Here is a 230,686-nt window from a genome sequence, read left to right on the forward strand (position 1 = left end):
TGAAAGTTCCCAGGTGGACGAGTTTGGAGAGACGCACACAACCAAGGACGCCTACTGGGAATGTGATTTCCACCAGTTTAGGGAAAAAGCTGAGAACATAAGCCGGGAAATAGTTGAAGTAAATCCGGAACACTATCTGGAATACGTTCCAGATCAGCCGCAAAGCCTGGAAGAGCAGGTAAAAAGCCAAGCGGAAACAATCCAGATGCTGACAGAATGCCTGCTGGAAATGTCAGAGGCGGTCTATGTGTAACTTATTAACCAATCTCATGATTATGATAACAGGAAAGGACGGTAAAGAAATGATGGCAATGTTATGGGCACAGCAGATCATGCTGGGAAAGAAAACTTATGAGCAGGTTCCGCGTCTGCTGAAAGAAAAAGTAAAAGAGATTCTGGCGGACTCTGGCATGGAAGAATTGATTGAGGAATGATGACCAAGCTGAGGATCATATCCAGGCTCTGGTCTCACATCACAGACCTGAGACTCCTTGTCAGGGGCCAGGGAAATAAAACTCTATCTCAGATCGAGGAGGAGTTAGACCTGACGGAATACTACTGCAGGCCATATGCCGATGCAGATGACGTGGATAAACATAACGAGATCGGGGCAGGACCGGAGACGGTCTTATTTTATAATAAAAATCAATAAGGAGATATGCAAATGGAAACAATCATTTCAGCCGGCATCTCTGCAGGCGTTACTCTAATTGTCTGCCTGATAAGTAACAGGAGCCAGCAGGAAAAAACGCGGGCATTGATGGAATATAAGCTTGAAGAGCTTACAAAAAAGGTAGAGAAGCATAACTCAGTCGTGGAAAGGACCTACATCCTAGAGGAAAAGATGAAGGTTGCCAACCACAGGATTGAAGATTTGGAAAAAGAGAAATAAAGAATTTTTAGTGTCATGCAGGTATATAGATGCATATAAAAAATGAGAGAACTTTGTTGTACGATAGGAGGTACTAATTATGGATTTAAGCTTTTTAACAAACTATATCAACCCGGTGATCTTGGGAATCTGCCTTCTGGTGGGGTATGTGATTAAGACAGCAATACCGGCAATCAAGAACAGGTACATACCACTTGCAGCCCTGGCAATGGGAACTATAATTGCGGTACTCATCAATATGGGGAGCGGTATTAATGCAGAGGTAATCCTGGGCGGAATGATATCCGGCCTGGCCAGTACAGGGTTGTATGAGATGCTGCGGAACCTGATAAATAAAGATGGTAAAAAAGGGACAGAGGGCGAGTAAAATCGCTCTCTTTTTGTGCCGGCGCAAATTGCCGGGGGAAGGAGTAATCTATGAGAATCAATGTACATGCAGGACATAACTTCAAGGTTCCGGGAGCGTCCGGTATATTTTCCGAAACATCAGAGGACCGAAAGGTGAAAGACCTGGTGATCCGTAAACTGCAGGCGGCTGGCCATACGGTCTATGACTGTACGGATGAAAGCTCCGGAACTGTGAACGGCAATCTTGCCGCGATCGTGGCGAACTGTAATGCGCATGCTGTGGATCTGGATGTGTCCATCCATTTCAATTGCTACAATGGACAAGCGCATGGAACGGAGGTATTTATCTATAACTGGGGATCTGCCGCCGAATCCTATGCCCAGAGGATCGCAGACCGGATCGGGGAACTGGGATACACAAAAAGGGGAGGAGGAGTAAAAACAAATCCCAGTCTTTATGTGCTGCGGCATACGGCCAGCCCAGCGCTCCTGGTGGAATGCTGCTTTTGCGACAGCGCAGAAGATGCCGGAAAATATACTGCGGAAAAGATGGCAAATGCCATTGTAGCCGGTATTACAGGCAGTGCAATGTCCGGGAATACTCCATCTGGTAATACCAAAAACTGGCTGTCCAGGGGCGATATAGGGACAGAGGTAACAGCATGGCAGAAAACTTTGAACACATTCGGCAGCGGTGTAAATGTTGATGGAGATTTCGGCCCGGACACAGAGACACAGACTATCAGGGTACAGCGCTTGGTCGGAGCAAACCCAGACGGGTGTGTGGGAGAAAAAACAAAATCCGCAGTATCCGCATATCTTAAAAAGAACAACTGGATCCAGGTAAGGGATGGTCGCTGGTGGTACCGCCATGCAGACGGCGGATATACCCGGAATGACTGGGAGAAGATCGGGGGCGTGTGGTTCTTCTTCGACGGTTCTGGCTGGATGATGACAGGCTGGATCGAATGGAAGAATAACTGGTATTATCTGAAAGCCAATGGAGCGATGACAGCGGATGAGCTGGTAAGGACAGGCGGCAATGTCTACTACGTGGACAAGTCTGGTAAGATGTGCTATACTGATAAAACAGGAGCACTACTGTAACTATCAACGCACAGAGTGCCACTGTAAAACGCTGTAAGGCTCCGGGTCTCCCGCCGGGGCCTTTTTAGTGGCCATAAATAAAGAGACTATACATAAAGTATAGCCTCTCAGACAAAGAAGGAAATGGTGGAAGTATTACCAGTTTTTTCAATAATAACGCTTGGAAGCTCTGATGTCAAGTACAAAACGGCCGACACCATTATAATGCCAGCCATTCCGCGACTAAGAAACATATTGATACTATTGGTTGCAAATAAATGATACAACATAATGGGGATTAGTGCAATAGATAATCGTGGGCAGTTTTCGACATTAATCCTCTTTTAGTAGCCCACGTTCGCGAGCTTCTTTTACTATACGCTCAAATATTTCATCTGTAGGCTCAAATTTGCCCAGATCCGGTTCATTGTCCGTTTCTTTTGCATTTCCTGCAGCCTCATCCCTGACACGCTGGCATATCCATTCAAGAAATCCTGGGTCCTGTTCAAATTCTGGGTTAGCCTCAAAATCTGGGTCATATGCTTTCTTTCTGTTTGACATTTTCATCACCTCCGAATTAAGTTTAATATCGGAGGTGATAATAATGCTACTGGTAAATAATGGGAGTTATGCGGAGGCGTGCTGCCTGTACCGGTATCCCTTGGGGCGTTCCTCTGGATAAGTCCGATAATACAGGTATAAAGCATATTGCACAGATACGTTCCCGTGTGCTGGCAGATTTGGGTTCCGGTCCAATGCCGCCCTATATAATAGGTAGGCATCGTGATTCTCAAAAATAATATTCTCTTTCATTCATGCAACCTTCTTTCAAAAAAAACAGAACATTTGTTTGTTATATACTTAATTATACGAACGTATATTCTGTTTGTCAACTGTATAAAATCACCATTGACAGATATCGCAAAATACTATAAAATACCTAATGTATCAATTTCGTATCACGAGATTCTTGCAAACCCAGCATTTATGCGGTTCCGTGGCAGTTAGGTAACATGACTTTTAATCAAGTTGTCCGGGGTTCGAATCCCCGATGCTTCACTGTGAGACAGTTCAAATTCAGATATTCTGTATTTGAGCTGTTTTTTATTGTACAAAAAAAAGTTCGGATGGAAAACGCGCTGAGCGCAGAATATATTTTTACACAGAAAATAAGAAGCCATAACCTTGAGGGGGGATAGATTATGGCCTCTTATTTTCATGTCTACTTTTATAAAAATATAAAAAGAAGGAGAGCCGGTATAAGGGAATACCGGCATATGAAAAAGAAAAAGATTTTGAAAAAAGTCTTATTGGCTTTGTTCAAATACTAATATACATTGTAAATGTGATGATTCTGTGATGAAATAGTAAAAGAAATGTGAAAAAGTTTTTTATTTTTTCTTCATATATGGATAGAAATCAGTTGGCAGGATACGAAGTATATAGTGTAACGGCCGTTAGTAAAAAGAGAATCGGGTGAAAGCTTATGAAAATAAATGAAGATAATTTTGTAGAGCAGTTAAAGTTCCGGAACGAGAAAGCTCTAGAATATGTAATTGACAATTATGGACGTATTGTAAAATCTATTGTAAAGAAGCACTTGTTTTCATTGCAGGATTATCAGGAGGAATGTATCAATGATGTGTTTTTGGCTGTGTGGGAGAATATAGAGTCCTACAGGCCCATGAGAAGCAGTTTTGTGAACTGGATCGCAGGTATCGCCAGGTATAAAGCGATTGACTACAAGCGGAAGTATCTGAAAAGGATACAGACAGAAAATCTGGAGGATGTGACTGCCGGAGAGGAGGACAGGGAGCAGATGAAGATGATCGAGGAAGAGCTGTCTGAGGAGATGGAAGAGATGCTCAGCTGTCTGAGTCCTGAGGACCGAGAGTTGTTTATGAAGCTCTATGTGGAGGAAATGGAACCGGAGGAGGTCAGCCGGCAGACGGGCATGAAGAAAGATGTGATATATAACAGAGTTTCCAGGGGAAGACGGAAAATCAGGAAACTGTTTTCCACTCAGAAAGGAGAGAAAAGTTATGAGCAGTAATATATATGAATTGTTAAATGACGTTAAGACAGATATGGGGAATTACAAAATAAAAGAAACTAATGATATGGAAAACAAGCGCTGGAAAAAAGCTGCTGCAAAAAATATTATGGGTACAGGGAAAAAGAAAAAAAGGTGGAAACCAATTGCTGCAGTCTGCGCAGCCGCAGTGGTCCTGGCAGTGGGAGTGGGAAGTGCTCCGCTGCATTATGTTGTCCAGGCAGCAGTAAAATCTATTTCTTATGACATTGCATCTATTCTTGGAATTAAAAAGAATTTGGAACCATATAAGACGGTAGTTGGAAAGTCAGTAACCGCGAACGGAATAACAGTGACGCTCAATGAGGTCATTCTAAATGAGGATGAGATTGTAGTATCCAGCACCAGAGAATATGATGAAAAGATTACGGATGAGAACAAATCGATCATAGGAGTCCATGTATATATCAATGGAAAGTCTGTCTCTGATGGCGCCTCCGGCGGAGAAAAGCAGGAAGGAGACAGAACAATTGTATCTATTTCTGAGTGTGACATCAGCAAGGATGTGGATTTATCTCAGACACTTGATTTTGAGATACAGTTTGTAGATTATGATAATATGGGCAAAACATGGGATTTTGAATTTTCATCTTCCGGTGAGGAGCTTGCCCAGAGTACAAATACAGTGGAGCTTGACGAAACATTTACACTGGAGGATGGAACAGAAGTATATCTGAATAAAATGACAGATAATGCTCTTGGGCAGAAAATCTATTTCTCAACATCCACAGGAGAATGTGACTATGATCTTGTTCTGAAAGGGTTTGACGACTGTGGAAACGCTGTGGAATTTACACTTTCCAGATGGAGTGACGGCGTAGGAAGACTAAATATTTCTACGATTCAAAATGGAAATCTAAGCGATGAGGCCGCAGAACTTTATCTGACACCATATGCGGTCAAATTCCCGGAGCAGAGCGGAAGGCTCAGTAATGATTTTAAACAGGCAGGGGAAGAGTTTACCATACACTTCAGATAATTACTTTCCGAACATGACAGAGGGACAGGCGCATAGGCCTGTCCCTTTTCGTTATCTGTCAGCTTTATACGGCGGGTCAGCGGGATAACCGCTTCCGGCCTTCTGCATTCCGCGCTGAATGGCATCTCTGGAGTTTTTCCAGTCCGCATCCTTGTTGCGGTAGTCAAACTTGTCACAGAACCATTCAAGATCATCTGTGACCCTCTGCATGTTGTCAGTCATGAGGGGGAAGAGAATTTCATAAAAGGAAGCCTTCTCTTTATCAGAGAGAAGGGACTCTGCAGTTTCCACAAGGTCACCGAAATGGGAGAGGCAGAAACCTTTGCTGTTTTTGAACAAATCTGTGAATTCAGGATTTTTCCTGTACAATTCAAAGAAGGTGTCAAGATAGCGGACATATGTATTTTGATAGTAGTCACAGATATAGCAGCTTTGATTCTGTTCCTTTACCCAGGTTCCGATATTTGTCTTGGGATTGTCTGCATCCAGTTTTGCCTTTTTAAAATGTCCCAGCATGGATGCTTTTCCTGGAGAAAACATTTTGATCTGCTGTTTTAACTCCTCATTTTTTTTCTTAAAGTGTGTGGTGAGGATCAGTCCGCAGCCGAGGCGGTTTCCGTAATCAAACATTTTTTTATAGTGTTCATGGCAGAATCCAAGTTTATCTGTCTCCGCCCGCACATCGTCTTCCATATAGGAGGCGCCGGAGCCAAGGACAAAATCCATGGCGTGCTGTTCCAGATTCTTTTCAATAAAACAAAAGGGGCATTCATCGTCAGCGCGGAATGCGTCCATCAGCGGTATGGTATATATTTTTTCCTTCATTTTTTGTTCCCCCGGTTTTCTGATTTTATATAAGAGTAACATAAAAAAAATCAGAAAGAAAGAGTGCAAAATGGTTTTCTATGCGATACAATGGTAATGTTGTGATCAGTAATGAAGCATACCATGATGTAATGTTGATTTATAAAGGATTTATATGTGGATATCTGAATAGATTGTGGATAACATGTATGGAAAATGATTTTTCTGTTGAAAACATGTGTCGTTGTATTTGCAGGAGGTTGCAGGTTTTTTCATTGTCTGTTAGTATAGAGTTTAAAGTCTGAAATTGGGGGATTTAAAAGAAAAATGAAAAGAAATGTGGATTTGCTGGAGGGACCTATCGCAGGTTCCCTGGCAAAATTAGCGTTCCCTATTATGGGAACATCATTAATACAGATGGCGTACAATCTGGTCGATATGATCTGGATCGGACGCGTCAGCAGTAACGCGGTAGCAGCCGTTGGGGCAGCCGGTATGTATATGTGGCTGGCAAACGGTATCACAACCATACCGAGAATGGGCGGACAGGTCACTGTGGGGCAGTCCCTTGGGGCTATGGACAAGGAGGCTGCCATCGACTATGCCAGAGGTTCTATTCGCATGGGAATGCTTCTGGGGATTTTGTATGGGATCATCAGTGTGCTGTTTTCAGGACCGCTGATCGGTTTTTTTAAGCTGAACAGCCCGGATGTTATACATGACGCCAAAATGTATCTTGTGATCACCTGCGGAGCAATCGTGTTTTCATTCCTGAATCAGGTTTTTACAGGTATTTTGGCTGCTATGGGCAATACCATGGCTACTTTCAGGGCCACCACCATTGGTCTGGTCATAAATATTGTAATGGACCCTGTTTTGATCTTTGGAATTGGTCCTCTTCCCAAAATGGAGGTGACAGGTGCGGCGCTTGCCACTGTATTGGCACAGATCATTGTGTTTATCCTGTATCTTGCAACGGTCTGGAATGAGCCGGTGATCTTCCGGCACATTCGTTTGACACAGAAGGCGGAAAAGCAGCATGTGCGTGAGATTGTGAGAATTGGATTTCCCTCTGCCATACAGGATGCGTTGTTTTCCGGAATTTCCATGGTGATAGCCCGTCTGATCGCGGGATGGGGGGATGCGGCTGTGGCGGTGCAGAAGGTCGGAAGCCAGATCGAATCTATTTCATGGATGGCTGCAGGCGGATTTTCAACAGCTGTAAATGCGTTTGTGGCCCAGAACTATGGGGCGGGGAAAAAAGAGAGGATTAAGAAGGGATATAAGACAGCTATGGGGATCATGGCTTTGTGGGGAGTATTTACCAGCTTTATACTCATCGCTTTCCCGGAATTTTTCTTCCGTATTTTTATTACAGAGAAGGATGTCCTTCCGATGGGAGTTGACTATCTGAGAATCATAGGTATTTCGGAATTTTTCATGTGTATGGAGATCACCACAGCCGGGGCATTTCAGGGATTTGGAAAGACTGTGCCGCCGTCTGTCACAGGGATTCTTTTCAACACACTCAGGATACCGGTCGCTATGCTGCTTTCGGCCACGGCTCTTGGGCTGAATGGTGTGTGGTGGACTCTGAGTCTCTCCTGTGTGCTGAAAGGCCTGGTCCTTCCCGCATGGTTCCTCATCGTGTTTGTAAAGTATTATAAGAGCGGAAAGGATAAGTTCTGAAAAGGGAGGTAATATATGGACAGACAGTCTTTGATGATGGTGATTATTGCCTGTATTGTGATACTGACAGGCATCTTTATGGCAGTAAAAGGAAAGCCTTCTATGGTGAGAGAACGGTTCTCAAGCGGCGTGTCGCCTGAAAATGAGAGAAAGTTCATGGTGACCATCGGAGGCGGTGTGAGTATCATAGGACTTGACATGCTGGCATTGGGAATCTGCGCATGGAAATATCCTATGAAACAGGCACAGATACTGATCGTTCTGGCTGTTGGTATTATTTTATTCCTGGCAGTTGTTCTGTACGGACAGAAGCATTACCGGAAATGATGGATAACAGCAGTTGCTCAGCCGGGGCGTGTTTGTACCCCCCAACACTCTAAAGTTTCTGTTGGCTGACGGGAAGAATCGTGGTAAAATGAACCACATATAAAGGTTATGGATTTTTGGTAACAGTTCAGATACCTGGACTGTTACTATATTTTATGAAAAGGGGAAAGAACAATGGATAAAGAATTTCGTATTGAAACCAAATGTGTGCAGTCCGGATGGAAACCGAAAAAGGGTGAGCCGAGAATCCTGCCGATTTATCAGAGTACAACATTTAAATATGACACGACTGAGGAGATGGGACGTCTCTTTGATCTGAAGGACAATGGCTATTTCTATACAAGATGCCAGAATCCCACCAATGATCTGGTAGCAGCTAAGATTGCTGACTTGGAAGGCGGTGTGGCAGGTGTGCTTACCTCATCAGGGCAGGCAGCTACATTTTATGCTGTATTTAATATCTGCGAGGCAGGGGACCATGTAATCTGTGCGTCTGCTATCTATGGCGGCACATTGAATCTGCTGGGCGTGACTGCTAAGAAGATGGGAATTGAATGTACTTTTGTGGATGCAGATGCCTCTGAAGAAGAGCTGGAAAAAGCGTTTAAACCCAACACCAAGGCTGTATTTGCTGAGACGATTGCCAATCCGGCTCTTGTTGTGCTGGATATTGAGAAATTTGCCGGTCTGGCACATGCCCATGGAGTACCGCTGATTGTAGACAATACATTTGCAACACCGGTAAACTGCCGTCCTTTTGAGTGGGGCGCTGATATTGTGACGCATTCCACAACAAAATACATGGACGGACATGCAATGCAGGTAGGCGGAGCCATTGTGGACAGCGGTAATTTCGACTGGGATGCATATGGTGATAAATTCCACGGACTGACAAGACCGGATGAATCTTATCACGGGGTTGTATATACAAAGCAGTTTGGAAAAGCGGCGTATATTATGAAGATCAATGCACAGCTTATGCGCGATCTGGGAGCCATCCCATCACCTACAAACTGTTTTATGCTGAATGCCAGCCTGGAATCCCTGGCGCTGCGCGTGGAGCGTCACTGCTATAATGCCCAGAAGGTAGCGGAATTTTTAAATGAGCATCCTTTGGTGGGGCATGTAAATTATGCCGGACTTCCGGGAGACAAATACTATGAGCTGGCTAAAAAATATATGCCGAAGGGCACCTGCGGTGTTATCTCCTTTGAATTAAAAGACGGAAGGGAAGCAGCAGTCAAATTCATGGACAGCCTGAAGCTGGCAGCTATTGTGACACATGTGGCAGATGCAAGAACAAGTGTGCTGCATCCTGCAAGTCATACGCACAGACAGTTAAATGATGAGCAGCTTGTGGCAGCAGGTGTTTCTCCGGGAATGATCCGCCTGTCTGTGGGCATTGAAAATGTGGATGATATTATCGAAGACCTGGCACAGGCTCTGGAAGCCAGCACAAAGTAAAAGAGATGAAATCTTATCAGATTACGGAATGGTGCCATGAGAGCTTTAAAATGCAGGCAGTAACCGGCGGTAACTATATTGATGCCACCATGGGAAATGGAAATGACACACTTTTTCTGTGCAGGATGGCAGGTAAGACCGGACATGTGACAGCCTTTGATATCCAGCAGCAGGCCCTGGAAGCCACTGAAAAGCTGCTGGAGGAAAACGGTGTCAGAGAGCGGGCGAGTCTGATTCTGGACAGCCACACCAATATGGGGCTTTATCAGCAGAAGGAAACCGTTGACGGTATTTTCTTTAATTTCGGATATCTGCCGGGCGGTGACCATATGCTTGCCACACAGCCGGAAAACAGTCTGAGGGCCATTTTAAGCGGTCTGGAGCTGCTGAAAAAAGGTGGTGTCATGAGTCTGTGTATCTACAGCGGAGGTGATACCGGTTTTGAGGAGAGGGATAAGATTCTGGATATGCTGAAACGTTTGGACAGCAGGAAATATGTTGTCATTTTGAGCACATACTATAACAGGGAAAATAATCCTCCGATTCCTGTGCTGATCATAAAAAAATAGAGTATCAGGCAATGAGGCATGGGACGAGATTGCCGATTCATATAATAAAAGAAAGAAATCAGCCGGGTTTTGTATGAAAGCAGGAAAAGGTCCGGGGATTTCCGGAATTATCATGTTGTTTTTACTGCCGTATCTTTTGACAGTGATCATATGCGGGAGAAAAGCATGCCCTGTATCCAGGGAATCCGATATGGAAGATTATATTCCGGCTGTGACTGCATCCCAGATATCCTGGGATGCGCCCCGCGAAGCCATAAAGGCCCAGACAGTCATTGCCAGGAATAATCTCTATCTGGAGTGGAAAAAGGGAACGGCAGCCGGTACGATTCAAAATGCGTCCCAGGCACTCAAAAGGAGAAAAATGGATGATTTGTTCCTGGAGCAGTTCCAGAAGTTCCAGGACGCAGCAGCAGATACCAGAGATCAGGTGCTTATGAAGGATGGGGATGTGGTGGAACTTCCCTATCATGAGCTGAGCCAGGGGAAGACCAGAGATGCCTCAGAGGTTCTCGGGGAAGCCTACTCCTATGCGCCTTCTGTGGATACTTCAGAAGATATCAACAGTTCTACCTACATACAGGGATGCTATTTTTCCCTGGAGGATCTAAAGAAGCAGATACAGAAGACATATCCGGGATTTTCCATTGAAAATATAGGAGAGATCGAGATAAAAAATGCAGACAGCGCAGGATATGTACTGGAAATCAATGTGGGAAACCAGGAATTCCAGGGGGAGAAGCTAAAAGAGATCCTGAACCTTCCATCCTCCTGTTTTACGGTTCAGACACTGGAGAACGAGGTGCGTTTTCTCTGTAAGGGGATTGGACACGGAGTGGGTCTGAGCCAGTATACAGCCCGGAAGATGGCAGGAAAGAAGAAAAAATATGAAGAAATCCTGAATTATTTTTTCCCTGAATTAAAATTAAAAGAGATAGGGAATTGAAGAGAAGCCGCGTGGAATTTTAAAATTATGTATAAGTTCACATATTCTGGCAATCCTATAGATGAAAACAAAAGGGGCGGATGCTCCACTATAGGTTGAGGTGAAGAATATGAGTAAAAGAAACAAAATCCGCGTGGCTCTCAGCAGTTTTTTAGTGCTGGCCATAGTAGTAACATGTGCGGCTGTATATCAGTCCGGGAGTAAGAGCACACCGAATGAAAAGGAACTTGTCAAGAATGAGGAGAATCCTTCTGACGAGGCAATGACAACAGAGGAGAAACCTGAGGAGGAATCCCAGGATGCCAACACCACTCAGGTTGAGGGTACCAGAGAAGTGCCGGAAGAGGCAGATACACAGGCAGAAGCAGTGCAGGAGCCTGCAGAAGAGCAGAATGAATCCGCAGACGCTTCCGCAGCAGAGAATACGCAGCCGGAAGCTGATACGCAGGATGCATCTGCAGAGGTGGACAACCAGGCAGCAGCAATGGCTCCGGATGTGAACTTTACAGAGAGCTCTCTTATGGAGTGGCCGGTAAGCGGACAGGTAGTCATTGACTATGATATGGAACACACTGTTTATTTCCCCACTCTGAACGAATATAAATACAGCCCTGCAATCGCAATCTCCTCAGAGGTCGATACACCGGTTGCATCCGTTGCGAACGGACAGGTAGTCTCTGTTGAGGAGAGCGTTGAGACAGGAACAACCGTAACGGTTGACCTGGGCAATGGATACCAGGCAGTTTACGGCCAGTTAAAAGATGTAGCTTTCCAGCCGGAGCAGTATGTAGAGGCCGGAGCAACACTTGGCTATGTCAATGAGCCTACAAAATATTATACAAAAGAGGGTGCGAACCTTTATTTTGAACTGAAGAAAGACGGAAGCCCGCTGGATCCTATCCAGTACCTGCCGTAAAAAGTAAAAACCATTTCAAAGCAGATTATCTGTTTTGAAATGGTTTTTTTTGGTTCCGGGTTTTTTGAAGAGAGATTGCGCTGTGAGGAGAAAAATTGGTATGCGGATTGAAAAATATTTCATTTACATAGAAATAAAAATAAAAAAAGGCATATGGTAATGCTTTGTGAAACCTCAAAAATGATATATTTTAAAGTAAGAGAAGAGAATTTGTATACAATGTAAATTTTTTATCAGTTTGTTTGAATTTTTAGTGAATTTTTATTTTGCTGTTGACATTGGAAAAGAATGGTGGGAAAATACAAAGTATAAGGAAATTTATGCTTTTTTGCAGCAGGAATAAGACGGAATGGAAGGAGTTCTATGCATTTAAAAAGATTGAGCAGAGTCGTGGCAGTGACAGTGGTGCTGACAATGGTAACACCATCCGCTGTTTTGGCCAGCGATATGACAAAGGTTGGAACGAATACAATTGAAACGCCTGAGGATGTGGATTCTGCAAGTATAAAAGATCAGGAAAAAACTGAAAAACCGAAAGATCCGGCGAATCCCGAGAACCCAGACAATCCAGATCCGAATGATCCTGAGAACCCAGAGAACCCGGATAATCCGGACAATCCGGACAATCCAGACCCAGAAAACCCGGATACCCCGGACAATCCCGATCCAGAAAACCCGGATACCCCGGACAATCCAGACCCAGAAAACCCGGATACCCCGGACAATCCCGATCCAGAAAACCCGGATACCCCGGACAATCCCGATCCAGAAAACCCGGATACTCCGGACAAACCGGACCCAGACAAACCGGATACCCCGGACAATCCGGACCCGGATACCCCGGATATCCCGGACGATCCCAATACCCCGGATACTCCTGTTACCCCGGATACCCCGACGGAGCCTGAGCAGCCGCCAGCAGAAGCACCGGTGGAGCCTGAGGCACCTGCAGAAGAACCGGCACAGGATGCGGAGGCAAGCGATAATCTAATAGACAGCCAGCAGAATTTTGTTATGCCGGACATCAAGGAGAATTTCCGTTTCCGTACAATCCGAAAAGTTTATGCATTTGCTCTGGAGAATCTGAATGTCTATGAGGAGAAATCCGAACAGGCAAGAGTGATCGGAACACTGGATAAAGATGGTGTCTGCTACCTTCTCAGCAATGATGGATTAAAACTCCATCTTGGAAGTGAAGAGGAAGAGCAGAATATTGACACAGACGATGGAACATGGGTATACATAGAATCAGGAACAGTCAGAGGTTTTGTGCTGAAATCAAAGCTTTTAACAGGTGAGGAAGCACAGAATATAGCAGATGCAAAAGCAAAAGAAAAGCAGGAAGCTGAAGAGAAGAATAAGACAGCTGAGAAAAAGGTAACTGTTGAAGAATTTAAAGTAGCAAAAGAATTAATTTCGCCGCTGGAAAATAAAGCATTTCTTTATACAAAGACAACTGTCAGGACAACAGTTGTTTCAAAAGATTATGCAGTATGCAAATCTTTACTTGGAACCATTCATGAATCACAGAACGATAAGAGCCGCGTCATCGGCAACCTGAATCTGGATAATATATGTTACATTCTTGCCGACAAAGACAAGGATTGGGTATATGTAGAGTCCGGAGATGTAAGAGGATTTATCAAGAAAACTTCTCTTTATCTTGACGAAGAGGCGAACAAATTTATAGAAGAGCACGGGGAAGAGAATCTGGAGACAGCTTCAGAGCTGGTAAAACCGGAAGAAAACAGTGCATGCTACTACACGATCACGTCTACAAAGGGCGGAGTTCCCGGTGGTGCACTGAGACAGTCTATTCTGGAATTCGCATCCCAGTTCGTAGGCAATCCTTATGTGTGGGGCGGTACCAGCCTCACAGACGGTGCGGACTGCTCCGGTTTTGTTCAGAGTATTTACGCGCAGTATGGTTATGACCTTCCGAGAGTTGCGGAGGACCAGGCTTATTACGGTACACAGATACCGGTTGACGAAGCACAGCCCGGCGATTTGATCTTCTATTCCAACGGAAGCGAGATTTACCATGTAGTTATGTATGCAGGTGACGGAATGACTGTGGAAGCAGCCAACAGCCGTGTGGGAATCATAGTAGGTAATGTAAATACTGCGAATGCAGTTTGGGCAACCAGAGTTCTGGATGATACATACGGATTCTACGGAAGCGATATTGATGAGATCAATGCAACTTCAGACCAGTACGGTGAATGCCTGGGTACCTATAAGATTACACATTACTGCGGCGGTGCATGCTGTAATGATCAGTGGGCAGGCGTCACATCCACAGGGGCACCTCTCGTGGAGGGTGATACCATAGCAGTTGACCCGACAATTATTCCTTACGGAACAAGAGTTATTATTAACGGACATATATTTACCGCATCTGACTGCGGCGGTGCGATTAAAGGAAATCATATTGATGTCTTTGTCAATGACCATAATCGCGGAAATAACCTTGGTGTGTATTTCACTAATGTATATCTTTTGAAATAACAGCATATCAGAGATTCTTTTGTCACTGTTCACACAGTGAACAGTAACATTCTTTTTACAGGGACTGCCGGTTTGGCAGTCCCTGTATTCACATTTACGAGGCTTTAGAGTATAATAAACTATGCGGAAAAGAAAATCCGCAGCCGATTATATTTCTACAGGGTTAATAAAAGAACAGTGTATCACTGTTCCTCTGCGGAATTATCCGAATTTCCGCAAATGGGAAAAATACTTTTTTTCATCGGCAGCTTTGAAATAGAGGTGCCGTATTTGCCATTGGCAGGTGCGGTGCCATTACATAGAAGGCAGGTCAGGAAATTATCATGAATTATACTTACATCCTGAAATGCGGCGACGGCACTCTGTACACCGGGTGGACCAATGACCTGGAGAGACGTATCAAATGCCACAACGCCGGAAAAGGGGCAAAATACACAAAGTCCAGACTTCCCGTTGAGCTGGCCTACTACGAGTCATTTGTGACGAAGGAGGAGGCCATGCGCAGAGAGTGGGAGATAAAACGGCTTTCGAGGAAGGACAAGCTCAAATTATTGGGATAGATAATAATAAACAGATACCAGGAGGATCGGGGATGGAAGAAAAACAGGACATTGTATATGTCAGAGGGGCAGTTATCTTTAATCAGATGGTAGGAGTTCTGGAGGTGGCAGGAGGTTTTGCCGGGGGATTTGTCTTTGGTGCAACTGCACTGTACAGTACCGGGGACGGACAGACGGAGCTGGATATTGTTATAATACTGTATATATTGGCTGCAATAGCAGCAGCAGCGTTTATAAACGGCATTCTGCGCTTTAAGCTGATCCATGAACTGAGGGAGTATATCCCTATTCTCTCCTCTGATCCGGAGGGTTCAGTAAAGAACCTGTCTTTCAGAACAGGAGTACCTGCGCCTGCGGTTGCGAAAAGATTGAGAAAGATGCTGAGAAAAGGCTACATAAAGGGCGCTTACTATGATGCCTCCTCCGGGAAATTTATTTTCCAGAACCGGAAGAACGTATACGGACAGGATATGAGCAGTATGGGAAATACTTCCATGATCACTGTGGAGTGCAGGAACTGCGGGGCTTTGAATAGAGTGAACAGGGGAAGTGTGAAAAAGTGTGATTTCTGCGGGGAAAAGGTGCAGGGATGACAAAAGAAGGAAGGCAGCGGAGAACCGCTGCCTTCTGTGCGTTTATTTTATAATTCCTGGTACGGAATCCGTATCCTGACGCAGGTCCTGATCCCATATTCGCTTGTAACACTAAGTCCATAGGACTCGCCATAATACATTTTAATACGCTGATGTACATTTTTCATGCCAAGGCCGCCATTCTTTCTTGTATCCTCAGGAGAGATAAAATCGAGGTCCAGGTTCTCGAGAGATAATTTTGAGAATCCTATACCGTTATCTATAATATCTATTATGACATCCTCCTGTTCACGGATGCCTTTTATTATGATCTTCCCATCTCCGGCCTTTTGTTCCAGACCATGGACAATAGAATTCTCTATGAGGGGCTGTATAAGAAGCTTTGGGATTTTTGCATGGTACAGGTCTGGGGGAATATCGATCCGGACATCAAGCTTGTCATTGTATCTGAATTTTTGTATGGTTAGATAGCAGTGGATATTCTCAAGCTCTTTTTCTATTGTGATAAATTCAGGACCGCTTATGTTACTTCTCATAAAATCACCCAGTGCTTTCACCATAATGACAATCTCTTTGTTGTCATTCATATAGGCAATCCATTTTATGGATTCCAGAGTGTTATAGATAAAATGCGGATTGATCTGCATCCGGAGGGAATTCAATTCTGTTTTCTGCAGCAGGAGCTGCTGTTGGTTGGTTGTTTGTATCAAATTCCGGACTTCTTTTACCATATCAATGAAATAATCATACAGAACCCCAATATCGTTTTGATAATAAGCGGGTTTGGATACATTAAAGTCACCCTTACCGACAGATTTCATCATCTGGCAGAGTTTGTCCAGAGGTAAAAATAATTGTCTGGTTATGGCAATGGAGATAAAGATTGCAACTATGATCATGGCAAGGGCTATTATGATAACACATCCCCTAAGCCATATGATCTCTTTTTCATAGGAAATATTGGGGATTGTGCTTACAAGTCTCCATTCTGAGCCGGGGATGATACAGGAGGTGAGCCATTCCTGGGAGTCATCTAATTTTTTGCTTACGGTAGCTTCGGTGAGCAGATGAAAAGAGGGATACATCTTACCTCTTTCTCCGGGCTGATTGCTGGACAGAATGGTGCCTTTGCCATCCACGATACAGAGGCTGCCGTCTTTAAAATATTCTTTTTGTTCCAGAATATCAGTCAAAAGTTTATCATCAAAGCGGACGAGGAAATAACCGATGATTTTCTGTACACCCAAATCATTGATCGTACGGCCGGCTATTATTGTGGGAGTATCTTCTTTATCCAGGGTTATCCAGCAGAGACTTCCCTGCTGGCTATAGAGTGTATCAAGAATGGGGGAGGCAGATGTAAATTCCGGATAAGGCTGGGATATCCAGGCGGATTGTCCGCTGCTTGTCATAATAGTCATTTCCTTTAGGGATTCATTGGCTACCGTCATATTGATCAGCTCTTTTTCCAGGATTTTCTTTTCGTATAAAAAACTGTCACCCCTGGCATGGTTCATTTTATTTATCTGGGACTGTACCGTCTCATTATAACAGATATAGGTTGTCAGGCTGTCTACTTCTTTTAACTTTGTATGTATGTTGGTACTGATTTCATTTAAAATATCAATGCAGTATTTGGAATTTTTTTTACTGATGATCTGTTCGGAAAGGGTATAACTGATTCCGGTTATGGCAAGCGTGGAAACCGTGATCAGCAGGATCAGCAGGGCTGCGACCAGATGCTGTACAGAGATTCGATAGATGCTGTCCCGGAATGATTTCAAACGTTTTGATATTTTACACTTCATAGGTATCTCCATCTAATTCCTGTTTAATCTGCAGGTTTTTTCTTCACTGTTTTCCTATATTCTCTTGGCGTCATTTTATAACGGTTTTTAAATACCTGCCCAAAGTATCTGAAATCACGGAACCCTGTCTGACAGGACACTTCACTGATAGACAAGTCCATATCACATAAAAGAGTACAGGCTTTTTCCAGACGGATATTTGTTAAGATCTGGCTGAAGGGAAGGCCGTACTCCTTTTTTAATATACGTGCCAGATAGTCAGCATTTACATGGATTTCCAGTGCAGCTTTTGTTATATTGATATCTTCTGCGTAGTGTGTCTCTATAAAGGATAAACAGTCTTTTACAATATGGTGGTATGCTGTATCTGATGTGCCGTTCAGGTCATCAATACAGTGGGTGAGTATCTTCAGTGTCCCGCTAATGAGAGCGGACAGGGAACCGGCCTGATTAATGGATAAAAGCTGTTCTGCTGTCAGACCTGAAAATGCTTCATTTTTCTTTTGGGCAACTAAGCTGGAAGCGAGAAGACAGAGGTCGATCATAGTAAGACGGATTCTGGCAGCAGTGTTCCATGTAGCTTTATAGAAGTCTGACAGTTCGTCCAGGGATTCCTGTATAAGGGTGTAATTACGCTGTTCCAGCTGGGATAGGATTTTATGACAGATATTTTCACTGCTTTCCTGATTTAATATGCCGCAGACAGAGTTATAAGAGATAAATTCTGTCTCAGAATGCGAAAAGAATAAATCAGCGGATTCTGTGGCAGTCCTGTAGATATCTGTTAAATCCTGAAAGGATGACGCCGTTTTACCCATACCAATATAAATAGTACAGCCGTATTCCTGTAAAAGCTTTTCCTGCAGGGAACGAAGCCAGGATGCAGCATGTTCTTCTGCAGCGGCTTCGGGCTCACTGCTTTTTATTAAGATAATGATTTTATTATTTGCAGGATAAAAATAAACAAAAGAAAAACAGGAGTTATCCTGATTCTTAAAAAACAATTCAATTTTCCCGGCATCGGTGGAATTATATACTCCCTGAGCAGCCAGATATATACCATTGTTGAAAAATCCGGAAGATTTCAGTATCTGGAGTTCACTGCCGGTGATATTTTGATTTGTATAGATATGCAGAAGGGTATTCTGAAGTGTCTGTTTTTGAATTTCAGAAATAGTATCTGCATTGATTTGTTTATACTGATTTTCTTCCTCAATTTTTTGAGCCAGTCTGCCTATTATCTCCAGGACCTCATCAGGGTCACAGGGTTTTAAAATATAATCATAGACATGAAGAGATATGGCTTCCTTTGCGTAGTTAAAATTATTATGACCGGTTAAAAGTACGCTCTGGATTGAGGGGTCTAACAGATTGGCAGCACGGATCAATTCAAGTCCGTTGATATCCGGCATCTGTATGTCGGTAAAAAGTATCTGTACCTTTTTTTCTTTTATAAATTCTAATGCTTCCATACCGCTGGAGGCTGTACCAATCAGACAGACACCTGCTTTTTCCCACGGGATGAAGGAAAGACCTCTTCTCATTAATAATTCATCATCTACAATAAGCATATTTATCATGTGTTCACCTCTGCATTAAAGCGTAAAGTCTGGAAGATAATTACAAATCCAATGTATGTCTATTATATGATTAAAAATGACAAAAAACAACACCTGAAATAGTAAAAAAGCATAAAATAAACCGGTAAATAAAGGTAATTATAATATAAATGTAAGTAAAACTATGAGGTGGATAAAATTATAATGTCAAAATATACAGAAATACAAACATTTTGCTTCGAAATATGAATAGAAAGAACAATGCCTGTTTTATATAATATATTTAACAAATGGTACCAATGTTAAGAAAAAGATTTGGAGGAGAAGATTATGAAGAAAAAGGTGTTTACCATACTGATGTCTGCGGTTTTGGCATTTTCTTTGGGGGCATGCGGATCAGATGATCAAAAAGGTGAAGAGGGAAACGAAAAAACGGAAGCAAAGGAATCAAAGGAATCTGAAAGCAAACCGGTGGAGCTCAGTATCATGGCATGGGATGGGGGAACCGGTGAAGCAACAGAAGTTGTGCTCCATGATATCATTGATGATTTCAATAAGGAGCATGAAGGTAAGATCAAAGTTGTACCGGAATATTTGCCCAGTGAGCAGACAAAGACAAAGCTTCCGACTTTGATGGCTGCCAATAATGCACCTGATCTGTTCATGTCATGGTCAGCCGGCTATCTTGAACCGTATGTAAAGGCAGGAAAAGTATATTCACTCCAGGAGGCACTTGACAGCGACCCGGAATGGAAGAACCAGTTTCTGGAGAGTGTAATGGAACATGTCACATATGATGGGGAAATATATGCCATCCCAACAGTATTGTCCACACAGGTGGCTTACTATAACAAGGAAATCTACGATAAGTTTAATCTGCCCATTCCTAAGACGCATGAGGAATTTATAGAAGGGCTGAAGACGATACGTGATTCAGGTGAAGATATTATACCAATGGCTTTTGGGAACAGCACAGCCTGGCCTTCCGCGTCACACAGTGAGATATTGGCAAACAGAATAGGCGGTAATGAGCCTTTTGATAAGGTTCTGGACGGCAGCGGTAAATGGACAGACGAATCTTTTGTAAAGGCAGCATCCCTATTACAGGAAATGGCCGACGAAAAGCTGGTTCCGGATGGATATGCGGGTATGACCCCTGAGGAAGCAGTGGAGCAGTTTAAATCAGGTAAGGCAGCTTCTTTTATCTGGTCCAGTTATTGTATCAGTAATTTTGAGGCGGATGATTCTGCAGTAAAGGACAAGGTCGTACTTGCAAAATGTCCTACAGTGGAAGGCGGAAAAGGAGATGAAAATAACTGGCTTGGACAGGCTGACAGGTGCCTGGTTGTAAGTGAGCGCTGTGAGAATAAGGATGCGGCAGTTGAATTCATCAAATTTTATACACAGACAAAATATATGCAGAAGATGGCAGACGCAGGTACTCTTACAACCATCAATGCAGAGAAGCTGGATTTGAGCAACGTGGGCCCGATTGCCTCACAGATTATGAAACTGCACTCTGATATGACGGGATTGTTTGTATTCTATGATGTGGCACTTGGTTCCGTAGTGGGTAATGAATACAACAACACAGTACAGGGAATTATGGCTGGTAATGATCCACAGGAAGCGTTTGAGAATTTCCAGCAGTTCTTTGACGAGAATTATGAGAAATAAAATCTGTGCAGGAGGCTGTCATGTCAAAGCGGCAGGGCAGCCTCTTAGATAAAAAGGAGGGGGATTGATGGAAAAACTCAGAAAAAATAAAGGGACAATATGCCTCTTCATACTGCCGGCTCTGTTCTGCTACCTTATGATCGCAACATTTCCCCTGCTATGTTCAGCAGTTCTCAGTTTTGCGGACTGGGATGTGGCAGGCTTAAACGGCTTTATAGGATTTAAAAACTATATACAGCTTTTTACAACAGATAAAATATTCCAGGACGCAGTCATACATACATTGACAGCTACGGTATTGTGTCTGCTGATACAGGTTCCCTGTTCGATCTTACTGGCGTATCTGCTTACAAAGATCAGAAGAGGGAGGAACTTTTTTAAAGTGGCTTTTTTTGTTCCGAATATGATCTCTACAGCGGCAATCGGCATTCTGTGGATTTTTATACTGCATCCTGAGTTCGGTCTTATCAATTCTATTCTCAGATTTGTGGGGCTGGATTCTTTTACACACGTCTGGCTGGGAGAGTCGGGAACAGCACTGGTATGCGTCATCATTGCTGCCAGCTGGCAGTATATTGGTTATCATATGATCATTTATCTCTGCGCCATGCAGAATATTTCTTCCTCTGTGCTGGAGTCAGCAGAAATTGACGGGGCTACATCCTGGCAGGCATTCTGTAAAATTACATTTCCATTAATCGTACCTATACTTAAAATTGATACGGTTCTGGTAGCTACAGGGTCTCTTAGAATATTCGATATTGTTTTTGTCATGACCGGAGGGGGACCAAATCATGCTTCAGAGGTTATCGCATCTCATATGTATACAAGATCCTTTAAGGGGATGCAGTTCGGATATGGAAGTGCGATGTCAGTAGTTCTGATGATAATGTGTGTGCTGGTAACCGTAATACTGAATGGAGTGTTTAAGCGTTCAGAGGAAAATATAGAATAGAGTTGGAGAGAGGGTGAACGTATGAGAAAGGTGTCAAATGTTTTTAAATATGTGGTTCTGACAGGAGTTACCCTTATTTTTATATTTCCGCTGATTTGGGTGTTCTATAATTCATTCAAGACAAACAGTGAGCTGTTTGAGAATCCCTGGGCACTGCCGGGCAGTATTAATTTTGAAAATTATATATATGCATGGAAACAGGCGAATATCGGACAGTATTTTATGAATTCTATTATTGTATGCGTGTCAGCTCTTTTTCTATGCCTGCTGCTGAGTACAACAGCGGCATTTGCGCTTACCAGGCTGAAATGGAAATTGTCCAATACTGCCATGATGGTCTTTTTAGTTGGGATGATGATACCGATACATTCTACTTTGATTCCGCTTTTTTTAATGTTTTCAAAGGCGGGTATCATTAATTCACATTTGTCTTTGATCATTCCTTATACAACAAGCGGAATGCCCATAGCAATTTTTATCATGACTGGATTTTTAAAGAGCTTTCCAACGGAGATAGAAGAATCCGCAATCATAGACGGGGCGAGCATGAGAACCTTATTTCTGCGCATAACGATTCCCATAGCAAAGCCGTCCATCGCTACGGTTGCTATTTATACATTTGTTTCCATGTGGAATGAACTGAATTATGCCCTGGTATTCCTCAATGACCAGAGTAAAATGACACTTCCGATTGGACTGAATTCATTTAAGGGACAGTATTCCACAAATTATGTTGCCATGTTTGCGGCTGTGGCAATCACAGTTTTGCCGAGTATCATAATATTTTCTATTTTTAATAAGCAGGTGATAGAAGGAATGACTTCAGGAGCCGTGAAGGGATGAAAAGGAGGGAGAAAATGAATCCTTTATTTAATATGGATCTGCCTGTAGAAGAGCGGGCAGCAGAGACGATTAAGCAGATGACCCTGGAAGAGAAGGTTTCACAGCTTGTATATAAAAGCGCAGCTATTGAGCGTCTGGGTATTCCGGCGTATCATTGGTGGAATGAATGTCTGCATGGTGTGGCCCGGTGCGGCACTGCAACGGTGTTTCCTCAGGCCATTGGATTGGCGGCAATGTTTGATGCAGAGTTCCTGAAGAGGGTGGCAGAAGCGATTTCAGACGAGATAAGAGGAAAATATAACGCATATCAGAGTATTGGGGATAATTCTATTTACAAAGGCATCACGGAATATGCTCCTAATATTAATATTTTCAGGGACCCAAGGTGGGGAAGAGGACAGGAGACATACGGGGAAGATCCATTCCTTACGGCTGAACTTGGAATCGCATTTATACGGGGAATACAGGGAGAGGATGAAAAGTACCGCAAGGCGGATGCAAATGTAAAACATTATGTTGTGCACAGCGGGCCGGATGAACTGAGACATGAAATAGATGTAAAAATAGATGTAAAAATAGATGAGAAGCAGTTCAGGGAAACATATCTGTATGCATTTGCAAGATGTATCAGAGAGGCAGATGTGGCATGTGTGATGGGCGCATATAACAGGGTAAACGGGGCACCATGCTCAGGCAGTACATATCTGCTGAAGGATATATTGAGGGATGAGCTGGGATTTAAGGGATATGTAGTGTCAGACAGTTTTGCTATTGATGATTTTCATCTGCACCATAAGATAACTGCAACACCGGTTGAATCGGCTGCTATGGCATTTAATCATGGGTGTGACCAAAACGGAGGAACTACCTTTTTATTTTTGACAGAAGCTGTTGATCAGGGGCTTGTAAAAGAGGAAGATATTGACATATCTGTTCAGCGGCTGTTGGAGGAGAGAATCCGTCTGGGAATGTTCGATTCTGCAGAGGCTGTTCCTTTTAATAAAATCAGTGATGACGTAGTGGACTGTGCAGAGTTTCGGAGGCTTGCCAAAGAGGCAGCGGAAAAATCTGCGGTTCTTCTAAAAAACAAAGAAAAGATACTTCCGTTGGAAAATAAATATAAAACAATTGCAGTCATTGGACCGAATGCTGATTCCAGAGATGTGTTATTGGGAAACTATTCAGGTACACCATCTAAGTATACAACATTGTTAAGAGGAATGCAGGAGGAGGCTGAAAAACGCGGGGTTGATATTATTTATGCCGAGGGATGTGATCTTTACAAAAAAGAGTACAGGACTCTGTGTGAGACGGATTTGATTCCGGAAGCGGTGCTTGCGGCAAGAAGAAGTGATATTTCGGTGCTTTGTCTTGGGCTGTCTCCTGTACTGGAAGGAGAAGAGGGGGAGGAAGGTGCTGTCCAGTGTGACAGGGAGCATCTTGGACTTCCGGGCAGACAGGCTGAATTAGTCAGGGCTGTTGCAGGGGAGGGAAAACCTGTGATTCTTGTTCTGTGCAATGGAAGTCCGCTCAGTATACCAAAAGAGGAGACATTGGCAGATGCTGTGCTGGAAGTATGGTATCCCGGTGAGGAGGGCGGAAGCGCTGTTGCGGATATTTTGTTCGGAAATTATAATCCGTCGGGCCGCCTGCCGGTAACCGTAGTAAAAAGTGCAGAGGATCTGCCGCCTTTTGAAAGTTATGACATGAAGGGCCGTACATACAGATTTTCGGAAAAGGAACCTATGTATCCATTTGGATATGGACTGAGTTACACAGAATTTTCATATAGACCGGTTGATATTCCGCAAAAGATTTCTGTGGGTCAGGATATTTATTTTGAAACAGTTGTCAAAAACACAGGTATGCGTTCCGGTGAAACTGTGGTGCAGGTCTATATACATGATGAAGAGGCAAGTGTGGAAGTACCGAAGCGGCAGTTAGTATTCTTTAAAAGAGTTATGCTGGAAAGCGGCGAGGAAAAGAGTGTTCCGATCTGCATCAGGGCCAGAGATCTGGCAGTCATACGGAAAAATGGAACGTGTGTGCTGGAGCCAGGGGTATTTGATGTTTATATTGGAGGAAGTCAGCCGGATGAGGTCAGCAGAAGACTTACAGATGACAATATATGGGAAGGCAAGGTTGAGATGACCGGGCAGGAAACGGAAATACCTTATTAAAAAAATATTGCATTCAGAGGGAGGTTTGTAAGGTGTATTTGGACGAAATATTCGGATTAAAGGGAAAAGTAGCTGTTGTGACAGGCGGAAGCCGGGGAATTGGCCAGGTTGTGGCAGAAGGGCTGGCCAGAGCAGGAGCAGAGGTCGTCATATTATCCAGAAGTCAGGCGGACGAGACGCTTCAGAAGATTTCTGACGCAGGAGGCTGCGGGTATTTTATCAAAACAGATGTCACTGTGGAGGAAAGTGTAAAGCAGGCATTTCAGGTGATTATGGAGCGGTCCGGTTCCGTAGATATCGTTTTCAATAATGCCGGGGTCTGTCTGCACAAAGATACCCTGGAGGCAACTGTAGAAGAATTCAGACAGGTTGTGGATGTAAATCTCACAGGGGAATATATTGTTGCAAGGGCAGCAGGAAAAATCATGATAGAAAATGACATACACGGCAGCATTATAAATATGGCTTCTATGTCAGGCAGTATCGTGAATATCCCTCAGTGGCAGTGTTCCTATAATGCATCCAAGGCAGCGGTGATCCATATGACCCGTTCCCTGGCGGTGGAGTGGGCAGACCATCATATAAGGGTCAACAGCCTGAGTCCCGGTTATATAGCAACCCCCATGTCGGTTGACACGCCAAAAGAACTAAAGGATGCCTGGATGCCTCTGATTCCCATGCACAGAATGGGAAAACCTGAAGAGCTTGTCCCGGCTGTCTTATACCTGGCCGGTAATGCTTCCGGTTATACATCCGGCAGTGATGTGGTTGTGGATGGTGCATATACGTGTGTATAAATATATAGAAGCTAATAAAAAACTCCCGGTAAGCAGATTTTGCTTTTCGGGAGTTTTCTATGAAATCTTTTCGTAACTGTTCAGTCAGGTCTGCACATTTAATTCAACCGACTGAATCTTTATATCTGTTTTTATAATACTTTCTTCAAGTTGTAGTCATCATCCACCAGCAGAATATCCGCCTCTTTTCCGGGCGTAAGGGAACCAACCCTGTCATATACCCCAATGCTCTTAGCCGGGTTTCTTGTGGCAGCGAAGATGGCGTCTGCCTCGGGAATGCCGAATTCCATGGCAATCTTCATGCAGTCGAACAGGTTGGTGGCGGAGCCTGCAATGGTTCCGTTGGCCAGTGTTGCTTTCCTGTTGTTCATGGTGACTTCCTGTCCGCCAAGTTCGTATGTGCCGTTATCCATACCGGTTGCCATCATGGAATCACTGATAAGAATAACTCTTTCGCTGCCAAACATGCGGAAAGTATTTCTCACAACACTCGGATGGATATGAATACCATCGCAGATCAGCTCTACCATGCAGTTCTCAGCGTCTGCGGCAGCTCCTACAACACCCGGGTCGCGGTGGGCGAAGGGCGGCATGGCGTTGAACAGATGTGTTACGTGGTTCGCGCCTTTTTTCATTGCAGCCAGTGCGGTATCATAGCCGGCCATGGTGTGGCCGATGGATATTTTAACTTCATCTTTCAGTTCTTCTATAAATTCATCGGCGCCTTCCATATTCGGTGCAAGTGTCACAAGTTTTATGAGACGGCCGCTTTTTTCGTTGCATTCACGGAAAAATCCGATATCGGGTTTGCGGATATGCCGTTCCACATGTGCTCCTTTTTTATCCGGGTCAATGAACGGTCCCTCCATGTTGATTCCCACGATCCTTGCCTGATCCTTGTCATCTCCGGCTTTTACAGCGGTAGCGAAGATATCCAGGAGCTGCTCCTTGGGCAGTGTCATGGAGGTGGGGCAGTAGGAAGTCACACCGTGGGATCTCTCATAGCGCAGGATCGTTTTAAGTCCCTCCACGTCCGCATCTGAGAAATCGTGTCCGAATGCTCCGTGGCTGTGAACATCTACAGCGCCGGGAAGCACTTTCATGCCCTGGGCGTCAATCTCTGCAGTATCTGTCACTTCTTCTATAGAAGAGACGATTTTTCCGTTCTCTACATACAGATCTTTTTTTTCAAAGGTACCGTTTTCCTGAAATACGAATCCATTTTTAATAATCATCTGGTTTCACTCCTTTTCTGTTTTTACTCTATCACATGATACCTTCCCTGTCCTTGTATTTTTTTGCATTTCTTTGGGAAAATATGTGATGTTAGCCAATTTCCATGCTTCTATTATAATTCCCATTACAAGTTAATTCAATGTATGGAGGCTAAACTGAAAGAACTTTCATAAAACGTCAATATCAATAAAAATTGAGGGTTTTATACCGCTGAAATTTGTGCAAGTTGATATTTGATATGAAAGGTTTTTCTGAATCGTAAAAAATATTGAAAAAAATTTCATAAATGCTATACTGAAATCAAAGCGAAGGCAGCAATTCAGAAGCCGAGATGCGGAAAGGAGAGAGTTATGAATCAGCGTTTAGAGAAGCTTAAGGGACATTTGATCGTATCCTGCCAGGCACTCCCTCATGAACCCCTGCATTCTTCTTTTATCATGGGAAGAATGGCCAGAGCAGCAAAAGAAGGCGGGGCCATGGGAATTCGTGCAAACACAAAGGAGGATATAGCAGAAATCCAGAAGAATGTGGATCTTCCTGTTATCGGAATCGTGAAACGGGACTATGATGACAGCAAAGTTTATATCACACCTACCATGAAGGAAGTTGATGAATTGATGGAGGTAAAGCCGGAGATCATTGCCATTGACGCCACAAAAGATCTGAGGCCGGGAAATGTTACTTTGGATGAATTTTATGCGGAGATCAGAAAGAAGTATCCTGAGCAGCTTCTGATGGCAGACTGCTCCACCGTGGAGGAAGCGCTTCACGCAGACGAGCTTGGATTTGACTTCATTGGTACGACACTGGTTGGCTACACAGAGCACAGCAAAGGTGACCGGATAGAGGAGAATGATTTTGAGATCATCCGCACAATTTTGAGCAAAGTAAAACATCATGTGATCGCAGAAGGCAACATCAACACACCGGAAAAGGCAAAACGTGTGATTGAACTGGGATGTTACAGCGTGGTAGTAGGTTCTATCATTACACGTCCCCAACTGATCACAAAATCCTTTACAGATGTGATGGCAACCCTGGAAAAGTAAATTTAAGAGGAAGATGAAAGGAGTCACAGCAATGAGTAAATTAGATAAGTACAGAGGAATTATCCCGGCATTTTATGCATGTTATGATGAGGAAGGCAATGTGAGCGGAGAGCGTGTACAGGCCCTCACACAGCATTTTATTGACAAAGGCGTAAAGGGTGTCTATGTCAACGGTTCTTCAGGAGAGTGTATCTACCAGAGCGTTGAGGAGAGAAAGCTTATCATTGAAAACGTAATGGCAGTTGCAAAGGGAAAACTGACAGTTATCAACCATGTGGCATGTAATAACACAAAGGACAGTGTGGAGCTTGCAAAACACTCAGAGAGTGTTGGCGTAGATGCAATCGCGTCCATTCCTCCTATCTACTTCCGTCTGCCGGAATACTCCATTGCAGCTTACTGGAATGCAATCAGTGAAGCGGCACCAAACACAGATTTTGTTATCTACAATATTCCGCAGCTTGCAGGTACAGCTCTGACTATGAGCCTGTTTGCTGAGATGATGAAGAACCCGAGAGTTATTGCTGTAAAGAACTCTTCCATGCCTACACAGGATATCCAGATGTTCAAATCAGCAGGTCTGGCTGCAAAAGATGACTTCGTTGTATTCAACGGTCCGGATGAGCAGTTCGTAGCAGGACGTGCGATCGGCGCTGACGGCGGTATCGGCGGAACCTATGGTGTTATGCCGGAGCTGTTCCTGAAACTGAATGACCTGGTAGAAGCAGGAGAAAAGAAGAAAGCCTGCGAATTACAGTATGCCATCAATGAGATCATCTACAAAATGTGCTCAAGCCGTGCAAATATGTATGCGGTAGCAAAAGAAATCCTGCGCACAAACGACAACGTGAATATCGGTGGTGTCCGTGAGCCGCTGGAAAACCTTCAGGAAGCAGACAAAGCGATCGCGCATGAGGCTGCTGAGATGGTAAAAGCTGCGAAGGAAAGATACCTGGCATAACTATACGATATTAAAGGGAAAAGTAGAAATACAGAACGAAGAGATTAGAGGGAGGTAACAGATGCAAGGTTTTACTTATATTGATTTGGCTATTTTGATCGTTTACCTGGCAGCCGTTTTATTTGCCGGTCTTCATTTTGCTAAAAAGGAAATGAAGGGAAAAGAATACTTTAAGAGTGACGGAACTGTACCGTGGTGGGTTACATCCGTATCTATTTTCGCAACACTGCTGAGTCCTATTTCATTCCTGTCACTGGCAGGCAACTCATATGCGGGAACATGGATCATGTGGTTTGCACAGTTAGGTATGCTGCTGGCAATTCCGCTTACGATCAAATTTTTCCTGCCTATTTACAGCAAGCTGGATATTGATACGGCTTATCATTATCTGGAGCTGCGCTTTAACAGCAAAGGGCTGCGTGTCCTGGGCGCGGTCATGTTCATCATTTATCAGGTTGGCCGTATGTCCATCATCATGTATCTGCCATGTATGGTATTATCCAGCCTCATGGGAATCAACGTAAATATCCTGATCATCATCATGGGTATCATAGCAATTATTTACTCCTACACAGGCGGTCTGAAATCCGTACTCTGGACAGACTTTATCCAGGGGTCCGTACTTCTGGTTGGTGTAACCTTTGGTTTGATCTTCCTGATCGCCCATCTGGACGGCGGTATCGGAGCTATCTTCCATGAAATGTCAGCAGGACATAAGTTCCTGGCAGTTGACCAGCCGATCTTCAATGCAAACATTTTAAAAGACAGTGTGTTCCTGATGATCGTAGGTGCCGGATTCAATACCATGGGCTCCTATGTATCCAGCCAGGATATTGTACAGCGTTTTACAACAACTACAGATACAAAGAAACTGAACAAGATGATGCTGACAAACGGTGGTCTGTCTATCTTCATTGCAACTGTATTCTACCTGATCGGTACCGGTTTATATGTATTCTATCAGGTACAGGGCAACCAGCTTCCTCCGGCAGCACAGCAGGACCAGATCTTCGCATCCTGGATCGCATTTGAGCTTCCTGTTGGTATTACCGGTCTGCTTCTGGCAGCTATCTATGCAGCAGCGCAGTCCACATTGTCCACCGGACTGAACTCCGTGGCATCAAGCTGGACTCTGGATATCCAGGCACGTCTCTCCAAAAAAGAGCTGAGCTTTGAGAAACAGACCAAGATCGGACAGTATGTATCCCTTCTGGTAGGTATTTTCTCTATCGTAGTTGCCATGGTTCTGGCTAACGGCGGTGTAAAATCCGCTTACGAATGGTTTAACGGATTCATGGGTCTGGTACTTGGTATCCTGATCGGTACATTCATTCTGGGCGCATTTACAAAAGTTGCAAATACAACCGGTGCAGTGTGCGCATTTATCGCTGCATCCGCAGTTATGGTTGGTATTAAATATGTGATTCCGGTAGTAGCTCCTGAAGTAACAATTTCTATCTGGTCCTACTCCATTATCTCTATCGTAGTATCCCTGGTTGTGGGTCTGCCGGCAAGTATTATTTCCAGAAAGGTAAAAGGAGATACTTCCGTACCTGCACAGTATACGACGATTTACAAAAACTGATCGTAACGTTTGTTCTGCGGTAACGATTCAGCGGGGTTTCATATTTACTCCGCTGAACAGTTACATTCTGCGGTGATCATAAGGAGGCAGTAATATGGTATTTGGTAATATCAGGGATTTAAAGGATTATTCCTGGCTGGAAGAGGAAGTGCTGAAATGCTTCAAATATGCGCAGGAGCATGACCTGATGGCATATGAGAAGGGCAGCCACGAAATTGACGGGGATGATTTGTTTGTGAATATTGTGGAGTATGAGACAACAACGCCCCAAAATCGTTTCTGGGAGGCGCACAGACAGTATCTGGATCTGCATTTTATGCTGAGGGGTCCGGAACAGATCGATGTAAATTTTATTGACAATATGGAGCAGAAAGAATTTGTGGAGAAAGATGATTTTCTTCCGCTGGAAGGTGAACCGAACAGCCATGTGGTCCTGACAGAAGGTGATTTTCTTCTCTGCTATCCGAAAGATGCTCACAGGACAGCAGTTGCCGTTGACGGTCCGGTTGTCATTAAGAAAGCTATATTTAAGATAAAAATCAAATAATCCATGATTCTTTAAAGACTGTGGGGCAGAACTCATGGTACAATATAGGGAACTGTAAAGGCCGCGGGTATGTGACATTACAGTTCCCTTTTGTCACGTTTTTGTGCCGCAGGGAATGCGGCTGAGAGAATAATGATAAGGAGCATGCATATGAAGCAATATATTTGTATAGATATTGGCGGTACTTCTATAAAGTATGGTATAATACAGGAAGATGCGGCATTTCTTGTGACTGGCGAGATGCCGACAGAGGCTATGCAGTATGGCGGACCGGGAATTATGAAAAAGGCAGTGAAGATTATTGAAGATTATCTGGTGGATTACAGTCCTGCAGGAATCTGTATCTCCACAGCCGGCATGGTGGACTGCGAAGAGGGCAGAATTACACATTCCGCCCCGCTGATTCCGGAATATACGGGAACAGAGATCAAAAAGACACTGGAAGAAAAGTTCCATCTCCCCTGTGAAGTGGAAAATGATGTGAACTGCGCCGGGCTTGCGGAAAATTTTGCAGGCGCTTCCAGGGGCAGTAAGATCAGCCTGTGCCTTACCATCGGAACAGGGATCGGCGGTGCGATTGTGATGGATGACCAGGTATTCCACGGATTTTCCGGCAGCGGATGTGAGATTGGATATATGCACCTTCCCGGAGGTGAGTTCCAGGATATGGGCGCAAGCAGCATCCTGGTGAAAAAGACGGCGGAATACAAGAATCTGAACCCTGACAGCATTGACGGCAGGTATGTGTTTGAACATGCGAAACAGGGGGATGCAGACTGTATCCGTGCCATTGATGAGATGGTGGATGTACTGGGGATGGGTATTGCAAATATCTGTTATGTTATCAACCCTGAGGTTGTGGTTCTGGGTGGTGGAATCATGGCCCAGAAGGAATATCTGTATGACAGGATAAGAAACAGCCTGGATAAGTATTTGATACCGTCAGTGGCGTCTCATACCAGACTGGCATTTGCGGAAAATAAAAATCAGGCCGGAATGCTCGGGGCATTTTATCATTTCCGCGGAAGACATTCTTAGACAGGTCAGCCTGCCGCATGGACAGATAGAATGGAGGTGCTCGTATGGAGCAGTATGAAAAAAACATCATTCCTCATATAGAATCAATTTATAACAGCTTTACACCTCTGGAGAAGACAATCGCTGATTTTTTTATCAACAACACAGAGAAGATAGATCTGTCATCCAAGAGTGTATCAAGCCGTCTGTACGTGTCGGAGGCGTCCCTGTCCCGGTTTGCAAAGAAATGTGGCTATAAAGGATATCGGGAATTTTTGTTCTGTTATGAACAGGGGACTGTGCGGAATTATCCCGTGAGTAATGACCAGACAAAAATGGTACTGAACACTTACCAGGAGCTTTTGAACAAGAGCTATTCCCTGGTAAATGAAGAACAGATGAAGCGTATTGTCAATGTATTATCCGAAAAGAAACGGGTATATGTATATGGTAAGGGAAGTTCCGGTCTGGTGGGAACGGAAATGAAAATACGTTTTATGCGTATCGGTGTCAATGTGGAGGCAGTGACGGATACACATATCATGAAGATCAACTCCGTACTGCTGGATGAGGAATGCGCGGTCATTGGAATCAGCGTCAGCGGCAGAACAGAAGAGGTAATGACCTCTCTGAAGGCAGCTAAAGAAAGAGGCGCGACCACGATTCTCATGACGTCAAGGAAAGATAAGACGTTTTTGGGTTACTGCGATGAGATTCTGCTGTTTGCCGTGAAGGAGAACCTGGAAAAAGGAAAGGCCATTTCCCCACAGTTTCCCATTTTGGTTATGGTGGATATACTGTTCTCACATATACTGGAGTCTGATAAGTTCAGGAGGGAAGCGATACATGAGTATACGCTGAATGCGTTGGATGCCAGATGATGGGATAGGCGAATGGTTAATTCGGTAGTGTTTAACAAAATCTTTTTGGTATTGAATGAGAGAATTTGGTAATGATGCTGATGCAAAGTGTTTTATTGCAAATAGTATTGACATTTCTTAAAAAATAGAATATGATTGAGATGAATAAAATATGTAGTCCAAGAAATGCACAAAAGAACCCCCACGGAGTGTCGGTCCGTAGGGGTTCGCTTTGGTTAGCTGTCTTTTTTATTTCGGTCTAACTATTTAGTCCATCCATGCACCTCCTTCCTGCTGGAAAGGGTCGACAGCATATTCATTATAGGACATATAATAGGCAATATCAGCATAAAAAGTACACAAAAATAATATTCAGAAGTATTCTACAAAAACCGGCTTTTATTACAGCCGGAATTTTTATAAATTTATTCTTGACAAAAATAGTTAAGTATTGTATAGTTATATCAGTAACAATTATTGTTATTGAAAGGAGGGTGCGATGGCAACATTGAAGTACAGCCGTCAGCGGGAATCCATCCGTGAGTTCGTGATGAACAGCAGGGAGCATCCTACGGCCGATACTGTATATGCAGGGATCAAAGCCGAGTTTCCGAATATCAGTCTCGGAACGGTATACCGAAATCTGTCTCTGTTGGTTGACCTGGGTGAGATCGCCAAGATCACAACAGGGGACGGACCGGACAGATTCGACTGTAATACAAAACCTCATAGTCATTTTATATGCACCCAGTGTCACAACATCACAGACATAGAGGCAAGCGAATTTGACTGTATGAAGGAAAAAGTGGCCGAGAGTTTTGACGGAAAAATAACAGGTCATATGACTACTTTTTACGGAATTTGTAAAGAATGTCTGGAAGCAAAAAAAATTAAAAAAACTAGTTGACAAAAATTGTCAAGTATGTTACATTAAAACAGTAATCATTACTGTTATCAAAAAGAGAAACCATTAAATAACAAAATATTATAATCAAAAAGGAGAATGAGTATTATGAAAAAATTTGTATGTAGTGTATGTGGATATGTTTATGAAGGCGATGCAGCTCCGGAAAAATGTCCGGTATGTGGCGTAGGTGCTGATAAATTTACAGAGCAGGCAGGCGAGATGAGCTGGGCAGCAGAGCACGTTGTAGGTGTAGCTCAGGGTGTAAGCGAAGACATCATTGCTGATTTAAGAGCTAACTTTGAAGGCGAGTGCTCAGAGGTTGGTATGTACCTGGCTATGGCAAGAGTTGCTCACAGAGAAGGATATCCGGAAATCGGTTTATACTGGGAAAAAGCTGCTTACGAAGAAGCAGAGCATGCTGCTAAATTCGCAGAGTTATTAGGTGAAGTTGTAACAGACAGCACAAAGAAAAACCTGGAAATGCGTGTTGCTGCAGAGAATGGTGCAACAGCAGGTAAGTTTGACCTGGCAAAACGTGCGAAAGCTGCTAACCTGGATGCTATCCATGATACAGTACATGAGATGGCCAGAGACGAAGCTCGTCACGGAAAAGCATTTGAAGGTCTGTTAAAGAGATACTTCGGTTAATTCAAATATTATTTTGCAGAGCCGGCAGACGTCCGGTTCTGCAAAAAAGATAAACAGTCGCTTGTTTGCAGAATTTTATGGAGGGTTTTAATATGTCAAAGTACGCAGGAACAAAAACAGAGAAAAACTTATGGGACGCATTTGCCGGTGAATCACAGGCAAGAAATAAATATACATATTACGCATCTGCAGCAAAAAAAGCCGGTTATGAGCAGTTAGCTGCTTTATATCTGGAGACAGCAGACCAGGAAAAAGAACACGCAAAGATGTGGTTCAAAGAGATTCATGGTATCCATGATATTGCCCAGAACCTGGAAGATGCAGCAGCAGGTGAAAACTTTGAATGGACAGATATGTATGCACGTATGGCTCAGGAAGCCAGAGAAGAAGGATTTGAAGATCTGGCAGAGAAATTTGAGGGCGTTGCAAAAGTGGAAGCTGCGCACGAGAGACGTTACAAAAAACTTCTTGAAAGCTATAAGGCAGACAAGACATTCAAGGGAGATGCTCCTTTAGGATGGAAGTGCAGAAACTGCGGTTACGTACATGAAGCAGAGGAGGCTCCGGAAATCTGTCCGGTATGCGCTCATCCTAAGGCATACTTTGAAAGAAAAGTTGAAAATTATTAATCCTCACTTAATGAATTCATATTGCTATAGCGGGAGGCCTGTATGGGCCTCTTGTTTTTTGTATGAAGAAATATTACTCTTTATTGTTATTGGAAGCCCTCTGGTGTAAGATGGAGATATAACATTCTGCTTTGCTGTACAAAGCAGACCGAGTAAAAGGAGAAGGAATTATGAAGCATTATCCACATTTATTCAGCCCCGTGAAAATAGGGCCGCTGACATTAAAAAACAGAATATGTGTATCTCCGATGACGATCACAGGCAGAGGAGAGGAAAAGGGGTATTTTGCACAGGACAACATTGATTTTTATACCACACTGGCAAGAGGCGGTGCGGCTCTCCTTACCATTGGGGAGACAGGGGTTCATTCGCGTACGGATGCATGTCATCCGCGAATGGCTCATCTGGATGACCCCGGCCTGCTTCCGTCCCTGACAAGGCTGGTTGACAGTGTGCATCAGTATGACACCTTTGTATCCATAGAGCTTGTACATTCCGGAAGAAGAGCACATCCGGCCTATCTGCCTGAAAACGGGGAAGTATGGGGGCCTTCACCCTCTGTCAACCATTATGGCGCAGAGGTAAAAGAGATGACAGAGGATATGATGAATGAAATTGCGGACGCCTACGCAGAGGCAGCTTTCATGGCAAAATTCGCAGGTGTTGATATGGTAATGGTACACGGGGGACACGGCTGGCTCCTTGACCAATTCCTTTCTCCGCTTAATAATAAGAGGACAGACAAATACGGCGGAAGCCTGGAAAACCGTGCCCGTTTTCCCATTATGGTTCTGGACAGGGTGAGGGAGCGGTGCGGAAGGAATTTTCCGATAGAATACCGTATTTCTGGTTCAGAGCTGATTGAAGGGGGACTGGAAGAGGAGGAAATGGCTGTCTTTGCCCATATGATCGAGGATAAGGTGGATTCCTTCCATGTATCAGTGGGAAGCTTTCATGATCCCGCTACTATGGTACGCATGTTCCCCGGCCCGTTTTTCCCAAATGGTGTGAATATACCGTATGCGGCAGCTATAAAAAAAGCAGTCAGTGTTCCGGTCACCGGTATTGGCGGATTGTCAGATCCTGAGTATATGGAAAAACTGCTGGAGGAGGGACAGGTGGATATGGTTGCCATGGGACGCCAGATGATAGCAGATCCATTCCTTCCTAAAAAGGCAATGAAGGGGAAAAGCTGTGAAATAGCCCATTGTATCCGCTGTATGCGCTGCAACAGCGGGGCACTTATACCTTATGTACCCTATCCGAATGGAGTGGTCTACTGTTCTGTAAATCCTGTCATGGGAAGGCTTCGTGAGATTGCCAGGGAAAATTCTTTCGAAAATGAAAAGAAAAAAATATTAATAGCAGGCGGGGGACCGGCAGGAATGCAGGCGGCACTTGGCGGACTGGAAAGGGGCCACAGTGTTGTCTTATGTGAGTCCAGTGATTCCCTTGGGAAGACCCTCAGCTATTCCGAACATATTGAATTCAAGCATGATATCCGCATGTTCAGGGATTCCCTTATCAGCCGCGTACAGAACAGTCAGGCTGAGATCCGTATGAACACGGCAGTGACACCTGAACTTATCCGGGAGTTGGAGCCTGACCTGGTTATAAGTGCTGTGGGCGGTGAACCATTCATTCCGCCGATCGAGGGTATTGATCATGGAAATGTTATATTTGCCGCATCCATGCATAAGCTGGGAGCTGTTCCGGGAAATAATACGGTTATTATCGGCGGGGGACTTATGGGATGTGAGGAGGCTATCGCCCTTGCGCAGGATGGAAAGAATGTGACTATTGTGGAGATGACGGATGTTATCGCAGGGGAAGCTGATGGCGGGCTGAAACAGATGATTGATGAAAAGATAGCACTTTACAGGATACCTGTCCTGACGGGACACTCCTGTGTGAGGATCACAGACGAAGGGGCAGCAGTAAAAAATAAAGACGGGGAGGAAACCATGCTCAAAGCAGATACTGTCCTCATTGCAGCAGGTGTGCGTCCAAAGGATATGGAGACAAACAGGCTGCGGGAAACCTGCTATGACCTGGGAATAGAGTTTATAGCAGTGGGAGACTGCAGAAAGACAGGAAGGATTCGGGAGGCTACATCCAGCGGTTATTTTGCAGGAAGAAACGCATAGAGAGAAAAATTCATATCAGTAATGCATGTGAAAGGAGCAGAATATTATGTCTATGGATAAACTGCGCACATACTATTTTGGGCTGTATGGGGAGAACGGGATCACCCAGTTTTTCTTTGACCAGCTCATGGAAATTATGGAGAAGGCCAGGGCAGGCAGAAGCACTGCGCTGAAAAAGCAGGATAAAAAGGGGAATGACTGGTATCTTTCAGAGAAAATGGTGGGAATGATGCTGTATCTGGACAAGTTCTCAGACAATCTGTCCAGCTTTGAAAAGAGGATCGATTATCTGGCAGACCTGGGTGTGACTTATGTGCATTTTATGCCGCTCCTGCAGTCCAGAGAGGGCCAGAATGACGGTGGATACGCAGTGTCCGATTATCTGAACGTGGATAAGAAATTCGGCACCACAGAGCAGTTTGAACACGTGGTTGACAGACTGAAGAAAAAGGGAATCCGCACCTGTATTGATTTTGTGCTGAACCACACGGCTAAGGAACATGAGTGGGCCTTGAAATCCAGGAAGAACGAGCCGGGATACGAAGATATGTATTATATGTTCGACAATTACGGCATTCCTTCCGAGTATGAGAAGACATTGACGGAAATCTTCCCTTCCGTTGCACCTAAGAATTTTACCTACTACGAGGATATCGGAAAGTTTGTCATGACACGTTTCTATGAATTCCAGTGGGATCTGAACTATAAGAACCCCAACGTGTTCAACCGTATCGCTGAGGTGCTTTTGACACTTGCCAACAAAGGGATTGACATTTTCAGGCTGGATGCCATCCCTTATATGTGGAAGGAGCTGGGAACCTCATCCATGAACCTGCCCCAGGTGCACACGCTTCTGAAAATGTATGAGATGATCATAGAGGAGGTATGCCCTTCTGTTGTCTTTTTGGGGGAAGCTATCGTAGAGCCTCATGAGATTGTAAAATACTTCGGCACACCTGAGGAGAAGGAATGCCATATCATGTACAATGCGTCTCTTATGGTGCTTCTGTGGAACTCGCTTGCAACCAGGGATGTGCGGCTGATGCAGCGTTCCATGTCTATTGATTACGGTACGCCAAAGGATGGGGTGTGGATCAATTATGCAAGATGCCATGATGACATCGGATGGGGATTTGAGAAGGATATCATCAGGGATCTGGGGATGGACCCCGAGGCTCATAAGCAGTTTATCATTCAATTCATGGAAGGAAAATTCCCCGGCAGCTTTGCAAAGGGGGAGCTCTATGAGTTCAATCCTGAGACGCTGGACGCGAGAAACAGCGGCACAATGGCATCCCTGTGCGGTCTTGAGGAGGCTATTTTGAAGAAAGACCGCTATAAGCTGGAGCTGGCGGTCAAGAGGATCCTGCTTTTAAACAGTGTGATCATTTCTTATACCGGAATCCCTCTTCTGTACAGCGGTGATGAGATCGGAACCCTGAACTGGTGGGATTACAAGAAGGATGAGACCATTGCCCATGATTCCCGCTGGCTGCACCGGGCACCCATGGACTGGGAGAAAGCAGGGAACAGACATGATATGGGCACTGTGGAGGGAATCCTTTTCAGCAGTATCAGGGAAATGATCCGGGTGCGGAAGGAAAATCCCATATTCGCCTCCAATATATCTTCCATTCCCATTGATACAGGGAATAAAGCAGTGTTTGCGTTCCACAGGGAGGATAAAATGCTGGTCCTTGCCAATTTCAGCGAGGAGAGACAGGTGGTAAACTGCAATGCTGTAAATTGGTTCGGGCTTCCCTGGGAACTGCACGATCTGATTCAGGGAAAAACAGTCCCTCTGTGGGATAATATTGTACTTGGGCCGTATGAATATTTATGGCTTGCATAAATTCAGTGCTGGAGTCCGGTTTTATACCGGGCTCCTTTTGTACTTTTAGAAAAAATTTATAAAAAAGGGTTGCAATATGCGTAGATGAGTAGTAGTATAATAAATATCAAAACGTAGTAATTAAAACTACATATAACATTTAAGAATACCAAATGCAGGTGAAGTACATACTATATGTATAATTAAAGTGAGGAGTGATGTTATGAAACTGAAGATCAAAGAACCGGGCAGCGCAATTACACATTTTATCGGATGGCTGATGGCAGTGCTGGCAGCGGCTCCGCTGCTGATCAGGTCAGCCAGGGAACCGGACAGCATCCATATAATCGCAATGAGTGTTTTTATGCTGAGCATGATCCTGTTATATGCGGCGAGTACTATTTACCACACCGTTGATTCCACGGAAAAGGTAAACCGGCGTCTGCGCAAGATGGATCACATGATGATTTTTATTCTCATAGCAGGAAGTTATACGCCGATCTGTCTGATCGTGCTTCACGGCAGGACGGGGACGATCCTTTGTACAGCAGTGTGGCTGGTAGCGATTGTGGGAATTCTGATCAAAGCCTGCTGGATCACCTGTCCCAAGTGGTTTTCTTCTGTTATCTATATTGCAATGGGCTGGCTCTGTGTGTTCGCCTTTGTACCCATTGTCCGGGCGCTGTCACCGGCGGGTTTCGGATGGCTTCTGGCAGGCGGCATTATATATACAGTGGGAGGTATCATTTATGCGCTGAAGCTTCCGATCTTCAATGCAAACCATAAGAATTTCGGTTCCCACGAGATATTTCATCTGTTTGTTATGGGCGGAAGTTTATGTCACTTTATTGTCATGTATTTCTTTGTTCTTCCCATGTCGGTATAAAAAAACAGGGTGTGTGAAATTTCGGATTTCATACACCCTGTTTTTTTATTCCCTGCCGCAGCAGTATTTTATAAGGATTTCCTGCAGTTTTTTCACATCTACAGGTTTTGAGAGATGGTCATTCATACCGCAGGAAAGTGCCCGTTCCATGTCCTCCCGGAATGCGTTCGCTGTGATGGCGATAATGGGAACTGAGGCGGCATCTTCCCTGGGAAGGCTCCGGATGGCTTTTGTGGCCTCATACCCGTCCATTTTGGGCATCTGGATATCCATGAGAATGGCATCAAAGGTACCTGACGGGGAGGAGGAGAACATATCCACTGCCTCGGCACCGTCACGGGCAGGGCTGGATTCTATCCCCATGATCTCAAGGAACTGTTCCGTAATTTCCAGATTCAGTTCATTGTCCTCTGTGACAAGGACACGTTTTCCCTGCAGAAGAGCAGCTGAATCTTTGGGCTCCTCTTGACTTTCTGATTCGGCAGAAGATTCCTCCTTTATATCAGGCTCCTCAGGGAAGGGAAGAATGATGCGGAAAACAGAACCTTTCCCCTTTTGACTGTCTACATCTATGGTTCCGTGCATTAAATCTACCAGACCTTTGATCACGGACAGGCCAAGACCCGTTCCGCTTATCTGCATTTTGTCCGCCTCCACTGAGCGGGAGAAGGGCTGGAACATGGTTTTCATGAATTCCTTGGTCATACCAATGCCGTTATCCCTGCATTCAAACAGGTAGAGAATCTCACCTTTTCCATTGGGGGCCTTTTCTTCTGCAGTGAGGGTGATCCGGCCGCCTTCAGGTGTAAATTTAATGGCATTTACGATCACATTGGATAATATCTGTTTCAGCTTGACGCAGTCGCCGATAAGTGTTCTGTCCGGGATAGAGGCTCCGTTAATGTCCATACGGATATTTCTGGATTCTGCCTGTATGCTGAGCATGGCATGCAGTTCTTCCAAAATGGTGGACATATGGAAGCTTTCCGGGGAAAGTGTCTCTCTGCCGCTTTCTATCCGTGACATGTCAAGAACGGAGTTGATCAGGGAAAGAAGCTGGCTGCAGGATATTCTGGCTTTTTCCAGGTATTCTTTATTCTTTTGTGCAGATTCCTCGTTCTGCATCAGGGTGAGCATTCCTGATATGCCGTTTAAGGGTGTACGCATCTCATGTGATACATTTGACAGAAATCTGGTCTTAGCCTCAGTCGCAACATTGGCGCGTTCCAGGGCACGGCTGAGCTCCTTCTCACTGCGTTCTCTTTCAGCCAGTGTCTCCTGCATGCTTTTCTGCCGTACGCGGGATATTAAAACAACCGCGATACAGGACAGGATAAATACGATCACAGCCAGAAGGGCTGCAGATATGGAGATCACATGCTTTTTAAAGAAAGCGGTTAAGGTGACAGACGCATTTGTCTGTTCTGTGATCATGCGCTGGTAAACCGTATCATCAATTTCCGAAGCATTCATATTCAGCACTGCTTTTTCCAGTATGGTGAGCAGGTTTGTATCAGCGGATGCCGGGGCGGCCAGAGTCATGGTGGTGAGTTTCAGGTCAGTGGGGGTTATGGAGAGGTTCGGGTAGCTGCTCTCCATAAGAAGATACTGGGCAGCAAAATTATCCAGTATGGTTTCAGTGGCACGTCCTTCTGACACATACTCCAGACATTCTACGGCGCTGCTGCAGTACAATACCTTTTCATAATCATCCAGCAGGGCATCCATTTCAGGAAGATTCTGTTCATACTGGGGAAGGACAAGTACAGGCTTGTTGGAAGATGGATTGGCAGTGACACGCATCTGTTCCGGTGTATTATAGGGAAAGAGCTGCAGTTCACTGTAGGTGTCTTCACTGCCGGGATGGGTGATCATAAGGGGAAGAAAATCTGCCTTTTTTTCTTTTACCATTTCAATGGCCTGATCCAGGGTGTCCGTAACGATATAATTGACGGAAATGCCGATCTCACTGCAGAAATATTGGGCAATATCAGCGTCCAGACAGCTATAGTTCCCATTGACACCCAGCTTGTCTGAGGCCCCGTATGATGTTTTCGGAAGAACAGCCGTCAGGGTTCCCTTTTCTCTCAGATATGTCTTCTCTTCAGCGGTAAAGGCATTTGCCAGGCTGTCATTGCCTTTCATATATTTGTTTTCCAGTTGGTCCATATAGTCCTGGGACATGGCATGCATGGTGTACAGGGCAGCATTGAGCTCACGCAGTATTTCCGGTTTGTCCTTGGATACGACCGTGTAATAGGGAGAGTCGGCAAAACGTGTGACAATCCGCATATCCGATCCACGGGCTGCACTGCCGATCAGGATCATATCCGTCTCTCCGTTTTTCAGGGCGTTAAAGTAATCGAGGTGGGATTCATATACCTTTATATCCAGATGAATCTGATTGCTGTCGCAGAAGTCCTCCAGAACCTTTTCTTTACCGTTTTTTTCCTGTGTACTGCTGATCGCCACGGTTTTATTGTCAAGGGAGGTCAAATCCCCTGAGGTAATGTCTATATTGTCATTCTGTACCACCAGACAGGTGTAGTCAAAGCCGCTGGATAATGAGGGGTAATCCGCGTACTCATCCATACCCTCTGAATATCCGGTAGAACCCATAATATCAATATCCCCGTTAAGAAAACTGTCGAACAGCGTTTCCATATCATCCACTACATATTGGATGTCCCATCCGGCGCATTTTCCCAGATTTTCAAAATATTCGTACATCATGCCGCCAAGACTTCCGTCTTCATTGACAACATAGAGACGATTGTCTGCCAGATTGGGAAAGGCTACCGTGACTTTTCGCGGTTCTCTGGCATAAACGGGTACGGATATGGATAAAAGCATGATAATGCTCAGCATCAAGGCAAAAAGTCTTTTCATCGTATGCCTCCCATTTTATTTTTTGGTGAGATATATAATTATAAGTATAGAGGATATAAGGGAAAAAATCAATTTTTATAATGCTTTGGAAGAATGTTTTCAATGAAAAGGGAACGAATAGACAGACCGGTGATAAATAGATGTGTAATGTTTATGGAAATTGTATATTTCGAGAAAAGTATTTGGTTATTATGCTAAAATAAAAATAAGGTTATTATGTAATTTAATGGTGTTGCATAAAACCATTGAAAATAAAAAAAGTTGTTGCTAGAATGATGACAAGAAAAGAACAGAGATAAAGCTTACAGAGAAAGGAAGAACAGAATGAATAAATGGGTTTACCAGATTGAGGACATAGGGCTTGACAATGAGCAGTGTCTTTTAAATGAGACGGTCTTTCACAATGCCAACGGCTATATTGGGGTCCGCTCTGACTTTGAGGAGGGATATGCTCAGGGGTATGATACGATCCGGGGGTCTTATATCAACGGATTCTATGATATTGCCAAAATGTCTCAGGCCGAAAAGCTCTGCGGACTGGCTGAGGAAAAGCAGACAATGCTGAATGTGGCAGATACCCAGACTATCTTTCTGAAGATTGAGGGGGAGACCTTTTGTATGTTTGAGGGGACTGTGGAAAAAAGCAGCAGAAGCCTGGATATGCAGAATGGATTCACGCAGAGACAGGTAGTGTGGCGCTCTCCGGGGGGGCACAGAGTGGAGATCACCATCAGGAGAATGACATCCTTTCTGCTTCTTCCGCTTTTCACCATATCCTATGAGGTAAAGGCATTGAATTTCAGCGGGACACTGGAATTTATTTCTGTACATAACGGGGATGTGAAGAATTACTGTAACCCCAATGATCCGAGGGTTGCCGGTGAAAGCTTTCAGCATCTGCGCCCGGTCAGTGCAGAGGTGAAGGACGGGGTGTCTTATCTTGTCACAGAGACTGTTACTTCCGGGCTTACCGTGTGTACGGCGGTAAAGGATGTACTTTCATGCGGAATCGGTGCAGTCTGCCGGGAGAATTCCGTGCAGGAAGGACACTCTGTCACCAGAAAAATGGAAACAGATATCAGGGAGGGTGAGACAGTCCGGCTGGTGAAATATACAGTGTTTACGGATTCCCTCAGATACAAAGACTGCAGGAAGGAAGCGGAAAATGCCATGAACAGGGCGCTGTCTGTCAGCCTTGAAAAATGGTACAGGCAGCAGAGAGAATACCTGGATGAGTTCTGGGCACAGTCAGCGCTGGATATAGAGGGGGACGATGACCTGGCGGTTGCTGTCAGATATAACCTCTATCAGCTTCTCCAGTCAGCGGGCAGGGACGAGCACAGTAATATAGCCGCAAAGGGACTTTCCGGTGAGGGCTATGAGGGGCATTATTTCTGGGATACAGAAATGTATATGCAGCCATTTTTTACCCTGACAAATCCCCGGATATCCGCCAGCCTGATCGCGTACAGGTACAGTATCCTGGATGCAGCCAGGGAAAATGCCCGAATCATGGGGCACAGAAAAGGAGCTCTCTATCCGTGGAGAACAATCTCCGGTTCTGAGTGCTCCGGATTTTTCCCGGCAGGTTCTGCGCAGTATCATATTAACGGGGATATTGCCTATGCGGTGGTGGCTTATTATCTGGCCACCGGGGATTTGGACCTGATGGCGGAAAAGGGCGCTGAGATTATTTTTGAGACGGCAAGGCTGTGGATGGATGCGGGGAATTTCCACAGGGGAAAATTCCACATCAATGATGTGACAGGTCCGGATGAATACACGTGTCTGGTAAATAACAATTACTACACCAATGCAGGCGCCCAGTATAATCTTCATTGGGCCGTGCGTTTTTATGAACTGCTGGGGGAGGCCGGAAAGCTTGCTCCGGTGGCTGAAAAAATAGGGTTAAAGCCTGAGGAAATCCGGGAGTTTAAGAAAGCGGAGGAACAGATGTATCTGCCGTATGACGAAGAGACAGGCATCAATCCCCAGGATGACTCTTTCCTTCAAAAAGAGGTGTGGGATATCAAGGGTACACCTGCGGACAAGTTCCCTCTGCTTCTGCATTATCACCCGCTCTGCCTGTACCGTTATCAGGTATGTAAACAGGCAGATACCGTGCTGGCGCATTTTATCTATGAGGATGCGCAGGACCTGGAGACCATCAGAAAATCCTTTGCGTACTATGAGAATGTGACGACCCATGACTCTTCCCTCTCCACATGTATTTTCAGTATTGTGGCATCCAGGCTGGGACTGAAGGATAAGGCCTATGACTATTTCGGTGACAGCGCGAAGCTGGATCTGTTCAACCTGCACCACAACACAAAGGACGGTATCCATACAGCAAATATGGGTGGAAATTATATGGCTGTGGTGTACGGATTCGGCGGCCTTCGGCTGAAAGAGACAGGCATCTGCTTTGCGCCGGTACTTCCTGACAAATGGGAATCTTATACCTTTAAGATCAGCTACAGAGGCAGTCATATCCAGGTCTGCGTGGGCAGGGATAAGTCTGTATTTACGCTGGAAAAGGGAGAACCCAGGGAGATAACCGTATTCGGTACAAAGTACCTTCTGAAAGATACTATTGAGATTGAGAGATAAGGAGAGAGACCATGAAATACAAGGGAATTATTTTTGACCTGGACGGTGTGATCTGCCACACAGACAAATACCATTACCAGGCATGGAAGAAGCTGGCGGATAAGCTGGGAATCTATTTTGATGAGGAGATCAACAACAGACTTAGGGGTGTGAGCCGGATGGAGAGCTTTGAGATCATTCTGGAAAAATACGATGGTGAGATGACAGAGGAGGAGAAAGTCCGCTATGCCTCAGAAAAAAATGACCTGTACCGTGAACTTCTGAAAAATATGACAACTGCTGACCTGGACCCGCAGGTGAAGGAAACACTGGATGCGCTGAGAAGCAGGGGGCTTCTTTTGGCAATCGGTTCATCCAGCAGGAATGCGGGATTTATCCTGGAACGTCTGGGACTTTCCGGATATTTTGATGCGGTTTCCGACGGCAACAATATTTCCCGCTCCAAACCGGACCCGGAGGTGTTCCTGAAAGCAGCGGAGTATCTGAACCTGCAGCCTCAGGACTGTCTTGTGGTGGAGGATGCGGAATCAGGACTGGAAGCGGCGTTTGGAGGACACATGGACTGTGCAGCCATCGGTGACGCGGTCAAATGCGGAAGGGCGACGTATAATCTGAACACATTCTCCGATTTACTGGAAGCTGCTTCGTGACATTATGCAAAAAGAATGATAGAATAATGGTAATCATTCATGCACGGTCAGCCCGGCAAACGCGCAGGCCGGAATGAACAGTTACAAAAAGCGGACATACAGGAGGATTACACATATGTCATTGGAACAGCAGATGAAAAGCGGTCTTTTATACCGGGAATACGGGCACAAGGATGAAAAAGATATTGCCTATGAGAAGGTGATCGAGAGGCAGAGAAAACACGGCAAAGAGCTGACATTTGCCTACAATCAGACAAATCCGTCTGACTACGGACGGAAACGGGAGCTTTTGCAGCAGATACTTGGTTCTATGGGGGATGAGGTGTGGATTGAGTCACCAGTGAATTTTTCCTATGGCTGCAACACCCACGTAGGCAATTATTTTTATGCCAATTACGGACTCGTGGTTGTGGATGATGTGGATGTTTTTATCGGGGATTATGTTATGTGCGGACCGAATGTATCCATCTGTGTGACCGGACATCCGGTTTACGGGGAATACAGAAGGGACGGTACCCAGTTCTCTCTTCCTGTGCATATCGGAAATGACGTGTGGATTGGGGCAAATGTGGTTATTATGCCGGGTGTTACGATCGGCAATAACGTGGTTATCGGCGCTGGCAGCGTGGTCACCAAGGATATCCCGGACAATGTGGTTGCCTTCGGAACACCATGCCGCGTTGCAAGGCAGATCACAGATGAGGATAAGGAATATTTCCGCAAAGGCGTACCTGTAAACAAAGACTGGAGAGAATAGTCTGACAGGAGGGTATATGTTTCATAAAAAGAAGCAGGAAGATGAATTTGAGATGGTGAATCTCAGAACAGTCTATGGTGTGTATGAGAGAGAAGCGCTGACCGGACTGCTGGATGAAAACAACATTCCTTATATAGCGCAGGGAAACAGCATAGGCGGATATCTCACTATTGTTGCCGGCACTTCAGGTACTTTTGGGACAGATATCCTGGTTGGAAAAAACGTCTATGAGAAGGCAAAAGAACTGATGGATTCCATCAATTGGGATGCATTGGACAATGAAACGGAGATTCCGGAGGAAGAATGGAATACCGGAGAGCCGCCGGAAGATTAAAAAAAACAGGACCGTCCGCAGCAGTTTCAGGGCTGATGCGGACGGTCTTTTATTGATTATTTGAACATTTCTTTGCTTACTTTTTCAATTGCTTCACTGGCTGTCTCATAAACACCCGGGAAGGTACTGATTCCAAGACCTTGGGTAATACACGGAATGTAATATTTTGTTCCGTATTCTTCACATGCGCGGCGGACTTCTTTTTCCACCAGCTCAGGTGTCCAGTCAGGACGGTCTACGGACGCACTGTCAATGCCGCCCATGAAGGTAATCTTCTCGCCGTATTTTGCGATCAGGTCAGCGATATTGTTGGAGGTCATACATCCCTGCCAGATATCAATTCCCATCTCGATCATAAACGGAACCAAAGTTGCTGCGTAGGAATCCGCATGGTGGATCACAACTTCTACACCGTGGTCTCTGTAATAGCCGTAAATCTTCTTATAGGACGGAAGGAAGAATTCTTCAAACATATCCGGGGAGATGAAGGTGGAAGTCTGGCTTCCCCAGTCATCATGGTGGAAGATGGCATCCGGTTTGATATATTTGCAGATTTTCTCAGCGTACTGCAATTCCCATTCGGTGAGATACTCGATCAGTTCATGTGTGCATTCAGGCTCCTCATAGAAGTTGATCAGCGCGTTCTGGATTTCCTGCAGATGATGGCACTGTTCAAAAAGTCCCGGAGCGATAAACTGTGTAACAAAATATTCATTGCGGTCTACTTTTTCCGCTTCAGCGATGAATGGCTCCCACTCAGCATCGGAATAATCCAGACGCGGTGCTTTTACATAATCTCTCCAGTGTGTAATATCTTTGCAGACAATATGTTCTTCGTCGTGAATCGGGAATCCGCCGGGAGTTCCTTCCGGCCATACCATAGTAACACCCCATGCGTTTTTAATAGGCGGCTTGCCGTATTCCGGGTTTGGACTTGCAGCGGTATAAGGATTGCCGAAAATCATTCCCAGTGCCTCGTACTGGTTTACATAACGGTCCGGATGACCGCCTCGGATCGTTTCTAATAAATTCTGTCTTCTGGTTAACATAAAGTGAATACCTCCTTTTCTAAAACCCCAACGATGTGTCATGGAAAGGCCTGTCCCCCATGACTGATACAAAATCGTAACTGTTCAGCAGGTCTGCACATTTCCTGTGCTGACATGGAACAACTGCACTAAATTTATAATAACAGAATTGTCAGGTCTGGTAAATACGATGAAATAATTGACTTTTCTGTATGAATACACTACACTTTGTAGGAGGGAGGTGATTTTAAATGAAATTGACTTTTTATCAAATTTATTATCATCTGAAAAAAAGGTACGACGCCAGGCGGATTTCCTGCAACCCCTGTAAAATAAAGGTGGAGAGGCCTGTCTACTACAGGGATGGACAGGACTGCAGAGGACATATGGTGCTGATCTTCAATGAGGAACTTATGAAAATAGGCCTGGATTCCTCCTTATGGAAGGACTGTATTTTTATCTGCTTTGGGGAAGTGGATGATATATTTTGTCGGATTGATACAGACCTGCTTGTTCTGGATGAAAGGATACCCAGGGAGCAGGTGCTCAATGACCTTCAGGAGATATTCCAATACTTTGAGGAGATGGAGTATTCCGTGACGGAAGTGTTTATGGAGAATCAGGATTTCGGGGAATTGATGGAGTGCTTCGGGAGAATTTTTGAGACGCCTCTTGCGCTGATGGATGCCAGCTTTTCCTATGTGGCTTTGGCTGACAGGGAGGGGAGGTTTGCTAATGGATTTATGAATGAGAGCAGCACTCTTCCCATGCAGATGGTGAGCCAGCTTATATCAGATCCCGCCTATCAGCGGAGCATGACACTTGCGGGAGTGTATACTTATACGCTGGAGCAGGTGACATTTCTGTGCAGGAATCTGTTCTTTGAGGGGAAATTTATCGGCAAGCTGATGGCGGTATCCTGCACATCACCTCTGAATAATGAGTATCACAAGGATCTGCTTCTCATGGCAGCCGGATATGTGGAGCGGATGTATGAGCGTTTCGGGGCCTTTCATATGGCTGACCGCTCCCTTGACAGCCTGCATGAACTTCTGAGGCTTACATTAAAGGGGAGCTCCGTGCCGGGGGAGAGGCTGCGGAGTGCACTGGGGAATCTATCCTGGTCTGAGGAAGATGCCTACTATCTGATCCAGATGCGCCCAAGCTACAGATATGACAAATCCCTGTATGACAAATACCTGTGCCCGCAGATGGAGCAGCAGTGGAAAGATACCTGCTGCGTGGCTCATAATGACAGCCTCATGGTACTTTTGAACGGCAGCAGGCTTCATATGACGGACTTTCAGCCCGAGCTGGCTTATTTTCTCAGGGAAAATCTCCTGGCAGCAGGGATCAGCAGAAAATTCAGGGGATTTGACGGGATACAGAATGCGTTTAAGCAGACGGATATTGCCCTGGAGCTGGGCATGAGAAAGGATGCCACCCCCTGGTATTTCAGGTTTGACGACTATGCCCTTGACTATATCCTGATTCACGGGAGAGGGGTGTTTGAGCCGGAACAGATATGCGCGCCGGGGATTCTGAAGCTGATAGAACACGATGAGAAGATGCATACAGAGTATTACAAGACATTATACTGTTACCTGCAGTGCAGGTATAACGCGGCAGTGACAGCCAAAAAGCTGTTTATCCACAGGAGTACTTTTCTGAACCGGCTGGAGAGGATAGGTGAACTGATACAGACAGATCTGGAGGATTTCCGCTCCAGGCTGTACCTCTCTGTCTCCTTTTATATACTGGAGGAGGGAAAACAGTAGCTCAGTTTTTCTCCTCCTCCTGCTCCAGAAGACGGAAAGATAAGTTCAGGTAAAAAATCTCTTCCGGGTCATCCAGTCCGGAGTCCAGAATGTTCTTGATCTTGTCCAGGCGGTACAGGAAGGTACTGCGGTGGATAAAGAGCAGGGATGCTGCCTGTGTGGCATTCAGATTCTCTTCCAGGTAGGTCCTCAGTGTGAGCATATACTCCGTGTTCTGTTCCCGGTCCATCCTCTGCAGGTCCAGAAGCTTCTCATGGCAGAGCATATAGCCGGGAAGCCTTCGGGTGGACTGTTCCAGTATGTAGGTCAGAGCCACGTTGTTGAAGTGATGGATCCACAGATAAGGCTTTTTCCTGCTTCCCACATCCAGAGCTGTGCTGGCCTGGATATACTGGCGCCTCAGGTTCATGTGGCCCTTCATGGGACGGCTGTATCCGGCTTTCAGGAAACTGTCCCTGATAAAATAGGTGAGTTTGCCCGCCACTGTGTCCGCGTCCATCTCCAGACGGCTCAGATTAAAATAGGCCACGATCTCCTCTTTGAAGAGAAAACTGCAGGAATAGGGAAACTGCTTGTCCAGATAATTACAGATAGCTCTTGTGGTGATCTTTTTCTGATCCAGGTAAGTGATCTGGAAAATAAGGCACAGATAGTCGTGCTGTGTGCTCCAACCAAGGGCAGACAGACGCTGGCTGATGTCCAGATAGTCTGCAGTGCGGTCGGACAGCACAGTGATAAGGATCTTGTGCAGAGCGTCCGACTGGCGTGAAGCGGGAGCCTGTTCATGGTAGAGCAGATATTCCACATAGCCTGCCAGATGCGAGAGAAGGTATCCGTTTCCTTTGTCCAGGGGATGTTCGTATTCGATGAGGACAAGGCGGTGTGTGGTGTGCCCGTCCTGTTTTACGTTCATATTCAGGGTGTTCAGTCCTGTGATGTATCCCGGGTAGAATACAGGGTCAGCGGCCTCCTGCATTTTTGTATAAGCCTCATCCTGAGCCAGGGCGTTGACGTACTCAATGTTGAGTCCGTCCTCTGAGTACATATGGTATTTCTCCGGAATGTGTTCTGTACCTGCACTTGCCACGGGTGCAAAATCCAGGCCGATGACAGACAGGGGATTATGGAAAATTTCCAGGGATACGCTTAAGAGATCCCGGATGCTGCCGTTGCTCAGCAGGATCGTGCTCAGATGTTCATCCCAACTGTCGTATGTGTCATAGAGGTCCTGTATGAAATTAAAGATACGGCTCAGGGAATAACTTGCATCGAGAACAAGATATGGGTGCGGAGGCGGTGAAAAGGTCTCATCCAGGTTTCCCGATATGATCAGAAAGACCGGTCCCGTGAGCTGGGAAGAAAGGGACTCCGTGTCCCCGGTTCTCACAAGGCAGATATGCCCGGTGGAGAAACCGGAACCATCCTCAAATAAAAATGGACGCAGAAAACTCTCAGTTGTCTCCAGGTTACCCTGTGAGACAACATGAAATTCTTTATTAATCATTTCAGATAAAAGCACTGCTGATAACTTCAAAATGATCCCCCGTTTATATGATAAATGTCTTGGCTTTTTCCGCGGCATCCACTGCTGTTTCCGTGTAGGCATCTGCGCCGATGGTGTCCGCAAATTCCTGTGTGACGGCACCTCCGCCCACCATGATCTTCAATCGGTGTTCCTTGTCATGTCGGCGCAGGGATTTGACTACCTGCTGCATTTCCGGTATGGAAGTGGTGAGCAGGGAGGAGATGCATACAATGGAAACCTCCGGATTATCGCGGACTGCCTTCAGAAATTGTTTCTCCGGAATGTCGACACCCAGGTCAATGACCTTGAACCCGGCACTGCGGAACATGATCGCAACAAGGTTTTTTCCTACATCGTGCAGGTCACCCTCAACGGTGCCCAGGATAACGGTGCCTATACTCCGTTCTTCCATGATTCCGTATTTTTCTTCCAGAATGTCGAACCCCTTTCTTACACTGCGGGCAGCAGCCAGTATTTTGGGGATATCGGCATCATTTTGTTTATAATATTCCCCCACGGTCTTCATGGCAGGCACCATGGCCTGCTCAACGATGACGGAAGGATTTATATGTTCCTCCAAAGCTTTGAACACAAGAAACTGGGCATCACGAGGATGCCCGTTTTCAATTGCCTGACGAAGTTCTTCTAAAGTAGTCATGATGTCCTCCTGTTCCAATGAAAGAAAAGGTGTAACGGATCGGAATGCGGAACCGTTACGAAATAGTCTTTATTCCAGCAGATAACAACTGGTATAGGCAATGGTGCAGGGACCATAATAATAAGTCATATCGTTGGCTTTGCAGATTTGGGTGACCAGCATGCCATAGGCTTCCATGGAAGAAAATGCTTTCTTGGGAAAGCGGCACGGCTCGTCAGGATAGGTACAGGTCTCACATTTGGTACAGCAGCCGGCGCCGATAGCCAGCATATCGGGATATGTTTCGCGGAGCAGTTTTTCCATGGCGTAGAAGTTCTGTTTATGCAGGGCCTCTGTCTCCATCATGGTTTCCCCGTCCATGGAATCTTCCAGTTCTCCCACGGTCTGTACCAGGATGCCGGCCTGATACTGGTTGATCTTGGCACGGCAGTCCTCCAGAGTTCCGCATCCGGGAGGGCAGCTCCAGCGCTTGCCGTACATGCCGCAGGTGTTGGCTTCGCACATCTGGCGGACCTCGGGAAGCAGTTCAATGGTGCTGCATTTTAATGGTGCGATATGGGAGAAGCCGGTATCCAGTCCCAGCTTCTCCAGTTCTTCATAGTTGATCACGTAAAAGCCCCCAATCATTTTTCAAATCATTTCATTCTCTATTGTTCCGGAAATTCCAGTTCATCCACAAAGCAGTCCTGGAATTCCGGAGAAGCGGCCAGCTCCACAAAAGATATCTCCTTTGCCAGGATATCCGAGTAGAACAGCTCTTCCCTGTTGATGAGTGCGATTTTAGAACCTTCTCCGGCGGCATTTCCCACAGGTACGATCCTGTCTTTCAAAGATATGGGAATCAGACCGATGTCACAGGCGCTCTCAGGATTCATATAGTTGCCGAAAGCCCCCGCAATATATACGTGTGCGATCTGGTCTACGGTTATGCCAAGCTCTTTCTGCAGAAGCTGGATGCCGGCGGCAATGGCAGCTTTGGCAAGCTGTACCTCCCGCACATCCTTCTGGCTTAAGTAAACAGCGCTGCCGTTTCCGCTCTCGTCTGCCGGAACCAGCGTAAAGGAGGCTGTGCCGTCCTCGGACAAAAGTTTACCGGACTCGTCAATGATACCTGCTTTTCTCAGGCAGGCGATCAGGTCAATAAGGCCGGAACCGCAGATCCCGATGGCTTTCTCTCCGCCTACGGTGGTGTAGCTCCATTTTCCGTCGCTGTATTCCACATGGTCTACAGCACCGGATGCGCCCCTCATGCCGCATTCGATCTTGGCTCCCTCAAAAGCGGGGCCGGCGGCTGTGGAGCAGGCTGCCAGGCGTTCTTTACTGCCCAGCACCATCTCTCCGTTGGTTCCGATGTCGATCATCAGAGAGATTTCATCCTGCTGGTCCGGTCGGATGCAGAGCAGGCATCCCATGGTATCAGCGCCTACAAAGCCTGCCACATCGGGCAGCAGGATAAGCTGGCCTTTGGGGTGGATATGCAGGTCAAAGTCTGAAGCTTTCAAAAAGAGAAGCTGGCTGATGGCCGGATTATAGGGGGCGTGCACAAGCGCTCCCGGGGATATACCCAGAAACAGATGATGCATGCAGGTGTTGCCCACAATACAGGTCTGGTAAATACGATCTGTGCTGATCCCTGACTTCTCTGCCAGTATGTCCAGAATAGACTGGACTGTCTGGCGGATGCAGGAGCTCAGATTCTCCGTTCCGTTCTCAAGTGCGTAGTTGGCACGCATGATGACATCAGCCCCGTACTGGGCCTGGGGATTCATGCTGCTCTCAACGGCCAGAACCCTGCCTGTGCGTGCATCCATCAGATACCCTACTACCGTAGTGGTTCCGATGTCGAATGCGGCCAGATATCCCTTGATGGGATCTTTCTGCAGATCCAGAAGGGTATCCCCGGATACTGCCGCATACCAGGTATCCGTCTCTTTGAGCATTTCATACAGGCCGGAAGCCGTTTGAAGATCCGGTCTGAGATGTTCCATGCTCTCCCCGAAGGATTCCTCCAGCGCCAGTTTCAGGCGGTCCCAGTCAGACAGATTATCCCCTGGTTTTATCTTGCGGATATGTATTCTGCCGAACCGGAGCAGAGGATGGAGCGGTACCGGGCGGGAGAAGCCTTCTGCCAGTATAGCATGTTCCTTTTCTCTCACAAGGGTGTCAACTGTCATATCCCCTGTGATCTTAGTCTGACAGGCTTTCAGAACGCCGGTCACGGGACCTTTTGTCACGTGTACCATGCATTTTCCGCAGGTGCCCTGCCCGCCGCAGGGAGCATCCGGGTCAAGGCCTGCCTGACGCTGCGCCTGCAGCAGGGTAGTGCCTTCTTCTGCCTGAATACTTTTGCCTTCACGGATAAAAGTTACTTCATGTGTTTTCAATTTTCATTCCCCCAATTTTGCTATAGAGTAAGTATAACAGAAAAGACCGCGGCAGTAAACTGCCGCGGTTAAGTTATGAGAGATTTTATATGAAATTTATTAGGAATTTATCAGGATTCTTTTACTAAATGCAGGTTCCAGCTCTGATATTCCGTTTCGGGTACCGGCATGGGGAGTCCTGCCTCCATAAGGGCAGCTCCCAAATAGGTCTTGTCACCCATGCGGTACATGGCATTCGGGTCCAGTCCGCGCAGTCGGATGCAGGTAAAGAGGTTGTTTGCAGTGAGTTTTGTGGAGACAATGCCCAGCAGTGCCTCACTCTTATCCTCCGCGGCAAATTCCCATACCGTATATTCTTCATTTTCATAAGGACTTGCCAGACGGTAATAGGTGCCGTCCTGGATAAGGGAATAATATTTCTTAAATGTCTCGATCTGTGTCCTGACTTCCGCCTTTTCCTCCTCCGTCAGTTTTGCAGGGTCCAGTTCGTAACCAAAGGTGCCGGCCATAGCGACTGTTGCTCTTGTACTCAGGGAAGCAGCCCTGCCTGTCTGGTGGTTAGGGGAGGCTGAGACATGGGCGCCCATGGTGCTGACAGGATAGCAGAAGGAGGTGCCGTACTGTATCTTCAGCCTTTCGATGGAGTCGGTGTCATCGCTGGTCCAGATCTGCGGGGTGTAGTATAACATGCCTGCGTCAAATCTTCCGCCGCCGCCGCTGCATCCCTCAATGAGCATGCCGGGGTAGCGTTTGTTTAGGTTCTCCAGAAACTCGTAAAGCCCAAGAATGTATTTGTGTGCTGTCTCGCCCTGGCGGTCTGCGGGGAGGGCGATGGTGAAAATATCCCCGATACTGCGGTTAAAATCCCATTTCAGGTATTCCACCTGCGCATTGTCCAATACATTACACATCATGTTGTAGATGTGGTCGCGTACTTCTTTGCGGGAAAAATCAAGGACAAGCTGGTAACGGCTTCTCACAGGTGATTTCTCGGGAACCTTGAATGCCCAGTCGGGATGTGCCCGGTATAAGTCGCTGTCCTCAGAGATGCATTCCGGCTCAAACCATATGCCGAATTTGAGGCCAAGGGCATGAATGCGGGCGGAGAGGTCCTTTAAGGTGCATCCCAGTTTCTTTTCATTTACGATCCAGTCACCCAGACCGGAATTGTCACTTTCACGTTTTCCGAACCATCCGTCATCCATGACAAACAGTTCTACTCCCATATCTTTTCCCTGCTCTGCCATTTCCACCAGCTTGTCTCCGGTGAAATCAAAGTAGGTGCCCTCCCAGTTGTTGATGAGAACAGGACGGCGGGCCTTCTTATACTCACCTCTGCAGAGGTTATTGCGGATCGCGCGGTGGAAGCGGTGGCTGACGGCTTCCAATCCCTCTGCGCTGTAGACCATTGCTGCCTCCGGCGCATGGAATGCTTCTCCGGAATCCAGTTTATAGCAGAAATTATCCGGGTGGATACCCATGAGGAAGCGGGTCTGTCCACTCTGGTCCTTCTCTGCCTCAGCCAGAAAATCACCGCTGTAGAGGAAGGAAAAACCGTAACATTCCCCCCTGGTCTCTGTAGTGCCCTGTGCGGCAAGCATCACAAATGGATTGTAGTGATGGCTGGAGGAGCCTCTGGTGCTTCCCACAGACTGTATGCCGTGATGGACCTGTGTGCGGGAGAGCAGGCGCTCCATGGCGTGACGTCCGTAGAAGCTGATAAAATCAAAGTCTCCGAACTGGAAATCCGTACAGGTGCTCATGATACGCTCCAGATAAATGGGGGATTCCCCTTTATTTTCCACAGTCACGCTTCTGGTGATAATGTCCTTTTCCTCCAGGACACCGTAATAGAGATGTACATATACGTTCTGTGTGCTGTCCTTCAGCGTGATGACTAGGGTGTCAGCAGTGTCTTCCTTAAGCGCGTAGAAAGCAGGAAGGCCGGGAAGGGAATATTTTCCCTCCAGGATCTGAGCGGATTCATAGCGGAATTCACAGGAGGAAGCACCAGATGCATAGCGTATCCGCACAGCGCTCTCCCTGTAGTCCCCGTTGCCGTATGTGGGGAATTCCTGGGGAAGAGTGTCAAGAGAATAGGCGCGGTTGTCGCCTGCTATATAGGGATTGCCGGAAAATCCCCGGTCTCTTCCCACGTTCAGGTATGAGTAGTCAAATATCGGTGTCCTTTTTCCGAACCATGTATGTACCAGAAATCCCAGATCGTCCACCTTCATCTGGTACATGCTGTTATTGGTAAGCAGGGTAAATAGTTTCCCGGTAGTATCTTTTTTGATAGCCATTCGTTGTTCTCCTCCAAAAGATAAAATAGACATAATAATTCATCTGTTTTCATTATAGTGGACCGGAGGGGACACGTAAATATGTCATTGTGACAATAATATAGCAAAAAGACAGGTAACTGCACAGGCATGTCTCAAGTCGGTGCGTACGGCTTTGTTTCTGCCCTCATAAAGCTGAAACATGGGGAGGTATGCAGTTCCTCGGGTTTAAAGCCATTTTCCAGCAGTACGGCGAAAGTGGTTTCATATTCCTTTTTCATAAAAGAACTGATCGTTTCAGAACATTTATCCATATCATTTTCCCTTAAAGCGTAAAGAAAGTTCTCTGTAAAAGCTCTTATAGCGGAATCGAAATCAGGCATTCTTTTCCTGAATTTTTTTAAGGGATATCCCCAGAGATTCAGACTGTACAGCTTTCCGTATATTTCACGGATGCCCTGCAAAGGACTGTGTTCGGCTGTAAAAGTAAAGATACTCTGGGATGAAAGTATATAAAGTCCGGTACTGAGAGAATCCTCCAGCATGTCTGTCAGCTCGTCCTTTTCTTTTCCGGAAAGTGACTCCAGGGTAATGTGTATCACTTCTCTGCAGGACTCAGCAAGCAGTTCAAATGACTGGATAAAATAAGCTATATTCTGCCGGATCACAGGATGTGTCAGATCAATATCTTCTTCATCGCCGCAGTCACACATAAACAGTATGCGGATACCTTTTCCGTTGATAGACTGCGTAAATCCAAGCTGGTTCAGCAGGTGGACAGTACGGCGCATGGTGCTCACAGAGACATTGTATTTTTCTGCCATTTTTTCATAGGGAGGCAGAAAATCCATGCTGCGGTACCCGCCCTGACAGACGTCGTGCATAACCCGGCCTGCCAGGCGGCAGCAAATCTGGGGCCGGTCTCTGTAAATATTCCAGGTAAAACCTTTTCCGGAGTCCTGTGCAGCGGGGGGGATGCGTTTTTGAATGTAGTTCAGGATCTTTTCAGAGACATCTCTTTGAAATGCATGATGTGCCTGATAAATCAGATCTCTGTTTCCTGACTTTCCGCAGGCGATCAGATTCTGCAGACGTTTCCGTCCCTCCTCTCCGTCATACAGTGTATGCCCTTCGTACTGCATGGGAAAAGGCAGGCCGAAGAACAAAGCAGCTTCCCAGAAAAGATTCAGGGCCAGCGGATTCTGCGTTTTTTGCAGGATATAGCTGTAGAAGCGTATTTGATCTTCCGGGTTAGGCTGACCGGACAGCCACTCCAGATACTCGAACCCGCTGTCATCCATGAGACGGAATCCCTTCACCAGCATAGGCATAATGATCAGTGCGGATGACTGGTTAAGGTCTGAAAATGTGCTTCGCCGCTCCTGGAAAAAGCGGACAGCATATGTCTTCATCTCCAGGCCGCTCTGCTGAAATATGACTTTTGCGCACCGCCCATGGCTTCTGGATATATATCCCTCATCCTGAAGCCGCTTATATGCCGATTTTATGGTGAGGGAAGAGACACTGAACTCACTGCAGAGTGTATCGATCGTGGGCAGACTGTCCCCGTATTTATAATATTGGAAATGAAAACGTACAACAAAATATTCATAAATCAGATTAGCAAACCCCTGATTGTTCTGCATTCCGCTCACCTTCTTTCTTTTTTATTTTAACATTTAGGGTGCAATAGTACCAGATGATATTGCAGATTTTTAAGAAGCAGACTATAATAAAAATAGAATGACTTGAACAAGGAAGAGAGAATAAGAGGTTCTGCGCGGTATATCAACAAAGCATTTCAAAGGGGAGCAGGAATGAAATTGGATGAAACGAAAAGGGTGAAGGGAATGCGGGCCAGGTTTCTGCTGGTTGTTTTTTGTATGGTCTTTGTATTGCTGATCGCGGTCCTGGACAGGGCTGAAATTCCGCCGGAACCGCAGTGCAGTTCGATAGAGATAGAAAAGGGCTGGATTTACAGGGATACAGAGGGGAACTGCAGGAAAATAACCGTGTTGAACGGAAAACTGAACACACCGGCAGGAGAGACTATACGGCTGGAAAATAAACTTCCGCAGACGGTTCACAGCGGCATGTTTTTATGCTTCAGAAGTTCACAGCAGTCGGTGCGGGTGTTAGTTGATGAAAAACAGATTTATGAGTATGATACGTCGGATTTGCGGCTTTTCAGCCGGGCAACTCCCAGTGCATGGAACTTTGTACCCATATCACAGGAGTCAGCGGGGAAAACGGTGGCGATAGAAACAGTCTCCCCTTATAAACAGAGCTCGGGACAGTTGAACCGTGTTTTTTTCGGACCGTATTCCGAAGTGGAATTGTATATAATAAATTCGCAGCTCCCGCAGTTTATTATCAGTCTGTTTATTATGATCATGGCAGTGTTTTTTTTCTTCCTTTCCTTATGGCTGAAGAAAACAAAAGATATCGGCAATATCCTGGACAGTCTGTGTCTGTTTATTCTGCTGGTGGGCATTTGGGTATTTTCTGAATCCAAGATGCCGCCGGTGTTTTCAGGGCTTAGTATGATGGAACCGTCTATAACTTTTTTTGTACTGTTTTTAATGCCTATGCCATATGCGGATTATATGAGCTGTCGACTGCATCCGCGCCATCAAAAGGCCCTATCCCTGTTGTTTTATGCTGCTTTTACAAATACGGTGGTCTGTACACTGATTCAGATATGCGGGGCAGCCGACATGATAGAACTTTTGCCGGCAGCGCACGTGATGCTGATCTTGACTGCGGGGTATACTCTTACGGCGCTGGTTTATGACAGATACACTGCGGGCGGGAACGGGGATATATTAGAATTCACGGGTCTGATGATCCTGTTTCTCTGTGGAGTTGTGGAGCTTGGTTTCTTTTACAGGAATGATCTTGAGGATACAGGTACCCTGGTCCCCCTCGGTATTCTCGTATATCTTATTCTGATCAGCGGCAGCGCGGTCAGAAACCTGCTGCGCCGGACTGCCAGGACGGAAGAATTAAGCAGAGAATTACAGGACAGCCGTGTAAAGCTCATGGTCGGTCAGATTCAGCCGCATTTTATATACAATACTCTGGGTGCTATTCAGGCTTATATTATGAAATCGCCGAATACGGCCTATAAAATGGTGCAGGATTTCAGCGATTACCTGCGGGCAAATATACAGTCAATTACCAGAACTGACCCGATTTTGTTTTCTGAAGAGCTTAAGCATATCAGAGCCTACACGGATATAGAACTGGTACGGTTCCGGAACAGGATCCAGGTGGTCTATGAGATAGGGCCAAAGGACTTTCTGATACTTCCTCTCACTGTGCAGCCGCTTGTGGAGAATGCTATCAAACATGGTCTCTGTAAACAGCCGGAAGGAGGTATCTTATGGATACGTACATTGGAGGAAGAGAAGAATTATCTGGTCATAGTGGAAGACAACGGAATAGGGTTTGATGTGTCCGAAATCATGGGAGAAAAGGATAATTTCGGGCTCATGAATATACAAAAGCGTTTAAAATCCCAGATGGGAGCAGAGGTTAAGATTGAGAGTGCACCTGGTAAAGGGACCAGAGTCACGGTGACGATTCCACGGGATTTTTTAGGGGGGGGGGTATATTTATAAAAACAATACTTGTAGATGATGAATTATGGGCTATGGATAAGTTTGAGATAGAAGCAGCGGCAATACCGGATATTGAGATTGTGGGAAAGTTCGACCGGTCCGATGAGGCGCTTCGATTCGCAGAGAAAAACCGTGTGGATTTTGCTTTGCTGGATGTGGAGATGCCGGGAATGAACGGGCTGGAGCTTGGCAGGGCCCTGAAGGAACTCTATCCGGATATTGTGATCATATTTGTGTCAGGATATGACCAGTATGTAGTGGAGGCCCTGCATGACGGGGCGGACTATTATCTCACCAAACCGTATACCAGCCAGCAAGTGTCAGATACTTTGATACGGGCAAAACTATTATCGAAGCGTCAGGAAAAACCTGTGTTTATCCGCACCTTTGGAACTTTCGAGGTATTTGTGGATGGAAAAGTGGTTATATTTCCGGGTCCTAAGGTAAAGGAGATATTCGCGCTGCTGGTCGATAAGAATGGGGGAGGCCTGACTTCCGAGGAGGCATTTGCCTGCATTTGGGAGGGGAAAGAATATACAGATACGAATCTGAGTCTGTATCGGAGTGCAGTACGGCGTCTGGCTGACTTTCTGGATTCCATAGGACTCAGCGGACTGCTCATAACAGAAAAAAATGTGAGGTGGCTCAATACAGAATTATATGACAGCGATTACAACCGTTTTCTCGCCGGGGATGTCAGGGCTATTAACGAATTTCAGGGTGAGTACATGACGGATTACAGTTGGGGTGAATCTACTCTGGGCAGACTGTGCCGGATGAAGGATGAAAAATAGAATATAAAACGGATAAAAATTGGCTTATTGTGTTTCAATTACACGATGATTACACGGCGCTTGATATATACTGTAATAACAGTATCATGACGTATATAGCAAACCAGGTGAAAGCCGGGGGCGCAAAGCTATAGGGGCTAAGCCGCTGCGGTATGCCAGCCAGTTGCCGTTTGAGACAGAGACCGGATGGTAACAGGTTATGTTATGAATCCGGTCTCTTTTTTGGATTGGAAATACAATGCTCTCAGGATATGGCGCGGTATATGAAGAGCTGACGTGTATTTTTGATGAGGGAGAACCAAACTGGTTACAGGGAAGGGAGGAAGGACAGATTGCAGGAACAGTTGTGGATGGATTTGGCAAACGGAAATCAAATTAACAGGCATCAGGTATATGACAGCCTGCCTGCCCGGATGCGCATGTACAGTGAACGTGTTGCGTATTATGTTCAGATTTTATACCACAGTGCCCTTGATATGGGTATTTACGAAAATGATGCAAAACTGAGCCGTGAGCGACAGCCTTACGTATGGGAAAGTGTTAAGCTGTTCGATATCGGCTATGCGGCAGTTCCGGATTTTCTGAAGCAGAAGCCCTCCCTGACTGCGGAAGAACACAGGATCATGGAACGGCATACAACGGACGGCTTTGCCATCGTGTTAGGGAATCCTGTGGAAGAAGAATTCTTTTCCCTGTCTGAAGAGGAAAAGCTGATCATCAGTATGGGAATGGATGCAGCCATCGGACATCATGAGAGATGGGACGGGAGAGGATATCCTAACCATGAGAGGGGAAGCGCGGCACCGATTTTAGGCAGGATGTGCGCAATCTGTAATGCTTATGATAAGCAGACCAGTACCCGCCTGTATCCGGAGGGGATGCCCCATGAATTTGCCTGTTGTGAAATCGTCCGCGAATCCGGATTTGCATATGATCCGGAGCTGGTCAGGGCATTCATAGAGGCTATGCCGTTGTTTAAAAAGGCCCTGTGCCGAAGCAGGGGACACGAATTGGGAGGTGAAAGCTGATGGAAGAAAAGAAGGATAAAAAAGGCCGGATCCTCGCAGCCATCAATATTATATTGTGTATCATCCTGATTCCGGTCATCTTAATGAATGTGACCGTTATAATCAGTTCGTATATTCATCCGGATGAGATACCGGGGATTTTCGGTATCAAGCCGGTGGCAGTGCTGTCCGGTTCCATGGAGGATACCTTCATGACAGGGGAGCTTATTTTCGTAGAGAAGACGGATACCTCACTCCTGAAAGAAGGGGATGTGATCTGTTATCTTATGGAAGGGCAGGCAGTGACCCATCGTATTGTTAGCATAGAGCAGGATGAGGAAGGTGAAGATTTTTACATAACCAGAGGCGATGCAAACAATACAGAGGACAGGGAAACGGTGAGGCCGGAACAGGTACAGGGAATCTGGAACGGCGTGCATCTGGCCGGTATGGGGAATTTTGTTATATTTCTTTCCAGCACCACAGGGATGATCGTTTTCATTATCTGCCCGATTCTGCTGCTGATCGCCTGGGATGTAATACGGCGCTGGCAGATGGATAAAAAGGAAAGGTCAAGGGCAGACGAACTGGAGGCAGAGCTGAAGGCTCTCAAAGCAGCTCAGAGTGAACGAGAAAAAGCAGAGTTAGAGCAGTAGATTTGTTTTTATTCAGTTGGCTGCATTTGCTGTGCGGGCACAGAGCACTGTAAATGTTCCATATAAATCCGCCGGGGCCACCCGGTAAAACGCTGCGGGCATTTGGGGAAGCGCGACCCGCAGAAATCAAATGGCGTGCTTCCCGGACGCAATAAATTAAAAAGGAGGTTATCCCATGAAAAGAAGAAGAACAACCCGCCTGGGCGTTGTGGCCCTGGCACTTACCCTGATTACGATGACTATGACGGGAGGGACATTGGCGAAGTATACAGCAGAGGTAACGGGTGATACAACGGCAACGGTAGCGAAGTTTGCTTTTGACTTGAACGGAGCGTCGGAACAAACAGAGAAAAAAACGATAAATTTATCTAGTATGTTTTCAAATACTTATAACGATGAGATGGTTAAGGCAGCAGAAGGGAAGAAGGTTGTAGCTCCTGGAACTAGCGGAAAAGTAAAAATAACATTGGATAATAAAGGTGAGGTTAAAATTGCGCCAGCATTTAATATTAGTGAAACTAATGCTCAAAATATTCCATTGCAGTATGCGATTACCGAGACAGAAGCAGTTCCTGTTAGTGATGATGAATGGAAGAAATCCGAGAACTTAATAACTACAACAGATCCAGTTATCGTTGGAAGTAGTAAAATATTCTATCTGCACTGGAGATGGAATCCAAAGAGTGTAGATACGGCAGATACCACTTTGGGTATTAAAACTTCATTAGATACAGTTAAGATAGAGATAAGCTGTACGGTTTCTCAGGTCATCCCTGAATCTCAGCCAACCCCCGGAAGCTGATATATTTTCCCACGCCCCTGTGCCGGGCGTGTACCACCAAAGGGCTTTCAGCCCTTTGCAAAGCGTATTCAAAGCTCATGAACCGCTTTGCAAAAGGCTGAAACTTAGTTTATTGCAAAGGAGATACATAAAGATGGAACAACAGAACCATAATCAATTGCCTCCCTTGCAAAAAGGGACCAATAAGAAGCAGCATCTTATGACACTGCTGCTGGTTTTTCTGCTTCTGCTGGCGCTGTTCTCTTCGGTCCTGGTTGGTTTTCTGATTGGCCGGAATACGGATCCTTACAGAGGACAGATCATTGATACCATTTTCATAGGACCGGACCGGAACAGGACCGTGCACGTGTCCGGGCAGGTGGTGTATTCAGATGGTACACCCTACGCAGACGGGACCGTGGAACTGCGCAGTGAACCAATCATCACCACAACAGATTATAAGGGACGATTTTTTTATGAATCGGCGCCTTCGGGAGCACATACTCTGTCTGTCTTGGATGAGGATGGGAAAGCAATTGCAAAATGTGAATTTACTATCAGCAGGAGCCTTGAAAATCAGGCTGTAAATATCAAAAAGCAGGCGGATGGTCAGTATGCAGTGGAATTGTCAGTCGATGTACGTTTTATTGAACTGGCAGTGGAACTGGATAAGGACAGTGGGTCTCTGAAACTGATTCCGGAGAAAACAGCGGTACTGGAAGATGACGGTACTTTAACGACAGGAGAAAAAAAGTTGAATGTAAAGGACGGCCCGGTGGTACTGCCGTCAGGAACGGTAATTCTTTCCGATATGACAGTAGTTGTACCGGAAAATTTGATCCTTCCGGATAACAGCGTTACACAGATACCAAACGAAGGATACGTCAGTGACAGCCGGGAAAAGGTAAGTGCAGAAGGAGAAGTGATTCTCCCGGATGGTACGGTGATCAATCCGGATGGAATTAAGAAACCGGACGGCAGCATTGTAAAGCCGGAAGAAGCTTACCAGGTTAAGACAGAAGAAAAGAAAAGCGGAACAGACATAAACGAAACACCGAAACCATCTGAAAATCCGTCCGAAACACCGGAACAGCAGGAGACACCGGGAGACGGACAGGAGGATACAGCAGATTCCGGGCCGACAGGTAATACGCCCGGAAATTCGGGAAGCACAGATACGAACAACGGATCCGGATCCTCCGATACTCCGTCACAAAACCCGGGCGGAGAAAATACAGATACACCATCCAATAAACCGCAGCCGGAGGACAGCGGCGGGCTGCGTGCAGAGGGACAGAATGCAGCAGGGTGGATGAGTTGGGAAAGTCAAAGCAGCATTGATCTTTTCTACGACCGTACCGGCGGTTCAGAAGAAAAAATTCAGCCGGGTTCCAAAGGATACTATCTCTTCCGTCTCAGCAACACCCGCCTGAAGGATTTGCGGCTGACAATCAGCCTCACAGAGGGCAGTGTCCACATTCCTCTGAAATTTACACTGACCCCTCTGGATAAAAAGAATCGCAAGCTGACAGACAGGAGTGTAAAAGGTACTGTCGTCAACGGAGCGCTGATACTGGAAGGCACGGTTACAGCAGGGTCAGAAACAACCTATCAGCTTGACTGGGAATGGCCGTTTGACGGTAATGATGAAATGGATACCGCAGCAGGCAGGGACGGCGGCAAATATATTTTGAATATTCAGATTCTTGCAGAAGAAAGCGTGTGATATGAGTAAGATTCTTGGCAGATTGTTCCGCATAATTTTGACAGGAGTATTGTTCCTGTTCCTGCTGCTTATTGCTGCCGAAATGATATCTCATTATATATGGAAACAGTCTCCGGCGGATATATTTGGTTTTTCACCGGTCATTGTATTATCCGGCAGCATGGAGCCGACTTTTTCAGCAGGTGACTTGCTGATCATACAGCAGCAGGAAAGTTATCGTGAAAGAGAGATTGTAACATATGAAGACGGCGGTGTACTCACAACCCACAGGATAGTGGGGCGGCAGTCAGAAGGCTTTATTACCCAGGGAGACAACAACAATATTCCGGACAGCCAGGCTGTTTCACCAGGACAGATTAAGGGGGCCCTTGTCCTGGTGATTCCGCAGGCAGGAACCTTTATCCTGTTCCTGCAGACGCCCAGGGGCATTTTGCTGCTGACAGTTTTCTGTATACTGGCCCTGTTTCTGCCTGATATATTGAAATACCTGATTTCTCACGGAAAGGGGGATGCTGATTGAAGAAACAACTGACAATAGGACGGATTGTCTCTTATCTTTTTTGCCTGTCTTTGGTATGTATGGTTGTGTTCGGTGTATCGTATGCCAGATATACAACTTCTGTGAGCGGAAATGCTTCTGCATGGACGGCGGCAGTGGCGATGGATGGAAAAATCACTACTACGCAGGTAGATGTCAGCGGAATGCAGCCGGGAGATAAAAAGGAAATTTCTTTTCAAGTCATCAATTTTTCCAACGATAAGGTAAGTGAAGTGGCACAGAATTATGCGATAACGGTAAAAACGGCGGGGAATCTGCCGTTTACATTTACATTAGAGCCCGTCTCCCCGGGGACAGCGGATATAAACAGTAAAGCAGGATGGGCAGGTGATATGAAGGAAACGGGTGATGTGTGGAAAACAGAGATATCCGGTTTCCTGCCTGCCGCGGAACAAACTACCCACTCCTATAAACTTTATATTGAATGGCCAACGAAAGCCAATGAGCCAAAATATGCAGATGAAATTGATGTGGTTACTCTTATAATACATGCGGAGCAGGCAATGCCAACCGCATCCTGACCGGAAAAGGTGGTGATATGGAATGAAAGGTTATTGGTCACGTCAAGGAAAAATAAACAGAAAGCAAAAGGGTCTGCTGCTTATTGCCTTTGTTTTGACAGCGGCTGCTCTTATCACCGGACTTACAGTGGCAAAATATGTTCATCAATGGGAAAGCGACCCCGCTCTGGCCAGTACAAAAGAGTTCTATTTCACCAGCGATTTGCTTAAAGAACCAGAAGAAAAAGCTTCATATGAACTGTATAGCTGGGGTGATGGAATAAAAATCAAGCTGCAGAATTTTGAGGATCAAAAACGGTTCTCTGAAATTGATATTGCTTTTAAAATTACCAGCAATGATCTTAATGGAAGTGCTAATGGAAATATAGAAATAGAAAAAAATACAGATAATACAGGGAAGATTACCGGAAGTGCTGCTAATGCACAAACTATCATAGTTAAGCCGGATGGAGGGGCCAAAAGTGTAACGGTCACAGCAGAGTCCACGTCCCCGTATAAAAAAACACTGACGGCCAGCTTTACGCTGAAAGATACAACCGAACCCCGGTTTCAGGTTATAGATTCTGCGGGAAAAGCTGCTGCAGAAATGATTATTAAAGGCAGCAGTACAACGCAGACATTTACATTGAGTTGGAACAGTGCGCAGATGGCACCGGACAGAACAAATCCCCTTTTGACATTTGATAAAAATTCCGAGTCAGGAGGTGGGACGACAAGTTCGGCAACAATTACGATTCCTGCCAGCGGAAGCTGCAGTATTTTATTATTTAAGAAAGAACCTGTTGCTGATTATAGTGTGAAGGAACAGGACATAGTGAATAACCGGATATCTTTGGAGATTTTCGAATAGGAAGGAGCAAATCATATGAACAGAAATTTAAATAAGATCAGGACAGTGACAAAAAAGTTATTTTGTGCCCTTCTGACAGTATGTCTTCTTCTTTCCTCTATAAATGTCAATGAAATTCAAACATTTGCAGCAGAACCGGAAAACATCGATGAACCTATCGTAAGCGGAGATGAAACCATACAGGAGGAAGCTCCAGCAGAATTAGAGTCAGAAGGAGAAAATGGTGACAGCACTGTATCACCTGCAGATACCCCGCAGAGTAATGAAAACGATGGATCGATGCTGCCGGAGACATCCGGTTCAGGCAGTGAAACTATATCGGGCAGCCCGGAAGACAGCGAAGAAGCAGCACCACCGGCATCGGAACCTCAGGATAACAGCCAGGATGCATTAAAAAATGATTCGGAAGACGGGGAGATATCTGTACTCGCGGCTCCGGAAAACCAGATGGATAGTGAAAGCCTGGCGGCGAAGATAGGAAATGTCTCCCTTGTGAATGAAGGAGAAGAAGCAGTTGCTGATCAATGGATGTTTGATGAAAGTCGAACGTTGGAGATATCCGCAGATTTTACCGGCGTTACCGGCGATAGAATTCTGAAGATTGAATTGCCGGTGGGAATGGTTTTTAATACGGGAGGCTATCCTACAAAGGAAACAGATCCTGGTCAAATTGAATTAAGTGAATATCAACCGTGTGATATGCCATATGGATATAATAAAGTTCCTCAAACAGGAACAGGTGGAACATTGACATATACAATTAAGTCTACTGTAAACACGGTAAACCTTAAAATCCTGATTTCATATGACGAACAGCTTTGGAATAAAGAGGCTGGAGGCTATGTTACCGGAGCAAAGAATGAAGATGGATATGCAGTACCTGTTAAAGTGACAAGGCAGGTTGGCGAAGAAACGGCAGTTAAAGTGCTGTCCGAAGTGAAAGCATATAAAGGAGATGACGCGAAGCATACATATAGTGCGACTTACAATGAAAATCCTAGTCTGACGAGTAAAAAACCTCTTAACAAATCGGTTTTGGTCGGGCTGTATTACATATATAATGGCCGCGGTGGTGCTGATATTAACAGTACACCTGCAAAGTATTGGAAGAAGGTAATATTAACGCAGGAGGCACCTTATAAATTAGGTGAAGAAAAGGAGAAAATATATGCAGAATATGCTGATGGTCTTTTAATCTCTTCACCGAAAGGAGGTGCCGTATCATATGACGAAAATACACATAAAACTACAATAACGTGGAAAAATGTTATGTGTAGTTATAGTGAGCCCACAATAAATGGATGCTATAAATTCTCTTCAGAAAAGTTCAATGCAGGGGATGTGATTTATTATCCTCATCCTGAAGTTATAGCACAGGGGTTATATGGAGAGGAAAGAGCACTTTATAATGCAGATAAGTATTCAACTTTTACCATTGGAAAGGGAGAAGAAATATCAATTAAACAGAATACTTCCGCAAAAAAATTTCCGAGAGCGGCACACAAGGAGGTTAGCTATCAAACTGCCGATTTCTTACTGTCGAATACAGGAAGTGAAGATTCTGCTGAAAAAAAGTTTACCTATACTTTTACAGGGGATAAAGGTGTGGGAGTATCTTCCATGCGCCTTATCATGCCCAAAAAAGAGGACTGTATTTTAGAAAATAACTTGGTGAAAGTGTCATATACGGTAATGAATGAAAGGGGGGAGAATATTTCCGCAGAGACATATAGTAGCGTGCAATATGTGGAACCGTCTCTCAGTGAAAATTCAGGAAAAACTGTCATTGTCTGTCGGGATGAAGAGATGGTCAAAAATAATTACTATTTCAGGGAAGTCACGTATAATGTAAAAATACTGCGGGCGGGTACTGATTATTTTACGCCTTCTTCTCCATTAACGAGTGGTGGTAATATTTACTGTAAATTAACCGGTGATAATGTGAATTTAAGTAATGACGAAGTATGTCTGACGGCCGAGCTTAAAGTTGAATCAGCAAAAAATGAAGATATGACAAAAGATGCCTATCAGAAAATAGAAATTAAGGCATCCGATGCAGAACAAACCACCACGATAGGACTAACTAATAAGCCATTATCAGGTAAAGAGACAACAATCGCAGCAGGCGGCACATTATCTTTAGAAGCAACCTTGTCTGTGAGCGACTATCCTTATCATGAGACTTCTTATATAGAAAAGCCTGTATTTTATTTTCGGCTTCCTAAGGATCTCTCGCTGGTAGAGGGTTCCTTGAAAATAAAACAGGGAACTGGTCAGCTAAATGCACAGCCGATTAGACAGACACCAATTGAGGAAGTGGATACGAATGGTAATAAAACCGGATATAGTATTATTCCCATAACATTTACAGAGATTGTGCCAATTGGGTATTACAGCGAAGCGTTAACTATGATAGGGGAAGAGTTGACGCTGTCTTACACGCTGCAGGCTTCAAAAGACACTAACAATATAAGTGCGTATAATTTGCGGGATATTGTGTGTGTTGGAGTCCAAGATATAGAAGTAAGTAATGTGAACAGTGGGTGGAATCCCTACAATTCGGATTATCAAATAAAGGATGGGTTAAATAAAGGAAAGAATGGATATTGTGCAACTTATAAAAAAGATTTCCCGACTGTATTTACCGTTCAGGCAGCAGCACCTATGGTTGAATTTTCTGCTGAAGTGAAAGATCACAGTGCTTCTGATACAGATTATGGAGAAGAAATGACATTCCTTGGAAACGAGGGTGTCTTTGATTACCGTATTACCTTCAGCAATCCGTACGGAGGAACTGTAGACGGAAGTAAATTTTATTATTTGATCCAGTTACCTAAAAAGGGTGAAAAACTTTCACCGCATCTGACAAGTAATAGTGCACAACCTGATTTTAACTTCTCATTGAACGGTCCTATGAAACTAAAAAGTGAGTTTTCTGATTTGTATGAAGTTAGATATAGTTATGATGTTCCCGGTGACGGTGCGGCAGAAGATTTTTATAACAATGGTAAGGCGGACTATTCTAATGCAGGCGGTTATTCCACTTATTATACGGAGGAGGAAATAACCAGTCGGAAGAATGGTTGGAGTGAAATCCGCAGTATAAAACTGATCGTAAAAGAAAATGAGAGCCAGCGGGTGATTCCCGATAGTGAAAAGTGTACAATTACTCTGGAGAATGTAACGTGGAATGTACAAGGTGCTTCGGAGAATACGACATTTAATTGGTCAGCCTGCGGATTGCAGAGATATGACAAAGGAGAACAGGCTTCAGAAGGACATACGCCCACGAACCCAGTTACCTTTCATATTCATCCCTATACAATTGAGTCAAGTGCTACTCTTACTGCTGTGAAAGAGGGGAACAATCTTAAGGGAACCACCAAGACCGTGGATATAACCATTCCTGCTTATAAAGAATCAAAAAATTTAAAAATTAAATCTGTAAGTTTGAGTGAGGATACGTTTAATTTAGTGACTTCCGACGCTATTAACAATAACAAGGGTAATAGCGGGGGGGATACAGAACTTTGGGGAGATAAAAACTTTGCATTGACAGCCAAACTGAATGGAGGCAGCGGAGTCGATATAGTAAAAAAAGAGCAGCCGATAGAAATTGGTTCAAGCACAGCAGGTAAAATATCGTCCCTCACATTAACATTAGGTCACACCGATATAATGTCCACGAATTCGAATGTAGGAACAGTTACGGTTGTTATCGGAGATGATAATGTAATAATTACAGAAGCAATCACGATACGAACCATTGGAACAGAAATGAATACAGACGATATAACGGGTACTATACAGCAGGGGAAAAAGTTTATTAATATAACGGATGATAATTCTAATATAGCCATTACATCAGATAGTTCAGTGAGTGTTCAGTTCAATGTTAAGAATTATCTGCATACCAGTTATGATCCCCCTTATATTAAGGGTGATTTTAAAAAAGGGACTTCATTAATTTTAACGGATAATACAAACAGCAGGGAGCCGAACTATTATTTCTATAAATGTGAGAGTGGAAAAGATGATATAGGGTTATCGGAATTTACCAGTATGGGTGATGAAAATGTTAAGCTTGACTATAAAGAGATACCTGTAGATGCAGTGCTAAATTTTGTTGTGGATTATGCACAGATGGAACAGGAGATAAACGTGTCAACTTCACAGAATTTAAGTCTGGTTTTCCCCCAAAAAAGTGGCGAAGCGACAGAGAAACGAAAAGTAACTAAGACGTGGAGTCTTACACCAAAGCGGGAATTTACGATAAACGGCGTGAAGCAGGATCTTTCTATGCAAAGTATAGGAAGTGTCACCTTTTCCGGTAACGTCGCCAGTCAGATACTTTCAGGTAATGATACTTACCACGCTTCCGATTATATTACCTTATCCATTGCTTTATATGATGAGAATGGCACGGCAACGGTTAACTTTCCGGCAGGCGCATCTGTTACAGCCAATAATACTACTACCGGTACAGCGGAGAATAAAGGCCTTCTCTCGTTGGGGCGGGTCAATGCAGGTAATACGCCATTTTCCATAATCCTCAAAACCACAGACTGGGGGCTGGATCCGGGGAACTATATGATGAAACTGGAATTATACTGCTCCAGAGCGGAAGGATATATCTCCTCTGTCTCGTCCACGCCGGAAGCAGAAACGACCGTAATGCTGACGATAACTGAGAACCCTTCCTATGGATTAAAAGTAAAATTGGCAGAGGGCAGCAGCAGGTTAATAAATCCCGGAGACAGTGTAAAATTCCAATTGGATTGTAAAACAGGGGAAGGTGCTGTGTTCAGTGCTGGCCTGTATAAGAAGGAAAACGGAAATTATAACAATACTGCCATGTTTACATGGCAGGAGAGTGACTTTAAAAAGAATACAGAAGGCAGCGAATATGAAGCAACCCTTACAATCCCTGACACTGTAAAAAAGGGCACGACTTACCGCATCATATTCCGGATGCAGAACGGTGACACAGTAACCGAGGTTCCATACAACATTATGATAAAGGAATGAAAGAAAGCCGCCAAAATAAACAGAAAAAGGAACCGGACACCAGTTGAAGCAACTGATGCCCGGTTCCTTTCTTTATAGGGTATGCATGACAGATATGGATTTAAGCTAATTTCATTATGATGCCAGCTCTTTTGCTTTCTGAGCTGCGGATGCAGCGTCAGCTGTGTAAGCATCAGCACCGATTTCATCAGCGAATTCCTGTGTAATAGGAGCGCCGCCAACCATAACTTTGATATTGCCGCGGAAATCCTGAGCATTTAAAGCTTCAACAGTAGCTTTTAATGCCGGCATAGTTGTGGTCAGAAGAGCAGAACATCCAACAATCTTAACGTCCGGGTTAGCTTTGACAGTTTCAATGAATTTCTCTGTCGGTACATCAACGCCTAAGTCGATAACTTCAAATCCGGCACTCTCGATCATCATGGCAACAAGGTTTTTACCGATATCATGAAGGTCACCAGCAACAGTTCCGATAACCATCTTGCCGCATACGCCAGCGCTTCCGCTTGCCAGATGTGGTTTCAGAACCTCAACACCTTTTTTCATTGCACGTGCTGCAACTAACATTTCAGGAACGAAAATCTCGTTGTTTTTGAAACGCTCGCCTACAACGCCCATTGCGTCGATCATTGCGTTTAATACGTCTACAGCCTGGCATCCGTCATCCAGTGCTTCCTGAACTAATCCACCAACCAGTTTTGCTTTTCCAGCAGCAACAGCATCTGCAACAGCCTGAATCTTACTCATAATAAATTCCTCCCATTTCTTAAAAAATATATTTTATAGTTTTTTATTTCCCTTTTCAGTAATTCCATTCCTCAACACGAACACCATAAATGTTAATTCTTCGGAGCAGGTCCGATCAGTCCTTCACGGTAAGCACCGATGTATTCCATACAGAAATCATCTTCGCCCATAAGTGCCTCTGTAGCATATACAAGACCCAGCATATCTCGGTTCGTGGGGTCCATGATGGCACTGTCAAGTCCTGCGTTCATAGCCAGGATCATAAAGCCGTAGTTGATCAGCTTACGAACCGGCAGATTGAAGGATATGTTGCTGATAGCAGCAGTAATATGAATCGTCGGGTACTGTTTACGAACAGTTTCGATTACCTCGATGTTCATGGCAATACCGTCCTCGGAAGTACACAGCATCTCTACCAGCGGGTCAATGTGAAGACGGTTTGGATTGATGTTGTATTCTTTTGCCTTTGCCATAATATTGTCAAATACACGGAGACGGTCAGCTGCGGATTTGGGGATTCCTGTATCGTCACTTAAAAGTGCAATGACTTCCCAGTCTTTGTTCTCTTCCATTGCCATGATCGGGAAGATGGTGTCAATCTTGTCGCCCTCTCCTGATACGGAGTTGAAGATACCCGGTCTCTTACAGAACTTATAAGCTTCTTTTAAAACTGCGGTACTGGGACTGTCCACGGAAATCGGAAGATCTGTAACTTCCTGGATGCAATCGATCATCCATTTTAAAGTTTCAACTTCAATCTCTTCCGGAACGGAAGCACAGCAGTCTATGTAGGTGGCATTGGCAGCGGCCTGCTTTCTGGCACGGTCTTTGATGAATTCCGCATCCCTCTCAGCGATGGCTTTTGCAACTGCCGGTATGGAACCGTTGATTTTTTCCCCAATGATTATCATTTTTGCAAAACCTCCTGTACAAATTTATAACTCTATTGTACCAAAATGCGCAGAAAGTACAAGCCGCAAAAAGGGGGGATTTTTCAAAGGTTTTCCTACAAAGTGTAGGAAGAGAGAAAACCCATAAAAATGCGGTAAAACAGGAAAATACCTGAATCTACCGCATTCAAAATGGTTAAAAAATTGTCAATCCGGCGGAAGGACACTTTTCCGCACTACCAGCTCCACGGGAAGGTGGATTGCCTTCTCCGCCACCTTCTCTCCGGAAAGCAGCCGGAACAAGAGCTCTGAGGCCAGTTCTCCCTTTCTGGCAATGTCCTGATGCATGGTGGTCAGCTTGGGAATACAGAACTCCGCGTAAGGATTGTCATCGAATCCGCACACAGAGATATCCCGGGGAACATGGCAGCCGTGTTCGTTCAGATAGCCAATCACCTCAAAGGCAAGCTGGTCTGCCGTACAGAACAGTACATATTTTTTTCCTGCCAGCGCCAGGAGGGAATTGTACTGGCTGTCTCTGCGTCTCTTCTGCGTGTCAAGTACCATGTGCCATTGTTTTTCAGTGCTTATGCCGTGTTCTTTCAGAGCGGCTTTGGCGCCTGCGGCTCTCAGAGCAGAGGAGCCTATCTTGGCATCTGAGATTACGATTATATTGGAAAAACCTGTGTTGATGAGGTAGTTTGCCATCTGCTTCCCCGCGCCGATGTCATCCAGGGTGACATGATACCCTTGGTCGGGCAGTGAGGCGGTATCTTCCATAAAAGTGTCGATTCCCACCACCGGGCAGTCCACCAGGGAACACAGCTTGTCATAGTTGGTCTTGGACAGTGTCACAGCAATGATTCCCGCCACGTTCCAGGAAAGTGCTGTCTTGAAAATATTGTCAAGGTTCCGGTCTATATACAGCATCATATAGTAGCCGGCCCTTCGTATCTCTTCCTCCAGCACACCGATGGTCTGGCTGTAGAACGGATCGCCGACGGTGGTCTGGGTGTAGCGTTTTGTGGTATGGATCACCACAATGATCAGCCTGGTCTTGCCTTTTGTCAGAGCTTCCAGCCCCATCTTGGGCACGTAATTGTGCTCCTTCAGAGCCTGCTGGATACGTTCCACGTTCTCTTTTGACACCTTGCTGGTGCGGCCGTGGATCACGTTGGCAACCGTGGTTGGGCTGACATTCATTATATTTGCTATTTCTTTTATCGTTATCATACGGTTACCCCCAAATTCTGACAGCCTGCGCTGTCTGTTACAGGAAAGTTTTTGTCTGAATGTGACATAAGTAAAGTATCGTTTTTTACTTCTATTATAGGATAGCAGAAATTATCAGAATTGCAAGAGGTTGTCAGAAAGTTCATCTATTTGTCAGATAAAAAGAAAATGGGAATGTGTAATTTGATGGCTGTACAAAGATTGGTTATGTGCAAAATGTATAAATGAACAATGTTTAAATTATATATTATGATGGTTTTATATAAAACCTATTTACAGATAATGGGCATTGTGCTAATGTTTATTATATCAATAGAGGTGTTGCACAACACTAACAGCCAGGATGCGACATTTTATGTAAGTATCGTAAAACACCAACAAAAGGAGGAAAAAAGAATGAAAAGAAAAATTGTAGCAGTAATGCTGAGTACAGCCATGGTATTTGGTCTGGCAGCGTGCGGTGGCGGAAATGATAAGGAAGCCACCACAGACGCAGGCAGTGAGGACAAGCAGGAAGCCGCAGACAAAACAGATGATGCGGACAAAGCTGATGACGCGGGCAGTGACGCCGAGAACGAGACAAAGGAATCAACAGCAGAAGGTGACCGTGAAGAGATTACCCTGTTCCGTTCTGATGATGGCAACGGCGCTGTGGAAGCGGTGATCGAGGGTTTTGAGAAATCCCAGAACAAATATAAAGTGAAATGGGTGACCGCCTCCAACGACACAGACCAGACAAGAAGCCAGCTGAACACAGCGTTCTCAGCGGGAAGTTCTGAATATGATCTGGTTTCCATTGATACGGTCTGGGCTGGTGATATGGCTGCAGCAGGTTATATCGAAGCTCTGGACAGCTACATGATGAAGGCAAAGAGAAGTCCGGCGAATTACAACAAAGGTTCTATTCAGGCAGGTACATACAATGCAAAGACTTATGCGCTGCCATTGTACCCTGACTTTGGCGTTATCTATTTCAGAAGTGATATTGTATCCGAGGAGGATGCAGCCAAATTGAGAAGCGGAGATTTCACATGGGATGACCTTCTTGCTATGGCAGAGACATACAAAGGCCAGGGCGGAACCAAGACAGGATTTACTTTCCAGGCGAATCAGTATGAAGGACTTGTCTGCAACGCAAACGAGTATACTGCTAACTTTACAGATGTAAAAGGCGGACTGGAATCCATGAAAAAGATTGTTGATTCCGATGCAACTCCGGATGATATTTTGGTATATCAGGAATCAGAAGCTGCTAACAGCTATGTAAACGGTGATACGGTATTTTCACGTAACTGGCCTTATGTATGGGGCCTGCTTGGGGCAGAAGGCGCTGCAGTGACACAGGACCAGACAGATATCGCACCAATTCCGGGCGGTTCCTGTATCGGCGGATGGCTGCTGGCTATGAATGCAAAGAGTGAACATAAAGACGGTGCGTGGGAATTCCTGGATTACTTTACATCCCTGGAAGGACAGAGGATCTTCTGCAGCAAGGGTGGATATGTGCCCGGATTTAACGATGCATTGGAAGATGCAGACGTAAAGGCAGCGAATCAGCTTCTCGGTAAAGAAGGCTTCATGAAAGCCCTGGAAAATACAATTGCAAGACCGTCCTCAGACAAATATGAGGAACTATCTGATGCACTGCAGATTTCCATCCACAAATTCTTATCAGGAGAATCAGATTTGGACGGAACCACCACAGAAGTGGAAGGTTTGTTGAAACAGTAACCGTGATCAGGCACCCGCATGGGTGCAGGGGGATTCATTGAGTAAATGGGTGTCGTATATATCTGTAGTTTAATACGGCACCCTTGTTTTGTTCGCAGCAATCAAAAGGGGTCTTGCAACCGCTTTTATTGTCGGGAAAGAGGGAAGATTATGATTAAAAGAATGACGTTTAAACAGTTCCTGTTCATTCTTCCGCTGTTGATTTTTATTGGCATATTTTCCATATATCCTATTGTTACATCTCTGGTGTATACACTGTTTGATTACCGTACCAATGATCAGCAGTACAATAGCTTTTATATGTCTGAGCAGCTGAATGAGGAATTGTTTGCACAGGACCTTGGTTATGTGAGCTGGTTTATAGAGACGGATATGGCTACAGAAGGACTCAGCAGCGAGGATGTAGCCGAGTTTGAGGAAATAAAGGCAGAGGTAGATGAACTGCTGACAACGTATGAGGGATCTAAGGGCGTAAAGAAGGTTTCATCTGATACGATCAAAGAAATACAGGCATTCAATAAAGATATCAGGGAAAGACTCACCAATATCTACGACAGGAATGCGGATCTGGAGATGTATAACAGAGAGGGTATGCCGAAGATTTTGGATGACATGGATAACTGTGTGGTGGCATCTAACTTTATCGGTTTAAAGGGATTTGCTAAGTTATTTACAGATACAAGATTTTATAAGGCACTGCTTCATACACTGTTGTTTACGGTTATATCTGTGGCGATTGAGCTGGTGATAGGCATGATACTGGCATTGATTATGGATAAAGCAATCAAGGGTATCGGCGCTGTTCGAACGATCGCATTGATTCCTTGGGCGATTCCTACGGCAGTATCTGCAATGATCTGGAGTTATATGTATGACGGCAGCTACGGTATTATATCAAAGATATTTTCCGTTATCGGGCTGATACCAAAGCAGTCAGCCATGCTTCTGACGGCAAACGGAGCCATGACATCTGTTGTAATATCCGATGTATGGAAAACGGCGCCGTATATGGCACTGCTTCTTCTGGCCGGCCTGCAGATCATTGACAGAGGTTTGTATGAGAGCGCATCTATAGATGGTGCAGGACCTTTCAAAACATTTTTCAGTATTACTCTTCCGCTCATTAAGCCAAGTCTTTTGGTAGCACTTTTGTTCCGTACTATGGATGCGTTCCGTGTATATGACTTAATTGCAATTTTAACAGGAGGCGGTCCCGGAAACGGTACAGAATCCCTTTCCGTGTACTCGTATAAGCTGATGTTCAGCCAGAGTAATTACGGATATGGTTCTGTGGTGGTTATGGGAATGGCAGTCTGTGTTGCCGTTATAGCTGTGATTTACGTGAAGGTTTTGGGCGCGGAAGTCATCAATAATGATTAGAGGGGAGGAAGGAAAATGAGTAAAAATAAAACATTTAATATTGTCTGCTGGATTTTCGTGGTAATTTTTCTGATGATCACAATATTTCCTTTCTTCTGGATCTTGATCAGTTCTTTTAAACCGGAATCGGAAATTTTCGGAGCAAATGCTTACCGTATTATAGCAGAAAATCCCACACTGGAAAATTACAGGACGGTTATTGTAGAAAAAGGAATGCTCCGTGCTATTGGCAACAGCTTTGTTATGTCGGCAGCTACTACGTTTTATGTTGTAATTGTGGCATCTATGTCAGCTTACATTATCTCCAGATTTAAGTTCAAGGGAAAGGCTCTGCTTATGGGACTGATACTGGCAGTGGCCATGTTCCCGCAGATGATCGTTGTAGGGCCTATTTTTAATATGTTCTATAAACTGAAGATTTTGAATACATACTGGGTCTGCCTGGCATATTCCACAATCACACTGCCGAGTGCTGTGTGGATCATGGTCGCACACTTTAACCAGGTACCGCTGGCGCTTGAAGAGGCGGCAAAAATTGACGGCTGCTCCACATGGGGAATGCTCTGGAGAATCATCTTCCCTATTGCTGCGCCGGGCGTATTTACCACGGCAATTATGAGTTTTATTTCTGCATGGAATGAGTATCTGCTGTCCTGTACATTGAATATCAATGAGAATATACAGACAGTGCCGGTACGTCTGAGTTATCTGAAGGACCAGTTTACGGTGTTCTGGAGCCAGATCGCGGCGGCCACGGTTGTGGTAGTCATACCGACACTTCTGATTGTTCTTCTGTTCCAGAAGCAGATCGTTGCCGGCATCTCAAATGGAGCGGTAAAAGAATAACAGAATTTTGAGAGGAGAACAGCATGAATAAAGCATGGTGGAAAGAGGCGGTTGTTTACCAGATATATCCCAGAAGTTTTATGGATTCCAACGGAGACGGAATCGGGGACCTGCAGGGCGTGATCAGCAGGCTGGATTATCTGAAAGACCTGGGGATTGACGTTATCTGGATGTCTCCATGTTACAAATCGCCCAATGATGACAATGGATATGATATCTCTGATTACAGGGATATTATGGATGAGTTCGGAACCATGGATGATTTTAAGGAAATGCTTGCAGGCATCCATGAGAGGGGCATGAAGCTGGTGATGGATCTTGTTGTGAACCATTCTTCGGATGAACATCAGTGGTTTGCGGAATCCAGGAAATCCAGGGATAACCCGTACAGGGATTATTATATCTGGAGAGACGGCAGGGATGGGAGAGAGCCCAACAACTGGACCTCCTATTTCTACGGTCCCGCATGGGAGTATGATGAGGCCACAGACCAGTATTATCTGCACCTGTTTTCAAAGAAGCAGCCGGATCTGAACTGGGAGAATCCGAAACTGCGCGGTGAGATTTATGATATGATGAAATTCTGGCTGGATATGGGATGTGATGGCTTCCGTATGGATGTTGTGAGTCTGTTTTCAAAGACACCGGGGCTGCCGGATGGAAAACCGGCGGAGATCACCGGAACAGAGCATTTTCAGGACGGGCCCAGAATTCATGAATTTCTGCAGGAGATGAACCGGGAGGTTTTATCAAAATATGATATTATGACAGTGGGTGAGACACCGGATGTTCCCCTGGAACATGCCCTGCGCTATGCCAATAATGAGGGGACAGAGCTCAATATGGTTTTCCAGTTTGAACAGAACGCGCTGGACTGCGGACCTGAGCGTTACAGTTATCGGAAAGTGCCGCTGCCGGAATTAAAGGCATGCTTCAGCAAATGGCAGACGGTTCTCCAGGATAAGGCATGGAACAGTTTGTACTGGACCAACCATGACCAGCCAAGAACCGTGTCCCGCAGGGGAAATGACGGGCAGTACCGCAAAGAGAGCCAAAAAATGCTGTACACTATGCTTCTGACCATGCAGGGAACCCCGTATATTTATCAGGGCGAGGAAATCGGAATGACAAATGTGCATTTTGATTCCATTGAGGATTACAATGACATAGAGGTAAAAAATCTCTGGAAAGAGCGTGTCATTAACGGCAGCGCGGACCCGGAGGTTCTGCTGGATGCCATCAGGTTCCGTTCCCGCGATAATGCAAGGACTCCCATGCAGTGGGATGACAGCGAGAATGCCGGATTTACCACGGGAACACCGTGGCTGAAGGTGAATCCCAATTACAAGGATATTAATGTGAAGGAAGCGCTGGAAGACCGGGATTCTATTTTCTATTATATGAAGAGGCTGATTCAGATGCGGAAGGCAAATGAGGTTGCTGTGTACGGAGATTTCAGGGAATATGAGCCTGAGAATGAGAGTCTTTATATATATGAAAGAAATTATGAAGGCAAAAAGATGTTTGTGGTGCTGAATTTCACGGAAAATGAAGTTCCTTTCCATATGCCTGAGGGGCTGGATGCAGGTAAGGCTGTGCTTGTGATTGATAATTATAAGGGAGAGGAAGCGCTGGAGGAGCGGATGATGCGGCCATATGAGGCGGCTGTATATGTTATGTAAACTTCTTGCGTATTGAGAGAGAAAAGGAAGGCGGTGCGGCGCAGGGCTGTACTGCCTTTTTCTCATGATTTGAATTTCGTCGTATTGTCTAATTGTTATTTGGGGTGGGTTGTGATACACTTCTGATTAAAGATATCAATGAGCGTTCGCTCTTTAATTTCTAATCGGCATTTCGCCGTGAAACTCCATTGTTTAAAAGTATATAGCCGACAGAGCAGATATGGCTGATTTTGTCCAGGAAAAGAGAATCTTTGGAAAAAGCAGAGAGGAGTTTGAGCGCGTGGCAAAAGCAAACGAATATCTCAATGAAGCATATAATACACTGAAGACTATGAGTGCGGATGAAAAGAAGAGGCTGGAGTATGAGGCCAGGGATAAGGCTTTGAGGGATTATAACTCGCAGATAAGCAGTGCGGAAAGAAGAGGGGAGGAAAGGACCCGTCAGGTGTTTAAGCTGTATATGCAGGGGGAGACCCCGGAGGCGATTGCAAAAATCTGCGGAATACCGGTGGAAAAAGTCAGGGAAATTATACAGTAAAACTACCGGGGATGTAAAAATCCCCGGTAATTGAGTCCGGCCTGCCGGATTGTAATTATTTTGGTGTATTCAAATCTTTATAACACACATCTTCAAACGGAAGATAGATCCGTTTCCGTTCCAGGGAGGACAGATAGATTCCCTTTACCATTTCCAGCGTTTTCCTTCCCTCCATGGCGTCTATGGTAACCGGACGGTCATAGAGTATGGAATCATAAAAATCCCTGAGCTGCAGGTGGTGGCTGCTGCCCCAGTAATCCGGTCCCACATTGGTTGTCTCATAGGTGTTCCGAATCTCTGTGTAGCATCCGTCAGCCTCATAGAAGCCCATATCCTGAATCAGCCCGCAGCGTCCCTTTTCTCCCTGAAATTCAATGGTGATGGGGGCGTCTGAGGCGTAGGAATTGCAGGCATAGAGGTTGTAGATGCAGCCGTTTTTAAACTGTATGGCAGCTTCCGCGGCATCCTCCACACGCACGGTATCGTGGCAGTGGTTATGTACGCTGCCTTCAATCCATTCAATGTCACTTCCCAGCATATAGCGCACCCGGTCCATACTGTGTATGGCCTGGTCTATGAGTACGCCGCCGCCTTCTCTGTCCCAGGTGCCTTTCCAGTCACTTCCTTCATAATAAGTGTGCGGGCGGTTCCAGGTGAGATAGGAGCGGGCAGAGAGGATGCGTCCGAAATATCCGGCGTCCATGAGTGCTTTCAGCTTTTCCACACTTTTTGTATACCGGGTCTGGAATATAACGCCGAGCTTTTTGCCGGTACGCTGCTGTGCCTCCATCATCCTGTCTGCGTCCTGCAGGGAGACAGCCACCGGCTTTTCTGTCAGCACATGAAGTCCGGCCTCCATGGCCTTTACTGCCATGACCGGGTGCAGATAATGGGGAAGGCACAGGTGGATGACATCAATATCATACTGGAGGGCAGTCTCCAGGTCAGTACAGTAATGGCAGTTAAATTTCTCTGCAAAAGCCTTTGCTTTTTCCTCGTCAACATCTATGGCGCATACAAGCTCCACTTGATCAGAGAGACGGTTAAAGGCGTCCTCGTAGCAGACGGAAATTCTGCCGCAGCCCATAATTGCAGCTCTGAGTTTTTTCATTTCATACCTCCGTTTTATATGAGGAGACAGCGGATTTTTATCCGATGAAGAAGCATCCGTCCATCTCCTGCGTAAAATTATAGTGAATATCAAAAAAATACTTCATAGCACCGTTGTACAGGGCGCTGGAATCCAGAAGGCTGTAGCGGACGCTGACGGAATCTACCATGCGGCGGAATCCTGTGGTGCGCAGACATTCCTGGATCTCCTGTAAAAATACGGGGCCAAGGTCCTTTCCTTTTCCTCCGATGATGATTAGCTTTGGGTGCACCATGCAGATCAGATTGCACAGTGCCAGGGAAAATTCATCTGCGATATCCCGTATTACCTTGCGGGAGACCACATCCCCATATACACTGGCCTGGCCCAGGTCAGCGTATGTGACAGCAGTTGATTTTTTAAAGGCCGGGCTGCTTCCGGTCTGGGCGATCCTGTCCTTTAAGGAACCCTCCCCGATCATCAGTTCCAGACATCCCCTGTTTCCGCAGGAACACAATTTTCCTTTGGGGTTAATGGAGTAGTGTCCGAACTGGGTGTAAGATGCGCAGGCGTGTCCCAGCATTTCGTTTCGGATAAAGAGTGTGGCACCGATTCCTTTGCCGAAATTGATAAAAGCAAAATCCTTTTCCGAAATCTGTGTGTAGACTTTTTCCGCGTAAGCAAAGCAGGCTGTATCATTCAGGATGTTGACGGAAAAATCAGAGAAATTCCGCTGTATTTCGCCTACAAAATCTTTTTCGGGAAGATTCAGGGTAGTGGCGAAGATCTCGCGTTTGTCCGGGTCTATCATGGCGGGAACAACGATGCAGATTCCAAGGAGCTGTTCCTTCCGAATCCGAGTGAGCACAGTCTGTTCTATGTAATCCCGGCACAGGGGAATGTAGGTTTCCGGTGAGGAGGCTTCCATCTGCATGGGCAGGGAAGAGACCCCTGTAATATCCACCAGGGCTGCATTCAGCCTGTCCTCCTCCAGACAGAGGACTGCCACATAGTATTGCTCTGCGCGGAGAAGTAGGCTGTTGGGCTTCCGCCCCACAGTCGTGCTTCCGCCTGTTCCGGAATCATATACAAACTTCCGGGCAATTAATTCATCCACCAGAGAGGAGACAGCAGTTTTGCTCAGATGAGAGTCTTTGGAAAGCTGCGCTCTTGAAGTGCCCGGATTCTGGTAAATGGAATTGTACAACTGTTTTAAATTGGTATTTTTGATTAATTGTTGATTGACCAGTTTCATAATATCCTGCTTTTCCTTTGCTTTGTTATGATATCGCAGTAACGATTCGTTACCCTTTTGGTTACGTGCATTGCCGCGGTCTGCAGAGATGTCCAATGCAGTACTGCGGACCTTAAAATTTCGTTACTTTAAACATATCACAAAAAGGCATAAGGCACAAATAAATTCATTTTTCCGGGGCGTGCAAACCTGCCCAAATAGGCTGCAGGCGTATTTCAGCCGATATAAAAAGCACGCGGCCTGGGTTCCAGGAAGGAATAATAAGTGTCAAAAAAGTATTTCATGGCACCATTTAAGTAGGCGTCGCTCTGAAGCTGGGAATATCTCACCCCTGAGAAATCCACCATTCTTCGGAATCCCACATCTCTCAGTGAATGTTGCACCTCCTCCAAAAATAATGTGCCCAGGTGCTGCCCTTTTCCTCCCAGAATGATCAGCTCGGGGTTCACGATGCAGATCAGGTTGCTGAGCGCGAGCGCCAGGTCCCGGGACATTTTCTGCAGAGTGTGGATGGCAGCAGGGTCTTTGTAGAGTGCTGCCTTTCCTAAATCTTCAAATGTGATGGCAGAACGCCCAAGAAGACAGCTTGTCTTCCCTGACTCCTCCAGACGGGCTTTTATCTGTGATTCGGAGAACATGGCCTCCAGACAGCCATGGTTGCCGCATATACATAAAGGCCCCCTGGGATTGACGGAATAATGGCCGAACTGGGTGACAGAACCGCTGGCCTTGCCCAGCATGTTTCCTTCTATAAATATAGTGGCACCGATGCCTCTTCCGAAATTGATAAAAGCAAAGTTCTTTTCCCGAACCTGTGTATATATTTTTTCGGCGTAGGCATAGCAGGCGGTGTCCTCCAGAAGAGCTACCGGATATTCAGGGAAAGCAAAGCTCAGATCATGGATCAGATTGCCGCTCCCTCCGGGTCCGAGACTCAGGGTAGTGGAGTATATTTCATTGCGCACTGCATCTATCATGGCAGATACCACCACACAAATGCCCAGAATCCGCTGGGGATCGTATTTGGACAAAATGTCCTTATAGACGCAGGTCTGGGATAAGGAGATATAAGACTCCCCTTTTTTCAGTGTAAGCCTGGTACTGTACACGGATGTGCCTGCCACGTCCACCACATGTGCTTCGGCAATGTTGTCTACCCAGCTTATGACAATGACGAAATGCTGGTTGGTCCGGGCTTTCAGGCAGTTGGGTTTTCTGCCCACACAGTCAGAGTGGGAGGCACCTTCGTCGGCAATGAAGTCCCTCTCGATCAGCTCGTCAACCAGTGTGGACACAGTGGTCTTGCTTAGATGAGTCCGCCTGGCAAGCTCTGTACGTGAGATGCCGTTCTCAATGTATATGGAGGAGTACAGATGCTTCATGTTGGTGTTTTTGATTACCTGTTGTGTCAGAAGTTTCGTATGCTCACCTCCTTTGGGGGTTAATTGTAAAGTGGTATTATTAATTGCATGCTACCATAAAACGCGGAGATATGCAATATTATTTGTGAAAAGTTACACAAAAAGGGACTGAGATAGATAAAATTGTATAAAATGGTGAATAAAAGAGGAGGTTGGGGATGGCAAGGAGGATACTTTGCTTGGAAATAGTGGAAATAAATTGTAATGTCGCAGGAATAAATGAATATAAGGTAAAAAGTGCACAAAAAAGATTGATATAAAATGTTAAATGTGTCTTAAATTACATTGCGAAGCAATAAAAATTCAAAAACATATTGACATATACAACATCAAATGCTATTGTATAGCTATCAAATAAATAAATTTTACATTCGTAAAAAGCCAAAAACAGCTGAAAAGCAACAAGGCTTTTAATTTTAAAATTTATTAGTAAGGTCACTGGACAAACAAAAAGAAAAGAGGATGATGAGATGAAAGTGGGATTAATAGGATGCGGAGGAATGGGAACTACCCACAACCTGTCGCTGAAAGCACTGTCATCCAAGATGGATGTTGAGGTAACAGCTCTGGCGGACTGCAGACCTGAATTTCTGGAAAAGGCAGCAGAGCAATGGCCGGATGCCAGGCTGTACAAGACAGGTATGGAACTTCTGGAAGCAGAGACATTGGACAGCGTGCATATCTGCCTTCCCAGTTATCTCCACACAGAACATGCGGTGGCAGCCATGGACAGAGGGATCAATGTGTTCGTGGAGAAGCCGGTATGTCTGACGGAGGAGGAGGCCCAGAAGCTTCTGGATGCCAAGGAGAGGAACCACGTACAGGTTATGGTTGGTCAGGTGGTCCGTTCCTTTGATGAATACCGGTATTTGAAAGACTGTTATGAAACCGGCAGATATGGAGAACTGAAATCCATTACCATGCAGAGAGTGAGCGGTGACGCCGCATGGGGATTTGAAGACTGGTTCCACAAAGAGGACAGAAGCGGTTCTGTTGTACTGGATCTGCATGTGCATGATCTTGATTTTCTCAGATATATGCTGGGAGAACCGGATTCCTTTGATGTGAGGGCAACGGCATTCTCCAGCGGAATGATCAATCAGATCTTTACTACATATGAATTCGGAAAAGTATTTGCAGTGACAGAGGGAATCTGGGATATCAGTTCAGCGCTTCCTTTTGAAGCAAGTTTCCATGCGTGTTTCGAGGATGCCAGCATAGTATTTCGAGGACGCGATGAGAAACCTCTGGCAGTTTATAAAAATGACGGCACGGTGGAGTATCCCGAGCTTGAGCGGGAATACGATGTGAAGGATGATTCTGCGGGGATCAACGTATCCAATCTGGGGCCGTACTACACAGAGATCAAATATTTCATTGAGTGTCTCCAAAGCGGCAGAGAAGTGGAAGTTGCGCCTTTGGAAGAAGGCATCAAATCGGTTCGTCAGGGAATTGAAGAGTGGAGACGGGCAAAGGAATATGTGAATAGGAAATAAAAACAAATATATATTTCAAGGAGGAAAAAATTATGATGAAGAAAACACTGGCGGTTCTGATGACAGCGGCATTGGCAGCATCCTGCCTGACAGCCTGCGGTGGCGGCGGAAGCACAGAGGAGTCCAAGGGCGATTCCGGCAAGGACAGTGCAGGCAGCGGGGAAGAGATTACTCTGAAAGTATTCGATGCTCATGCTTACGGCCTGGATGAGTATGCGGAAATGGCGAAAAAGTTTGAAGAATCACATCCCGGAGTTAAGATTGAGGTACAGCATGCTGCCAATGACAGCAATACACTGCTGCAGTCTCGTGTCAACTCAGGGGATATTCCGGATGTGTTTGACGTGGAGTCCGGAACTTCCGCACAGAAATACTATGAATATGCTTACGACTGGACAGATGAGAAAGACGTCCTGGATAAATTTAATGAGGCGGCTCTTGACACAGGAAAAGACGCTGACGGAAAGATTATGTCCCTGCCCTGGACATATGAGAACATGGGCCTGATCTACAACAAAGATCTGTTTGAAAAGGCCGGCATCACAGAGCTTCCCAAGACTATGGATGAACTGGAAGCGGCCTGTGAAAAGCTGGACGCAGCAGGTATCACAGCATTTGCTCTCGCTGCAAAAGAGACCTGGGTACTGCAGCAGCTTTCCACACATTTCATGATGGACAAATCCCTGGATGCCAAGGGTGTTGTGGAGAAACTGAACAGCGGAGATCTGAAATTCAAAGATATGAAGAATTTCCAGAACATATTCCGTCTTCTGGATCTGGCTGTAAAATACGGACCGGACAAACCGCTTGAGGTTGACTGGGAGACATGTGAAAACATGCTTGCAAACGGCGAGGCAGCTATCATTCATATGGGTGACTGGTGCCAGTCCACACTGGATTCCTTCAACCCGGATGCGAACCTGGCATTCCTTCCCTGCCCGGTAAGCGACAATGCAGACGATGTAACACTGCTGTCCTCCTGTAACTGGACATACATTGTAAACAAAGATTCCAAAAACCTTGACCTGGCAAAAGAATATCTGGAATATATCCTGACATCTGAAGATGGACAGAAATGGATGTGTGACGGTGTAGGCGCTGTACCGGGTGCAAAGACAGATATGGATGTAAAAGGTGCTCTTGCTAATGATGCGTCCACATACGTGGAAGAAGGCAAGACAAACGGTTGGATACACACAATTGAGCCGAATGGATATGCTGACATTGTAGGACCGGCACTGCAGGCTTATATGACAGGCGACATGACTGCAGAACAGGTAACGGAAGAGTTCCAGAACGGCTGGGTTGTACAGTAAAGTTGGAAACTGCGGCGGGGTAACGATAACCGGACGGGGCTGTTGCGGCTGCAACGGCCCCGTTTTTTAAAACAGGCGGACGGCATGGACTGCCGCTTTAGAAGGGGAAATTCGGAGGAATGAAAGTGAAAGGCAAAGGAAAAACAAAAGATTTATTGATTTTTGCATTGTTTGTATTTCCGGCAGTGGCATTTGTTCTTTTTTCCACAGATGTGCCGTTTCTGATGAATCTGTACTATTCTGTGTTTGACTGGAATGGAATCAGTAAGGATATGGAGTTTGTGGGACTTCAGAACTTTGTAAATATATTTACCAATGATGCACTGTTTTGGAAGAGTACTGCATTTACACTAAAATTTTCAGTGTTCTATGTTGTGATCGTAAACGTGCTCTCTCTTACGGTAGCACTGGTTATGGCGAAAGAGAAGAAGAGTTCAAGTGTGGGACGTGCGTTTTATTATATCCCGTACATAATCAGTTTGACTGCCATCAGTTTGATCTGGAAATTTATCCTGGGTCCGGGATTTGAAGCGCTGTATCAGGTGACCGGATGGGAGATGTTCAACTGGAGCTGGCTTGGAACAGCAAAACTGGCGTTCTTTGTCGTGGTAATCATGACAGTGTGGCAGAATCTGGGATTTTATATGGTGAACTATATTGCGGGTATCATAGCTGTGCCGAAAGAGCTGATTGAGGCTGCCAAGATAGACGGGGCCAATAAGTTCCAGGTACTCAGAAAAGTGACAGTGCCCCTGATCATGCCGGCGGTATCGATCTGTATGCTTACATCCCTGACCTTTGCGTTCAAGTTATTTGACGTGATCATGGTATTTACAAAGGGCGGCCCGGCAAACTCCACGATTTCTGTGGCGTACAACATTTACAAAGAGGCGTTTGTCAATAATCGGTACGGAATGGCTACCGCAAAATCCCTTGTATTTGTGGTATTTGTACTGATCGTAACAGTGATCCAGCTTAAAGTGACCAAGAGTAAGGAGGTAGAGGCATAATGAAAAAAGCGAGTAAAATCAGCGTTCTTTCCATTATTGTGTTCATTTGTTCCATATTCTGGCTGATGCCCCTGCTTCTGATTTTTATCAACTCATTTAAACCATATAATGATATGCTGCAGGAATTTCTGGCCCTTCCAAAGAGCTGGAGCCTGAATATGTATATAGAGACATGGACAAAGTTTGATTTCCCGTTATTGATCGGCAACACCCTTCTGTATACCATCTGTACAGTGCTGATCATCGCGCTCCTTGCGCCTATGGCGGCTTACAAACTGGCAAGAACAAAAGGAAAACTGTCAGGTGTCTGCTTTGTCCTGATTATTATCCCGATGATGGTGCCCTTCCAGTCCTACATGATCACCCTGACAAGACTGGTGGCGAACATGGGAATGACAGGAAGTAAGATAGGCTATATACTGGTAAGTACAGGACTCTGTATGCCGCTGGCTGTTTATATGATCCATGGATTTGTAAAAAATGTACCAATCGAGCTGGAGGAGTGTGCCTGCATCGACGGAGCCAGCAAGGTGAGAACATACTTTAACATCGTGCTTCCGCTGCTGAAACCTATCCTGACGACCGTTGTGGTTCTGGATACTCTGGCAACCTGGAATGATATCATCACCAACCAGTTGATCGTAGGCGGAAATGCTAAGGCAATGAACATTCAGAATGCGCTTTACATGCAGTTCTCCGCGCAGACAGCGGACTGGGAACACGCTCTTCCGGGTATCGTAATGTCCATGATCCCCAGTTTGATCTTCTTCGTGATCATGCAGAAACACATTGTGGGGGGAATTACGGCAGGAGCTGTGAAGGGTTAAGGAAAAGAAAGAGAGGTATTTTTTATGAGAGTAGGAGTTTTGATAGAGATTTTCCGGGATACGGATGTGGATGCCAAATTCGCGGAGCTGCGTTCCATGGGGATGGAGAGCTGCCAGCTTGTGTGCTGGGATAAGGGAATTATGAATCAGGAGACTGCAGATAAGGTAAATGCAGCTGCTGAGCATCACAAAGTAGATATCACGGCATTCTGGTGCGGCTGGGAAGGTCCGAGAGTATGGGATTTCTATGACGGTCAGCTTACCCTGGGTCTGGTTCCTGAGGCATTTCGTTTCGAGAGGGTGAAAATGCTGCAGAAGGGCATTACATTTGCCTCCATGATCCATGTAAAGGATGTGGCTACACATGTGGGATATATGCCTGAAAATCCTTATGACCCCAATTATGCAGGCGTTCTTGCATGCCTGAAGGAACTGGTGAAACAGTGTAAGGAAAACGGACAGAATTTCCTCTTTGAGACAGGACAGGAGACACCGGTTACGCTGAAAAGAGCTATCCAGGATATTGAGAAAGAACTGGGCAAAGGCAATGTGGGCATTAACCTGGACCCTGCAAACCTGGTAATGTACGGTAAAGCCAACCCTGTAGATGCTCTGGAGGTGTTCGGCGAGTATGTCATGGGTATTCATGGCAAGGATGGAAAATATCCTACAGACGGTCATATGCTGGGAGAAGAAGTGCCGCTGGGACAGGGTAAGGTAAACTACCCCGCGTTTGTGGCTAAACTGAAAGAGATCGGATATGCCGGAGATATCACCATTGAGCGTGAGATATCCGGTGAGGAACAGAAAAAAGATATTGTTATGGCAAAAGCGGTTCTGGATGAACTGCTGAAATAAAAAAGAAAAGACACCGCCTGCACGGCTGCATGATTTCCGCAAGATACGGAACTGCGCTGCTGCAAAAAGGCGGTGTCTTTTTGTTTCGATTCATTTCTGCGGCGTCCCTTTTGCCGGGGGCGTCTCTTCTTTTTCCAGATAAGGCCGGAAGATACGGTACAGCAGGAAAGAGTCAATGTAGGCTGTGAGCGCAAAGCCGAAGAAGAACCAGCAGCACGCGTAAAGCGGCATCAGCTCAAGGTCCTGATAGGTCATGTACATAGGCAGAATCGTAATGACGGCAATGGCCAGCGTAGACGGAAAATGCATGAAGGCGAAGAGGAACGCGTTTTTCAGCAGTTTCCCGGCTGTGTTGGTAAAAGCGGCAATCACGGGAAAGATATAGAGCGCCACAATGACCAAAAGGCCCATAAGTGCCTCTGACATGTAGAGAAGAATTTTGCCGTAGGAGGATGCCCCCTGTGTCTGTATAAGAAAGCGAAGGTTCAGGATCAATATGACGCCTGCCAGCAGAATGCCAAGCCAGATTACCAGAGACTGGAGGAAATTTTGTTTAAACGCACGGAAAAATGTTTTGGATGTGCTGCTGTCATTTCCTTTGACCATACGAAGCGTGCAGTGATATAGCGCTGTTATGGCCGGCCCTATGGTGACAATGGGGATGCAGCAGACAATGAAAAGGAGATTGGCCACCACCAGGTCCCCGATCCTGCTGAGAAAAATGTGAACAACATTGTCTTCGTTTAAAAGATTCATAATTCCCGCCCTTTCTGATATGAACAATTTCGATGTGATTCTAAGGGCTATTCTAGCATTAAATGGTGAAGAATGCAATTGCGGTATGTAATTTTGAGTGAAATAATAGAAAAAACAGGAAAAATGTAAAAAATATGGAATAATGTTATATGTTTTAGACTTAATGTATTCTTGATATGTGAGAATAGACCCGTCATTGTGACGAAAACCACCAAAAGTATATGGAAAACAAAGCATATATAATAATTAAACTGCAAGGAAAAGCCGATGAAATCAACGAAAAATATAAAAATAGCACAAACATATAACATTATGACATATTATAAAAACATATAACCATTTAACATTATTCCATGTGCAACTATAATAAGGCTATCACTCAGATATACAGCAAAAACTGTTATTCTGACGAAAACTTTAATGCAAAAGGAGGAGCAAGTATGAAATTCAGAAAGGTAGCAGCATTATCACTGGCAAGCGTAATGGCACTTTCACTGGCAGCATGTGGAGGAAACAGCGGCGGAGACAGCAAAGGTACAGATGACACCGAAACAAAAACAGAAGGTGAGAAAACTGACGGCGAAAAGACAGAAAGCAGCAGCTCCAGCGGCGCAGAACTTTCCGTATCCATCTGGGATACCAACCAGGAACCGGGTATCAAAGAGATTCTGGCAGATTTCACAGAGCAGACAGGAATCAAGACAAAACTCTCCGTTGTAAAATGGGACGAGTATTGGACCATGTTAGAGGCAGGCGCACAGGGAGGTTCTCTTCCGGATGTATTCTGGATGCACTCAAATGAGAGCCAGAGATATATGTCCAATGACATGCTTCTTGATCTGACCGACAAGATCAAAGACAGTGATAAGATCGACCCGGAAAACTACCCGTCCGATATCTGGGGCCTGTATACATACGAAGACAAATATTATGCAGTTCCTAAGGACGTAGATACAATTGCTCTCTGGTATAACAAAGCAATGTTCGACGAAGCAGGCCTTGAATATCCTACTTCAGAGTGGACATGGGATGACGTGACAGAAGCAGCTAAAAAGCTGACAAAAGAGGACGGCAGCCAGTATGGTATGGCATTGAGAAACGATAACAACCAGGCTGGTTACTATAACATGATCTATGATAACGGCGGAACGGTTATCAGCGATGACAAGAAAACATCAGGATGGGATGATCCGAAGACCATCGAAGCTATGCAGCAGCTGGAAGAGTGGATCAAAGCAGGCGTTATGCCTTCTATCGAGACCATGTCTGAGAACGGCGAAGATGTTCTGTTCCAGTCAGGCAAAGTTGCTATGGTATTCCAGGGTTCCTGGATGCTGGCAGCATACCGTGACAATGAGTACACAGCAGCAAACTGTGATGTTGTAGAACTTCCGAAGAATGCTAAAACAGGCAGAAGATCTTCTATCTATAACGGCCTCGGATGGGCAGCATCAGCAAACGGCGAGCACACAGACGAAGCTTGGCAGCTCATCGAATACCTGGGATCCAAAGAAGCTCAGGAAAAACAGGCTGAACTTGGCGTTACAATGTCCGCATACACAGGTACTTCTGATGCATGGGCAAAATCCGCTGACTTTAATTTACAGGCATACCTGAACATGATGGATGACATGGTTATCAGACCATACTCCAAAACAACAGTTACCTGGGAAAATGAAGACAACGAGATCTTAAAGAGCGTATACACCGGTGAAAAGAGCATGGAAGATGCCTGCAAGGAAATGGCAGAGCAGATGAATGAGAAATTAGCCGAGGAGTAATCAAAGAGAAGCTGAATTGACCGAGGATTAAACTGCAGGCAGGTTCGTAAGAATCTGCCTGTATTTGGAAAAGGAGTGAGTGGCGTGGCTAGTAATGGGAATGCAAAGAAGCAAATGAAAACCAGCAGGGAACGCAGCGAGTTTTTGTGGGGCTGGCTGTTTATCCTTCCAACTGTGATTGGACTGGTTGTTTTAAATATAATCCCGATTTTCCAGACTTTATACCAGAGTTTCTTTAAAACAGGAGACTTCGGAAAAGGAAATATTTTTGTTGGACTTGATAATTATGCAAAGGTTTTCGGAGACCATGAGGTGTGGCAGTCTCTGATCAACACATTTAAATATGCAATTGTAGAGGTTCCTTTCTCTATCATAATAGCCCTGGTTCTGGCAGTTCTACTGAACAGAAAAATGAAGGGACGCGGTATATACCGTACTATCATCTTCCTCCCAATGGTTGCAGCTCCTGCAGCGGTTGCCATGGTTTGGAGATGGCTGTTCAACTCAGATTTCGGTCTGCTCAACAACGTGTTCCACACAAATGTAAAATGGGTGTCTGATCCCAAGATCGCAGTATTCTCCATTGCTGTCATCGGTATATGGTCTATCATTGGTTACAACATGGTACTGTTTATATCCGGTCTGCAGGAGATTCCCCATGACTATTATGAGGCGGCAGAAATCGACGGAGCAACAGGCATCAAGAGCTTTTTCCATATTACAGTACCCCTGTTATCCCCGACAATCTTCTTTGTTCTTGTAACACGTGTCATCGGTTCCCTTCAGGTATTCGATTTAATGTACATGGTAATGGATAAATCCAACCCGGCTCTGGAAAAGACCCAGTCCCTGGTATACCTGTTCTACAAATACGCGTTCATCAACAAGAACATGGGCTATGGCGCAACTATCGTTATCCTGCTTCTGATCATCACCATGATCATCACGGTGTTCCAGATGATAGGGCAGAAAAAATGGGTGTTCTACAACTAGAAAGGGGGATGCAGTATGGATAGTATGGAAAGAAAAAGCAAAATGATAAACATCCTCATTCATATAATCTTGATCCTGGTATCAATAACGATGCTGATACCGTTTGTATGGATGATTCTCACAGCGTTTAAATCAGTGACAGAGGCAACATCCGTTAACCCCTTTGTCATCTTCCCGAAGGTATGGAGAACAGATGCATTTACCTCCGTTATGGAGAACATGAACTTCCTGATCCTGTATAAGAATACACTGCTTCTGATCCTGTTCCGTGTTATCTGCGCGGTACTGACAGCTACTTTGGCAGGTTATGCTTTCGGACGTCTGCATTTTAGAGGAAGAGACTTCTGTTTCTCCCTGGTACTTCTGCAGATGATGGTTCCGGTTCAGATCTTCATCATTCCCCAGTACCTGATGGTAAGTAAAATGGGAATGCTGAATACTATTTTCGCACTGGTATTCCCCGGTATGGTTACCGCATTCGGTACCTTCCTGCTCCGCCAGGGCTATATGGGACTTCCTAACGACCTGGAAGAAGCGGCAAGGCTGGATGGATGTAATATCGGACAGACATTTCTCTATATCATGGCACCGCTTACCCGGTCCAGCATGGTTGCCCTGGGAATCTTTACGGCAGTGTTCGCGTTCAAAGACCTGATGTGGCCGATGATCGTCAACACAGACAAGGATATGCTGGTTCTGTCTTCCGCACTTGCAAAAATGCAGGGACAGTATACTTCAAAATTCCCGGAACTGATGGCAGCTTCCCTGATTGCCTGTATTCCGATGATCGTCCTCTATATGATCTTCCAGAAACAGTTCATCGAAGGTATTGCAACCAGCGGTGGTAAACTTTAAGAAAATCAAGGCCGGCGTAATAAGGTGTTATTGCGCCGGCCTGTTTTTAAAATCCGGCCGCACTCAATGAAATAACTAAGCGCGGATCGAAATAAAAGGAGAAGAATATGGCGATTAGATTTCATGAAAAGACAAAAGAATTTCATATTTTTAATGGAGAAGTAAGTTATCTCATGAGGATCATGGAAAATGGACAGTTGGAGAATCTGTATTACGGAAAGGCTGTCCGTGATAAGGAGGACTTCAGCTATCTTCACGAGGAAGCCATGCGCTCCCAGATGTCCGTTTGCATTCCGGAGCCGGGTATTTTATCCATGCAGTATACAAGGCAGGAATATCCGGTGTATGGAACCGGCGACTACAGAAGCCCTGCTCTCACGATTCTGCAGGAAAACGGCAGCAGAATCGTGGACTTTTCCTATGTATCTCATGAGATTTACAGAGGAAAGAAAGCGATTACGCCTCTTCCGGCTACCTATACGGAGTCTGAGGATGAGGCAGAGACGCTGGAAGTCACACTTCACGATGATGTGACAGATACAGATATGGTGCTTTCCTATACAATCTATGAGGACTATCCGGTGATCACCCGAAATGTCCGTTTTGAGCAGAAAGGTGCACAGAAGATTGTCCTGGAGCGGGCCATGAGTGCCAGTGTGGAATTTTTGGATATGGATTATGAGTTGGTGCAGTTATCCGGCGCATGGTCCAGAGAGCGGTATGTGAAAAACAGAAGGCTGGATATGGGTATTCAGTCTGTGCATGGGTCAAACGGCACATGCAGCGGCGCGGAACACAACCCGTTCATCGCACTGAAACGCCCCCACACCACAGAGAACCAGGGTGAGGTCTACGGATTCAGCCTGGTGTACAGCGGAAACTTCCTGGCACAGGCAGAAGTCTCCACGTTTGATATGACAAGGGTTATGCTGGGTATCAATCCGGAGGATTTTGCGTGGGAGCTTGGTCAGGGTGAGAGCTTCCAGACACCTGAGGTGGTTATGGTATACAGCGACCAGGGCCTGAATAAGATGAGCCAGGCATACCACAGACTGTACAGGAAACGTCTCATGAGGGGTACCTGGAGAGACAAGGCGCGCCCAATCCTGCTCAACAACTGGGAAGCCACATATTTTGATTTTAATGAGGAAAAAATATTAACCATAGCAAAGAAAGCAAAAGAGGCCGGTGTGGAGCTGTTCGTCCTTGACGATGGATGGTTCGGGGCCAGGAATGATGACTACAGAGGTCTTGGCGACTGGTACGTCAACCTTGAAAAGCTGCCGGACGGCATCTCCGGTCTTTCACGTAAGGTGGAGGAGCTGGGGCTGAAGTTTGGTCTCTGGGTGGAACTGGAGATGGTGAACAAGGACAGTGACCTGTACCGGGCACATCCGGACTGGCTGATCGGTGTGCCGGGCCGCTTTGAGTCACACGCAAGGCATCAGCATGTACTTGACTTCTCCAGAAAAGAAGTGGTAGATTATATCTACGAAATGATCTCTAAGATACTGCGGGAATCCTCCATTTCCTACATCAAGTGGGATATGAACCGTTATATGACAGAGCCTTTCAGCAGAGGGGCAGACGCCTCCCAGCAGGGTAAGGTGATGCATAAATACATTTTGGGCGTGTATGACCTGTATACCCGCCTGACCACAGAGTTCCCTGACATCCTGTTTGAATCCTGTGCCAGCGGCGGAGCCAGGTTTGATCCGGGCATGCTGTATTTTGCGCCGCAGACCTGGACCAGTGATGATACGGATGCCAGTGAGAGGACCAAGATCCAGTACGGTACTTCTTATGTATATCCTGTTGTCAGCATGGGCTCCCACGTGTCAGCAGTGCCGAACCATCAGATGCACCGTATGACGCCCATCGAGACAAGGGCGAATGTGGCGTACTTCGGAACATTCGGCTATGAACTGGATCTGAACCTGCTGTCAGAGGCAGAACTGGAGAGCGTGAAAAAGCAGGTTGCGTTCATGAAGGAATACAGGGAGCTGATTCAGGTGGACGGCGATTTCTACCGTCTGCTGAGTCCTTTTGAGGGAAATGACACGGCATGGATGGTAGTGGCCCGGGATAAATCCCAGGCAGTTGCCGCGTTCTACCAGAGAATGAACAAGGTAAATGCATCCTGGCTCAGGCTGAAGCTCCAGGGACTGGATGCGGATACACTGTATGAGGTGAGCTGTGATCTGGCTCCTTCCGCATCTTATGATGACAATATAGCGAAAATATATGGATTACGAACAGATGAAGATATGGTGAAAACCTACTGCGCATACGGCGATGAGCTGATGCAGGTGGGTATACCGATTGACAGGGAAGATTTGAACAAAAAGGGCGGAGATTTTGCATCCCTGCTCTATACCCTGAAAAAGGTAACTGACTAGAATGATGCGGCGGGAATGTTCAGGGTAGTGTTCCCGGACATTTCCGCCGTTTTTTAACTGCGGCAATGGTGTTTGTCCATTGTCATCTATGCATGCAGAAGGAGGGATTGCGTTGAAACACACAACCGGATTTACGAGTTCGGCCAGATACAGATGCCTGGAAGATTTGCAGAGGGAAGCTGTGGAGCTATGTCTTATTTACTGCGGCTGGGAATACTGCGACCCGGGGCACCGTTTCGGGCCGAATAAGAGGACTTCTTATGTATTGCATATTGTGAGGGAAGGTAAGGGAACTCTGGAGATATATAAAAAGAAATATAACCTGAGCGCAGGGGACGCGTTCCTGATTCCGCCCAGCACGGAGGCATGGTATGAGGCTGACCAGGATGACCCGTGGTCTTATATGTGGGTGGGCTTTACCGGGTTTAAGGCTGAGGAATGTGCCAATGGTGCGGGATTTTCAGTGAAGACGCCTGTGCATAAGGTTGAGTGCATGGGGGTGCTGAATGAATATATTGATGCAATGCTGGAGGCGCACCAGCTCTCCTACACGGACGAGCTGAGGAGAAACGGGCTTCTGATGCTGTTTTTTTCCGCGCTGATTGACGAGCACAGGAAGAATATTCCGGGTTCGGGCAGTCCGCATCCATATCCCGGTTCTGTGTATGTGAAACATGCAATGGAATATATTTCCTTTAATTATAACCAGAAGATCAAGATCAATGAGCTTGCGGATTACATTGGTGTGAACCGAAGTTATCTGACAAGCAGTTTCAAGAAAGCCATAGGATGTTCACCCCAGGAATATCTGGTGAACCTGCGTATGGAAAAAGCAAGGTCCCTGCTGAAGAACACAGATATGCAGATCAATGCCATTGCCAATTCCGTGGGCTATGTGGATCAGCTGGCTTTTTCCAAAATATTCAAACAGCATTATGGAATGAGCCCGAGAGCTTACAGAGAGGAAGAAGAAGAACTGGTGATCAAAAATAAAAAAGGTGATTATGAGGGGGCGCCCTTGTAAGGGAAAAAGATATCCGCCGGCAGAGATGCCGGCGGGTATCTTTTTCTCTATTATCCCTCTTTTCGATAGGCGGCAGGTGAGAGGCCGAAGTATTTCTTGAACATGGCGGAGAACTGAAAGGGGCTGGAAAAGCCCACTGACGCGGCAATGGTCGACACGGGCTGTTCTGTTCTGAGAAGCAGGGTGGAGGCACGTTCCATTCTCAGCGCTTTTAAATATTCCCTGGGAGTCTGCCCATAGGCTGTCTTGAAAACAGAACACAGGTAATTGGGATGAATATGGAGTACATCCGCTACATCCTGTATTTTGATGGGCTCGCTGTAGCAGGAGTCAATAAAGGCCCTGGCATCCTGCGCATAATCTTTTTCCCGGATAGAGGAGGGACAATAGCAGGCCTGTGTTTCAATCAGGCGTGCGAACAGGTGGAGCATACGGCTGTTCACTTCCAGACATTTCTCCGGCTGGGAGACAGGGAAAAACTGTTCGCCGGGATACTCATTTCTGCTGTAGGACCTGACATTCTGCAGCCGGGGATCTGTGACAGTGAGTATAGATAATATCAGGCGCTCCAGTTCATCCGGAGGCAGGCAGATATCCGTAACCCTGTCTTTGCCGAACAGCATTTCCACAAAGGGGCTGCGGGAATCGCAGAAAAAACCGATCCAGGTGTATTTCCATGGGTCTGTGCGGGAGGCCTGATAGTGCCCGGAAGTGCCGGAGGGGATATAGAAAGCCTGTCCGGCGCGGACGTTGTAGGTTCTTCCCTCAGTCTCCAGAGTGCCGCTGCCTTTCAGGACAAAATGGATGAGGTGGTAGGGTTTCATATAAAATCCATACTGATAGCCGGGACTGCACTCCTGGATGCCGCAGTGTTTGAACTGCAGGGACAGGAGACTGACGGCAGTCCGGTGGATCAAAAGGTCCCTGTTTCCGAGCATAACAGCACTTCCTTTCTCTTGTATTGTGGATGATAGTCTGCTCCGGCTTTCGTGCTGGGTTTCGCAGGACTTTGAATAGTGATATTTTATCACGGGAGGCAGTAAAATTCGAGGGGATGTGGCGAAGATGTTGGATTTTGACAGGTATTTCTTAGAAAACCATATGTCCATTTTGCGGAGGGTCTGTTATCCTTCAAACAGGTAATAAACTGGGGAAAGGAAGTGCTCAAATTGGAAGTGATGGAAGTCAGAGATTTGAAAAAGGAGTATAGGACTGTCAAAAGGGAGGAGGGAATCCGGGGGAGTATCCGCCATCTTATCAAACCCAGGTATGGGAAAAAGGAGGCTGTGAAGGGGGTGTCTTTTTCCATTGCGCAGGGGGAGAGTGTGGCGTTTTTGGGCGCAAACGGGGCCGGGAAATCCACCACGATCAAGATGCTCACAGGGATTCTGAAGCCCAGCGGGGGTGAGGTGTCCATTATGGGAAAGAACCCGTTTTGTGACAGGATGGAGAACGCGAAGAAGATCGGTGTGGTATTTGGACAGAAGACACAGCTTTGGTGGGATATTCCGGTGATCGAGACTTTTCGGCTGCTGAAAAATATCTATGAGATACCGGATGACAGGTACGAAAAAAATATGCGGGAATTCCGGGAGATTCTGGATTTGGACGCATTTCTGGGGCAGCCGGCCAGGAAGCTCTCGCTGGGGCAGCGGGTGCGGGCAGATATGGCGGCGGCACTTCTGCATGAGCCGCCAATCCTCTTTCTGGATGAGCCTACCATTGGACTTGATGTGGCGGTGAAGCAGAAGATTTATGCGTTTCTGCGAAGAATCAATGAGGAGAAGAATACGACGATTCTGCTGACCAGCCATGACCTGAATGACCTGGAATCCCTGTGCGGGCGTTTGATCATTCTGGAGCAGGGGGAGATTTTATTTGATGACAGGATGGATAAGATTTTTGAACAGTATCCTGAAGGGACCACGCTGGAGCAGATCGTGATCGGGCTTTTTAACAGGAGGAGCTGCGGATGAAGAAGTACATGGCTTATATGCGGTGCGGGTTTTTGGAGGGATGTGCGTACCGGAGCAATTTTATTACGGGGATGCTGGCTAATTTTATCCAGGCTGCAGTGCTCTATTATGTATGGAGGAGTATTTTCAGGTATCAGGGGGTGGTAAATGGGTATACCTGGGAAATTATGAGAAAGTATGTGTTTGTAGCCTTTTTGTGTAACTGTTCCTTTTCTTTTGGATTTGAGATGAATACGGCGAAGAGGATCATAAAGGGGGATATCATTCTTGATCTGCTCAAGCCGGTGCCTTACAAGGGAATGCTTTTTTTCAGGATGCTGGGGACAGCCGGGATGGAATTCGGGGTGACGCTGATACTTGTCGGGTGTCTGTATCTGTCGGTGAACGGTGCGGCGGGAATCCGTTTGGAGAGGGTACTGCTGTTTTTGGTGTCCCTGTTTTTGGGAATGGGGATAAAGTTTGGGATACAGTATTTGTTTTCCCTGCTGTGTTTTTATACGGATAATTCTTATGGGGTGACTAAGGCCAGGGAGGTGCTGACCAACTTTTTTTCCGGGGCGATCCTGCCGCTTGTGATGTTTCCCGGGGGGCTTAGAAGGGTTGTGGAGGTGCTGCCTTTTCAGGGAATCGTATTTACGCCATGCAGCATTTTTATAGGGACTTTTTCCATGGAGGAGAGTCTTCGGGGGATTGCGGTGCAGGCTGTTTGGATTGGGATTTTGTGGGTGTGCGGGGCACTTTTTTGGAAGAAAGCATCAGGGGTCATTTCCCTGTATGGAGGGTGAGAGATGAGGAGATGGAGGCATTATCTGAGGATGTATGGGCAGATTCAGATGCAGAATATGAAGTCCCTGGCTGAGTACAGGACGGATTTCCTGATGATGGTATTTTTTACCGGGTTTTCTCAGGTTTGTAATCTGGGGGTGCTTGGGATCATTTACAGTAATATCCCTGAGGTGGGGGGCTGGAAGCTGTGGGAGATACTGCTTTTGTACAGTTTTCTGTTGTTCTCGGAGGGGTGTATTAACTTCTTTTTTCAGGGAACCTGGAAGATTGCGGAGATGATCAATATGGCGGATCTGGACCGGTTTCTGGTGCGGCCGCTTCCCGTGGGGCTGCAGCTTCTCACGGCCAGGATTGATTTTGACGGGCTGAATAAGATGGGGATTGCGGCGGCTGTGTTTGCTCTGGGGGCAAGTCACTGTAATATCAGGTGGAGTTTGTGGAAAATTGTCTGTCTGGCGGTGTTTCTTGTGGAATGTTGTGTGATTCGTGTGTGTATGATCTGGATTGCAAGCTGTGCCTCATTTTGGATGGAGGGAGGGAAGAACAGTTTGAATTTCTTTGCTATTTCCATTGGGGAGATGGCGAAATATCCGCTGATCATTTATCCGCCTGTACTGCAGGGGATATTTGCGTATTTGATTCCGTATGCGTTTGTCAGTTACTATCCGGTGGGGTATCTGCTGGGAAAGAGCGGGATGCGTGCCGGGGTGATGGTTATGCCGGCAGTGTGTGCGGTGATGGCGGGGGTGGCTGTGATTGTGCTTAAGAGGGGGCTTGGGAGGTATGAGAGTAGTGGGAATTGAGATGGGACAGGATTGTTTCGGGGAATGCGGATGAATTTAAAAATATTAAAATAATGCAGGGTATAACATTGCGAATATATTGTGAAGAAATATTTTTGTCATACTGGATGTGCAAAGTCATATTTGCACATTCTTGGCATAAATAGTATAATTTTGGTACTCTGTAAATACATGTTGACATTTAACACGAAATGGAGTATGGTGAGTTTAAGATAAATATTCGATAATAGTAAAGCTGTCGAAAGGCAGTGACACAAAGCTAAAGGGTCTAAGGTCTAACAAGCATGACTATGACAGCCAGTTGCCGTATTATTTTTTGTAAGGTGATTTTTATACCTTGCTTTATTTTGATACGCTTCTGCCTGCAAATTGCTGCAGGCAGTTTTTATTTCGGGGAAAAGTGTATCCCGAGGTAAAAAGCCGGTAGATACTTGTCACAGGATAAGTATGTTCTTTTTGTACAAAAAATGAAAGAACGCCCCTGCCGGAGGCAGCAGAATCCTTTAGGTTTGTGCAAAGTTCAGGCATAGCGCCGGAGTTTGCCGCACAAACATCCGAAACTGAAAAAAATCAGGAACCGCGCGAGAGTATGCCTAGGCATACTCTCTTTGTTATTATACCTATAATAACAAAAACATCCTGAAGACATAAAATATAATTCCGTGCGGCCAAAAATTTCAGAGGTGAGAGAATTGAGTGAAGAAGAGAAGAAAACAAAGAGCACCGGTGAGATGGTCACTGATAATGCCCTGAAACTTCAGAATGCGGTACTGAGACAGAAAATCATGATCGGAGCCCTTGTAGGTGTTATAGCAGTGGGCGGTGCCGGTGCAGCGGGGTATAAGCTCGGATGGTTTGGCGGAGACAATGACAAGGCACAGGAGGAGCAGGTATCAGCGGATATTGATCCAAATGCAGGGGACTGGGACGGAACTATCCCGGAGGCCCCGAAAGGCGATCCCAATGCGGAGAATATAGAATTACCGGGATATCCTAAGATATATATTCCTGCAGGACAGACAGATGTGGATGTGGCATTTTCCAACCCGGAAGGGAACCCCTGTTATTTTACATTCCAGCTTGTGCTCAAGGACAGCGGGGAAGTGCTTTATGAATCAAAACAGGTGCCTCCCGGGGAGGCGATTACAACAGCTACATTGAGCAAGGCTTTGGATGCAGGGGAATATGCGGCTGAACTGAGAATCACAACGGCAAGTATTGTGGACTTATCCCCCATGAACGGAGCAAATATGGAGACCGTGCTCGATGTGAGATAAGGGTGGTGTTTCATGGACAGCAGGAATTGGAGAGGGATTGTAATTTCTGTTATCACGTCAGCGGTACTTGTAGTTGGAAATACAGGGATGGCCTTTGCTGACGCGGAGCAATTTAATGAAGACGGGGAAGCAGATCCTGCAGTATCACAGGAGCTTGTCCGGGATGTGGACGGAAATTGGATTTCAGCAGATATAGAAGAACCTCAGGATTTTGACGAAGAAGAGGAAACAGAAGATAGTCTTCAGGAAGAAAATGAGGAAGAAAAGGATGAAGTCAACAGAGTGCATCATCACGATGAATTCTGTGGCTATAGAGAGGCAGTGCCGGAAATACCATGCGACCATGAGTGTGTGGATACGGATGGGGACGGCATTACAAATCATTGTCCGGAATGTGCGTACCGGCCTGCAGTTGAAGCGGTTCCCTGCAAGTATGAGCTGGAAAAGCTGAAAGCAGAAGAAGAGCTGAAAAAGCAGCAGGAGCTGGAGGAACAGCAGGAAAGTAAGGATTTGGAGGAGGAAGACCAGGATTCAGAGCAGCAGGGGGAAGATGACCCCGAAAGTGAAAATCCTGAACAGAAGGATTCCAAACCGGAAGAATCCGGGGAGACAGACGGACAAAATAATAAGAAAGAAGATGAGAACGGAGGAGAAGAAAGCGGTGACAGTCAGAAAGATACACCGTCCGGAATAACAAATCAGGGCCAGAAGGATAATATTTCCCATATGGATGAACAGGCCCATGAGGTGACCTCACCTCAAACGGAAGGACAGGAGGATATTTCTGAGGAAACAGACGCAGAAGATGAAGAGACAGCGGATACCGGTGGAAAGGATGAAGGGGAAGCCATAGATGGAATAGAAGATATGGATAATAACCCGGAAGAACTGGATGCTGAAAAAGAGCCGCTGCCGTCAAATGAACCTGTATATGAAGTCGAAATTCCTTCACAGGTAAAACTGACAGATGACACGGACAGCTTTACGATTCAGACTAAGAAATTGATACCGGAAGAGGATGGAGAGCTTGTAGTCACAGTGGAAGGAACTGAGAGCAGAGACAGGAGGAACTTCGCATTGTACTGCGGAGAAAACAGTTGGGAATACCGGCTGGAGATAGCCGGAAACTTGATTACACCGGAAGAGAATCACGCGATTCTGGATGGATGGAGTGAGGCACAGGATGTGAATATTCTGCCGGAAAATAATATTGATTTGTGTGCGGGGGAATATTCGGGAGTGCTGGTGTTCCATGTGGTGTATGAGAGCAGAGTCGAGAATTTTGAAATGGAAATTAATTAAAATTATAATTTAGGAGGATTTGGTTATGAAGAAAAAAGGGTTAGTAGCTATGGGGTTGGCAGGGGTTATGACGATTGGGATGTGTGTGCCGGTGTTGGCAGCGGATAATACAATTTATACACCAACAGATAAAACTAATGGGACACCAAAAACTGAAAGTACCCCGGGTGGTAGTGCTAGTATTTCGATTACTGAACCAATAGATTATACAGTGACAATTCCGGCGGCGTTTACTGTGGATGAAAATTTAAATGCGACTATTGTTTTAAAGGCTGAAAATGTTAATCTTGAGCCGAAGTATAGTGTCGTTATAAAAGCAGATAGTAATGAAGTAGAACTGGAAAATGACAAGGATAGTACGGTTAAATGGAAAATGGTATTAAAAGATGGAGAAGATGAATTTCAATCAGTAAGTTTTAGCAATGACACTGTGAGTAATGCATTGGAAAAGTCACTCAATTTAAAAGATGGTACAAATACTGCTTTAAAAAGACCGGCGGGAACTTACACTGGAACAATGAATTTTACAGTAAGTTATGAAGCTCCAGTAACACCGTAATGAGTTAATGTACTATTATAGAATATAGAGGTATTTCATAATAATCTATTTATAACTATTTAAGATTATTTAATGTATACGGATAGATTATATTTTTAAATAGTTAAAAGTATATATGGAAGTTTAAAAATAAATTAGAGATTTGCAGGCATATATGTTTTCCTGAAAAGCAGAAAATGAAAAAAATAGGTAATGCATATTGGTTGATATTTACTAGAAAATAACTCGAAGCTGTAGTAGGGAAGATACTACAGAATTATTGGAAGTGTCAAAAAGAATTCATAAGGTGGCATAAATTAATTTACTTATTTGGAAAAAATGTCTCCTTTTTGATAAGAATCGAGAAATGAAAATTCTTACCAAAAAGGAGTATTTTTATGTCAGTTGTAAAGGATTGTAAGCGTCTAATAGTTTCAGGATGAGTCCGGGGAAGAGGAGAGCTATTACAATAGAGGGATATAAATGCTCTTTGGGCCATTGTACTGTATTTTACAAAGAACTCAGAACATTTGACATGAGATAGCTGTCTTTCCGGAATTTCCGCGGCGAAACCCCGGTACATTTCCGAAACACCCGGGAATAATACCCCGCGTCCGTAAACCCGGCACTAAACGCCGCATCCGTGATACTATACTCCTCATCCCGCAGATAAGGAATGCTTTGTTCCACCCGATAGCGCAGCAGATAATCAAACAAAGACTCATTCATATGTTTCTTAAAAAAACGACAGCACTCACTCTTACAGATATGCACGGAATCTGCAATATCTGTAAGGGTGATTTTCTTATCATAATTCTCATGAATAAACCCCAATATAGTCTTAAGCCTTGCCAGCTCCTTAGGATTCAGCGATTCCGCCTCCTGATTAAAAGCCCCCTGATGGCGCAGCAAAACCAGCCAGATCTCCGACAACAGCATCTGCACCTCCATCTCATAAAAATCCGGCCTCTCCAAATCCAGCTCTATGACCTTCTTCATTTTCTCCCTGATATCCCCATGCCACTCCTCACTCCCGTCAAACCAAAGCGCCGAGAACTCATGTCCATTTACCACCAGGTCCACGTATTTTGTCTGTATCAGACTCTTCTCGAACCCATACACAATCTTGGGGTCAAAGGTAATACTCCAGTAATGGCAGTCCTTCCCCTCAACCATATGCCCGCTGTGCAGTGTATTGGCATTGCCGAACATCACGTCCCCCTCCTGCAGATGAAAATCCGCTCCGTTCACCTGGTAGATCATCTCCCCGTCCTCCACCAGTGTCATCTCAATCTCCGAATGCCAATGCCAGGAAAATGTTCCGAATTCATAGTCCGTAATACACTCTTTACTCACCAGTACAGGAAATGTAAAGTCCCCATGCGCCTTAATTTCCCTCTGATTCCTGTTTGTCTGTATCTGCATCCTTTTTCCTCCCCGGTAAAACGCCAAAATCTCAATATCATCCATATATTCTTCAAGATATTCCTAGAAATTCACCCAATATCTACATTATAATACAAGTAAAGTATGAGTCAAGAAAAACGGGAGGTATTTTACAATGTTTGAAAATGAAAAAGCAGTTGCAACTCTGAAAACAGTTTACGGTGAAGAGAAATTGCAGATGGAGCAGGAGCGCTACAATCATCTGTACCGGGAATTTGTGAAAGCATTTGGCGAAGGTGAAGCTGACTTCTTCACATCACCGGGAAGAACAGAGATCCTGGGCAACCATACGGACCACAACCATGGTAAGGTGCTGACCGGAAGTATTGCTATGGATACGATCGCTGCCGCAAGGAAGAACGGCACCTCACTGGTTCACGTGATCAGCGAGAATTATAACCAGAGCATTACCGTTGATTTAGACAATATGGACACAACCTGCAAATGCCAGGGAACACTTTCCCTGCTAATCGGTATGTTTGAGGGATTTGTGAAAAAGGGATATAAAGTGGAAGGCTTTGACGCATATGTGTCCACAGATGTTATCGGCGCAGCAGGGGTAAGCTCCTCCGCATCATTTGAAATGCTTATCTGTGCTATCGTTGATTATTTCAGCAATGACGGAAAAATAGATTATGTTGAATACGCTAAGATCGGCCAGTACGCAGAGCATGAATATTGGGAAAAACAGTCCGGTCTGCTGGATCAGATGGCGTGTGCAGTGGGCGGTGTGATCACCATTGATTTCAAGGAGGAAATGCCGAAAGTAGAGAAGCTGGATTTCGGATATGACCAGCTTGGATATGACCTGATCATTGTAAATACAGGAAAAGGCCATGCGGATTTAAGTGCAGAATATTCCTCTGTCCCCATTGAAATGAAAAAAGCAGCACAGGTTATGGGCAAAGAAGTGCTCGCCGATGTGGATGAAAAAGAGTTTATGCAGAATCTGAACAAAGTCAGAAAAGAGGCCGGAGACAGAGCTGTTATGCGCGCACTGCATTTCTTTGCGGAGCAGAATCGTGTGGATGCTGCAGTGAAAGCAATCAAAGAAAAGGATTACGATACCTTTTTACAGTGTATCACCAAATCCGGTAATAGTTCCTGGAAATGGCTGCAGAACTGTTTTGCAACTAAGGATGAGACAGAACAGGCGGTTCCGGTAGCCCTGGCTCTGACAGAAATGTTCATCGAAGAGGCCGGAAGAGGTTACTGCAGAGTACATGGCGGTGGATTTGCCGGTGTGATCGCAGCAGTGCTTCCAAAAGATATGACAGCAGATTATGTAGAATACATGACACCATACATGGGTAAAGAAAATATTTATGTAATGCAGATTCGCCAGACAGGCGCAGTACATATGGATTTCTAAAATTTCTGAAGGCATAATCATAAATAAGCCAGGGGAGTGAAGATAACGTAACAGCTCAGCAAAATTCAGACAGCTGAGCTGTTGCCGGATAACCATAACGGTTACTTCACTCTCCTGTTTTTTTATTCCAGCGGTTCCGTATCCCAGGTCCCATCCTCCCGAATCGTATACTGTCCATGTCCGGTAGAAGTATCTATTTTCTTTTCATGAAGCTGACGGTAAGCCCTGGGGCTGGTCCCATAATATTTTTCAAAAGTGCTGCCAAAATGCTGGCGGCTGTTGTATCCTGCATGGAACGCAATATCTGTCACGGACAGAGAACTGTTTGTCAGCAGAAAAGCAGCCTGTTCCAATCTTTTTCGGTTGACATAATCTGTAATCGTGCAGTGCATATGTCTGGAAAACAGGGATTGGAGATAAGATTTGTTAATTCCGGCGTAAGCAGCCAGTTCCGGAATCCGTATATCTTCTGTCAGATGCGCAGAGATATACAGTAAGGCTTTTTTCAGGTATACGGCACCTGTTGCCTTGTTATTTTCCAGAAGACACTGAGACAGCTCCAGCATGGTGCGGAAAAACAGCAGCCGGATAAGGTAATCCGTGTCCGGGGCAGTGAATTTGCGGGACATATGTACATCTTTGGAATACGGAATCTTCTGCTCTAACTGAGAGATCAGGTCTTTCAGGGAATACCCCAGATTTCCTGTGTCATTGGAAATCCAGATAGCCTTTTTGGAACGGCAGAAACGGTCAAAAGACGCGCTTTCCCTCCTTGGTTCTAAGAGATCCAGTGTAGTCTTCTCCTCCTGGCAGCGAAACTCCAGATTCAGCAGGGAGCAGGGAGAGCCTTTGGGAATCCATAAACGGTGTGGCACTTCAGCATCCAGAAATATAAACTGTCTTTCTTCCAGGCAGTGGGCTTCATGGTTTACATAAATGTGACAATTTCCTTTTGTGACATACATGATCTCACAACTGGCATGGGCATGAGCGTGCATATCATATTCTGTCAGGGAAAGGGCGTAAAAAGCAGTTATGGAAATGAAATGATGTGTGGGATCAAAAATGCTCATGGCAGTTCTCCTTTCAGCGATCGCGCGGTCATCGGTATTCAGAATATCTATGAGGATGATAAGGTGACATGGATCCCGGCGCTTATGCATTTTGGGTAGGATCATTTCGGTTACTTTTATTGTGAGAGCTGGCCCGTCGGTTGTCAAGAAAAATATATACGGCAATATCTTGCATTTTCAAATTTGCACAACAATACTTTCCACATCAATAAAAACCACCGTTTATAATAAACATCATAAAAATCAAAAGAAAAACGGGAGGTTATGTTATGAGTTTTAAAATAGCATTTATCGGAGCGGGAAGCCTTGTATTTGCAAGGACATTATTCACAGATATCATGTCAGTGCCGGAGCTTCGCGATGTGGAGATCGCATTTACAGATATCAATGGGGAGAATCTGGAGAGAACAAGGGCATTATGCCAGAGAGACCTGGATGCCAATGGAATCCCTGTGAAGATTCAGGCAACCACAGACAGAAGAGAGGCATTCAGAAATGCCCGCTACATCATTAACTGTGTACGTGTCGGCGGTCTGGAGGGCTTTGAGACAGATATTGAGATTCCGCTGAAATACGGTGTTGACCAGTGTGTAGGTGATACACTCTGCACAGGCGGGATCATGTACGGACAGAGGGTGATCGCTGCCATGCTGGATTTCTGTAAGGATATCCGTGAGGTGGCTGAGGAGGGAGCAATCATGCTCAACTACTCAAACCCCAATGCAATGGCTACCTGGGCCTGCAATAAATACGGCGGCGTGAAGACCATCGGCCTTTGCCACGGTGAGATACACGGCGAACTGCAGATTGCGGAAGTTCTTGGAATCCCCAGAGAAGAGCTGGATATTATCTGTGCAGGTATCAACCACCAGACATGGTATATTTCCGTGAAACATCACGGAGAAGATATGCTGCCGAAAATCCTGCCGGGATTTGAAGCGCATGAAAAATTCAGTGAAGAAGAAAAAGTGCGTATTGATATGCTGAAACGTTTTGGCTATTATTCCACAGAATCCAACGGACACCTTTCCGAGTACGTTTCCTGGTACCGCAAACGCCCGGATGAGATCAAAGACTGGATCAATCTGGACAACTGGATCAACGGAGAGACAGGCGGATATCTGCGCGTGACCAGAGAGGAGAGAAACTGGTTTGATACCGATTATCCGAAGATCCTGGCTGAGGAGCCGAAGAAACTGGACGGTTCCGAGAGAGGAAAAGAGCACTGTTCTTACATCATTGAATCACTTGAAACGGGTAAAAAATACAGAGGACATTTCAATATGATGAATGAGGGCTGCATCACCAACCTTCCTTATGAAAGCGTAGTGGAAGTTCCCTGTTATGTAGATGGAAACGGCATCAGTGTTCCTAAGGTGGGAGACCTTCCTCTGGGATGTGCTGCAGTGTGTTCACAGTCCATCTGGGTTCAGAAATTGGCAGTAGAGGCAGCCGTGCATGGAGATGCAAAACTGCTGAAACAGGCTGCATTAATGGATCCGCTCACAGGTGCAGTCTGCAACCCGCCGGAAGTATGGCAGATGATCGACGAAATGCTGGTTGCGCAGGAACAATGGCTGCCGCAGTATAAAGAAGCCATTGCACAGGCAAAAGAGAACCTGGCAAAGGGCGATTTGATTCCTACGAAAGAGGGATATAAAGGAGCAGTGAGACTTCAGGAGAAATCTGTTGAGGAAGTTGCTGCGGAGCATGAAAAGAGGAAAATTACGGTATAAATATTGCCTCCATAATGCTATATTATAGTTAGAAAAGGAACAGCCGCACATAAAGCGGCTGACCTTAAGTAAGCAATAAGCCTGCCTGACGGTTAAGTACAGGGCAGGCTTATTGACGTTTGTCTGCTATTCTTATTTCATACGTTTATCCTGACCGGAGATGTCAGATAATCTGTATTAGACAATATTAGATGTCTTCTTTACCGTCCCGCTCTTTTCCACTAACTGATCCAATGACTGGAAAGTATACCCCATCTCTTCCCATTTGCTCAGCAGTTCATCGAGAATCTGGGCATTTGTGCTGGAGGTGCTGTGCAGGAGTACGACGGCGCCGGGGTGGATCCTTCCGATAAGTTTACTGAAGGCCTCCTCTTTTGAAGGCTGCTTATCCTGATACCAGTCTACATAGGCAAGACTCCAGAAGAAAGTCTTATAGCCCAGTTCCTGTGCCATTTTCAGGTTGCTTTCACTGTATTTGCCCTGGGGCGGGCGATAGAACTTGGTCATGGGCTTACCGGTAGTCTCTGTGTAGAGGTCTTCCAACTCCTGAAGTTCCTTGGAGAAGGAATCTATGGTGGATATTTTGGACATATCCGGGTGATGGAAGGAATGATTGCCCACGGTGTGGCCTTCCTTGACCATTCGTTTTACCAGATCAGGGCTGGTAGAGATGAAATTTCCAACCACAAAGAAGGTGGCAGGGGCATTGTGTTTTTTCAGTGCGTCCAGGATGGTGGCTGTATTTCCGTTTTCATAGCCGCAGTCAAAGGTGAGGTAAATGACTTTCTCTTCTGTATTTTCGGCATAATAGGCATCGTACTGTTTCAATTCATCGAAGGTGGCATTTGCCACAGGCGGTTTGCCCTCCTCCTGGAAACTAAGGCCCCAGTTGCCGTCAGCGGAGGTGGAGACGGATTCTGCCTGCCTGCCGTTTACCGCCTCAGCGATAAAACAGCCGGCAAAGTAGGCTGCGGCAAAGAGAAGAGCGATTGCCAGAAATTTTTTAATTGGAATGTTATGTAGCATAATAAGTCCTGGAAGGGTTGTTTATTCTATCATATTTCCTTTGCAGAGGTTTTATGACAGGACTTAAAGTTTGCGGATGCGGAGCATGCTTCCGGTTAGCCGTTATTGAATTTTTTGCTCAAATTCCTGAATTGTCTCGGCCCAGGCCGCGTATCTGAGCCACTGGTTTAGAACTTCAGTGTCACTCTGTTCCATAATCTTTCTTTGCAGCTCTTCAGATACTTCGCCCAAATCCTTCAGCAGATCCAGAATAACCAAAGCCCTTCCCAAGGCCCGTCCCTCTGCAAATCCTTCCGCCCACTTGGCGTCCAGTTCATCCTTCATCAATTCTTTCAATGCCTCACACATAGTCTTCGCCTCCCTTAAATTTATTTTTGTGTTTTCAGTTTTCTTTGGCTATGGTCAGGGTTTATTGGATTTTTTGTTCAAATTCCCGGATTGTCTCGGCCCTGGCCGCGTATATGAGCCACCGGTTCAGAATTTCAGTGTCATTTTGTTCCATAATATTTCGCTGCAGTTTTTCAGATACATCACCCAGATCCTTCAGCAGAGTCACAATACTCTTTGCCTTTCCCAAAGCCTCTCCCAAAGCCAATCCTTCTGCCAGTCCCTGAGTCCTCTTAGCTTCCAGTTCATCCTCCATTAATTCTTCTAATGCTTCACACATAATCTTTGCCTCCTTGAATTTATCTTTGTTTGCACGGACAATAAGATCCATAACGGATTTATACAGGTTATTACCTTTATGCTTTCCATACTGCTCAATCAAGTGTTTTGCCGTCTCTGTTTCTTCCAGTTCATTTGTCAGGCTTTTCAGCCATAGATTCTGTTCCTCAGACAGTTCCTTGGTCAGGATCAGCTGAATTGGGATATTATCTCCGGTGATATAATAAATGCCATCCTCTTCTCTGTGGATTTCATAGCCCCGTTCCTCTGTCAAGTGCCGCATGAGACTGCGCGGATACCGGTGGCATACAAAGGTTATGGTAATATCATGGATGGCGATGCTGTCAGCCTGCGCGGTATCTGCCTTATAAAAACAAGTATAACCATAAACCTTATAAAAATCATCCACACTCAGATAATCTTTAGGACTTTTATATTCCACAATATTGTGCGTCCTGAAAATCCTTCCGATATTTTTCCGGATAGAAACATCTCTTTCTTTTTTTACGATCAGCACATCGATTTCCTTTGGTTTTGTACCCAATTGATGTTCGTTTTCAAAGAGCAGCAGATCTACCTCTGCTTCCAGTTCAATTTGAATTCCGGCGTAAAAAGCAGGATGCCACTGCAGGGCATGCGGCTGCTGTTTCCGTTCTTCCATATAAAACCTCCTTTTTTAGTTATAGACGCAGGAGGTTTCTAACCTTTCCGAAAACTCCTGCAAAAAATGTGGTGAAAAGCACGAATTTTCCGAAAGGACAGGCCGGACATACGTCGACCCGTTATTATGAAATGATATAAGATATTATGAATCCCAAGACTGATTCAAAAATAGAAAGATGATCCAGAAAATATGCTTTTTTTAATTTTAGCACAGGCCTTTTCTGCCGGCAACAGGTATTTCCGGTTTACATGTAAAACTTAGTGTAGTTTAGCAGGAGAATGGATTGGTAACTGCCGGGCGCGACGCAGTCAGTAACCACTTGCCGGCGCAGCAATGTTACTGTTTACTGTGTGCCCGGCAACACGCTTCGCGATGCACAGATATGGAGCAGAATGCTCCATATCGCGCTGGCCGCCTCGGGATTTTCGTGCCCTCGGCCTGAAAATACCTTGCGGGACAGTGGCGTGTGGACAGCAACACAGCAATAACAGCGTCAATAACGACCGGCAATAATCGCTTGAATTCTTAACAGAAATATGATAAATTGAAGACGGAAAAGAACACAACAGCCAAGCGCGGCTGACCTCTGAAAGTAAAGGATACCACCCTGACATGCAAAGGTTTAAGGGTGGTTTTTATATGCAGTAAGACACCTAAAAAAAGCGGACTTTAACATTAAGGAGAGATTATGGACAGTAAACTAATATTTTTTGACATAGACGGCACACTTGCAATGGAGCCCTCCGGGATCATACCCGACAGTACCAGGGCTGCGATTGCCGGGGCAAAGAGAAACGGGCACCAGGTGTTTGTCAATACCGGAAGGACGTATTACAGTATCAGTGAGGAAATCCGTTCCATGGATTTTGACGGATATGTCTGTGGCTGCGGCACCCACATTTATTACAGAGGCAAAAAGCTGCTGGAATCTGCAATTCCCCATGATATGTGTGTGAAAGTTGCAAAAATGCTGAGGGATGCCAAGATCCCTGTATTTTATGAGGCTGACAAGGCTATATATTTTGATTTCAGTTACCCCAATCCATGGCTTCAGGAGGCAATACAGATATTTGCGGCGAAAGGGAGAAATATCGAAGAGTTATTTCGCGATGAAAACCAGACTTATGATAAATGCCTTATATTCCTTCCGGACACAGAAGCAGCCGGGGAGATAAAAGTATTTCTGGATGAACATTTTTACTGCATCCCCCGGGGCGGCAATGTCTGGGAGGTGACGCAGAAAGATTACACAAAGGCTACAGGAATCCGGTTTATGTGCAGCCATCTGGATGCAGATATGGAGAACTGCTTTGCTGTAGGCGACAGTGAGAATGATCTGGATATGCTGAAAGCAGTAAAGAACAGCATAGCAATGGGAAATGCCAAAGAAGAGATCCTCCCGTACTGCAGTTATGTGACAAAGGGAATCGAGGAAGATGGAATCCATTATGCGCTGAAACATTACGGAATAATATGATGCGCATTGTCATGCACAGCTTATCAAAATCAATTATCAGACACAAGACACGCTCTTAAACAATCAATAATAATAGAGTCCCACCCAAAAAAGCAACTGCCCGGCATAAAACTGCCGGACAGTTGCTTTTTGCATTTCTTTTTCCAAAAGGAAATCTCCTTGATGATTATTTGGCTATTCAGCGCAAAAAGTATTTAATTTAGAAAAAGTATCTGATAATTAAATAATCGTATTTATCAGAAAAATTAATCAATAACAAATTCCTTTGCAATTCTACAGTATTTCCGCAGAAAAATACACCATGCAAACAGCCAAAATCGAAGAAAAATATGTAAATCTGCAAAGATATTACCAAAATATGTAAAACTGCAAAGAACAGGAAAAGGAGTGGTAAGTACATTTTCTACAAGAAATGCTATATTAAACATACCAAAAATATTAAATATTATGCAAAGGAGATGTATTTATGGGAAGAAAATGGAAGGTATTGACCGGTTTGGTGCTTGTGGGGACAATGTTGGCAGGATGTACGCCCGGAACGGCAAAAGAGGGCGATACGGCTGAAAGCAAGACAGAGACAAAAACGGATGCAGGTGACTCGGGGGATAATGCTGCTTCCACAGAAAAAATTGAACTGAACATGTGGGATTTAAGGACAGAGGGTGCCGGAGCGAAAATGATAGACACCATCATCGAGAATTTCGAGAAGGAAAATCCCAATGTCACCATCAAGCGTACCGCTTTCAAGGTTGCAGATCTGAGAAATACCATCAAGCCTGCCATCAACAGCGGAGAAGGCCCGGATATCTTCAGTTATGACGCCGGTGCCGGTTATCTGGGCGTTCTGGCAAATGCCGGTCTGGCAATGGATCTGAGCGACTACAGGGAACAGTATAAATGGGATGACAGGTTCCATGACTGGGCTCTGGAGAAAACCGTATACGACGGCAAACTGTACGGTGTAGCCAATGAGCTGGAAATGCTGGGCGTATATTACAACAAGAAAATGTTCGAGGAGGAAGGCATTGAAGTACCGGAGACTTACGAAGAGTTTATGCAGATATGCCAGAAATTCAAAGACAAAGGCATCACGCCGCTTATCATGGATGACAAAGAGCAGTGGCCGGGATTTCACTATGAGTCAATCTGGCTGAACAGTTTTGTGGGAGCGGACAGAGTAAAAGAAGCGGTAGCGGGAAAAATACCCTGGACAAGCGAAGGATTCGGGGCAGCTCTTGATGAACTTTACAGTGTGTTTGAAAAGGGATATGCCACAGAGAAGCCTCTGAGCCTGGCATCCGAAGATGCAAATAAAGCATTCTACGCAGGGGAAGGTGCCATGCGTGTGACCGGTACCTGGCTGGTATCCGCGTGTGTGGAGAATATGAAGGACAATGTGGGATTTTTCTTCGTACCGGTAGCATCGGATGATCTGGACAACTGCCCTCCGGGGGGACTTGGTGAAGCTGTAGTTGTAAATTCTAAGACGAAATATCCGGAAGAGACAGTAAAATTTCTGGACTATATGTTCCAGCCTGACAACATGGAACTCTGGTATGAAGCAGGTCTGATCCCCTCTGTAAAAGATGTGGATTACAGCGCCTACGAAGTCAGTGAGCTGTTCAAAGATGTGGTGGATGAGATCAACGCGTCCGAGAACCTTGGCGAGAATATAGACGTGCTTATGCCGCCTAAGGTAAATGATGTGACACAGAACTACGTGCAGCAGCTTATTGCGGGCAAGATTGACGGAGCTGCCTGTATGGAACAGAAGCAGAAGGCATTTGAGGAAGAGATCGAGGCAGGAAACTACTCAGTAGAATAGGCGGCAGAAGCATACCTGTGAACATTCTATTGTTATAAATCTGTGAGGGGCTGCAGGATTCTGCTGCAGCCCTGTCACGTGCAGCGGGAAGGGTGTTTTTATGGATAAAAGAAAAAGGATGTTGCTGAAAAACTGGATGGGATGCTTTGCTTTTGCACTTCCGGCACTGCTGTTCTACTGCCTGTTTCTGGTGATACCTATTTTTTCAACTGTGAGGATCAGTTTTCATGAATGGAACGGCGCGGCTCCTTTCATGAAGTTTGTGGGTCTGGATAATTATGCAAGGGTACTGAAGGACCCCATTTTTTATAAAGCATTGGGGAACAATGTCATCTGGATACTGTTTACCATTTTTGTTCCTGTACTTCTGGGGCTGATCTTTGCGGTGATGCTGACACAGAAGTATGTAAAAGGAAAATTTTTGTACCGGCTTACCTATTTCATGCCGAATGTGGTTTCGCTTGTTGCAGTCGGCATCGTATGGGGATGGATCTACAATCCGGAATTCGGAATCCTGGGAAGGATGCTGAATGCTCTGGGAATGCATGGGGCTGCGGGAATCGATTTTCTCGGGGATGAGAAAATGGTCATATGGTTCCTGGTGCTTGCGGGAAGCTGGACCTGTTACGGATTTAATATGGTGGTATTTCTTGCGGCGCTGCAGGGGATTGATACCAGCTATCTGGAAGTGGCAAAACTGGAGGGGGCCAATGCCTTTCAGAAGTTTATCTATGTCATTGTTCCGCTTATTAAGGGGACGATCGTACTTTTGGTATCCAATTCACTGATCGGTTCGTTTAAAGTATTTGACTTGATCTATATTATGACGAAGGGTGGGCCTTATCACTCGTCAGAGGTTATTTCCACCTACATGTATAATTCAGCTTTTAATATGAATGATTACGGATATGGTTCGGCACTTGCTGTGGTTCTGGCTGTGATCATTGCGGTATGCTCCGGAATTTTCATGAAACTGACAGACAAAGAGTAGAGGAGGGGAAAATATGAGTGAACACACAGCGGCCAGGCGGCACCTGGTCAGTATTCTGACACATGCCATATTGATCTTATTTGTGCTGGTCTCCGTTCTTCCCATCTTCTGGATGTGGATGGCAGCAATAAAGCCCTTTGACCCTTCCGTAAACGATCCGTTTGCATTTCCCACTTCAGTGACCTTTGAATACATAAAAGAAGCATGGACAACCGGGCGCATGGGCGGCTATATGAAAAACAGCATTTTAGTGGCTGTACCCAGGGTTTTTGTGGTGCTGCTGCTTTCGTCCATGGCAGGGTATGCCTTTGGCAAACTGAAATGGAAAGGGAGAAACCAGATTTTTTATTTTATTCTCATAGGTATGATGATACCGATCAATGCCATGATCATACCGCTTTACTATAATGTACAGCAGCTTGGCATGATCAACACACTGCAGGCTATGATATTGCCGTACTTTGGGCTGTCCATGCCGTTTGCCTGCTTTATGATGCGGTCATTTTTCCGGGAACTGCCGGATGAACTGATAGAGTCGGCCACCATTGACGGGGCCGGAAAGTGGAAGGCGTGGCTGTATGTTATGCTTCCGCTGACAAAACCTGCTCTGACTTCCCTGCTGATTTTTGAATTTATGTGGTCCTGGAATGATTATCTTCTGCCCATGCTGATGGTGTATGACGATAAATACAGGACGCTGCCTCTGGGGCTTATGTATTTCCAGGGGGAATATACCATGAATACATCGCTGATAGCGGCGGGAGTGACCATTTGTACGGTGCCGATCATCATTGTATATTCCATATTCCAGAGAAGTTTCGTTGACGGTATCACTGCCGGAGCCGTGAAGGGGTAGCAGCAGAAAAGGCAGCAGCCGGAGCAAAGAACGATTTAAAATAGAGGAGGAAAAATTTAATGAGTGTAAAAGCAGCAATACTGGGGGCCGGAAATATGGGAAAAGGCCATGCCAAAAGGCTCCTGGAATCAGGTGCACAGATATCCTGCGTATGCGACAAGAGCAGGGCAGCCAGAGAGGCTTTCTGTGAGGAAATACCGCAGGAAAATATACAGGAATACGATGACTTTGACAAAATGCTGGATGAAGGTGATTTTGATGTATTGTTCATCTGTCTTCCGCCCTTTGCCCAGGACCATCAGTTTGAGCGTGCCGCAGAGAGAGGAAAGCACATTTTTATAGAGAAACCGATTGCTCTGAATACAGAGACAGGGAAAAGAATGGTGGAGAGCGCCGCGAAAAGCGGGATTATCACCAGAGTCGGATTTCACATGAGACAGGGGGCAGCGGTTAAAAAAATGAAGGAGCTGATCGCGTCCGGTGAGGCGGGAAGGCCGGTGCTGTTTCACGGACATTATTCCTGCAATTCCCTTCACACACCCTGGTGGATCAATGTTGATCTGTGCGGCGGACAGATCTATGAGCAGGCAATTCATGTCTATGATTTATGCCGTTACCTGATGGGAGAACCAAAATACGCCGCAGGTGTCATGGGAAATGTATGCCACAACCATATCCATAACTACACAGTAGAGGATGTAAGTACCTCCTTTGCCGGATTTACCAACGGTGCTGTGGCCGCTATCACTGCCAATAACTGTGAGGTTCCGGGAGAATGGATTGGCAGATTCAAGGTGGTATACGAGAAAGTCACCGCTGATTTCTGTGACTTTAACCATGCGGTCTTTACTTACACGGGTGAAGGCGGGTTAAGGACAGAGACGGTAGATTCTGAAGAGGACGCATATCTGGATGAGGTCAGGGAGTTCCTGGAATGTGTCAGAGAAAAGAAACAGACAACATGCGACATCAAAGAAGGTTATAAAAGCCTCTGTTATGTGGAGACCGTGGTGGAATCCGCAGGCATGGACGGCATAAAAGTAGGTTTACATAAATAAAGGAGGACACACATTATGAAACAATTACTCTTAGGACGAAACGGAAAGCCTGTTTTGGAAGAATATCAGGAAATGCCTCTTCAGGCAGGTTATGTAAGGGTGGTATCGGATTACGGTGCACCGAAACACGGCACAGAACTGCACGGATATGAGAAAGACCCCTTTGCAAAGGTTTACTACGATGAGAATACACACATTTTCAGACCGAGAGAAAAGGAGCTTGTGTATGACGGAACGTCCGGCCTGGGAAATATGTGGGTGGGCAGAATCACCGAGATCGGCCAGGGCGTAGAGGGCCTGGAGACAGGTCAAAGGGTTGCCGGATACGGCAATCTGAAAAACACCCACACAGTAAAGGCAGAGGATGTCCTGGTCATGCCGGAAAGTATGACCTGGAAAGAGGCAGTCTGCTATGATCCCCTTCAGTTTGCCCTGGGGGGAATGCGGGACGGCCATGTACGTCTGGGCGATAAAGTGCTTATCTCCGGTCTTGGGGCTATTGGACTTATGGCTGCCCAGGCTGCAAAAGCGGCGGGGGCTTCCCTTGTTGTGGTAACAGACCCCATAGAGAAAAGGCGGCAGGCTGCGCTGGATAATGGCGCGGATATGGCGTTTGACCCGACGAAGGAGGATTTCGGGCTGATCTTAAGGGATAAGACAAACGGAATCGGTATGGATGTTGTGATCGAGACAAGCGGAAATTATAAGGCAGTGGAGCAGGGAATCCGGGCTCTTGCCTATGGAGGAAATTTTGCCATGGTGGGCTGGCTGGGAGAATGCCATATTCCCATCAATCTGGGATATGAGGGACATTTTAACCAGTGTCATTTTTACTTTTCACGGGCATGCAGTGAGCCGAACAATGACTATCCGAGATGGAGCTTTGACAGAATATGCCAAGAGGCATGGGATATGCTCTGTAAAGGCATGTTCTCCTGTGAAAATATCGTTGATCCCGTGGTGGATTTTGAGACCTGTGATGAGAGCTATCTGCACTATATTGTGGAAAACCCGCAGGAGAGTGTGAAGATGGGGGTTGCTTTTAAAAATCAGTAATCTCCGGGGCAAGATTCAAACGGCCTGCCGGGAGGGACTGTGACCGCAGGGGCACGGTCCGGGACGCAGAGAGAGGAGACAGCATGAGTGAACGTTTAAGACCTTTGATACAGCGTGCAGTACTGGACATCGTGGAGTATGATTACCAGACCAGAACAGAAATGGTGCAGCTTAACCGGCAGATGCCGTTTTGTGTAATGTCCTATCTGAAAAGAGGAGAGGCCCTTCTGCGCATCCAGGACAGAGAGTACTGCTGCAGGGACGGAGATGCCATTTTCGTGCCTCCGAATGTGATCCATGACCATGTAAAGATGTCCAGGGAGGAGTCGGAATTTTTGTGGTGGCATTTTAACTTCAGGACAGCTTACAACATAGATGTGCTGAGTCTGCTCAAACTGCCCTGCAAAGTCCATATGGAAAACAGCAGCGAGTTTGAACAGAAATTCTTTGACTATATGGAAGCTATACAGAATGAAGAGACGATTGCCGATATGATATATAAAAATGCAAAAGCGCTTGAAGTCCTGGCATGCATCTTTGACAGCTTTCTGAAATCAGAAAAAACCCAGCTTGCACCGGATATTCCGGCGGTGTTTATGGATATTTTTGACGATATCTCCCAGAGACCCACAGCAGGCATGAATCTGAAGACACTGGCAGAGAAATACCACATGAATCCCACCTATATCTCCAACAAATTCAAGGAGTATTTCGGAATATCCCCTATTTTTCTGCAGAGAAATATGTTGTTTGAGAAGGCGAAGGACTATCTGCTGTCCTCTGCCATGAATATAAATGAGATTTCCGAGGAGCTGGGATTTTCCGAACATGCGGTGTTCACCAGGTTTTTCACGGAAAAGGCCGGAATCTCCCCAAAGGAGTTCAGAAATACAGGGTTTTAAACCTCAGCTACTGGGTATATTTTGTCTCCTCTTTCAGGTATTCCCGAAACTGGCTGGGCGTAAATCCCATGGCCCTGCGGAACTGGCTGCAGAAGGCAGCCGCATCCCGAAACCCGCAGGAGTAGGCAATCTCCGTGATGGTATACCGGGGTGAGCGCAGCATACTGGCAGCGGTGCGAAGCCGCAGACGCATCAGGTACTGTTTGGGTGAGATGTGTTCCTCCTCCATAAAAATGCGGTACAGATAAGAGCGGTCCACACCGATATAGGATGCAATATCAGAGATTCGTATATTGTAGCTGTAGTTGTTGTTCATATATTCCATGGCTTTTGCCAGATACTGGCGGGGATATTCTTCCCGTCCGGCCGGCTCCGGGCTCTGCATGGTGCCCAGGAGCTGGAAAAAATGTCCTAACAGAGTCAGGCTGTTCTGCCCCCGGGAGAGAAAGGAATCCAGAAGTTCCAGAACATGGGCAATGACAGCCTCTCTCTTTTTTTCGTCATGGGGACAGAAGTACACACAGGAGTTCCGGAAACATGTTCTCTCCAGCAGGTCTTTCGCACTCATGCCGTCAAATCCCACCCAGGCGTACCGCCACGGCTCCTTTTCGTCAGCCTGGTAATAGGTGGACTCCATAGGGGAGATGAGGAAAGCATCCCCTGCTTTCAGATGATAGGTCTCCCCGTTTCGCTTATAGATCCCCTTTCCGTCCAGCACCACGTGGATGAGATAGTGGGGACGGACAGCCGGGCCAAAGGCATGTCCGGGGGCGCATGGCTCGGTGCCGCAGAAATAGATGGACAGGGTACCGGATGGTTCTGGGTTCATTTTGCTCACTCCTTTATCCGAATAATTACCTATATGCGTTACTATTCACAGCCCTGCAAAAAGCGCAGTTCTGTGAACAGTAACACGCTTCGCGATGCACACAAAATGCAATAAATTGCATTTTGGCGCTGGCTGCCTCGGGATTTTGCTTCGCAAAACACCTCCCGGAACATTGGTCGTGAATCGTAACCTACATGCAACATTTTTACAATTATAAGAAACAAATAAGATAGAATATTTTCTGCTCTGATTATATAATAAGAACCATCAGAAAACAACAGAAACGGAGGAAATGATAAAATGGCAAAGATTACTTTTATGGGTGCAGGAAGCACCGTATTTGCAAGAAATGTACTTGGCGACTGTATGTGCAGCCCGGCACTGTGTGACAGTGAGATCGCATTATATGATATTGACAGAAAACGTCTGGAGGATTCCGAGATCATCCTCAATGCAATCAACAAAAATGTAAACGAGGGACGTGCACACATCAAAACTTATCTGGGCGTGGAGAACAGAAAAGAAGCGCTTCGGGATGCAACATTTGTTGTAGATGCTATCCAGGTGGGCGGATATGATCCCTGCACCATCACAGATTTTGAGATCCCGAAGAAATTCGGCCTTCGTCAGACCATTGCAGATACACTGGGAATCGGCGGTATTATGAGAGGGCTTCGTACCATTCCGGTACTGGAAGGTTTTGCAAGAGATATGGAAGAGGTCTGCCCGGATGCACTTTTCTTAAACTACACAAACCCCATGGGCATTCTGTCCGGATATATGCAGCGTTACACAGGCGTGAAGACCGTAGGTCTGTGCCACAGCGTTCAGGTATGTTCAGAGAAGCTGCTTGAAAAGCTGGATATGAAGGACAAGCTGGAAGGCCGTGTGGAGACCATTGCGGGTATCAACCATATGGCATGGCTGCTGGACATCAAGGATAAGGACGGCAATGATCTGTATCCGGAGATCCGCAGAAGAGCAGCAGAGATGAATGCAGCACAGAAACATGACGACATGGTTCGTTTTGAATATATCAAACACCTTGGATATTACTGCACAGAGTCCAGCGAGCACAATGCAGAGTACAATCCGTTCTTCATCAAATCCAAATATCCGGAACTGATCGAGAAATTCAATATTCCGCTGGATGAGTATCCGAGAAGATGTATTGAGCAGATTAAGGGATGGGAAGAGGAGAGAAACAGCATCCTCAAAGACGGTAAGATCACCCATGACAGAAGCAAGGAATATGCTTCCTATATTATGGAGGCAGTTGTGACCAACCAGCCGTACAAGATCGGCGGCAATGTGATCAACAACGGTTCCATTGAGAACCTTCCGGCAGACGCCTGTGTGGAAGTTCCCTGCCTGGTTGACGGAACAGGTGTGAACCCCTGCAGAGTCGGAAGACTGCCGGTACAGCTTGCAGCCATGAACATGAGCAATATCAATGTACAGTTACTGACCATCGAAGCAGCAGCGACCAAGAAGAAAGAATACATCTACCAGGCTGCCATGATGGACCCGCATACAGGCGCGGAACTGAGCATTGACGATATTGTGAAAATGTGTGATGAGCTTATTGATGCACACGGCGACTACATGAAAATGTACAAATAAAAAATCAAAATATACGGATATTCAAGGGTACTGCAGATTTGCGGTACCCTTTTGTTACTGTTCATATGCCACTGTCCCCCGAGGTGTTTTCAGGCCGGATTCTTCCCCGGTAAATATTAAATTTCAATAAATTAGGGAAATTGCATATTAATGCAGAAAATTCATGATATAATACTTTATCAAACAATGACTATGCCAAAAGTACACAGAATGCATGATGCCCGGAAGAATAAACGGCAGACGGCAAAAGCCGGCGGGCAGGTCTGAGAGACTTGTGTAAGGCGGATAAAGGAGAAAAACAGTATGGGATTCAATCCGATAAAAATGATGCAGGCCAGATCGGCCATGGCACAGTTTGAAAAACGCCATCCAAAAGTCCGGGGATTTCTGGAATCCGTATCCGCGGATGCACTTCAGGAGGGGACCGTGGTGGAAGTCAGCGTGACAACGCCCCAGGGAAAGAATTATATCACGAATATTAAAGTCACAAGGGAAGATATCGAGCTGTTTCAGGATGCCAGGCGCATAAGCCGGGGCTAGCAGCAGGAGAGAGAGCTATGAGAAATCAAAAAGGGCAGTCCCGCCGGGAAGATACAGCTTCCGGCGGAACTGCCCGTAATTATTTTATTGGATTTCCAGTGTGTCAACTGCCTCTTTGATCTGTTCCAGTGCCTTTAAGATCACGTGGCGCGGGCTTCCCAGGTTCATCCGGAAGCAGCGCTCGCCCCCGTCACCGAACATGGAGCCTTTGTTCAGCCATACTTTGGCTTTGTGGATAAGAAATTCATCCAAGGCGTCACTGTCCATTCCGAGGGCGGAGAAATCCAGCCAAATCAGATAGGTGCCGTCCGGCTCCATGAGTTTGATCTGGGGCAGATTCTCTTTCAGGAAGCTGCGGACAAGTGCAACGTTTCCTTCCAGGTATTCCAGCAGCTCATCCAGCCAGTTCTCGCCGTAAGTATAGGCTGCCTTGCAGGCGTCCAGGGCGATGACATTGCCGGCCTCTATGCTGGCGCGTGAGATCTCTTTTTCAAAGGCTTTGCGGATCTCTTCATTCGGAATGAAGATGTTGGACAGGCCCAGGCCCGCAATATTGAAGGTTTTGCTGGGAGCAGTGCAGATAAGGCTGTGCTGGTTCATCTCCTCACTTACAGATGCCCACTCTGTGAAGGTGTGGCCCGGCAGGATGAAATCGTGGTGGATCTCATCGGCGACCACATAGACCTGATGGCGCAGACAGATATCCGCGATCTTCTCAAGCTCTTCCTTATCCCAGATACGGCCGCCCGGGTTGTGGGGCGTGCAGAGGACCAGCATTTTGACGTCCTCCTCAGCTATCTGGCGCTCCATTTCCTGAAAATCAATATGGAAACGGCCGTCCTCTCCGGTTTTCAGGCAGTGCTTCACTACCTTTCTGTTATTGGCCACAAGTACATTCTTAAAGGGATGATAGACCGGCTGCATGATCATGACGCCGTCCCCCTCCTTCGTCAAAGCGCGCACAGCCGTGGCAATGGCGCAGACAACACCGGGGATGCGGACCATCCACTCCTCTTTCACATCCCAGCCGTGGCGTTTCAGCATCCAGGCGTGGATGGCTTCAAAATAATCATCGTGCACACCGGCATAGCCGAAGATACCGAATTTTCCGGCCTCCGCGATCACGTCACAGACTTCTTTGGGTGAGCGGAAATCCATGTCGGCTACCCACAGGGGGATAACGTCCTCCGGCACATGATATTCCTTTTTGAACGCGTGTTTTATGGAATTGGACCCGGTCCGGTCAATATATTCGTCGAAATTGTATTCTGGCATATCTTGTTCTCCTTTGCGTAACGGTATTTGCTTGCAACAGTATAACATTTTTTTTGAAAAATTCCTACCGGAAAAACATGATTCTGCAAGTTATACAAAGATAACTTCAATATTTCTGCAAAGTGCCGGAAGTATGTTTATTGCGGCATGAATAAGAAGATAGTATAATAGATATAATTATTATGTTGTAAATGGAGGGCAGGAGAATGAAAAATGTAGCAAAGGATTTTGAAAAGTCCAGGGACTTTTTGATATGTATTGACTCTGATGGCTGTGCCATGGACACTATGGATGTAAAACATATGCGCTGCTTTGCGCCGTGCCTTGTGCATGAATGGGATCTGGGGGATTACAGGGAGGATATTGTACGGCTTTGGAGGAAGATCAACCTGCTGAGCAGAAGCCGGGGAATCAACCGGTTTAAGGGGCTGGCTAAGATTCTGGTGGAGATTAACGAGAATTACGCCAGGGTGGACGGTCTGGATGAGCTGATCTACTGGGTCCAGACAACAGATGAGCTGTCAGATGAAAGCCTCAGGGAGGCATATGAGAGAACAGACAGTATCTGCATGAAGAAAGCATTGGAGTGGTCAAGACTGGTCAATGATTCCATTGTGATGCTCTCCAACAGCAGAAAGTCACCCTTTGACGGTGTGGAGGATGCCCTGAAGCTCATGAAAGGCAAAGCTGATGTGGTGATCGTCACAGCCTCCAACGGCAAAGAGATCCGCAGGGAATGGGAGGACAGCGGTCTTATGGAATACGCAGATCTGCTTCTGTCCCAGGAGTCCGGCACAAAGGAGGCATGCCTTCAGTCCCTGACAGAGCGGGGCTATGAGAAAAACCATGTGCTCATGATCGGGGATGCCCCTGCAGACAAAATGGCGGCAGAGAGCACAGGTGTCCTGTTTTACCCTGTTCTGGCATACCAGGAGACGGAGTCCTGGGAGGAATTTGCGGAGAAAGGGCTGCAGCATTTCCTGGAGGGCACCTTTGCCGGAACCTACCAGGAGGCAAAAATAAAAGAATTTTACGCCAATCTGGACATATAACCGTCCGGAAGATAAATAATGGAGAAAGTACCTGTCAGATTCGGATGAAATTTTCCGTCTGGCGGGTCTTTTTTTGCGTGGAAAGCTCTTGGAAAAAGAATATGTGCCGGGAGAGCGGCACTTTGTGGGTAGAAAAATCTTGACAATAGGGCAGAGGGAGTGCTATTATAAAACCACAATGTTCATGAAAAGGAGAAAATATAATTACATGAATATACAAGAATACGACGTAATGAACGCAATTATAGATAAAGGCTACCACAACCAGAGAACCCTGTCAGAGAGCACAGGATATTCCCTGGGAAAAGTCAATCAGTCGCTGGCCGCTCTGGTGAAGGACGGGTATCTGAATAAGGAGTATACTCTGACAGACAGGGCAGTGGAGGAAATACAGCAGAAGAAGCCAAAGAACGCCATTATCCTGGCGGCTGGATACGGGGTGCGCATGGTCCCCATCAACCGTGAGATTCCCAAGGGACTCATAGAGGTAGGCGGAGAACCGCTTATAGAGCGCCTGATCCGGCAGCTTCATGAGGCGGGCATACATAAGATTGATATCGTTGTGGGATTTATGAAGGAGCAGTATGAATACCTGATTGACCAGTACGGCGTCAATCTGATCGTCAACCGGGAATACGGGGATAAGAACAATCTCCACTCCCTGAAGCTGGCAGCAGACAGGATTTCCAATACATATATCATTCCCTGTGATGTGTGGTGCAGCTTTAATCCTTTTTCCGACAGAGAACTGTATTCCTGGTATATGGTCACCGATCTGGTGGATGACGAGAGCGATGTGCGGGTGAACCGGAAGCTGGAGCTGGTGGCAGTGGATGCGGAGAAGAGCGGAAACGGCATGATAGGGATTGCCTATATTCTGGAACGGGACGCGGAGCGGCTCAGAACCAGGATCCGGGAGTTGACCGGGAGAAAATCCTTCAACAATGCGTTCTGGGAGGCGGCCCTTATGGACAGGGAGAAGATGACGGTCTCCGCCAGAGTGGTTCCGGCCAGGGAAGTGTATGAGATTAATACATATGAGCAGCTCAGAGAGCTGGACGAGAAGTCAAAGCAGCTCAACTCCGGAATTCTGCAGGAGATCGCAGGGGCACTGGACTGTGAATTGAAAGAGATTGAACAGATAGAGGTTTTGAAGAAGGGCATGACAAACCGTTCCTTCCGGTTTTCCTGCAGGGGCAGGAGCTATATTATGAGAATCCCGGGGGAGGGAACCGAACAGCTCATCAACCGCAGGCAGGAATATGAGGTGTATCAGGTCATAAAGGATTTAAAGCTCAGCGATACCATCCGTTACTTTGACCCGGACAGCGGCTGCAAGCTGACGGAGTACCTGGAAGGCGCCAGGTGCTGCGACTCGGAAAACCCTGAGGATGTGAAGAAGTGCATGAAGGTGCTGAGGAAATTCCACAGCAGCGGCCTTAAGGCGGGACATACCTTTGATATCTTTGAGAGGATCGAGTTCTACGAGAGTCTGTGGAAAGGAGAGCCATCCTGTTACCGCGACTACGACAGGACCAAGGAAAAGGTATATGAATTAAAGAAATTTATTGACGAACAGCCCAAGAACTGGATTCTGTGCCATATAGACTCAGTTCCGGATAATTTCCTGATGCAGGGTGAGGGGGAGAATGAGAAAATATCCCTGATCGACTGGGAGTATGCCGGCATGCAGGATGAGGATGTGGATATTGCCATGTTCGCCATTTATGCCCTGTACGAGAAGGATAAGGTGGACGAGCTGATAGATGCCTACTATACGGAAGGGTGCAGGGAAGAGGTAAGGCTTAAGATATACGCCTACATTGCGGTCTGCGGTTTTCTGTGGAGCAACTGGTGTGAGTTCAAGAGGCATGAAGGCGTGGAGTTCGGGGAATACTCTCTGAGACAGTACGGATATGCAAAAGAATATTACAGGTATGTAAAGCAGGGATTGGAAGGAGAACAGTGATATGTCTTATCAGGCAGAAAATGCAGTGATTCTGGCAGCGGGTCTGTCCAGCAGATTTGCCCCGATCTCATATGAGATGCCCAAAGCTCTGATTCCCGTCAGAGGTGAAGTGTTGATCGAACGTCAGATCTGCCAGCTCCGCGAGGCGGGTATTGATGAAGTCATCGTGGTGACGGGCTACAAGGCAGAAATGTTTGAGTATCTGAAGGAAAAGCTGGGTGTCACTCTGGTCCACAACCCGGAGTATGACAGGAAGAACAACCACAGCTCCATCTACGCGGTGAGGGAATATCTGCACAATACCTATATATGCTGCGCAGATAATTACTTTAATGAGAACCCTTTTGAGAAGAAAGCGGACGGCAGCTTTTACTCCGCTCTTTATGCGGAGGGCGAGACGAATGAGTGGTGTATGCAGGAAAATGAGGAGGGAATCATCACCTCAGTGGTGATCGGAGGCAGGGATTCCTGGTACATGAACGGTCCTGCCTTCTGGACAGAGGAGTACACCCGGCAGTTTCTGGAGATTCTGGATGAGGCGTACGGGAAGCCGGAGACTGCGGAAAAATTGTGGGAGAATATCTATCTGGAGAACATAGAGAAGCTTCCCATGAAACTGAAAAAATGTGATGAGAGGAATATCTACGAGTTCGATTCCCTGGAGGAGCTGCGGGAATTTGACAGTGTCTACAGGGATCATTCCGGTTCCCGCATCATGGAATACATAGCAGAGACGCTGGGATGCAGGGAAAGTGAAATACACAGTATCAATCCGGCAAAGCGCGCGGACGGTTCCGTATCGGGCATACAGTTTCTGGCACCGGGCGGTGCCTACCAGTATGATTACGAAGCAGGAAATATCGCCAGATATGCAATGCAGGGAAGCGGCAGGTCATAGGCCTGAAAGCAGCAGGGCAGTCCGGTGTGTGGTTTTGAAAGAATGGAGAGTATAAGATGATTACAGGTTTGGCAGCAGGTATCTTCTGGGCGGCAGATACCATTATTTTGGGAATCGCCCTTGCTATGACACCTTTTGTGAGCACGGAACAGGCAATTTTTCTGGCACCTTTTGTGAGTACCTTTCTGCATGATTTCTGCTCTGCAGTATGGATGCTTTTCTATATGGGAGTCAGAAAACAGATGAAAAACGTGGTGCGGGCACTGAAGACCAGGAGCGGCAAATTCATTATACTGGGTGCTCTGTTCGGCGGGCCGATTGGTATGACCGGGTATGTATTTGCCATCAAGTACCTGGGTGCGACCTACACAGCCATGATCTCCGCCATGTTTCCGGCATTGGGCGCGGTATTATCCTATATTTTCCTGAAAGAGCGGATGAAGCCTGTTCAGATCGCGGGATTTATTGTGAGTATCGGCGGTATGGTGGCCCTTGGATATACACCGGGCGGCAGTCAGATCAGCAATTTCGGACTGGGATTTGCGTGCGCGCTACTCTGTGTGGTGGGCTGGGCTGTTGAGGTGGTGATCTGTGCTTACGGCATGAAGGACCCGAATGTGAACAACGAACATGCCCTGATGATCCGTCAGATGACCAGCGCTGTTTTCTATGGGGCTGTGATCCTCACGGTCATTAAGGGATGGGGATTCACCGCGGATATTGCGTTTACAAAAACTACGGCGATCATTCTCATATCCGCATTTTTCGGCACAGCTTCTTACCTGTGTTACTATAAAGCCATCAACACACTGGGAGCCGCCAGAGGCATGGCTCTGGATATTACATACTCTGCCTGGTCCATCGTGCTGGCACTTGTGTTCCTGGGCCAGATGCCGGATGTGAAGAGCGTCATCTGCGGAATCGTGATCCTGCTGGGTTCACTTACGGCAGCGGCTGATTTAAAGGAAGTCTTTGGGATGAAGGCGAAAACAGCATAGATTAAAAATAACAAAAAATGTATAGTTTCCTCTATTTTACAAATACTACATTTAACTGCCAAAGTTACCATTCGTTCAGGCGAAGGTGAAGTTAAAGAAGATAAATGTCATAGTGTAAAATGGAGGAAATTTTTTTATGAAAGCTACAGGTATAGTCAGAAGAATCGACGATTTGGGGCGTGTGGTAATTCCGAAAGAAATCAGAAGAACACTGCGTATAAGAGAGAGTGACCCCCTGGAGATTTTTACGGACCGGGAAGGGGAGATCATCCTGAAAAAATATTCACCCATTGGAGAGCTTGGGAATTTTGCAAAGGAGTATGCAGAGAGCCTGGCCCAGGTAGCCGGATGTATGGTATGCATCTGTGACCATGACCAGGTGATCGCCGCTGCAGGAAGCGGTTCCAAGGAATATTTGGGAAAAAGGATACATTCTGAGCTGGAGGATGTGATCGCTGACAGGGGAAATGATGTTGTCACAGACAAGGGGTTCCTGAAAGTGGTGGAGGATGACCGGTATGATTACAGCTCGCAGGCATACAGCACCATCACATGCGCCGGGGACAGCATCGGCATTGTGATCCTGCTTGGAAGAGAGGGCGGCAGGGCATTTACGGAGACAGAGCTGAAGCTTGCCCAGGCGGCTTCCGGATTTCTGGGACGTCAGATGGAACAGTAGGGAAAAGAAAAAAACAGTGCACCTGCCCGGAATCGGTAAGAGGGATTCGGGGACAGGTGCATTTTTCATGTACAAATCTTTATTCGATGGCAGCTTCGCCCATCTCCTCCAGAAGTCTGGATTTGATCGCGTACAGCTTGTCAGATAAGTCCACGTAGACTTCCTGGGGATTGACGAGACGCATGGTCTCACTCCAGAGAGTTTCCTTTTCTTTGGCGCATATATCGCGGATCTCCATGACGGAGGGGGAGGTGTAGACACATTCACCCTTCAGGAATACAGGAACCAGAAGTTCGCGCAGTGTATAGGTGCCGCCGGCAATCTTGGTCTTCTTCCAGGTAGCCATGGGGTCAAAAATAATCATGTCTTTTTCCGTGTCAAAGGTCTCGTCCGCCAGGCAGATCAGGTCCGCCCGGATTTTACCGGTGGCCTTGTCATATATCCGGTAAACGGTCTTGTTTCCCGGGTTTGTCACCTTTTCTACATTTTCGGAAAGCTTGATCTTGGGAACAAAGTCCTCGTCATCCTTTTCCTTTATGGCAGCCAGCTTGTACACACCGCCGAAAGCCGGATGGCCGTTGGAGGTGATCAGATTGGTGCCCACGCCCCAGGAATTTATCTTGGCTCCCTGGGCCTTCAAGCTGTCGATCAGGTACTCGTCCAGATCGCTGGAGGCGGAGATAATGGCGTCCTCAAAACCGGCGTCAGCCAGCATCTTGTAGGCCTGTTTGGAGAGGTAGGCAAGGTCACCGCTGTCAATGCGGATACCGTAGCCTTTCAGCTCTATGCCCTCCTCCTGCATTTCCTTAAATACACGGATGGCATTGGGCACGCCGGAATCCAGCACGTCATAGGTATCCACCAGCAGAATGCAGGCGTTGGGGTACTGTTTTGCGTACGCCTTAAACGCGGTGTATTCGTCAGGGAAACTCATGATCCAGCTATGGGCATGGGTTCCTTTTACGGGCACGTCGAACATCTGACCGGTCAGCACATTGGAAGTTCCGATACAGCCGCCGATCATAGCGGCTCTGGCGCCGTAGATCCCCGCGTCCGGGCCCTGAGCGCGGCGCAGGCCGAATTCCATGATTCCGTCCCCTTTGGCAGCATATACCACCCGTGAGGCCTTTGTGGCGATCAGGCTCTGGTGGTTCAGAATGTTCAGCAGAGCTGTCTCAATAAGCTGGGCCTCCATAACAGGGGCAATGACCTTCACAAGAGGTTCCCTTGGGAAGATTACGGTCCCCTCCGGAATGGCGTAGATATCACCTGTAAAATGGAAGCCCCGCAGGTATTCCAGAAAATCTGCGTCGAAGATCTTCAGAGATTTCAGGTAGTCGATGTCATCCGGGGTGAAGTGGAGGTCGCGAATATATTCGATAATCTGTTCAAGTCCGGCAGCAATGGCGTATCCTCCGTCACACGGATTTTTTCGGTAAAAGGCATCGAAAACGACTACCTGGTCAGTAGGGTTCTTAAAATAACCCTGCATCATGGTCAGCTCATATAAATCGGTCAGTAATGTTAAATTCAAAGCTCTCATACTATAGTGCTCCTTTGCAATAGCTTTATCTGTCTGCCTTCCCTTGAAAATCAGTCTGTTCTCCGGGATTGCGTCAGCCTTGGTGATATTATAGCACTTTTTGTGCAAAATGCAAGGATACACTGGCATTTTGCCGGATTGTTTGGTGTATTTTCGTTACTGTTCACATACCACTGTCCCGCGAGGTGTTTTCAGGCCGAAGGCATGAAAATCCCGAGGCAGCCAGCGCGATGTGGAGCAAAATGCTCCATATCTGTGCATCGCGAAGCGTGTTGCTGGGCACGCAGTGAACAGTAACATATTTTCGTCTAATTATAACAAGTAGTATTCTTCCAGGGTCAATCCGGTGAGGGACAGGTAAAGGGCAAGGGGGTCCCCTACATAGCGGATATGCCAGGGCTCATAGGGAAATCCGGTGACCGACTCCTTTCCTTTTGGGTAGCGGAGGATAAAACCGAAGTGGGAGGCATAGGTATTGAGCCATTTGCCCTCCGGCGTCAGGGCGAAGGTCTCCTCCAGCTCGTAGTCTTCAGAGGGACAGGATACATCCAGGGCAAGGCCTGTCTGGTGTTCACTGCATCCCGGAGGCGCTACGGCGGTCATGGAGGTGTTTTTCGCAAGAGCTGCCCGGTACAGTTCACTTTGGCGGGTGTAGGGACGGTAGCCTGAGATACCGCACAGACAGAGCCCCTCCTCCCGGGCACGGGCAAACAGTTTTTCAGCGGCTGCGGCTGCCTCCCTGACCAGGAGCCGTTTGGCGTCACCGGGAGGTGCTTGAAAGGGAATCGCGGGTTCAGTCAGATTTTGCGGAATGCAGCCTTTTGGCAGGGGGCGCTCCCGATTGACCAGTATGGAAAATTTCGACATGGATTGACCAGCCTTATTATTCGTATTCAACCAGTATTCTATGCAGAGGGAGGAGAAAAAAACACTGCTCCAGGATAGTATTGGGAAATATTTTGTAGTATACTGTACATAGGTTTTAGCGCGTGAACGGGCAGCATTCAGAAAAGGGGATAGAGTTATGCTGGAACATTTCGGGGATATAACAATGATTCAGGAGGTCCTTCAGCAGGCGCAGACAGGACTCTGGATCATAGAGATAGAAGAAGGGAAAGAACCCAGGATGTACGCAGACAGAGCCATGCTGGGGCTGCTGGGTCTGGATGAGGAGCCGGAACCGGAGGTCTGCTACAGGGCCTGGTATGACAGGATCGTGCCGGAATATTATCCGCAGGTCCAGGAAGTGGTGGAGCAGATGATAAGCCACAGGCGTGCGGAGGTACAATACCCCTGGAGACATCCGAAATGGGGAAGGATCTATGTCCGCTGCGGCGGTGTACAGGATGACAGCTATAAAGAGGGAATCCGGCTGCGGGGTTATCACCAGAATATCACAGACACCATCAGGGCCGAGCAGGAATCCGATGCGGTCATCAGGACGTTAAGTGAACGGTACAAAGGGATTTATCTGTGCAATATAGAGACAGAGGAGATCAAGACCATAAAGGATTACCAGGAAATCGGCAGATACGTGAGCGGCTGTTCCAGCCTTCGGGAGTTCCTGTGCGTCTATGCCTCAGGGAGTGTGCTTCCGGAGTACAGAAAATATTTTCTGGAGCTGGCATCAGGAAACAGGCTGCCGGAGCGGCTGAACGGCCAGGGGAGTCGTGTGGAATATACCTACCGTGTGGCATCCGGTGACTGGAGGCAGATACTCCTTCTGCCCTTTGCCGTATCCGGTGTGGAAAGCCCTATTGTCATCATGGCCTTTGACGACCAGAATGCGGAGATGGAGCAGCATTATGACCAGATGATCGCCCAGGTGGCAGTGTCCAGAATGTACACGCTGGCTGTCAGTGTGGATGTGGGAAGAACGGAATACCACTGTGTCCACTATGCGGAGAAGAGTATGGAGTTCAGGCGGAACGGCAGTTTTGCGGACTATACGGCGCAGCTTAGGAAGTGTGTCTATGAGGAGGACAGGGAAGTCCTGGAAAGCCTCTACCGGGAGGAGAGCTACCGGGACAGAAGGTGGCTGGAAGGCGAACTGCGCATGTGGGATAAGAGACACCAGCTTCACTACTATTCGTATTATTCAGCGCTCATAGAGCAGGATACCGGCGGCGGTTTTTTGCTGCTGATGCGGAACGTGGATGCCAGACGTGCGGAGGATGAGAAGAACCGCCAGGCCCTTTTAACAGCCTACGAATCAGCCAGGACTGCCAATGAGGCCAAGACCAGTTTCCTTGCCAGAATGTCCCATGACATCCGGACTCCTATGAATGCCATTGTGGGGATGACCGCCATAGCCCAGGCAAATGCGGGGGATTCGGAGAAGATACAGGACTGCCTGGATAAGATCAGTGTTTCCAGTGAGCATCTTCTGAAGCTTCTCAATGAAGTTTTGGATATGACCAGGATTGAGACGGGCAAAATAATCCTTGCCCGGGAATCTATTTGCCTGCAGGAACTGATGCGTGATATCGGCACTATAATCGGGCATGAGACAGAGGAAAAGAGCCATAGGCTTACCGTATGTACAGATGAGATCATACACGGGAATGTGCAGGGGGACACCGGCCGTATCCGGCAGATCCTGCTGAATCTCATAACAAATGCGGTGAAATATACCCCGGACGGCGGATGTATCGGTATTGCCGTCAGAGAGAAGGCGTCTGACATATGCGGTTATGGTAAATTTGAGTTCATTGTGGAGGATAACGGCATCGGAATGGATGAGGGATTTCTGGAGCATGTCTATGATCCCTTTGAGCGCGCCAACGATGAGCGCGTGAAGAACATCCAGGGGACCGGCCTTGGCATGTCCATTGTAAAAGGGCTTGTCAGCATGATGCAGGGTGATGTGCAGGTTCACAGCAGTCCGGGAAAAGGGACTCGTTTTACAGTGACGCTGTATCTGGAGTTACAGGACAGGAATGCAGTTTCCCAGAAGCCGGATACAGACAGAAAGGTCACAGATATCCTGGATAAAACGCCCCTCAGGGATATGAAGGTCCTGTTGGTCGAGGACAATGAGCTGAACCGGGAAATCGCCCGGGAGCTGCTTGGTATGGCCGGAGCGCAGGTGGAACAGGCCGTGAACGGAAGAGAGGCAGTGGATATGGTGCGGGAGAATCCGGAGAGATACCACGCGGTCCTTATGGATATCCGCATGCCGGTCATGAACGGATGCGAGGCGGCCCGCTGCATCCGTGCCCTGGGGAGAGAGGATACAGACCGGCTCCCGATCATTGCCATGACAGCCAACGCCTTTTCAGAGGATGTGAAGAAGTCCCTGGATTCCGGCATGAACGCCCATATTGCCAAACCAATCGATATGGAGAAGATCATCAATACGTTACGGGATCTTACGGGATGGGAATCATAGAGAAAAGAACACAGGGTTTTGATCTGCGTAAGTGTAAAAAGAAATTGATGTTGAAAATTTTTTTCAAATATGATATGATTTTTCTGTAAATTGTAAAAATAGTTCAAAGAGGAGCGTGGATTGTGGTAGGAGGAAGCTGCAAGGAAAAAATTTTGGGGAGAATGCACTTGCTTACCAATACAGAAATGAAACTGGCATCTTATATACTGGAGCATTATGAGGAAGTGCTGAACTATAATATAACAGAGCTTGCGGAAGAGGCAGGCGTGAGTGATGCGTCTGTGGTGAGGTTCTGTAAAAGTGTGGGATATAAAGGGTACCAGGACTTCAAGGTGAATGCAGCCAGAGACGTGCTGCCCAGGGACAAGCACTTTAATCCCAGCCTGGAGCAGGGAGATGATCCGGAGACCATCTGCAGGAAAATCTTTGCCTCAGAGGTAAATGTATTAAACAGGACCCTTGCGGGTATTGACCTGCCTTTGCTGACAAAGGTGGCAGACCAGATACGCAGTGCAAAGCGGCTGATCTTCTTCGGCAGCGGCGGCAGCCTTCTGGTGGGAAGGGATGCTCAGCATAAGTTTATGAAGATAGGCATCAGGGCTTTTGTCTATGATGATGCGGATATGCAGCTTATGGTATCGTCTCTTATGGAGGAGGGTGAGCTTGCCTTCGGCATTTCCCACAGCGGAAGCAACTACAATGTAATGAATTGTCTGCGGAACGCCAGAGAGAATGGAGCGGATACGGTGGCTCTGGTGAGTCAGGGAAAGACGCCTCTGTCCAAAATTGCGGATACGGTTCTGTATTCCTCGGCAGAGGAGACTATATTCCAGTCAGAGTCTGTCAGTACAAGGATCGCACAATTGGCCATGATAGATACATTGGTAGCAATCGTAGCCTTTGAAGATTATGAAAACTCCTACATGGCTATCCAGAAAACCAGAAAAGCCACTTCAGAAAATAAATTGTAAACAGGTAATACAAATCGAATGCCGCTGCAGGTCGTTGTGATCTGCAGCGGTTTTTTGTATAGGATCTCCGGTCCGGACAGCAGGATGACTGCGCAGGTCTGCACGCTGTCAGGTGGTCAGCCAGATGGGGATTTTATGGCTGTAACTGAAAAAAAATTACAGAAAAGACAAAAATAATGTGAAAATAAAGCGGAATACTTTTTGAAAAATATTTTTATTTAATCCTTTGCAAAGATGAAAAACAATGAAAATACAGCAATATAGACAAAAATAGAGCCCTAAATTGAAAATAATTTACAAAAAATAAAAATACTATTGAAAATTATTTTTAAACATGCTATGATGTCATCAAGATAAAAAAAGGAGTGAGAAAGTATGAGAGCAGTTGTTTTGAACGGTCCGAATGATTTCGCACCAACAGATCTGCCGAAGCCTCAAATCGGAGATAATGACATACTTCTGGAGATGAAGAAAGCCGCGATCTGCGGAACAGATATGCGGATTCTTGCAGGAACCAAGACAAAAGGTGTCCGTTATCCGTCCGTGATCGGCCATGAGATGTGCGGTGTCATCAGTGAGGTGGGAAAGAATGTTTCAGGATTCCAGGCGGGAGACAAGGTTTCCATCGCCAATGTGATCCCCTGCGGCTCCTGTCCGGCCTGTCTGGCGGGAAGGGAAAACGCCTGTATGAACCGTAAGGCAGTGGGATATGAGTTTGACGGAGGCTTTGAAGAATATGTGCTGATCCCGGAGATCGCCATCAAGAGCGGCAATGTCATCAAACTTCCGGATCATGTATCCTTCACCGCAGGCGCTTTGATAGAACCTCTGGCCTGCTGTATCCGCGGTCTTAAAAATGCCGGTACCGGATTCAATGATACCGTGCTGATAGTAGGAGCCGGACCGATCGGACTGATGCACATGCAGCTTTCCAGGATTGCCGGAGCAAAGCAGGTGATCGTCAGCGAACCCAACGAGATGAGACGCCAGGTTGCCCTTGAACTGGGCGCAGACAGAGTGGTAGACCCCACCAGTGAGAACCTGGAACAGATCATCAAGGAAGCCACCGGCGGCATGGGAGCAGATGTGATCGTTATGGCCATCGGCGTACCGGCACTTGTGAATTCCACTTTGAAGCTCTGTAAAAAAGGCGGTACTGTAAACCTCTTCGCAGGCTTTGCCGGAACAGGCGAGTGCACCATAGAGGTAAATACCATCCATTATAATGAAATAACGGTCAACGGCAGTACAGCTTATAAGCGCGCTGATTATCTGGAAGCGGCGGACATGGTCATGTCAGGCAAGATCAATCTGGATAAGATCGCAACACATACATATAAAATTGATGATTTCCAGCAGGCTTACGAGATGTGTAAAAGCGGCCAGGGCCTGAAAGTGATCATTGAACCATAGGATCACGCAGCAGCGTGTGAACAGCAGCAGAAAAACTACAATATTTTATGATAAAAAAGGAGATTAAAATTATGGCAATGTTAGGTAAAGAAGTAAGAATGAGCAGACTGGTTAACCCGAAGAGCAACAAAATGATGGCAATCACAGTTGATCATGCAACTTCCAGGGGAATCGCACCTCTGACAGGACTGCATCATGTACAGGATACTATTGATAAGATCATTCTGGGAAGACCGGATGCCATGACACTGACAAAGGGAATCGCAGAACACTGCATGTGGAACCACGCAGGCGAAGTGGCAATGCTCATGAAGATCTCCAACTATTCCCCGGTAGCCCCCACCAAAGACACCATCTTCGGCACTGTAGATGAAGCCATCCGCATGGGCGCTGACGCTGTATCTATGGGATGCATGACACTGGGAGATTTCCAGGGCGAGCAGTTTGAGGCCATCGGCAGGGTTTCAGAGGAATGTATGAGAAAAGGAATGCCGCTGATCGGACATGTATATCCAAAGGGAGAGAGCGTAAAACCGGAAGACAGAACAGCCTGGGAAAACATTGCATACTGCGTGAGAAGTGCCTGTGAGCTGGGTATGGATATCATCAAGACAACCTATACAGGTGACCCGGAAAGCATGGCAAAAGTAGTGGCTACCGTACCTTCCACCTTCCGTATCGTTATCCAGGGCGGCGATGCCTGCAAGACACTGGATGACTATCTGCAGATGACAAGAGACGCTATGGACTGTGGTGTCGGCGGCGTGACCATGGGAAGATTCGTATGGGATTACAAAGATGTGACAGCACTTGTGATTGCTCTTCGTTACATTATCCATGAGGGATACAGCGTAAAAGAAGCAAAAGAGCTTTTAGCTCAGCTTGAAAACGACAAAAACTACAGCGAATTCTAAGAAAAACCAATAAAGAACGAAACGGGTGTATGAAATGGGAAATAGATACTTATTGGGGGTGGATGTGGGAACCACCAGCATCAAAGTAGCGATTATAGACGAACAGGCCAGGGTTTTGGGCATGAGCAGCAGCTCATACCGGCTGATCACGCCAAATCAGGATTATGCGCAGATCGACACAGAGGATATGTGGAGAGCGTATTTAAAATGTATCCGTCTGCTTCAGGAGGGAAAGAACATTGACATGTCCCGGGTGGCAGGAATCAGCATTTCCAGCCTGTGTCCCGGACTGGCTGCCCTGGGGGAAAACGGAGAGGTGCTTACAGACCCCATCATATATTCAGACAGGCGCAGCACCGAGGAAGCGGAGATGATCCTGGAAGCCGTGGGCCGCGAAAAACTTTTTGAGATCACGGCGAACACAGCCATGGCAGGTGCCATGTCAGGAACCTCTATGCTGTGGATCAAGCGGAACCTGCCGGAAGTTTATGAGAAAACAAAATATTTCGGTCATGTAAACACACTGCTGGCCCAGAGGATGTCGGGTAATTTTGCTATTGATTATTCCAATGCGTCCTATACGGATCTGTTCGAGACAACAGGCGGCTTTCAGTGGTCCGAAGTTCTCTGTGAAAAGATTGGGATCGATATGGAGAAGCTGCCTCCGCTTCACGCTTCCACTGACGTTGTGGGAGGGCTTATCCATCCCGATCTGATCCGGATGGGAATTCCCAGAGATACCCCGGTTATTATCGGCGGCGGTGACACAGCCTGCGCGACTCTGGCTGCGGGCGTGACCAAAGCCGGGCAGGTGTGTGAGTCCGTGGGTACCACCAATGTCCTTACTATCTGCGTGGACCAGCCGAAATTCGACAAGGGATTTATCAACAGGTGCCATGTGGTGGAGGGAACCTGGATCTATCAGGGCGCACTGTCCCACACAGGCGCTTCCTACCAATGGTTCCGGGACAACTTCTGCCAGGACCTGGTGGACAGGGCAGTAGGTACAGATAAGACAGCCTTTCAGTTCATGAATGAGGAAGCCGACATGGCAGAGCCGGGAAGCGGCGGCCTTGTATTCCTTCCCTACATGCTTGGTGAGAGAAGCCCCATCTGGGACCCTTACGCCAGGGGCGTCTTCTTCGGCATATCCCTGCAGACCACCAGAAAAGAAATGAACCGGGCGGTCATGGAGGGCTGCGGATACGGACTGAGACAGCTCTCAGAGATCGCCGAACGTGTTACAGGCCGGGAAATCAAGGAATTCACCTCCATCGGAGGCGGTGCCAAGAGCGAGACCTGGGCACAGATCAAAGCGGATATCACAGGAAAAGATATCAAGATTCTGGATATGAATGATATGGCCCCCATCGGCGCAGCACTGCTTGCCGGAGTGGGAGCCGGAATTTTCAAAGATGTCTATGAAGCTGCTGATAAGGTGGAGAAGAAAGTATATAAAGTTATCCGAAGCAGCCGGGCACATGATGATATCTACAACAAAAGGTATCAGGTATATATACAGTTATATCCACAGATTAAGGAATTATATAAGATTGGGAGTAATTTACATTAGTAAAAAAGGAGAAGAAAAATGAAGAAAAGAGTATTAGCAGCAATAATGACAGCAGCAATGATCTGTACCGGTCTGGCAGGATGCGGAGGAAACGCTTCCGGAAGCACAGATGCTTCAGGCAAAGCGGAAAAGAAGACAAAAATCACCATCGCTGTTCCGGACCCGGAATCCTCTTACATATATCAGGCAGCACAGGAATTCGCAGACCGGGCCAGTGAGTATTCTGACGGAACTTTGGAATTCACGGTTTCCGGAAACGGTTCCCTCTACGGCGGTGATACCGCTGCAGGTATCAAACAGCTCTCAGCAGGTTCCCTGCAGATGCTGATCCTGGCAAGCAGCGTATATGCCAGCTTTGAACCGGGTTATAATGTGATATCCGTACCTTATATGTTTGATGACCAGCAGCAGCTTCTGGATTATTTGAACAGCGACACAGGAAAAGAACTGATGAACCGTGTTTCCGATATGGGAATCACCACGGTGGGAAGCTGGACCAGATCCTTCCGTAAGATCACCAATTCCAAAAACCCTGTGAGCAAACCGGAGGATTTAAAGGGTATGGTCCTCAGAGTACCCAATAATGCACTGTATGTGGAATTCTTTGGTGCCTGCGGTGCGGTGACAACACCCATGAACTTCAGTGAGGTTTATAATGCGCTTCAGTTAAATACTCTGGACGGACAGGAAAATCCGGTGGATGTTCCCTTCTCCAACAAGTTCTATGAAGTACAGAAATACATCTCCGGAACAGACCATATGGCAGACGCATGGCTGGTAGGGATCAACAGCGAAGTTTTCAAAGGTTTATCCGAGAAACAGCAGGATGCCATCACAAAGGCCGGTGAGGAAGTACAGCAGTGGAATGTTGATTTTATGGAAAAAGAAGATGAGACTGCCCTGCAGACCCTGCTTGACAACGGCATGGAGTACAATGACATTTCCGACGAAGGTCGTGAGGAATTCGTTAAAGTATCCCAGTCCTGCTACGATAAGTTCAAAGAACTGATCGATGACGATGAGCTGTTCGACGCTACAGCAAAATTCTGCGGTAAAAACTAAGAAAATGGTGGAGGTGTTCTTATGGAACGAAAGAAAACAGCCCTGTCCAGATTCTTTGATGTGATCGACGGAGTGGAGAATGCAGTCCTTGCCGTTATGGTGGTGGGCATGATATTCACGATCCTGGTGCAGATCATCGGGCGTGTCATCGGACATCCTTTTCCCTGGACAGAGGAGACCAGCAGGTATCTCTTCCTGTGGATGATGTTCGTGGCACTGGCGGCAGGCTTTAACCAGGCGGAATCTTCCCGTGTCACCCTGTTTGTGGCAAAGGGACCCAAATGGCTTAGAAAGTTCAGTGAAATATTATATGCGGTGATAGTGACTCTGTTTTTCGGCTTCATGATCATTTACGGATGGGAAGTCGTGCAGCAGCAGATCATGATGAAGGAAATGGGAACAGCGCTTATGATTCCCATGTATCTGATCGGCATTTGCCAGCCGATCGCCGGTGTACTGGGTATCATCGGTGTCCTGCAGAGCTTTATGGAATATCACGGAAATGTGGAGATTGCAGGAAAAAGCAAAAAAGATAATGAAACAGAAGAGAAGGAGGGGTGACAGCAGATGGTAATGAGTATTACGTTATTGGTGGTTTTCATGCTGCTGATGTTCCTGGGAGTTCCCATTGCGATTTCCCTTGGTGCGGCATCTGTGTTTACAATTGTGACAATGTCTTCTCTGCCTCTTTCCATGGCGGCACAGTCCATGTTTACATCTATGAACAGCTTTATTATGGTTGCGGTCCCGCTGTTTATTCTGTGCGGTTCCCTTATGGATGAAGGCGGAGTTGCGGATAAGATCTATGATCTGGCTGAGTCCATGGTTGGCTGGATTTTCGGAGGCCTGGGCCATGTATCTGTTGTGGTAAATATGCTTTTTGCGGGTATGTCCGGTTCCTCTGTAGCGGCCATCGCATCCATCGGTAAGATGAGTATCAATGCCCTGGAGAAGAAAGGCTACCCCAAGGATTATGCCACAGCCATCAACCTGTCGGGTTCCATGCTGGCGTCAGTGATTCCCCCCAGTATCCTGATGATCAACGCAGCGGCAACCGCCAATGTGTCCATTGGACAGGCACTGCTGGCAGGACTGATCCCCGGAATCATTATCGGTCTCATTTTTATGGTTTACAATTACTTTTATTGTAAAAAGCATAATATCGGTGACCGTACTCCTTTCCAGGGAAAACGCCTGGGCAAAGCATTTGTGAGCGCCATTCCCGCGCTGCTGACACCTGTGATCCTGTTGGGCGGCGTATATACAGGATTTTATACCCCCACAGAGGGTGCAGCGATTGCTGTTGTCTACACCATACTGGTTTCCGTATATGTTTATAAGAACCTGAAATGGAGAGATATCCCCCGCATTATCTGCAAAAATGCCCGTTCCACAGGAACGATCCTCTTTGTGGCCATCGCGGCAAAGCCTGCATCACTGATCTTTGAGCTGGACGGACTTCCAAGCGCAGTGGCGAATATGATCACAGGTATTTCCGACAACCGTATTGTCATCATGTTTGTGCTTTACCTGTTCCTGATCTGTGTGGGCATGTTCATGGATGCCACAGCGGCAATCTTCATTCTGGTTCCCATCCTTCTTCCTGCAGTGCAGGCAGTCGGTGTATCTCCGCTGTTCTTCGTGGTATTCCTGGTAATCACCCTGTCCTTCGGACTGATCACCCCGCCGGTGGGCGTATGTCTCTACGCGGCGCAGAATGTCACGGGACTTGAATTGGAGAAGATCATCAAGGCATCCGTGCCGTGGATCATTCTGATCGCAGTTGCGTTATGTATCTTTATAGTATTTCCATCTATCATCACAGTGCCTGTGGGCCTCATATTCGGCTGACAGCACTGACAGAAAACGGCGCCGCCCCTTAGAAAGCATACAAGCAGGTGTGATAAGGGACGTGTGCCGGGACACAGGACAGGGAACATTCAAGGAGGAATTGTTATGAAAATTGTAGTGTTGGACGGATATACAGAGAACCCCGGAGATTTAAGCTGGGAACCTCTTGAAAAATACGGGGAGCTTACGGTATATGACCGTACTTCCTATGTGGACTCACCGCTGATCGCCGAGAGGATTGGGGACGCGGAAGTGGTAGTCATGAATAAGACACCGATCACCAGAGAGACCATAGAGAAATGCCCGAACATCAAACTGATCGCCGTGCTGGCTACCGGATATAATGTGGTAGACTGCGCTTATGCAAAGGAAAAAGGAATCCCGGTGGTGAATGTGCCGACCTACGGGACGCAGATCGTAGGCCAGTATGCAGTGGGCCTTCTTCTGGAAATCTGCTCCCACTATGGACATCATGCGCAGACGGTAGCTGAGGGCAGATGGGAGAGCAATGCGGACTGGTGCTACTGGGACTACCCCATGATAGAGCTTTACGGCAAGACGGCAGGCATTATCGGACTGGGACGGATTGGTCAGGCAACAGCAAAAATCCTTCAGGCAATGGATATGAAGGTGCTCGCCTACGACGCTTACCAGAGCGAGGCAGGGAAAAAGCTGGCAGAGTATGTGGACTTAGACACCCTGTTTGCCCGGTCGGATGTGATCTTCCTTCACTGTCCTCTCTTCCCGGAGACAGAAGGCATAATCAATAAAGAAAATATCTCGAAAATGAAAGACGGCGTGATTCTCATCAACAACAGCCGTGGACAACTGGTAGTGGAACAGGATCTGGCGGATGCCCTTAACAGCGGGAAAGTATATGCCGCAGGTCTGGACGTTGTGTCCACAGAGCCGATCAAAGGCAGTAATCCGCTGCTGAAGGCAAAGAACTGCTTCATTACACCCCACATTTCCTGGGCAGCCCAGGCATCCCGCCAGCGGATCATGGACATTACCGCTGACAATATCAGGGCTTATGCAGAAGGCAGTCCTGTGAATGTTGTGAATAAGTAAAGCAATGCGGAGAGAGGAGTGAAGTGCAGTGGGGAATAAGGTATCATTTGACTATTCTAAGGCAGCGGGCTTTGTCAGTGCCCATGAAGTAGAATATATGAAAGAAGCCGCCGAAAGAGCCAGAGCTGCGCTGGCAGCAAAAAACGGCGTGGGAAACGATTTCCTGGGATGGATCAACCTGCCTGTTGATTATGACAGAGAAGAGTTCGCGGCTATCAAAAAGGCGGCTGAAAAGATCCAGTCCGATTCAGAGGTTCTGGTGGTGATCGGCATCGGCGGTTCCTACCTGGGTGCCAGGGCAGCCATTGAATTTCTGAGACATGGATTCTATAATAATATCAGCAGAGAACTGAGAAAAACGCCTGAGATTTATTTTGCAGGCAACAATATCAGCAGTACCTATCTGAAAGGGCTGATCGATGTGATCGGGGACCGGGATTTTTCCGTCAACGTGATCTCCAAGTCAGGAACCACCACGGAACCGGCGATCGCTTTTCGTGTATTCAAGGAAATGCTGGAGAAGAAATACGGCAGGAAAGAAGCTGCAGGCAGAATCTATGCCACCACGGACAAGGCCCGGGGAGCTTTAAAGAGTCTGGCAGAAGCGGAAGGCTATGAGACATTTGTAGTGCCTGACGATGTGGGCGGCCGTTTCTCCGTGCTGACCGCAGTGGGTCTGCTTCCCATCGCAGTCAGCGGCGCAGATCTTGACAGGCTCATGGAAGGAGCCGCTTTTGGACGGGAAAACGCACTGCATCTTCCATATGAAGAGAACGACGCACTCCTTTACGCGGCAGTCCGCAATATTCTTCTGCGCAAAGGCAAATCCGTAGAGCTGCTGGCAAACTATGAACCCAGCGTGCACTACGTGTCGGAATGGTGGAAGCAGCTCTACGGGGAGAGCGAAGGCAAAGACCAGAAAGGACTCATGCCCGCTTCCGTTGACCTGACCACAGACCTTCATTCCATGGGTCAGTTCATCCAGGACGGATCCAGAATCATGTTCGAGACAGTCCTCAATGTGGAGAAACCCAGGGAGGAACTGGTCATCAAAGAAGAAGCGGCAGATCTTGACGGCCTCAATTATCTGGCGGGAAAAACCGTTGACTTCATCAATAAAAGCGCAATGAACGGCACGGCGCTGGCTCATACCGACGGCAATGTGCCAAACCTTCGGGTAAATATACCGGAACAGAATGAGTTCTGTCTGGGGCAGTTATTCTATTTCTTTGAATTTGCCTGCGGCGTCAGCGGTTATCTGCTGGGAGTGAATCCCTTTAACCAGCCGGGCGTTGAGAGTTATAAGAGCAACATGTTCGCTCTGCTGGGAAAGCCGGGATATGAGGAAAAGCATGCGGAGTTAATGGAAAGACTGTAGACTTAAAAGTTGTTTGTATTCTGTTTGTCCCGGAAGAAACCAGGCCGGAAAATGCGGTATTTGGGCCTTCCGGGACAGTGAAAAAAATTTTTTTAAAAAAATTAAAAAAAGGACTTGATTTTTTTTGAGTTATCCTTTATAATTCATTTTGTTGCAAAACAATGGGCTATCGCCAAATGGTAAGGCAACGGACTCTGACTCCGTCATTTCAAGGTTCGAATCCTTGTAGCCCAGCTAAGAATCAATATCCCAGACTAAGTGTCTGGGATATTTTGGTATACAGGAATAATTGTTATATACCCGGGAGGCAGAAAAAATGAAATACTCTTTTGAAAGTTATGTCCGCTACAGTGAGATTGGGGAGGACAGGAATCTGACCCTGAATTCCGTCATCAATTATTTCCAGGACTGCAGTACCTTTCATTCGGAACATACAGGTGTGGGGATTGATTATCTGCAGGAGAAGAACCGGGTATGGGTCCTTTCCTCCTGGCAGATTGTTGTGGACCGGTATCCAAAGCTCTGCGAGAAAATAAAAATAACTACCTGGCCCTATGCGTTTAAGCGTTTTCTGGGAAGCAGGAATTTTACCATGGAGGATGAGAGCGGGGCAACGGTTGCCTATGCCAACTCTCTGTGGACATATCTGGATCTGGAGACCGGTATGCCGGCAAATGTATCAGAGCAGCAGATCGAGGCCTATACACTGGAAGAGAGATATCCCATGGAATATGCGCCCAGGAAGATCAAAATGCCTGTGGACACGGCAGAGTATGAGAGCTTTCCCGTGCGTCCCCACCATCTGGATACCAATCACCATGTAAACAACGGACAGTACGTGGCTATGGCAGAGGAATTCGTGCCCGCCGGATTCTGTGTGCACCAGATGCGGGCGGAGTACAAGGGACAGGCAGTGCTGGGAGATATCATAGTACCAAAAGTGAAGCAGGAGCAGGGGGTATGTACCGTGGCTCTCTGCAGTGAGAACGGCGAACCCTATGCGGTTGTGGAATTAAAGGAGAAAAAAGAATGGAATTAGGCAGAAAACAGAAACTGGTTGTTGTGAAGACTGTGGATTTCGGTGTGTATCTGGGAGACAGACCGGACGCAGGGGAAACGGACAGAGTGCTCCTTCCCGGCAAAGAGGTGCCGGAGGGGACGAAGGAAGGGGACCAGATGGAGGTATTCCTCTATAAGGATTCCTCTGACCGTCTGATCGCAACCACCAGGACTCCGGCACTGATGATGGACCAGGTGGGATTTTTGAAAGTTGCTCAGGTGACGAAGATCGGAGCATTCCTGGACTGGGGACTGGAAAAAGACCTGTTCCTTCCATATAAAGAACAGACAAAGAAAGTGCATGAGGGGGAGGAAGTTCTGGTATCCCTCTATATAGACAAGAGCAGCCGTCTGTGCGCTACCATGAAAGTGTATCACTACCTCAAGACAAATTCTCCCTACATTATAGGAGATACTGTGACAGGTGTGGTGTATGAGCACAGTGACAACTTCGGCGTATTTGTGGCAGTGGACGGGCAGTATTCCGGCCTGATTCCAAAACAGGAGGCCCAGGGCAATTATAAGGTGGGCGAAGAGCTGACACTGCGTGTCACTCAGGTCAGGGAAGACGGCAAGCTGAATTTGAGCGCAAAGCAGAAGGCCCATATCCAGCTCCATGAAGATGCCGAGAGCGTGTATGAGATCATCAGGGAGTTTGAAGGTGTTCTGCCCTTTGATGACAAGGCTTCACCGGAAATCATAAAGCGTGAGTTCGGCCTGAGCAAGAATGCGTTCAAACGCGCTGTGGGGCATTTGCTCAAAGAAGAGAAAATAGAACTGAAAAACCATAAAATTTATATACGTTAGATGCTTCACGAATAGGAAAAGGTATGATATACTTGTACCGTAAATCAATTTATCAAATTCTTTTTTGTACTTGTCCAGAAGGAGGAAAATAAGTGGACTCGATAGATTATTATGACCGATACGCGGTACCTTATTATGAAGAAACTGTAGAACTGAGCATGGAGGAGCAGCTTCAGCGTTTTATGGACCTGCTGCCTGAGAATGCAGAGGTTCTTGATTTGGGCTGTGGGTCGGGAAGAGACACCTTGTTTCTCGAAGACGAAGGATTCAGCGTAACCGCAATGGACGGCTCCGCCAGAATGTGTGAGCTGGCAGAGATTCATACGGGCCGGGATATCCTGCATCTGCGCGTGGAAGACATGGAGTTTGACGATGTATTCCATGGTATCTGGGCGTGTGCCGTATTGGGGCATTTCCCGCCGGACAAGATCCAGGAAGTGATGCAGAAGATTCTCAATGCACTGAAGGATGACGGTGTTCTGTATTTTTCTGTGCGCAAAGGCGACAGGAACGGCAGATACAACGGTCGTTATTACTACGATTACAGCAGGGATTCCCTGGATGACCTTCTGGATTCGATTCCGAATATCAAAGTGCTGGACATCTGGAAGACCAGCGATGCCCGCGGCGAGGATCACAATAACAGGTGGTACAATGTGCTGCTTCGGAAAGTAAAAAATAAAGAAGAATAGACACCATACAGGAACAGTAAAACAGAGGAGAACAACAGTGGAATTTACCCATTTACATGTACATACAGAGTACAGCCTGTTGGACGGTTCTAATAAAATAAATGAATATGTAGCCAGAGTAAAAGAACTGGGAATGGATAGTGCAGCCATAACGGACCACGGTGTCATGTTTGGCTGCATAGATTTTTATAGGGCGGCAAAAGCTGCAGGAATCAAGCCTATTCTGGGATGTGAAGTCTATGTGGCGCCCGGTTCCCGGTTTGACAAGGAGATTGGCAGAGAAGAGGACCGTTACTATCACCTGGTACTTTTAGCTGAAAACCAGGAGGGCTACCAGAATCTGATGAAGATCGTATCCACGGGTTTCGTGGACGGTTTTTATTACAAACCACGTGTAGACCTGGAGATTCTGGAAAAATACCATGAAGGAATTATTGCATTAAGTGCTTGCCTTGCAGGAGAAGTTGCAAGAGATATCACAAAAGGTTTTTATGAGGAGTCCAAAAAGGCGGCTCTGCGATATGAAGAAATTTTCGGAAAGGGGAATTTTTTCCTGGAACTGCAGGACCACGGTATACCGGAGCAGCACAGAGTGAATCAGCAGCTTGTGCGTATGAGCAGGGAGACGGGAATTGAACTGGTGGCTACCAATGATATCCACTATACCTACAGCACAGACGCGGAGGCCCATGACATTCTCCTGTGCGTGCAGACCGGCAAAAGGCTTCAGGACGAGGACAGAATGCGCTATGAGGGCGGCCAGTATTACGTGAAATCCGTGGAGGAGATGGCAGCTCTGTTTCCCTATGCACCGGAGGCTCTGGAAAATACCCACAAGATAGCCAAGCGCTGTAATGTGGAGATAGAATTCGGCGTGACAAAGCTTCCGAAATTCGATGTCCCGGAGGGCTATACAGCCTGGGAATACCTGAACAAGCTGTGTTTTGACGGGCTTGCCGAGAGATACAGCGGCAATATGGAAGAGCTGGAAGAGCGTCTGAACTATGAGCTTAATGTTATTAAGAATATGGGATATGTGGATTATTTCCTGATCGTATGGGATTTTATCCGGTATGCCAGGGACCACGATATCATTGTGGGACCGGGGCGTGGTTCCGCTGCAGGAAGCCTTGTGTCATACACTCTGGGAATCACCAAGCTGGACCCTATCAAATACAATCTGCTCTTTGAGCGTTTCCTGAATCCGGAACGTGTGTCCATGCCTGATATTGACGTGGACTTCTGCTTCGAGCGGAGGCAGGAGGTCATCGACTATGTGGTGGAGAAGTACGGCAAGGACCGGGTGGTGCAGATCGTCACCTTCGGTACCATGGCTGCCAGAGGTGTCATCCGGGATGTGGGCCGTGTTATGGACCTGCCCTATGCCCAGTGTGATGCTATCGCCAAGATGATCCCCACAGAGCTGAACATCACCATTGACAAGGCTATGAAGATGAATCCTGAGCTGAGGGGTCTCTATGAGGCGGATGAGACGGTGAAAAAGCTCATTGACATGAGCAAGAGGCTGGAGGGGCTTCCGAGACATACCTCCATGCACGCGGCGGGCGTGGTGATCAGCCAGAAGCCCGTAGTGGAGTATGTCCCCCTCTCCAGGGCATCCGATGGTTCCCTGGTGACGCAGTTTACCATGACCACGCTGGAAGAGCTGGGTCTTCTGAAGATGGACTTTCTGGGCCTGCGTACCCTGACGGTTATCCAGAATGCGGCAAAACTGGTGGCGCGTGACAAGGGTGTGGATTTGGATATGGACCACATAGACTATGATGACAAGAAAGTGTATGCCATGCTGGGAGCCGGTAAGACGGAAGGCGTGTTCCAGCTTGAGAGCGGCGGGATGACAAGCTTTATGAAGGAGTTAAAGCCCGGTAATCTGGAGGATGTCATTGCCGGAATCTCCCTATACCGTCCGGGCCCCATGGATTTTATCCCCCAGTATATCAGAGGAAAGAACAATCCCGGGAGCATCACATACGACTGTCCGGAGCTGGAGCCTATTCTGGATGCCACCTACGGCTGTATTGTATACCAGGAGCAGGTTATGCAGATCGTGCGGAGCCTGGGCGGCTATACCCTGGGAAGAAGTGATATGGTGCGCCGCGCCATGAGTAAGAAGAAAGCGTCCGTCATGGAGAAGGAGCGTCAGAACTTTGTCTACGGCAACGAGGACGAAGGGGTTCCCGGCTGCGTCAACCGGGGGATCAGCGAACAGGTGGCTAACAAGATCTATGACGAAATGATAGACTTTGCAAAATATGCTTTCAACAAATCCCATGCGGCAGCCTATGCGGTTGTGGCCTACCAGACCGCGTTTTTAAAATATTACTATCCCGTGGAATTTATGGCAGCCCTCATGACATCTGTGATCGACAATCCATCCAAGGTGTCTGAATATATCCTCTCCAGCAGAAGGATGGGAATCGACATTCTCCCCCCTGATATCAACAAGGGGGAAAGTTCCTTTTCTGTGGACGGAGGTTCCATACGTTACGGCCTTTCCGCCATTAAGAGCATCGGAAGACCTGTCATTGAGGGACTTGTGGAGGAGAGAAACCTGCGGGGAGAGTTTAAAACACTCCGGGATTTCATAGAGCGCATGTCCGGGCGTGACATAAATAAGCGGACCATAGAGAACTTCATCAAGGCAGGTGCATTTGACGGTATTCCCGGCAACCGACGCCAGAAGATGATGGTCTATGTACAGATACTGGATGCGGTGAACCAGGAGAAAAAAACTGCCATGACCGGGCAGATGAGCCTTTTTGACCTGGTCTCCGAGGAGGAAAAGGAAGCCTACGAGATCCGTATGCCGAATGTGGAGGAGTATCCCAAGGAAGCAAAACTGGCATTTGAAAAAGAAGTGCTGGGTGTGTATATCAGCGGTCATCCTCTGGAAGAATATGAACAGAGGTGGAGAAACAACATCACTGCAGTAACCACGGATTTCCTGCCTGATGATGAGACCGGAATGCCCAGGGTCATGGATAATTCCAAGGTCACTGTGGGCGGCATGATCACAGGCAAGACCATTAAATATACCAAGACCAACAAGGTAATGGCCTTCCTCACAGTGGAGGATCTTGTGGGAACCGTGGAGATTGTTGTTTTTCCAAGGGATTATGAGAAGAATGCCCAGCTCATGGAGGTGGACGACAAAGTATTTATCCAGGGAAGAGTGTCGGCGGAGGATGAAAAGGCCAGCAAACTGATCTGTGAAAATATACGTTCCTTTGACGATGTACCCAGTGAACTGTGGGTGCAGTTTGCCACAAAAGAGGATTTTCTGTCAGGTGAGGAAGAATTTTACAGGCTGTTGAATGACTCGGACGGAAGGGACTCTGTGGTGGTATATATCCGCTCTCCCAAGGCTGTAAAACGGCTCGGCCCGTCCAGGAATGTAAAGATAAATGGAGAACTTCTTGGCAAACTGTACGAAAAGTACGGCTCTGATAACGTAAAAGTTGTGGAAAAGAGTATTGAAAAACTTACCAAAATGCATTAAAATAAGGAAGATTAGAGGTAACTATTCAGATTGCTGAACAGTTTAAGATTAGAGGTCAAGAGGGAATCATGAAAATACAGTAATGGAGGAGAAAAATGGCTGCGAATAAAGAAATCAAGACAATCGGTGTTTTAACCAGCGGCGGGGATGCCCCGGGTATGAATGCTGCCATCCGTGCAGTTGTAAGACGAGGCCTGAGCCGCGGTATTAACATGAAAGGTGTTTTAAAGGGATATAACGGATTATTAAACGAAGAGATAATTGATTTGACAGCCGTGGACGTTTCCGATACCATCCAGAGAGGCGGTACGATTCTTTATACGGCACGCTGCGCAGAATTCCGTACAGAGGAAGGACAGAGACGCGGTGCTGAAGTGTGCAGAAAGCACGGAATTGACGGCCTTGTCGTGATCGGTGGTGACGGTTCCTTTGCCGGTGCGCAGAAGCTGGCCAATCTGGGAATCAATGCTGTAGGTGTTCCGGGAACCATCGACCTGGATATTGCATGTACGGAATATACGATCGGTTTTGATACCGCTGTGAATACAGCTATGGAAGCCATCGACAAAGTGCGTGATACCTCCACCTCACATGAGCGTGTCAGCATTATCGAAGTTATGGGAAGAAATGCCGGATATCTGGCACTGTGGTGCGGTATTGCCAACGGCGCCGAGGATGTTCTTCTTCCTGAAAAATATGACTATGACGAACAGCAGATTATAAATAATATTATTGATAACCGTAAAAAAGGCAAGAAGCATCATATTATTATCAATGCCGAGGGTATCGGACATTCTGAGGCAATGGCAAAGCGTATCGAGGCTGCCACAGGCATTGAGACAAGGGCCACCATACTGGGACACATGCAGCGAGGCGGAAGCCCTACATGTAAGGACCGTGTATATGCATCCATCATGGGCGCGAAAGCGGTGGATGTCCTGCTGGAAGGCAAGACCAAGAGAGTTATCGGTTACAAGAATGGCGAGTATGTGGATTTTGACATCAACGAGGCACTGGCTATGAAGAAAACCATTCCGGATTATCAGTTTGAGATCAGCTATTCTCTGTCACACAATTACAGCAAGAACGTATAAATTTTTTCCTGCCGCATATGGGACAGGAGTTAAGGTGTGTATATGAGAAAGATGCATGTTAGAAAGACAAAATTTAAAACTGCACAAATCATCGCGTTGGGATTTGCAGCCATTATCCTTCTGGGAGCACTGCTGCTTTCCCTTCCCATCGCGTGGGCACCGGGGCATCAGATTAAGTTCATCGATGCCCTTTTTACGTCCACGACTTCTATCTGCGTGACAGGACTGGTGACAGAGTCCACTTACGCGGCGTGGTCCGGGTTCGGGCATGTGGTCATCCTGTTCCTGATCCAGCTTGGAGGTTTCGGTGTCATAACCTGCGGGACCCTGGTGGTTCTGGCAATGGGAAAGCGTGTGAGCATCCGCAACAGGCGGCTGATCCAGGAATCCTACAATCTGGATACCCTGAAGGGACTGATCGCTCTTGTGCGTAAGATCGTACTGGGAACGCTTCTGGTGGAAGGTGTGGGAATGGTCTTCTATTCCTTTCAGTTTGTTCCCGAGTTCGGCATACAGAGGGGACTGCAGATCTCACTGTTCAACTCTGTGTCCGCGTTCTGTAATGCGGGTATGGATATCATCGGTGACAACAGCCTTGCAAATTATGCGGGCAGCCCTCTGGTGAATATTACAACTATGGCTCTCATTGTACTGGGCGGCATCGGCTACCTGGTCTGGTGGGATTTGATAAAATGCGCAAAACGGCTGTTTCGCAGGGAGATGGGCTTCCGGCAGGCGGTGAGGGCTTTGGAGCTGAACACGAAAATAGCGGTCACTGCTACGGTCATCCTGATCTTCGGCGGTGCGTTCCTGATCCTGATCCTGGAGTACAGAAATCCGGGAACTCTGGGTAATATGCCCTTCTGGGAAAAATGCATGGCTGCGGTCTTCCAGTCCGTGACCTGCAGGACAGCGGGCTTCTTTACGATTCCCCAGGAAAATCTTCAGGAGGCATCCGCTATGGTCTGTATGATCCTCATGTTCATAGGCGGCTCCCCTCTGGGTACAGCCGGCGGTGTGAAGACTACCACCATGGCAGCTCTGCTTCTGACCGGATCTTCCTTTTTCAAGGGTAAAGAGGATACTGAAGTATTCAACAGGAGAATCCCGGAGAACAACATCAGGACAGCCTGGGTGGTGCTTATGCTGGGGCTGGCTGTTGTGCTTACATCCACTATCGGGCTGGCGATCGCCACGGAGGGGATGGAGGAAGGCGCGTATCTGATCAATATTATGTACGAAGTGACTTCAGCGGGCGCTACCGTGGGGCTTTCCAGAGGGCTGACCCCTCTTCTTCCTGCGGCAGGCAAGCTCATCATCATACTTACTATGTATATCGGGCGTATCGGCCCCACAACTCTGGCGACAGCGCTTACCATTCACGGCGAGAAGAAACCTTCGGGTATGCATCTGCCGGACCAGAAAATATTTATCGGCTAGGAGAATGAGGATATGAAGAAAAAAACATTTGCAGTCATCGGTCTGGGAAAATTCGGCTACGCTGTGGCGGAGACACTGGCAAAATCCGGATATGAGGTTCTGGCAGTGGACGGGGACAATGAGAAGGTGCAGGCGATTGCCCCCTATGCCTCCTACCCCCTGTGTGCAGATGTAACGGAGCCGGGGGTGATGGAGTCTCTGGATTTTTCCAATGTGGATGTGGCAGTCATCGGTATTTCCGACCACATGGAGGCCAGCATTATAGCCACATTGTACGCAAAGGAAGCCGGGGTATCCTATGTCCTGGTCAAGGCAAACGGCGTGCTCCACGGGCATATTCTGAAGAAGATCGGCGCGGATGAAGTGATCTTTCCGGAATACAATACAGGTGTGCGGGTTGCCAAGAATTTTATTTCCGGAAGATTCAAGGACTTCTTTGAGCTGTCGGATGAGGTGAGCATGGTGGAAATGCATGTGCCGGATACCTGGGTGGGCAAAAGCCTGATTGAACTGGACCTGCGCGGGCGTTACGGAATCAACGTGATCGCCATCAAGGAAGGGGAGAACGTCACTATTGAGATGAATCCACAGGAACCGCTCAGGGCAGGACAGACTCTCGGAATCGTAGGCAAGAATGAGATCCTTTCCAGGCTCAGCGAGACCAATTATCAGGATTGAGGTATTCCATATGATTACAAGCATGTCAAACGCACAGATAAAACACATACAGCAGCTTATGAAAAAAGCCAAAGCCCGCCGGGAAAGCGGGCTTTTTGTGGTGGAAGGTATGAAAATGTTCCGGGAGGCGCCAAAGGATAGGATCGAAAAGGTATATGCATCCACATCCTTTCTGGAATCCGGGGACAACCGGGCAGTTTTGGAAGAAAAAGGTTTCGGGAGTGAAAGTCCGGACATGGAGGTAGTGGATGACAAGGTGTTCCGCTCCCTTTCCGATACGGTGACGCCCCAGGGGATTCTCTGTCTGGTCAGACAGGTGGATACCCCTCTTTCCTCCATGCTGGAGGCGCGGCAGCCTCTGCTCATGATATTGGAAGATCTGCAGGACCCGGGCAATCTGGGGACAATCCTGCGCACAGGGGAAGGCGCAGGTGTCTCCGGTGTTATCTTGAATAAGAACTGTGTGGATTTATATAACCCCAAAGTGATTCGCTCCACTATGGGTTCCGTGTACCGTATGCCTGTGCTGACAGTGGACAGCATATCGGATATCCTGCCGGAACTGAAAAAGCAGGGTGTGCGGACATATGCGGCCCATCTGCGGGGGGAACATTTTTACGACCAGGAGGATTTCAGGGGAAAGACAGCCTTCTTTATAGGAAATGAGGGAAACGGATTGTCTGATGAATTGTCCGGTCAGGCTGACTGCCTCATTAAAATCCCCATGCAGGGACAGGTAGAATCCCTGAATGCAGCTATGGCTGCCGGGATACTCATGTATGAGACATCAAGACAGAGAAGAAAGGTTCTGTAAAGGCGGAGATATCCGTTTTTACAGAACCTTTTTTTGTTGTGATGCCATGTACATTTTTCAGTACAAGCAATATATCGTTCAAATGCTGCAAAAAACGATTCGCTTTCTGTAAATATCTACAATTTGTTACAAAAATTACCCGCTTGACAATAAAATGTAATCTTGATACAATATGTTCGTAACAAAAATTAATAAATTTGTAACAAATAAAAACAAATGGACTGATAGGAGGCCCTTTTTTATGAAAGAAAGAATGCGACGTATTTTATGCTGTATGGGAACTGCAGGTGTTATGACAGTTATGATGGCGGTTCCGGCAATGGCAGCAGACGTTACGGAAGATAATCAGAATATAGAAGTGATGCAGGAAGCAGAACAGACAGAGACTGACGTCCAGGATACAGAGGACGGACAGGATGCAGATATGCAGGAGAATGAGGAAGCACAGACTGAGGATACACAGGATGACAGCTGGAGCGATAAAGTCGCGGCAAATGTTCTTACATATGCCAATATCCGTGAAGGGGCAGATGTGAGCAGCCAGTGTATCGGCAGACTTCCCTCCGGAGCTGTGGCAACTGTAGTCGGAAATGATGAGGGATGGCTGCAGGTGACTTCCGGGGAAGTCAATGGATATATCCGAGAAGATTTGGTGGTTTCCGGTGACGAAGCCAGAAATTTATATGAAGCTATGTATGGAGCAGGTGATATCTCTGTGGAGGCCGTGACTGTGGATGCAGAGGCAGAAGCGGCAGCAGAGGCAGCAGCCCGGGCCGTACAGGCATCTGCCGAGGCGGAACAGCCGGAGCAGGGACAGGCAGCAGAGGAGACAGAGGCGGACAACGCACAGGCAGCAGCCCAGGAAGTATCCGTCTCAACATCAGATCTTGACCTGATGGCAGCGATCATTGAATGTGAAGCAGGCGGTGAATCTTATGAAGGAAAGGTCGGCGTCGGTGCTGTCATCATGAACCGCATCAGAAGCGGGGAGTTTCCAAATACATTATCAGAAGTCATCTACCAGAGCGGCCAGTTTGAACCGACTTGGACGGGCAAACTGTCAAACGTACTCTCACGGGGAGCAAGTGAGGCATGTTATGCGGCCGCTCAGGATGTCTTCGCAGGAGCAAATACAATCGGAGACCGTCTTTTCTTCCACGCAGGAGGCGGAAGCGGTCTGACTATTGGAAATCAGACATTTTACTAAAATATTTGAGCAAGAGCGGAACGGGGAGAACCTGTTCCGTTCTTTTTTTATGAGAAACATTGTCCTGCAGGTTAATGTGTATTAGAATGAAGTGCAAAGGAGAGGAAAATATGCTGATTCAGATAGTAGAGGATGACAGGGCATTAAGTGACGGAATCGTCCTGGCGCTTGGGGAACAGGGGACGGAGTTTGTACAGTGCACAGGTGTAAAATCCGCGGAGAAAGTTTACAGGGAGCAGAGTCCGGATCTGATCATTCTGGACATCAACCTGCCGGACGGGAGCGGATATGATTACCTGAAATGGGTCCGCAGCCGGGCGGATACCCCTGTACTCATGCTTACTGCCAATGATATGGAGATGGACGAAGTTATGGGACTGAGCCTGGGAGCGGATGATTATATGACAAAACCCTTCAGCCTGGCTGTTCTTCGTGCGAGGATCCGGGTACTGCTCCGCAGGCAGCAAAAAGCGAGGCCGGAGCGTTTTGAGTTTGATGGTTTTATCTTGGATTTCGGTGGCCTCATTTTTGAAAAGAGAGGGCAGGAAATATCACTCAGCAAAAATGAACAGAGACTGCTCAGACTTTTTCTGGAGAATGAGGGCAGGGTTCTGACCCGTTCCGTGCTTGTGGACAGGCTCTGGACGGACGGCGCGGAGTATGTGGATGAGAATGCCCTCTCTGTCACGATTAACAGACTGCGGGGCAAGCTGGAGGACAAGAGGGAAGGCATTACCTATATACAGACCGTGTATGGGCAGGGATATGTGTGGAGACGTGAAAGGGCAGGTGAGTAAGTCCATGCTGAGGATCAGAAAGACGAGAAAAGTGGAGGAGATGCTGGACGCAGCCCTCTCAGGCAGTTTCCGGGAATCCGACTACGATGAGTCGGAGCTTTCCAGGGTGGAGACAAAGTGGAAGCGGTTTTTGAGCACTTCCGCGCTGTCAAGAGAGCACCTGGAGAGGGAGAAGGAGAATGTGAAAAGCCTGGTATCCGACATTTCCCATCAGACCAAAACGCCGGTTGCCAATATCAGGCTCTATACAGAGCTGCTGAGAGAACGGCTTTGCCGGGAGGAGGATACACCGGAAAGGCAGCAGGAGATCCGGATGGCTGAGGAGATAGCAAAACAGGCGGAAAAGCTGGATTTCCTCATACAGTCCCTGACGAAGATGTCCAGACTTGAGAGCAATATTCTGGAGGTCCGGCCAAAGGAACAGGACCTGGGAAAGCTTCTGGAGGAATGTATTGCGGATGTGGCGCCAAAGGCGGAGAAGAAACAGATACAGGTTATCAACAACTGTGTGGATAACATCACAGCATTTTATGATTTCAAGTGGACAAAGGAGGCGCTTTACAATGTGCTGGACAATGCGGTGAAATATTCCCGGCCGGGAGGTAAGATCACGCTCTCAGTGACAGAATATGAGCTGTATACTGCTGTCTCTGTGAGAGATGAGGGTATCGGGATCGCGGAGGAGGACACAGCCGGAATCTTCCGGCGGTTTTACAGAGCTGAGTCAGTACAGCAGGAGGACGGGGTAGGAATCGGGCTTTATCTTACCAGGGAAATATTGAGAAAACAGAACGGGTATATTAAGGTGAAATCCACGCAGGGGAAAGGATCGGAGTTTTTTCTTTACCTTAAGCGCGGCAGGATATAACAGATTTTATGAGAATTAAAAATGCCCGGGAGAGAAACCATGGGGGCGGTTTTCTCCCGGACATTCCGGGGAACGGCTGTGTTACCGGATGCTGTGGTTATATCATAATATATTTACAGATAAACAGCACAGCCAGTATATACATCAGAAGGCTGATCTTCTTTTCCTTTGCCTTTCCGGATACAAGGTTGATGACCACGTAGGAGATAACGCCAAAGGAGATTCCTTCGGAGATACTGTACATAAACGGCATTGCGATAATACAGATGAATGCCGGGATCGCTTCTGTGAAGTCCTCAAAATTGATCTTCGTGATGGATGTCAGCATCAGGAAGCCTACAATGATCAGCGCCGGTGCCGTTGCAAAGGACGGAATAGCCAGAAAGATAGGTGACAGGAACAGGGAGAGGCCGAATAAAAGGGCCGCTGTCAGACTTGTAAGTCCTGTACGTCCGCCTTCTGCTACGCCGGAAGCACTTTCCACGAAAGTGGTGGTTGTGGAGGTACCGAGAACCGCACCGGCAGCGGTACCGACAGCGTCTGCCATGAGAGCGCCTTTGATCTTCGGAAGCTTTCCGTTTTCATCCAGCATGTCAGCCTTGGAAGCTACACCGATCAGAGTGCCCAGTGTATCGAACATATCCACGAACAGGAATGCGAACATGATGACTACAAAGTCCATGGTAAACACTTTTGAGAAATCCATATGCATAAAAGTAGGAGCTATGCTGGGGATGGAAATACCGTTGGAGAAATCCGGCAGCAGGCTGTAGAAGCCGGCTTCTGGATTGGGCACATAAATCCCTGCAAACTGGCAGAGGATACCAAGGATCCAGGTACTCAGAATGCCCCACAGGATATTTCCCTTTATATTCTTCACAAGAAGAATGGCTGTGATCAAAAGTCCGATGAGGGCTAACAGCACGGTAATACCCTCAGACTGAAAAGTCCCGTTTTTGATGGAACTCTTAAAGGAAAACAGGGTGACAAGTGTTGAGGAGTCCACAACGATCTTGGCATTCTGAAGTCCTATAAATGCAATGAACAGGCCGATACCTACGGATACCGCATGTTTCAGATTCATGGGTATGGCGTTGAATATAGCCTCACGCACATTGGTCAGCGACAGTACGATGAAGATGATACCTTCCACAAATACCGCGCTCAGTGCCATCTGCCAGGAAAATCCCATGCCCATAACAACCGTATAGGTAAAATACGCGTTCAGCCCCATGCCGGGAGCCAATACAAAAGGATAGTTGGACAGCGCTGCCATCAGACAGGTAGCGATAAAGGATGCCAGGGCGGTAGCTGTAAAGACCGCACCCCGGTCCATACCGGATTCTGAAAGGATATTGGGATTTACGGCAAGGATGTACGCCATGGTCATGAATGTGGTGACACCAGCCAGAATCTCAGTCTTAACGTCCGTGTGATTTTCTTTTAAATGAAATATTTTTTCTAAACTCATAAATTTTCCTCCTGCCTCCACTCATTATACGAGCTAATGTTATTTTTTATGGATGAACCGCCGCCGGGTCGTTATAGTTCTGCCTCCTTTCCTTTAAAAAATTCCGTAAAAAATACTACCGGTCATAAACTGCTGATTTCCGGCACAATTCCTCATCCGGAAATTTATAGGCAGCTATTACGGTAGCTGGTAGAGACGCCCATCCAATTATGAGCCTATATAAACTTCACAAATATTTTATTTCCATAAAAAATTTATTAAGACTTTATAATGCTAGCATACTACATTTTTAACGGAAAGGCAATAGGAGAATGAAATTTTCTATAATCATCAAGTACCGGCAGCCGCAATTCTTTCACAAGTGTTAGATTTCCGAAATAATGTGGAAAGAATAAAATGATAGGATAAGGACAGTAAAAAAAATTACTTGCCTGTCCCTGCAGATACACATGATACGGGCAGCAGAAAGGTGAAGATATGGAAGTATTGAAGACAGAAGCACTCAGAAAATATTACGGTACAGGGGATAACCTTGTAAAGGCCCTGGACGGCGTGGACATGGCTGTGGAGCGGGGCGAATTCCTGGCGGTGGTGGGGACCAGCGGGAGCGGGAAATCCACGCTGCTGCACATGCTGGGCGGTTTGGACCGTCCCTCCTCCGGTAAGGTCTATGTGGATGACAAGGATATCTCCCGGCTCAAGGAAGATTCCCTGTGCATCTTCCGCAGACGCAAGATCGGTTTTATTTTCCAGAGCTATAACCTGGTACCTGTTCTGAACGTGTATGAGAATATTGTTCTGCCCATCGAACTTGACGGAAATGACGTGGATAAAAGTTATGTAAATCAAATAGTGGAGGTGCTTGGCCTGGGGAGCAAGCTGAACAGTCTGCCCAGCCAGCTCTCCGGCGGACAGTAGCAGAGAGTTGCCATTGCCAGAGCGCTTGCCACAAAGCCTGCCATTATTCTGGCTGACGAGCCTACCGGAAACCTGGATTCCCATACCAGCCAGGATGTACTGGGACTGCTTAAAGTGACGGGTGAGAAATTCGGACAGACCATAGTTATGATCACTCACAATGAAGAGATTGCTCAGATGGCTGACCGCATCATCCGCATAGAGGACGGAAGAATCGTAAAGGGCGGTGAGGCAGATGCGTAAAGTCAAGAACCGGAAAGCCATCCGCCGCGTGGCTGACAGGACCAGAAAGGCAGCCAAGAGCAGAAACCTCATTGCTGTTCTTGCCATAGCCCTGACTGCCCTGCTTTTTACCTCGGTCTTTACCATCGGCGGAAGTATTGTGGAGAAGCAGCAGGAGGCCACCATGCGCCAGGTGGGAGGAAGCGCCCACGGCGGATTCAAATACCTGACACAGGAAGAGTACGATATAGTCAAAAAGGATAAGAAGTTAAAAGAAGTGTCCTATCGGATCGTGGTAGGCGAAGCTGTGAACGAGTCGCTGAAAAAACTGAGAACAGAAATAGGATATTACGAGGATTTGGAAGCAAAGTTCAGCTTTTGCTATCCTGAGGAAGGGCGCATGCCGGAGGCTGCGGATGAGATTGTCACCAGCGACCTGGTTTTAAAAGCCATGGGCATACCCTGCGAAGTCGGGCAAAAAGTCCCTCTCAAGTTTACAGTCAGTGACAGGGAATACGAGCGGACTTTTACACTTACCGGCTATTTCAAGGGAGATACCATTTCCATGTCCCAGATCATGCTGGTGTCCAGAGAACTGGCGGATGAGCTGGCGCCCACACCCACGGTTTCCGCCATGGGAAGCAATATAGACGCATCCGGTTATACGGGAAGGATCATGGCGGATTTTAATTTTCGTAATAGTTTTGATCTGACCGGGAAGATGGAGGCGCTGGCAGAGAGGTGCGGATTCCCCAAGGATACAGTAAGCGATGGAATCAACTGGGCCTACATGGGAATGGATATCAATATAGAAGATATGCTTCCTGTGGCTGCCCTTCTGCTGGTGATCCTGATATCCGGCTACCTGATCATCTACAACATTTTCTATATCAATGTGTTTCATGATATCCGTCGGTACGGTCTTTTGAAGACCATCGGCACAACGGGCAGACAGCTCAGGAAGATTGTGCGCAGACAGGCCTATATGCTCTGTCTGTACGGCATTCCTCTGGGTCTTTTGCTGGGCGGTGTGACAGGAAAATGGATACTTCCCATTGTGATGCAAAATCTGGTGTTTTCCAGTACAGCGGATACGAAGGTGACTTTAAAACTGTGGATCTTTGCTGCCTCCGCTGTTTTTTCCCTTCTGACGGTCTATATAAGCTGCATTAAACCGTGCCGTATCGCATCCTCCGTCTCACCTGTGGAGGCTGTACGGTATACGGAAGGACAGAACAGCAAAGCGGCCGGGAAAAAGGGCAGGAAGACAAAGAAGGTAAAGCCCTGGACCATGGCGGCAGCCAATATGCAGAGAAATAAAAAGAAAGTTGTCATTGTGACCACCTCCCTCTCTCTGGGACTGGTGCTGTTGAACAGTGTCTACGGGCTTGTAAGCGGATTTGATATGGATAAATTCATTGCCTCCGCCACGGTCAGCGATTATTCCGTATATGAAGCCGGTCTTGATAACCCTACGATCATTGATAAACCGGTGGAGGGTGTGACAAGAGAATTTCTGGATGTGCTGTCAGAGCAGAGCGGGGTGGAGGAAATCTCCAATGTTTACATGAATTATATAAATCAACCTAATTTTACGGAGGAAGAGCGGTCTGCGTTTAATAAGAAAATACTGCAGAATCCAAAGGCACAGCCATATCTGGGAAAATATTTTGCAGAGGAAGCCTACCAGGAATCCATTGCAAACGGCACCTTTGACATTATAGACGGCAAAATATTCGGAATCGGACGCCTCATCTATGAGAAGATGGAACTCTCGGAGGGGGAACTGGACTGGGAGAAGTTTAAAACAGGAAAATACGTGATAACCTCAAAGTTCGGACATCTGGGCCCGGATGAGAACCGGATCAATTATTACGAAGTCGGAGACAAAGTGACGGTCCGCCTGGATGACGGCAGCAGCAGAGAGTATGAGGTGATGGCTGTAGGGGATCTGCCCTATGCCTGCGGACTTCAGTCCTATGGTGTATTTGAATATAATTTCGTACTTCCTGACCGGGAATACCTGGATTTTATCGGAGACAGGCTGCCCATGAGAACACTTTTCAATGTGGAAAAGGACAAAGAGGCTGACATGGAAAAATGGCTTTCCAACTACTGCGAAAATGTAAATGCAGACCTGGATTATACGTCAAAAGCCACAGTAGCCGCAGAGTTTGAGGAAGATAAAGATATGTACGTCATAGTTGGCGGGCTTCTGTCACTGATCCTGGCGGCCATTGGTGTTTTAAACTTTATCAATACCATGGTGACGTCAGTCCTGTCCAGAAAGCAGGAGTTTGCCATGATGGAGGCAGTGGGGATGACCGGGACACAGCTCCGCCGGATGCTGGGATGTGAAGGCCTTCTGTACGCGCTTTTTACAGGCGCAGCGTCCGTCATATTAGGCGGGATACTGAATGCCACAGCGATCCGCGGCTTAGGAGACGCTCTTTTCTTCTATAGCTGGAGATTTACGGTCACACCCATACTGCTCTGTCTCCCGGTTCTCGTACTGGTTGTGCTTGCGGTTCCCGCGCTGTGTTATAGGAGTATGTGCAGGACAAGCGTGACGGAAAGAATGAGAAAAGCGGAATAAAAATATTGTTATTTTCAGTCTTTTACGATATAATATCAACAAATGGATATATTATTCGTAAAGGACTGATTTTTTTTACCTGAAATCATCCGGAAAGGAGAGATGGGTATGTTGACATTCTTTACAGCTTTTACAGCAGGTTCCATAGCAGTGATGTGGCTGATCCTTTTGGGGGTGCTTCTGGTGGTTGAGATCATCACCCTGGGGCTTACAACCATCTGGTTTGCGGGAGGAGCACTGGCCGCGTTTCTTGCAGCACTGGCAGGCGGACCTTTATGGCTGCAGATCATACTGTTTTTTGCGATCTCTATACTCCTGCTTATTTTTACCAGGCCGATAGCAATAAAGTACATGAACAAAAATGTATCAAAGACAAATGTAGACAGTCTTCCCGGCGAAAAGGCCGTGGTTATAAAAACCATAGATAATCTGAGAGGTACCGGGCAGGCTGTGGTAAATGGACTGGAATGGTCCGCTAAATCCAAGGACGAAACAATTATCGATGAAGGAAAAGTCGTGAGAATTGTGGCGGTCGAGGGAGTAAAGCTAATTGTAGAGGAGGAAAAATAATATGAATGTAGGAACAGTATTACTGATTATTGCGGTTATACTTCTGCTTATCGTGATAGCGTCCTGTATCAGGATCGTGCCCCAGGCACACGCCATGATCATTGAACGCCTGGGAATGTATAAGGAGACATGGGGAACAGGACTTCACTTTAAAATTCCGTTTGTTGACAGGATCGCAAAACGTGTGAATCTGAAAGAGCAGGTTGTGGACTTTGCACCGCAGCCGGTCATCACAAAAGATAATGTTACCATGAGGATTGATACGGTTGTATTCTTCCAGATCACAGACCCGCGTCTGTTTGCCTATGGTGTGGAGAATCCCATCATGGCAATTGAGAATCTGACAGCCACTACACTGCGTAACATCATTGGTGATATGGAACTGGACGCTACCCTGACCTCCAGGGAGATCATTAATACCAAGATGCGTGCGTCTCTGGACGTGGCAACGGACCCGTGGGGAATCAAAGTAAACCGCGTGGAACTGAAAAATATCATTCCGCCGGCAGCCATTCAGGAGGCCATGGAGAAACAGATGAAGGCAGAGCGTGAACGCCGTGAATCCATTCTGAGAGCAGAAGGTGAGAAAAAATCCACTATTCTGGTAGCAGAAGGTAAGAAAGAATCTGCAATCCTGGATGCGGAGGCTGAGAAACAGGCAGCTATTCTCCGTGCAGAGGCTGAGAAGGAAAAGAAGATCAAGGAAGCTGAAGGCCAGGCGCTGGCAATTCTGAAGGTACAGCAGGCAAAAGCAGATGGTATCCGTTTTATTAAAGACGCAGGTGCAGATCAGAGCGTACTGACGATCAAGAGCCTGGAGGCATTTGAAGCGGCAGCGGACGGCAAGGCGACAAAAATCATAATTCCGTCTGATATCCAGGGAATCGCAGGTCTTGCGGCATCTCTGAAAGAGATCGTCACAGATAAAGAAAACTAACTTCCGGCGGGCATTTACTGTCGGGCATGATAAAGACAGAGGGGCAGTTGCAGATATGTGACAGCCCCTCTGCGGCATTTTATTAGCAGGGTGATTGTGTGCAGGGCAGGGTGAAAAATCCAGGATGCAGACTGCATCATAGGTAAGAGGAGGCATCAGTCATGAAACCGGTAATTGACCTTACAAAGGAATATGGTCTTGTTCTGGAGGGCGGCGGCGCAAAGGGTGCATACCAGATCGGCGCATGGAAAGCCATGCGGGAAGCGGGCGTGAAGATCAAAGGCATTGCAGGCACCAGCGTGGGGGCACTGAACGGCGCCCTGATCTGCATGGATGATCTGACCAATGCGGAGAAGGTCTGGGAAAATATTTCCTACTCCAGCATTATGTCTGTGGAAGATGAGAAAATGGAGCTTTTGTTCCATCAGAAGAAGCTGGATGTGGATATGCTGAAGAGCGCCTTTGATTTTATGAAAGAGGGCGGTATTGATGTGACGCCGCTGAAGGAGCTGATCGCGGAATGTATTGATGAGGAGAAGATCATCCATTCCCCTGTGGATCTGTATGTCCTGACCTTCAATGTGGATGATAAGAAAGAGCTGGATATTGATGTGAAGCAGTGTGACCCGGAGCTTATTAAGGATTTTTTGCTGGCAAGCGCCTATATTTTTCCGCTGTTTAAGAATGAACGTCTTCACGGCAAACGCTACATTGACGGCGGAGCCATCAACAATGTACCCTTAAGTTCCCTGGTGGACCGTGGATACGAAAATATTATTATGGTAAGGATTTTCGGAATCGGACGGGAGAAGAAGGTAAAGATTCCCGAAGAAACCACAATTTATACAGTGGCTCCCAAAGTGAGCCTGGGAAGCATCATAGATTTTGACAGAAGAAAAAGCAGGCGACATATGAAACTCGGGTATTATGACACCATGCGCTTAATATACGGGCTGAGGGGAAAAATATATTATATTGATGAATCAGAAGAAGAGTGTTATTATTTAAAGCAGTTGACAGACTTAGATGATTTGGTCTTTGAATATCTGATGGATACGTACCAGCTTTCCAGAGACCCCAGTCTGTTTCTGCGTAATATGACAGAGGTGATCCTGCCGGTTCTGGCGGAGGAGATGAAGCTCTCCAAGGACTGGAATTACCGGGAATTGTATCTGGCTTTACTGGAGGCAACCGCAAAGCTGTGCAGGGTATCAAAATACAGGATCTATACGCTGGAGCAGCTTCAGGAAGCAGTGTATGGGAAGCTGTACCGGCTGCATGGTATGGATATTCCTGCATTTGTACAGGTGATTTCCAGGGATGTTCTGATTTGACTAAAGAGATACGCGGCTGGGCCGTGGTAAATGAGGAGGATAAGTAAGATGGATTTAAAAGGACGCAGTTTTCTGACACTGAAGGATTTTACGGCTGAGGAAATTGAATATCTGATTGATTTGGCGGCTGAGCTAAAGGAAAAGAAAAAACAGGGAGTTCCCGTTGACACATTAAAGGGCAGAAATGTAGCTCTTATCTTTGAAAAGACCAGCACCAGGACTCGCTGTTCCTTTGAGGTGGCAGCCCACGACCTGGGAATGGGAACCACCTATCTGGACCCAAAAGGCTCCCAGATTGGCAAGAAAGAGAGTATTCGTGACACTGCCAGGGTTCTGGGAAGAATCTATGACGGAATTGAATACCGCGGATTCGGACAGGAGATTGTGGAAGAGCTGGCAAAATACGCAGGTGTGCCTGTGTGGAACGGCCTGACAAACGAATACCACCCCACACAGATGCTGGCTGACCTTCTGACTATCCGGGAACACCTGGGCAGAGTGAAGGGCGTAAAACTGGTATACATGGGTGATGCGCGCTACAACATGGGAAATTCCCTGATGATCCTCTGTGCCAAGATGGGAATGCATTTTGTTGCCTGCGCACCGAAGAAATACTTCCCAAATGATGCGCTTGTAAAAGAGTGTGAGGCATTTGCCCAGAAATCCGGCGGTACCATCACACTTACGGAAGATGTGGAAACAGGGACAAAGGATGCGGATGTGATCTATACCGATGTATGGGTGTCCATGGGTGAACCGGATGAAGTCTGGGAAGAGCGTATCCGTGAGCTGACCCCGTACAAGGTGACCGCCGAGGTTATGGAGAACGCGGGAAGTGAGGCGATATTCCTGCACTGCCTGCCTGCATTCCATGATCTGGAGACCACCATCGGAAAAGAGATGGGACAGCGCTTCGGTCTGACAGATATGGAAGTGACAGATGAAGTATTCGAATCTGCACAGTCTGTCGTTTTCGATGAGGCGGAGAACCGTATGCATACGATCAAAGCTGTAATGGCAGCGACTTTGGGGGCATAAGGACAGATGGAACTAAAGACCGTATGGCTGGGAAAACCGTGGAATTTTGCTGAGGAGACAGATTCCACCAATGACTGGGCAAAAAGAGAAGCCGGGAAGGGTGCGCCTCACGGCGCGGTCTTCCTGGTGAGAAACCAGACAAAAGGAAAAGGAAGAAGGGGCAGAAGCTGGGCAGATCCCAAGGGGAGCGGTCTTGCCATGTCCCTGCTTCTGCGTCCGGATATGCCCCCCGAGCGTGCTCCCATGATGACAGTGCTCATGGGGCTTTCCGCGGCACAGGCAGTGGCGGATGTGACAGGCAGGACAGCGCAGATCAAATGGCCCAATGACCTTGTCATGTCAGGGAAAAAACTCTGCGGAATCCTCACGGAAATGTCCATGGAGGGAGGGAAAATATCCCATGTGGTCATCGGAGTGGGTATTAACCTCACAGAGGAGAAGTTCCCTGAGGAGATAAAGGACAAGGCCACATCCCTGAAGCTGGAGTGCGGCCGGGCACCGGAGACGGATGTGATGGCAGCAGCGATTCTGGAGCGTTTTGAGGCGAATTATGAGCGCTTTTTAGAAGCAGGGAATCTGCGGCCTTTTCAGAAGGAATATGACAGGCTTCTTGCCAGCAGAGGACGGGAAGTAAAGGTTATGGAAAAAGAACGGGAGCTTGTGGGAACCTGTCTGGGTATTGATGAGGCAGGGGAGCTTCTTGTGCAGACCCCGGGAGGTGCCTGTGAGACCATTTTTGCAGGTGAAGTATCTGTGCGGGGGCTGTATGGATATGTATAGTTGTGGTAACTGTTCAGTCAGGTCTGCGCATTTACTGCGCTGACCGTGCAAAAGAGTAGTGGTGGCAGGTATTCGCCCCATCGCGAAGCGATTTTTAATGGGCGAATACCCGTAACGATTCAGCTGGCTGAATAGTTACTAGTTATGATGTATAAGACGGATGGTATAAGGAGAGTTTATGTATAAGGATAAGATAGTGCTGTGCGGCGCCAGTGCCTATGAGCATAAATACTACTTTAATGAGGATTTTTCCGCACTTCCCCAGTCTGTGCAGGATGAGCTGCATATTATGTGCGTGCTTTACACAGAGGAGATCGGTGGAGTGCTGACACTGGAATTTGACGAGGACGGCAGTCTGGAGTTCAAGACAGAAGCTCTGGAATCAGATGCCATGTACGATGATATAGGAAGTGTGCTGCGGATCAAGCAGATCAGAGCAGACAAACAGGAACTGCTGGAATCGCTGGAACTCTACTACAGGGTATTTTTCCTGGGAGAAGATGTGGAGGAAACCCTGAATGAAGGGGAGGAATAGAATATGCTTTTAGTGATCGATGTGGGCAATACCAATATTACCCTGGGCGTGTTTGACGGGGAGGAGTTAAAAGGAACCTTCCGCATGACGACCAGACAGAACCGCACTTCGGATGAGTACGGTATTCTCATGTGCAATATGCTGGAATACCGTGGAATTTCCAAAGACGCGGTAAAAGATGCCATTATCAGCTCCGTTGTGCCGGATGTTATGCATTCTTTGGCAAGCGGCGTCATAAAATATTTTAACACCTATCCGCTGCATGTGGGACCCGGATGTAAGACAGGCATCCGTGTAACATCTGTGAACCCCAAGGAGATTGGGGCGGACAGGATTGTGGACGCTGTGGCTGCCTATGAACTGTACGGCGGACCTGTTCTTGTCCTTGATTTTGGGACAGCCACCACGTATGACCTGATCACAGAGGACGGATGCTTTGTGGCGGGCATCACCTCCCCCGGCATTGAGATCAGCGCAAAAGCATTGTGGCAGGATGCTGCCAAGCTTCCGAAGATCGCCATAGAGAAGCCGGCGTCCATCCTGGCTAAGGAGACCATCACCAGTATGCAGGCAGGGCTTGTGTACGGATATATCGGGCAGGTGGAATACATTATCAGGAAAGTAAAGGAAGAATCAGGGATAGAGAACCTGAAAGTAGTGGCAACCGGAGGACTGGGCAAGATCATTGCAGATGAGACGGATATGATCGACGTGTACGATACACAGCTTACGCTGACCGGTCTCAGGATCATTTTTGAAAAAACGAAGAAGAGCAGAGGTTAATATGAAACTCACAATCGGAAATGTAACTCTTGAGAACAACCTGATACTCGCACCCATGGCAGGAGTCACGGACCTGCCATTTCGTTTGCTCTGCAAAGAGCAGGGCGCAGGACTTCTCTGCACGGAGATGGTCAGCGCAAAGGCCATTTATTTTAAGAATAAGAATACAAAGAGCCTGATGCAGATCCTTCCCCGGGAGCGGCCTGTCTCCCTGCAGCTTTTCGGTTCAGAACCGGAGCTGATGGGATTTATCGCTCAGCAGATAGAAGAACAGCCCTTTGACATCCTGGACATCAACATGGGCTGCCCGGTTCCGAAAGTAGTCAATAACGGGGAAGGTTCTGCCCTTATGAAAAATCCGAAACTGGTGGGAGAGATTGTGAAAAAAGTCGCATCCTCTATTCAGAAACCACTGACGGTCAAGATCAGAAAGGGATTTACCGAGGACTGCGTCAATGCGGTGGAAATCGCTAAGATCATAGAGGATGCAGGTGCGGCAGCAGTTGCAGTGCACGGCAGGACCAGAGAACAGTATTATTCCGGCAGGGCGGACTGGGATATCATCCGCAGGGTAAAGGAAGCAGTCTCCATTCCGGTTATCGGCAACGGGGATGTGGATTCACCGAAGAGTGCAAAGCGCCTGTTGGAGGAGACAGGGTGTGACGGCATTATGATCGGCCGTGCGGCCAGAGGAAATCCATGGATATTCAGCAGGATACGGTCTTATCTGGAGAACGGCACCATGCCGGATGAGCCCTCCTCTTCGGATGTCAGGGAGATGATTTTGAAACATGCACGTCTGCAGCTTGAGTATAAAGGGGAGTATACCGGTATGCGGGAGATGAGAAAGCATGTTGCGTGGTATACAGCGGGAATGCCTCACTCGGCATCTGTCAGACGGAAGGTGAATGAAATAGAGACGTATGAGCAGCTTGAGAGGCTTGTGGAGATGTTTTGATGTTTTGTTTGTGGCTTAAGCGGACGTCATGCGGGCATGGGTATCTCTCATGCAGACACCCGCAACGCTCAGTCAAGCTAACCGTTAACTGCAACTAAGAGCACTCGGGAGAGCCCTCGTGTCTAAGTTTCCGTAAACGGTGGATCTTGCCTTCGCTAAGGACGCGGGAATGCCTGCATGAGAGATACCCATGCCCGCATGACTGTGTGTTTAGGGCGAAAGCTTCTGGAGATTCAAAGTGATAGTGTGATAGTGCGATAGTGGGTAGTAGTGCAGGCTATGTGAAGTGTTATGGATTATTTGTCAAGAATGTGAAAATGTAAGAATATGAGATTGTTCTTGACATTCTGGTGGGTTTTTCTTATAATATTATGACTGTTAGGTTAATGAAACCTGAAAAAGATGGATTATACTGGGAGAAGAATATGGGATTCTGTCCGGCTTTGTGCCCTGCAGACCCTCTTCTTACTTTATAATATAGAAGAAAGGGTGTATAAAAATGGAAGAGAAGAAAAATATTCTTACGTATGCGGGACTGAAAAAATTAGAGGATGAGCTTCATGATTTGAAGGTATACAAAAGAAAAGAAGTAGCCGGTAAGATCAAAGAGGCCAGAGAGCAGGGTGACCTGTCTGAGAATGCAGAGTACGATGCGGCTAAAGACGAGCAGCGCGATATCGAAGCAAGAATCGAAGAAATTGAAAAAATCCTGAAAAATGCTGAGGTCGTAGTGGAAGATGAAGTGGATCTGGCTACCATCAGTGTTGGATGTAAGGTAAAAGTATATGATGTGGAATTTGAAGAGGAGATTGAATTCAAAATCGTAGGTTCCACAGAGGCAAACAGCCTGGAAGGCAAGATCTCCAATGAGTCTCCGGTAGGAAAAGCCTTGATCGGAGCTAAAAAAGGACAGACCGTACAGGTAGAGATGCCTTCCGGAGTTATGGAATATAAGGTTCTGGAGATTGAAAGAAACATATAGATGAAGGAGAGTGTGTAAAGTGGCAGAGCAGTCAAAGAATGTTAAGGAGCAGGACGTCAACCAGTTATTGAAGGTCCGCCGTGAAAAATTAGCTGAGTTACAGGCAAACGGAAAAGACCCGTTTCAGATCGTCAAATTCGATGTAACCCATCACAGCCAGGAAATCAAAGATGCTTTTGAAGAGCTGGAAGGAAAATCCGTAACCATAGCAGGACGCATGATGTCAAAACGTATCATGGGAAAAGCTTCCTTCTGCAATGTGCAGGATTTACAGGGCAACATTCAGTCTTATGTGGCACGTGACAGTATCGGAGTGGAATCCTATCAGGATTTCAAGAAAATGGACATTGGCGACATCGTAGGCATCACAGGCGAAGTCTTCAAAACAAAGACAGGTGAGATCTCCATTCACGCTTCTGCTGTGACACTGTTATCCAAGAGCCTCCAGGTTCTGCCTGAGAAGTTCCACGGTCTGACCAACACAGACCTGCGTTACCGTCAGAGATATGTGGACCTGATTATGAACCCGGAAGTAAAGGACACTTTCATCAAACGTTCCAAGATCATCAGCAGCATCCGTAAATACCTGGATGGCCAGGGATTTATGGAGGTGGAGACCCCTATGCTGGTGGCAAATGCAGGCGGTGCAGCCGCAAGACCTTTCGAGACACATTTCAATGCTCTTGATGAGGACTTTAAGCTGCGTATCTCCCTGGAACTGTATCTGAAGAGACTGATCGTTGGCGGCATGGAGCGCGTATACGAGATTGGACGAGTATTCCGCAACGAGGGCCTGGATACCAGACACAACCCGGAATTTACGCTGATGGAGCTGTATCAGGCTTACACAGATTACAAGGGAATGATGGACCTGACAGAGAACCTGTACCGCCATGTGGCGCAGGAGGTTTTGGGTACCACTGTGATCACTTACAATGGCGTGGAGATGGATCTGGGCAAACCGTTCGAGAGAATTACTATGGTGGATGCTGTCAAGAAATATGCCGGCGTTGACTTTAACGAGATCCATACCCTGGAAGAGGCAAGAGCCGCTGCAAAAGAACACCATGTAGAGTTCGAGGAGAGACACCAGAAAGGTGATATCCTGAGCCTGTTCTTCGAGGAGTTCGCAGAGGAGCATCTGATCCAGCCTACCTTTGTTATGGACCACCCCATTGAGATCTCTCCGCTGACAAAGAAAAAACCGGAGAATCCGGAGTACACAGAGCGTTTTGAGTTCTTCATGAATGGCTGGGAGATGGCAAACGCTTATTCCGAGTTAAATGACCCCATCGACCAGAGAGAGCGCTTCAAAGCACAGGAAGCACTGCTGGCCCAGGGCGATGAGGAAGCCAACACCACAGATGAAGATTTCCTGAATGCGCTGGAGATCGGTATGCCTCCTACAGGTGGCATCGGATTCGGTATTGACCGTATGGTTATGCTCCTGACTGATTCTGCAGCGATCAGAGATGTATTATGCTTCCCAACAATGAAGAGTTTAGATAAGTAAGAATGGTTGAAAACGGCATAAATAAAGGATTCTTTGAGGATAACAGAAGAGAAAAATTATGATTTTACGCCCAATTTACGCCCGATTTTTAAGACTTTGGCAGAAACCGATATTTTAAAATTGAATATTTCATTAGAGAAAAAAGGAGATTGCTATTGATATATGGCAGTCTCCTTTTTCGGGTTAAAATGAATGATGTGATGTCTATTCAATTTCAATTTTTCCATGAGCCTTTTCAAAATCGGCAATGTGTTTTTTCATCAAAACTTCCAGTTCACGATTGGCAGAACGGGCATTATATTCAGCAACAAAACGAAATTTTTTCAATAGTTCCGGCTCGGTTCTTAATGTAAATTTTACTGCGTCAGACGGCATAGATATAACCTCCTTGTGATTCTAACATCATTATACTGTCAAAGTGACGGCTAAAAGTATATTGACGGCAAAACGACGGCATAATATAATAGAGAAGTAGGTAAAATAACAAAACGAAAGGAGAACATATGAAATTAGTTGAAGAAATATTTGAAAAGGCTACGGTTAGAGGATTTGTAGATTATTTGTTGTATGGTTTACCGCCGGAATCAGAGGAAAGAAATTATCAAGCACGTTTAGATGAGCCATATTTAGAATATGAAAAAGTCGCTTTAGAGTATGACAGTAATGGAGCGTCGGAACTATTATCATTAGTCAACGCTATGACTTGTGAAAATGCGTGTGTGTATATGGAATTGGGAGTGCAGGCGGGCATTTTGCTGATTGCTGACATCGTTCAGAATTTGCGGAGAGAAGAAATTGAGAATATCCATTATAGAAACAAGTGTGAGTTGTTAATTGAGGATATTAGGCAGGTATTAGAGATTATGAAAGATTCTATGACGGACGAATGTAAGCAGAACATGACAAACATTTTGAATAAATGGGGAGCAGAAAGAAAAGGGGAAGAATGATGTCCGAATTAAAAGAATTATTGGAAAAAGTTAAATTGGAAAATATCATGGCATTTATGATTTATGGAGCGGATTCGAGAAGAGATGCTTTTGAAAACTATGAGAAAGAAATTGAAAAATCCTATGATGAGATTTTTTATAGACTGGAACATTTATACTCAGAAGCAGATAGGAAAGATGATAAACTGTTTGATGTAGTGGCGGATTTTGCTATGCTTCACGACGATATATATTTTGAAGCAGGAGTATTGGTGGGATTTCAGTTGTTTAAGAACTTAGAGCAGGAGTATCAGAAACATGGGGAAGATTCCATATTGAATATTGTATTAAAGCCGAAAGGGAAGAAGTCAGTGTTAGAAGAAATTGCCGGATATAGAATGGACACAGCACTGGAGGAAACTTTGAGAACTGACAAGAAGTATCAAGAAGCAACAAAACGAATCAGTGAAAAAGTAAAAAAGGTGGATAGAAATGACTTCTCTGCGAAACAATGGGAAGTTATTGATGAAGCATTATCGGCTTGTAATAAAAAAAGTTCTGAATATGGGAGAGTGGCATACATGCAAGGGATTTCGGACACTGTGAATCTCTTTAAAGAAGCCTTATTGCTCATATGATTTTAGTTGAGAATATAAGAGAAACATAGTAGAATATACGTTAAAGAAATAGAGAAATAGGAATTTATGGAGGTAAAATAATGAAACTTGATAATTTTATTGGTATGATGACGGGACATTTTGATAACAAAGAGCAGTTTAATATGATGCAGACAGCAGGAAAAATATATCCTTATGCTAAACATGTAAATACAGTCTGCAATGACAAAATAAATAATATTCCTCAAGATTTCAATGGAAAATTTGTTGTTGAAGAAAGTTACTATGAGACCAATGGTAAACGTCATGCATCACCGCACCTTTTCCTTATTACGGAAAATGAAGATGGAATTTTACTTTCCTCCTATGAGATTCCGGAAGGAGAAGACAAAAATACATTTTCATATGATTCTATGAAAAATGTTGATTATAGTGAACTGAAAAAATCTAAAAAGTTTACTCCGGCACTTTATCATGAAAATGATGGCATCTGGGAGGGAGGCAGCACAAGTCAGTTTTCGCCAGTAATGACATTTAAGCTTTGGGAAAAGTTTTCTGATAGTTGTTTGGAAGTATCTGAAATTATGGAAGTTAACGGAAAGCGGACTTTTGGATACGATGATCCCATTATTTACAAACGTGTATAAATAAGTGATGAACATGGTGACAACTTTCAGTTTGTCGGAATCTTAATAATATGCGAAAAACCAGTGAGGTCAAGGAACAAGGCGAAGCCGATACGCCGTAGGGCAGTCCTTGACGGAACGGACGTTACCAATAACACCGTGATACAGCAGAGGACTTGAAAGGTCAGAAACCTTGCAAGTCCTCTTGTCTGTTATTATTGGGCGTTCTGTTTGAGATAGAGTGCTTCTTTTGCCAGTTCTTTTTCAAATTCTTCAATCGGACGGATAAACTGACCGTCTGTAATCTGATAACATTTCTCTGACTGTGAGTAGGTGAGTTCTGTTATCTCCGGCTCACACGTCTCTGTGTTGATTCCATAATAGTAAATTACAGAAGTTTCCAGTACCATATGAACACTGTCAAAATCCTTAGTAAAAGTGCTGTGTCCATTAGGGATAAGAAGTGCAGGCGGACAGTTATAAAACCTAGAACTGTCTTTCTTGATAAATATTGGCAGTAGGTGCATTTCATTCATACTCGGATTAACAAGGACAAGAAAACGTGGAACTAGTGCGGAATGTTCATTCATCAACCCGATATAAGTATCAAAAGTATCATCAATTAGATATTCGGAACAACTGTTATTGTAAAAGAGATACTGCTGTACGGTATCTGTATTCTGCGTTGCGGTCTGCATAGGTACATTTTCTCCGCTTAACCATTTTACATCAACATCTAAAGAATCTGCAATCAGTTGGAGTTTGTCCAGTTTGGGATTGTACTGTCCTGAAAGGTAGGAACTGAACGCTCCTTTGCTGATACCCGTATCCCGTACAATCTCTATCTGTTTCTTGTTTTTTACTTTCATGGCAAATTTAATCCGTTCTGCGATAGTGTTCATGAGTATACCCTCCATTTTCATATCTGCTCAAATTTCGTTATATCTCTTCATAAGTCCACTATAACACAAGTTCAGAAAAAAAGAAACATAAAGTTTATAAAAAACTAAACTTTTCTATTGCAAAACAGGAAACGGTATGTTAATATACAATTAGTTTAGAAATAACTGAACCAATATGACGTCATAAAAATACAGTAAAAATAAGAATGGCTGTCCTATCGGCAGAACGGGGAGAAATGGAGAATTGTGTATGCAGATTACTTTAACAAAGGAGCAGGTAAAAGAAGCGTTTGGGGAACTTCGTTACATGGGTGCAGATTATTGTTACCGATACGACAAGGAAACCCGAAAGAAAACAGAGGAAGTGGAAGCGTTAAGGCTTCACCTCGGAAGTATGAAACTTGGCAATAGTGTGGATATCCGGCTGGAAGCAACGGAACTTCCAAAGATTGAACCGTATTCCGTGGTAGAGTTGGAAAATGCAGTCTATGACCCTTATGTGATGAGAGGGAATTATCCGACACTGGTTGAGAGAGTGACATGTAAGGGGATTCGTACTGTTTCCGGCAAGAGCGCGTAGGCAGTCACGCCCGGAATCTCCCCACGAACCGTACAGCGTGAAAGGTCGGGGGAGAGATTTCGGGCGGTGGCGAAGCCACAAAAAAGAAAAGGCAGGTGGTAAAGAACGGAAAACAAAAGTTTTTCAGAACTCCCCTATACTAACAGGGGAGTAACTCGTCAGAAAGAAGAATTGTCGGCATTGATTGACTGGTGTCAGATAACGGTTAAAGATATTGATGTATTTACAATCATAGAGGATATATTGCGGATTCCACTGAACCTTATGGAACTTCACTATAAGGGAAAAGGCATAGCAGGACATGAATTGATAGCCGGATTTGATAATATTAAGATTCTGAAACCTACGGGAAATGCACAGTATGAGGGATTTCAGATACTTATGAGTGGTTCGGGGTGCAGGAATTATGAGAATTTTCTTACAATCAATCAAGAAACGTGGTTTGATTTCTTAGAAAGGGTTTGCAGATACAATGTGAATTTTCCCCGACTAGATTTAGCGATTGATGACAGAAAGACGTATTTGAGTATTCCTGAGCTTATTCGATTGAAAAATGAGGGATTGATTTCCAGTCAGTTGCAGGATATATCAGAAAACCGTTCGGATAAACTCAAAGAAGAGGAATTACAAGAAAATGGAAAAAGTCTGTACATGGGAAGTAAGTCAAGTGATTTCAGAATTGTTTTCTATGAAAAGGGTTATGAACAAGCGGAAAAGTATGGAAAGGAATTAGACACTGATTGGAATAGATACGAACTTAGGTTCCGGCAGAAAAAAGCAGTAAAGGTCGTGCAGGAATTGGTACATCAAAGAGACGTTGCAGGAATTGCATTATCTGTATTGAATGATAAGGTTAGATTTTTGCAAAAGCCGGAGAATAGCAGGACTACAAGAAAAAGGCTTTATCCAACTTATCCACCGTGGGAAGAGTTCATGCGCGATGTGGGGAAAGTAAAACTGACAATAAATCCACAGAAGAAAACGCTGGATAAGATATGGAACTGGCTGTCAATTTCAGTTGCTCCGTCTTTGAAACTTTTTGAAGAAATTGGGAAGTTGGATAATCAGGACTATATCGGCTTATTGGTGGAACAAGGGATAATGAATGATTCGCAACGAAAAATCTATGATGATTATAAAAAGTTTTCTCTTATGGCGAAGAAATATTAGAAACAATGAAGCATGGCAAAACCGATTTTATAGCAGAAACACCGCAAGGGTGTACCAATATACCATGCGGTAGAAATAAGGAAAGGAGAGTTTTTTGAGAAGAGAGATTCCGATTTGGGAGAAAAGTAATCTAACTTTAGAAGAAGCGGCGGCGTATTCAGGTATTGGCATTAACAAACTTCGGAAACTGACAGAATCCGAACAATGTTCCTTCGTTCTGTGGAATGGCACGAAACGCCTGATTAAACGCCGGAAATTAGATGAATACATGGATAGAATGTATTCTATCTGATGATTGAAAACTGAATAGTGATGTGTTATAAATATAGTATCGGTTTTTGTCATAGTCAGGAAAGGAGATTTTGATTATGGCAGAAAGACGAAAAGACAGAAAAGGCAGAGTATTAAAAGAGGGAGAATCCCAACGCAAAGATGGCAGTTATGATTTTCGGTGGAGAACGTCAGACGGGAAGAGACATTCCGTTTATGCAAGGACACTGGAAGAACTGCGAGAGAAAGAGCAGGCGATACAAAGAGACAAGAGCGATGGTATCAGGACGGACGCTAAGAATGTGACGCTGAACGATATTTACGATATGTGGATAGGACTGAAAAAGGGTTTGAAAGACAACACTTTTCAGAATTACCAGTATATGTACAATCAATTTGTATACCCTGATTTCGGACAGTTGAAAGTGGCAAAAATGAAGCGGTCAGATGTTCGGAGATTTTATAATATGCTTGCAGATGAACGGATGTTGAAGATCTCCACTATCGACAACATTCATACAGTGCTTCATCAGGTGCTTGATTTGGCGGTTGAGGACGAATATCTCAGAAGTAATCCCTCGGATAACGCCCTGAAAGAACTGAAACAGTCGCATAATTTTGACGTGGAAAAGAGAAGAGCGTTGACGGTTCAGGAGCAAAACGCATTTACTGCATTTCTTGCAAATAGCAGACAGTATAATCACTGGAATCCGATATTTACGGTCATGCTCGGTACTGGCTTGCGTGTGGGAGAGGTCACTGGCTTACGGTGGGAAGATTTGGACTTTGAGAATGGTACAATCAGCGTGAATCATACACTGGTGTATTACAATCACAGCAAGAACGGATGCTATTTCTCGGTAAACACTCCGAAGACAAAAGCAGGAAGAAGAACTGTGCCAATGCTTGATAATGTGAGAGAAGCCTTTATGCAGGAGAAGAAATATCAGGAAGAGAAAGGCATTTTGTGTCAGGTACGGGTAGATGGATATACGAATTTTGTGTTTGTGAACCGCTTCGGCAACGTACAACATCAGGGAACACTGAACAAGGCTCTTAGACGTATCATGCGTGACTGCAATCAGGAGATATTGGAAAAGACTGATGGTAAGAAAGAAGTTGTTTTGTTGCCCCGGTTCAGTTGCCACACACTCCGGCATACATTTACCACAAGATTGTGTGAATCAGGAATCAACATCAAAGTGATTCAGGACGTGTTAGGTCATGCGGATATCAGCACTACCATGAATATTTATGCAGACGTGACAAAGGACTTGAAAGAAAAGGAATTTGGGGTGCTGAATGACTATCTGCAAAGGGAGGAAATAGCGATTTGAGACATACGCCCACTGTACGCCCGATTTACGCCCAAAAGTAGAAAAGTTGCGTAGACTTATAGAGACATCTGTAAAATGGCGGATTGTAGAACATCAGGAAAATAGAGGGGCGTAGGGATATGTGGAGATGTAAATTGCAGATTGCAAGGCTCCCCACAATGAAGAGCATGGGAGCCGCAAAGAATGAAGCTAATAATGCTGCACAGTCTGCGCCGGTTGAAAAAACAGTGGAAAAAGCAATCGCTGAAGTGAAAGAAACATATGATTTCTCTAATGTAGAAGTGGAACCATTATTCAAAGATATGGTTGATTTTGACACATTCAGCAAGTCAGATTTCCGTGCTGTAAAGGTAAAAGAATGTGAAGCAGTTCCAAAATCTAAGAAGCTTCTGAAGTTCGTATTAGACGACGGAAGTGGCGTAGATCGTGTGATTTTAAGCGGAATTCACGATTACTATGAGCCTGAATTCTTAGTAGGAAAGACATTACTTGCAATTACAAACCTTCCACCACGTAAGATGATGGGAATTGATTCTTGCGGTATGATTATCTCCGCTACACATCTTGTAGAAGGAAGAGAAGGACTCAATGTTTTGATTCTTGATGATAAGATTCCGGCAGGAGCAAAACTGTACTAAGTGAGTAAAAATACTTCGCAATTTGACAACAAAAATTTTCTTTGACAACAATTTGACAACAAATTTGTATTCCAACATGAATCATCATGAAGAATGGTGATTAGTTGTCAGTAATACTACTCTAACAATATAGATTGTTGAGGGCACTTTTTGAAAGAAAAATCTTTCAGAGAGTGCCCTTTTTTTATTCATTAACAATGTCCGTTGTGGTTGAGTAAAAGCTGAAAGGAGAAACAGATTTGAAAACAGAAAATATGTACTATAACCAACAGAAACGTTCAGAGGTAAAAGAAGAAGCCCGTCGACTTAGAAGAAAATTTCTTCGTTATCAACAAGCAGAAATCGTATATAGCCTGTCACATAAAAAGTTGATGGAACTTGCAAATGATGCGGGTGCGATTTACAGAATGGATGGAATCGTTTTGATAAACAGAGAAATCTTTGATGAATATCTTGAACAATTTCATGAAAAATAAGATGACAAATCGGAGAAAGGAATTTAGTTGAGATGCATGGAAAGGTATGGATGTTTTCTAATCTTATTGATGATGAAGATATAGAATTTATGCAACATGAATTTATAAGTTATAAACAAGCTATGGATTATTACGAGCTTGGATATAAGCCAATCGTAAGATTATCGCATAAGGCAGGAGCAGTTTATAAGATTGGGAAAAAAGTTCTAATTAAGCGAAGTACATTTGAAAAATATCTGCGAGAAAATATCAGAAGGGAGAAAGAAGAATGGGAAAGGTAATTTCAGTAGCAAACCAGAAAGGCGGAGTTGCAAAAAGTACAACAACCTTAAATCTTGGAGTAGGATTAGCGAGAAATGGAAAGAAAGTATTGTTAATCGATGCGGATCCACAGGGAAGTTTGACAGCTAGTCTTGGATATGTAGAACCGGACGATATTGGAACTACACTTGCAACTATTATGATGAATATTATCAATGACGAGGAAATTGCTGAGGAAGAAGGCATTTTACATCATGAGGAACAATTGGATCTCCTACCGGCCAATATTGAGTTATCTGCTCTGGAAGTAACCATGAGTAATGTAATGAGCAGAGAACTGATCATGAAGGAATATATTGATACGATGCGATCACGATACGATTATATTTTGATTGATTGTATGCCGAGTTTAGGCATGATGACTATCAATGCTTTAGTAGCTTCTGATACGGTTCTGATACCTGTACAAGCTGCATATCTGCCGGTTAAAGGACTTCAACAGTTGATCAGGACTATTTCTATGGTAAAGAAGAGATTGAACCGGAAGCTGACGATACAGGGAATTCTTTTGACAATGGTGGATTTTCGTACTAATTACGCCAAAGATATTGCTTCCAGAGTGAGAGAAACTTATGGATCTAAGATTTCTATCTTTGAAAATGTCATTCCACTATCAGTTAAGGTAGCTGAAGCAAGTGCGGAAGGAAAAAGTATTTATTGTCATTGTCCAAATGGAAAAGTATCTATGGCTTATGAAAATCTGACGCAGGAGGTTTTGGAAAATGAAAAGTAGAAGTGGAGAAAAAATCAAATTGACAAGCATTGATGAATTGCTAGGAGTAGTCAATGAAGAGTCTGCAATGGAAATAGAAATCAACAGAATACATGCATTTAAAGATCATCCTTTCAAAGTATTGGATGATGAAAAGATGGCAGATTTAGTAGAGAGTGTAAAGACCTACGGGGTATTGACACCAGTTTTGTTACGGTCCGATGGTGAAAATGGATATGAGATGATCTCAGGTCATCGAAGAATGCATGCGGCTGTTATAGCTGGATTGGCAACAATTCCTGCAATTGTGAGAGAATTATCCGATGATGATGCAGTCATCGCTATGGTAGATGCCAATATCCAACGAGAAGAGTTACTTCCGAGCGAAAAAGCATTTGCTTATAGAATGAAATTGGAGGCAATGAAGAGACAAGGGGTAAGAAACGATTTAACTTTGTGCCAAAATGGCACGAAGTATCGTACTGATGTAGTTATAGCTGAACAGGTAGGAGAGAGTGCTCGTAATGTTCAGCGTTACATTCGCCTTACAGAATTGATTCCGGAGTTATTAGATATGGTAGATGCAAAAAAATTGAATTTTACCATTGCCGTTGATATTTCCTACATTGATAAGGAAATGCAGAAATGGATCTACGAGTATATCCGAGATACAGGATTTATTAAACCAAAGCAGATTACAGTTTTGAGAAAACAGTTGGAAGAAGGATCGGTGAATCAGGGATTTATGATCTCGATTTTCAATAGTTGCATTGCGGTAAAAGCACCGGAACGAAAAGTGGTGTTATCAGGAAAGAAACTCACAAAATATTTTCCGGAAGATTATTCGGAAGCGGATATGGAAAAGGTGATTGAGGAATTACTGGAACAATGGAAAAGAGAACATGAATAAGGGGTGTCAAAATAAGATAACCCAAAGAAAGAAGAGATACAGAAGTTTAAAAAAAGGACTTCTATGAGAGAAAGGAAGGGAGGAAGATACATGGACAAAAAAATGAATTTTAAATATTTTTATGGAACAGAAGCAGATCAGTTTAGTTTTTACAGAATACCCAAAGCTCTATTTACCAATGAGTGCTTCAAGGATCTTTCCAGTGATGCGAAGATTTTATACGGTTTGATGCTGGACAGAATGTCTTTATCCATTAAGAATCAGTGGTTTGATGAAGAAAATCGGGCATATATCTATTTTTCCATTGAAGATATCATGGAATTATTGAATTGTGGCAGAAATAAAGCGGTGAAATCTCTTCAGGAGCTGGATGATGAAAAAGGGATCGGTTTGGTCGAAAAGCGCAGGCAGGGCTTTGGAAAGGTTACGATCATCTATGTAAAATCATTTATTCAGGAGGGGTGTGAGGAAGAGAAAAAAGAAAAATCAAAGATGGTGAAGTTTACAAATCAAACTTCTGTAGAGGAAGAAGAGATAGAAGAAGTTTACATTTCAAACTTCAAGAAGTCCCAAAAACAAACTTCAAGAAGTCCCGAAAATAAACTTCAAGAAGTTTACATTTCAAACTCTAATAATACTAATATTAACAATACTAATCTTAGTGAGAATAAATCTAATCATATCGTATCTGCAGATGGGATAGGATCCGAAGAGGATGAGATGGAAACATTACATGCGTATCAATCTCTGATCAAAGACAATCTGGATTATGATTCTTTGTTAGTGAGTCATCCTCATGACAAAAATCAGATTGATGAAATCGTGGATCTGATCGTAGAGACTGTTATGTGTAAGAGTGATAAAGTATTGATTGCAAGCAATTGGTATTCAGGAGCTTTGGTAAGAGGAAAATTCATGAAACTGGATTATTCCCATGTAGAGTATGTGCTGCATTGTCTGGAAGGAAATACGAGTAAAATCAAGAATATCAAGAAATATTTACTTGCGGCATTGTTCAATGCCCCTTCAACGATAAACGGATATTACAGGGCAGAGGTAAATCATGATATGCCGTGGCTGGTAAAATAGGAGGATGGATATGGTTATTTTAAAATTGGCAGGAAGAGTGTTATTGGTTCCATTGTGGTTCATCATTTCAATCATAGGTGCCGGAGTGAAGTTACTGGTACATATGGTGGCAATCGCAAAAAAGATATTGGGATTCGGAATTATGGCGTTGCTCATAGGAACAGTGATCTGTTACCAAGACTGGCTCCAGGCAGCTTTTCTGGCTTGTATGGGAGGTGTTCTGATTTCTGTTTTATTTGCTGGAGAATTTATAGATACTGTAATCGACTTGCTTAGAGAAAAAATATGTGCATTGATTTTAGGTTAAAAAAGATGATGATAGTTGAAAGAGTCTTAGTGATTTCAGATGAAAATAGAGCCTCTCCACTTTAGGGAAACACATAGATTTAGCGGCAAATTATGGATGGCATCAGGTATTTTATGTATGCTTTGTGGACTTTTTGGGAAAAGCATGGCTGCATTGGTTGTGTATATTATAAGCATTATGGCAGCTGCAATCATTAGCATTCTCTACTCCTACTTTTTTTATAAGAAAAAGCTGGCAACCGGAGAAGGCTTAAAAATTCAGTATAATACAAAAAAGTGTGATATATCTGATCATCGCAATTTCCGCTATTGTGTTTATTATATGGACTTTGTTTTGGGGAAGCATTCAGATTCGTTGTAATGATCGTGATTTTAACATTGAAGCAAAAGGATGGAATGATTATACAGGGAGTATTCGCAAATTGATAGCATTTCTTATGAAGAAAATGTATTGCAGAACGATAATGATTACAGAACTAATGGTTTTGGAAAACTGAAGCATGCTATGGGTAACTTCAAAAACGATATCTTCGGAGATTATATCCGCTATACTCATGCCTCCTGCCATTCATATGTTGTCGTGAACATAGATGGAAAAATATTAGTTGTAAATGGGGAAAATGATGCAGAGATAAAGGAAATCTATCAGAGAATAAGTGAGAAGGTGTCAAAGGGGGAATGTCTAAAAAAGTGTGTAAGTAAGTTGTCTGATAATTTTTCTATTACCTGCTTGATTACCCTGTTTTAAATACCGGATTGTCAGTCAAGGTAAGGGTTACAGCCTTGACTGACAATTCTGGTATTTGACAAAATTTGGAGTGCAGGTCATCAGAACTTACACAGTTTCTATTACACTCTCGTCAAAGGAAAGAAAATAGTTGTCGGAAACGCTGAGAAGAAATTATTCTCAGTCAAATAACAAATTATTCTATTTTTCTCATTTAGCAAATCTGTTTTAATAGCGTTGACAAATGTGTAAAATGGAACGCTACATTGAATGCTGTGCAAAAGTCACCTCGAAAATCGTTCCCCCAGTCTTGCCTGATTTGATACAAATACTGCCATCATGTACTCTAACGATTTCACGGACAAAAGCAAGACCTAGCCCTACGCCACCCAGCTCCCGGCTTCTGGATTTATCCACACGGAAGAATGGCTCGAACACTCTCTCCCTAAGCTCCTTTGGTATTCCGCTTCCCGTATCTTCTACAGACAGATAAACATGCTTGTTTCTCTGATATGCGGTTACTGTAACCTGTCCGAGCGGATGATTATATTTGATGGCATTCTCAACCAGATTGTATACAAGCCTGTAAATAAGGATATCACTGCCTGTCATAGTGGCATCCTCACATTTTCCAATCAGCTTTATATTCTTTTCCACGGCAAGAGGCTCAAGGTCTGCCAAAGCCTCTTCAACAATAGCATCCAATATAATTTTATCATCCCTTCCCACCGTCTGAAGCTCACTCATGTCAAGAAGAGTCTTTACCATCCTGTTTAATTTATCATTTTGTTCCGTAACCATTTTTATGGTCTGCAAAGTGTCTGCATCATTTCCCGGGTGAGAGGCAGAATTATATAAATCAAGCTGTACCTGCATTAACGCTAATGGAGTACGCAGCTCATGTGCTGCATTTGCAGTAAACTGTCTCTGTATCTCAAATGCTTCCGACAGACGCTCAAGCATCTTATTATAAGAAATACCCAGCTGGTTCAGTTCCTTAACATTGTTTTCCTCTATTCTTGAATCAGACAGATTCTGAGCCTGTACCTCTTCAATTTTATCTGAAAACTCCCTGATTGGTCTGAGTGCATGCCCGCTTATAAAATAAGTGACGACACCTCCCAAAAGCGCCAGCAAAACCGTGATTATCAGACTGTTTCTTTTATAGTCGGCCTTATTATTGTACACCTGAAACGAAAATTCATCCGCAAACTCATCCCACTTATCGTCCGGTATGCTGATATATATTTCATCTGATTTGTTTCCTTTTTCATCCCACTGTGACTCTACCGCATCCTGCAGAGAATCGATGTAATGCACACCATTTTTATAGACAAACATAGTCAGGCAGCCACATATAATAGCAATACACAATGTAGTAATGCACGTAAGTCTCCACTGTAGCGACATTCTTTTCATCTGTCAGACTCCTCCCGTATTTTATAGCCTTCACCTACCTTGTTCTGAATGGGATCATATCCCAGCTTCGCCTTGAGCTTTTTTCTAAGTGAAGACATATGTACCCTGATTGCTCCGCTAAAGCTGTCTGCCGTGGCATCCCACACATGCTCTATCAGCTCCTCCTGACTCACCGGTCTGCCTATATTGATAAGTAAATATTCCAAAATACCATTCTCTTTTCTTGTCAGTGGAACCGGCTCTTCCTTTGCATATGCCTCGCGTTTAATCGTATCAAACTTTATTTCTCCGCATTTAAGACATATATCATTCTGTACAAATTTCCTTCTTGTCAGGCTTCTGATACGTGCCTCAAGCTCCTGCAGATGGAATGGTTTTTCCATGTAATCATTTGCTCCTGCATCCAGTCCCTCTACCTTATCAGCAATCTGACCTCTTGCAGATAATATCAAAACCTTAGTTTCATCATTGTATTTTCTAAGCTCCTTAAGAAGCTCCATGCCATCCATCCCCGGCAGATTCAAATCCAAAACTATCAGATCATAATTCTCCGACAGTATACATTCAAGAGCCTCTTTCCCATCATAACAGGTATCCACCTCATAACCGGCAGCATACAGACTCTTTGCAACCATATCACATATTTGTTTCTCATCCTCAACAATTAATAATCTCAAAATGTTCTCCTGCTTCTTAACAATAATTTTACAACCTATATTGTATAATACCAAAGTCAGCTGGTCAACAATACAACAAAAAGGAGCAACATTATGTTGAAATACCAAAAAACATGTCAAATCATTCTGCTTATCCTTGGTGTATCCATGATAAGCTATGGTGCAGTCAGAGGTGAGGCGGCTACAGTGCTTGGTAAAGCAATAAAACTATGTTTGGAGTGTGTCGGAATTGGATAAGGAAAAGAAATTACTATCAAGAAAACTGGCAAAAATACGTGGCTGGATACAGGCCGCAGCAACGCTGCTGACCAATATTCATATTCCAAATTTATTTAAGGGTAAAATATATCAGGGCAATGCAAAAACAGTATGCGTACCCGGATTAAACTGCTACTCCTGCCCTGCCGCGACAGGAGCCTGTCCAATAGGGGCATTTCAGGCAGTTGTCGGATCATCAAAATTTAAGTTTTCATACTACATAACCGGATTTTTTATTTTACTCGGTGTAACTCTCGGCAGATTTATATGTGGTTTTTTGTGCCCATTTGGATGGTTTCAGGATTTACTTCATAAAATCCCCGGAAAGAAATTATCCACAGCCAAACTAAAGCCTCTTAGGTACCTAAAATATGTCATTCTTATTGTTTTCGTTATACTTCTTCCGATGCTTGTAACGAACTCTATAGGAATGGGAGACCCGTTCTTCTGCAAATATATCTGTCCTCAGGGTGTTTTAGAGGGTGCTATACCGTTATCTATTGGAAATGCTGCTATCCGTTCTGCGCTGGGAAAGCTTTTTTCTTTCAAGTGTATGATTTTAATTGCAGTGATTGTACTAAGTATCTTATTTTACAGGCCCTTCTGTAAATGGATTTGTCCGCTTGGAGCAATCTACTCATTATTTAATAAGGTCAGCCTGCTCAAAATCACCGTTGATAGCAGCAAATGTGTCGGATGCGGTCAATGCTCAAAGGCATGTAAGATGGATGTGGATGTGTGTAAGACACCGGATCACCCCGAGTGCATACGCTGCGGTGCCTGCATAAAGGCCTGTCCGAAGGACGCCATCTGCTACCGGTTTATGGGAAAATCATGTCAAAAAAATGACAACAGATAGCTATTAAACATTTTACTATTATTTTAAAGGAGAAATTACTCATGAAAAACAAATTATCATTTATTTCTATTTTTACACTCTGCATAGCATTATCACTTACAGCATGTGGCGTAAAGCAAGCTTCCACAACAGATTCTAAGAACACTCAGACTGAAGCCGGCTCAGAAGAATCCGGCAAATCAGATTCCAGGCTTGATGATTTATATCAGCAGGAAAATCAGCTTTTTGCAGATCACGCTGATGTGTGGAACAAGGCATTTGGCATGATGAACAAAAGTGACGCCGATCCAAACGGAAATTATGCTGATTATCTTGCCGGTACCGTAGAATCAAACAAGAATTCATTCACAGACGATGAGCTTAAAACACTTAATGAGGATATTGAAACCATACGAAAAATCGAGGAACAGATAGCAGAGCTTGAAAACAAAAATACATCATCAGACGATAACAAGAAGGACAGCTCTAATGCCTCATCTATATTCAGTGATTTTTCCGGTGAGGATTTTGATGGCAATAAGGTTGATGACAGCCTGTTTTCCGGTAATGCAGTAACAGTCGTCAATTTCTGGTTTACCGGCTGCAAACCATGTGTCGCTGAATTATCCAAGCTTAACGAATTAAATGATGCTATCAAATCAATGGGCGGAGAAGTTGTTGGCATCAACACTGAGACCTTCGATGGCAATAAAACAGCTATCAAAGAGGCTACCCCTGTTCTTGAAAGCCAGGGTGTCAAATATCGTAATCTGTCAATTGACTCCTCTAGTGCTGCCGGTAAATATGCCTCAGAAATCATGGCCTTTCCAACAACTATACTTGTTGACAGAAATGGCAATATTGTAGGCGAACCAATGCTCGGCGGAATTGATAACAAGGACAACTATGATGCCCTTATGAAGCAGATTCAGTCTGTAATTGATGCAGACAGCACAAATAAATAGAGGTCTACATACAAAAAGCTCCTGTGCATTGCACAGAGAGCTTTTTTTGAACATTACTATAATGTCAAGGAATCTTATGCATCTACCCACATCTGTAAATTCCCATCAAGATACAGTCTCGCATATTCTAGTGGTTCATCAATGGCAAGTGTGTTTAATGCACAATCTGATCCGGGTGTGGTTCTCAAATTCTTTTCTGCTTCCCAGCAGTCAATGCGAAGCATATAGTCTGCACTGGTATAAACATCAATGCTGTTTCGTCCGGGATTATATTCTGCAAATATTGTTCTCATCGTATCTTATCTCCTTATCGTTCAATCAATTATTTGCTACAAAAATCAGAAGCATTTCAATCAGTTCACCATGTCATTTTTATTTTGTGTTATACTGTTTTATATAATTTTTTTGCCCTTGTATTTTCCCTTATCAGAGTTCGTAAACACTGGTGGAACGATATAACACAAGGGAAACAATAAGGGAAAGCTCACCTGCGGCAAATCGAGTGTTTTCAATGGTTTGCGGAGAATTTAATAACAAAATATAACAGTTATTAAATTTCTTAAAACAGGTGAAATCTCAATTCAAATTTGTCGTTTTTTCAGTATATTATAATTTTTATCTTTCTGGCAGATAAAAGGCTTTTGTTTCTACAGAGTTGTCTTTAAAATCCATTTCTATATAATAATCCCGGATAAAAATTGATCGGTAATAATCTTGTAAGGAATAGATATCAAGAGTTTTAAAATCGACCAAACATAGCGGGATTGGTTCTTTCTTTTCATTTTTATATTTCCAATATTCTAAGGAAGCAGCAACTTTATCAAGGCAACTTTGGCAGAGATGATCCGTTAGATTTCTTTTGTTCAATTTATAGTTTTCCGGTAACGTGATATCTATCTCAGCCATTCCTCTGGAAACATCTCCATGAGAGGAATAGGTGATTTCGCCTGTGTTTCCAAAAAGTATATTTGAACCGGTTTTATTTGGTATTTCATTTCCGTTTTCATCATATGCTTTTAGTTGGAAATCTAAGACGTACCAGTCATTGAGGGAAATCAGTCCAACCGTATCAAATTTTCGATAATAGTCCATCATACTATAATCAGAACTTCCACATAAATAGCATGTAGAGAGATCTTTCAGGCTTGATTGCAGATCGTCAAAGGTTATTTCTATCCGTTCTTTTGGGGCGTCTGCTTTCAGAGAATGTGTTAGAAAAATACCGTGATATTGATGGATAGCATAACCGATGAGAAAGGATACAGCTAATAGGATGGTGCACCAGAATAAATCTTTCCTGATATGATAATATTTTTTTCTTTTTTCATGCATAATCGAATTCCTCCGTGAAAAAATATAGTGTACTTAAAATAAGTCCGTTTAAAACATTCTACCATTATTTGTACTTAAAATGAACTTGAAATATGAACTTAATATGTACTTATAGAGATGGAGAGAATAATCATGGAGAAAGAGAAGCATTTAGGATTACGGATTGATGCTGAAACGCATAAAAAACTGAAAAGCCTGGCAGAATTTGAAGGGCGTTCGATCAATGGAGAAGTGTTATATTTAATACGTCAGGCAATCATAGAATTTGAAAATAAGCATGGAGAACTGAAATAAAAGAATCTTCACATATGGATACAAGAAAAGCCCGTTCGGTTGTATGGAACGGGCAAATTTTATTTAGCCAGGAAATTGCTCTGTATTTCCAGTGGCATATTGTAGTTCTGACCGCGCTTGATCAGACTGTATAACTTGAAGCTCATGAGTTCCGGACTGGAATTTAAGCAGCTACAGAGCCCGAAATAATTCAAATCTTCGTTCTTTGACAGGTTTGCGATTTCTTTATCATCCAGGATAAGATCTGCAGCGAAAAGGTTCGCTTCGTATTCCGTATTATCCCTCATGTTATATAAGACATCGTCTTTCATCGGCGCCATTTTGAGCTGGGAACGATGCAGAATGATGTGACCGAGTTCGTGGGCGGCAACAATCTTTTTCTCTTCCTCAGATAGAAAACTGCTTACCATAACATAAATGGTCTGGCAGCTCATGAAACAGTATCCTTTTAATTTTTCGTAGCGGTCTGTTTCACCAACGATCACATTCATTTCTTCCAATATTTCAAAAGGATCCCTGGTCTTGAACTTTTTTACAAGTTTTTCTACTTTGTTGTAAATATATGAATTCCCCAAATATATCACCTCGTGTATGAATCAAACAGAAGCGGATAATGTTACTTCTGACAATAAAACTATATCCTATAGGCTGTCCAATAATCACCCCATCTATTTGGCATCTAAATATTTCTTTGGTGTAAATTTCTTTGCACGTCTCTTGGAATCCAGATATAAAGACTGGATCTCATCCATAAAGGCTGTTTTGTCTTCATCAGAAAGTTCCCCTCCGGCGAACATTGCAGCGGCCTGTTCTAAGATCTGCTGAGCTTGTTTTGCTCCACGGTTTCCAAATTGTTCAGATGCTTCTGTAATAAAAGCCTCCTCTTCTGTCATGAGATAGGAGATATCACAGCTTAAAATGTCTGCAAGTTTCTGGTAAAGGTCATGTTTCTTTGGATAACGGCCTTCAATTTCCCATCCCCGAACAGTCCGAAGGGAGACACCGACAGCATCGGCTAATTGGGTTTGGTTGAGTCCTCTGTTTTTTCTTAAATTTTTCACTTTTTCACCGAATGTCATAAAAATACCTACTTTCTAATTGGCGTTTCAGGATCCCTGTGTATGATGCTGAAACGGGATAGGAAATAAATTTCCCATAATCAACAAGTTGCCTCTTGACAAGAGGCGAATGATTGCCTATAATGTGAATCACAACAGAACGGCAACTACTTGCCTATAATATAAATGATATTTCCTTTCTTGTCAATGGATTTACTGAAAATTGCCTATTTTGACACGATCTCTATCGTGTGAAAAAGAGCTGGGATGAGATCTGATTGCTTATGGGAAAGAGAAAGATAGGCAACTTATGGGAGGTGATTGATTTGAAACAGAAGGAAACATTCCTCTGTATTGATCTGAAATCTTTTTATGCTTCTGTTGAGTGTGTGGAAAGAGGACTGGATCCGTTTACTACCAATCTGGTTGTTGCAGATCCGGACCGATCGGTATCCACCATTTGCCTTGCTATCACGCCGGCTATGAAAAAGCTGGGGATCCGTAACCGTTGCAGGATCCATGAGATACCGGATCATATCGAATATATTGTGGCAAAACCGAGGATGCAGCTCTATATGGAGTATTCGGCAAGAATCTATGGGATTTATTTAAACTATGTGGCAAAAGAAGATATCCATGTTTACAGTGTGGATGAGTGCTTTATGGATGTCACAAGATACCTTTCCCTGTATCACCTTACAGCGAAAGAAATGGCACAAAAACTGATAGATGCGGTCATGGAAGAAACCGGAATTACAGCAACAGCAGGAATCGGAACCAATCTGTATCTTGCAAAGATCGCAATGGATATTGTGGCAAAACATATAGAGGATCATATCGGAATGCTGGATGAGATCTCTTACCGGGAACAGTTATGGGGACATAAACCATTGAGTGATTTCTGGCGCATTGGTTCTAAAACAGAGAGAAAATTAGCCGGATATGGAATCCAAACGATGGGAGATATCGCACTTGCCTCTATCCAGTCGGAAGACTGGCTGTATAAAATGTTTGGGATCGATGCAGAACTATTGATCGATCATGCATGGGGCTGTGAGTCCTGTAAAATGAGTGATATCAAAAATTATCATACAGAAGAGCATAGTCTTTCCAATGGACAGGTATTGATGAGAAATTACACATTTGAAGAAGCTGCTGTTGTTGTAAGAGAAATGACAGATGTACTGGTTCTGGATCTAGTGGAAAAGGGACTGGTAACGAATTCTGTAACCTTGTGGATCGCTTACGATCATCGTTTTGAGAGGGAGTCATCGAAAGGAACCGTAAGGTTTCCGGATCGTACCAATCGTTCCAGGGAAATAATCGATACAGTAGAAGCGCTTTATCGAAAGATTGCAGATCCACATACCGGGATCAGACGGATAGAGATCATTGCAAATAAGATAACGCCGGAAGGCTATCAGCAATATACTCTTTTCCAGGATTCCATAAAAGCAGAAAAGGAAAGACATCTGCAAGAAGCAGTATTACAGGTGAAAAAGCGTTATGGAAAAAATGCGATCATGCGGGGATCCAATCTGTTGGAATGTTCTACCTACCAGGAAAGAAATAATCAGGTTGGGGGACATCGTGCGTAGGAGGTGGAAGTATGCTGGCAAAGGCTTATCAGAAATATTTATATATTCCGAGACCGGTTTCCAAAAGATATCCTATGGATGTGCAGCACAGAGCGAAGCAATTTGCCCCTTTTGCAGCACTTCGGGGATTTGAAGAGATCGTACGGAAACAGGAAATACTTTATGAACAAAGGAAGATGTTATCCGAAGAACAAAAATGTGGATTGGATAGGCAGCTACAGATGGTTTCTGTTGGAATGAAGATACAGGCAACCTATTTTAAAGAAAGCCGGGAAATGAAACCGGCAGGCCAGTATCATACGATTTGCGGAACCGTTGAATTTTTTGATCCATCCATTCATTTACGGATTGATGATACGATCATTTTGATCCCGGATCTTTGTGAATTATCCGGTGATATATTTGAAGAATTGGAATTACCTTGTTAAATACAATCGGCAGAAATTCTTAGTATCCTGGGTGAGTGGGAATCCGGAGAGAATAAGGATGGATGCGCCAGATCAACAAAGCAGGTCTGGGATTTGATGATCATGCTGTTCGTGCAGCTTTGGCACTTACGGAATGGACAACATGATGCTCATAAGGCGGATTTGATTTCCCTTTGATCCGTTGAGTAATAAAATGGAATTTTTTATTATTGCTTAAAGGAGGAAGCCTATGGGATCAGATGCTATCAGATGGCATGTACATTGCTCTGTATGCGGAGCATTTATTGAAAAAAGCGCACATTGCGATTCAGAAGTAGAGTGCAAGAAATGTAGAAGTACTTTGGAGATTTTAGTAAAAGATGATATTGTTTCAGTACGGCCTTTGCATATCAAAGACGAAAAACTGAAAGAAAGAATGCGGGTATATTCTCAAAAAGTGATGAATTCCCGAAAGGAAACTAAATAAAATGAGCTATTAGGATAAGCGGCGGATTTGGCTGGAACCATCAAGGCTGCACCTGATAGCAAGAGTTTGTCAAGGAGCTGAACCTGACTGGAATCATGAAGAGCCCGGCAAAACATTTGCAGATACAATGCAGGATGATATTTCATTCTGTGTCTGTGGAAGCATTTGTTTTGCCGGCTTTTTTTGTTTTCTCAAAAATTTAAAAAAATTTGAGTTTTTAACCTGTAAAACAGGGCTTTTTCCTTTCTATATATAGAGGGCAAAGTTTCGTGTGCAAAAATCAGAGATGATACGGAATTTTGTATGATATAGCCGAAGGAGGTAATTACATAGGAGCTGCGGGCTCCCGTTCAAAAAAAACGGGTGAGTTCGTGGCTAATTGTGATGAGATTTTTATAGAGTTCATGGATCACCCGTAGCCGTAAGGCAGAAAGGTGGTCCATATGTTGACATTAAAAGAATTAAAGAAAGTAGTAAAAGTGGCAGGTATGACAAAGAGAGTCCCTTCTGAAAAGGCGTTAGAAAAAGAAGAGATTGTAGTAAAGGAAATTCTGAGTGGGGAATGTGATATTACCGTTTACGCAAATGGGTATGTGTTATACAGGGAAAACGGAAAGAAAACCATCTTTCCACTCCATTCCTGTAAAGATTATCAATACATGGATGTGAAGGAAGATCGAAGCATTATGAACGAAGAATTTTTTGACAACGAAAATTGGTATATTCGTTTGTTAATGGAAGCAACGGATCGTATGGAAATAAATCAAACTAAGGTGGCATCAAACCATAGACTCGTTTCGTATAGCGATTATGCGGATGACAGGATCTTACTGCTAGATCCAGCTTCAGATTTTCTCGACCAGTATATTGAAAAAGAGATGGTCCGCGATTTCTTAGGTTGTCTGACTGACAGACAGAAAGAGATCATCCAGTTATTTTACTTTGAAGAAATGAATCAAGAGAAGATTGCGGACTATCTTGGAATCAGACAGCAGAGTGTTTGTGAAATGATACAAAGAGCACTTTCTGTCATGAAAAAACATGCAGATGCAGAAGAAAATTAAAAAAAATCAAAAAAATTTAAAAAGCACCCTGTAAAACAGGCCGTTTTCCTTTCGTTATATGAAGACGTTTGTAAGAAACACTTCATGTACCTTGAAAAGAGAATAGCCTGCCCGGAGTGATACCTGCCTTGAATGTGCATTGTGCGTGTCCTGACAGAGAAAACGTTTTGGAGATATGGACTCTAAAATAGGAACGGATCCGGGGAAGAGAACAGGAAAACGCTTAAATCTTAAATAAAAAATAATTGTCTGAATCAAAATGAGGATGACAGTAGAAATCATATGGCGGTGTTTGTTTGAAAAGGCAGATACCGCCATATATTTGTGCTGTTATCTCGGCAAAAGTGCTGACTGTCCCAAATAGCACAAAACCAGGAAAGGAGGGGATTATTTTCAAGAAAGAATGATGGAAAGCGATGAACAAGTATAACGGATAAATAAGATTCAGAAGAAAGGAAGGATTTAAGAACATGAAAGTGAAACAAAAAGCAAAGCGGGTTGTATCCGGATTGCTGACAGCGGTCACTCTTTTATCTACGGTGTTATCACCAATCAGCAGTTATGCTGCGGAGCTTCCCAAAGAAAGGAAACTGCCTCTTTTGGAAGAGGTACAAAGCCAGCTAGATGAAGATGAAATTGTTCTGGCAAAGGATCATCAGGTGGAAGTGGGAACAAGTTTTGATGTAAAAACAGATTTTACAGGATTAGAGATCAAGGATGCGACAAAAGTAAAGATTACTTTTGAAGAAGCAAAGAATGAGCAGGGAGAGGATTTTACAACATCCCATGCAGATACCTATAAAACTGTTTATCATGTAGAACCGGTCAATCAGGAACATCCGAACTATCAGATCAGCAGAAATGTGGTTGTAAAGGAAATAGAAAAAGAGAGTGAAAGTCCTTCAGCAGATGCAGAGCAATCCGAAACAAAAGAGACGGAAGAAGATGATACAGATTCAGAGAAGCCTTTAGAAGTCCCAGCAGAGACACCGGATGTATCAGAAGGAAATGCTGCTTTTGATGCTTTGGTAGAACAGATGACAGAGCAGGATACTTTTGATGAAGGATCGGGATTAGCATTACATGATGTAATGGAACAGGCTGCAAATCAGGGAGTGGATTTTGAGGCTATGGAAACCGGAGAAGTTGCGACTTTTTCAGCGACAGCGGCAAGAGATGCAGGTGTAGGATCTCAGCAGGTAACCATTGAAAAGGGACCTACCTACCGATATGAGGATTATGGACTGGGAAGTTATGTTACGGCACCTTATTATATTTCTTATGGAAAGGTAAAAGCAACAGCTTATTGTGTGCAGCCGGCAAAACCTGGCCCTGGTTCCGGAACTTATACGATTACGAAAATCGGAGACAATCAGGCTCTTGCAAAGGTATGTTATTACGGTACCGATGCGGCAGGTGCAGAAAGTTATTTTGCGAACAAGCACAGTGATTTTTCAGCGGGAAAGAGATTTATCCTTGTCCATATGGCGGCTGCTTATGCTTATGGCAGTAGTGATGCGTTTTATGGAACCAATGCAACAGGACAGGAACTAGCAATGGATATTTACAATTATTGTGTAAAGAAGCCTGAGATACCGGATGTGTCCATGTCATTTTCCGATGCCAATGTAAAGGCTTATATAGAAGGAGATACACAGCGTACAAAGGAAATCACATTCCATGCGGCAGGACAGCAGAGTGTGACGATCAGCCTTCCATCCGGAGTGCGTTTTCACAACGTGAGTACAGGAAGTACAAGTACACCGGGAGCAAAGGTAACGATCCAGGGAGGCACAAAGTTTTATCTTTCTGCGCCTCTGACACAGGCAGAAGATACCGCAGAAGTATTCGCTTCTACTATGGCAGGCAGCCTGAAAAAAGATTATTCTGCGTATAAGCTGACAACGAATTCCAGTACCCAGGATCTTGCCTTTCTTTTCGGGGAAGGTGTGGAAACAACAAATAAAGTAAGCCTGAATGTTACATGGACAAAGCAGGCGGAGATTTCCATTGTAAAGAATGATAAAGACACCGGAAACCATCTGGCAGGAGCCATCTATGGTGTTTACCGTGATAAGGAGAGCTCAGATCTGATCACGCAGATGCCTGAGACAGATAAAAAGGGTGCTTCTAAAGTAACCATAGAAAAAACACAGGATGTTGTGTATGTAAAAGAGATCCAGCCACCGGCAAATTATCAGGCAGATCCAACTGTTTATCCGGTAGATGTCAATATCGGTAAAACAAGTACAAAGAATGTTCTGAATGAACGTACTTATGCAAAGATCCATCTGATCAAAGAAGATGCAGAAACAGGGGCAAATCCACAAGGAGATGCGACTTTAGAAGGTGCGGTGTATGGCCTATATGCGAGAGAAAACATTGTACATCCAGATGGAACAACAGGAATTGTCCATAGAGCCGGTGATCTTGTATCTACCTTGAAAGTAGATCAGAAGGGAGATGCGGTGGTAAAAGACCTGTATCTTGGAAAATATTTTGTAAAAGAGATCCAGGCGCCGGAAGGATATCTGTTAGACGAGACAGAGCATGATGTGGAATGTTCTTATGAAGGTGGCACAGTTCCAACGATAGAACGTACTGTGAAATCAACAGAACTTGTTATGAAACAGCCGTTCCAGATCATAAAAGTTGCGAACAATGGACAAACAGATGCAGATCTGTTAAAAGGGGCAGGTTTCAGCGCTTACTTAAAGAGCAGCCTGGAGAAAAAAGAAGATGGAAGTTATGATTTTTCCCATGCAGAGCCAGTCATCCTTACAGCAGATGGTAAAACGGAAATGCTCACAGATGAGAAAGGGTATGCGTGCAGTATTCCGCTTCCATATGGAACGTATATTGTACGAGAAACAACCACGCCTCATAACTATAAACCAGTAGAGGATTTTGAGATTACCATAAGTGAGAACAATCCGGATAAACCGCAGGTTTGGAAGGTACTGTTGGACAAAGAATTTTCCGCAAAGTTAAAGATCATCAAAAAAGATGATGAAACAAAGAAACCGGTGTTAGTAGCCGGCACAGAATTTAAAATTTATGATCTGGATCATAAGAAATATGTGGAACAGGTAACAACCTATCCTACGGTCACAGTCCATAAATCTTTCTTTACGGACAGCCAGGGATACCTGATCTTACCGAAAAACTTAGAGATCGGTCACTATCGTATTGAAGAAGTTACAGCACCGGATGGATATGTTGTGAACAAAAACTATGTAGAGATCACCGTGGATTCGGATACTGCCTATGAAGTAGATGGAGTAAGTGGAGATGTGATCATTGAAGTTTCCTATGAAGATCAGCCGGTAAAGGGAAATCTTATTGTGTATAAGAAAGGTGAGATGCTTTCCGGTTTTGAGAACGACTTTATCTATAAAGAACAGTACCTTTCAGGGGCGGAATTTGAAGTGCGTGCGGCAGAGGATATCTGCACTCCGGATCATCAGAAAGATGCAGATGGAAATCGTATCGTACTTTATGCAAAGGATACGCTTGTGACAACGATCACAACGGGAGAGAGTGGAAAAGCTGTAGCAAAGGATCTGCCGCTTGGAAAATACTATGTAGTGGAAACAAAGGCACCGGAAGGATTTGTATTAAATCCAGAGCCGGTAAAGGTTGCATTAACTTATCAGGATCAGGATACACCGATCGTTGAAGCAGAAGCAATCGTAGGAAATGACAGACAGAAAGTCGCTATTTCCGTAGAAAAACAGGATGCAGAAAATGGACGGGTATTATCTGGGGCTGTGTTTGGCATCTATAATAAGAAAGATATCCAGGCAAATGGAAAAGTTCTTGTGAAAGCAGATACCTTATTACAGGAAATGACATCCGATGAGAACGGTATGGCAACATGCACCCTGAATCTTCCATTTGGAGAATACTATGTAAAAGAATTAAAAGCGCCGGAAGGTTTTGTTTCTTCGGATGAGGTGCTGGAATTTGTTGCAGAGTATCAGGGACAGGAGACAAAGATTGTTTCCTTACAGGCCGTAAAGAAGAATGAACCGACTACAGCAGAGTTCGCAAAGTCAGATCTGACCACAGGCGTAGAGTTGGAAGGTGCGAGTCTGAAAGTGATTGATAAAGATGGAACAGTAATTGATGAATGGACTTCCGTAAAAGGGAAGCCACATGTGATCAAGCGTCTGGTTGTCGGAGAAACCTATACCCTTCATGAAGAGTTTGCTCCATACGGTTATCTGAAAGCAACGGATGTGACATTTACGGTCAAAGATACTGCTGAAGTACAGAAAGTGGAAATGAAGGATGAGGTTCCAAAAGGGCTTCTGATCATCAACAAAAATGGAGAATTTTTAGAGAAGATCACTCTTCTGGATAATGTGAAAGGAACGGTAGAACATTTCTTTGAATATATCACAGGAAACTTAAGTGAAGTTACCTTTGAAGTCTATGCTGCAGAAGATATCAAGGCTGCGGATGGCGTAAGTGCAGATCATTATAAGAAAGATGAGCTGGTAGGCACGATCACAACCGATGAGAAGGGGATTGCAAAAATGGAAGACCTTCCGGTAGGAAAATATTATGTGAAGGAAGTGAAAACGGCACATGGTTTTGTACTGGATGGAGAGCCTAGATTTGTGGATCTGACCTATCGTGACCAGGATACACCGGTGATTACTTTTGATGAAGAATGGCAGAACAACCGTCAGAAGATAAAAGTAACGGTCCTTAAAAAAGAAAAGGAAACAGAACGTATGCTGGAAGGTGCGATCTTCGGCTTATTTACAAAAGAAGATATCAAAGGCAGAGATGGAAAAGTCCTGATGGAAGCCAGAACGTTGATCGAGCAGAAAACAACAGATGAAAATGGACAGATCCTTTTCAAAGCAGATCTTCCAGTGGATGGGACCTATATCGTAAAAGAAATCTATGCGCCGGATGGCTTTGTGACATCGAATGAAGAAAAGGAATTCACTTTTGAGTATGGAAAACCAGAAGAAGTTAAGGTTTCCTATGAGTTTGTTTTTGAAAATGAGCCGACAACGGTAGAACTTACGAAAACAGACCTTACCACAGGGAAAGAACTTCCAGGAGCTCATCTGAAGGTGACAGATGAAGACGGAAATGTAATCGATGAGTGGGTATCTACAGAGAAAGCCCATGTGATCAAGGAGCTGACCGTTGGAAAATCCTATACGATGACAGAAACAAAACCGGCAGATGGATATGTAACTGCTGAGAGCATTACCTTTACAGTAGAAAATACTGCAGAAATCCAGAAACAGGAGATGAAAGATGATGTGACAAAGGTGTTGATCTCGAAACAGGATATCGCAGGAAAAGAGTTGCCAGGTGCAAAACTTACGATCTTAGATGAAGGTGGAAAAGTGGTAGAAAGCTGGACATCTACAGAAGAGGCACATTATATAGAGAGGCTTCCGATCGGAAAGTACACGCTCAGGGAAGAAACGGCACCGGAAGGTTATCTGGTTGCAAAGGATGTGGAATTTGAAGTAAAAGATACCGCCGAAGTGCAGAAGGTTGTTATGATTGATGAGGAAAAACCAAAAGAAAGTACTCCGGAAGGGGGAAAACCTTCTAAAGATGCACCGAAGACTGGGGATAACACCAACTTGCTGTTATGGCTGATTGTGCTTGGAATGAGCTTAAGTGGAGTGGTAGTCCTTGGAAGAAAAATAAAGAAGAAATAAGGTAAGAAAAAGCGTTCATGGAAACCTGAGGGAATCTGTGAACGCTTTTTTGTTAGGAGGAACATGAGGATGGACAGGAGAAGAGATAAGAACCTGATCGTGGAACCAAATGCAACAATGCCGGGGAGAAAATACAGTGAAGAAAAACCCTGGTCTTGTAAATATTGTTACTGGTGGGAAGGTAGAAAAAAGGGCTGCATTGAGAAGCAGTGCTATTATTTGCTTCCCCAAAAGGATCAAGGGAAGAAAGGGAGTGGTTAATTGCAGGATGAAGTGAATGAAAAAATCATAGCTCTGTGTGTCCAGACAACCCGGATGAGTACCGGTGTGCTAAAGGCATCTATGAGAAAATTTCTGGATGGAATGAGCAGACAGAAACAGAAACGGGTACAGGTAAAACAGGCTGTCAAAACAGGAAAAGCACAGGAAAAGGGCAGAGAAAAAGAAAGAAAACGACAGGAGATGAAAAAGCCTCATGGAAAGCAGACGATAAAACAACTGATCGCACAGGGAGCACAGCTTACAAATATTCAGATCACGGATCAAAATATCAAGTCATTTGACCGGGTAGCCCGTAAATATGGGATCGATTATAGTCTGAAAAAGGATTCCCATATGGAACCGCCGTTGTATCTGGTATTTTTTAAATCGAAAGATGTGGACGTGATGACGGCTGCTTTTAAAGAATATGCAGGCGTAGAGCTGGATCAGTCTAAAAAGAAAAAGCCTTCTGTCCGAAAGAAACTACAGAAGACACAGGAGAGGAAAGCAAAACAACGTCAGAGAGTGAAGACGAGGCAGAAAGTCAGAGGGCAGGAACGATGATCCGGGAAAAGATGCAGAATATCCAGATGAAGAGAGTGGTGATATTAAGCATTCCGTATCTGATCATCTTCTATCTTGCAGATAAATGCTTTTGGCTATACCGCCATTGCATTGGTGACAGTATGATTGAAAAAATCGGTGTGATGCTGATGAATTTCCAACTGGCATTTACCAACTGGCTTCCAAGCTTTCATATGCAAGATCTGTTAGGAGGATTGGTGACCGCGCTTATCTTTCGGTTGATCTTGTATTATAAAGCGAAGAATGCGAAGAAGTTCCGGCATGGAGAAGAGTATGGATCGGCCAGATGGGGCAACCGGAAGGATATTGAACCGTTTGTAGATCCGATATTTGAAAATAACATTATTCTGACCGAAACAGAACGGCTTACGCTGAATAGCAGACCAAAACAGCCGAAGTATGCCAGGAATAAAAATGTGATTGTGATCGGAAGTTCAGGTTCTGGAAAAACAAGGTTCTATTTGAAACCTCAGCTTATGCAGATGACTCCAAATGTCAGTTATGTCTGTACTGATCCAAAGGGAACCATCATTGTGGAATGTGGCAAGATGCTGGTAAATGGCGGCTATCGGATCAAGGTGCTGAATACGATCAATTTTAAAAAGTCCATGCACTATAATCCATTCCATTACATCCGTAGTGAAAAGGATATCTTAAAACTGGTGAATACCATCATAGCAAATACGAAAGGGGAAGGAGAAAAATCTACGGAGGATTTCTGGGTAAAAGCGGAACGTCTTCTGTATTCTGCCCTGATCGGTTATATCTGGTATGAAGCACCGGAAGAAGAGCAGAACTTTTCTACTCTTTTGGAATTCATCAATGCCAGTGAAACGAGAGAAGATGATGAAGAATTTAAGAATGCGGTAGATGAACTGTTTGAAGAATTGGAAGCAGAGAATCCGGAACACTTTGCAGTCAGACAATATCGAAAATATAAGCTGGCCGCCGGAAAAACAGCGAAGTCGATCCTTATTTCCTGTGGAGCCAGATTAGCTCCTTTTGATATCCAGGAGCTTCGGGAAATCATGTCCTATGATGAGATGGAGTTGGATATGATCGGAGATCAGAAGACAGCAATGTTTGTCATTATCAGTGATACTGATGATACTTTCAACTTTGTGGTGGCAATCATGTACACACAGCTTTTTAATCTGCTCTGTGATAAAGCAGATGATGAGCATGGTGGAAGACTTCCGTACCATGTGCGATTACTGCTGGATGAGTTCAGTAATATTGGTCAGATCCCGAAATTTGATAAACTGATCGCAACGATTCGAAGCCGTGAGATCTCCGCCTCTATTATTTTACAGTCGCAGAGTCAGTTGAAAACCATTTATAAGGATGCTGCTGAAACCATCACGGGGAATTGCGATACCGTATTATTTCTTGGAGGAAAAGAAAGTTCCACGTTAAAGGAAATCTCGGAAACGCTGGGAAAAGAGACCATCGATCTTTACAATACCTCTGATACCAGAGGAACAAGTCAGTCCTATGGTTTGAATTATCAGAAGACAGGGAAAGAATTGATGAGCCGGGATGAACTGGCTGTAATGGATGGAAATAAATGTATCTTACAGCTTCGAGGCGTACGGCCATTTCTTAGTAACAAATATGATATCACAAAGCATAAGAGATATAAGGAATTGTCGGATGCGGATAAAAGGAATGCGTTTGATGTGGAAAAATATCTGGAGCATAAACTGGTCTTTTCTCAGAATACAGAGTTTGAGATGTATGAAGTAAATGTAACAGAAGAGGATGTGAAAGAAGTGATAGAGGAAGAAGTAAACTAAAAAGAGTATCTTTTGGGTTAGAAATGTGATATTCTTTTATAAAAACAAATTTGAATTGAACTAAATTTCAAGTTGTGAAGGTGAAATGGCAATGTACCCTAATTTTTGGTTAATAATGTTTTGTGCTTTTATAGTTTTGCTGGAAGATATATCAGTAAAAAAAAGGAAATAGATAAAACGGGAAATTTAAATGTTGGAGAAGGGAATATTAGCCTCAATATAGGAATGCAAGAGGTTCTTGCGTCTGTTTTTTTGATATGCAAGAGGCACTTTCTTGAAAAAAACTTGGTTGAATTATAGACTGGAAACACGGAGGTGAAATACATGGATTTTGGAGAACAAATTAAAAACATTCGTCAAAAAGAAAAATTGACACAAGAACAATTTGCTATGAAACTGAATGTGAGTAGACAAGCTGTTTCAAACTGGGAGAATAACAAAAATCTTCCAGATATAGGAATGCTTATTTTGATGTCTGATGTGTTTCAAATATCTCTGGATTATTTGATTAAAGGAGAAAACGAAATGAACAACATGACAGAAAAAGTAATCAAAGATGGAAGTGAAACCAGAAGAGCCAAGTATAATATGGTGTGCTCGATTATAGGCAGTTTCTTGATTTTAATCGGAATTATACTGCTTTTTGTGAAGGGACTGTCGGTAGAGTATATTGATGCACAAGGGGTGCTGCATGAGAATTTCTTTCTTGTCCCAATTGGATTTTTATGCGTGTTTAGTGGTTTGATTTCTTTTATTACAGTTGGTATAACTACAATTATCAGCAAATTTAAAAATAGGAACTCATAATTATAGTGCTATTTTCAAGGCAATTTTTTCTTGAATGTGGAAACTATTATTCACATGGATTGTCAAATTTCAGTTTGTCAAATTGAAGTGTAGTATTAAAAATTAAATAAAAAGCGTTAGAGCATGTAGATATCCGTCTATGTGCTCTTTTTTTGCGTTTTTTTAAGAAAAGCCCTGATGATCAGGCAGAAAGGAGAGGAAAGTGAAGATAAAAATAAGATCACCTTGCAAATAAAACCAGTAAAAAAAGAGGTCTGAATAATAGGGGAAGGAGAGAGGAAACGCTGACAGACCATAGAAACAGCGTTTATTCAGAAAAGAATATGGGATTTTTCGGAAGTGCAATTACAATCTTACAGACATTAGTCGTAGCGATTGGTGCAGGTCTTGGTGTCTGGGGAGTCATCAACCTGATGGAAGGTTACGGAAATGATAATCCGGGTGCTAAATCACAGGGAATTAAGCAGCTTATGAGTGGCGGTGGTGTGATCCTGATCGGTACACAGTTGATTCCGCTTTTGAGTGGATTATTTGGTTAAAAGAAAGGAGTAGAGATCCATGTTCAATCAAATTTTTGATGCGATTGAGGAATGGATGAGGGAACTTCTAACAGGTATGATCAGTTCTAACCTGGACCGTATGTTTACGGATGTCAATCAGAAGACAAGCGAGATTGCGGGCCAGGTTGGACAGACACCACAAGGATGGAATGGCAGTATCTTTAGTATGATCGAAGGACTGTCAAATTCAGTTATCATGCCGATTGCAGGTATCATCATAACATTTGTACTGTGTTATGAATTGATCTCCATGCTGACAGAGCGAAATAATATGCATGATATTGATACATGGATGTTCTTTAAGTATTTTGTAAAAATGTGGATCGCCGTTTATCTGGTAAGCAATACGTTTACCATCACGATGGCAGTCTTTGATGTAGGACAAAGCGTCGTAAACTCGTCGGCAGGGCTGGTTTCCGGAGATACATCCATTGATATCAGCTCTGCGATCACAGATTTATCTACTACATTGGAAAGCATGGAGATCGGGGAACTTGTGATATTGGCATTGGAAACTTTGATCGTAAGTTTCTGTATGAAGATCATGTCTGTACTCATTACGGTTATCTTGTATGTCCGTATGATAGAAATTTACCTTTATACCTCAGTTGCACCGATCCCATTCGCAACGATGAGCAACAGAGAGTGGGGACAGATCGGAACGAATTATTTCAGAGGACTCTTTGCCCTGGCATTCCAGGCATTTCTGATGATGGTATGTGTTGCTATTTATGCAGTATTAGTGGCAGGCATCCAGTTTTCAGATAATCTGAGTTCCTCATTATTTGGTGTGATGGCATATACGGTGATCTTATGTTTCAGTCTGTTCAAGACAGGATCACTTAGTAAGTCAATCTTTAATGCACATTAAAAAGAAAGGAAGTGAAACACATGGCGTATGTGAGTGTGCCGAAAGATTTAACGAAAGTAAAGAATAAAGTGGCATTTAATCTTACAAAAAGGCAATTGATCTGTATTGGCATTGGAGCAGCTATGGGAATTCCCTGTTATTTTCTCTTTAGAAATGCTCTTGGAATCAATAATGCTGCAGTCCTTATGGTACTTATGATGCTGCCGGCCTTTTTGTTTGCCATGTATGAGAAAGATGGAATGCATCTGGAAGACGTATTGATGCATGTGATCCGGGTAAAATTTATCCGGCCATCTGTCAGAAAATATGAAACTGAAAACTATTATGAATTGGATCCAGATGGAGAAGATCAGAAAACGATGAGAAAGGAAGAAAGGAAAGGGGGAAAAAGCGGTGGTAAGAAAAAGAAAAAAGACCGCAAATAAAAAGAAGAATGGAAAAAAAGATGTAAAGAAACTTACCGTTCAACAGACCATTGCCTACAAAGAAATGGGAAGGGATGGTATTTGCAGGGTGCAGGGAAATGTCTATTCCAAATGTATCCGGTTTTACGATATCAACTATCAGTTAGCGCAGAATGAAGATAAGAATGCGATCTTTGAAAACTGGTGTGATTTCCTGAATTATTTTGACAGCAGCATCCATTTTCAGCTTAGTTTTATCAATCATAAGAGCAGCATGAAGGAATTTGAGCAGGTGATCAAGATCAGCCCACAGAGAGATGCTTATGATGATATCCGTATGGAATATGCCAACATGCTGAAAAAACAGCTTGCAAGAGGAAACAATGGTTTGGTGAAAACGAAATACATCACCTTTTCCATTGAAGCGGAAAATATCCGGGAAGCAAAACCGAAGCTGGAGCGTATCGAATCCGATATCCTGAATAACTTTAAGATCCTTGGTGTGATGGCGTATCCTCTGAATGGGGAGGAACGATTGCGGCTCCTGTATGAAACCTTTAATCCGGATTCCACAGTAGATTTCCAGTTTGATTATGGCTCTATGATCAAAACTGGTTTAAACACAAAAGATTATGTAGCGCCTACCAGTTTTGTCTTTAAGGATGGGAAGATCTTCCAGATGGGAAATACGATGGGGGCGGTTTCTTATTTACAGATTCTTGCTCCGGAGCTGACAGACAAGATGCTGGCAGAGTTTTTGGATATTGATAAGGACTTGATCGTAAATCTGCATATTCAGTCTGTGGATCAGATAAAAGCGATCAAGCTGGTAAAAAGCAAAGTAACGGATATCAACAGAATGAAAATTGAAGAGCAGAAAAAAGCAGTAAGAGCAGGGTACGATATGGATATCATTCCGTCGGATCTGAATACCTATGGAGGGGAAGCAAAACGGCTTTTGGAAGATCTGCAGTCACGAAATGAGCGTATGTTCCTTGTAACAGCGCTCTTTTTAAATACCGCAAAAAGCAAGCAGGAATTGGATAATGCAATCTTTCAGACAGCCGGTATCGCACAGAAATATAATTGTATGTTAAAGCGTCTGGACTATCAGCAGGAAGAAGGCTTGATGAGCAGCCTTCCCCTTGGAGTCAGCCATATTCCGATAAAAAGAGCGCTGACAACGACCAGCACAGCGATTTTTGTACCATTTACCACACAGGAATTATTTATGGGTGGCGATTCTTTGTATTATGGACTGAACGCTACCAGCAATAACCTGATCATGGTAGATAGAAAGAAGTCGAAAAACCCTAATGGCCTGATCCTCGGTACGCCCGGATCAGGAAAATCCTTTGCAGCAAAAAGGGAAATGACAAATGTATTTTTTACGACCAATGATGACATTATCATTGGAGATCCGGAAGGTGAGTATTATCCATTGGTTCATGCTTTGGGAGGACAGGTCATCCATATTTCTCCAAACAGTAAGGATTACATCAATCCGATGGATATCAACATGAATTATTCTGAGGATGATAATCCGCTGGGAGTAAAATCTGACTTTATTTTATCCCTTTGTGAATTGATCATGGGAAGCCGGGATGGAATTGAAGCGGAAGAAAAGTCTGTCATTGACCGATGCCTTCCGCTTGTATATCAGAACTATTTTTCTGATCCGAAACCGGAAAATATGCCAATCCTTGGAGATCTGTATGATTGTCTCCGCAAACAGAAAGAACCTCAGGCACAGAGGATTGCCACAGCTTTGGAAATCTACGTCAACGGATCTTTGAAAGTGTTTAATCACCAGACCAACGTAGAACTGAATAACAGGATTGTCTGTTTTGATATCAAGGAGCTCGGCAAGCAGTTGAAAAAGCTTGGAATGCTCATCATACAGGATCAGGTGTGGAACCGGGTGACTGTCAACCGTGGCGTAAAATCTACCTGGTACTATATCGATGAATTCCATCTCCTTCTGAAAGAAGAGCAGACGGCATCTTATTCGGTAGAGATCTTCAAGAGGTTTAGGAAGTGGGGCGGAATCCCGACTGGAATCACGCAGAATATAAAGGATCTCCTATCCAGCCGGGAGATTGAAAATATTTTTGAAAACAGTGACTTTATTTTGATGTTAAATCAGGCTGCAGGTGACCGGCAGATTCTGGCAAAACAATTAAATATCTCACCGTATCAGTTGTCTTATGTTACGAATTCCGGGGAAGGAGAAGGACTTCTCTTTTATGGGACAACGATCATTCCGTTTAAGGATAAGTTTGATAAGTCCCTGAAGTTATATTCTCTGATGACAACAAAGCCGGAAGAAGTGGAACAAAGAGAAAAGGAAGGAGGCGGAAGTCTTGGCAGGGAAAGAACTGAAAGGAAGAGAGAAAGTTGTAAGTAAAATGACAAGAGACGGTCTAACGGAAGAAAATCTGGCAGATGGTTCCGTAAAAGATATCAGCCATAAAAGCCGGGGCAGACCGCCGGAAATGAAACAGGACCTTGTTTTTGACCGGGAAAAGAAGAAAGTCAAGCTGCCGGATGGACAAGGTGGGGAACGGAATCTGCAAAAAAAGCAGATCCGAAAATCCTCTTTGCGAAAAGAAGCAGTAGCCGAGGAGCCTATTTTAGAAGAATCTGTGTTAGATGGAGAAGGAACTGGAGAGAAAAACGTTTCTGGAGAATCCCTCAAATACAAGAAAAAGTTTCGGGAACATGCGCAGATACCGGAAGATGACTCCTTGACCGGACAGAAGAAAAAGATCCGGAAAAAGCAGATCCAGAAACAGATGAGAAAAGAGCAGACAAAATCCGGAAGGTTATCCTTTGATGACGAGGAAAGTCAGATGGTAAAAGGCCCGGGGATGAAACTGGGCAGAACCATTGGAAGGTATGCGGTAAGAGATGCAATTTCAAAAGGGGGATCGGATCCAGAAGAAGAGGAACAGGATGTTGCAACGGAAACGGTTCAGTTTGCAGAAAGAGGGACCGAAACAGCGGTAAGAGGTCTGCGCTATGCACAGCTTCGAAACCAGCGTGCAGATGTAAAGGCAAACCGGAGAGGATATCATCTGGATGAAACCGGAGAAAAGTTAAAATTTGGTATGAGTGACAGTATGGGGAAAGCAGGGGCGGAGGAAACGGCCAAAAAGTCGGAAGAGAAGAAAAGGGTTCTGAACCGCCTTTTCCAGAGAAAACGATATAAGGATGCCTATCGGGCTGCCAGAACAGGAAAATCTGCAGGCAGTGCAGGTGGGACGGCAACTGTTGCCGGCGTTGAGAATATAACCGTGAAAGCGAAGATCGCATTAAAAGAGATTGTGAAGCGGAATCGGGCTGTATTTTTCGGCGCCGGTATTTTTGTGCTCTTATTTCTAATTGTAGCAGTATCTTTGGGAAGCTGCAGCGCTTCCATACAAGGGGGCGGCTCTGTGATCGAGATCACCACATATCCGGGAACGGATGAAGATATCTATGCGGCTGAGAACTACTATGTTTCTTTGGAAACGGCTTTGAACCAGCAGATCAATGAGATGGAAACTACTCATCCGGACTATGATGAATACCAGTACAACGTAGGCGAGATCGCTCATAATCCGTATCATCTGATCTCCTATCTGACAGCAAAATATGGGGATTGGAAATTTGAAGACATCAAGGATGAATTACAGGCTTTATTTGAAGCACAGTACAGCTTGGATACGGAAAGCAAAACAGAAACCGTGACAGAAACGAAGACGGTACGGGTAGGGGAATCCTTAGGGAACGTAGTTACCAGCGGTTACTGTAATTGTTCGATCTGTTGCGGACAATGGTCAGGTGGTCCTACAGCGAGTGGCGTTTATCCAACCGCAAACCATACGATCGCGGTAGATGCTTCTGATCCATTTGTTCCGATGGGAACAAAGATTGTAATGAATGGCGTGGAATATACCGTAGAGGATACGGGAGCCTTTGCAAGATATGGAGTGCAGTTCGATGTTTACTATGATAATCATAGCGCAGCATCCGCACATGGTCATAAGACCTGGGAAGCGTTTATTGCGGATAGTAACGGAACCAATGAAGTGACGGTAACGAATACAACAACGAAAAAGATCTTGTATGTAACCTTAGGGAATACAGGATTTGATGCAGTCGCAAGAGCCAATCTGAATGAGGAACAGATGATCCTATACAATGCTTTAAATACCACCTATGGAAACAGAAATTACTTGTGGGATATTGGAAATATCTCCACAGGCGCCGGTTCAGACGGAATGAGTTATGAGATACCGCCGGAAGCATTACAGGATGAAGAATTTGCCCGGATGATCCGGGAAGCTGAGAAATATCTGGGAGTCCCGTATGTATGGGGAGGATATTCCCCTTCTGGATTTGACTGTTCCGGATTTGTATCCTATGTGATCAATCATTGTGGAAACGGATGGAATCTGGGAAGACAGACTGCAGAGGGATTGCGAAACAGTTGTACGTTTGTTTCTCCGGGCGATGCAAAGCCGGGAGATCTGATCTTTTTCCAGGGAACGTACAGTACGCCAGGAGCAAGCCACGTGGGTATCTATGTGGGAAATAACATGATGATCCATTGTGGAGATCCGATCCATTATTCCAATATCGGTACAACATACTGGCAGCAACATTTTATGTGTTTTGGCAGATTGCCATAAGAAAAGGAGAGTGAAAGATTTGAATAAAAAAATCAAGAAATATATGGAGGAGATCCATAAGACAGAACAGAAGATCGCTGATCTTCAACAGTATCTCAAAGGACTTCATGCTGCTTTAAAACAGGAAGAAGATAATGAGATGATCAAAAGCATCCGTGGAATGAAATTAGACAGTCATGCCCTGCATGATCTTTTGAATGGAATCCAGGAAGGAACCGTAAAATTTCAGGTCAGCCAGGAGTCTGAGGAAGAAGGAACAGGCTCCTTTGTATTTACAGAAAAAAAAGAGGAGGGACATCCATATGGTGAAATGGAAAAAACTGAATAAGAAAGTGGCAGGAGTATTGTTAGGCGTTATGGTGCTTTTTTCTGCATCCACAACAGCCTTTGCATATGTGGATCCGTCTGCAGAGACGGCAAATACAGAAGCAGCACAGACGGAAACGGTACAGAATGAAGAAACAGAAAAACCGGCAGATAAGGGGGGTCTGCCGGAAAATAATAAAACAGAGAAGAAAGAAGATGCTTTTACAGAACCGGGAAATGGGGAAGTCCAGGATGATATCCAAAATGGATCCAGTAAAGAATTCCTTACAATCACAACAAAGAATAACAATACCTTTTATCTTGTGATTGACCGTAGTTCTACCTCCCAGAATGTATATCTGTTATCTCAGGTAGATGAAAATGATCTGAAGGAATTTGTGGATGAGGAAAAAGGATCGGCAACTGTCACACCCACTCCACAGGTAGTCATTGATGAAAATAAAATCGAAGAAACCGGTAAAAAAGAAGAGGCAGCAAAGCCGGAAAAAGAGAAGATGCCACAAGCGAATATGGGAGCAATGTCAGCGATCCTTATGCTTGCGTTAGGTGGAGTTGCAGCTTATTACTACTTCAAGATCTATAAGCCAAAGAAAGAGGAAGAAGAGGATTTTGAAGAGGAAGGACTGGAAACAAGTGACGGATTGGAGATCATCAATGAGGATGAATTTGAAGACCGGGAAGAAGAAAATGAATAAAAAATAAAAAAGATGAGTGGAACGCCCTGTATTTTTGGGGCGTTTCCTTTCGTTATATGAAGGAGGTAATAAGTTATGTATTTAGTAATTGCAGAAAAACCAAGCGTGTCCAAAGCGATTGCGGAAGTGATCGGAGCAACAAAAAAAGAAGAAGGGTATCTGGAAGGAAAGGACTGCATTGTCGGTTGGTGTTTTGGCCATCTTGCAGAATATGTTCCGCCGGATTCTTATGATGAAAGGTTCACCAGATGGATGTATGAGGATCTTCCGATCATTCCAGAAGAATGGAAACTGGCAGTATCCAAAGATAAGAAAGAACAGTTCTATATTTTGAAAAGGCTGCTGAATCGCCCGGATATCGAGTTTGTAGTAAATGCCTGTGATGCCGGACGGGAAGGAGAGCTGATCTTTAAGCATGTATATGACCTGTCCGGAAGTAAAAAGCCGGTCAAGAGATTATGGATCAGTTCGCTGGAAAGTTCTTCGATCTTAGAAGGGATGGGACATCTGAAAGCCGGAGAATCCTATCATAATCTGGCAGAAGCGGCGGTTTGCCGGGCACAGGCAGACTGGCTTGTCGGTATGAATGCGACAAGAGCTTACACAACAAAATATTTTAAAAAGCTGGCAGTTGGACGCGTGCAGACGCCGACACTTTCCATGCTTGTCGAAAGACAGAAGCAGATCTCAGATTTCAAAAAAGAAAAATATTTTAATGTGGTTTTGGATTGTGATGGATTGATCGCAGAGAAGAAGAAAATCTTCGATGTGGAAGAAGCAGAAAGAGTGTGGAAAACCTGTCAGGGCAGTGATGCGATTGTGGAAAAGGTGGAGTCAAAGGAAAAGACGGTAAAACCGCCGAAACTGTATGACCTGACAACCCTACAAAGAGAGGCAAACCGTATTTATGGAATGACTGCTCAGCAGACATTAAATGCGGCACAGAGCCTATATGAACAGAAGCTGATCACTTATCCGCGAACAGACAGCCAGTATTTGACAAGTGATATGGAAGAAACAGCGAAACAAGTGATCCATAAGATCCATGAGAAATATCAATTGCTGGGACCGTTTGACCAGCCCAAAACACCGGAGGTAAAGAAGGTGCTGAATGACAAGAAAGTATCGGATCATCATGCAATCATTCCTACGGTAGAACTTGCAGAATTTGACTTCTCTAAGCTAAGAGAATGGGAACAAAAGATTTTATTCCTGATCGCAGTACATACCGTAGAGGCAATGGAAGAAGATCATGTATTCATGGAGACAGAGGTGGAAGTACGATGTCAGGATGAAATATTTAAAGCAAAAGGAAAAGTGATCAAACAGATCGGTTGGAAACTGTATGAGGAATGCTTTAAGAATGAGGATGGACTTGCCATAGAAAATCCGGCGGATGCAGGAAAGGATCGCATTCCCAAAGTAGAAGCAGATCATAAGTTTTACAACGTATCCGCAACGAAGACGGAACATTTTACAGCACCACCGAAACCGTATAGTGAGGATACCCTGCTTGCAGCTATGGAGACCGCAGGAAATAAAGAATTTGAGGAAGATACAGAGAAGAAAGGACTGGGCACTCCTGCAACAAGAGCAGGGATCATTGAAAAACTGATCGCTTCCCAGTATGCAGTACGAAAAGGTAAGCAGATCCTTCCAACAGAGGACGGAAAAGTATTGATCGATATCTTACCGGATTTCTTGAAGTCTGCCAGCATGACTGCAGAATGGGAAAATCAACTGTTAGAGATGGAACGAGGAAAGATGGCTCCGGATCAGTTTATGACAGGGATCGTAAAACTGCTTTACATGATGCTGAATCATTGTGATTCCATTCCGGAAGAAGAGACACGAAGATTCCAGACAAAGGAAAGTATAGGAACTTGTCCGGTCTGTGGCGGTCTGGTCTATGAAGGAAAGAAAAATTTCTATTGCGGTAACCGTGAGTGTAATTTCTGCCTCTGGAAAGAAAACAAGTATTTACAAAGTATGGAAAAAGATCTGGATGCCAGGATGGCCGCTGAGCTTCTGAAGAATGGAAGTGTTCATGTGAAGGATCTGTATTCCAGAAAGAAAGATCTGTATTTTGAAGCAGATCTGCATATGGAAGCCGATGAAAACGGGAGAGTGACATTTTCATTATCTTTCCCGGAAAGAAAAACAATGAAGAAAAATAAGAGAAAATAGGAGGAATAGAATATGGAATTTAATCAATTTGTTGACGAAGTAAAAGGAGGAATCAAGCTGTTTCTTCCGAGGGAGTATGAAGAAGCACAGGTAAGAATCGAAGAGATGAGGAAATTAAATGAGAATTATCTCGGAATCTCGATCTTAAAAGAAGATCAGGTGCTTGCGCCGACCTTCAACCTGAATCAGATGTATGAAATGTATCAGTCAGATCCGCAGATTACAATGGAAAGCATTCTGAGAAATATTACGGACATGGTACTTGATGCACCGGAACAGTTTGATCTGAAGAGTATCACAGAATATGAAAATGCAAAGGATAAGCTGTTCATCCGTGTATCCTCAGCAGAAAAAAATGCAGAAATGCTGCAGAACGTACCTCATCAGATAACAGAAGATTTGGCAATTACCTATCATCTTGCCATAAGTATTGATGATGTGGGGATGAGTTCTACGACGATCACGAATGATATATTAAAACGTTATGGAATCAGTGAGGAACAACTTCATGCTGATGCTATGGAAAACAGTCCTCATATCAGACCGATCCATGTGATGATTATGGGAAATATAATCGAGCAGCTTATGGGAATGGATCCTGAAACAATCATGAGGGATGAACCCGCTCAGAACATTGCAGAAATTATTTCAAAGGGAATGGAAAATGAGGCTCCGATGTTCATTATCACGAATTCTCAGACAGTGGGGGGAGCAGGAGTGATTTTTTATCCGGAAGTAATGGATCAGATTGGGGAAGGCTTTCAGGGAGACTTCTTTATTCTGCCCTCTTCCACCCATGAAACATTAGTCATTCCGGATAATGGAGTATTTGATTACCGGGTTTTGGAGGATATGGTCCAGACGATCAATGAAAATGAAGTCGCTCCGGAAGAACAGCTTTCCGATCATGTCTATCATTATGATGTGAAAGACCGGGTATTTGAAAGGGCAGATAAATTTGTAGAACGTCAGAAAGAAAAGGCAGCCCAGATCGGTAAAACTGAGCATACGGGAAAAGAACAGAACATAGAGCATCCGAAGCCAAAGAAACATGCTATGGAATTATAGAAGTGTAGAGACCGTATAACAAGAAGAAGGGAATCCCTCATACACACAGGCTGTATGGGGGATTTTTTAAAAGAAAGAGAGGAAATGAATGAGCGAAGAATTGACGAAAACGAAATTACTTCCCGTACAGGGAAAGGATATGGACAGTATCATGCAAAATCTGGAAACAGGGGTTGCAGAATTATTTACCAGTGAACGTTATCAGGAATATTTGAAAACAATGTCAAAATTCCATAATTATTCTTTTAATAATACGCTGCTGATCGCCATGCAAAGACCGGATGCCACATTAGTAACGGGATACCGGAACTGGCAGTCTATGGGCAGACAGGTAAAGAAAGGGGAGAAGGGGATCACCATTATCGCACCGGCTCCAATCAAAAGGAAAAAGGAGCAGGCAGTATTGGATCAGGATCAGAAACCGGTCATCGGTCCGGATGGAAAACCAAAGACGGAAGAGGTGGAGGTCACACTTCCATATTTCAAGGCGATCACAGTATTTGATATTGAACAGACCACAGGAGAACCGATCCAGACACTTGCCCCTGAAATCCTGACAGCGGCAGTAGAGGATTTTGATTTATTCCTGGAAGCAATCCGGGAAATATCACCAGTACCGATACGATTCGATGCGATAGAAGGATCTGCAAACGGTTATTATCACAACCTGGATAAAGAGATCGTGATCAAAAAAGACATGAGCCAGAGTCAGACATTAAAAACAGCAATCCATGAAACCGCACATGCAAGGCTGCATGACAGAGAGATCATGGAAAGCCAGGGCATTGAAAAGGACCGGCTGACAAAAGAAGTGGAAGCAGAGTCGGTAGCGTATTGTGTGTGCTCTGCCTTTGAACTGGATACGTCAGAATACAGTTTTCCGTATATTGCGGGCTGGAGCAGCGGAAAAGAAATGAGAGAACTGAAAGCCTCTATGGATGTGATCCGTAAAGCTGCAGGTGATATGATCGATGAACTGACAGAAAAAATAGAAATGATGCTGGAACAGAAACAAGAGAAATTACTTGCTGCCGTAGAAGCTGCCGGATACCGCTTTGTAAAAGAAGAAGGTAATTCCCAACATCTGCAGTTTATTCCGGACGGCATTCATAGGGTGCAGGGAGATTTATTTGCAAAATCCTGGAATGAAGTGGAACGATGGGTAGAAGCAGTCATAGAAAAAGGAGATCCGATCCAGAAAGAACGTGTAGAGCGAGTAATATATCCGGAACGGTTTGAACAGAGTTTTGAAGAAATGATGTTTATAAGAAAAGAATGCAGGCTTTCGATCTATCATTTAGATGAAAATGGACCAGGAAGAGAACAGTTATTTGTGGGAATGGAAGACCTGCAGGAAAAAGGGATCGCGGTAACTGCTGATCCGTACCGATGTGTTTATTCCAGCTTGTATCTGCCAAATGAGGATATGAATGCGGTTTACAGTATTTTTAATGATGATCCACCGGCAGATTATAAGTCACACTCCCTGTCTGTCAGTGATGTTGTGATCATGAATCAGAATGGGGAGATGAGGGCATATTTTGTAGACCGCTTTGGATTCCAGGAACTTCCGGATTTTGTGGGAGAGAGAAAAAAGATACTTGGAATGGAAAGTGATATTCAGAAGAAGGATATTTTAGAACAAACGAGCTGTATCAGCTTTTATGCGGCAGAATGTTCAGAGTTTCCGGTATTAGGAGAAGTTCATCATGATCTTAGTCTGCCGGAAGCCTTAGAAGCGTATGAGAAGATACCTGCAGAACGAATGAATGGAATAAAATCTGTTGGATTTAACTTGCAGGAAGGCAGTGATTATGACGGAATGATGAATCTGATGGTTGCCGGAAGATCACAAAGAGTGATTTTAGATTCCATACCATTTTACAGGGAAAACAAATTGGTACAGACTGCTTTGAAACGTGTAGAACAATATATCGAAGAGAAGTCCCGGAATGAAGAGAAAACCAGACCAAAAGAAGAAAAAGGAGAAATGCAGAAAACTAAATCTCAAAAAAGAAGGGAGGATATGAGCTTATGAGTAAAGTGAAATTTGAAGAAGATGAATTAGCGATTGTGGCTCTTTTTCAGGCAAATACAAGAAAAGATACGATAGATATTTTGAAAGATACCTTAGAAGCGCTGGAAGAAACGAAAGAAGATCCATTGGGAGACGATCTACTGGAAACTATTGTATCTGCAATCAGTAAGTTACAGATGATCGAAGATAAATACTATTATTCTCTGGATCTGAGTACCTATCTGAATAATCTGGAGGATGATGTGTATGAAGAATAATCAATTTGCAGTTTACCGTGTAGATCGTCATTCAGAAGGAAGAGAACTCTGGCATCTTTCCTATCAGGAAGCGGTGAGCAGGAAACTACCAATACGGATGGAACATTACCGGCAGATGGATATCAGACCATTATTGCCGGGAGAGACCGCGATTGCTTTGTGGAAACGCATGAAAGGGTCCTGTGAAGTCAGTGATGTGCTTGTACTGAACCAGAATGGGGAAATCCAGTGTTATTATGTCAATGAAGATTATCCGCAGCTTTTATCAGGTTTCATCCGATTAAACCCGTCAGGTACATTGGTTACACTGGATACGGAAAATTACCGCATTAGTGGAAAGCCGGGAAACTGGATGGCTACGGATGATATCATTATCGATGGAAAACAGTTTTATCTCATGGAGCATCAGGAATATCACAGGCAGGTTGCTTATATCATCTTAGACAGTTATGGGAAGATGATCATGGAGGAATGTCAGAATGGATTTGATGAAAAAACCAAACAGAAACTCCATGAATTTGTAAAGGAACCGGAACAGAAAAAGGAAGAAACGAAAAATCGCAGTGTTCGGTTGGAGCATTATCAGAAGTTTTATGAGAATGGGACTTATGAGAGAAGCTGGGAATCCGGAACAGAAGGAAATTATAATATGGTAGATGGTCAGGTAAATAATCTGAAAAATGCAGAAGAGAAAAGGATAGAAAGAAAGTCAGCACAGAGGCCAAAACAATTAACAAAGAAGAAACCAAAGAAAAAAGAGTCGGTAATCAAGAGATTGCGAGAAAAACAGATCGCAATCGCTGTGAGATCAGGGAAGCCGGTACCGAGATATTTAGAGCAGGATATGGAAAGGAGGAGAGGATAAATGCTATGAAACTGTCAAAGTATGAAAAAGAAACGATTATCCTCACAAATGAAGAAGATCAATATTATAGTGTCTATACATTTAATCAGGGATTACAGAAACGACTAAAAAATTTCGCAGAGAGATATCCGGAATGCTGCTATCTATGCAATACAACAAAAGAAGGAAGTGAAACATATATGATCCGGAGAGGACGGTTGCCTTTGAATTAAGAAATGGAATCCTAATACCAGAAAGTTATGGTAAGGTTTATTATTCATTAAAAATTTGAAATTTTAAGATGAAAATGCCTTGTGATCATGCAGAAAAATGAATGTGAAAAGAGCTAGGTGATAAAGGATATAGGCTCAGATGGAAAATATTCCTTCTGAGCTATATCTACCTCTGTTTTGCAGCATTTATGCAGCAAATATATTGAAAAATATTGACAAAATGCAGCGAATGATGTATTCTTATTAAGAGGTGAAAGTATGTTCAATTACGGAGATTATATTAAAGAAAAGCGAACAAAAGCAGGGCTTTCTTATGATGAGTTAAGTGCACTTACTAAAATCAGTGATACTTCTCTGCAAAGAATGGAAACTGGGCAGACGAAAGCTCCGAAGTGGGAAAATCTTTGTGTAATTGCTAAAGCTCTAGATTTTCACCCTTTTGAAATACTGAAAGCAGCTGGATATATTACAGAAGAAGATATCAATCCAATTCATCGATTGAAAAAATTGGATAAGCTCAATGATGATGATATAAATCAGCTCCAGTCGTACATAGATTTTTTATTGTTTCAAAAAACGTATGACCAGCAGAAAGGAACGATCTAATTATGATTTTTAGATTAGGAGAATTATTTTGTGGACCGGGTGGAATTGCCTGGGGAGCAACACATGCTGATATAGGTAATGCAGATTATAAAATTGTACATCAGTGGGCAAATGATTATGATGCAAGTACATGTGAAACTTATCGACACAATATTTGCAGAAATGAACCGCAAACAGTTTATCATGAAGATATTCGTAAATTTGATATGAATAAGTTGGATCCCATAGATGCCCTTGCATTCGGTTTCCCCTGCAATGACTACAGTGTAGTCGGAGAACAAAAAGGAATGGATGGCGTATATGGCCCATTGTATTCATATGGAGTAAAGGCTCTCAAAAAGTTTAAGCCAAAATGGTTCCTTGCTGAGAATGTCGGTGGATTAAGAAATGCAAACGAAGGAAAAGCCTTCACGAAGATATTAAAAGAGTTAAGAGATGCAGGATATACAATTACTCCGCATTTGTATAAATTTGAAGAATATGGAATACCGCAGGCTCGTCATAGAATTATTATAGTTGGAATACGGAATGATATTGATGTAACATTTCATGTTCCTTCAACAGATCCATATAAAGATATTGATAATTCTTGTCGAAAAGCAATAGAAGAACCGCCAATCCCAGACGACGCTTTCAATAATGAAAGAACAAGGCAGTCCGATATTGTTGTGCGTAGGCTGCAGCATATTTTACCTGGCCAGAATGCGTTTACTGCAGATTTGCCTGAAGATTTGCAATTAAATATTAAAGGTGCAAAGATTAGCCAGATATATAAACGATTAGATCCCACAAAACCATCGTACACTGTTACAGGTAGTGGTGGTGGCGGAACTCATATCTATCATTGGGAAGAACCTAGAGCATTAACTAATCGTGAACGCGCCAGATTACAGACTTTTCCGGATACTTATGAATTTAAAGGAAATAAGGAAGCTGTTCGCAAACAGATTGGAATGGCCGTACCTTGCAAAGGAGCACAGATTATTTTTGAGGCAATATTAAAATCTTTTGCAGGCATAGACTATCCGTGTACAGAACCAAACATAAACGAATAGAAAAGAAGGTGGGTCTTCATAAGGATTCACCTTTTTTGCAATTCTAAGAAGATTAGAGGTGTATATGTAATGGATAACTTGACACAGGAACAACGTCAAAAAAATATGAAAAGTATAAAAAGCAAGGATACAAAGATTGAGATTCTTTTAAGAAAGGCGTTATGGAGTAAAGGTTATCATTATAGAAAAAACTATCCACAATTACCCGGAAAGCCAGATATTGTATTTACGAAATATAAAATTGCTATATTTTGCGATGGAGAATTTTTTCATGGAAAAGATTGGGAAATATTAAAGCCTCGATTGGAACGGAGTAATAACAGTGATTATTGGATAAAAAAGATAGATAATAATAGAAAGCGTGATCATGAGATTGATCAAAAATTACTTTATCTCGGATGGACAGTTATTCGGTTTTGGGGAAAAGATATAAAGAAGAATGTAGATGATTGTGTTAAGGTTATAGAAGAAACAATATTTGAACAAAAAGTTCAAATAAATGAAGATTATGATGATGAAAAATAGAGCAGGTGATTTCGCCTGCTCTATTTCGCTTTGAATGATGAGAAATCCATGTAGTAATGTTCGTCATCAATTTTGATAAAAGTTACATCTGATCGGCCATAATTATTCAGATCACCAGCGTGGATATATGCACCATTTGCAAGTCCTAAACGATTACGGAAATATTCCCCTAATAATGCGTTGCTGGCGGGTGTTGTAATAGCCTTATCATTTTGTTGCTCTACACGCAACTGAAGTGTATGGTGATCATCAGTGACAACCAAAAAATGCTGTTTATTCAATGGGAAAAAACCACTTTTGGCAATTTTACTTGGGAGAGGAATATATGCCTCGTTTTTGTTGCGATTTTTTCTTTGCCCCCAGTTAAGACCAGATTTTTCACCAGTTTCCCCAGTTCGTGTAATAAAAGATAATGTTACAGATTGTTCTATTGGAATTGATGCTTGGTTATTTAAAGAACTATTAGGTGAATGAATTATGATATAATCTTCAACTTCTGCATGATTACAGAAAATAGTTCTGTTAATGATGGATACATAATCATTGTATAGAGAATTCTCTGATTGCTCTATGAGTTTATTTTGCCCCTTGCGTAATAAAGATTGCTGGGTAAAAGCAAAATTGGAACTAAACGCTTTTACCGGATATTCGTCTTTGAGCCATATAAAACATGCCCCTGAAAATTCAGGGGGCATATATAAATAACTGCAGGAAAAATAGCCCCATTTCTTAGAGTAACGGTTGCCATGCAATTCTTTAAAGGCTTCATGGCTATTGACATCAATGCCGAGATTTAAGGTATCACCAATAATCAATTCTTTTAAATCATATATGTCTTTTTGACTATCTTTTTATATCTTCTTAAATGTCCGCAAATCCTTATTTTATAGGCTCTACGGGCATTTTGCTTTTGTGGTAAACCTCACATATCTAGGTCTATCTTCTTATATTTTCGCTATCAAGCGTGGTTAAAATCGTGGTAAATACTTCTTATGCGATTAGACGCTGAACCTCTGATTTTGCGGTATCTATGGACGCATGAGCATACCAGTTCATTGTGATACTGATGTTTGAATGTCCCATGATATACTGTAAATCTTTCGGGTTCATGTTCTTGCTTGCCAGTCTTGTGCAGAACGTATGGCGTAGCGTATGTGGTGTGATATGTGGCAAGGGGTTATCCTTGTGGTGTTTGTTATATTTCTTTACCATACGGACAAATAAGGCGTTGTAATCAATCGCAACTTTAGGATTGCCTTTCGGATTGACGAACAGAAAATCTTTGTATCCGTCTATCTCTATCAGTTTCCCTTTTGTGCGTTTCCTTATGACCCGTTGAAATGCCTGTATCGTTTCTCTGCTTAATGGCACTTGCCTTGTTCCACTCTTTGTCTTAGGCGTTTCAATATAATAGCCCTGTTCCTTGCTCTTTAATAACTGGTGGTCGATAACCACAACCTCATTCTTGAAATCAATATCGGCTACTGTCAGTCCGCACAGTTCCGAGATACGAAGTCCTGTCTTTAACAGTATCAGCACATCATCATAATACTTGTGATACACGTTATCCGTCTTGATGAATGACAGTAAGGCTTGTTCCTGTTCCTCTGTCAATACTACTTTCTCTTTGGTATCATTTTCTATGATTTCACTTAACTTGAAATTAAAAGGGTTTTTCCTTACACAATCGTCTTGTATGGCGATATAGAATGACGCTTTTAACGAGCGTTTATGGTTGTTAATAGTGTTATAGGAAAAGCCTTTGTCTTTCATGCGTAACGCCCATTCTTTAGCGTCAGAGGGTTTTATCGTATCAATGCTCCTAGCACCTAACTTGTCCTCTTTCAATAACCGCATGAGTTGTTTCCGTTGTTTCTGTGTGCTTTTCTTCACATTTGCCCTCTGTGCGTTCTGTTTGGCGTAGAGTTGGCAAAGCGTCATTTTCTTGCCTGTGCTGTCGATACCGTCCTCAATATCCCGTCTTATCTGCTGTTCCAGTTCACGAAGTGAGGGTTTTTCCCGTTTTCCCTTTGGTGTCGGGTCTGTGGGTGTCAATCTCCAAGCATACACATATTTTGTGTTTCCAAATGCGTCTACATATTTATATAAGTATTTTCCGTCTGTTCGTTGGCTCTCTCCAGTATGCAGGATACGTTCTTTACTATCACGTCTTTTTTCTTTCATGGTGTCTGCTCCTTTCCTTGTTGGAAAGAGCCTTGATATGACTTGTATTCATCATAACACATACAAGGCTCATTTGCATTAGATTGCGTCCAATTTATCAATGACCTTTTCAAACTGTCGGCGTTTAATCTGTATGCGGTTGCCATTCATAATGAGCCAGCCAGCGTCCTTGTTTTCCTCTGCCAAGCGTCTTAACTTGTTTTCTCCGATACGGAAATACTTTGACGCTTCTTCAATGGTAAGGGTGTATTTTTCCCATACGGGAATATCGTTGTTATTCATCAGATACCCCCTTTCCCATGTTTCGTGTCATACTGGATATAGGGGATAAGGTCGGTGCGGTCTATCCTCTGTAAGTGGGCGGTTAATTTACTGGAAAGGGAACTGCTGTATCTTGCCCTGTCAAGCATAGTTCCCACTTTTTCCAGTCCACCTAATGCATCATGTTCTTCTAAGAAATAAAAACTTTTGACAGCAGAAATCACGCCACCCTCTGTGAGCCATTGCTGTGTTTCCTCAAGGGAATTATGTAGTTTCGGTACTTGCAGTTTCAAGACTTCCACAGCCCCTAAAAATCGTTCCCAAAACCGACACGTTTTCCATCTGCTCTTATTACTTTCATTTCTGTTTTGCACGACAAAGCGTAGGTTGTTTGCTAATAGCCCGAAAGCCAGTTCCCCAAGTTCCAGCGGTCTGTCTTTGAATGTCATGGCAAAAACATGAGCCTTATCATCACGCAGTTGCATTTCTGTCCGTTTCCAACTGCCGACTTCATCAAGTGTCTTATTATGTTTTGAACAGACTTCCTTATCCTTATCATAAAAGCGGTAGGATAATCCCGATTTACCAGCACCGATATAAACAGTCTTTGCGGTGTCGAAATCATCAAACTTGCTTTCGTCAAAGTGGTAGCCCTCACTATTAGAAATAAATTCCTCTTTTTCGCATTTCTTCTTTATCTGCTCTATGGTAAAGAATGGCTTTTCGTTCTTATCATCAATGGCAATATCAAGTCTTGTGAAATGAAAGTTATCCAGTCCGTATCTTCGCTCACAGCGTCGAAACATATCCCCAAAGGTATAATTCCTACTGTCGAGAATACGGAAAATATCATCACAACCTCTGCCAGTCATAACAAGATAACAGCCTAGCCCCTGTGGGTTATCCTCTGTCTTTCTTGCGTCCCCCGATACATAAATATCTCCAATCTGCCAGCGTGCTTGATAAGTCTTGAATTTTATCATTGCTGGATAAACATTGAAAATGTCAGTCGGTAAATCTAAAATGTGCATGATTATATCTTCAGCGGTTGCCGTTTCAAATACAATGCTGATGTAATCAATCTTAACGGATAAATTTTTGTGTGTAGTTATAGTGCATTGCTCCTTTCGTATGCCCCGTTTTTTGCGGGTAAAAATCGTGTTTTTTCCTTTATTTATCACAGTTTCTAGGTACTATGACATGTATACGCAGGGCGGTGTTACATATACGCCCTTTATGAACGCCTAAAGGCGTTCCCTTTCTTCCTGTGTCTGATCCGTTCTTAACGCTCACGAGCCTTGTAAGACTCGTGGCTAAACGGAACAGCCCCAGTCAGAAACCTTATTTTCGGTCTGATAGTCCATGCTTATTCATGCTATCAAAATGAAAATACATCTTTTCTATGCTTACTCAAGCGTGTGATTGACCCTAGCGTGCTTAATCACCCTATCTAATACGATAATAACGCCATTAGAATTACTTGTCAAGAAGTTTTGATTGACTTTTTAATAAATATTAAGTATGATATGCTTATAAACACCGAGAAAAGCAACGAAAGGAGCGGTTATACTAAGTTATGGAACATTACGAAAAGAAAATCAGTTTCTTAGGAGAGAATATACAGACCATAAGAAAACACAGAGGAATGAAACAACAGGAACTTGCGGATAAAATCGGTATCAATATGCAGAGCCTTTCCAAGATTGAACGGGGTGTGAATTATCCTACCTTTGACACATTAGAAAAGATAATGGACGTGCTGGGAGTAACGCCCAATGAATTATTATCAGGAGAATGGAAGTATATTGACCACACCGAACCATATATCATGGATATTATCAAACGGGAACAGGACTTCAATGTTTCCTTAGATTATCTGTCTGAAAATGAATTTTTCAATGATGAAAAAGAATGCAGATTTTACATGGAAACCAAACTCATACAGTATATCCATAACTACATTACCAATGAGGTTACGGAGTTAGAAGAACTTATGGAAATCAAGCAGTTGATACAACGTCAAAAAATAGAACGCATGATGAAAGTACATAAGGAAATGCGAGGGTTAGACCGATACAGAGAACAGCCCAAAGAGTATAAATACCATGACCCTTATGATGACTGGATATTCCGTCAACTTGCGGACATAGACAGCAGAAATAACATTCCCGACACTTCGCCACAGTTAGATTTTGATGAAACGGACTATGAAGATTATCTGAAAGAGAAATGGAACAGAGGTCTTTAATTTTCCTCTTGAATGAAAGATACAGCAAACAAAAAGCCCAGTAAAGAGTGCAAAGCACCACCAATGGTGGCAAGGCTCTTGACAGGGCTTTTTCTTTTCTGTGGTTGGTAATCAAGAGGAAGAAAGAAAAAGTGTGTATTTTTCAAGACAGAAAAATGTCAAGGGGGGGTGTGCTGATTTTTGTTGTGGCGGATATATGGAACTGTTATAATATGGATATGTTTAAATTACGTTATAAGCAAGAATATTCTGCTGATTTGTCAAAAAACATCATTGCAACTGCCAGTTGACATATTTCCATATCTAAATGGTGGCTATGCAACTGATAATATTGCTAAAATTACACCATGAAAGAAAGGAGTGTTAGCTAATGAATATGGCAGACAGAATACAATATTTAAGGAAATCAAAAGGAATATCACAAGAGGAACTTGCGGATAAAGTTGGAGTTTCAAGGCAGGCTGTTTCCAAATGGGAAAGTGAACAAAGTACGCCTGACTTAGAAAAAATAATTATAATGAGTGATTTTTTTGGAGTAACAACTGACTATATCCTAAAGGGAATTGAACCAGTAGCAGACAAAGAACAAAAAAATAAAGAGCTTACGAGTAAGGTACTTTATATATCATCAACAGCTTTTGTTGCTATTGGGCTGTTTTGTGCATTTGGTAATTGGTATGCAGAACAAACAATGGAAGCAGTTTGGGGTTCAATGATTATTCAAGCTATAGGGATTGTTGGATATTTTATAGCGAGAATACTATCGGAAGAAAAATCCCCCTTTTATGTAAATTGGCTTAATATAATCGGAGTTGCTTTTATGCCTATTTCTATGATTACAGGATATATTTCAGGATTGGTTTTCAAACTAGAAGGGTGGATTGCACCTTATCCGATAGGAATATTTCATACTTTAGTTTTCGTGTTAGTATTCTTTGTAGTTGTGATTGCAAGCTATATTATTCTAAAGAAACAAACAAAATAGTGATTACCTTTATTTTGCAAAAGCAGTTAGTCTTAGGATTGACTGCTTATTAATAAAAGACACCACTTCAATGTGTCAATGGTGTCTTTTTAGTGCTATTTTATCGTCATATCAAGGCTCGTTTAATCGTGGTATATTCGTGGTAAAATGAGTGTTTTTCTATACTTCGAAAAGCTTGAAAGTGTAATATTTATAGGGATAATCAAAAATCAGATATAAAGTTATAATAATTAAAACGTCAGAAGAGGTATACACAAATGGAGACTGTAGCAAATAATCAATCAAGTGTAGAAATCCAAACCGGCTTGTTTGAGGCAATAAAAGACTTATTATTGATTGAGCCTATTTTCTTGTTGGGAATCGTCTTGATTGGCATTTTCCTAGTTATGATATTCAAGAAAAATGGAGATATTCCTAAGGTCAAAACAGCTATTTTATCACTGGCAATGTATTATTACTTATGTGTAATGCTATCGCATATTGTTGGCATTCCTACATTTAGTGAATATAGAAGAATTTCACAGTTAGGAGAAACATTTTTTAATCCAAATATAAATCTTATCCCTTTTAGCGATGGGTTTAGTTTGAGTTTTATTTTGAATATTTTTCTTTTTGTCCCATTGGGTTTTGTATGTCCACTTATTAGTAAAAATTTTAAACGTTTGAGAAATACAGTATTGATTGGATTTGGGCTATCCCTCACTATTGAAATTGTTCAGCTCTTTACGTTACTGAGAGCAACCGATATAGACGACCTACTTACGAATGTAATGGGAACAATAATAGGGTATTTTTGCTATAAACTAATTGCAGTATTGCGGATTGCAAAACCACATTTAAGTGATGACTCTATGAAACGGGATTTCACAGTATATATTCCGATTGTTATTATAATAGTTACCTTTGTATTAGGATTTTTTAGCTAAGTTCCAAATAACAGACTCAGAAATCATGGATGATAGAATTTATATAGAAGTATAACTGCGTCCGTCTATGAGCAGCAAAAGAATGACGGAACGACTGTTTATAGCATAGATGGTGGTAGCACTTGGATAATCAAGAAGATTTTGAAATAGATATTTTATTGTTTCTAACGAGAAAATATGGCTGATTGGTCAGGAAAGACAACGAGAGAAATTAATAAAGGATTTCAGCGCTGTATCCTTATTTCGTTTTGAATTGGCGAAGTGAAAAAGCAAGAACGCAATCACCGGTTGCTTTCGTTTTGTTTCTGCTTCAGGAAATAATTTGGCAGAAGAGGCTATTATATGTGGGATTTATGATGTGCGTCTTGAAAACGGTGTGCTAAATTATCGGAAGACCAGGATTTATATCGAGATCAGCCGATATTCAATCGGAACATCGTTTTTATTGCATGGACGGAATACTGCGCTATGAATACGATGGTCGGTGTTTTAAGTGGACGCCCGAACTATGAAGCGTAGCGATAGTTTCGATACGTTTCACCGTTTATTATCGAGAAGTAGGCCAACAAATATGGGGAAAGCCGATTGATTACAGGGAAGGCAGCAGCGTAGCAGGAACAAACGGAATATCCATACAGAACTGCTAAACCTGCTATGATCCATATGTTACCTTTTCAGAAATTAGTGAGAATATCGCAATACTTCTGAACAGCTAAGTTACAAATAAAAGGGAATTTAAGGAGGTACATAACCATGAGAAATATGATTGCATACTGTGGGCTGGATTGTGAAAAATGCGACGCATATCTTGCAACAATCAATGACGATCAGGCGTTGCGTGAGAAAACTGCAAAACGGTGGGCCGAGTTGAATAATGCGCCCATTCTGCCTGAGCACATCAACTGTCAAGGCTGTCGTGTTGAAGGGATTAAAACTGTATTTTGCGATAGTCTTTGCGAAATTCGTCGGTGTGCAATGAAAAAAGATGTGACGACATGCGGTGACTGTCCAGACATGGAAAGCTGTCAGATAGTTAGAGAGATTATCTCAAATTGTCCCGAAGCTTTGGATAACCTGAAAGGGTAAACAAGATACTCTGACAACTTTCATTTTATTGAGGATAACACAAATGAATTTAACTTTTAGAAATGCAGAACGGAAAGATACTTTGTTGATCCTGCAATTTATCAAAGAACTTGCAGATTACGAAAAAATGCTGAACGAAGTAGTGGCTGACGAGGCCACGCTTGAAACATGGATTTTCGATAAACAAAAAGCAGAAGTCATTTTTGCTCTTCATGACGGAAAAGAGGTTGGATTTGCGCTGTTTTTCCACAACTTTTCTACGTTCTTAGGACGAGCCGGTATTTATCTGGAGGATCTGTATGTCAAACCGGAATGCCGCGGTAAAGGTTACGGAAAAGCTCTTTTAAAAAAATTAGCATCCATCGCTATGGAACGTGGCTGCGGACGGCTTGAATGGTGGTGCCTTGACTGGAACAAACCCAGCATTGACTTTTATCTGTCGCTTGGAGCAGAGGTCATGTCTGATTGGACAGTCTATCGCATTGCAGGTGATACATTAACACAGCTTGCTGAGTAACGGAAATAACAATTCCGGTTTGTCAGAGAGTAACACAACAAAAAACAAATTTGGGCTTAATAAGAGGAAAATTTATGTTTGAGGACGGTCGAAGCAAAAAAGTTATTTTTATAGCGCATTGTATATTAAATCAAAATTCAATATCTGATGGAACAGCCGTTTTTCCAGCAGCTTTTAAGGATGTAATAAAAATTCTTCTTGATGCTGATATTGGTATTGTCCAAATGCCATGTCCTGAACTTTGCTGTTTAGGGCTTAATAGAGGAAACGACGATGGGGCAGATGTTCCTGTCGTTATTGAAAATACCCGTATTCGTAAAGAAATGCAAAAAGCGGAATCTTACAAAATGCTAATGGTTCAAGTTGATTATGTGATGAAACAAATAACAGAATACAATGCCTACGGTTTCGAGATAATCGGGATTATTGGTGCAAATCGTTCGCCAAACTGCGGTGTGGAAACCACATCAGATTTTAACAAAGAGATAAGCGGTAAAGGTATTTTTATGAGCGAACTTAGCAATCGAATAAATGCGGAAAACTTGAATATTCCTATGTTAGGCATCAAAGGTACTGATAATATATTGGATCAAGTAAAGTCTTTCATTAAGTGAAACTTGGTCAAGGAGTAGCAGAAAAATAAATAGGAAATTTTGAGAGATTATGGTATGAAAATTGAGTATAAAGACACCTATATTTTTACAGAGAAAGAACTGCAAAGACTGTTTTTGTCCGTGGGATGGGAGTCCGGGAATTACCCGGATAAACTTGTTCGGGCGATGCGAAATTCTTCACATGTAATTTCAGCATGGGATGATAACAAACTGATTGGACTGGTACGGGCACTTGATGACCGCGAAACAGTTGCATTTCTACATTATCTTCTGGTAGACCCTGCATATCAGGGGCATCATATTGGCGATGAATTGATGAAAAGGATTATGAGTTGCTTTGAAAACTTCCTTTATGTCAAAATTATGCCGTCTGATCCTAAGATGATTGCGTTTTATGAACGATATGGGTTTCAGCAATATGATAATTACTC

General features: G+C 44.8%; 210 protein-coding genes, 2 tRNA genes, 4 pseudogenes and 3 riboswitches (1 of these 219 cut by a window edge). Of the genes and pseudogenes, 173 read left to right on the plus strand and 43 right to left on the minus strand.

The genetic code is table 11. The annotated features are described in order from the left end of the window. From MUB35_RS13880 to MUB35_RS13905, 6 genes are all read left to right on the plus strand, one after another. Positions 1 to 253: hypothetical protein (locus tag MUB35_RS13880; RefSeq protein ID WP_244806387.1), on the plus strand; the 253-nt coding region annotated here is incomplete at its 5' end. After that, positions 246 to 434, plus strand: a complete 189-nt coding sequence (locus MUB35_RS13885; protein WP_244783682.1) for a CD1375 family protein — start codon at positions 246 to 248, stop codon at positions 432 to 434. The genes MUB35_RS13880 and MUB35_RS13885, both read left to right, overlap by 8 nt. Then, positions 431 to 652, plus strand: coding sequence for a hypothetical protein (locus tag MUB35_RS13890; RefSeq protein ID WP_244783683.1), 222 nt, complete (start codon positions 431 to 433; stop codon positions 650 to 652). Before MUB35_RS13885 ends, MUB35_RS13890 begins: the two co-directional genes overlap by 4 nt. Before the next feature lie 12 nt (positions 653 to 664). After that, positions 665 to 892 carry a hypothetical protein gene (locus tag MUB35_RS13895; protein WP_330637896.1) on the plus strand — a complete coding sequence of 76 codons (228 nt, stop codon included), beginning with the start codon at positions 665 to 667 and terminating at the stop codon, positions 890 to 892. Positions 893 to 971: 79 nt separating this feature from the next. After that, complete coding sequence (locus MUB35_RS13900; protein ID WP_118743459.1) at positions 972 to 1,259, plus strand: phage holin family protein; 288 nt, start codon at positions 972 to 974, stop codon at positions 1,257 to 1,259. Between the two features lie 50 nt (positions 1,260 to 1,309). Further along, positions 1,310 to 2,347, plus strand: coding sequence for an N-acetylmuramoyl-L-alanine amidase (locus MUB35_RS13905; RefSeq protein WP_244783685.1), 1,038 nt, complete (start codon positions 1,310 to 1,312; stop codon positions 2,345 to 2,347). A gap of 312 nt (positions 2,348 to 2,659) precedes the next feature. Here MUB35_RS13905 and MUB35_RS13910 read toward each other — a convergent pair whose 3' ends face one another. Continuing rightward, entirely contained in the window at positions 2,660 to 2,887 is a 228-nt protein-coding gene (locus tag MUB35_RS13910; RefSeq protein ID WP_118743461.1) for a hypothetical protein, read from the minus strand. Positions 2,888 to 3,323: 436 nt separating this feature from the next. Between MUB35_RS13910 and MUB35_RS13915 the strand changes: the two genes are divergently transcribed. The 3 genes from MUB35_RS13915 to MUB35_RS13925 all read left to right on the plus strand — a co-directional run bounded on the left by MUB35_RS13915 (position 3,324) and on the right by MUB35_RS13925 (position 5,397). Then, a tRNA-Ser gene (locus MUB35_RS13915) sits at positions 3,324 to 3,385 on the plus strand. Positions 3,386 to 3,812: 427 nt separating this feature from the next. Further along, the gene (locus MUB35_RS13920; protein ID WP_033141624.1) at positions 3,813 to 4,379 is read left to right on the plus strand and encodes a sigma-70 family RNA polymerase sigma factor; all 567 of its coding nucleotides are present in this window, start codon (positions 3,813 to 3,815) and stop codon (positions 4,377 to 4,379) included. Further along, positions 4,369 to 5,397, plus strand: coding sequence for a DUF4179 domain-containing protein (locus MUB35_RS13925; RefSeq protein WP_054351529.1), 1,029 nt, complete (start codon positions 4,369 to 4,371; stop codon positions 5,395 to 5,397). Before MUB35_RS13920 ends, MUB35_RS13925 begins: the two co-directional genes overlap by 11 nt. A gap of 51 nt (positions 5,398 to 5,448) precedes the next feature. On the opposite strand, the gene MUB35_RS13930 is transcribed toward MUB35_RS13925, so the two are convergent. Continuing rightward, complete coding sequence (locus tag MUB35_RS13930) at positions 5,449 to 6,222, minus strand: DUF6062 family protein (RefSeq protein ID WP_033141626.1); 774 nt, start codon at positions 6,220 to 6,222, stop codon at positions 5,449 to 5,451. 306 nt (positions 6,223 to 6,528) lie between these two features. Between MUB35_RS13930 and MUB35_RS13935 the strand changes: the two genes are divergently transcribed. The 9 genes from MUB35_RS13935 (at position 6,529) to MUB35_RS13975 (ending at position 15,770) form a co-directional block, all read left to right on the plus strand. Then, positions 6,529 to 7,890: an MATE family efflux transporter gene (locus MUB35_RS13935; RefSeq protein ID WP_186971103.1), complete on the plus strand. Its 1,362-nt coding sequence runs from the start codon at positions 6,529 to 6,531 to the stop codon at positions 7,888 to 7,890. Positions 7,891 to 7,905: 15 nt separating this feature from the next. Continuing rightward, entirely contained in the window at positions 7,906 to 8,217 is a 312-nt protein-coding gene (locus MUB35_RS13940; RefSeq protein WP_054351530.1) for a hypothetical protein, read from the plus strand. A 174-nt stretch (positions 8,218 to 8,391) separates the two neighbouring features. After that, a complete protein-coding gene (locus tag MUB35_RS13945) occupies positions 8,392 to 9,681 on the plus strand; it encodes an O-acetylhomoserine aminocarboxypropyltransferase/cysteine synthase family protein (protein WP_033141629.1) in 1,290 nt (429 codons plus the stop codon). 5 nt (positions 9,682 to 9,686) lie between these two features. Continuing rightward, positions 9,687 to 10,250, plus strand: coding sequence for a tRNA (mnm(5)s(2)U34)-methyltransferase (locus MUB35_RS13950; RefSeq protein WP_033141630.1), 564 nt, complete (start codon positions 9,687 to 9,689; stop codon positions 10,248 to 10,250). A 73-nt stretch (positions 10,251 to 10,323) separates the two neighbouring features. Further along, positions 10,324 to 11,193 (plus strand): SpoIID/LytB domain-containing protein, encoded by an 870-nt coding sequence (locus tag MUB35_RS13955; RefSeq protein ID WP_033141631.1) that lies wholly within the window; start codon positions 10,324 to 10,326, stop codon positions 11,191 to 11,193. A gap of 109 nt (positions 11,194 to 11,302) precedes the next feature. Further along, the gene (locus MUB35_RS13960; protein ID WP_054351531.1) at positions 11,303 to 12,109 is read left to right on the plus strand and encodes a murein hydrolase activator EnvC family protein; all 807 of its coding nucleotides are present in this window, start codon (positions 11,303 to 11,305) and stop codon (positions 12,107 to 12,109) included. 363 nt (positions 12,110 to 12,472) lie between these two features. After that, positions 12,473 to 14,617 carry a C40 family peptidase gene (locus MUB35_RS13965; RefSeq protein WP_186971102.1) on the plus strand — a complete coding sequence of 715 codons (2,145 nt, stop codon included), beginning with the start codon at positions 12,473 to 12,475 and terminating at the stop codon, positions 14,615 to 14,617. 323 nt (positions 14,618 to 14,940) lie between these two features. After that, positions 14,941 to 15,177 carry a GIY-YIG nuclease family protein gene (locus MUB35_RS13970; RefSeq protein ID WP_033141634.1) on the plus strand — a complete coding sequence of 79 codons (237 nt, stop codon included), beginning with the start codon at positions 14,941 to 14,943 and terminating at the stop codon, positions 15,175 to 15,177. A gap of 32 nt (positions 15,178 to 15,209) precedes the next feature. Then, positions 15,210 to 15,770, plus strand: a complete 561-nt coding sequence (locus MUB35_RS13975) for a hypothetical protein (protein ID WP_033141635.1) — start codon at positions 15,210 to 15,212, stop codon at positions 15,768 to 15,770. Between the two features lie 47 nt (positions 15,771 to 15,817). On the opposite strand, the gene MUB35_RS13980 is transcribed toward MUB35_RS13975, so the two are convergent. Together MUB35_RS13980 and MUB35_RS13985 are read right to left on the minus strand one after the other, a co-directional pair. Beyond that, on the minus strand, positions 15,818 to 17,578 hold the full coding sequence (locus MUB35_RS13980) for a cache domain-containing sensor histidine kinase (RefSeq protein ID WP_158587371.1): 1,761 nt from the start codon (positions 17,576 to 17,578) through the stop codon (positions 15,818 to 15,820). A gap of 23 nt (positions 17,579 to 17,601) precedes the next feature. Then, entirely contained in the window at positions 17,602 to 19,158 is a 1,557-nt protein-coding gene (locus MUB35_RS13985; protein WP_054351537.1) for a response regulator transcription factor, read from the minus strand. Between the two features lie 309 nt (positions 19,159 to 19,467). On the opposite strand from MUB35_RS13985, the gene MUB35_RS13990 reads away from it, so the two are divergent. The 5 genes from MUB35_RS13990 (at position 19,468) to MUB35_RS14010 (ending at position 25,589) form a co-directional block, all read left to right on the plus strand. Then, the gene (locus MUB35_RS13990) at positions 19,468 to 20,814 is read left to right on the plus strand and encodes an ABC transporter substrate-binding protein (RefSeq protein WP_052099502.1); all 1,347 of its coding nucleotides are present in this window, start codon (positions 19,468 to 19,470) and stop codon (positions 20,812 to 20,814) included. Positions 20,815 to 20,881: 67 nt separating this feature from the next. Next, positions 20,882 to 21,769, plus strand: a complete 888-nt coding sequence (locus MUB35_RS13995) for a carbohydrate ABC transporter permease (RefSeq protein ID WP_054351540.1) — start codon at positions 20,882 to 20,884, stop codon at positions 21,767 to 21,769. A gap of 21 nt (positions 21,770 to 21,790) precedes the next feature. Further along, complete coding sequence (locus MUB35_RS14000; protein ID WP_033141639.1) at positions 21,791 to 22,612, plus strand: carbohydrate ABC transporter permease; 822 nt, start codon at positions 21,791 to 21,793, stop codon at positions 22,610 to 22,612. 14 nt (positions 22,613 to 22,626) lie between these two features. Then, the gene (locus MUB35_RS14005; RefSeq protein ID WP_186971101.1) at positions 22,627 to 24,792 is read left to right on the plus strand and encodes a glycoside hydrolase family 3 C-terminal domain-containing protein; all 2,166 of its coding nucleotides are present in this window, start codon (positions 22,627 to 22,629) and stop codon (positions 24,790 to 24,792) included. Positions 24,793 to 24,824: 32 nt separating this feature from the next. After that, entirely contained in the window at positions 24,825 to 25,589 is a 765-nt protein-coding gene (locus tag MUB35_RS14010; protein WP_033141640.1) for an SDR family oxidoreductase, read from the plus strand. 131 nt (positions 25,590 to 25,720) lie between these two features. Here the strand turns inward: MUB35_RS14010 and nagA are convergent, their stop codons facing one another. Continuing rightward, positions 25,721 to 26,824 (minus strand): N-acetylglucosamine-6-phosphate deacetylase, encoded by a 1,104-nt coding sequence (gene nagA / locus MUB35_RS14015; protein ID WP_033141641.1) that lies wholly within the window; start codon positions 26,822 to 26,824, stop codon positions 25,721 to 25,723. A 351-nt stretch (positions 26,825 to 27,175) separates the two neighbouring features. On the opposite strand from nagA, the gene MUB35_RS14020 reads away from it, so the two are divergent. The 12 genes from MUB35_RS14020 to trhA all read left to right on the plus strand — a co-directional run bounded on the left by MUB35_RS14020 (position 27,176) and on the right by trhA (position 39,892). After that, positions 27,176 to 27,874: an N-acetylmannosamine-6-phosphate 2-epimerase gene (locus MUB35_RS14020; RefSeq protein ID WP_033141642.1), complete on the plus strand. Its 699-nt coding sequence runs from the start codon at positions 27,176 to 27,178 to the stop codon at positions 27,872 to 27,874. Positions 27,875 to 27,905: 31 nt separating this feature from the next. After that, entirely contained in the window at positions 27,906 to 28,835 is a 930-nt protein-coding gene (locus MUB35_RS14025) for a dihydrodipicolinate synthase family protein (protein WP_033141643.1), read from the plus strand. A 61-nt stretch (positions 28,836 to 28,896) separates the two neighbouring features. Further along, positions 28,897 to 30,420 carry a sodium:solute symporter gene (locus MUB35_RS14030; protein ID WP_033141644.1) on the plus strand — a complete coding sequence of 508 codons (1,524 nt, stop codon included), beginning with the start codon at positions 28,897 to 28,899 and terminating at the stop codon, positions 30,418 to 30,420. A gap of 94 nt (positions 30,421 to 30,514) precedes the next feature. Next, the gene (locus tag MUB35_RS14035) at positions 30,515 to 30,967 is read left to right on the plus strand and encodes a YhcH/YjgK/YiaL family protein (RefSeq protein ID WP_054351541.1); all 453 of its coding nucleotides are present in this window, start codon (positions 30,515 to 30,517) and stop codon (positions 30,965 to 30,967) included. Positions 30,968 to 31,117: 150 nt separating this feature from the next. Further along, positions 31,118 to 32,005, plus strand: coding sequence for an ROK family protein (locus tag MUB35_RS14040; RefSeq protein WP_033141646.1), 888 nt, complete (start codon positions 31,118 to 31,120; stop codon positions 32,003 to 32,005). 44 nt (positions 32,006 to 32,049) lie between these two features. Next, positions 32,050 to 32,865: a MurR/RpiR family transcriptional regulator gene (locus MUB35_RS14045; protein ID WP_033141647.1), complete on the plus strand. Its 816-nt coding sequence runs from the start codon at positions 32,050 to 32,052 to the stop codon at positions 32,863 to 32,865. 478 nt (positions 32,866 to 33,343) lie between these two features. Next, positions 33,344 to 33,751, plus strand: a complete 408-nt coding sequence (locus MUB35_RS14050; RefSeq protein WP_054351542.1) for a Fur family transcriptional regulator — start codon at positions 33,344 to 33,346, stop codon at positions 33,749 to 33,751. Positions 33,752 to 33,856: 105 nt separating this feature from the next. Beyond that, positions 33,857 to 34,399, plus strand: coding sequence for an NADH peroxidase (locus MUB35_RS14055; RefSeq protein ID WP_033141649.1), 543 nt, complete (start codon positions 33,857 to 33,859; stop codon positions 34,397 to 34,399). Positions 34,400 to 34,491: 92 nt separating this feature from the next. Continuing rightward, complete coding sequence (gene rbr, locus MUB35_RS14060) at positions 34,492 to 35,028, plus strand: rubrerythrin (protein ID WP_054351543.1); 537 nt, start codon at positions 34,492 to 34,494, stop codon at positions 35,026 to 35,028. Between the two features lie 170 nt (positions 35,029 to 35,198). Then, positions 35,199 to 37,175 carry an oxidoreductase gene (locus MUB35_RS14065; protein ID WP_186971100.1) on the plus strand — a complete coding sequence of 659 codons (1,977 nt, stop codon included), beginning with the start codon at positions 35,199 to 35,201 and terminating at the stop codon, positions 37,173 to 37,175. A gap of 46 nt (positions 37,176 to 37,221) precedes the next feature. Then, positions 37,222 to 39,027, plus strand: coding sequence for an amylosucrase (locus MUB35_RS14070; RefSeq protein WP_148391776.1), 1,806 nt, complete (start codon positions 37,222 to 37,224; stop codon positions 39,025 to 39,027). Positions 39,028 to 39,229: 202 nt separating this feature from the next. Continuing rightward, the gene (gene trhA / locus MUB35_RS14075) at positions 39,230 to 39,892 is read left to right on the plus strand and encodes a PAQR family membrane homeostasis protein TrhA (protein ID WP_033141666.1); all 663 of its coding nucleotides are present in this window, start codon (positions 39,230 to 39,232) and stop codon (positions 39,890 to 39,892) included. Between the two features lie 45 nt (positions 39,893 to 39,937). Here trhA and MUB35_RS14080 read toward each other — a convergent pair whose 3' ends face one another. Beyond that, positions 39,938 to 42,781, minus strand: a complete 2,844-nt coding sequence (locus tag MUB35_RS14080) for an ATP-binding protein (RefSeq protein WP_148391777.1) — start codon at positions 42,779 to 42,781, stop codon at positions 39,938 to 39,940. A 324-nt stretch (positions 42,782 to 43,105) separates the two neighbouring features. Between MUB35_RS14080 and MUB35_RS14085 the strand changes: the two genes are divergently transcribed. The 4 genes from MUB35_RS14085 to MUB35_RS14100 all read left to right on the plus strand — a co-directional run bounded on the left by MUB35_RS14085 (position 43,106) and on the right by MUB35_RS14100 (position 47,132). Then, positions 43,106 to 45,391 (plus strand): glycoside hydrolase family 65 protein, encoded by a 2,286-nt coding sequence (locus MUB35_RS14085; RefSeq protein ID WP_186971099.1) that lies wholly within the window; start codon positions 43,106 to 43,108, stop codon positions 45,389 to 45,391. Between the two features lie 11 nt (positions 45,392 to 45,402). Beyond that, on the plus strand, positions 45,403 to 46,041 hold the full coding sequence (gene pgmB / locus MUB35_RS14090) for a beta-phosphoglucomutase (RefSeq protein WP_033141669.1): 639 nt from the start codon (positions 45,403 to 45,405) through the stop codon (positions 46,039 to 46,041). A gap of 115 nt (positions 46,042 to 46,156) precedes the next feature. Next, on the plus strand, positions 46,157 to 46,798 hold the full coding sequence (locus MUB35_RS14095; RefSeq protein WP_033141670.1) for a sugar O-acetyltransferase: 642 nt from the start codon (positions 46,157 to 46,159) through the stop codon (positions 46,796 to 46,798). A gap of 16 nt (positions 46,799 to 46,814) precedes the next feature. Further along, entirely contained in the window at positions 46,815 to 47,132 is a 318-nt protein-coding gene (locus MUB35_RS14100; protein WP_118594062.1) for a putative signal transducing protein, read from the plus strand. 56 nt (positions 47,133 to 47,188) lie between these two features. Here MUB35_RS14100 and MUB35_RS14105 read toward each other — a convergent pair whose 3' ends face one another. After that, the gene (locus MUB35_RS14105) at positions 47,189 to 48,181 is read right to left on the minus strand and encodes a uroporphyrinogen decarboxylase family protein (protein ID WP_033141671.1); all 993 of its coding nucleotides are present in this window, start codon (positions 48,179 to 48,181) and stop codon (positions 47,189 to 47,191) included. Between the two features lie 230 nt (positions 48,182 to 48,411). On the opposite strand from MUB35_RS14105, the gene MUB35_RS14110 reads away from it, so the two are divergent. After that, complete coding sequence (locus MUB35_RS14110; protein ID WP_148391780.1) at positions 48,412 to 49,938, plus strand: PucR family transcriptional regulator; 1,527 nt, start codon at positions 48,412 to 48,414, stop codon at positions 49,936 to 49,938. Between the two features lies 1 nt (position 49,939). Here the strand turns inward: MUB35_RS14110 and MUB35_RS14115 are convergent, their stop codons facing one another. The 6 genes from MUB35_RS14115 to MUB35_RS14140 form a co-directional block, all read right to left on the minus strand. Then, a complete protein-coding gene (locus MUB35_RS14115) occupies positions 49,940 to 51,472 on the minus strand; it encodes a PucR family transcriptional regulator (RefSeq protein WP_052099504.1) in 1,533 nt (510 codons plus the stop codon). 13 nt (positions 51,473 to 51,485) lie between these two features. Beyond that, entirely contained in the window at positions 51,486 to 52,121 is a 636-nt protein-coding gene (locus MUB35_RS14120) for a cobalamin-dependent protein (RefSeq protein ID WP_033141673.1), read from the minus strand. A gap of 69 nt (positions 52,122 to 52,190) precedes the next feature. Next, the gene (locus tag MUB35_RS14125; RefSeq protein ID WP_317430471.1) at positions 52,191 to 52,730 is read right to left on the minus strand and encodes a DUF2284 domain-containing protein; all 540 of its coding nucleotides are present in this window, start codon (positions 52,728 to 52,730) and stop codon (positions 52,191 to 52,193) included. A 38-nt stretch (positions 52,731 to 52,768) separates the two neighbouring features. After that, positions 52,769 to 54,505: an ASKHA domain-containing protein gene (locus tag MUB35_RS14130; protein ID WP_103731851.1), complete on the minus strand. Its 1,737-nt coding sequence runs from the start codon at positions 54,503 to 54,505 to the stop codon at positions 52,769 to 52,771. 110 nt (positions 54,506 to 54,615) lie between these two features. Beyond that, on the minus strand, positions 54,616 to 56,808 hold the full coding sequence (locus tag MUB35_RS14135) for an alpha-galactosidase (protein WP_186971098.1): 2,193 nt from the start codon (positions 56,806 to 56,808) through the stop codon (positions 54,616 to 54,618). Positions 56,809 to 56,942: 134 nt separating this feature from the next. Next, positions 56,943 to 58,433 carry a GntR family transcriptional regulator gene (locus MUB35_RS14140; protein WP_186971097.1) on the minus strand — a complete coding sequence of 497 codons (1,491 nt, stop codon included), beginning with the start codon at positions 58,431 to 58,433 and terminating at the stop codon, positions 56,943 to 56,945. Between the two features lie 171 nt (positions 58,434 to 58,604). Here MUB35_RS14140 and MUB35_RS14145 point away from each other — a divergent pair, with 171 nt between their 5' ends. From MUB35_RS14145 to MUB35_RS14190, 10 genes are all read left to right on the plus strand, one after another. Next, positions 58,605 to 60,410, plus strand: a complete 1,806-nt coding sequence (locus MUB35_RS14145; RefSeq protein WP_244806388.1) for a sensor histidine kinase — start codon at positions 58,605 to 58,607, stop codon at positions 60,408 to 60,410. Positions 60,411 to 60,415: 5 nt separating this feature from the next. After that, positions 60,416 to 61,204 (plus strand): response regulator, encoded by a 789-nt coding sequence (locus MUB35_RS14150; protein WP_331477524.1) that lies wholly within the window; start codon positions 60,416 to 60,418, stop codon positions 61,202 to 61,204. A gap of 87 nt (positions 61,205 to 61,291) precedes the next feature. Next, a riboswitch (cyclic di-GMP riboswitch) is annotated at positions 61,292 to 61,375 on the plus strand. Between the two features lie 161 nt (positions 61,376 to 61,536). After that, positions 61,537 to 62,232 (plus strand): HD-GYP domain-containing protein, encoded by a 696-nt coding sequence (locus MUB35_RS14155; protein WP_186971094.1) that lies wholly within the window; start codon positions 61,537 to 61,539, stop codon positions 62,230 to 62,232. Further along, entirely contained in the window at positions 62,232 to 62,867 is a 636-nt protein-coding gene (locus MUB35_RS14160) for a signal peptidase I (RefSeq protein ID WP_033141678.1), read from the plus strand. The genes MUB35_RS14155 and MUB35_RS14160 overlap by 1 nt, the downstream gene beginning before the upstream one ends. Before the next feature lie 175 nt (positions 62,868 to 63,042). Then, positions 63,043 to 63,669 (plus strand): hypothetical protein, encoded by a 627-nt coding sequence (locus tag MUB35_RS14165; RefSeq protein WP_052099512.1) that lies wholly within the window; start codon positions 63,043 to 63,045, stop codon positions 63,667 to 63,669. A 133-nt stretch (positions 63,670 to 63,802) separates the two neighbouring features. Then, the gene (locus MUB35_RS14170; protein WP_244806390.1) at positions 63,803 to 65,374 is read left to right on the plus strand and encodes a hypothetical protein; all 1,572 of its coding nucleotides are present in this window, start codon (positions 63,803 to 63,805) and stop codon (positions 65,372 to 65,374) included. Position 65,375: 1 nt separating this feature from the next. After that, positions 65,376 to 65,894: a signal peptidase I gene (locus MUB35_RS14175; RefSeq protein ID WP_033141680.1), complete on the plus strand. Its 519-nt coding sequence runs from the start codon at positions 65,376 to 65,378 to the stop codon at positions 65,892 to 65,894. Next, complete coding sequence (locus MUB35_RS14180; protein ID WP_033141681.1) at positions 65,891 to 66,454, plus strand: hypothetical protein; 564 nt, start codon at positions 65,891 to 65,893, stop codon at positions 66,452 to 66,454. Before MUB35_RS14175 ends, MUB35_RS14180 begins: the two co-directional genes overlap by 4 nt. 22 nt (positions 66,455 to 66,476) lie before the next feature. Continuing rightward, positions 66,477 to 67,304 carry a hypothetical protein gene (locus tag MUB35_RS14185; protein ID WP_033141682.1) on the plus strand — a complete coding sequence of 276 codons (828 nt, stop codon included), beginning with the start codon at positions 66,477 to 66,479 and terminating at the stop codon, positions 67,302 to 67,304. A gap of 15 nt (positions 67,305 to 67,319) precedes the next feature. Further along, positions 67,320 to 72,332: a hypothetical protein gene (locus tag MUB35_RS14190; protein ID WP_244806391.1), complete on the plus strand. Its 5,013-nt coding sequence runs from the start codon at positions 67,320 to 67,322 to the stop codon at positions 72,330 to 72,332. A gap of 114 nt (positions 72,333 to 72,446) precedes the next feature. Here MUB35_RS14190 and MUB35_RS14195 read toward each other — a convergent pair whose 3' ends face one another. The 3 genes from MUB35_RS14195 to MUB35_RS14205 all read right to left on the minus strand — a co-directional run bounded on the left by MUB35_RS14195 (position 72,447) and on the right by MUB35_RS14205 (position 75,202). Beyond that, complete coding sequence (locus MUB35_RS14195; RefSeq protein ID WP_033141684.1) at positions 72,447 to 73,079, minus strand: corrinoid protein; 633 nt, start codon at positions 73,077 to 73,079, stop codon at positions 72,447 to 72,449. A 92-nt stretch (positions 73,080 to 73,171) separates the two neighbouring features. Then, a complete protein-coding gene (locus tag MUB35_RS14200) occupies positions 73,172 to 73,990 on the minus strand; it encodes a methyltetrahydrofolate cobalamin methyltransferase (protein ID WP_033141685.1) in 819 nt (272 codons plus the stop codon). Between the two features lie 186 nt (positions 73,991 to 74,176). Continuing rightward, positions 74,177 to 75,202: a LacI family DNA-binding transcriptional regulator gene (locus MUB35_RS14205; RefSeq protein ID WP_052099513.1), complete on the minus strand. Its 1,026-nt coding sequence runs from the start codon at positions 75,200 to 75,202 to the stop codon at positions 74,177 to 74,179. Between the two features lie 396 nt (positions 75,203 to 75,598). On the opposite strand from MUB35_RS14205, the gene MUB35_RS14210 reads away from it, so the two are divergent. The 5 genes from MUB35_RS14210 to MUB35_RS14230 all read left to right on the plus strand — a co-directional run bounded on the left by MUB35_RS14210 (position 75,599) and on the right by MUB35_RS14230 (position 81,379). After that, the gene (locus MUB35_RS14210; protein WP_186971092.1) at positions 75,599 to 76,933 is read left to right on the plus strand and encodes an extracellular solute-binding protein; all 1,335 of its coding nucleotides are present in this window, start codon (positions 75,599 to 75,601) and stop codon (positions 76,931 to 76,933) included. A 150-nt stretch (positions 76,934 to 77,083) separates the two neighbouring features. After that, positions 77,084 to 78,313, plus strand: coding sequence for a carbohydrate ABC transporter permease (locus MUB35_RS14215; RefSeq protein ID WP_244806392.1), 1,230 nt, complete (start codon positions 77,084 to 77,086; stop codon positions 78,311 to 78,313). Positions 78,314 to 78,328: 15 nt separating this feature from the next. Continuing rightward, complete coding sequence (locus MUB35_RS14220) at positions 78,329 to 79,159, plus strand: carbohydrate ABC transporter permease (protein ID WP_033141687.1); 831 nt, start codon at positions 78,329 to 78,331, stop codon at positions 79,157 to 79,159. Between the two features lie 23 nt (positions 79,160 to 79,182). Then, positions 79,183 to 80,841 (plus strand): glycoside hydrolase family 13 protein, encoded by a 1,659-nt coding sequence (locus MUB35_RS14225; protein WP_244806393.1) that lies wholly within the window; start codon positions 79,183 to 79,185, stop codon positions 80,839 to 80,841. A 220-nt stretch (positions 80,842 to 81,061) separates the two neighbouring features. Then, positions 81,062 to 81,379, plus strand: coding sequence for a hypothetical protein (locus tag MUB35_RS14230; protein WP_244806394.1), 318 nt, complete (start codon positions 81,062 to 81,064; stop codon positions 81,377 to 81,379). A gap of 55 nt (positions 81,380 to 81,434) precedes the next feature. On the opposite strand, the gene MUB35_RS14235 is transcribed toward MUB35_RS14230, so the two are convergent. The 3 genes from MUB35_RS14235 to MUB35_RS14245 form a co-directional block, all read right to left on the minus strand. Continuing rightward, complete coding sequence (locus tag MUB35_RS14235; protein WP_130180418.1) at positions 81,435 to 82,490, minus strand: Gfo/Idh/MocA family protein; 1,056 nt, start codon at positions 82,488 to 82,490, stop codon at positions 81,435 to 81,437. A gap of 37 nt (positions 82,491 to 82,527) precedes the next feature. Then, positions 82,528 to 83,724, minus strand: a complete 1,197-nt coding sequence (locus MUB35_RS14240) for an ROK family transcriptional regulator (RefSeq protein WP_244806395.1) — start codon at positions 83,722 to 83,724, stop codon at positions 82,528 to 82,530. Positions 83,725 to 83,939: 215 nt separating this feature from the next. Then, positions 83,940 to 85,106: an ROK family transcriptional regulator gene (locus MUB35_RS14245; RefSeq protein WP_052099514.1), complete on the minus strand. Its 1,167-nt coding sequence runs from the start codon at positions 85,104 to 85,106 to the stop codon at positions 83,940 to 83,942. 509 nt (positions 85,107 to 85,615) lie between these two features. Here MUB35_RS14245 and MUB35_RS14250 point away from each other — a divergent pair. From MUB35_RS14250 to MUB35_RS14270, 5 genes are all read left to right on the plus strand, one after another. Next, positions 85,616 to 86,641 (plus strand): Gfo/Idh/MocA family protein, encoded by a 1,026-nt coding sequence (locus MUB35_RS14250; protein ID WP_033141692.1) that lies wholly within the window; start codon positions 85,616 to 85,618, stop codon positions 86,639 to 86,641. 32 nt (positions 86,642 to 86,673) lie between these two features. Then, positions 86,674 to 87,957, plus strand: a complete 1,284-nt coding sequence (locus MUB35_RS14255; protein WP_244806396.1) for an ABC transporter substrate-binding protein — start codon at positions 86,674 to 86,676, stop codon at positions 87,955 to 87,957. 119 nt (positions 87,958 to 88,076) lie between these two features. Continuing rightward, positions 88,077 to 88,967: a carbohydrate ABC transporter permease gene (locus tag MUB35_RS14260; protein ID WP_033141693.1), complete on the plus strand. Its 891-nt coding sequence runs from the start codon at positions 88,077 to 88,079 to the stop codon at positions 88,965 to 88,967. Continuing rightward, complete coding sequence (locus MUB35_RS14265) at positions 88,967 to 89,794, plus strand: carbohydrate ABC transporter permease (protein ID WP_054351579.1); 828 nt, start codon at positions 88,967 to 88,969, stop codon at positions 89,792 to 89,794. Before MUB35_RS14260 ends, MUB35_RS14265 begins: the two co-directional genes overlap by 1 nt. 24 nt (positions 89,795 to 89,818) lie before the next feature. Continuing rightward, the gene (locus tag MUB35_RS14270) at positions 89,819 to 90,652 is read left to right on the plus strand and encodes a sugar phosphate isomerase/epimerase family protein (RefSeq protein ID WP_244806397.1); all 834 of its coding nucleotides are present in this window, start codon (positions 89,819 to 89,821) and stop codon (positions 90,650 to 90,652) included. A gap of 90 nt (positions 90,653 to 90,742) precedes the next feature. Here MUB35_RS14270 and MUB35_RS14275 read toward each other — a convergent pair whose 3' ends face one another. Then, on the minus strand, positions 90,743 to 91,408 hold the full coding sequence (locus tag MUB35_RS14275) for a YesL family protein (protein ID WP_244806398.1): 666 nt from the start codon (positions 91,406 to 91,408) through the stop codon (positions 90,743 to 90,745). A 440-nt stretch (positions 91,409 to 91,848) separates the two neighbouring features. Between MUB35_RS14275 and MUB35_RS14280 the strand changes: the two genes are divergently transcribed. From MUB35_RS14280 to MUB35_RS14300, 5 genes are all read left to right on the plus strand, one after another. After that, complete coding sequence (locus MUB35_RS14280) at positions 91,849 to 93,189, plus strand: ABC transporter substrate-binding protein (protein ID WP_033141696.1); 1,341 nt, start codon at positions 91,849 to 91,851, stop codon at positions 93,187 to 93,189. A gap of 114 nt (positions 93,190 to 93,303) precedes the next feature. Beyond that, positions 93,304 to 94,182 carry a carbohydrate ABC transporter permease gene (locus MUB35_RS14285; protein ID WP_054351581.1) on the plus strand — a complete coding sequence of 293 codons (879 nt, stop codon included), beginning with the start codon at positions 93,304 to 93,306 and terminating at the stop codon, positions 94,180 to 94,182. Positions 94,183 to 94,197: 15 nt separating this feature from the next. Next, positions 94,198 to 95,037, plus strand: coding sequence for a carbohydrate ABC transporter permease (locus MUB35_RS14290; RefSeq protein ID WP_033141698.1), 840 nt, complete (start codon positions 94,198 to 94,200; stop codon positions 95,035 to 95,037). Between the two features lie 107 nt (positions 95,038 to 95,144). Further along, entirely contained in the window at positions 95,145 to 97,436 is a 2,292-nt protein-coding gene (locus MUB35_RS14295) for an alpha-galactosidase (protein WP_033141699.1), read from the plus strand. A gap of 112 nt (positions 97,437 to 97,548) precedes the next feature. Next, the gene (locus MUB35_RS14300) at positions 97,549 to 98,460 is read left to right on the plus strand and encodes an AraC family transcriptional regulator (protein WP_033141700.1); all 912 of its coding nucleotides are present in this window, start codon (positions 97,549 to 97,551) and stop codon (positions 98,458 to 98,460) included. A 50-nt stretch (positions 98,461 to 98,510) separates the two neighbouring features. Here the strand turns inward: MUB35_RS14300 and MUB35_RS14305 are convergent, their stop codons facing one another. Further along, entirely contained in the window at positions 98,511 to 99,398 is an 888-nt protein-coding gene (locus MUB35_RS14305; RefSeq protein WP_244806399.1) for an AraC family transcriptional regulator, read from the minus strand. Between the two features lie 240 nt (positions 99,399 to 99,638). On the opposite strand from MUB35_RS14305, the gene MUB35_RS14310 reads away from it, so the two are divergent. The 6 genes from MUB35_RS14310 (at position 99,639) to MUB35_RS14335 (ending at position 105,163) form a co-directional block, all read left to right on the plus strand. After that, a complete protein-coding gene (locus MUB35_RS14310; RefSeq protein WP_244806435.1) occupies positions 99,639 to 100,436 on the plus strand; it encodes an ABC transporter ATP-binding protein in 798 nt (265 codons plus the stop codon). After that, positions 100,433 to 101,221, plus strand: a complete 789-nt coding sequence (locus MUB35_RS14315) for an ABC transporter permease (protein WP_033141703.1) — start codon at positions 100,433 to 100,435, stop codon at positions 101,219 to 101,221. Before MUB35_RS14310 ends, MUB35_RS14315 begins: the two co-directional genes overlap by 4 nt. Before the next feature lie 3 nt (positions 101,222 to 101,224). Further along, on the plus strand, positions 101,225 to 102,025 hold the full coding sequence (locus MUB35_RS14320; protein ID WP_033141704.1) for an ABC transporter permease: 801 nt from the start codon (positions 101,225 to 101,227) through the stop codon (positions 102,023 to 102,025). A 218-nt stretch (positions 102,026 to 102,243) separates the two neighbouring features. Then, positions 102,244 to 102,334, plus strand: a riboswitch (cyclic di-GMP riboswitch). A gap of 383 nt (positions 102,335 to 102,717) precedes the next feature. Further along, positions 102,718 to 103,302 (plus strand): hypothetical protein, encoded by a 585-nt coding sequence (locus MUB35_RS14325; protein WP_244806400.1) that lies wholly within the window; start codon positions 102,718 to 102,720, stop codon positions 103,300 to 103,302. Positions 103,303 to 103,314: 12 nt separating this feature from the next. Then, positions 103,315 to 104,604, plus strand: a complete 1,290-nt coding sequence (locus MUB35_RS14330; RefSeq protein WP_244806401.1) for a hypothetical protein — start codon at positions 103,315 to 103,317, stop codon at positions 104,602 to 104,604. Positions 104,605 to 104,629: 25 nt separating this feature from the next. After that, a complete protein-coding gene (locus MUB35_RS14335; protein ID WP_244806402.1) occupies positions 104,630 to 105,163 on the plus strand; it encodes a hypothetical protein in 534 nt (177 codons plus the stop codon). A 489-nt stretch (positions 105,164 to 105,652) separates the two neighbouring features. Here MUB35_RS14335 and MUB35_RS14340 read toward each other — a convergent pair whose 3' ends face one another. Then, on the minus strand, positions 105,653 to 106,567 hold the full coding sequence (locus MUB35_RS14340) for a helix-turn-helix transcriptional regulator (protein WP_244806403.1): 915 nt from the start codon (positions 106,565 to 106,567) through the stop codon (positions 105,653 to 105,655). 136 nt (positions 106,568 to 106,703) lie between these two features. Here MUB35_RS14340 and MUB35_RS14345 point away from each other — a divergent pair, with 136 nt between their 5' ends. Further along, entirely contained in the window at positions 106,704 to 107,960 is a 1,257-nt protein-coding gene (locus tag MUB35_RS14345) for a galactokinase (RefSeq protein ID WP_033141709.1), read from the plus strand. Between the two features lie 122 nt (positions 107,961 to 108,082). Here the strand turns inward: MUB35_RS14345 and MUB35_RS14350 are convergent, their stop codons facing one another. Further along, complete coding sequence (locus MUB35_RS14350; protein WP_244806404.1) at positions 108,083 to 109,033, minus strand: AraC family transcriptional regulator; 951 nt, start codon at positions 109,031 to 109,033, stop codon at positions 108,083 to 108,085. Positions 109,034 to 109,302: 269 nt separating this feature from the next. Between MUB35_RS14350 and MUB35_RS14355 the strand changes: the two genes are divergently transcribed. Then, positions 109,303 to 110,769 carry an alpha-glucosidase/alpha-galactosidase gene (locus MUB35_RS14355; protein WP_103732655.1) on the plus strand — a complete coding sequence of 489 codons (1,467 nt, stop codon included), beginning with the start codon at positions 109,303 to 109,305 and terminating at the stop codon, positions 110,767 to 110,769. Positions 110,770 to 110,946: 177 nt separating this feature from the next. Here MUB35_RS14355 and pdaA read toward each other — a convergent pair whose 3' ends face one another. The 3 genes from pdaA to MUB35_RS14370 form a co-directional block, all read right to left on the minus strand. Further along, a complete protein-coding gene (pdaA, locus tag MUB35_RS14360; RefSeq protein WP_033144178.1) occupies positions 110,947 to 111,795 on the minus strand; it encodes a delta-lactam-biosynthetic de-N-acetylase in 849 nt (282 codons plus the stop codon). A 102-nt stretch (positions 111,796 to 111,897) separates the two neighbouring features. Further along, on the minus strand, positions 111,898 to 112,143 hold the full coding sequence (locus tag MUB35_RS14365) for a hypothetical protein (protein WP_033144179.1): 246 nt from the start codon (positions 112,141 to 112,143) through the stop codon (positions 111,898 to 111,900). A 61-nt stretch (positions 112,144 to 112,204) separates the two neighbouring features. After that, positions 112,205 to 113,122, minus strand: coding sequence for a 3-isopropylmalate dehydrogenase (locus MUB35_RS14370; RefSeq protein WP_244806405.1), 918 nt, complete (start codon positions 113,120 to 113,122; stop codon positions 112,205 to 112,207). 691 nt (positions 113,123 to 113,813) lie between these two features. On the opposite strand from MUB35_RS14370, the gene MUB35_RS14375 reads away from it, so the two are divergent. From MUB35_RS14375 to MUB35_RS14405, 7 genes are all read left to right on the plus strand, one after another. Beyond that, complete coding sequence (locus tag MUB35_RS14375; protein WP_033144181.1) at positions 113,814 to 114,602, plus strand: HAD family hydrolase; 789 nt, start codon at positions 113,814 to 113,816, stop codon at positions 114,600 to 114,602. Between the two features lie 466 nt (positions 114,603 to 115,068). After that, a complete protein-coding gene (locus MUB35_RS14380) occupies positions 115,069 to 116,427 on the plus strand; it encodes an ABC transporter substrate-binding protein (RefSeq protein ID WP_103732497.1) in 1,359 nt (452 codons plus the stop codon). A 100-nt stretch (positions 116,428 to 116,527) separates the two neighbouring features. Continuing rightward, positions 116,528 to 117,418: a carbohydrate ABC transporter permease gene (locus tag MUB35_RS14385; protein ID WP_033144183.1), complete on the plus strand. Its 891-nt coding sequence runs from the start codon at positions 116,528 to 116,530 to the stop codon at positions 117,416 to 117,418. 13 nt (positions 117,419 to 117,431) lie between these two features. After that, entirely contained in the window at positions 117,432 to 118,274 is an 843-nt protein-coding gene (locus MUB35_RS14390) for a carbohydrate ABC transporter permease (RefSeq protein ID WP_052099779.1), read from the plus strand. A 59-nt stretch (positions 118,275 to 118,333) separates the two neighbouring features. After that, the gene (locus MUB35_RS14395; protein WP_244806406.1) at positions 118,334 to 119,332 is read left to right on the plus strand and encodes a Gfo/Idh/MocA family protein; all 999 of its coding nucleotides are present in this window, start codon (positions 118,334 to 118,336) and stop codon (positions 119,330 to 119,332) included. Between the two features lie 15 nt (positions 119,333 to 119,347). Next, a complete protein-coding gene (locus MUB35_RS14400; protein WP_244806407.1) occupies positions 119,348 to 120,388 on the plus strand; it encodes a zinc-dependent alcohol dehydrogenase in 1,041 nt (346 codons plus the stop codon). Between the two features lie 83 nt (positions 120,389 to 120,471). Beyond that, positions 120,472 to 121,290, plus strand: coding sequence for an AraC family transcriptional regulator (locus tag MUB35_RS14405; protein WP_130179757.1), 819 nt, complete (start codon positions 120,472 to 120,474; stop codon positions 121,288 to 121,290). Positions 121,291 to 121,297: 7 nt separating this feature from the next. On the opposite strand, the gene MUB35_RS14410 is transcribed toward MUB35_RS14405, so the two are convergent. Further along, positions 121,298 to 122,119: an AraC family transcriptional regulator gene (locus MUB35_RS14410; protein ID WP_033144187.1), complete on the minus strand. Its 822-nt coding sequence runs from the start codon at positions 122,117 to 122,119 to the stop codon at positions 121,298 to 121,300. Positions 122,120 to 122,419: 300 nt separating this feature from the next. Here MUB35_RS14410 and MUB35_RS14415 point away from each other — a divergent pair, with 300 nt between their 5' ends. Beyond that, positions 122,420 to 123,742 carry an alpha-glucosidase/alpha-galactosidase gene (locus MUB35_RS14415; RefSeq protein WP_033144188.1) on the plus strand — a complete coding sequence of 441 codons (1,323 nt, stop codon included), beginning with the start codon at positions 122,420 to 122,422 and terminating at the stop codon, positions 123,740 to 123,742. A gap of 303 nt (positions 123,743 to 124,045) precedes the next feature. Further along, on the plus strand, positions 124,046 to 124,282 hold the full coding sequence (locus MUB35_RS14420) for a hypothetical protein (RefSeq protein WP_244806408.1): 237 nt from the start codon (positions 124,046 to 124,048) through the stop codon (positions 124,280 to 124,282). Positions 124,283 to 124,366: 84 nt separating this feature from the next. Here MUB35_RS14420 and MUB35_RS14425 read toward each other — a convergent pair whose 3' ends face one another. After that, positions 124,367 to 125,557, minus strand: a complete 1,191-nt coding sequence (locus tag MUB35_RS14425; RefSeq protein ID WP_033144047.1) for a MalY/PatB family protein — start codon at positions 125,555 to 125,557, stop codon at positions 124,367 to 124,369. 206 nt (positions 125,558 to 125,763) lie between these two features. On the opposite strand from MUB35_RS14425, the gene MUB35_RS14430 reads away from it, so the two are divergent. The 5 genes from MUB35_RS14430 to spoVT all read left to right on the plus strand — a co-directional run bounded on the left by MUB35_RS14430 (position 125,764) and on the right by spoVT (position 131,153). Continuing rightward, the gene (locus tag MUB35_RS14430) at positions 125,764 to 126,609 is read left to right on the plus strand and encodes an HAD family hydrolase (protein WP_033144048.1); all 846 of its coding nucleotides are present in this window, start codon (positions 125,764 to 125,766) and stop codon (positions 126,607 to 126,609) included. A gap of 208 nt (positions 126,610 to 126,817) precedes the next feature. Continuing rightward, entirely contained in the window at positions 126,818 to 128,578 is a 1,761-nt protein-coding gene (locus MUB35_RS14435; protein WP_244806409.1) for a phosphotransferase, read from the plus strand. Between the two features lies 1 nt (position 128,579). Then, a complete protein-coding gene (locus MUB35_RS14440; protein ID WP_033144049.1) occupies positions 128,580 to 129,476 on the plus strand; it encodes an NTP transferase domain-containing protein in 897 nt (298 codons plus the stop codon). Positions 129,477 to 129,532: 56 nt separating this feature from the next. Beyond that, entirely contained in the window at positions 129,533 to 130,474 is a 942-nt protein-coding gene (locus tag MUB35_RS14445; protein WP_033144050.1) for a DMT family transporter, read from the plus strand. Between the two features lie 136 nt (positions 130,475 to 130,610). Further along, entirely contained in the window at positions 130,611 to 131,153 is a 543-nt protein-coding gene (spoVT, locus tag MUB35_RS14450; protein WP_033144051.1) for a stage V sporulation protein T, read from the plus strand. 79 nt (positions 131,154 to 131,232) lie between these two features. On the opposite strand, the gene MUB35_RS14455 is transcribed toward spoVT, so the two are convergent. Both MUB35_RS14455 and MUB35_RS14460 read right to left on the minus strand, forming a co-directional pair. After that, a complete protein-coding gene (locus MUB35_RS14455; RefSeq protein ID WP_033144060.1) occupies positions 131,233 to 132,696 on the minus strand; it encodes a nicotinate phosphoribosyltransferase in 1,464 nt (487 codons plus the stop codon). Between the two features lie 312 nt (positions 132,697 to 133,008). Next, positions 133,009 to 133,563, minus strand: coding sequence for a M15 family metallopeptidase (locus tag MUB35_RS14460; protein ID WP_033144052.1), 555 nt, complete (start codon positions 133,561 to 133,563; stop codon positions 133,009 to 133,011). Positions 133,564 to 133,720: 157 nt separating this feature from the next. Here MUB35_RS14460 and MUB35_RS14465 point away from each other — a divergent pair, with 157 nt between their 5' ends. The 22 genes from MUB35_RS14465 (at position 133,721) to MUB35_RS14570 (ending at position 159,296) form a co-directional block, all read left to right on the plus strand. Beyond that, a complete protein-coding gene (locus MUB35_RS14465) occupies positions 133,721 to 136,087 on the plus strand; it encodes a PAS domain-containing hybrid sensor histidine kinase/response regulator (RefSeq protein WP_244806410.1) in 2,367 nt (788 codons plus the stop codon). 122 nt (positions 136,088 to 136,209) lie between these two features. Then, the gene (locus tag MUB35_RS14470) at positions 136,210 to 137,058 is read left to right on the plus strand and encodes a MurR/RpiR family transcriptional regulator (protein WP_033144053.1); all 849 of its coding nucleotides are present in this window, start codon (positions 136,210 to 136,212) and stop codon (positions 137,056 to 137,058) included. 375 nt (positions 137,059 to 137,433) lie between these two features. Further along, on the plus strand, positions 137,434 to 138,471 hold the full coding sequence (locus MUB35_RS14475; protein ID WP_033144054.1) for a zinc-dependent dehydrogenase: 1,038 nt from the start codon (positions 137,434 to 137,436) through the stop codon (positions 138,469 to 138,471). A 71-nt stretch (positions 138,472 to 138,542) separates the two neighbouring features. Then, positions 138,543 to 139,385 carry a class I fructose-bisphosphate aldolase gene (locus MUB35_RS14480; RefSeq protein ID WP_033144055.1) on the plus strand — a complete coding sequence of 281 codons (843 nt, stop codon included), beginning with the start codon at positions 138,543 to 138,545 and terminating at the stop codon, positions 139,383 to 139,385. A 34-nt stretch (positions 139,386 to 139,419) separates the two neighbouring features. After that, entirely contained in the window at positions 139,420 to 140,958 is a 1,539-nt protein-coding gene (locus MUB35_RS14485) for a xylulokinase (protein ID WP_033144056.1), read from the plus strand. Between the two features lie 18 nt (positions 140,959 to 140,976). After that, entirely contained in the window at positions 140,977 to 142,020 is a 1,044-nt protein-coding gene (locus tag MUB35_RS14490; protein WP_033144057.1) for a DctP family TRAP transporter solute-binding subunit, read from the plus strand. Between the two features lie 21 nt (positions 142,021 to 142,041). Continuing rightward, complete coding sequence (locus MUB35_RS14495) at positions 142,042 to 142,581, plus strand: TRAP transporter small permease (protein ID WP_244806411.1); 540 nt, start codon at positions 142,042 to 142,044, stop codon at positions 142,579 to 142,581. A gap of 6 nt (positions 142,582 to 142,587) precedes the next feature. After that, positions 142,588 to 143,871, plus strand: coding sequence for a TRAP transporter large permease (locus MUB35_RS14500; RefSeq protein WP_225305228.1), 1,284 nt, complete (start codon positions 142,588 to 142,590; stop codon positions 143,869 to 143,871). Between the two features lie 105 nt (positions 143,872 to 143,976). Beyond that, a complete protein-coding gene (locus MUB35_RS14505; RefSeq protein ID WP_103732480.1) occupies positions 143,977 to 144,942 on the plus strand; it encodes a D-2-hydroxyacid dehydrogenase in 966 nt (321 codons plus the stop codon). Positions 144,943 to 144,970: 28 nt separating this feature from the next. Then, on the plus strand, positions 144,971 to 146,320 hold the full coding sequence (locus MUB35_RS14510) for a glucose-6-phosphate isomerase (RefSeq protein ID WP_103732479.1): 1,350 nt from the start codon (positions 144,971 to 144,973) through the stop codon (positions 146,318 to 146,320). 162 nt (positions 146,321 to 146,482) lie between these two features. Next, positions 146,483 to 146,554: transfer RNA gene (locus MUB35_RS14515), tRNA-Gln, on the plus strand. A gap of 82 nt (positions 146,555 to 146,636) precedes the next feature. Then, on the plus strand, positions 146,637 to 147,359 hold the full coding sequence (locus MUB35_RS14520) for an acyl-[acyl-carrier-protein] thioesterase (protein WP_227245931.1): 723 nt from the start codon (positions 146,637 to 146,639) through the stop codon (positions 147,357 to 147,359). Next, complete coding sequence (locus tag MUB35_RS14525) at positions 147,350 to 148,186, plus strand: CvfB family protein (protein WP_103731896.1); 837 nt, start codon at positions 147,350 to 147,352, stop codon at positions 148,184 to 148,186. Before MUB35_RS14520 ends, MUB35_RS14525 begins: the two co-directional genes overlap by 10 nt. A gap of 92 nt (positions 148,187 to 148,278) precedes the next feature. Further along, complete coding sequence (locus MUB35_RS14530; protein WP_033143327.1) at positions 148,279 to 148,878, plus strand: class I SAM-dependent DNA methyltransferase; 600 nt, start codon at positions 148,279 to 148,281, stop codon at positions 148,876 to 148,878. A 37-nt stretch (positions 148,879 to 148,915) separates the two neighbouring features. Next, on the plus strand, positions 148,916 to 152,398 hold the full coding sequence (locus MUB35_RS14535; protein ID WP_148391813.1) for a DNA polymerase III subunit alpha: 3,483 nt from the start codon (positions 148,916 to 148,918) through the stop codon (positions 152,396 to 152,398). Positions 152,399 to 152,493: 95 nt separating this feature from the next. Next, positions 152,494 to 153,492 (plus strand): 6-phosphofructokinase, encoded by a 999-nt coding sequence (gene pfkA / locus MUB35_RS14540; RefSeq protein ID WP_033143329.1) that lies wholly within the window; start codon positions 152,494 to 152,496, stop codon positions 153,490 to 153,492. Between the two features lie 42 nt (positions 153,493 to 153,534). After that, the gene (locus MUB35_RS14545) at positions 153,535 to 154,932 is read left to right on the plus strand and encodes a TrkH family potassium uptake protein (protein WP_033143330.1); all 1,398 of its coding nucleotides are present in this window, start codon (positions 153,535 to 153,537) and stop codon (positions 154,930 to 154,932) included. 12 nt (positions 154,933 to 154,944) lie between these two features. Next, on the plus strand, positions 154,945 to 155,610 hold the full coding sequence (locus MUB35_RS14550) for a potassium channel family protein (protein ID WP_103731894.1): 666 nt from the start codon (positions 154,945 to 154,947) through the stop codon (positions 155,608 to 155,610). A 10-nt stretch (positions 155,611 to 155,620) separates the two neighbouring features. Beyond that, on the plus strand, positions 155,621 to 156,424 hold the full coding sequence (locus tag MUB35_RS14555; protein WP_103731893.1) for a TrmH family RNA methyltransferase: 804 nt from the start codon (positions 155,621 to 155,623) through the stop codon (positions 156,422 to 156,424). A 241-nt stretch (positions 156,425 to 156,665) separates the two neighbouring features. Then, positions 156,666 to 157,631 (plus strand): cell wall hydrolase, encoded by a 966-nt coding sequence (locus MUB35_RS14560; protein ID WP_244806412.1) that lies wholly within the window; start codon positions 156,666 to 156,668, stop codon positions 157,629 to 157,631. 110 nt (positions 157,632 to 157,741) lie between these two features. Next, positions 157,742 to 158,428 (plus strand): response regulator transcription factor, encoded by a 687-nt coding sequence (locus MUB35_RS14565; RefSeq protein WP_244806413.1) that lies wholly within the window; start codon positions 157,742 to 157,744, stop codon positions 158,426 to 158,428. Positions 158,429 to 158,432: 4 nt separating this feature from the next. Further along, complete coding sequence (locus tag MUB35_RS14570; RefSeq protein WP_244806414.1) at positions 158,433 to 159,296, plus strand: sensor histidine kinase; 864 nt, start codon at positions 158,433 to 158,435, stop codon at positions 159,294 to 159,296. 97 nt (positions 159,297 to 159,393) lie between these two features. On the opposite strand, the gene MUB35_RS14575 is transcribed toward MUB35_RS14570, so the two are convergent. Next, entirely contained in the window at positions 159,394 to 160,767 is a 1,374-nt protein-coding gene (locus MUB35_RS14575; protein ID WP_033143335.1) for an NCS2 family permease, read from the minus strand. Between the two features lie 147 nt (positions 160,768 to 160,914). Then, a riboswitch (purine riboswitch) is annotated at positions 160,915 to 161,010 on the minus strand. A gap of 234 nt (positions 161,011 to 161,244) precedes the next feature. On the opposite strand from MUB35_RS14575, the pseudogene MUB35_RS14580 reads away from it, so the two are divergent. The 12 genes and pseudogenes from MUB35_RS14580 to lysS all read left to right on the plus strand — a co-directional run. Beyond that, a pseudogene (locus MUB35_RS14580) lies at positions 161,245 to 161,928 on the plus strand (ABC transporter ATP-binding protein). Further along, positions 161,921 to 164,503, plus strand: coding sequence for an ABC transporter permease (locus tag MUB35_RS14585; protein ID WP_244806415.1), 2,583 nt, complete (start codon positions 161,921 to 161,923; stop codon positions 164,501 to 164,503). Before MUB35_RS14580 ends, MUB35_RS14585 begins: the two are co-directional and overlap by 8 nt. 108 nt (positions 164,504 to 164,611) lie before the next feature. Further along, positions 164,612 to 165,073 (plus strand): NfeD family protein, encoded by a 462-nt coding sequence (locus tag MUB35_RS14590; RefSeq protein ID WP_244806416.1) that lies wholly within the window; start codon positions 164,612 to 164,614, stop codon positions 165,071 to 165,073. Between the two features lies 1 nt (position 165,074). Further along, entirely contained in the window at positions 165,075 to 166,010 is a 936-nt protein-coding gene (locus tag MUB35_RS14595; RefSeq protein ID WP_033143338.1) for an SPFH domain-containing protein, read from the plus strand. Between the two features lie 161 nt (positions 166,011 to 166,171). Further along, positions 166,172 to 167,344 (plus strand): patatin-like phospholipase family protein, encoded by a 1,173-nt coding sequence (locus MUB35_RS14600; RefSeq protein ID WP_244806417.1) that lies wholly within the window; start codon positions 166,172 to 166,174, stop codon positions 167,342 to 167,344. Between the two features lie 48 nt (positions 167,345 to 167,392). After that, positions 167,393 to 168,382, plus strand: coding sequence for an ornithine carbamoyltransferase (gene argF, locus MUB35_RS14605; RefSeq protein ID WP_244806418.1), 990 nt, complete (start codon positions 167,393 to 167,395; stop codon positions 168,380 to 168,382). Between the two features lie 6 nt (positions 168,383 to 168,388). Beyond that, the gene (locus tag MUB35_RS14610; RefSeq protein ID WP_244806419.1) at positions 168,389 to 169,162 is read left to right on the plus strand and encodes a biotin--[acetyl-CoA-carboxylase] ligase; all 774 of its coding nucleotides are present in this window, start codon (positions 168,389 to 168,391) and stop codon (positions 169,160 to 169,162) included. A gap of 178 nt (positions 169,163 to 169,340) precedes the next feature. Next, positions 169,341 to 169,697, plus strand: a complete 357-nt coding sequence (locus MUB35_RS14615; RefSeq protein ID WP_033140857.1) for a DUF6145 family protein — start codon at positions 169,341 to 169,343, stop codon at positions 169,695 to 169,697. A 3-nt stretch (positions 169,698 to 169,700) separates the two neighbouring features. Next, positions 169,701 to 170,480 carry a type III pantothenate kinase gene (locus tag MUB35_RS14620; protein WP_033140858.1) on the plus strand — a complete coding sequence of 260 codons (780 nt, stop codon included), beginning with the start codon at positions 169,701 to 169,703 and terminating at the stop codon, positions 170,478 to 170,480. Between the two features lies 1 nt (position 170,481). Continuing rightward, on the plus strand, positions 170,482 to 171,438 hold the full coding sequence (gene dusB / locus MUB35_RS14625) for a tRNA dihydrouridine synthase DusB (RefSeq protein WP_186971073.1): 957 nt from the start codon (positions 170,482 to 170,484) through the stop codon (positions 171,436 to 171,438). 499 nt (positions 171,439 to 171,937) lie between these two features. Then, the gene (gene greA / locus MUB35_RS14630; RefSeq protein WP_033140860.1) at positions 171,938 to 172,420 is read left to right on the plus strand and encodes a transcription elongation factor GreA; all 483 of its coding nucleotides are present in this window, start codon (positions 171,938 to 171,940) and stop codon (positions 172,418 to 172,420) included. 19 nt (positions 172,421 to 172,439) lie between these two features. Beyond that, a pseudogene (lysS, locus tag MUB35_RS14635) lies at positions 172,440 to 173,921 on the plus strand (lysine--tRNA ligase); the annotation flags it as partial. Positions 173,922 to 174,137: 216 nt separating this feature from the next. Here the strand turns inward: lysS and MUB35_RS14640 are convergent. Beyond that, positions 174,138 to 174,308: an Arc family DNA-binding protein gene (locus MUB35_RS14640; protein WP_009245620.1), complete on the minus strand. Its 171-nt coding sequence runs from the start codon at positions 174,306 to 174,308 to the stop codon at positions 174,138 to 174,140. Between the two features lie 128 nt (positions 174,309 to 174,436). Here MUB35_RS14640 and MUB35_RS14645 point away from each other — a divergent pair, with 128 nt between their 5' ends. The 3 genes from MUB35_RS14645 (at position 174,437) to MUB35_RS14655 (ending at position 176,126) form a co-directional block, all read left to right on the plus strand. After that, positions 174,437 to 174,883, plus strand: coding sequence for a hypothetical protein (locus MUB35_RS14645; protein ID WP_009245619.1), 447 nt, complete (start codon positions 174,437 to 174,439; stop codon positions 174,881 to 174,883). Then, positions 174,883 to 175,500, plus strand: coding sequence for a hypothetical protein (locus MUB35_RS14650; protein ID WP_009245618.1), 618 nt, complete (start codon positions 174,883 to 174,885; stop codon positions 175,498 to 175,500). Before MUB35_RS14645 ends, MUB35_RS14650 begins: the two co-directional genes overlap by 1 nt. A 77-nt stretch (positions 175,501 to 175,577) precedes the next feature. After that, positions 175,578 to 176,126, plus strand: coding sequence for a hypothetical protein (locus MUB35_RS14655; RefSeq protein WP_044949932.1), 549 nt, complete (start codon positions 175,578 to 175,580; stop codon positions 176,124 to 176,126). 194 nt (positions 176,127 to 176,320) lie between these two features. On the opposite strand, the gene MUB35_RS14660 is transcribed toward MUB35_RS14655, so the two are convergent. Further along, the gene (locus MUB35_RS14660; RefSeq protein WP_009245616.1) at positions 176,321 to 177,007 is read right to left on the minus strand and encodes a helix-turn-helix domain-containing protein; all 687 of its coding nucleotides are present in this window, start codon (positions 177,005 to 177,007) and stop codon (positions 176,321 to 176,323) included. A gap of 250 nt (positions 177,008 to 177,257) precedes the next feature. Between MUB35_RS14660 and MUB35_RS14665 the strand changes: the two genes are divergently transcribed. The 13 genes and pseudogenes from MUB35_RS14665 (at position 177,258) to MUB35_RS14725 (ending at position 185,564) form a co-directional block, all read left to right on the plus strand. Next, positions 177,258 to 177,587, plus strand: a complete 330-nt coding sequence (locus tag MUB35_RS14665) for a hypothetical protein (protein ID WP_009245615.1) — start codon at positions 177,258 to 177,260, stop codon at positions 177,585 to 177,587. Positions 177,588 to 177,758: 171 nt separating this feature from the next. Beyond that, positions 177,759 to 178,757 (plus strand): replication initiation factor domain-containing protein, encoded by a 999-nt coding sequence (locus tag MUB35_RS14670; RefSeq protein WP_083823674.1) that lies wholly within the window; start codon positions 177,759 to 177,761, stop codon positions 178,755 to 178,757. A 94-nt stretch (positions 178,758 to 178,851) separates the two neighbouring features. After that, entirely contained in the window at positions 178,852 to 179,049 is a 198-nt protein-coding gene (locus tag MUB35_RS14675; protein ID WP_009245613.1) for an excisionase, read from the plus strand. 76 nt (positions 179,050 to 179,125) lie between these two features. Beyond that, entirely contained in the window at positions 179,126 to 180,364 is a 1,239-nt protein-coding gene (locus MUB35_RS14680) for a tyrosine-type recombinase/integrase (RefSeq protein ID WP_009245612.1), read from the plus strand. Positions 180,365 to 180,516: 152 nt separating this feature from the next. Beyond that, a pseudogene (locus tag MUB35_RS14685) lies at positions 180,517 to 181,002 on the plus strand (lysine--tRNA ligase); the annotation flags it as partial. A 239-nt stretch (positions 181,003 to 181,241) separates the two neighbouring features. Then, a complete protein-coding gene (locus tag MUB35_RS14690) occupies positions 181,242 to 181,478 on the plus strand; it encodes a DUF6462 family protein (RefSeq protein WP_008976884.1) in 237 nt (78 codons plus the stop codon). A gap of 32 nt (positions 181,479 to 181,510) precedes the next feature. Next, on the plus strand, positions 181,511 to 181,759 hold the full coding sequence (locus MUB35_RS14695) for an excisionase (protein WP_117500813.1): 249 nt from the start codon (positions 181,511 to 181,513) through the stop codon (positions 181,757 to 181,759). After that, positions 181,747 to 182,532, plus strand: coding sequence for a ParA family protein (locus MUB35_RS14700; RefSeq protein WP_008976882.1), 786 nt, complete (start codon positions 181,747 to 181,749; stop codon positions 182,530 to 182,532). The genes MUB35_RS14695 and MUB35_RS14700 overlap by 13 nt, the downstream gene beginning before the upstream one ends. After that, on the plus strand, positions 182,522 to 183,421 hold the full coding sequence (locus MUB35_RS14705) for a ParB/RepB/Spo0J family partition protein (RefSeq protein ID WP_008976881.1): 900 nt from the start codon (positions 182,522 to 182,524) through the stop codon (positions 183,419 to 183,421). Before MUB35_RS14700 ends, MUB35_RS14705 begins: the two co-directional genes overlap by 11 nt. Before the next feature lie 90 nt (positions 183,422 to 183,511). Beyond that, complete coding sequence (locus MUB35_RS14710; protein ID WP_008976880.1) at positions 183,512 to 184,510, plus strand: DUF6017 domain-containing protein; 999 nt, start codon at positions 183,512 to 183,514, stop codon at positions 184,508 to 184,510. Positions 184,511 to 184,520: 10 nt separating this feature from the next. Next, positions 184,521 to 184,817: a hypothetical protein gene (locus MUB35_RS14715; protein ID WP_008976879.1), complete on the plus strand. Its 297-nt coding sequence runs from the start codon at positions 184,521 to 184,523 to the stop codon at positions 184,815 to 184,817. 39 nt (positions 184,818 to 184,856) lie between these two features. After that, positions 184,857 to 185,177, plus strand: a complete 321-nt coding sequence (locus tag MUB35_RS30815) for an SdpI family protein (protein WP_255779374.1) — start codon at positions 184,857 to 184,859, stop codon at positions 185,175 to 185,177. A gap of 90 nt (positions 185,178 to 185,267) precedes the next feature. After that, positions 185,268 to 185,564, plus strand: coding sequence for a hypothetical protein (locus tag MUB35_RS14725; protein ID WP_243037740.1), 297 nt, complete (start codon positions 185,268 to 185,270; stop codon positions 185,562 to 185,564). A 240-nt stretch (positions 185,565 to 185,804) separates the two neighbouring features. On the opposite strand, the gene MUB35_RS14730 is transcribed toward MUB35_RS14725, so the two are convergent. After that, a complete protein-coding gene (locus MUB35_RS14730; RefSeq protein ID WP_244806420.1) occupies positions 185,805 to 186,962 on the minus strand; it encodes a sensor histidine kinase in 1,158 nt (385 codons plus the stop codon). Beyond that, complete coding sequence (locus tag MUB35_RS14735; protein WP_022024520.1) at positions 186,959 to 187,639, minus strand: response regulator transcription factor; 681 nt, start codon at positions 187,637 to 187,639, stop codon at positions 186,959 to 186,961. Before MUB35_RS14735 ends, MUB35_RS14730 begins: the two co-directional genes overlap by 4 nt. Before the next feature lie 93 nt (positions 187,640 to 187,732). Here MUB35_RS14735 and MUB35_RS30820 point away from each other — a divergent pair, with 93 nt between their 5' ends. The 3 genes from MUB35_RS30820 to MUB35_RS14750 are packed head-to-tail and all read left to right on the plus strand — an operon-like array spanning position 187,733 to position 189,700. Continuing rightward, complete coding sequence (locus tag MUB35_RS30820) at positions 187,733 to 187,876, plus strand: CD1871A family CXXC motif-containing protein (RefSeq protein WP_009263530.1); 144 nt, start codon at positions 187,733 to 187,735, stop codon at positions 187,874 to 187,876. Further along, positions 187,869 to 188,756 carry a 4Fe-4S binding protein gene (locus MUB35_RS14745; protein WP_009263529.1) on the plus strand — a complete coding sequence of 296 codons (888 nt, stop codon included), beginning with the start codon at positions 187,869 to 187,871 and terminating at the stop codon, positions 188,754 to 188,756. The genes MUB35_RS30820 and MUB35_RS14745 overlap by 8 nt, the downstream gene beginning before the upstream one ends. A 41-nt stretch (positions 188,757 to 188,797) precedes the next feature. Further along, the gene (locus MUB35_RS14750; protein ID WP_117500816.1) at positions 188,798 to 189,700 is read left to right on the plus strand and encodes a TlpA disulfide reductase family protein; all 903 of its coding nucleotides are present in this window, start codon (positions 188,798 to 188,800) and stop codon (positions 189,698 to 189,700) included. A 74-nt stretch (positions 189,701 to 189,774) separates the two neighbouring features. Here the strand turns inward: MUB35_RS14750 and MUB35_RS14755 are convergent, their stop codons facing one another. Together MUB35_RS14755 and MUB35_RS14760 are read right to left on the minus strand one after the other, a co-directional pair. Next, positions 189,775 to 189,993, minus strand: coding sequence for a DUF6061 family protein (locus MUB35_RS14755; protein WP_173725152.1), 219 nt, complete (start codon positions 189,991 to 189,993; stop codon positions 189,775 to 189,777). A 322-nt stretch (positions 189,994 to 190,315) separates the two neighbouring features. Further along, positions 190,316 to 191,032 (minus strand): hypothetical protein, encoded by a 717-nt coding sequence (locus MUB35_RS14760; RefSeq protein WP_118052363.1) that lies wholly within the window; start codon positions 191,030 to 191,032, stop codon positions 190,316 to 190,318. 132 nt (positions 191,033 to 191,164) lie between these two features. Between MUB35_RS14760 and MUB35_RS14765 the strand changes: the two genes are divergently transcribed. Continuing rightward, a complete protein-coding gene (locus MUB35_RS14765; RefSeq protein ID WP_116440958.1) occupies positions 191,165 to 191,326 on the plus strand; it encodes an Arc family DNA-binding protein in 162 nt (53 codons plus the stop codon). Between the two features lie 59 nt (positions 191,327 to 191,385). Here the strand turns inward: MUB35_RS14765 and MUB35_RS14770 are convergent, their stop codons facing one another. After that, positions 191,386 to 191,901 carry an ImmA/IrrE family metallo-endopeptidase gene (locus MUB35_RS14770; protein WP_118052361.1) on the minus strand — a complete coding sequence of 172 codons (516 nt, stop codon included), beginning with the start codon at positions 191,899 to 191,901 and terminating at the stop codon, positions 191,386 to 191,388. 93 nt (positions 191,902 to 191,994) lie between these two features. Continuing rightward, positions 191,995 to 192,405 (minus strand): helix-turn-helix domain-containing protein, encoded by a 411-nt coding sequence (locus tag MUB35_RS14775; RefSeq protein WP_118052360.1) that lies wholly within the window; start codon positions 192,403 to 192,405, stop codon positions 191,995 to 191,997. Positions 192,406 to 192,710: 305 nt separating this feature from the next. Between MUB35_RS14775 and MUB35_RS14780 the strand changes: the two genes are divergently transcribed. From MUB35_RS14780 to MUB35_RS14895, 24 genes are all read left to right on the plus strand, one after another. After that, on the plus strand, positions 192,711 to 193,982 hold the full coding sequence (locus MUB35_RS14780; RefSeq protein WP_118052358.1) for a Y-family DNA polymerase: 1,272 nt from the start codon (positions 192,711 to 192,713) through the stop codon (positions 193,980 to 193,982). Positions 193,983 to 193,993: 11 nt separating this feature from the next. Further along, entirely contained in the window at positions 193,994 to 194,410 is a 417-nt protein-coding gene (locus MUB35_RS14785) for a hypothetical protein (protein ID WP_118052357.1), read from the plus strand. Positions 194,411 to 194,639: 229 nt separating this feature from the next. After that, entirely contained in the window at positions 194,640 to 194,876 is a 237-nt protein-coding gene (locus MUB35_RS14790) for a hypothetical protein (protein WP_009268912.1), read from the plus strand. A gap of 443 nt (positions 194,877 to 195,319) precedes the next feature. Continuing rightward, complete coding sequence (locus MUB35_RS14795) at positions 195,320 to 195,940, plus strand: sigma-70 family RNA polymerase sigma factor (RefSeq protein ID WP_118052355.1); 621 nt, start codon at positions 195,320 to 195,322, stop codon at positions 195,938 to 195,940. A 470-nt stretch (positions 195,941 to 196,410) separates the two neighbouring features. Next, positions 196,411 to 201,639: a SpaA isopeptide-forming pilin-related protein gene (locus MUB35_RS14800; RefSeq protein ID WP_244806421.1), complete on the plus strand. Its 5,229-nt coding sequence runs from the start codon at positions 196,411 to 196,413 to the stop codon at positions 201,637 to 201,639. 69 nt (positions 201,640 to 201,708) lie between these two features. Next, positions 201,709 to 201,900 carry a hypothetical protein gene (locus tag MUB35_RS14805; protein WP_118052352.1) on the plus strand — a complete coding sequence of 64 codons (192 nt, stop codon included), beginning with the start codon at positions 201,709 to 201,711 and terminating at the stop codon, positions 201,898 to 201,900. Next, a complete protein-coding gene (locus tag MUB35_RS14810) occupies positions 201,901 to 202,464 on the plus strand; it encodes a PcfB family protein (RefSeq protein ID WP_118052351.1) in 564 nt (187 codons plus the stop codon). Beyond that, a complete protein-coding gene (locus MUB35_RS14815) occupies positions 202,461 to 204,281 on the plus strand; it encodes a VirD4-like conjugal transfer protein, CD1115 family (protein WP_173753070.1) in 1,821 nt (606 codons plus the stop codon). The genes MUB35_RS14810 and MUB35_RS14815 overlap by 4 nt, the downstream gene beginning before the upstream one ends. Before the next feature lie 324 nt (positions 204,282 to 204,605). Beyond that, positions 204,606 to 205,088, plus strand: coding sequence for a DUF3955 domain-containing protein (locus tag MUB35_RS14820; protein WP_117537619.1), 483 nt, complete (start codon positions 204,606 to 204,608; stop codon positions 205,086 to 205,088). Positions 205,089 to 205,411: 323 nt separating this feature from the next. Next, positions 205,412 to 205,627, plus strand: a complete 216-nt coding sequence (locus tag MUB35_RS14825) for a Maff2 family mobile element protein (RefSeq protein ID WP_009268903.1) — start codon at positions 205,412 to 205,414, stop codon at positions 205,625 to 205,627. 19 nt (positions 205,628 to 205,646) lie between these two features. Beyond that, on the plus strand, positions 205,647 to 206,519 hold the full coding sequence (locus tag MUB35_RS14830; protein WP_244806422.1) for a VirB6/TrbL-like conjugal transfer protein, CD1112 family: 873 nt from the start codon (positions 205,647 to 205,649) through the stop codon (positions 206,517 to 206,519). 20 nt (positions 206,520 to 206,539) lie between these two features. Further along, entirely contained in the window at positions 206,540 to 206,944 is a 405-nt protein-coding gene (locus tag MUB35_RS14835) for a PrgI family protein (protein WP_117537623.1), read from the plus strand. Further along, positions 206,913 to 209,330: a VirB4-like conjugal transfer ATPase, CD1110 family gene (locus tag MUB35_RS14840; RefSeq protein ID WP_117537625.1), complete on the plus strand. Its 2,418-nt coding sequence runs from the start codon at positions 206,913 to 206,915 to the stop codon at positions 209,328 to 209,330. Before MUB35_RS14835 ends, MUB35_RS14840 begins: the two co-directional genes overlap by 32 nt. A 1-nt stretch (position 209,331) precedes the next feature. Further along, the gene (locus tag MUB35_RS14845) at positions 209,332 to 211,599 is read left to right on the plus strand and encodes a C40 family peptidase (RefSeq protein WP_334303731.1); all 2,268 of its coding nucleotides are present in this window, start codon (positions 209,332 to 209,334) and stop codon (positions 211,597 to 211,599) included. Between the two features lie 19 nt (positions 211,600 to 211,618). Beyond that, positions 211,619 to 211,927, plus strand: coding sequence for a DUF4315 family protein (locus MUB35_RS14850; protein ID WP_016439433.1), 309 nt, complete (start codon positions 211,619 to 211,621; stop codon positions 211,925 to 211,927). Then, positions 211,902 to 212,621, plus strand: a complete 720-nt coding sequence (locus MUB35_RS14855; protein ID WP_244806424.1) for a DUF4366 domain-containing protein — start codon at positions 211,902 to 211,904, stop codon at positions 212,619 to 212,621. The genes MUB35_RS14850 and MUB35_RS14855 overlap by 26 nt, the downstream gene beginning before the upstream one ends. Positions 212,622 to 212,696: 75 nt before the next feature. Beyond that, on the plus strand, positions 212,697 to 214,808 hold the full coding sequence (locus tag MUB35_RS14860) for a DNA topoisomerase 3 (protein ID WP_244806425.1): 2,112 nt from the start codon (positions 212,697 to 212,699) through the stop codon (positions 214,806 to 214,808). A gap of 12 nt (positions 214,809 to 214,820) precedes the next feature. Beyond that, complete coding sequence (locus MUB35_RS14865; protein ID WP_244806426.1) at positions 214,821 to 215,876, plus strand: DUF5688 family protein; 1,056 nt, start codon at positions 214,821 to 214,823, stop codon at positions 215,874 to 215,876. A gap of 88 nt (positions 215,877 to 215,964) precedes the next feature. Further along, positions 215,965 to 217,914, plus strand: coding sequence for a YodL domain-containing protein (locus tag MUB35_RS14870; protein WP_244806427.1), 1,950 nt, complete (start codon positions 215,965 to 215,967; stop codon positions 217,912 to 217,914). Then, positions 217,911 to 218,171, plus strand: coding sequence for a hypothetical protein (locus MUB35_RS14875; protein WP_244806428.1), 261 nt, complete (start codon positions 217,911 to 217,913; stop codon positions 218,169 to 218,171). The genes MUB35_RS14870 and MUB35_RS14875 overlap by 4 nt, the downstream gene beginning before the upstream one ends. Continuing rightward, positions 218,161 to 219,036 (plus strand): DUF4316 domain-containing protein, encoded by an 876-nt coding sequence (locus MUB35_RS14880; RefSeq protein WP_244806429.1) that lies wholly within the window; start codon positions 218,161 to 218,163, stop codon positions 219,034 to 219,036. Before MUB35_RS14875 ends, MUB35_RS14880 begins: the two co-directional genes overlap by 11 nt. 470 nt (positions 219,037 to 219,506) lie before the next feature. Then, positions 219,507 to 219,854, plus strand: coding sequence for a helix-turn-helix domain-containing protein (locus tag MUB35_RS14885; protein WP_244806430.1), 348 nt, complete (start codon positions 219,507 to 219,509; stop codon positions 219,852 to 219,854). Positions 219,855 to 219,856: 2 nt separating this feature from the next. Then, a complete protein-coding gene (locus MUB35_RS14890; RefSeq protein ID WP_244806431.1) occupies positions 219,857 to 220,909 on the plus strand; it encodes a DNA cytosine methyltransferase in 1,053 nt (350 codons plus the stop codon). 69 nt (positions 220,910 to 220,978) lie between these two features. Next, the gene (locus MUB35_RS14895) at positions 220,979 to 221,434 is read left to right on the plus strand and encodes a very short patch repair endonuclease (RefSeq protein WP_244806432.1); all 456 of its coding nucleotides are present in this window, start codon (positions 220,979 to 220,981) and stop codon (positions 221,432 to 221,434) included. 20 nt (positions 221,435 to 221,454) lie between these two features. Here MUB35_RS14895 and MUB35_RS14900 read toward each other — a convergent pair whose 3' ends face one another. The 4 genes from MUB35_RS14900 to MUB35_RS14915 form a co-directional block, all read right to left on the minus strand. Beyond that, a complete protein-coding gene (locus MUB35_RS14900) occupies positions 221,455 to 222,249 on the minus strand; it encodes a restriction endonuclease PLD domain-containing protein (RefSeq protein WP_244806433.1) in 795 nt (264 codons plus the stop codon). A 175-nt stretch (positions 222,250 to 222,424) separates the two neighbouring features. Next, a complete protein-coding gene (locus tag MUB35_RS14905) occupies positions 222,425 to 223,618 on the minus strand; it encodes a site-specific integrase (protein ID WP_017143792.1) in 1,194 nt (397 codons plus the stop codon). A 78-nt stretch (positions 223,619 to 223,696) separates the two neighbouring features. Then, the gene (locus MUB35_RS14910) at positions 223,697 to 223,900 is read right to left on the minus strand and encodes an excisionase (protein WP_002610247.1); all 204 of its coding nucleotides are present in this window, start codon (positions 223,898 to 223,900) and stop codon (positions 223,697 to 223,699) included. Continuing rightward, a complete protein-coding gene (locus MUB35_RS14915; protein ID WP_181976724.1) occupies positions 223,900 to 224,961 on the minus strand; it encodes a replication initiation factor domain-containing protein in 1,062 nt (353 codons plus the stop codon). Before MUB35_RS14915 ends, MUB35_RS14910 begins: the two co-directional genes overlap by 1 nt. Before the next feature lie 494 nt (positions 224,962 to 225,455). Between MUB35_RS14915 and MUB35_RS14920 the strand changes: the two genes are divergently transcribed. The 8 genes and pseudogenes from MUB35_RS14920 to MUB35_RS14950 form a co-directional block, all read left to right on the plus strand. Beyond that, positions 225,456 to 226,127, plus strand: coding sequence for a helix-turn-helix domain-containing protein (locus MUB35_RS14920; protein ID WP_008393244.1), 672 nt, complete (start codon positions 225,456 to 225,458; stop codon positions 226,125 to 226,127). 370 nt (positions 226,128 to 226,497) lie between these two features. Then, positions 226,498 to 227,112: a helix-turn-helix domain-containing protein gene (locus tag MUB35_RS14925; RefSeq protein WP_008393242.1), complete on the plus strand. Its 615-nt coding sequence runs from the start codon at positions 226,498 to 226,500 to the stop codon at positions 227,110 to 227,112. 257 nt (positions 227,113 to 227,369) lie between these two features. Further along, positions 227,370 to 228,038, plus strand: a complete 669-nt coding sequence (locus MUB35_RS14930; protein ID WP_033140146.1) for a VanZ family protein — start codon at positions 227,370 to 227,372, stop codon at positions 228,036 to 228,038. 154 nt (positions 228,039 to 228,192) lie between these two features. Beyond that, positions 228,193 to 228,627: pseudogene (locus MUB35_RS31020) on the plus strand (hypothetical protein); the annotation flags it as partial. A 164-nt stretch (positions 228,628 to 228,791) separates the two neighbouring features. Continuing rightward, complete coding sequence (locus MUB35_RS14935; protein WP_033140145.1) at positions 228,792 to 229,124, plus strand: DUF3795 domain-containing protein; 333 nt, start codon at positions 228,792 to 228,794, stop codon at positions 229,122 to 229,124. A gap of 43 nt (positions 229,125 to 229,167) precedes the next feature. Further along, positions 229,168 to 229,641 (plus strand): GNAT family N-acetyltransferase, encoded by a 474-nt coding sequence (locus MUB35_RS14940; RefSeq protein WP_033140144.1) that lies wholly within the window; start codon positions 229,168 to 229,170, stop codon positions 229,639 to 229,641. Positions 229,642 to 229,715: 74 nt separating this feature from the next. Further along, a complete protein-coding gene (locus MUB35_RS14945; RefSeq protein WP_103731456.1) occupies positions 229,716 to 230,255 on the plus strand; it encodes a CD3072 family TudS-related putative desulfidase in 540 nt (179 codons plus the stop codon). A gap of 54 nt (positions 230,256 to 230,309) precedes the next feature. Next, positions 230,310 to 230,686 carry the 5' portion of a GNAT family N-acetyltransferase gene (locus MUB35_RS14950; RefSeq protein ID WP_033140142.1) on the plus strand. The gene runs 25 nt beyond the window's last position, so 377 of the gene's 402 nt are visible here — the first part of the coding sequence; it begins with the start codon at positions 230,310 to 230,312; the stop codon falls past the right edge of the window.

The sequence above is a fragment of the Blautia sp. NSJ-175 genome (assembly GCF_022867815.1).
Classification (GTDB): Bacteria; Bacillota; Clostridia; order Lachnospirales; family Lachnospiraceae; genus Blautia; species Blautia celeris.

Excerpts from the sequence above, each read along its gene's own strand:
- MUB35_RS14320 (WP_033141704.1), top strand. The coding sequence starts at position 101,225 with ATGAGGAGATGGAGGCATTATCTGAGGATGTATGGGCAGATTCAGATG.
- MUB35_RS14930 (WP_033140146.1), top strand. The coding sequence starts at position 227,370 with ATGGAGACTGTAGCAAATAATCAATCAAGTGTAGAAATCCAAACCGGC.
- MUB35_RS14945 (WP_103731456.1), top strand. The coding sequence starts at position 229,716 with ATGTTTGAGGACGGTCGAAGCAAAAAAGTTATTTTTATAGCGCATTGT.
- MUB35_RS14765 (WP_116440958.1), top strand. The coding sequence starts at position 191,165 with ATGGAGAAAGAGAAGCATTTAGGATTACGGATTGATGCTGAAACGCAT.
- greA (WP_033140860.1), top strand. The coding sequence starts at position 171,938 with ATGGAAGAGAAGAAAAATATTCTTACGTATGCGGGACTGAAAAAATTA.
- MUB35_RS14275 (WP_244806398.1), bottom strand. The coding sequence starts at position 91,408 with ATGAATCTTTTAAACGAAGACAATGTTGTTCACATTTTTCTCAGCAGG.
- MUB35_RS14025 (WP_033141643.1), top strand. The coding sequence starts at position 27,906 with ATGAGTAAATTAGATAAGTACAGAGGAATTATCCCGGCATTTTATGCA.
- MUB35_RS14890 (WP_244806431.1), top strand. The coding sequence starts at position 219,857 with ATGATTTTTAGATTAGGAGAATTATTTTGTGGACCGGGTGGAATTGCC.
- MUB35_RS14570 (WP_244806414.1), top strand. The coding sequence starts at position 158,433 with ATGCTGAGGATCAGAAAGACGAGAAAAGTGGAGGAGATGCTGGACGCA.
- MUB35_RS14285 (WP_054351581.1), top strand. The coding sequence starts at position 93,304 with ATGAAAACCAGCAGGGAACGCAGCGAGTTTTTGTGGGGCTGGCTGTTT.
- MUB35_RS14380 (WP_103732497.1), top strand. The coding sequence starts at position 115,069 with ATGGGAAGAAAATGGAAGGTATTGACCGGTTTGGTGCTTGTGGGGACA.
- MUB35_RS14110 (WP_148391780.1), top strand. The coding sequence starts at position 48,412 with ATGAAATTGACTTTTTATCAAATTTATTATCATCTGAAAAAAAGGTAC.
- MUB35_RS14620 (WP_033140858.1), top strand. The coding sequence starts at position 169,701 with ATGCTTTTAGTGATCGATGTGGGCAATACCAATATTACCCTGGGCGTG.
- MUB35_RS13930 (WP_033141626.1), bottom strand. The coding sequence starts at position 6,222 with ATGAAGGAAAAAATATATACCATACCGCTGATGGACGCATTCCGCGCT.
- MUB35_RS13975 (WP_033141635.1), top strand. The coding sequence starts at position 15,210 with ATGGAAGAAAAACAGGACATTGTATATGTCAGAGGGGCAGTTATCTTT.
- MUB35_RS14585 (WP_244806415.1), top strand. The coding sequence starts at position 161,921 with ATGCGTAAAGTCAAGAACCGGAAAGCCATCCGCCGCGTGGCTGACAGG.
- MUB35_RS14215 (WP_244806392.1), top strand. The coding sequence starts at position 77,084 with ATGATTAAAAGAATGACGTTTAAACAGTTCCTGTTCATTCTTCCGCTG.
- MUB35_RS13945 (WP_033141629.1), top strand. The coding sequence starts at position 8,392 with ATGGATAAAGAATTTCGTATTGAAACCAAATGTGTGCAGTCCGGATGG.
- MUB35_RS14335 (WP_244806402.1), top strand. The coding sequence starts at position 104,630 with ATGAAGAAAAAAGGGTTAGTAGCTATGGGGTTGGCAGGGGTTATGACG.
- MUB35_RS14305 (WP_244806399.1), bottom strand. The coding sequence starts at position 99,398 with ATGCTCGGAAACAGGGACCTTTTGATCCACCGGACTGCCGTCAGTCTC.
- MUB35_RS13940 (WP_054351530.1), top strand. The coding sequence starts at position 7,906 with ATGGACAGACAGTCTTTGATGATGGTGATTATTGCCTGTATTGTGATA.
- MUB35_RS14390 (WP_052099779.1), top strand. The coding sequence starts at position 117,432 with ATGAGTGAACACACAGCGGCCAGGCGGCACCTGGTCAGTATTCTGACA.
- MUB35_RS13925 (WP_054351529.1), top strand. The coding sequence starts at position 4,369 with ATGAGCAGTAATATATATGAATTGTTAAATGACGTTAAGACAGATATG.
- MUB35_RS14800 (WP_244806421.1), top strand. The coding sequence starts at position 196,411 with ATGAAAGTGAAACAAAAAGCAAAGCGGGTTGTATCCGGATTGCTGACA.
- MUB35_RS13970 (WP_033141634.1), top strand. The coding sequence starts at position 14,941 with ATGAATTATACTTACATCCTGAAATGCGGCGACGGCACTCTGTACACC.
- MUB35_RS14710 (WP_008976880.1), top strand. The coding sequence starts at position 183,512 with ATGGACAAAAAAATGAATTTTAAATATTTTTATGGAACAGAAGCAGAT.
- MUB35_RS14575 (WP_033143335.1), bottom strand. The coding sequence starts at position 160,767 with ATGAGTTTAGAAAAAATATTTCATTTAAAAGAAAATCACACGGACGTT.
- MUB35_RS14905 (WP_017143792.1), bottom strand. The coding sequence starts at position 223,618 with ATGAAAGAAAAAAGACGTGATAGTAAAGAACGTATCCTGCATACTGGA.
- MUB35_RS13950 (WP_033141630.1), top strand. The coding sequence starts at position 9,687 with ATGAAATCTTATCAGATTACGGAATGGTGCCATGAGAGCTTTAAAATG.
- MUB35_RS13900 (WP_118743459.1), top strand. The coding sequence starts at position 972 with ATGGATTTAAGCTTTTTAACAAACTATATCAACCCGGTGATCTTGGGA.
- spoVT (WP_033144051.1), top strand. The coding sequence starts at position 130,611 with ATGAAAGCTACAGGTATAGTCAGAAGAATCGACGATTTGGGGCGTGTG.
- argF (WP_244806418.1), top strand. The coding sequence starts at position 167,393 with ATGGATTTAAAAGGACGCAGTTTTCTGACACTGAAGGATTTTACGGCT.
- MUB35_RS14485 (WP_033144056.1), top strand. The coding sequence starts at position 139,420 with ATGGGAAATAGATACTTATTGGGGGTGGATGTGGGAACCACCAGCATC.
- MUB35_RS14790 (WP_009268912.1), top strand. The coding sequence starts at position 194,640 with ATGGGATCAGATGCTATCAGATGGCATGTACATTGCTCTGTATGCGGA.
- MUB35_RS14095 (WP_033141670.1), top strand. The coding sequence starts at position 46,157 with ATGTCATTGGAACAGCAGATGAAAAGCGGTCTTTTATACCGGGAATAC.
- MUB35_RS14085 (WP_186971099.1), top strand. The coding sequence starts at position 43,106 with ATGAATAAATGGGTTTACCAGATTGAGGACATAGGGCTTGACAATGAG.
- MUB35_RS14355 (WP_103732655.1), top strand. The coding sequence starts at position 109,303 with ATGAGTTTTAAAATAGCATTTATCGGAGCGGGAAGCCTTGTATTTGCA.
- MUB35_RS13990 (WP_052099502.1), top strand. The coding sequence starts at position 19,468 with ATGAAGAAAAAGGTGTTTACCATACTGATGTCTGCGGTTTTGGCATTT.
- MUB35_RS14175 (WP_033141680.1), top strand. The coding sequence starts at position 65,376 with ATGAGTAAGATTCTTGGCAGATTGTTCCGCATAATTTTGACAGGAGTA.
- MUB35_RS14755 (WP_173725152.1), bottom strand. The coding sequence starts at position 189,993 with ATGAGAACAATATTTGCAGAATATAATCCCGGACGAAACAGCATTGAT.
- MUB35_RS14490 (WP_033144057.1), top strand. The coding sequence starts at position 140,977 with ATGAAGAAAAGAGTATTAGCAGCAATAATGACAGCAGCAATGATCTGT.
- MUB35_RS14315 (WP_033141703.1), top strand. The coding sequence starts at position 100,433 with ATGAAGAAGTACATGGCTTATATGCGGTGCGGGTTTTTGGAGGGATGT.
- MUB35_RS14230 (WP_244806394.1), top strand. The coding sequence starts at position 81,062 with ATGGCTGATTTTGTCCAGGAAAAGAGAATCTTTGGAAAAAGCAGAGAG.
- MUB35_RS14560 (WP_244806412.1), top strand. The coding sequence starts at position 156,666 with ATGAAAGAAAGAATGCGACGTATTTTATGCTGTATGGGAACTGCAGGT.
- MUB35_RS14705 (WP_008976881.1), top strand. The coding sequence starts at position 182,522 with ATGAAAAGTAGAAGTGGAGAAAAAATCAAATTGACAAGCATTGATGAA.
- MUB35_RS14550 (WP_103731894.1), top strand. The coding sequence starts at position 154,945 with ATGAAGAAAAAAACATTTGCAGTCATCGGTCTGGGAAAATTCGGCTAC.
- MUB35_RS13935 (WP_186971103.1), top strand. The coding sequence starts at position 6,529 with ATGAAAAGAAATGTGGATTTGCTGGAGGGACCTATCGCAGGTTCCCTG.
- MUB35_RS14845 (WP_334303731.1), top strand. The coding sequence starts at position 209,332 with ATGACAAGAGACGGTCTAACGGAAGAAAATCTGGCAGATGGTTCCGTA.
- MUB35_RS14425 (WP_033144047.1), bottom strand. The coding sequence starts at position 125,557 with ATGCCAGAATACAATTTCGACGAATATATTGACCGGACCGGGTCCAAT.
- MUB35_RS14855 (WP_244806424.1), top strand. The coding sequence starts at position 211,902 with ATGGTGAAATGGAAAAAACTGAATAAGAAAGTGGCAGGAGTATTGTTA.
- MUB35_RS14465 (WP_244806410.1), top strand. The coding sequence starts at position 133,721 with ATGCTGGAACATTTCGGGGATATAACAATGATTCAGGAGGTCCTTCAG.
- MUB35_RS14600 (WP_244806417.1), top strand. The coding sequence starts at position 166,172 with ATGAAACCGGTAATTGACCTTACAAAGGAATATGGTCTTGTTCTGGAG.
- MUB35_RS14445 (WP_033144050.1), top strand. The coding sequence starts at position 129,533 with ATGATTACAGGTTTGGCAGCAGGTATCTTCTGGGCGGCAGATACCATT.
- MUB35_RS14940 (WP_033140144.1), top strand. The coding sequence starts at position 229,168 with ATGAATTTAACTTTTAGAAATGCAGAACGGAAAGATACTTTGTTGATC.
- MUB35_RS14070 (WP_148391776.1), top strand. The coding sequence starts at position 37,222 with ATGTCTATGGATAAACTGCGCACATACTATTTTGGGCTGTATGGGGAG.
- MUB35_RS13910 (WP_118743461.1), bottom strand. The coding sequence starts at position 2,887 with ATGTCAAACAGAAAGAAAGCATATGACCCAGATTTTGAGGCTAACCCA.
- MUB35_RS14400 (WP_244806407.1), top strand. The coding sequence starts at position 119,348 with ATGAAACAATTACTCTTAGGACGAAACGGAAAGCCTGTTTTGGAAGAA.
- MUB35_RS14260 (WP_033141693.1), top strand. The coding sequence starts at position 88,077 with ATGAAAGTGAAAGGCAAAGGAAAAACAAAAGATTTATTGATTTTTGCA.
- MUB35_RS14210 (WP_186971092.1), top strand. The coding sequence starts at position 75,599 with ATGAAAAGAAAAATTGTAGCAGTAATGCTGAGTACAGCCATGGTATTT.
- MUB35_RS14760 (WP_118052363.1), bottom strand. The coding sequence starts at position 191,032 with ATGCATGAAAAAAGAAAAAAATATTATCATATCAGGAAAGATTTATTC.
- MUB35_RS14460 (WP_033144052.1), bottom strand. The coding sequence starts at position 133,563 with ATGTCGAAATTTTCCATACTGGTCAATCGGGAGCGCCCCCTGCCAAAA.
- MUB35_RS14160 (WP_033141678.1), top strand. The coding sequence starts at position 62,232 with ATGGAAGAAAAGAAGGATAAAAAAGGCCGGATCCTCGCAGCCATCAAT.
- MUB35_RS14795 (WP_118052355.1), top strand. The coding sequence starts at position 195,320 with ATGTTGACATTAAAAGAATTAAAGAAAGTAGTAAAAGTGGCAGGTATG.
- MUB35_RS14265 (WP_054351579.1), top strand. The coding sequence starts at position 88,967 with ATGAAAAAAGCGAGTAAAATCAGCGTTCTTTCCATTATTGTGTTCATT.
- MUB35_RS14375 (WP_033144181.1), top strand. The coding sequence starts at position 113,814 with ATGGACAGTAAACTAATATTTTTTGACATAGACGGCACACTTGCAATG.
- MUB35_RS14145 (WP_244806388.1), top strand. The coding sequence starts at position 58,605 with ATGAAATTGGATGAAACGAAAAGGGTGAAGGGAATGCGGGCCAGGTTT.
- MUB35_RS13960 (WP_054351531.1), top strand. The coding sequence starts at position 11,303 with ATGAGTAAAAGAAACAAAATCCGCGTGGCTCTCAGCAGTTTTTTAGTG.
- MUB35_RS14105 (WP_033141671.1), bottom strand. The coding sequence starts at position 48,181 with ATGTTAACCAGAAGACAGAATTTATTAGAAACGATCCGAGGCGGTCAT.
- MUB35_RS14100 (WP_118594062.1), top strand. The coding sequence starts at position 46,815 with ATGTTTCATAAAAAGAAGCAGGAAGATGAATTTGAGATGGTGAATCTC.
- MUB35_RS14310 (WP_244806435.1), top strand. The coding sequence starts at position 99,639 with ATGGAAGTCAGAGATTTGAAAAAGGAGTATAGGACTGTCAAAAGGGAG.
- MUB35_RS14595 (WP_033143338.1), top strand. The coding sequence starts at position 165,075 with ATGAATGTAGGAACAGTATTACTGATTATTGCGGTTATACTTCTGCTT.
- MUB35_RS14805 (WP_118052352.1), top strand. The coding sequence starts at position 201,709 with ATGGACAGGAGAAGAGATAAGAACCTGATCGTGGAACCAAATGCAACA.
- MUB35_RS14640 (WP_009245620.1), bottom strand. The coding sequence starts at position 174,308 with ATGCCGTCTGACGCAGTAAAATTTACATTAAGAACCGAGCCGGAACTA.
- MUB35_RS14370 (WP_244806405.1), bottom strand. The coding sequence starts at position 113,122 with ATGGAAGAACGGAAACAGCAGCCGCATGCCCTGCAGTGGCATCCTGCT.
- MUB35_RS14775 (WP_118052360.1), bottom strand. The coding sequence starts at position 192,405 with ATGACATTCGGTGAAAAAGTGAAAAATTTAAGAAAAAACAGAGGACTC.
- MUB35_RS14240 (WP_244806395.1), bottom strand. The coding sequence starts at position 83,724 with ATGAAACTGGTCAATCAACAATTAATCAAAAATACCAATTTAAAACAG.
- MUB35_RS14920 (WP_008393244.1), top strand. The coding sequence starts at position 225,456 with ATGGAACATTACGAAAAGAAAATCAGTTTCTTAGGAGAGAATATACAG.
- MUB35_RS14525 (WP_103731896.1), top strand. The coding sequence starts at position 147,350 with ATGGAATTAGGCAGAAAACAGAAACTGGTTGTTGTGAAGACTGTGGAT.
- MUB35_RS13985 (WP_054351537.1), bottom strand. The coding sequence starts at position 19,158 with ATGATAAATATGCTTATTGTAGATGATGAATTATTAATGAGAAGAGGT.
- MUB35_RS14660 (WP_009245616.1), bottom strand. The coding sequence starts at position 177,007 with ATGAACACTATCGCAGAACGGATTAAATTTGCCATGAAAGTAAAAAAC.
- MUB35_RS30820 (WP_009263530.1), top strand. The coding sequence starts at position 187,733 with ATGTTGAAATACCAAAAAACATGTCAAATCATTCTGCTTATCCTTGGT.
- MUB35_RS14245 (WP_052099514.1), bottom strand. The coding sequence starts at position 85,106 with ATGAAGCATCTGTACTCCTCCATATACATTGAGAACGGCATCTCACGT.
- MUB35_RS14440 (WP_033144049.1), top strand. The coding sequence starts at position 128,580 with ATGTCTTATCAGGCAGAAAATGCAGTGATTCTGGCAGCGGGTCTGTCC.
- MUB35_RS14410 (WP_033144187.1), bottom strand. The coding sequence starts at position 122,119 with ATGAACCCAGAACCATCCGGTACCCTGTCCATCTATTTCTGCGGCACC.
- MUB35_RS14610 (WP_244806419.1), top strand. The coding sequence starts at position 168,389 with ATGGAACTAAAGACCGTATGGCTGGGAAAACCGTGGAATTTTGCTGAG.
- MUB35_RS14350 (WP_244806404.1), bottom strand. The coding sequence starts at position 109,033 with ATGAGCATTTTTGATCCCACACATCATTTCATTTCCATAACTGCTTTT.
- MUB35_RS30815 (WP_255779374.1), top strand. The coding sequence starts at position 184,857 with ATGAAAATAGAGCCTCTCCACTTTAGGGAAACACATAGATTTAGCGGC.
- MUB35_RS14430 (WP_033144048.1), top strand. The coding sequence starts at position 125,764 with ATGAAAAATGTAGCAAAGGATTTTGAAAAGTCCAGGGACTTTTTGATA.
- MUB35_RS14395 (WP_244806406.1), top strand. The coding sequence starts at position 118,334 with ATGAGTGTAAAAGCAGCAATACTGGGGGCCGGAAATATGGGAAAAGGC.
- MUB35_RS14860 (WP_244806425.1), top strand. The coding sequence starts at position 212,697 with ATGTATTTAGTAATTGCAGAAAAACCAAGCGTGTCCAAAGCGATTGCG.
- MUB35_RS14190 (WP_244806391.1), top strand. The coding sequence starts at position 67,320 with ATGAACAGAAATTTAAATAAGATCAGGACAGTGACAAAAAAGTTATTT.
- dusB (WP_186971073.1), top strand. The coding sequence starts at position 170,482 with ATGAAACTCACAATCGGAAATGTAACTCTTGAGAACAACCTGATACTC.
- MUB35_RS14420 (WP_244806408.1), top strand. The coding sequence starts at position 124,046 with ATGGGATTCAATCCGATAAAAATGATGCAGGCCAGATCGGCCATGGCA.
- MUB35_RS14935 (WP_033140145.1), top strand. The coding sequence starts at position 228,792 with ATGAGAAATATGATTGCATACTGTGGGCTGGATTGTGAAAAATGCGAC.
- MUB35_RS14055 (WP_033141649.1), top strand. The coding sequence starts at position 33,857 with ATGAAAAAATTTGTATGTAGTGTATGTGGATATGTTTATGAAGGCGAT.
- MUB35_RS14695 (WP_117500813.1), top strand. The coding sequence starts at position 181,511 with ATGCATGGAAAGGTATGGATGTTTTCTAATCTTATTGATGATGAAGAT.
- MUB35_RS14865 (WP_244806426.1), top strand. The coding sequence starts at position 214,821 with ATGGAATTTAATCAATTTGTTGACGAAGTAAAAGGAGGAATCAAGCTG.
- MUB35_RS14730 (WP_244806420.1), bottom strand. The coding sequence starts at position 186,962 with ATGAAAAGAATGTCGCTACAGTGGAGACTTACGTGCATTACTACATTG.
- MUB35_RS13895 (WP_330637896.1), top strand. The coding sequence starts at position 665 with ATGGAAACAATCATTTCAGCCGGCATCTCTGCAGGCGTTACTCTAATT.
- MUB35_RS14290 (WP_033141698.1), top strand. The coding sequence starts at position 94,198 with ATGGATAGTATGGAAAGAAAAAGCAAAATGATAAACATCCTCATTCAT.
- MUB35_RS14565 (WP_244806413.1), top strand. The coding sequence starts at position 157,742 with ATGCTGATTCAGATAGTAGAGGATGACAGGGCATTAAGTGACGGAATC.
- pdaA (WP_033144178.1), bottom strand. The coding sequence starts at position 111,795 with ATGCTACATAACATTCCAATTAAAAAATTTCTGGCAATCGCTCTTCTC.
- MUB35_RS14185 (WP_033141682.1), top strand. The coding sequence starts at position 66,477 with ATGAAAGGTTATTGGTCACGTCAAGGAAAAATAAACAGAAAGCAAAAG.
- MUB35_RS14195 (WP_033141684.1), bottom strand. The coding sequence starts at position 73,079 with ATGAGTAAGATTCAGGCTGTTGCAGATGCTGTTGCTGCTGGAAAAGCA.
- MUB35_RS13890 (WP_244783683.1), top strand. The coding sequence starts at position 431 with ATGATGACCAAGCTGAGGATCATATCCAGGCTCTGGTCTCACATCACA.
- MUB35_RS14785 (WP_118052357.1), top strand. The coding sequence starts at position 193,994 with ATGCTGGCAAAGGCTTATCAGAAATATTTATATATTCCGAGACCGGTT.
- MUB35_RS14870 (WP_244806427.1), top strand. The coding sequence starts at position 215,965 with ATGAGCGAAGAATTGACGAAAACGAAATTACTTCCCGTACAGGGAAAG.
- MUB35_RS14255 (WP_244806396.1), top strand. The coding sequence starts at position 86,674 with ATGATGAAGAAAACACTGGCGGTTCTGATGACAGCGGCATTGGCAGCA.
- MUB35_RS14200 (WP_033141685.1), bottom strand. The coding sequence starts at position 73,990 with ATGATAATCATTGGGGAAAAAATCAACGGTTCCATACCGGCAGTTGCA.
- MUB35_RS14270 (WP_244806397.1), top strand. The coding sequence starts at position 89,819 with ATGAGAGTAGGAGTTTTGATAGAGATTTTCCGGGATACGGATGTGGAT.
- MUB35_RS14050 (WP_054351542.1), top strand. The coding sequence starts at position 33,344 with ATGGCAACATTGAAGTACAGCCGTCAGCGGGAATCCATCCGTGAGTTC.
- MUB35_RS13980 (WP_158587371.1), bottom strand. The coding sequence starts at position 17,578 with ATGAAGTGTAAAATATCAAAACGTTTGAAATCATTCCGGGACAGCATC.
- MUB35_RS14650 (WP_009245618.1), top strand. The coding sequence starts at position 174,883 with ATGTCCGAATTAAAAGAATTATTGGAAAAAGTTAAATTGGAAAATATC.
- MUB35_RS14225 (WP_244806393.1), top strand. The coding sequence starts at position 79,183 with ATGAATAAAGCATGGTGGAAAGAGGCGGTTGTTTACCAGATATATCCC.
- MUB35_RS14495 (WP_244806411.1), top strand. The coding sequence starts at position 142,042 with ATGGAACGAAAGAAAACAGCCCTGTCCAGATTCTTTGATGTGATCGAC.
- MUB35_RS14455 (WP_033144060.1), bottom strand. The coding sequence starts at position 132,696 with ATGAGAGCTTTGAATTTAACATTACTGACCGATTTATATGAGCTGACC.
- MUB35_RS14385 (WP_033144183.1), top strand. The coding sequence starts at position 116,528 with ATGGATAAAAGAAAAAGGATGTTGCTGAAAAACTGGATGGGATGCTTT.
- MUB35_RS14365 (WP_033144179.1), bottom strand. The coding sequence starts at position 112,143 with ATGTGTGAGGCATTGAAAGAATTGATGAAGGATGAACTGGACGCCAAG.
- MUB35_RS14040 (WP_033141646.1), top strand. The coding sequence starts at position 31,118 with ATGAAGCAATATATTTGTATAGATATTGGCGGTACTTCTATAAAGTAT.
- nagA (WP_033141641.1), bottom strand. The coding sequence starts at position 26,824 with ATGATTATTAAAAATGGATTCGTATTTCAGGAAAACGGTACCTTTGAA.
- MUB35_RS14895 (WP_244806432.1), top strand. The coding sequence starts at position 220,979 with ATGGATAACTTGACACAGGAACAACGTCAAAAAAATATGAAAAGTATA.
- MUB35_RS13885 (WP_244783682.1), top strand. The coding sequence starts at position 246 with ATGTGTAACTTATTAACCAATCTCATGATTATGATAACAGGAAAGGAC.
- MUB35_RS14700 (WP_008976882.1), top strand. The coding sequence starts at position 181,747 with ATGGGAAAGGTAATTTCAGTAGCAAACCAGAAAGGCGGAGTTGCAAAA.
- MUB35_RS14555 (WP_103731893.1), top strand. The coding sequence starts at position 155,621 with ATGATTACAAGCATGTCAAACGCACAGATAAAACACATACAGCAGCTT.
- MUB35_RS14415 (WP_033144188.1), top strand. The coding sequence starts at position 122,420 with ATGGCAAAGATTACTTTTATGGGTGCAGGAAGCACCGTATTTGCAAGA.
- MUB35_RS14680 (WP_009245612.1), top strand. The coding sequence starts at position 179,126 with ATGGCAGAAAGACGAAAAGACAGAAAAGGCAGAGTATTAAAAGAGGGA.
- MUB35_RS14880 (WP_244806429.1), top strand. The coding sequence starts at position 218,161 with ATGAAGAATAATCAATTTGCAGTTTACCGTGTAGATCGTCATTCAGAA.
- MUB35_RS14500 (WP_225305228.1), top strand. The coding sequence starts at position 142,588 with ATGGTAATGAGTATTACGTTATTGGTGGTTTTCATGCTGCTGATGTTC.
- MUB35_RS14205 (WP_052099513.1), bottom strand. The coding sequence starts at position 75,202 with ATGATAACGATAAAAGAAATAGCAAATATAATGAATGTCAGCCCAACC.
- MUB35_RS14135 (WP_186971098.1), bottom strand. The coding sequence starts at position 56,808 with ATGGCTATCAAAAAAGATACTACCGGGAAACTATTTACCCTGCTTACC.
- MUB35_RS14835 (WP_117537623.1), top strand. The coding sequence starts at position 206,540 with ATGGCGTATGTGAGTGTGCCGAAAGATTTAACGAAAGTAAAGAATAAA.
- MUB35_RS14925 (WP_008393242.1), top strand. The coding sequence starts at position 226,498 with ATGAATATGGCAGACAGAATACAATATTTAAGGAAATCAAAAGGAATA.
- MUB35_RS14295 (WP_033141699.1), top strand. The coding sequence starts at position 95,145 with ATGGCGATTAGATTTCATGAAAAGACAAAAGAATTTCATATTTTTAAT.
- MUB35_RS14910 (WP_002610247.1), bottom strand. The coding sequence starts at position 223,900 with ATGAATAACAACGATATTCCCGTATGGGAAAAATACACCCTTACCATT.
- MUB35_RS14830 (WP_244806422.1), top strand. The coding sequence starts at position 205,647 with ATGTTCAATCAAATTTTTGATGCGATTGAGGAATGGATGAGGGAACTT.
- MUB35_RS14520 (WP_227245931.1), top strand. The coding sequence starts at position 146,637 with ATGAAATACTCTTTTGAAAGTTATGTCCGCTACAGTGAGATTGGGGAG.
- pfkA (WP_033143329.1), top strand. The coding sequence starts at position 152,494 with ATGGCTGCGAATAAAGAAATCAAGACAATCGGTGTTTTAACCAGCGGC.
- MUB35_RS14250 (WP_033141692.1), top strand. The coding sequence starts at position 85,616 with ATGAAAGTGGGATTAATAGGATGCGGAGGAATGGGAACTACCCACAAC.
- MUB35_RS14170 (WP_244806390.1), top strand. The coding sequence starts at position 63,803 with ATGGAACAACAGAACCATAATCAATTGCCTCCCTTGCAAAAAGGGACC.
- MUB35_RS14475 (WP_033144054.1), top strand. The coding sequence starts at position 137,434 with ATGAGAGCAGTTGTTTTGAACGGTCCGAATGATTTCGCACCAACAGAT.
- MUB35_RS14435 (WP_244806409.1), top strand. The coding sequence starts at position 126,818 with ATGAATATACAAGAATACGACGTAATGAACGCAATTATAGATAAAGGC.
- MUB35_RS14815 (WP_173753070.1), top strand. The coding sequence starts at position 202,461 with ATGATCCGGGAAAAGATGCAGAATATCCAGATGAAGAGAGTGGTGATA.
- MUB35_RS14405 (WP_130179757.1), top strand. The coding sequence starts at position 120,472 with ATGAGTGAACGTTTAAGACCTTTGATACAGCGTGCAGTACTGGACATC.
- MUB35_RS14280 (WP_033141696.1), top strand. The coding sequence starts at position 91,849 with ATGAAATTCAGAAAGGTAGCAGCATTATCACTGGCAAGCGTAATGGCA.
- MUB35_RS14035 (WP_054351541.1), top strand. The coding sequence starts at position 30,515 with ATGGTATTTGGTAATATCAGGGATTTAAAGGATTATTCCTGGCTGGAA.
- trhA (WP_033141666.1), top strand. The coding sequence starts at position 39,230 with ATGAAACTGAAGATCAAAGAACCGGGCAGCGCAATTACACATTTTATC.
- MUB35_RS14480 (WP_033144055.1), top strand. The coding sequence starts at position 138,543 with ATGGCAATGTTAGGTAAAGAAGTAAGAATGAGCAGACTGGTTAACCCG.
- pgmB (WP_033141669.1), top strand. The coding sequence starts at position 45,403 with ATGAAATACAAGGGAATTATTTTTGACCTGGACGGTGTGATCTGCCAC.
- MUB35_RS14000 (WP_033141639.1), top strand. The coding sequence starts at position 21,791 with ATGAGAAAGGTGTCAAATGTTTTTAAATATGTGGTTCTGACAGGAGTT.
- MUB35_RS14045 (WP_033141647.1), top strand. The coding sequence starts at position 32,050 with ATGGAGCAGTATGAAAAAAACATCATTCCTCATATAGAATCAATTTAT.
- MUB35_RS14345 (WP_033141709.1), top strand. The coding sequence starts at position 106,704 with ATGTTTGAAAATGAAAAAGCAGTTGCAACTCTGAAAACAGTTTACGGT.
- MUB35_RS14165 (WP_052099512.1), top strand. The coding sequence starts at position 63,043 with ATGAAAAGAAGAAGAACAACCCGCCTGGGCGTTGTGGCCCTGGCACTT.
- MUB35_RS14665 (WP_009245615.1), top strand. The coding sequence starts at position 177,258 with ATGCAGATTACTTTAACAAAGGAGCAGGTAAAAGAAGCGTTTGGGGAA.
- rbr (WP_054351543.1), top strand. The coding sequence starts at position 34,492 with ATGTCAAAGTACGCAGGAACAAAAACAGAGAAAAACTTATGGGACGCA.
- MUB35_RS14505 (WP_103732480.1), top strand. The coding sequence starts at position 143,977 with ATGAAAATTGTAGTGTTGGACGGATATACAGAGAACCCCGGAGATTTA.
- MUB35_RS14645 (WP_009245619.1), top strand. The coding sequence starts at position 174,437 with ATGAAATTAGTTGAAGAAATATTTGAAAAGGCTACGGTTAGAGGATTT.
- MUB35_RS14080 (WP_148391777.1), bottom strand. The coding sequence starts at position 42,781 with ATGAAAAGACTTTTTGCCTTGATGCTGAGCATTATCATGCTTTTATCC.
- MUB35_RS14120 (WP_033141673.1), bottom strand. The coding sequence starts at position 52,121 with ATGACTACTTTAGAAGAACTTCGTCAGGCAATTGAAAACGGGCATCCT.
- MUB35_RS14065 (WP_186971100.1), top strand. The coding sequence starts at position 35,199 with ATGAAGCATTATCCACATTTATTCAGCCCCGTGAAAATAGGGCCGCTG.
- MUB35_RS14235 (WP_130180418.1), bottom strand. The coding sequence starts at position 82,490 with ATGAAAAAACTCAGAGCTGCAATTATGGGCTGCGGCAGAATTTCCGTC.
- MUB35_RS14340 (WP_244806403.1), bottom strand. The coding sequence starts at position 106,567 with ATGCAGATACAGACAAACAGGAATCAGAGGGAAATTAAGGCGCATGGG.
- MUB35_RS14220 (WP_033141687.1), top strand. The coding sequence starts at position 78,329 with ATGAGTAAAAATAAAACATTTAATATTGTCTGCTGGATTTTCGTGGTA.
- MUB35_RS13955 (WP_033141631.1), top strand. The coding sequence starts at position 10,324 with ATGAAAGCAGGAAAAGGTCCGGGGATTTCCGGAATTATCATGTTGTTT.
- MUB35_RS14545 (WP_033143330.1), top strand. The coding sequence starts at position 153,535 with ATGAGAAAGATGCATGTTAGAAAGACAAAATTTAAAACTGCACAAATC.
- MUB35_RS14750 (WP_117500816.1), top strand. The coding sequence starts at position 188,798 with ATGAAAAACAAATTATCATTTATTTCTATTTTTACACTCTGCATAGCA.
- MUB35_RS14825 (WP_009268903.1), top strand. The coding sequence starts at position 205,412 with ATGGGATTTTTCGGAAGTGCAATTACAATCTTACAGACATTAGTCGTA.
- MUB35_RS14820 (WP_117537619.1), top strand. The coding sequence starts at position 204,606 with ATGGATTTTGGAGAACAAATTAAAAACATTCGTCAAAAAGAAAAATTG.
- MUB35_RS14715 (WP_008976879.1), top strand. The coding sequence starts at position 184,521 with ATGGTTATTTTAAAATTGGCAGGAAGAGTGTTATTGGTTCCATTGTGG.
- MUB35_RS14005 (WP_186971101.1), top strand. The coding sequence starts at position 22,627 with ATGAATCCTTTATTTAATATGGATCTGCCTGTAGAAGAGCGGGCAGCA.
- MUB35_RS14030 (WP_033141644.1), top strand. The coding sequence starts at position 28,897 with ATGCAAGGTTTTACTTATATTGATTTGGCTATTTTGATCGTTTACCTG.
- MUB35_RS13905 (WP_244783685.1), top strand. The coding sequence starts at position 1,310 with ATGAGAATCAATGTACATGCAGGACATAACTTCAAGGTTCCGGGAGCG.
- MUB35_RS14885 (WP_244806430.1), top strand. The coding sequence starts at position 219,507 with ATGTTCAATTACGGAGATTATATTAAAGAAAAGCGAACAAAAGCAGGG.
- MUB35_RS14140 (WP_186971097.1), bottom strand. The coding sequence starts at position 58,433 with ATGCAGAACAATCAGGGGTTTGCTAATCTGATTTATGAATATTTTGTT.
- MUB35_RS13965 (WP_186971102.1), top strand. The coding sequence starts at position 12,473 with ATGCATTTAAAAAGATTGAGCAGAGTCGTGGCAGTGACAGTGGTGCTG.
- MUB35_RS13920 (WP_033141624.1), top strand. The coding sequence starts at position 3,813 with ATGAAAATAAATGAAGATAATTTTGTAGAGCAGTTAAAGTTCCGGAAC.
- MUB35_RS14330 (WP_244806401.1), top strand. The coding sequence starts at position 103,315 with ATGGACAGCAGGAATTGGAGAGGGATTGTAATTTCTGTTATCACGTCA.
- MUB35_RS14875 (WP_244806428.1), top strand. The coding sequence starts at position 217,911 with ATGAGTAAAGTGAAATTTGAAGAAGATGAATTAGCGATTGTGGCTCTT.
- MUB35_RS14615 (WP_033140857.1), top strand. The coding sequence starts at position 169,341 with ATGTATAAGGATAAGATAGTGCTGTGCGGCGCCAGTGCCTATGAGCAT.
- MUB35_RS13995 (WP_054351540.1), top strand. The coding sequence starts at position 20,882 with ATGGAAAAACTCAGAAAAAATAAAGGGACAATATGCCTCTTCATACTG.
- MUB35_RS14590 (WP_244806416.1), top strand. The coding sequence starts at position 164,612 with ATGTTGACATTCTTTACAGCTTTTACAGCAGGTTCCATAGCAGTGATG.
- MUB35_RS14020 (WP_033141642.1), top strand. The coding sequence starts at position 27,176 with ATGAATCAGCGTTTAGAGAAGCTTAAGGGACATTTGATCGTATCCTGC.